At 34.1% G+C, this 230,686-nt stretch carries 209 protein-coding genes and 4 tRNA genes (1 of these 213 only partly in view); 78 read left to right on the forward strand and 135 right to left on the reverse strand.

The genetic code is table 11. From position 1 onward, the window contains the following. The 9 genes from HH304_RS05590 to HH304_RS05630 form a co-directional block, all read right to left on the reverse strand. A protein-coding gene (locus HH304_RS05590) for a hypothetical protein (protein ID WP_169678815.1) crosses the window boundary here: on the reverse strand, positions 1–225 show its start. The gene continues 390 nt to the left of window position 1, outside the view; the window shows 225 of its 615 coding nt (coding positions 1–225); its start codon is at positions 223–225; the stop codon falls past the left edge of the window. Beyond that, on the reverse strand, positions 222–1,334 hold the full coding sequence (locus HH304_RS05595) for a beta-ketoacyl synthase N-terminal-like domain-containing protein (RefSeq protein ID WP_169678817.1): 1,113 nt from the start codon (positions 1,332–1,334) through the stop codon (positions 222–224). Before HH304_RS05595 ends, HH304_RS05590 begins: the two co-directional genes overlap by 4 nt. 7 nt (positions 1,335–1,341) lie before the next feature. Continuing rightward, entirely contained in the window at positions 1,342–1,764 is a 423-nt protein-coding gene (locus HH304_RS05600; protein ID WP_169678819.1) for an acyl-CoA thioesterase, read from the reverse strand. Beyond that, on the reverse strand, positions 1,761–2,192 hold the full coding sequence (locus HH304_RS05605) for a hydroxymyristoyl-ACP dehydratase (protein WP_169678821.1): 432 nt from the start codon (positions 2,190–2,192) through the stop codon (positions 1,761–1,763). The genes HH304_RS05600 and HH304_RS05605 overlap by 4 nt, the downstream gene beginning before the upstream one ends. A gap of 29 nt (positions 2,193–2,221) precedes the next feature. Continuing rightward, positions 2,222–3,118 carry an LpxL/LpxP family acyltransferase gene (locus tag HH304_RS05610; protein WP_169678823.1) on the reverse strand — a complete coding sequence of 299 codons (897 nt, stop codon included), beginning with the start codon at positions 3,116–3,118 and terminating at the stop codon, positions 2,222–2,224. Next, the gene (locus HH304_RS05615) at positions 3,118–3,375 is read right to left on the reverse strand and encodes an acyl carrier protein (protein WP_271711518.1); all 258 of its coding nucleotides are present in this window, start codon (positions 3,373–3,375) and stop codon (positions 3,118–3,120) included. The genes HH304_RS05610 and HH304_RS05615 overlap by 1 nt, the downstream gene beginning before the upstream one ends. Before the next feature lie 5 nt (positions 3,376–3,380). Beyond that, complete coding sequence (locus tag HH304_RS05620; protein WP_169678825.1) at positions 3,381–4,601, reverse strand: beta-ketoacyl-[acyl-carrier-protein] synthase family protein; 1,221 nt, start codon at positions 4,599–4,601, stop codon at positions 3,381–3,383. A gap of 1 nt (position 4,602) precedes the next feature. Further along, positions 4,603–5,328, reverse strand: a complete 726-nt coding sequence (gene fabG, locus HH304_RS05625; RefSeq protein WP_169678827.1) for a 3-oxoacyl-[acyl-carrier-protein] reductase — start codon at positions 5,326–5,328, stop codon at positions 4,603–4,605. A gap of 92 nt (positions 5,329–5,420) precedes the next feature. Then, on the reverse strand, positions 5,421–6,962 hold the full coding sequence (locus HH304_RS05630; protein ID WP_169678829.1) for an HAL/PAL/TAL family ammonia-lyase: 1,542 nt from the start codon (positions 6,960–6,962) through the stop codon (positions 5,421–5,423). A 196-nt stretch (positions 6,963–7,158) separates the two neighbouring features. Between HH304_RS05630 and HH304_RS05635 the strand changes: the two genes are divergently transcribed. Together HH304_RS05635 and HH304_RS05640 are read left to right on the forward strand one after the other, a co-directional pair. Next, positions 7,159–8,370: an NAD(P)/FAD-dependent oxidoreductase gene (locus tag HH304_RS05635; RefSeq protein ID WP_169678830.1), complete on the forward strand. Its 1,212-nt coding sequence runs from the start codon at positions 7,159–7,161 to the stop codon at positions 8,368–8,370. A 43-nt stretch (positions 8,371–8,413) separates the two neighbouring features. Beyond that, positions 8,414–9,061, forward strand: coding sequence for a hypothetical protein (locus HH304_RS05640; RefSeq protein WP_169678832.1), 648 nt, complete (start codon positions 8,414–8,416; stop codon positions 9,059–9,061). A 35-nt stretch (positions 9,062–9,096) separates the two neighbouring features. Here HH304_RS05640 and HH304_RS05645 read toward each other — a convergent pair whose 3' ends face one another. The 15 genes from HH304_RS05645 to HH304_RS05715 form a co-directional block, all read right to left on the reverse strand. Next, positions 9,097–10,398, reverse strand: a complete 1,302-nt coding sequence (locus tag HH304_RS05645; RefSeq protein ID WP_169678834.1) for a phenylacetate--CoA ligase family protein — start codon at positions 10,396–10,398, stop codon at positions 9,097–9,099. 1 nt (position 10,399) lies between these two features. After that, entirely contained in the window at positions 10,400–10,774 is a 375-nt protein-coding gene (gene acpS, locus HH304_RS05650) for a holo-ACP synthase (RefSeq protein WP_169678836.1), read from the reverse strand. After that, entirely contained in the window at positions 10,771–12,435 is a 1,665-nt protein-coding gene (locus HH304_RS05655; protein WP_169678839.1) for a C45 family autoproteolytic acyltransferase/hydolase, read from the reverse strand. The genes acpS and HH304_RS05655 overlap by 4 nt, the downstream gene beginning before the upstream one ends. A 7-nt stretch (positions 12,436–12,442) precedes the next feature. Beyond that, a complete protein-coding gene (locus HH304_RS05660; RefSeq protein WP_169678841.1) occupies positions 12,443–13,132 on the reverse strand; it encodes a YdcF family protein in 690 nt (229 codons plus the stop codon). Next, the gene (locus tag HH304_RS05665; protein ID WP_169678844.1) at positions 13,129–14,646 is read right to left on the reverse strand and encodes a phytoene desaturase family protein; all 1,518 of its coding nucleotides are present in this window, start codon (positions 14,644–14,646) and stop codon (positions 13,129–13,131) included. The genes HH304_RS05660 and HH304_RS05665 overlap by 4 nt, the downstream gene beginning before the upstream one ends. A 1-nt stretch (position 14,647) precedes the next feature. Further along, the gene (locus tag HH304_RS05670; protein WP_169678846.1) at positions 14,648–18,478 is read right to left on the reverse strand and encodes a trifunctional MMPL family transporter/lysophospholipid acyltransferase/class I SAM-dependent methyltransferase; all 3,831 of its coding nucleotides are present in this window, start codon (positions 18,476–18,478) and stop codon (positions 14,648–14,650) included. 69 nt (positions 18,479–18,547) lie between these two features. Next, the gene (locus tag HH304_RS05675) at positions 18,548–19,786 is read right to left on the reverse strand and encodes a DUF2062 domain-containing protein (protein ID WP_408631352.1); all 1,239 of its coding nucleotides are present in this window, start codon (positions 19,784–19,786) and stop codon (positions 18,548–18,550) included. Beyond that, positions 19,743–20,105: a 3-hydroxyacyl-ACP dehydratase gene (locus tag HH304_RS05680; protein WP_169678848.1), complete on the reverse strand. Its 363-nt coding sequence runs from the start codon at positions 20,103–20,105 to the stop codon at positions 19,743–19,745. Before HH304_RS05680 ends, HH304_RS05675 begins: the two co-directional genes overlap by 44 nt. A 10-nt stretch (positions 20,106–20,115) precedes the next feature. Beyond that, a complete protein-coding gene (locus tag HH304_RS05685; RefSeq protein WP_169678850.1) occupies positions 20,116–20,706 on the reverse strand; it encodes a hypothetical protein in 591 nt (196 codons plus the stop codon). Continuing rightward, on the reverse strand, positions 20,684–21,319 hold the full coding sequence (locus HH304_RS05690; RefSeq protein ID WP_169678852.1) for a LolA family protein: 636 nt from the start codon (positions 21,317–21,319) through the stop codon (positions 20,684–20,686). The genes HH304_RS05685 and HH304_RS05690 overlap by 23 nt, the downstream gene beginning before the upstream one ends. Next, entirely contained in the window at positions 21,316–22,077 is a 762-nt protein-coding gene (locus HH304_RS05695) for a polysaccharide deacetylase family protein (protein WP_169678854.1), read from the reverse strand. The genes HH304_RS05690 and HH304_RS05695 overlap by 4 nt, the downstream gene beginning before the upstream one ends. Beyond that, positions 22,074–23,102: a beta-ketoacyl synthase chain length factor gene (locus HH304_RS05700; RefSeq protein WP_169678856.1), complete on the reverse strand. Its 1,029-nt coding sequence runs from the start codon at positions 23,100–23,102 to the stop codon at positions 22,074–22,076. Before HH304_RS05700 ends, HH304_RS05695 begins: the two co-directional genes overlap by 4 nt. Next, positions 23,099–24,298, reverse strand: coding sequence for a beta-ketoacyl-[acyl-carrier-protein] synthase family protein (locus tag HH304_RS05705; protein WP_169678858.1), 1,200 nt, complete (start codon positions 24,296–24,298; stop codon positions 23,099–23,101). The genes HH304_RS05700 and HH304_RS05705 overlap by 4 nt, the downstream gene beginning before the upstream one ends. Then, positions 24,298–24,552, reverse strand: a complete 255-nt coding sequence (locus HH304_RS05710) for a phosphopantetheine-binding protein (RefSeq protein ID WP_169678860.1) — start codon at positions 24,550–24,552, stop codon at positions 24,298–24,300. Before HH304_RS05710 ends, HH304_RS05705 begins: the two co-directional genes overlap by 1 nt. Positions 24,553–24,806: 254 nt before the next feature. Beyond that, a complete protein-coding gene (locus tag HH304_RS05715; protein WP_169678862.1) occupies positions 24,807–26,024 on the reverse strand; it encodes an alpha-hydroxy acid oxidase in 1,218 nt (405 codons plus the stop codon). A 133-nt stretch (positions 26,025–26,157) separates the two neighbouring features. On the opposite strand from HH304_RS05715, the gene HH304_RS05720 reads away from it, so the two are divergent. The 5 genes from HH304_RS05720 to HH304_RS05740 all read left to right on the forward strand — a co-directional run bounded on the left by HH304_RS05720 (position 26,158) and on the right by HH304_RS05740 (position 29,814). Beyond that, positions 26,158–26,673: a hypothetical protein gene (locus HH304_RS05720; protein WP_169678864.1), complete on the forward strand. Its 516-nt coding sequence runs from the start codon at positions 26,158–26,160 to the stop codon at positions 26,671–26,673. Positions 26,674–26,760: 87 nt separating this feature from the next. After that, a complete protein-coding gene (locus tag HH304_RS21440) occupies positions 26,761–26,985 on the forward strand; it encodes a PLDc N-terminal domain-containing protein (protein WP_169678866.1) in 225 nt (74 codons plus the stop codon). Between the two features lie 101 nt (positions 26,986–27,086). Further along, positions 27,087–28,259, forward strand: coding sequence for a threonine aldolase family protein (locus HH304_RS05730; RefSeq protein WP_169678868.1), 1,173 nt, complete (start codon positions 27,087–27,089; stop codon positions 28,257–28,259). Between the two features lie 357 nt (positions 28,260–28,616). Beyond that, positions 28,617–29,369, forward strand: a complete 753-nt coding sequence (locus HH304_RS05735) for a hypothetical protein (protein WP_169678870.1) — start codon at positions 28,617–28,619, stop codon at positions 29,367–29,369. Between the two features lie 64 nt (positions 29,370–29,433). After that, positions 29,434–29,814: a group I truncated hemoglobin gene (locus HH304_RS05740; RefSeq protein WP_169678872.1), complete on the forward strand. Its 381-nt coding sequence runs from the start codon at positions 29,434–29,436 to the stop codon at positions 29,812–29,814. A gap of 48 nt (positions 29,815–29,862) precedes the next feature. Here HH304_RS05740 and HH304_RS05745 read toward each other — a convergent pair whose 3' ends face one another. From HH304_RS05745 to HH304_RS05755, 3 genes are read right to left on the reverse strand one after another with little or no spacing between them, the layout of a single operon-like run. Next, entirely contained in the window at positions 29,863–30,192 is a 330-nt protein-coding gene (locus HH304_RS05745; protein ID WP_169678874.1) for a hypothetical protein, read from the reverse strand. Continuing rightward, positions 30,173–30,772 carry an RNA polymerase sigma factor gene (locus HH304_RS05750; protein ID WP_169678876.1) on the reverse strand — a complete coding sequence of 200 codons (600 nt, stop codon included), beginning with the start codon at positions 30,770–30,772 and terminating at the stop codon, positions 30,173–30,175. The genes HH304_RS05745 and HH304_RS05750 overlap by 20 nt, the downstream gene beginning before the upstream one ends. Next, positions 30,750–31,082: a DUF6249 domain-containing protein gene (locus HH304_RS05755; RefSeq protein WP_169678878.1), complete on the reverse strand. Its 333-nt coding sequence runs from the start codon at positions 31,080–31,082 to the stop codon at positions 30,750–30,752. Before HH304_RS05755 ends, HH304_RS05750 begins: the two co-directional genes overlap by 23 nt. 470 nt (positions 31,083–31,552) lie before the next feature. On the opposite strand from HH304_RS05755, the gene HH304_RS05760 reads away from it, so the two are divergent. The 3 genes from HH304_RS05760 (at position 31,553) to HH304_RS05770 (ending at position 34,635) form a co-directional block, all read left to right on the forward strand. Next, positions 31,553–32,620 (forward strand): hypothetical protein, encoded by a 1,068-nt coding sequence (locus HH304_RS05760; RefSeq protein WP_169678880.1) that lies wholly within the window; start codon positions 31,553–31,555, stop codon positions 32,618–32,620. Positions 32,621–32,774: 154 nt separating this feature from the next. Then, positions 32,775–34,055, forward strand: a complete 1,281-nt coding sequence (locus HH304_RS05765) for a DUF2157 domain-containing protein (RefSeq protein ID WP_169678882.1) — start codon at positions 32,775–32,777, stop codon at positions 34,053–34,055. Further along, on the forward strand, positions 34,048–34,635 hold the full coding sequence (locus HH304_RS05770) for a GDYXXLXY domain-containing protein (RefSeq protein ID WP_169678884.1): 588 nt from the start codon (positions 34,048–34,050) through the stop codon (positions 34,633–34,635). The genes HH304_RS05765 and HH304_RS05770 overlap by 8 nt, the downstream gene beginning before the upstream one ends. Before the next feature lie 114 nt (positions 34,636–34,749). Here the strand turns inward: HH304_RS05770 and HH304_RS05775 are convergent, their stop codons facing one another. From HH304_RS05775 to HH304_RS05790, 4 genes are all read right to left on the reverse strand, one after another. Beyond that, positions 34,750–36,183, reverse strand: coding sequence for a TolC family protein (locus tag HH304_RS05775; RefSeq protein WP_169678886.1), 1,434 nt, complete (start codon positions 36,181–36,183; stop codon positions 34,750–34,752). Then, positions 36,176–39,340 (reverse strand): efflux RND transporter permease subunit, encoded by a 3,165-nt coding sequence (locus tag HH304_RS05780; protein ID WP_169678888.1) that lies wholly within the window; start codon positions 39,338–39,340, stop codon positions 36,176–36,178. Before HH304_RS05780 ends, HH304_RS05775 begins: the two co-directional genes overlap by 8 nt. A gap of 26 nt (positions 39,341–39,366) precedes the next feature. After that, the gene (locus HH304_RS05785) at positions 39,367–40,449 is read right to left on the reverse strand and encodes an efflux RND transporter periplasmic adaptor subunit (protein WP_169678890.1); all 1,083 of its coding nucleotides are present in this window, start codon (positions 40,447–40,449) and stop codon (positions 39,367–39,369) included. A gap of 134 nt (positions 40,450–40,583) precedes the next feature. After that, positions 40,584–41,018, reverse strand: a complete 435-nt coding sequence (locus tag HH304_RS05790) for a hypothetical protein (protein WP_169678892.1) — start codon at positions 41,016–41,018, stop codon at positions 40,584–40,586. A gap of 394 nt (positions 41,019–41,412) precedes the next feature. On the opposite strand from HH304_RS05790, the gene HH304_RS05795 reads away from it, so the two are divergent. After that, positions 41,413–41,892, forward strand: a complete 480-nt coding sequence (locus tag HH304_RS05795; protein WP_169678895.1) for a hypothetical protein — start codon at positions 41,413–41,415, stop codon at positions 41,890–41,892. Positions 41,893–41,899: 7 nt separating this feature from the next. Then, positions 41,900–43,795 carry an adenylate/guanylate cyclase domain-containing protein gene (locus tag HH304_RS05800; RefSeq protein WP_169678897.1) on the forward strand — a complete coding sequence of 632 codons (1,896 nt, stop codon included), beginning with the start codon at positions 41,900–41,902 and terminating at the stop codon, positions 43,793–43,795. An 18-nt stretch (positions 43,796–43,813) separates the two neighbouring features. Here HH304_RS05800 and HH304_RS05805 read toward each other — a convergent pair whose 3' ends face one another. Beyond that, positions 43,814–44,989: an AI-2E family transporter gene (locus HH304_RS05805; protein ID WP_169678899.1), complete on the reverse strand. Its 1,176-nt coding sequence runs from the start codon at positions 44,987–44,989 to the stop codon at positions 43,814–43,816. Positions 44,990–45,074: 85 nt separating this feature from the next. Here HH304_RS05805 and HH304_RS05810 point away from each other — a divergent pair, with 85 nt between their 5' ends. After that, complete coding sequence (locus tag HH304_RS05810; protein WP_169678901.1) at positions 45,075–45,413, forward strand: n-acetylglutamate synthase; 339 nt, start codon at positions 45,075–45,077, stop codon at positions 45,411–45,413. A gap of 143 nt (positions 45,414–45,556) precedes the next feature. On the opposite strand, the gene HH304_RS05815 is transcribed toward HH304_RS05810, so the two are convergent. The 23 genes from HH304_RS05815 to HH304_RS05925 all read right to left on the reverse strand — a co-directional run bounded on the left by HH304_RS05815 (position 45,557) and on the right by HH304_RS05925 (position 71,140). Further along, on the reverse strand, positions 45,557–45,754 hold the full coding sequence (locus HH304_RS05815; RefSeq protein ID WP_169678903.1) for a helix-turn-helix transcriptional regulator: 198 nt from the start codon (positions 45,752–45,754) through the stop codon (positions 45,557–45,559). Next, positions 45,751–46,158, reverse strand: a complete 408-nt coding sequence (locus tag HH304_RS05820) for a hypothetical protein (protein ID WP_169678905.1) — start codon at positions 46,156–46,158, stop codon at positions 45,751–45,753. The genes HH304_RS05815 and HH304_RS05820 overlap by 4 nt, the downstream gene beginning before the upstream one ends. Before the next feature lie 232 nt (positions 46,159–46,390). Next, on the reverse strand, positions 46,391–46,954 hold the full coding sequence (locus HH304_RS05825; RefSeq protein ID WP_169678907.1) for a hypothetical protein: 564 nt from the start codon (positions 46,952–46,954) through the stop codon (positions 46,391–46,393). Between the two features lie 97 nt (positions 46,955–47,051). After that, positions 47,052–47,732: a hypothetical protein gene (locus HH304_RS05830; protein ID WP_169678909.1), complete on the reverse strand. Its 681-nt coding sequence runs from the start codon at positions 47,730–47,732 to the stop codon at positions 47,052–47,054. Between the two features lie 494 nt (positions 47,733–48,226). Next, positions 48,227–49,084, reverse strand: coding sequence for a VOC family protein (locus tag HH304_RS05835; RefSeq protein WP_169678911.1), 858 nt, complete (start codon positions 49,082–49,084; stop codon positions 48,227–48,229). Between the two features lie 838 nt (positions 49,085–49,922). Next, a complete protein-coding gene (locus tag HH304_RS05840) occupies positions 49,923–50,630 on the reverse strand; it encodes a DUF6090 family protein (protein ID WP_271711519.1) in 708 nt (235 codons plus the stop codon). 665 nt (positions 50,631–51,295) lie between these two features. Next, positions 51,296–51,883 carry a hypothetical protein gene (locus HH304_RS05845; protein WP_169678915.1) on the reverse strand — a complete coding sequence of 196 codons (588 nt, stop codon included), beginning with the start codon at positions 51,881–51,883 and terminating at the stop codon, positions 51,296–51,298. Positions 51,884–52,289: 406 nt separating this feature from the next. Beyond that, entirely contained in the window at positions 52,290–52,805 is a 516-nt protein-coding gene (locus HH304_RS05850) for a hypothetical protein (RefSeq protein WP_169678917.1), read from the reverse strand. Then, positions 52,806–53,453, reverse strand: a complete 648-nt coding sequence (locus HH304_RS05855) for a DUF2459 domain-containing protein (protein ID WP_169678919.1) — start codon at positions 53,451–53,453, stop codon at positions 52,806–52,808. A 240-nt stretch (positions 53,454–53,693) separates the two neighbouring features. Continuing rightward, positions 53,694–54,059: a hypothetical protein gene (locus HH304_RS05860; protein ID WP_169678921.1), complete on the reverse strand. Its 366-nt coding sequence runs from the start codon at positions 54,057–54,059 to the stop codon at positions 53,694–53,696. A gap of 269 nt (positions 54,060–54,328) precedes the next feature. Continuing rightward, the gene (locus HH304_RS05865; RefSeq protein WP_169678923.1) at positions 54,329–54,841 is read right to left on the reverse strand and encodes an OmpH family outer membrane protein; all 513 of its coding nucleotides are present in this window, start codon (positions 54,839–54,841) and stop codon (positions 54,329–54,331) included. Positions 54,842–55,046: 205 nt separating this feature from the next. Further along, positions 55,047–57,269, reverse strand: a complete 2,223-nt coding sequence (locus tag HH304_RS05870; protein WP_169678925.1) for a TonB-dependent receptor plug domain-containing protein — start codon at positions 57,267–57,269, stop codon at positions 55,047–55,049. 1,554 nt (positions 57,270–58,823) lie between these two features. Continuing rightward, positions 58,824–59,282 (reverse strand): SRPBCC family protein, encoded by a 459-nt coding sequence (locus tag HH304_RS05875; RefSeq protein ID WP_169678927.1) that lies wholly within the window; start codon positions 59,280–59,282, stop codon positions 58,824–58,826. Positions 59,283–59,464: 182 nt separating this feature from the next. Further along, a complete protein-coding gene (locus HH304_RS05880) occupies positions 59,465–61,270 on the reverse strand; it encodes a serine hydrolase domain-containing protein (RefSeq protein WP_169678929.1) in 1,806 nt (601 codons plus the stop codon). Between the two features lie 1,332 nt (positions 61,271–62,602). Next, positions 62,603–63,295, reverse strand: coding sequence for a glycine-rich domain-containing protein (locus HH304_RS05885; RefSeq protein ID WP_169678931.1), 693 nt, complete (start codon positions 63,293–63,295; stop codon positions 62,603–62,605). 1,284 nt (positions 63,296–64,579) lie between these two features. Continuing rightward, positions 64,580–65,014 (reverse strand): hypothetical protein, encoded by a 435-nt coding sequence (locus HH304_RS05890; protein WP_169678933.1) that lies wholly within the window; start codon positions 65,012–65,014, stop codon positions 64,580–64,582. Between the two features lie 183 nt (positions 65,015–65,197). Beyond that, positions 65,198–65,554, reverse strand: a complete 357-nt coding sequence (locus HH304_RS05895; RefSeq protein ID WP_169678935.1) for a hypothetical protein — start codon at positions 65,552–65,554, stop codon at positions 65,198–65,200. 319 nt (positions 65,555–65,873) lie between these two features. Then, complete coding sequence (locus tag HH304_RS05900; protein WP_169678937.1) at positions 65,874–67,058, reverse strand: tetratricopeptide repeat protein; 1,185 nt, start codon at positions 67,056–67,058, stop codon at positions 65,874–65,876. Positions 67,059–67,231: 173 nt separating this feature from the next. Beyond that, positions 67,232–67,495: a hypothetical protein gene (locus HH304_RS05905; protein WP_169678939.1), complete on the reverse strand. Its 264-nt coding sequence runs from the start codon at positions 67,493–67,495 to the stop codon at positions 67,232–67,234. A gap of 215 nt (positions 67,496–67,710) precedes the next feature. Continuing rightward, positions 67,711–68,574: a toxin-antitoxin system YwqK family antitoxin gene (locus HH304_RS05910; protein ID WP_169678941.1), complete on the reverse strand. Its 864-nt coding sequence runs from the start codon at positions 68,572–68,574 to the stop codon at positions 67,711–67,713. Positions 68,575–68,899: 325 nt separating this feature from the next. Then, positions 68,900–69,355 carry a hypothetical protein gene (locus HH304_RS05915; RefSeq protein WP_169678943.1) on the reverse strand — a complete coding sequence of 152 codons (456 nt, stop codon included), beginning with the start codon at positions 69,353–69,355 and terminating at the stop codon, positions 68,900–68,902. Positions 69,356–69,524: 169 nt separating this feature from the next. Continuing rightward, the gene (locus HH304_RS05920; RefSeq protein ID WP_169678945.1) at positions 69,525–70,616 is read right to left on the reverse strand and encodes a hypothetical protein; all 1,092 of its coding nucleotides are present in this window, start codon (positions 70,614–70,616) and stop codon (positions 69,525–69,527) included. Continuing rightward, entirely contained in the window at positions 70,616–71,140 is a 525-nt protein-coding gene (locus tag HH304_RS05925) for a DUF4365 domain-containing protein (RefSeq protein WP_169678947.1), read from the reverse strand. The genes HH304_RS05920 and HH304_RS05925 overlap by 1 nt, the downstream gene beginning before the upstream one ends. Before the next feature lie 533 nt (positions 71,141–71,673). Here HH304_RS05925 and HH304_RS05930 point away from each other — a divergent pair. After that, entirely contained in the window at positions 71,674–72,342 is a 669-nt protein-coding gene (locus HH304_RS05930; RefSeq protein WP_169678949.1) for an archaemetzincin, read from the forward strand. Between the two features lie 93 nt (positions 72,343–72,435). After that, the gene (locus HH304_RS05935; RefSeq protein ID WP_169678951.1) at positions 72,436–73,170 is read left to right on the forward strand and encodes a hypothetical protein; all 735 of its coding nucleotides are present in this window, start codon (positions 72,436–72,438) and stop codon (positions 73,168–73,170) included. A 46-nt stretch (positions 73,171–73,216) separates the two neighbouring features. Here HH304_RS05935 and HH304_RS05940 read toward each other — a convergent pair whose 3' ends face one another. From HH304_RS05940 to HH304_RS05950, 3 genes are all read right to left on the reverse strand, one after another. Continuing rightward, positions 73,217–73,588, reverse strand: a complete 372-nt coding sequence (locus HH304_RS05940) for a DsrE family protein (protein ID WP_169678953.1) — start codon at positions 73,586–73,588, stop codon at positions 73,217–73,219. A 25-nt stretch (positions 73,589–73,613) separates the two neighbouring features. After that, on the reverse strand, positions 73,614–74,225 hold the full coding sequence (locus HH304_RS05945) for a cysteine dioxygenase (RefSeq protein WP_169678954.1): 612 nt from the start codon (positions 74,223–74,225) through the stop codon (positions 73,614–73,616). Positions 74,226–74,323: 98 nt separating this feature from the next. Then, entirely contained in the window at positions 74,324–75,187 is an 864-nt protein-coding gene (locus HH304_RS05950) for a helix-turn-helix domain-containing protein (RefSeq protein ID WP_169678956.1), read from the reverse strand. 103 nt (positions 75,188–75,290) lie between these two features. On the opposite strand from HH304_RS05950, the gene HH304_RS05955 reads away from it, so the two are divergent. Genes HH304_RS05955 through HH304_RS05965 form a run of 3 tightly spaced genes read left to right on the forward strand, consistent with a single transcriptional unit; the run spans position 75,291 to position 77,286 of the window. Continuing rightward, the gene (locus tag HH304_RS05955; RefSeq protein ID WP_169678958.1) at positions 75,291–75,839 is read left to right on the forward strand and encodes a YfiT family bacillithiol transferase; all 549 of its coding nucleotides are present in this window, start codon (positions 75,291–75,293) and stop codon (positions 75,837–75,839) included. Between the two features lie 17 nt (positions 75,840–75,856). Then, positions 75,857–76,303, forward strand: coding sequence for an SRPBCC family protein (locus HH304_RS05960; protein WP_169678960.1), 447 nt, complete (start codon positions 75,857–75,859; stop codon positions 76,301–76,303). Next, on the forward strand, positions 76,300–77,286 hold the full coding sequence (locus HH304_RS05965) for a tetratricopeptide repeat protein (protein ID WP_169678962.1): 987 nt from the start codon (positions 76,300–76,302) through the stop codon (positions 77,284–77,286). Before HH304_RS05960 ends, HH304_RS05965 begins: the two co-directional genes overlap by 4 nt. 489 nt (positions 77,287–77,775) lie before the next feature. Here the strand turns inward: HH304_RS05965 and HH304_RS05970 are convergent, their stop codons facing one another. Together HH304_RS05970 and HH304_RS05975 are read right to left on the reverse strand one after the other, a co-directional pair. Continuing rightward, positions 77,776–78,645 carry a bestrophin family protein gene (locus HH304_RS05970; RefSeq protein WP_169678964.1) on the reverse strand — a complete coding sequence of 290 codons (870 nt, stop codon included), beginning with the start codon at positions 78,643–78,645 and terminating at the stop codon, positions 77,776–77,778. Between the two features lie 41 nt (positions 78,646–78,686). Then, positions 78,687–79,574, reverse strand: coding sequence for a bestrophin family protein (locus HH304_RS05975; protein WP_169678966.1), 888 nt, complete (start codon positions 79,572–79,574; stop codon positions 78,687–78,689). A 243-nt stretch (positions 79,575–79,817) separates the two neighbouring features. Between HH304_RS05975 and HH304_RS05980 the strand changes: the two genes are divergently transcribed. Next, entirely contained in the window at positions 79,818–80,366 is a 549-nt protein-coding gene (locus HH304_RS05980; protein WP_169678968.1) for an REP-associated tyrosine transposase, read from the forward strand. 624 nt (positions 80,367–80,990) lie between these two features. Here the strand turns inward: HH304_RS05980 and HH304_RS05985 are convergent. The 4 genes from HH304_RS05985 to miaE (HH304_RS06000) form a co-directional block, all read right to left on the reverse strand. Further along, positions 80,991–81,064: transfer RNA gene (locus HH304_RS05985), tRNA-Thr, on the reverse strand. 90 nt (positions 81,065–81,154) lie between these two features. Then, positions 81,155–83,152: a DUF349 domain-containing protein gene (locus HH304_RS05990; protein ID WP_169678970.1), complete on the reverse strand. Its 1,998-nt coding sequence runs from the start codon at positions 83,150–83,152 to the stop codon at positions 81,155–81,157. A 52-nt stretch (positions 83,153–83,204) separates the two neighbouring features. Beyond that, on the reverse strand, positions 83,205–83,783 hold the full coding sequence (locus HH304_RS05995) for a YqgE/AlgH family protein (protein WP_169678971.1): 579 nt from the start codon (positions 83,781–83,783) through the stop codon (positions 83,205–83,207). 89 nt (positions 83,784–83,872) lie between these two features. Next, the gene (gene miaE / locus HH304_RS06000; RefSeq protein ID WP_169678973.1) at positions 83,873–84,457 is read right to left on the reverse strand and encodes a tRNA-(ms[2]io[6]A)-hydroxylase; all 585 of its coding nucleotides are present in this window, start codon (positions 84,455–84,457) and stop codon (positions 83,873–83,875) included. A gap of 142 nt (positions 84,458–84,599) precedes the next feature. Here miaE (HH304_RS06000) and pdxH point away from each other — a divergent pair, with 142 nt between their 5' ends. Both pdxH and HH304_RS06010 read left to right on the forward strand, forming a co-directional pair. Continuing rightward, the gene (gene pdxH, locus HH304_RS06005; protein WP_169678975.1) at positions 84,600–85,238 is read left to right on the forward strand and encodes a pyridoxamine 5'-phosphate oxidase; all 639 of its coding nucleotides are present in this window, start codon (positions 84,600–84,602) and stop codon (positions 85,236–85,238) included. Further along, positions 85,238–86,524 (forward strand): glycosyltransferase, encoded by a 1,287-nt coding sequence (locus HH304_RS06010; RefSeq protein WP_169678976.1) that lies wholly within the window; start codon positions 85,238–85,240, stop codon positions 86,522–86,524. Before pdxH ends, HH304_RS06010 begins: the two co-directional genes overlap by 1 nt. Here HH304_RS06010 and HH304_RS06015 read toward each other — a convergent pair. Continuing rightward, positions 86,508–87,485 carry a YheT family hydrolase gene (locus HH304_RS06015; RefSeq protein WP_169678979.1) on the reverse strand — a complete coding sequence of 326 codons (978 nt, stop codon included), beginning with the start codon at positions 87,483–87,485 and terminating at the stop codon, positions 86,508–86,510. The genes HH304_RS06010 and HH304_RS06015 overlap by 17 nt on opposite strands. Before the next feature lie 118 nt (positions 87,486–87,603). Here HH304_RS06015 and HH304_RS06020 point away from each other — a divergent pair, with 118 nt between their 5' ends. Continuing rightward, on the forward strand, positions 87,604–90,000 hold the full coding sequence (locus tag HH304_RS06020) for a TonB-dependent receptor (RefSeq protein ID WP_169678981.1): 2,397 nt from the start codon (positions 87,604–87,606) through the stop codon (positions 89,998–90,000). A gap of 76 nt (positions 90,001–90,076) precedes the next feature. Here the strand turns inward: HH304_RS06020 and HH304_RS06025 are convergent, their stop codons facing one another. From HH304_RS06025 to HH304_RS06060, 8 genes are all read right to left on the reverse strand, one after another. Then, positions 90,077–90,841 carry a hypothetical protein gene (locus HH304_RS06025; protein WP_169678982.1) on the reverse strand — a complete coding sequence of 255 codons (765 nt, stop codon included), beginning with the start codon at positions 90,839–90,841 and terminating at the stop codon, positions 90,077–90,079. Between the two features lie 10 nt (positions 90,842–90,851). Next, positions 90,852–91,742: a DUF5777 family beta-barrel protein gene (locus HH304_RS06030; RefSeq protein WP_169678984.1), complete on the reverse strand. Its 891-nt coding sequence runs from the start codon at positions 91,740–91,742 to the stop codon at positions 90,852–90,854. Beyond that, positions 91,729–92,265, reverse strand: a complete 537-nt coding sequence (locus HH304_RS06035; RefSeq protein ID WP_169678986.1) for a YceI family protein — start codon at positions 92,263–92,265, stop codon at positions 91,729–91,731. Before HH304_RS06035 ends, HH304_RS06030 begins: the two co-directional genes overlap by 14 nt. A 207-nt stretch (positions 92,266–92,472) precedes the next feature. Continuing rightward, positions 92,473–94,026, reverse strand: a complete 1,554-nt coding sequence (locus HH304_RS06040; protein ID WP_169678988.1) for a hypothetical protein — start codon at positions 94,024–94,026, stop codon at positions 92,473–92,475. Between the two features lie 29 nt (positions 94,027–94,055). After that, positions 94,056–95,363: a hypothetical protein gene (locus HH304_RS06045; RefSeq protein WP_169678990.1), complete on the reverse strand. Its 1,308-nt coding sequence runs from the start codon at positions 95,361–95,363 to the stop codon at positions 94,056–94,058. Next, positions 95,347–95,913 (reverse strand): RNA polymerase sigma factor, encoded by a 567-nt coding sequence (locus tag HH304_RS06050; RefSeq protein ID WP_271711520.1) that lies wholly within the window; start codon positions 95,911–95,913, stop codon positions 95,347–95,349. The genes HH304_RS06045 and HH304_RS06050 overlap by 17 nt, the downstream gene beginning before the upstream one ends. Positions 95,914–96,083: 170 nt before the next feature. Next, positions 96,084–96,272, reverse strand: coding sequence for a hypothetical protein (locus HH304_RS06055; RefSeq protein ID WP_169678992.1), 189 nt, complete (start codon positions 96,270–96,272; stop codon positions 96,084–96,086). Between the two features lie 157 nt (positions 96,273–96,429). Further along, on the reverse strand, positions 96,430–97,665 hold the full coding sequence (locus HH304_RS06060) for an ABC transporter permease (RefSeq protein WP_169678994.1): 1,236 nt from the start codon (positions 97,663–97,665) through the stop codon (positions 96,430–96,432). Positions 97,666–97,865: 200 nt separating this feature from the next. Here HH304_RS06060 and HH304_RS06065 point away from each other — a divergent pair, with 200 nt between their 5' ends. Then, entirely contained in the window at positions 97,866–99,095 is a 1,230-nt protein-coding gene (locus tag HH304_RS06065; RefSeq protein WP_271711521.1) for an asparagine synthetase B, read from the forward strand. An 8-nt stretch (positions 99,096–99,103) separates the two neighbouring features. Here the strand turns inward: HH304_RS06065 and HH304_RS06070 are convergent, their stop codons facing one another. The 7 genes from HH304_RS06070 to lpxK all read right to left on the reverse strand — a co-directional run bounded on the left by HH304_RS06070 (position 99,104) and on the right by lpxK (position 106,640). Then, the gene (locus HH304_RS06070; protein ID WP_169678997.1) at positions 99,104–99,697 is read right to left on the reverse strand and encodes a hypothetical protein; all 594 of its coding nucleotides are present in this window, start codon (positions 99,695–99,697) and stop codon (positions 99,104–99,106) included. Continuing rightward, the gene (locus tag HH304_RS06075) at positions 99,694–100,494 is read right to left on the reverse strand and encodes a metallophosphoesterase family protein (protein ID WP_169678999.1); all 801 of its coding nucleotides are present in this window, start codon (positions 100,492–100,494) and stop codon (positions 99,694–99,696) included. Before HH304_RS06075 ends, HH304_RS06070 begins: the two co-directional genes overlap by 4 nt. A gap of 165 nt (positions 100,495–100,659) precedes the next feature. Next, complete coding sequence (locus HH304_RS06080) at positions 100,660–102,306, reverse strand: S8 family peptidase (protein ID WP_271711522.1); 1,647 nt, start codon at positions 102,304–102,306, stop codon at positions 100,660–100,662. 121 nt (positions 102,307–102,427) lie between these two features. Beyond that, entirely contained in the window at positions 102,428–102,976 is a 549-nt protein-coding gene (locus HH304_RS06085; protein WP_169679001.1) for an LOG family protein, read from the reverse strand. 14 nt (positions 102,977–102,990) lie between these two features. Then, positions 102,991–103,596 carry a tRNA-(ms[2]io[6]A)-hydroxylase gene (miaE, locus tag HH304_RS06090; RefSeq protein ID WP_169679003.1) on the reverse strand — a complete coding sequence of 202 codons (606 nt, stop codon included), beginning with the start codon at positions 103,594–103,596 and terminating at the stop codon, positions 102,991–102,993. Between the two features lie 4 nt (positions 103,597–103,600). Then, complete coding sequence (locus HH304_RS06095) at positions 103,601–105,541, reverse strand: putative porin (protein ID WP_169679005.1); 1,941 nt, start codon at positions 105,539–105,541, stop codon at positions 103,601–103,603. Between the two features lie 52 nt (positions 105,542–105,593). Next, positions 105,594–106,640, reverse strand: a complete 1,047-nt coding sequence (gene lpxK, locus HH304_RS06100; RefSeq protein WP_169679007.1) for a tetraacyldisaccharide 4'-kinase — start codon at positions 106,638–106,640, stop codon at positions 105,594–105,596. 56 nt (positions 106,641–106,696) lie between these two features. Between lpxK and HH304_RS06105 the strand changes: the two genes are divergently transcribed. Genes HH304_RS06105 through HH304_RS06115 form a run of 3 tightly spaced genes read left to right on the forward strand, consistent with a single transcriptional unit; the run spans position 106,697 to position 109,997 of the window. Continuing rightward, positions 106,697–107,794, forward strand: a complete 1,098-nt coding sequence (locus tag HH304_RS06105) for a Nif3-like dinuclear metal center hexameric protein (RefSeq protein ID WP_169679016.1) — start codon at positions 106,697–106,699, stop codon at positions 107,792–107,794. After that, positions 107,795–108,589 (forward strand): zinc ribbon domain-containing protein, encoded by a 795-nt coding sequence (locus HH304_RS06110; protein WP_169679018.1) that lies wholly within the window; start codon positions 107,795–107,797, stop codon positions 108,587–108,589. Next, the gene (locus HH304_RS06115) at positions 108,510–109,997 is read left to right on the forward strand and encodes a DUF3808 domain-containing protein (RefSeq protein ID WP_169679020.1); all 1,488 of its coding nucleotides are present in this window, start codon (positions 108,510–108,512) and stop codon (positions 109,995–109,997) included. Before HH304_RS06110 ends, HH304_RS06115 begins: the two co-directional genes overlap by 80 nt. Before the next feature lies 1 nt (position 109,998). On the opposite strand, the gene HH304_RS06120 is transcribed toward HH304_RS06115, so the two are convergent. Beyond that, positions 109,999–110,613, reverse strand: a complete 615-nt coding sequence (locus tag HH304_RS06120) for a histidine phosphatase family protein (RefSeq protein ID WP_169679022.1) — start codon at positions 110,611–110,613, stop codon at positions 109,999–110,001. Between the two features lie 48 nt (positions 110,614–110,661). Between HH304_RS06120 and HH304_RS06125 the strand changes: the two genes are divergently transcribed. The 12 genes from HH304_RS06125 to HH304_RS06180 all read left to right on the forward strand — a co-directional run bounded on the left by HH304_RS06125 (position 110,662) and on the right by HH304_RS06180 (position 124,748). Beyond that, positions 110,662–111,090 (forward strand): hotdog fold thioesterase, encoded by a 429-nt coding sequence (locus HH304_RS06125; RefSeq protein ID WP_169679024.1) that lies wholly within the window; start codon positions 110,662–110,664, stop codon positions 111,088–111,090. Continuing rightward, positions 111,090–112,280: a chorismate-binding protein gene (locus tag HH304_RS06130; RefSeq protein ID WP_169679026.1), complete on the forward strand. Its 1,191-nt coding sequence runs from the start codon at positions 111,090–111,092 to the stop codon at positions 112,278–112,280. The genes HH304_RS06125 and HH304_RS06130 overlap by 1 nt, the downstream gene beginning before the upstream one ends. An 84-nt stretch (positions 112,281–112,364) precedes the next feature. After that, positions 112,365–112,781 (forward strand): IS1 family transposase, encoded by a 417-nt coding sequence (locus HH304_RS06135; protein WP_169679028.1) that lies wholly within the window; start codon positions 112,365–112,367, stop codon positions 112,779–112,781. Positions 112,782–112,907: 126 nt separating this feature from the next. Next, a complete protein-coding gene (locus HH304_RS06140; protein WP_169679030.1) occupies positions 112,908–114,179 on the forward strand; it encodes a hypothetical protein in 1,272 nt (423 codons plus the stop codon). A gap of 19 nt (positions 114,180–114,198) precedes the next feature. Further along, positions 114,199–114,456, forward strand: coding sequence for a DUF4212 domain-containing protein (locus HH304_RS06145; RefSeq protein ID WP_169679032.1), 258 nt, complete (start codon positions 114,199–114,201; stop codon positions 114,454–114,456). A gap of 11 nt (positions 114,457–114,467) precedes the next feature. Continuing rightward, a complete protein-coding gene (locus HH304_RS06150; protein WP_169679034.1) occupies positions 114,468–116,234 on the forward strand; it encodes a sodium:solute symporter family protein in 1,767 nt (588 codons plus the stop codon). 283 nt (positions 116,235–116,517) lie between these two features. Then, positions 116,518–119,274, forward strand: coding sequence for a sensor histidine kinase (locus HH304_RS06155; RefSeq protein ID WP_169679036.1), 2,757 nt, complete (start codon positions 116,518–116,520; stop codon positions 119,272–119,274). Next, a complete protein-coding gene (locus HH304_RS06160; protein WP_169679038.1) occupies positions 119,249–119,611 on the forward strand; it encodes a response regulator transcription factor in 363 nt (120 codons plus the stop codon). The genes HH304_RS06155 and HH304_RS06160 overlap by 26 nt, the downstream gene beginning before the upstream one ends. 20 nt (positions 119,612–119,631) lie before the next feature. Continuing rightward, the gene (gene acs / locus HH304_RS06165) at positions 119,632–121,521 is read left to right on the forward strand and encodes an acetate--CoA ligase (RefSeq protein WP_169679040.1); all 1,890 of its coding nucleotides are present in this window, start codon (positions 119,632–119,634) and stop codon (positions 121,519–121,521) included. A gap of 38 nt (positions 121,522–121,559) precedes the next feature. Further along, positions 121,560–123,482: a DUF294 nucleotidyltransferase-like domain-containing protein gene (locus HH304_RS06170; protein WP_169679042.1), complete on the forward strand. Its 1,923-nt coding sequence runs from the start codon at positions 121,560–121,562 to the stop codon at positions 123,480–123,482. 6 nt (positions 123,483–123,488) lie between these two features. After that, entirely contained in the window at positions 123,489–124,136 is a 648-nt protein-coding gene (locus tag HH304_RS06175; RefSeq protein WP_169679044.1) for a 3'-5' exonuclease, read from the forward strand. Between the two features lie 81 nt (positions 124,137–124,217). After that, positions 124,218–124,748: a collagen-like triple helix repeat-containing protein gene (locus HH304_RS06180; RefSeq protein WP_169679045.1), complete on the forward strand. Its 531-nt coding sequence runs from the start codon at positions 124,218–124,220 to the stop codon at positions 124,746–124,748. Between the two features lie 69 nt (positions 124,749–124,817). Here the strand turns inward: HH304_RS06180 and HH304_RS06185 are convergent, their stop codons facing one another. The 5 genes from HH304_RS06185 to HH304_RS06205 are packed head-to-tail and all read right to left on the reverse strand — an operon-like array spanning position 124,818 to position 127,332. Beyond that, a complete protein-coding gene (locus tag HH304_RS06185) occupies positions 124,818–125,336 on the reverse strand; it encodes a Dps family protein (RefSeq protein ID WP_271711523.1) in 519 nt (172 codons plus the stop codon). A gap of 1 nt (position 125,337) precedes the next feature. Next, the gene (locus HH304_RS06190) at positions 125,338–125,577 is read right to left on the reverse strand and encodes a YtxH domain-containing protein (RefSeq protein ID WP_169679047.1); all 240 of its coding nucleotides are present in this window, start codon (positions 125,575–125,577) and stop codon (positions 125,338–125,340) included. Between the two features lie 29 nt (positions 125,578–125,606). Further along, positions 125,607–126,461, reverse strand: coding sequence for a universal stress protein (locus HH304_RS06195; protein ID WP_169679050.1), 855 nt, complete (start codon positions 126,459–126,461; stop codon positions 125,607–125,609). Between the two features lie 29 nt (positions 126,462–126,490). Then, a complete protein-coding gene (locus tag HH304_RS06200; RefSeq protein WP_169679052.1) occupies positions 126,491–126,949 on the reverse strand; it encodes a ferritin family protein in 459 nt (152 codons plus the stop codon). Further along, positions 126,946–127,332, reverse strand: a complete 387-nt coding sequence (locus HH304_RS06205; RefSeq protein ID WP_169679053.1) for an arsenate reductase family protein — start codon at positions 127,330–127,332, stop codon at positions 126,946–126,948. Before HH304_RS06205 ends, HH304_RS06200 begins: the two co-directional genes overlap by 4 nt. 253 nt (positions 127,333–127,585) lie before the next feature. On the opposite strand from HH304_RS06205, the gene HH304_RS06210 reads away from it, so the two are divergent. The 3 genes from HH304_RS06210 to HH304_RS06220 are packed head-to-tail and all read left to right on the forward strand — an operon-like array spanning position 127,586 to position 130,762. Next, positions 127,586–127,948 carry a response regulator gene (locus HH304_RS06210; RefSeq protein ID WP_169679055.1) on the forward strand — a complete coding sequence of 121 codons (363 nt, stop codon included), beginning with the start codon at positions 127,586–127,588 and terminating at the stop codon, positions 127,946–127,948. A 30-nt stretch (positions 127,949–127,978) separates the two neighbouring features. Then, on the forward strand, positions 127,979–129,385 hold the full coding sequence (locus HH304_RS06215; protein ID WP_169679057.1) for a sigma-54-dependent transcriptional regulator: 1,407 nt from the start codon (positions 127,979–127,981) through the stop codon (positions 129,383–129,385). A gap of 3 nt (positions 129,386–129,388) precedes the next feature. Next, complete coding sequence (locus tag HH304_RS06220) at positions 129,389–130,762, forward strand: two-component system sensor histidine kinase NtrB (RefSeq protein ID WP_169679059.1); 1,374 nt, start codon at positions 129,389–129,391, stop codon at positions 130,760–130,762. Positions 130,763–130,767: 5 nt separating this feature from the next. Here the strand turns inward: HH304_RS06220 and HH304_RS06225 are convergent, their stop codons facing one another. Together HH304_RS06225 and HH304_RS06230 are read right to left on the reverse strand one after the other, a co-directional pair. After that, complete coding sequence (locus HH304_RS06225) at positions 130,768–132,138, reverse strand: NAD(P)/FAD-dependent oxidoreductase (RefSeq protein WP_169679061.1); 1,371 nt, start codon at positions 132,136–132,138, stop codon at positions 130,768–130,770. 118 nt (positions 132,139–132,256) lie between these two features. After that, entirely contained in the window at positions 132,257–133,117 is an 861-nt protein-coding gene (locus HH304_RS06230; protein ID WP_169679063.1) for a hypothetical protein, read from the reverse strand. A gap of 298 nt (positions 133,118–133,415) precedes the next feature. Between HH304_RS06230 and serA the strand changes: the two genes are divergently transcribed. The 19 genes from serA to HH304_RS06325 all read left to right on the forward strand — a co-directional run bounded on the left by serA (position 133,416) and on the right by HH304_RS06325 (position 151,864). After that, complete coding sequence (gene serA, locus HH304_RS06235; protein WP_169679065.1) at positions 133,416–135,311, forward strand: phosphoglycerate dehydrogenase; 1,896 nt, start codon at positions 133,416–133,418, stop codon at positions 135,309–135,311. 274 nt (positions 135,312–135,585) lie between these two features. After that, positions 135,586–136,665, forward strand: coding sequence for an aminotransferase class V-fold PLP-dependent enzyme (locus HH304_RS06240; RefSeq protein ID WP_169679067.1), 1,080 nt, complete (start codon positions 135,586–135,588; stop codon positions 136,663–136,665). Between the two features lie 14 nt (positions 136,666–136,679). Beyond that, positions 136,680–137,615 (forward strand): universal stress protein, encoded by a 936-nt coding sequence (locus HH304_RS06245; RefSeq protein WP_169679069.1) that lies wholly within the window; start codon positions 136,680–136,682, stop codon positions 137,613–137,615. An 88-nt stretch (positions 137,616–137,703) separates the two neighbouring features. Continuing rightward, complete coding sequence (locus HH304_RS06250) at positions 137,704–138,219, forward strand: RNA polymerase sigma factor (protein WP_271711530.1); 516 nt, start codon at positions 137,704–137,706, stop codon at positions 138,217–138,219. 45 nt (positions 138,220–138,264) lie between these two features. Next, positions 138,265–138,675: a hypothetical protein gene (locus HH304_RS06255; RefSeq protein ID WP_169679071.1), complete on the forward strand. Its 411-nt coding sequence runs from the start codon at positions 138,265–138,267 to the stop codon at positions 138,673–138,675. A 3-nt stretch (positions 138,676–138,678) separates the two neighbouring features. Beyond that, complete coding sequence (locus tag HH304_RS06260; RefSeq protein ID WP_169679073.1) at positions 138,679–139,122, forward strand: Spy/CpxP family protein refolding chaperone; 444 nt, start codon at positions 138,679–138,681, stop codon at positions 139,120–139,122. Positions 139,123–139,357: 235 nt separating this feature from the next. Then, on the forward strand, positions 139,358–139,897 hold the full coding sequence (locus HH304_RS06265; protein ID WP_169679075.1) for an RNA polymerase sigma factor: 540 nt from the start codon (positions 139,358–139,360) through the stop codon (positions 139,895–139,897). 5 nt (positions 139,898–139,902) lie between these two features. Continuing rightward, positions 139,903–140,802: a hypothetical protein gene (locus HH304_RS06270; RefSeq protein WP_169679078.1), complete on the forward strand. Its 900-nt coding sequence runs from the start codon at positions 139,903–139,905 to the stop codon at positions 140,800–140,802. Positions 140,803–140,926: 124 nt separating this feature from the next. After that, positions 140,927–141,826, forward strand: coding sequence for a cell division protein FtsX (locus tag HH304_RS06275; protein WP_169679080.1), 900 nt, complete (start codon positions 140,927–140,929; stop codon positions 141,824–141,826). 1 nt (position 141,827) lies between these two features. Continuing rightward, positions 141,828–142,055, forward strand: coding sequence for a DUF3098 domain-containing protein (locus tag HH304_RS06280; RefSeq protein ID WP_169679083.1), 228 nt, complete (start codon positions 141,828–141,830; stop codon positions 142,053–142,055). Between the two features lie 7 nt (positions 142,056–142,062). Beyond that, the gene (locus tag HH304_RS06285; protein ID WP_169679085.1) at positions 142,063–142,866 is read left to right on the forward strand and encodes an undecaprenyl-diphosphate phosphatase; all 804 of its coding nucleotides are present in this window, start codon (positions 142,063–142,065) and stop codon (positions 142,864–142,866) included. Positions 142,867–142,923: 57 nt separating this feature from the next. Beyond that, entirely contained in the window at positions 142,924–143,631 is a 708-nt protein-coding gene (gene truB / locus HH304_RS06290) for a tRNA pseudouridine(55) synthase TruB (protein WP_333908744.1), read from the forward strand. A gap of 49 nt (positions 143,632–143,680) precedes the next feature. Continuing rightward, positions 143,681–144,610 (forward strand): bifunctional riboflavin kinase/FAD synthetase, encoded by a 930-nt coding sequence (locus tag HH304_RS06295; protein WP_169679088.1) that lies wholly within the window; start codon positions 143,681–143,683, stop codon positions 144,608–144,610. Positions 144,611–144,640: 30 nt separating this feature from the next. After that, complete coding sequence (locus HH304_RS06300) at positions 144,641–145,336, forward strand: CoA transferase subunit A (protein WP_169679091.1); 696 nt, start codon at positions 144,641–144,643, stop codon at positions 145,334–145,336. A gap of 24 nt (positions 145,337–145,360) precedes the next feature. Continuing rightward, positions 145,361–146,023, forward strand: coding sequence for a 3-oxoacid CoA-transferase subunit B (locus tag HH304_RS06305; protein WP_169679093.1), 663 nt, complete (start codon positions 145,361–145,363; stop codon positions 146,021–146,023). A 113-nt stretch (positions 146,024–146,136) separates the two neighbouring features. Next, a complete protein-coding gene (gene gldC / locus HH304_RS06310; RefSeq protein ID WP_169679097.1) occupies positions 146,137–146,469 on the forward strand; it encodes a gliding motility protein GldC in 333 nt (110 codons plus the stop codon). Positions 146,470–146,744: 275 nt separating this feature from the next. Continuing rightward, positions 146,745–149,717 (forward strand): TonB-dependent receptor, encoded by a 2,973-nt coding sequence (locus HH304_RS06315; protein ID WP_169679100.1) that lies wholly within the window; start codon positions 146,745–146,747, stop codon positions 149,715–149,717. 13 nt (positions 149,718–149,730) lie between these two features. After that, a complete protein-coding gene (locus HH304_RS06320; RefSeq protein ID WP_169679103.1) occupies positions 149,731–151,260 on the forward strand; it encodes a hypothetical protein in 1,530 nt (509 codons plus the stop codon). 115 nt (positions 151,261–151,375) lie between these two features. Beyond that, complete coding sequence (locus HH304_RS06325) at positions 151,376–151,864, forward strand: hypothetical protein (protein ID WP_169679106.1); 489 nt, start codon at positions 151,376–151,378, stop codon at positions 151,862–151,864. 82 nt (positions 151,865–151,946) lie between these two features. Here HH304_RS06325 and HH304_RS06330 read toward each other — a convergent pair. After that, positions 151,947–152,018, reverse strand: a tRNA-Glu gene (locus HH304_RS06330). A 492-nt stretch (positions 152,019–152,510) separates the two neighbouring features. Continuing rightward, a tRNA-Glu gene (locus tag HH304_RS06335) sits at positions 152,511–152,582 on the reverse strand. A 341-nt stretch (positions 152,583–152,923) separates the two neighbouring features. Here HH304_RS06335 and gap point away from each other — a divergent pair. After that, the gene (gene gap / locus HH304_RS06340; RefSeq protein WP_169679109.1) at positions 152,924–153,916 is read left to right on the forward strand and encodes a type I glyceraldehyde-3-phosphate dehydrogenase; all 993 of its coding nucleotides are present in this window, start codon (positions 152,924–152,926) and stop codon (positions 153,914–153,916) included. 71 nt (positions 153,917–153,987) lie between these two features. On the opposite strand, the gene HH304_RS06345 is transcribed toward gap, so the two are convergent. Beyond that, positions 153,988–154,506: a DUF4920 domain-containing protein gene (locus HH304_RS06345; RefSeq protein ID WP_169679112.1), complete on the reverse strand. Its 519-nt coding sequence runs from the start codon at positions 154,504–154,506 to the stop codon at positions 153,988–153,990. A 92-nt stretch (positions 154,507–154,598) separates the two neighbouring features. On the opposite strand from HH304_RS06345, the gene xseA reads away from it, so the two are divergent. From xseA to HH304_RS06365, 4 genes are all read left to right on the forward strand, one after another. Continuing rightward, positions 154,599–155,846 (forward strand): exodeoxyribonuclease VII large subunit, encoded by a 1,248-nt coding sequence (gene xseA / locus HH304_RS06350; RefSeq protein ID WP_169679115.1) that lies wholly within the window; start codon positions 154,599–154,601, stop codon positions 155,844–155,846. Continuing rightward, positions 155,833–156,036, forward strand: coding sequence for an exodeoxyribonuclease VII small subunit (gene xseB, locus HH304_RS06355; RefSeq protein WP_169679118.1), 204 nt, complete (start codon positions 155,833–155,835; stop codon positions 156,034–156,036). The genes xseA and xseB overlap by 14 nt, the downstream gene beginning before the upstream one ends. A gap of 259 nt (positions 156,037–156,295) precedes the next feature. Continuing rightward, positions 156,296–160,720: a glutamate synthase large subunit gene (gltB, locus tag HH304_RS06360; RefSeq protein ID WP_169679120.1), complete on the forward strand. Its 4,425-nt coding sequence runs from the start codon at positions 156,296–156,298 to the stop codon at positions 160,718–160,720. Between the two features lie 24 nt (positions 160,721–160,744). Then, entirely contained in the window at positions 160,745–162,178 is a 1,434-nt protein-coding gene (locus tag HH304_RS06365; protein WP_169679123.1) for a glutamate synthase subunit beta, read from the forward strand. A gap of 111 nt (positions 162,179–162,289) precedes the next feature. Here HH304_RS06365 and HH304_RS06370 read toward each other — a convergent pair whose 3' ends face one another. The 3 genes from HH304_RS06370 to sucC form a co-directional block, all read right to left on the reverse strand. Further along, positions 162,290–163,180, reverse strand: coding sequence for an outer membrane beta-barrel protein (locus HH304_RS06370; protein WP_169679126.1), 891 nt, complete (start codon positions 163,178–163,180; stop codon positions 162,290–162,292). 224 nt (positions 163,181–163,404) lie between these two features. Continuing rightward, a tRNA-Arg gene (locus HH304_RS06375) sits at positions 163,405–163,478 on the reverse strand. Positions 163,479–163,495: 17 nt separating this feature from the next. After that, positions 163,496–164,707, reverse strand: coding sequence for an ADP-forming succinate--CoA ligase subunit beta (gene sucC / locus HH304_RS06380; protein ID WP_169679129.1), 1,212 nt, complete (start codon positions 164,705–164,707; stop codon positions 163,496–163,498). Between the two features lie 230 nt (positions 164,708–164,937). Here sucC and HH304_RS06385 point away from each other — a divergent pair, with 230 nt between their 5' ends. Then, entirely contained in the window at positions 164,938–165,591 is a 654-nt protein-coding gene (locus HH304_RS06385; RefSeq protein WP_169679132.1) for an ABC transporter ATP-binding protein, read from the forward strand. On the opposite strand, the gene HH304_RS06390 is transcribed toward HH304_RS06385, so the two are convergent. Continuing rightward, positions 165,581–166,045: a peroxiredoxin gene (locus tag HH304_RS06390; RefSeq protein WP_169679135.1), complete on the reverse strand. Its 465-nt coding sequence runs from the start codon at positions 166,043–166,045 to the stop codon at positions 165,581–165,583. The two genes, HH304_RS06385 and HH304_RS06390, sit on opposite strands and share 11 nt — an antisense overlap. Before the next feature lie 18 nt (positions 166,046–166,063). Here HH304_RS06390 and HH304_RS06395 point away from each other — a divergent pair, with 18 nt between their 5' ends. From HH304_RS06395 to dapA, 6 genes are all read left to right on the forward strand, one after another. Continuing rightward, on the forward strand, positions 166,064–166,939 hold the full coding sequence (locus tag HH304_RS06395; protein ID WP_333908746.1) for a DMT family transporter: 876 nt from the start codon (positions 166,064–166,066) through the stop codon (positions 166,937–166,939). Between the two features lie 72 nt (positions 166,940–167,011). Beyond that, a complete protein-coding gene (locus HH304_RS06400) occupies positions 167,012–167,758 on the forward strand; it encodes a YebC/PmpR family DNA-binding transcriptional regulator (RefSeq protein ID WP_169679140.1) in 747 nt (248 codons plus the stop codon). A 172-nt stretch (positions 167,759–167,930) separates the two neighbouring features. Next, positions 167,931–169,769, forward strand: a complete 1,839-nt coding sequence (locus HH304_RS06405) for a M1 family metallopeptidase (RefSeq protein ID WP_169679143.1) — start codon at positions 167,931–167,933, stop codon at positions 169,767–169,769. Positions 169,770–169,895: 126 nt separating this feature from the next. Then, a complete protein-coding gene (ligA, locus tag HH304_RS06410; RefSeq protein WP_169679146.1) occupies positions 169,896–171,908 on the forward strand; it encodes an NAD-dependent DNA ligase LigA in 2,013 nt (670 codons plus the stop codon). 2 nt (positions 171,909–171,910) lie between these two features. After that, on the forward strand, positions 171,911–172,435 hold the full coding sequence (locus HH304_RS06415) for a DUF6913 domain-containing protein (protein WP_169679150.1): 525 nt from the start codon (positions 171,911–171,913) through the stop codon (positions 172,433–172,435). Further along, positions 172,432–173,322, forward strand: a complete 891-nt coding sequence (dapA, locus tag HH304_RS06420) for a 4-hydroxy-tetrahydrodipicolinate synthase (protein WP_169679153.1) — start codon at positions 172,432–172,434, stop codon at positions 173,320–173,322. Before HH304_RS06415 ends, dapA begins: the two co-directional genes overlap by 4 nt. 67 nt (positions 173,323–173,389) lie before the next feature. Here dapA and HH304_RS06425 read toward each other — a convergent pair whose 3' ends face one another. The 8 genes from HH304_RS06425 to HH304_RS06460 all read right to left on the reverse strand — a co-directional run bounded on the left by HH304_RS06425 (position 173,390) and on the right by HH304_RS06460 (position 183,883). Beyond that, a complete protein-coding gene (locus HH304_RS06425; RefSeq protein WP_169679156.1) occupies positions 173,390–175,333 on the reverse strand; it encodes a polysaccharide biosynthesis protein in 1,944 nt (647 codons plus the stop codon). Between the two features lie 23 nt (positions 175,334–175,356). Further along, positions 175,357–175,587, reverse strand: a complete 231-nt coding sequence (locus HH304_RS06430; RefSeq protein ID WP_169679159.1) for a hypothetical protein — start codon at positions 175,585–175,587, stop codon at positions 175,357–175,359. Positions 175,588–175,668: 81 nt separating this feature from the next. Next, positions 175,669–180,444: a T9SS type A sorting domain-containing protein gene (locus tag HH304_RS06435; protein ID WP_169679162.1), complete on the reverse strand. Its 4,776-nt coding sequence runs from the start codon at positions 180,442–180,444 to the stop codon at positions 175,669–175,671. A gap of 94 nt (positions 180,445–180,538) precedes the next feature. Then, a complete protein-coding gene (locus HH304_RS06440) occupies positions 180,539–181,660 on the reverse strand; it encodes an aminotransferase class I/II-fold pyridoxal phosphate-dependent enzyme (RefSeq protein WP_169679166.1) in 1,122 nt (373 codons plus the stop codon). Next, positions 181,647–182,096, reverse strand: coding sequence for an exosortase F system-associated membrane protein (locus tag HH304_RS06445; protein WP_169679169.1), 450 nt, complete (start codon positions 182,094–182,096; stop codon positions 181,647–181,649). The genes HH304_RS06440 and HH304_RS06445 overlap by 14 nt, the downstream gene beginning before the upstream one ends. After that, on the reverse strand, positions 182,089–182,637 hold the full coding sequence (gene xrtF / locus HH304_RS06450; protein ID WP_169679172.1) for an exosortase family protein XrtF: 549 nt from the start codon (positions 182,635–182,637) through the stop codon (positions 182,089–182,091). Before xrtF ends, HH304_RS06445 begins: the two co-directional genes overlap by 8 nt. Before the next feature lie 2 nt (positions 182,638–182,639). Further along, on the reverse strand, positions 182,640–183,278 hold the full coding sequence (locus HH304_RS06455; protein ID WP_169679175.1) for an acetyltransferase: 639 nt from the start codon (positions 183,276–183,278) through the stop codon (positions 182,640–182,642). Continuing rightward, positions 183,275–183,883: a sugar transferase gene (locus HH304_RS06460; protein ID WP_169679178.1), complete on the reverse strand. Its 609-nt coding sequence runs from the start codon at positions 183,881–183,883 to the stop codon at positions 183,275–183,277. The genes HH304_RS06455 and HH304_RS06460 overlap by 4 nt, the downstream gene beginning before the upstream one ends. A 110-nt stretch (positions 183,884–183,993) precedes the next feature. Here HH304_RS06460 and HH304_RS06465 point away from each other — a divergent pair, with 110 nt between their 5' ends. Next, positions 183,994–185,202 (forward strand): glycosyltransferase family 4 protein, encoded by a 1,209-nt coding sequence (locus tag HH304_RS06465; protein WP_169679181.1) that lies wholly within the window; start codon positions 183,994–183,996, stop codon positions 185,200–185,202. Here the strand turns inward: HH304_RS06465 and HH304_RS06470 are convergent. From HH304_RS06470 to HH304_RS06490, 5 genes are all read right to left on the reverse strand, one after another. Then, on the reverse strand, positions 185,182–186,192 hold the full coding sequence (locus HH304_RS06470; RefSeq protein WP_169679184.1) for a polysaccharide deacetylase family protein: 1,011 nt from the start codon (positions 186,190–186,192) through the stop codon (positions 185,182–185,184). The genes HH304_RS06465 and HH304_RS06470 overlap by 21 nt on opposite strands. Positions 186,193–186,527: 335 nt before the next feature. Further along, positions 186,528–187,745: a hypothetical protein gene (locus HH304_RS06475; RefSeq protein ID WP_169679189.1), complete on the reverse strand. Its 1,218-nt coding sequence runs from the start codon at positions 187,743–187,745 to the stop codon at positions 186,528–186,530. Further along, positions 187,746–188,732, reverse strand: coding sequence for a GNAT family N-acetyltransferase (locus tag HH304_RS06480; RefSeq protein ID WP_169679192.1), 987 nt, complete (start codon positions 188,730–188,732; stop codon positions 187,746–187,748). It lies immediately after the preceding gene. A gap of 157 nt (positions 188,733–188,889) precedes the next feature. Then, positions 188,890–192,264 carry an ELWxxDGT repeat protein gene (locus HH304_RS06485; protein ID WP_169679195.1) on the reverse strand — a complete coding sequence of 1,125 codons (3,375 nt, stop codon included), beginning with the start codon at positions 192,262–192,264 and terminating at the stop codon, positions 188,890–188,892. Positions 192,265–192,337: 73 nt separating this feature from the next. Further along, positions 192,338–193,444 (reverse strand): glycosyltransferase, encoded by a 1,107-nt coding sequence (locus HH304_RS06490; protein ID WP_271711524.1) that lies wholly within the window; start codon positions 193,442–193,444, stop codon positions 192,338–192,340. A 179-nt stretch (positions 193,445–193,623) separates the two neighbouring features. On the opposite strand from HH304_RS06490, the gene HH304_RS06495 reads away from it, so the two are divergent. Beyond that, on the forward strand, positions 193,624–194,667 hold the full coding sequence (locus HH304_RS06495; RefSeq protein WP_169679198.1) for a right-handed parallel beta-helix repeat-containing protein: 1,044 nt from the start codon (positions 193,624–193,626) through the stop codon (positions 194,665–194,667). Positions 194,668–194,670: 3 nt separating this feature from the next. Here HH304_RS06495 and HH304_RS06500 read toward each other — a convergent pair whose 3' ends face one another. From HH304_RS06500 to HH304_RS06600, 21 genes are all read right to left on the reverse strand, one after another. Continuing rightward, positions 194,671–195,747, reverse strand: a complete 1,077-nt coding sequence (locus HH304_RS06500; RefSeq protein ID WP_169679201.1) for a glycosyltransferase — start codon at positions 195,745–195,747, stop codon at positions 194,671–194,673. 5 nt (positions 195,748–195,752) lie between these two features. Further along, positions 195,753–196,922 (reverse strand): glycosyltransferase family 4 protein, encoded by a 1,170-nt coding sequence (locus tag HH304_RS06505; RefSeq protein ID WP_169679204.1) that lies wholly within the window; start codon positions 196,920–196,922, stop codon positions 195,753–195,755. Then, complete coding sequence (locus HH304_RS06510) at positions 196,897–197,757, reverse strand: sulfotransferase family protein (protein WP_169679207.1); 861 nt, start codon at positions 197,755–197,757, stop codon at positions 196,897–196,899. The genes HH304_RS06505 and HH304_RS06510 overlap by 26 nt, the downstream gene beginning before the upstream one ends. After that, positions 197,757–198,536 (reverse strand): polysaccharide deacetylase family protein, encoded by a 780-nt coding sequence (locus tag HH304_RS06515; protein ID WP_169679210.1) that lies wholly within the window; start codon positions 198,534–198,536, stop codon positions 197,757–197,759. The genes HH304_RS06510 and HH304_RS06515 overlap by 1 nt, the downstream gene beginning before the upstream one ends. Before the next feature lie 97 nt (positions 198,537–198,633). Then, complete coding sequence (locus HH304_RS06520) at positions 198,634–199,431, reverse strand: sulfotransferase family protein (protein ID WP_169679213.1); 798 nt, start codon at positions 199,429–199,431, stop codon at positions 198,634–198,636. Positions 199,432–199,524: 93 nt separating this feature from the next. Further along, entirely contained in the window at positions 199,525–200,490 is a 966-nt protein-coding gene (locus HH304_RS06525) for a glycosyltransferase family 2 protein (protein ID WP_169679216.1), read from the reverse strand. Positions 200,491–200,560: 70 nt separating this feature from the next. Further along, a complete protein-coding gene (locus tag HH304_RS06530; protein ID WP_271711525.1) occupies positions 200,561–201,046 on the reverse strand; it encodes a DapH/DapD/GlmU-related protein in 486 nt (161 codons plus the stop codon). An 11-nt stretch (positions 201,047–201,057) separates the two neighbouring features. After that, positions 201,058–201,990, reverse strand: coding sequence for an LbetaH domain-containing protein (locus tag HH304_RS06535; RefSeq protein ID WP_169679219.1), 933 nt, complete (start codon positions 201,988–201,990; stop codon positions 201,058–201,060). Next, the gene (locus HH304_RS06540) at positions 201,983–203,062 is read right to left on the reverse strand and encodes a DegT/DnrJ/EryC1/StrS family aminotransferase (protein WP_169679222.1); all 1,080 of its coding nucleotides are present in this window, start codon (positions 203,060–203,062) and stop codon (positions 201,983–201,985) included. Before HH304_RS06540 ends, HH304_RS06535 begins: the two co-directional genes overlap by 8 nt. 3 nt (positions 203,063–203,065) lie before the next feature. After that, a complete protein-coding gene (locus HH304_RS06545) occupies positions 203,066–203,725 on the reverse strand; it encodes a sulfotransferase (protein WP_169679225.1) in 660 nt (219 codons plus the stop codon). Beyond that, positions 203,722–205,161, reverse strand: coding sequence for a lipopolysaccharide biosynthesis protein (locus HH304_RS06550; RefSeq protein ID WP_169679228.1), 1,440 nt, complete (start codon positions 205,159–205,161; stop codon positions 203,722–203,724). Before HH304_RS06550 ends, HH304_RS06545 begins: the two co-directional genes overlap by 4 nt. Positions 205,162–205,196: 35 nt before the next feature. Then, positions 205,197–207,575: a GumC family protein gene (locus HH304_RS21385; protein ID WP_169679231.1), complete on the reverse strand. Its 2,379-nt coding sequence runs from the start codon at positions 207,573–207,575 to the stop codon at positions 205,197–205,199. Between the two features lie 2 nt (positions 207,576–207,577). Next, positions 207,578–208,366 carry a polysaccharide biosynthesis/export family protein gene (locus tag HH304_RS06560; protein ID WP_169679234.1) on the reverse strand — a complete coding sequence of 263 codons (789 nt, stop codon included), beginning with the start codon at positions 208,364–208,366 and terminating at the stop codon, positions 207,578–207,580. An 8-nt stretch (positions 208,367–208,374) separates the two neighbouring features. Further along, positions 208,375–209,202: a 3-deoxy-8-phosphooctulonate synthase gene (gene kdsA / locus HH304_RS06565; RefSeq protein WP_169679237.1), complete on the reverse strand. Its 828-nt coding sequence runs from the start codon at positions 209,200–209,202 to the stop codon at positions 208,375–208,377. 91 nt (positions 209,203–209,293) lie between these two features. Next, positions 209,294–210,355, reverse strand: coding sequence for an NAD-dependent epimerase (locus HH304_RS06570; RefSeq protein WP_169679240.1), 1,062 nt, complete (start codon positions 210,353–210,355; stop codon positions 209,294–209,296). A 12-nt stretch (positions 210,356–210,367) separates the two neighbouring features. Beyond that, the gene (locus HH304_RS06575; RefSeq protein ID WP_169679242.1) at positions 210,368–211,333 is read right to left on the reverse strand and encodes an SDR family oxidoreductase; all 966 of its coding nucleotides are present in this window, start codon (positions 211,331–211,333) and stop codon (positions 210,368–210,370) included. A 302-nt stretch (positions 211,334–211,635) separates the two neighbouring features. Continuing rightward, complete coding sequence (locus HH304_RS06580) at positions 211,636–212,775, reverse strand: phytase (protein ID WP_169679245.1); 1,140 nt, start codon at positions 212,773–212,775, stop codon at positions 211,636–211,638. Positions 212,776–212,844: 69 nt separating this feature from the next. Further along, complete coding sequence (locus HH304_RS06585) at positions 212,845–215,634, reverse strand: TonB-dependent receptor (RefSeq protein WP_169679248.1); 2,790 nt, start codon at positions 215,632–215,634, stop codon at positions 212,845–212,847. Positions 215,635–215,846: 212 nt separating this feature from the next. Next, positions 215,847–216,647 carry a TIGR00266 family protein gene (locus HH304_RS06590; protein ID WP_169679251.1) on the reverse strand — a complete coding sequence of 267 codons (801 nt, stop codon included), beginning with the start codon at positions 216,645–216,647 and terminating at the stop codon, positions 215,847–215,849. A 240-nt stretch (positions 216,648–216,887) separates the two neighbouring features. Next, positions 216,888–217,268 (reverse strand): hypothetical protein, encoded by a 381-nt coding sequence (locus HH304_RS06595; RefSeq protein WP_169679254.1) that lies wholly within the window; start codon positions 217,266–217,268, stop codon positions 216,888–216,890. 1 nt (position 217,269) lies between these two features. After that, positions 217,270–219,693, reverse strand: coding sequence for a penicillin acylase family protein (locus HH304_RS06600; protein WP_169679257.1), 2,424 nt, complete (start codon positions 219,691–219,693; stop codon positions 217,270–217,272). A 177-nt stretch (positions 219,694–219,870) separates the two neighbouring features. Here HH304_RS06600 and HH304_RS06605 point away from each other — a divergent pair, with 177 nt between their 5' ends. Further along, the gene (locus HH304_RS06605; RefSeq protein ID WP_169679260.1) at positions 219,871–220,407 is read left to right on the forward strand and encodes a KdsC family phosphatase; all 537 of its coding nucleotides are present in this window, start codon (positions 219,871–219,873) and stop codon (positions 220,405–220,407) included. Between the two features lie 139 nt (positions 220,408–220,546). Here the strand turns inward: HH304_RS06605 and HH304_RS06610 are convergent, their stop codons facing one another. Both HH304_RS06610 and HH304_RS06615 read right to left on the reverse strand, forming a co-directional pair. After that, positions 220,547–220,723, reverse strand: a complete 177-nt coding sequence (locus HH304_RS06610; protein WP_169679263.1) for a histone H1 — start codon at positions 220,721–220,723, stop codon at positions 220,547–220,549. A 99-nt stretch (positions 220,724–220,822) separates the two neighbouring features. After that, a complete protein-coding gene (locus tag HH304_RS06615; RefSeq protein ID WP_333908745.1) occupies positions 220,823–222,079 on the reverse strand; it encodes an aminotransferase class I/II-fold pyridoxal phosphate-dependent enzyme in 1,257 nt (418 codons plus the stop codon). Positions 222,080–222,305: 226 nt separating this feature from the next. Between HH304_RS06615 and accC the strand changes: the two genes are divergently transcribed. The 3 genes from accC to HH304_RS06630 are packed head-to-tail and all read left to right on the forward strand — an operon-like array spanning position 222,306 to position 225,677. After that, a complete protein-coding gene (gene accC, locus HH304_RS06620; RefSeq protein ID WP_169679266.1) occupies positions 222,306–223,811 on the forward strand; it encodes an acetyl-CoA carboxylase biotin carboxylase subunit in 1,506 nt (501 codons plus the stop codon). After that, on the forward strand, positions 223,811–225,133 hold the full coding sequence (locus tag HH304_RS06625; RefSeq protein ID WP_169679269.1) for a DUF1015 domain-containing protein: 1,323 nt from the start codon (positions 223,811–223,813) through the stop codon (positions 225,131–225,133). The genes accC and HH304_RS06625 overlap by 1 nt, the downstream gene beginning before the upstream one ends. Continuing rightward, a complete protein-coding gene (locus HH304_RS06630) occupies positions 225,099–225,677 on the forward strand; it encodes a Maf family nucleotide pyrophosphatase (protein WP_169679272.1) in 579 nt (192 codons plus the stop codon). The genes HH304_RS06625 and HH304_RS06630 overlap by 35 nt, the downstream gene beginning before the upstream one ends. A 74-nt stretch (positions 225,678–225,751) precedes the next feature. Here the strand turns inward: HH304_RS06630 and HH304_RS06635 are convergent, their stop codons facing one another. From HH304_RS06635 to HH304_RS06650, 4 genes are all read right to left on the reverse strand, one after another. After that, positions 225,752–227,143, reverse strand: coding sequence for an efflux RND transporter periplasmic adaptor subunit (locus HH304_RS06635; protein WP_169679274.1), 1,392 nt, complete (start codon positions 227,141–227,143; stop codon positions 225,752–225,754). Positions 227,144–227,148: 5 nt separating this feature from the next. Further along, on the reverse strand, positions 227,149–228,489 hold the full coding sequence (locus tag HH304_RS06640; RefSeq protein ID WP_169679277.1) for a TolC family protein: 1,341 nt from the start codon (positions 228,487–228,489) through the stop codon (positions 227,149–227,151). Between the two features lie 24 nt (positions 228,490–228,513). Then, on the reverse strand, positions 228,514–229,191 hold the full coding sequence (gene sdaAB / locus HH304_RS06645; RefSeq protein ID WP_169679280.1) for an L-serine ammonia-lyase, iron-sulfur-dependent subunit beta: 678 nt from the start codon (positions 229,189–229,191) through the stop codon (positions 228,514–228,516). A 196-nt stretch (positions 229,192–229,387) separates the two neighbouring features. Beyond that, positions 229,388–230,674, reverse strand: a complete 1,287-nt coding sequence (locus tag HH304_RS06650) for an OmpA family protein (RefSeq protein WP_169679283.1) — start codon at positions 230,672–230,674, stop codon at positions 229,388–229,390. Positions 230,675–230,686: the final 12 nt, after the last annotated feature.

Raw genomic sequence — 230,686 nt, forward strand, 5'->3', positions numbered from 1 at the left:
ATTAGATATTATTTGACCACTTGCTGTAAGTAGTTCTGCGGTCAAAAATGCAGTCTTACACAAGCTATCCATCTTATGAAACTTCCCATATTTAACCCCAATATGCTTATAAAGTAATAATAGAAAATCCTCATTAGTAAGACCTGAATTATCAAGAATCTTATTTCCATTTAAGTAAGCTCCTGACTGATCAATATGTGCGAATGATTCAATAGATAGCTTCATTGTTTCTCAAAAATTATAGCACCATTGCAACCTCCAAATCCGGAGGCAGTTTTTAATACTCTTGATAAATTAACTTGCTTGTTTTCTTTCGCAACATTTAACTTACCCGAAACAGATATATTCTGACTACCTTTTGAAGCTATAACTGTATTATAGTTCATTTGTCTTACAGTGATTATCGACTCAATAATTCCCGAGGCACCTAAAGTATGACCATAATATCCTTTTAAGCTATTTAGAGGAACTTCATCTAAGCCCAGAAAATCGAATGCAATTGACTCCATTTCATCATTAAATAAAGTTGCAGTTCCATGGGCATTGATATAATCTAAATCCTTAGTACTTAGCCCTGCCTTTTGCAAAGCTTTATTTATTGCCAATTTAAGCCCTTCCCCCGTCCTTGATGGCCCTGAAATATGATTTGCATCATTAGATTGTCCTCCTCCAGATATTTTAGACAAAGACAATTTACTTTTACATAAATCCTTATTGTTAGAAACAACTACAGTGCCAATAGCCTCTCCTAATGAAATTCCTTTGCGATCTTCATCATATGGCTGACAAGGAGCATCACTGACAGCCTTAAGACAATTAAAACCTGACAATACAAACTTGGAAAGCAAGTCACCACCGGATACAATAGCATGATCATATATCCCGGATTCTATAAGTCTTTGCGCGGAAAGCAATGCAGAAACACCTGAAATACAAGCATTTGAAATAACTACTGGTTTATGAGAAAAATTGAAATGATCATTAATTTTAATAGCCATATCAATTAGCTTTACCCGTACTCCTTCACCATCTATGGTTAAGGTATCAATATTACCCTTAGTTGATGATACTATTAGAATCGTTTTATTAAGATCCAAATTCAAATGATCTATTGCACTAGCTATTGATTGACAAAACATTGCTTCCAATCTTGTCAAGCCATCTACATGCTTGATAATATTTTCCGGAACTACTGATCCAAAAAATGAGTCTTGAAATAAATCTTGATTTTCAATTAAGCTTATCCCACTTATACCATCAGATATAGCCTTATAATTGGAATCAGTATCGATACCTAACGGACTTAAAATATTATCAGCAACAGTATAAATCATTATCTAATTAATGTACAATGCCATTTTTAGCTTTCCAATCTTCAAAAAAAGGAGGTGTAATTAACTGAAGATCCCGGTTTTGATCAATAAATACCTGCGTTGTTTGACCAATTGCCAATACATCTCCGGTCTTCTTACTTATCAAAGTATACTCAAATATTATTTTTGAAGCTCTATGAGGAATATATTTTGTACGTACTATAATGGTTTGCTCATAGGTAATTGGCTGCTTATAATCACAGTTTATCGAAACAATTGGCATAAAATAACCTTTGCGATAAACACTCATATACTCAAGTCCAAACTTCTTCCCGAATGCTTCTCTACCATCCTCAAAATATTTCACATGGTTACCGTGCCATACTACACCCATGCTATCAACCTCACTAAACCGGATATTTATTTCATGATCAACGATAAGATCCTTCATGATTCTTTGATAAAAATTCTTAATTCACATGATGCGATAAGGTTACCCGCTGCACCCTTTACTTCTCCATTTACAATTTGGATATTATTTAATTCATTTGTTAGTGTGGTACTGGTGAATAGTTCAGTCCCCAATAATGGTTTATTAAATATCTTAAGGTTCTTAATTCCGGCAATGAAACCCAGAGGAACCTCTTTTCCTAAATCCTTATGAGTTACACCTGCAAATAGAGCAGCAGTTTGAGCGATATTCTCAACTATGCCACCTTCACATAAACTACCATTTTCAAATAATAAATTATCATCAGAAACTGTCAGCCCGGACACAACATAATTATCTCCTTTTTCATACAGTTTGTCAACCATTACAAATGGAGGTCTTTGAGGGATATAATCAAATAATTCAGTTCCTTGTAATATTGCTTTCATATTGGCATAATATATTGCTGACTTTCAATTTACATATCAATAGCTGCTCCAACGGTATTTTCGCTCCAAAAATCATAATAATTAAACCACTGATTTGGGTAATCAGAAACTTTTTCTTCTAAAACCTGAATATAATTTTCAATTATATCATCCAATGTTCCATCAGGCTCAAATACTGGTGTAGATGATAACTTGTAGTGGAGAGAATCAGGAGCACCTTTTACACAATAAACAAAAGTATACGGGACTTTAAATTTGTCAATAATAGAAAATACTCCCGATGGAAAATAAGCTTTTTTTCCGAGAAATTTCTTGTAGGCTACTCTACTTCCCTGAACAAATCGGTCACCATGAATACAGATTATTTCATTATTAGCTAAAGCTTTCCTAATACTGATTATATGAGACAGATCACTTTTTATAGGAATAACATTCATATTCCCTGTATCCATAATCTTGCTCAAGTAGTTTTTGATCTTTTCATGCTCAGCCTCAAACATTACCACATTGATCTTAACACCTATCCTTTTGAGTAAAAACCCGGCAATATCCCAATTACCTAAATGAGCACTAACCAATACTCCTCCCCTGCCTCTATTTTTTAATTCAACAAGGTTTTCCTCTCCATTAAAATCATAGGTATATTTATTTTCCATTCCGGACATAATTGCAATTTTATCCAGAATAGTTTGGCCAAAAACATAGAAACTGGCGTATACTGATTTCCATAGATCAGAGCCTTTCTTACCATGTATCTCTCCAAAGTATTTTTTAATGCTGTTTACTGCGTAGGGAGAAAACAACAAGAAATAAGCCGACACTATTCGTAATAATAAATAAGCCGGCTTTATACCAAATGTCTTTAATACAGAAACAAAGATCTTATAACCTAATAAGCCTCCTCGGGTCTTACCCTTCCAAGCCATTACTTAGCCTCTACTCTTCTTGTAATATAGTCATAAAAATCCTGGAAAGTCACCAGATCAACAAAGTCTTCAGGTTGAACCTTAAAGCCAAAATTACTCTCAATTTCAACAACCAGATCAACGTAATCAAGACTATCCATATCTAATGTTTCCTTTAGGTTTGCATCAGGTGTTATAGATTCCTCTTCTACTTCAAACTCCTCAACAAGGAATTCGTTTACCTTTTCAATAATCTCTTCTTTGCTAATTACTTCCATATATCTTAAAATTTTCTAATGATGATTGATGAATTTGTTCCTCCAAAACCAAAGGAGTTAGATAAAAAAGTATTAAAATCTGTATCAACCCTTTCCTTAACGAAATTCAAGTGTTTAACTTCATCATTCGGGGTTTTCAGATTTAAATTTGAAGCAATAAAATTGTTATTCATCATTAGTAAAGAATAAATAATTTCACTTGCTCCAGCCATCCACATTTCATGCCCAGTCATAGACTTGGTTGAAGAAATAAATGGTTTGGCATTTCCAAAAATATTATCAATCGCTTTTGCTTCATTCAAGTCACCAATTGGTGTTGATGTTGCATGGGCATTTATATAATCAATTTCTTCGGGGTTAATATTAGCTTGCTTAAATGCATTTTCTAAAGATCTGGTCGGACCTTCCTGATTTGGCCTGGAAATATGATCTCCATCAGAAGAAAAACCATACCCCAAAATTTCTCCATAAATTGTGGCACCACGCTTTTGAGCAGATTCCAGACTTTCGATTATTACTGTTGCTGCCCCTCCACTAGGTACTAGTCCGTCTCTGTCTATATCAAATGGTCTGGATGCAGCCGCTGGATCATCTATTCGAGTAGAAAATGTACTCAATCCATCAAAGCTACCCATACTTTGGGCATTTATTTCCTGAGCACCTCCACAAATAACTTTATCCTGATAACCGTGTTTAATCATCATGTAACCAAGTCCTATTGAATGTGAACCACTAGCGCATGCAGCACTAATTGTCATGTTGATACCTTTCAATTTCAAAATTGTTGAAAGGTTCATGGTTACAGTAGAATTCATTGACTGAAAAATAGATCCACTACCTATTAATGTGGTATCTTTCTTTTCACGAATTATATCAGAAGCTTCAATAACTGGCTTTGCACTACTATCATTTCCGTATATGATTCCTACTATATTATTCTTAAGGAACTCTTCATCCATTTGAGCATTAAAAAGAGCTTCCCTAGTAGCCATATAAGCATACTGGCCTTGATCTGGCAGACCAATTCTTTCTCTTCTTTTAAGAAAAGGTTTCAAATCTGGTGTTTGGATCACTCCAGTTAAGGGTGAGCGAAATCCCATATCAAGTCTTTCCTGATCAATACCAATTCCGGATCGTCCATTATATAAAGAATCCTTTACCTCTTCCAGGTTAACACCCAGGGTAGAATAAATTCCGATTCCAGTTATAACTACTCTATGATCCATTTTATAAAAGTCCTCCGTTTATAGAAACCACTTCTCCAGTAATATAAGATGCATCCTCTGAAGCTAGAAATCCAACTAATTTAGCCACCTCTTCAGCTGTTCCAAAACGCTTTAATGGAATAGTCGATTTATATTGCTTCTCATCGATATCTTCCGTCATATCCGTTTTAATAAATCCAGGTGCAACAGCATTAACTGTAATACCTCTTCTGCCAACTTCTTGGGCCAGAGCTTTAGTAGCACCGATAACTGCTGCTTTTGCAGCAGAATAATTGGTTTGCCCGGGCAGGCCCTTCAATCCGGATAATGAAACAATATTTATTATCCGTCCACCTTTATTCTTGATCATTGTGTCAAGCGCGGCTTTGGTAACGTTATAAAAACCTCCTAAACTAATATCTAATACACTATCCCATTCCGAGTCTGCCATCCATAGCATCAGATTATCTTTTCTGATACCTGCATTATTAACCAATACCTCCAGTTTGTCATCCGGGTGTGCCTCAAACCAACCACTTATTTTCTTTTTAGTCTCTTCTCTGTCCGCAACATTAAACTTTAGAAGCTCAGCATCTTTTCCTTTCTCCTGAATTTCCTCTTTCAATTCCTCAGCCGCAGCATCACTTGAATTAAAGTTGATAACTATATTATAGCCCCTATCAGCTAATTCAAGACAGATAGCCCTGCCAATTCCTCTTGCTCCTCCAGTAACTAAAGCGTATTTCATTGAAACAAATAATAAAAATTAATCAAAAGTAGTTTATATAATTAATATCCACAACACAGAAATTAATTCTGCATGCATACAGAGAATTCTATTTAAAGGTTATTTATTGGAGAGTTATTCATCAAATGTTCTTTAACTTTTTTCAAATCTCCATAAATCGGATAGTCATCAATAAACTCCGGAACAATATTTCTAATTCTGCTGTATATTTCTTTTGCCTTTGCAGACAATCCTGATGATTTATCAAGCAAATCTATAGACTGAACAATACTAATCATTTCTATTGAAAGCACTTCAAAAGTATTTTCAATCACTTTTCTAGTCATAGTAGCCGCATTAGTCCCCATACTGACTATATCCTGATTATCATTGTTATTTGGAATACTATGGATGTACATTGGATTTGAAAGCGTTTGGTTTTCAGCTGTGGTTGAAGTAGCTGTAAACTGAACTCCCTGCATACCAAAATTAAATCCCAGCTTTCCAATATTAGCAAAAGGAGGTAACACTCCATTTAATGCAGGATTCATCAAAAAGTTTATCTGACGCTCTGCCAGCATTGACAATTTTGTTATAGCTATTTTTAATTTATCCATTTCAAAAGAAACGTAATCACCATGAAAGTTCCCTCCATGGTATACATTCTTAGCCTCGATATCAACTATCGGATTATCATTGGCTGAATTAATTTCTTCCACTAATAACTTCTGACTTTGTTTTACAGTCTCCAAAATTGTACCAACAATTTGTGGTACACATCTTAAAGAATAATACTCCTGAACTTTATCAGCAAAATGTGTTTCTTCTGTATTTCCTTTATATAGATTAGCTTCCCTTTTGCGTATATATTTACTGTCAGCCATGTATTCATACAAAACAGAAGCTACTTGCTGCTGTCCATAATGTTTCTTTGACTGATTTAATTCTTTAGAAAAGTAATCATCATAAGAATCAACCATTTCACAAATCATCAGAGTTGCCATTAAAGACCACTCTATAGTTCTTTGTGCATAGATAGAATTGACAATACCAATCCCTGTCATGACACTGGTACCGTTCATAATCGCAAGCCCCTCTCTGATATGTACATTAAGAGGCTCAATATTCAATTCATTAAACACTTCAGAAGTAGAACGTAATTCTCCTTTATAAAATACCTGTCCTTCTCCTATCATTACAAGTGCCAAATGAGCTAACTGAACCAGGTCTCCACTGGCTCCTACACCACCATGTTCAAATATAAGTGGGGTTACATCATTATTTATTAATTCTTTAAGGATGGTTACAGCCGATATATGTACTCCGGAATACCCCAGGGAAAGAGTATTCATTCTGGCTATCATTGAGGCTTTAACATCCATAGGTGATAATGGTTTTCCAAACCCCGATGCATGACTTCTGATTAAGTTATATTGCAACTGTAACTGATCTTCTTCCTCAATCTTATATTGAGCCATCGGACCAAATCCGGTGTTAATACCATATATAACTTTATCTTTGGAAAATTCAGCTAAAAACTGATAGCTATCGATTACCCTATCGATAAGTTCATTAGTCAATTCAATCTTCTTCCCATCAAATACTATGTCCTTAATGCCCTCAAGTTCGAGAGAGGAACAACCGACTTCAACCATAACAATTAATACTTCTTAATTTTAGCTCAGTAACCACACTTATTAAAAGGGTGCAAAATACAAAATATACAATTAAGCATCAATTATAAAGCATGATTAAATAACTGAGAATATTACTTACTAATAAATTGTATTATTTATGTAACTTGCCGAATCTTTAAGATCATTTTTTACCCACTTTTGGAAATGGGTTTTTATGGAAACACAGGTACTAATAATTGGAGCAGGGCCATCAGCCACTGTAGCAGCGGGAGTTTTATACAGAGAAGGAATATCTGTAAAAATCATTGAAAAAGAACAGTTCCCTAGATTTGTCATAGGTGAAAGTCTTTTACCAAGATGCATGGACAATTTTGAAAAAGCCGGTTTATTAGACGCAATAAAAAAACAAGGCTTTCAAACTAAAAAAGGAGCTAAATTCATATCTCATTCAAAAGAAAGTGACTTTAATTTTTCTTTTCAGCATACAGCAGGGTGGTCTTGGACATGGCAGGTAAAACGTGCTGACTTTGACCTCTGTCTGGCTAATGCTATTCAGGAAAAAGGTGTTGAAATTATTTACAATACTACAGTTGTTGATGTTGAGTTTCAGGAAAATGGAAGCTCATTGACAACAATTAAAAATATTGATGGCACAACTGATAAAATTAAAGCTGACCACATAATTGATGCCAGTGGATATGGAAGAGTATTACCGAGACTTTTAAATCTGGATGCTCCATCAAATTTCCCTGTAAGGACATCTTTATTCGCGCATTTCAAAGATTCGAACAGGCACCAGGAAGTTGATGGTGATAGAATAATTATCGTTGTTTACAATCCAAAAGTATGGGGTTGGGTTATACCTTTTTCAGATGGTACCTCCTCAGTTGGAATTGCAGGTAATCTAGAAGACATAAATATTTTTGAAGGTTCCCCTAGCGATCAATTATATGCTTGGATCAATCAAATTCCACAGATAAAAGATCGGTTTGCGGATATGTCATTGATATTTGATGCAAAACAAATAACGGGATATTCAAAAGCTGTTTCTAAGTTATGTGGCAAAGGATTTACACTTACCGGAAATGCAGCCGAATTCCTTGACCCGGTGTTTTCATCAGGTGTTACCTTTGCAACTGAATCAGGTGCACTGGCTGCTAGTCTGATCGCAAAAGAATTGAAAGGTGAATTTGTAGATTGGGATAAAGAGTATGTAGAATATATAAAATCGGGTGTTGATGTATTCCGTACTTTTGTAAATAGTTGGTATGATGAATCCTTGCAAAAAATCATCTTTTCAGAGAAAAACAATGAATTAATTAAGAATCAAATTTGTTCAGTGCTAGCAGGCTACGTTTGGGACAAATCAAATCCTTTTGTAAAAAAACACGACAGAGCTTTAAAAGCACTATACAATGTTGTATAATTAAATATTATAAATAAAGCTAATTATACAACTCTATGCGAAAATGAAAAATCTATTAACCATCACAACCTTTTTATTGTTTTCTTCATTTTATATTTTATCACAAACTCCTGACTTATTTAACGAAAATACAACAATCACCTGGTTGGGAATGGATTTCTCTCATTTGAAAATCACAGGAGACTTTTCCCAATTCACTGGTAATGGAACTGTCGATGAAAAAGAAATAAAAGACAAATACTTTCCCGGGTGGAATGATCTTTTTGTTAATGAACCTAATAAATATGATATAAAAGGAATGTTAGATAAAAATAACATTTCTTACGATATCAATATGATTAATGAAATCAATTTAATGACCGATATTTCACAAATGAGATCTTATAATATACCTGGATACACTTCAGAAGATATTCAATCATTTGTTAAACAATATGATTTGTCAAAAGTTGAGAAAAAGGACGGTATTGGAATAGTGTTTATCGCAGAAACTTTTAATAAAGTAAACAAGATTGCCTATTTTCATTTTGTTGCTCTTGATTTGAAAACAGGAAACATTATCCTACAAGATAGACTGAGTGGATCCCCACAAGGATTTGGAATTCGAAATTACTGGGCAGGAGCCTTCTATAAAGTCATCAAAAACATTGATAAAAAGAAATACAAATCCTGGGAAGAATCTAACCTATAAGGTTTGATAATATTTACGGGACTTCATTTAAGTCCCTACTTTTTTTTAGATCGAAAATCAAAATATTTTACTGGTTTACGACTATTCTTAGGATGTATAACTCTAAACAAGTCTTCAAAAGATCCTTCAATTAGTTCAGGAGTTGCCCTTACTCTCGATCGAAATTGTTTCTTTAAATCTTCGATATTATAATCCTTTTCTGCACTGTATCTGACAATTATCTTATCATTTCCATAATCATCTTCTGAGATTTCAATACAGTATAATGAAACAAACTTTTGCTTATCCATCACATCAAATATTGATGGTGGATAAATCGTTGTTCCTTTATATTTAATCATCTGATTCTTTCTACCCAATAATGGGCCTAGTCGAGAGGTTGTACGCCCACACTTACACTTATCAGTATATTTCCGGCAGATGTCACCTGTTCTGAATCTTATCAAGGGCATTCCCTCTACGCCAAGTGTCGTAATGGTTAATTCACCAAACTCTCCATCTTCAACTACCTGACCTTCTTCATCCAGAATTTCAGAAATAATAAGTTCCGGGTGTTCATGTCCCCCGATTCCAAACTCACACTCAGTAAACGCCGTCCCCATTTCTGTGGAAGCATATGTAGAAAATAATTCAATATCCCAGCTTTCCTTAATTCGTCTTCCGAGGGAATTCAACTGTAAATTATCATCCCGAATAGGCTCACCAATACACACAGCCTTCTTTATTGATGAACTTTTATAATCAATCATGTTTTTTTCGGCATAATCGATCAGTTTAACCAAAAAGGAAGGGACAATTATTAAAGTCGTAGGTTTGATTTCCTTTATATTCAACCACTGTAGCTCCGGAGGCGCAGGCCCTACTCTTACTAATCCGGCCCCCATTGAAATTACTCCCTGTGCATAAGCCAGACCAGCCATAAATCGCCTATCAATTGTGGTAGACAATTGGAATATGTCATCAGGCGTGCCATTTGCACATGCAAGAGAAATTGCTTCATTATAAGCCAGTCTATCTAAATCTCCTTTGGTTAGTGGCACCGTAACTGGTTGCCCCTCGGTACCTGAAGTATTGCAATAATCTATTATATCTTCAGATCCCACACACCAAAAGTCTTTATTTCTATTCTGCAAATCCTTTTTTGCTATTGAAGGAATCATATTTAAATCAGAAAGAGACTTAATATCATCTGGGGATATATTGTTAGCTGAAAAATGATCTTTATAAAATACTGAATGCTCATTAACATATTCCAGCAAGTCCTTTAACAGCTCGAATTGCCTTTCTTTTATCTGGCTAACATCCTTTCCTTCAATATCCGGATATAAATTATTCATATTACTTTTCCAAAATAACAAAAGCGGTAGCATACATTTTACTGTGCGAAATGGAAAGATGAATATTCCTGACATCCATCTGGTTAACTATATTCCTAACCTCTCCTTCAACCTCTATATATGGCTTGCCTTTTGAATCATTTTTTATGATAATCTCAGATATCTTCATATTGCCAGACCACCCTGTACCCAATGCTTTTAAAAATGCTTCCTTGGCTGCAAATCTTCCTGAATAAGAAGATACTGTATTAGAATTATTCTCACAGATCTTGATTTCATCAGGATGATACACCAGGTTTTGGAATTTATCTCCCTTATCTAAAGACCGTTGCACCCTTTCTATTTCGATAATATCTGTTCCAATCCCTATTATCATTCTTTGATCATTGCTAGACTTTCTGAAATTCCATTTTTCATATGCTCAAATTCGCTCTTCTTGGCAACATTTTTTGTCAGACCAACCTTATAACTTTCTATTGCCAATTGGTATTTACCTTTGGCCTTATAATAATCACCAAGATAGTAATACGTTAAAAAACTCTCTTCATTACTATCGATAAATCTGGCTATTTGTTCCTCATTTAAAGAGAATTCATTACCTGTAGATAAGAATACCTGAATAGCTTCTTTAATTTTTAAAAAGTAAGTATAGTCTTTATATTGAGTTGAAGTAAGAAATGAATCCTGTTCAATATTTAGTTGATCAGATTTCTCATCGATAAAAAAAGACATCATATCATATTCCACAAAAATTCCCAGGCTGTATGGAGAGGCTGCGACCCACATTTTATTTTCAAAGGGAGAAAAGATTATAGAATGATGCGCAATAAGCTGATTAATTGCCTTTTCGTTTCCCATACCCAGTTGATCCTTACCCAAACCATTACGGTCTCTAAGCATAAAAACATAGTCTTCAATACTCAAGCGGCATAGTGAATCCATCAATGATTCTACCTTCTTGTATCGATAATCGGACACTCCTTCACTTCTGTATTCTATGTTCTCAGGAAGATCAACCATCTTTTCTCCCTGAAAATGATTGGTCACAATCATCCTTGTTGTATCCGAAAGAAATAACTCAGTCTGATCCTGGGACTTTTCAATCAGTCCGGCTTTACCATCTTCTCTTGATCCGATTAAGAAAGATTCTGAAACAAATGAATCATACTTTCTGGCAATGTCATATGCTTCCTCGATATTAGATGCATATTGTAATATTTCTCTGGCTATGATAGACACCGGAGTTTTTCCTTTAATTGGTATCTTGGATTTTGCAGAATTAAGAGTTACGGTTAAACCTTTTTCATTCATTCCCGACACAACCCCACTAAAGCAAGCCCAGGTAACTGACATAAATTTATATCCTTGATCTGGATTGTAATAGGCTATAATCTTGTCTTTGGCAAAGTCCTGACCAAAATAAAAATCAAAATTTCTTCCTATCAAAAGTTGTTCACTTTCATTTTGTTCGTCCCAAGAAGCAAAGGCAGTACATCCCACCATATTCATATTTTGTAAGGCATGGCCGATATCATGAGCTGCATGATAATTTAATAACCTATTAAATTTTGGCCCTACATTATCATAATCATCAGTCATATAGATTGACGCTCCATAAATCTCAGCAAGGTATTCTTCCGGAATATAATCATCAAGGTCTCTGTTGATCCAACCAACTGTATATTTAAGAAAGGTTAGAAAACTTTCATTTGGAACCCGGTTTTTAATCTCATTAATGAAGGCCGTCTCCTTTTGCTTATGTAATTCCTTAGTTAATTTCCCAAAAGCAACTCCACGGTCATAAGCACTCCCTTCAAGATACATCTCCCAGGTACCATATTGATTTTTCTTTAACCAGTTGTTCCCTAACAAATAATGATTTTCAGAAACCTTAACGCGAACAATTGTTTCCAGTTCACTGATTTCAACCTCCGGCTTATTTACAGTTACATCCAATAAATAAACAACAACGCTTATTAAAAGAAATGCAAAAACTACCAGCAAAAAATATTTGAAAATCTTAAAAAATTTCTTCAACTCTTCTCTATTTCAATTCTTTAATATTATATCCTAAAGTCCCTCTTAACCTTCTCCATAACCCTTCTCTATCTTTAATTGATTCGAAATTTTCGATCTTTGCAGTTGATGGATCTATTATAGGAGTATACCTGTCGAGCGTTTTTAAAGTATCTATAACAACAGGTAAATAATTAATATTCAAATCATGCTTATTAATAAAATACTTTAATAATGCAGTCTGATAAGGATCTGTTGCTAAAGCTACTTTTTTAAATCCTAGTGAATCTGCTTTTTGTAATGAATAATAAACATTTTCACTGCTGTGCTCTGCATTTGTCTCTGCAAAGATAACATCTTCCGGAATTCCAAGCTCTAAAGCATATAGCCTCATGATTTCTGCTTCAACATAAGGAGTATATACTGCCGAACCTGAGTATATAACATTTTTTGTATATCCTGAAGTGTAGAGAAACTTTGACCAATGTACCCTCATTCTCATCACATCATGCCATTTTTCTCCATCAAATGGATATCCCGGAACTATAATTACATCATAGGGCACATTTTTAATTCCTGATGCATAGGACTTTGAAGCCTTCTTCATTGCACAGGAAAATAATCCAAAAGATACAACCAATAAAACAAGACCTAATGATATAACATATTTCAGAACTCTTTTAAACACATTATTTTCACCTGAATTTAAAGGGATCATACAGCTTGTTTTACTTTTTTCATAAGGTACTCGTTTCCTAGAAATTCAGAACAAGTAATTACTGACCCTATAGTAACACCCAATACCCCATGCATGTTTAAATTCTGACCAGTTAAAAATAAGTTTGGAACTTTTGTCCTTGGTGAAATAAAAGTCTTTAACGGATCTTTATAATCCTTAATTATGCCATACATCGACCCTTCTTTATCACCTATATAATCCCTGTAGGTTAATGGTGTAGAAGTATAATATTTATCTATGCTACCCTTAATTCCTGGCATTCTCCTCTCAAGAGTTGTTATCAATTTTTCAGCTTTCTTTTCCTTAAACTCCAAGTAGGCATCACCTCTGTCCATCTCTTCCGAAACAACATTATAGGTGTCTTTCCAGGCATAGGTCTCATTGTCTTTCATGTATGCCATCATGGTTAAAGTATCAGCATATTTTGTCTGTTTACTTGTTGCTCCTGTAAAAACAGCATAATTCAGTGGCCAAGTATCATCATTATAACTCACCCCTTTCCATACATCCGGATCTGCATAATGATAAAGATTATGATTAAAATAATTAACCTTATCTTCTTTTAAAACCGCATGAAGGATAAAAACAGATATTGAATTCTCTAAATTTTGAATTCTTTTTTTATAAGCATTACGCAAAATGCCTTCATCTACCATATCTAGTGTAACAGCAGGATGAATATTAGAAATTACATTTTTACAATAAAACTTTCTCTTATCCTTCAACTCAACATATTCTATACTTTTCCCCTTAAACCCAAAGTTGTTTACATGAGCATGCTTAAGTACTACTCCTCCATTATCTAAAATAATTCGTGTTAGCTTCCTTGCGATTTGCGCACTTCCGTTGATACATCTATATGCACTTTCGATATATGAATTTACGACCAACGCATGCACGTATAACGGCGTTTTATCTGCTTCGCCTGCATAAAGAAGGTTTGAACCGGCTAATACTTGTTGTAATTTTAAATTATTAGTTATTGAACTAATATATTTGGAAGCACTTACATTAAGATATGGCATTGATGTGAGGTCAGTATTGCTTTTCTCCAAATTATACATTGGAAAAGAATTACAAACCTCTTGTATTTTTTCACAGTATGTAACTAAAGCTTTCTTTTCTTCAGGAAAATATTCCAATAAGGAATCAATAAATCTTTCGTACCCCTGTGCATGTGGATATATATTTTTATCTCCATCAAATGAAATCAAATCAAATCCATCTTCATCAAGCCTCTTTAATTTGAGATCATCCATAATCCCCATAAACTTAAGGTATCTGTTTAGATTCTGTCCTTCATCTAAGCCTCCAATATAATGTATGCCGGTATCGAAAATTCTTTTATCTCTTGAAAAGGTTTGTAGGTTCCCTCCTATTTGCTTATTCTTTTCAAGAACCAATACTTTGTATCCTTCTCTACTTAGAATAACTCCGCACTCTAGTCCTCCAAGGCCACTGCCAACAATAATAACATCGTACTGCTCTTCCATCTTAATTAACTTTTTCCATTACGAAAATTATATTCGAAGTTAATTTGTTGTTATCTATTAATCTAAATTTTAACTTAGCTTCATCAGCAAATTCTTTAATCATTGAACCTGCTATATAATTCAACTTATTTTCTGTTTTATTAAACCCTGTACCTGTAGAAAAATATTCTGTCAGCTTCGTTCCATTATGCCTATCTACCTTTTCCCTATCTCCATCCCTTATAATTATTCTACCCCCTTCATTTAGATTTTGTGTTAGTTTCTTTAATAGATTCAGCTGTTTTTCAGCGGTAAGGTAATGTAATACATCACTTACTATAAAGGCATCTGATTTACTATAATCAAACATTACAACATCACTTTCATAGAATTTTATGTTTTGTGGATAATCAGGACAGTTTTGAGCTACTGAGATTTTATCATCATCATAATCAATTGCTATAACTTCCCGTTCTGAAGAACTATAAGCCAAAGCATATGACATCAATCCGTATCCACAACCAACATCTACTATCTTACCTTTTTTAGGAACCAAATCATGAAATAATTTATAATTCCCTTCCAGTTTATACTTTATTCTTAAATACCATTCTATTACTGGTCCTTTGTAGATATAATTAGAAATAAGCTTATCCTTAAAGAATTCAGGATATTCAAGTTCATTTCTCAGCTTATCATATTCCACCTTAAAAAACTTACTTATTTTCTTTGTTCGCTGAGAATATCCCTCCCCAAATGATAGGTCATCGAAAGAGATTCTTGGTAATGCTTTAATTGTTAATGTACCTGATTTAAGAAAAAAGGAATCTCTTTTTGGCAAGATATAATTTGTTCCATGAAGTAGTATTGGTTGGATATCAAGGTTAAATAAATCTGCCAGATAAAAAGCACCCTTTTTAAACCTGCCCAGCTTAAAATCTGGTTGTCTGGTTCCTTCTGGAAATATCAATATTGAATACCCATCTTTTATCAACTCATTTATTTTAGGTACTTGATTTTCAATCCCATCTGATGAAAGGATAAAATCTGCATATTGAATAACCTTGCCAAAAAAAGGCGAATTATAAACCCAATCATTTGTCACCATTACAATTTTATGATGCAAGGCTAGCAAAACTAATATATCCATGAAAGAATGGTGGTTAGCTATAATAATCGATGGTTTCTTAAAATTAAGAATCTCTTTATTTATGGTTCTTTTATTTACTATGAACGCAGAAAAAATAATGACTTTACCACAAAATTGAAGTAATTTATGATAGAGTCTTTTTTTCATTTTAGCACTACCAATTGGTATTTTAAAAATAGGAATAAGGATAGCTAAAATCAGGCAACCAATAACAAATAATGAAAACCCAAAAAATGTATTAGAAATCTTCAAAAAAGTAAATGGGATATTCCCTTTATCTTTTCTCTTTTGAATCAGCAAGTCATATAGTATTGGTGGGATTATGAAAGTGAGTAGTATGACGGACACAATCCCGATTATTGCCAGCAATGCAATTGATTTTAATGCAGGGTGACCTGCAAAAATAAGCACTCCTATACCGACCAACGTTGTGATGGCTGAAAGGATTATGCTTTGTTTAAAAGAAACAATATCACCTTTATTATACTTGTATTTCTGTGTTAAGCCACGTACCATGAAGATAGAATAATCTATCCCAAGCCCGAAGATGAATGTACATATTATAATATTGATAATATTGAACTTTAATCCGAATAAGCCCATTACACCTAAAGTCCATAACCAGCTTAAAGCTATTGGTGCAAATGTTATCAGAGCAAGCTCAATCCTTCCATAGCTCAAAAAGATAATTAAAAAGACAACGATTAAGGATATATTAAACAAAAATGAAAAGTCCCTATTTAGTAAAGTTACCAGCTTTCGTGTAAAATGTCCCTGGTCGAGAACAATTACACCTGGTAAATCCTTAACTCGTTCGATAAAAGCCAGTTTGTTTTCATCACTCAACTTTACATTTGATACTATTCCTGTTTTACCATCAAAGTTAACTACCATGTTTCCACCAAAATGATCAAGGTATTCCAAAGCCTGACTGGTAGAAATCCCGTTATATTCCTTTTCTATAACATTAGCAAGTCCATTAAATACTCCAGCTTTAAACCCTTTATTTATAGCCTGGGAATCTAATTGACCTATTACTTTTTCAGGAGAATGATCTTGCCAGAACTCATTCCATCTTTTTAATTTTAACTCTTGTTCTTCCTTACCTGGTAATAAGTCATTAACAGTAAATGATCCGATTATCAATGAATCTTCTTGTGCTTCCTTGATTGTCTTTACAACAGTATCATTATTCTCAATTGCTTCCCATATATCAACTCCGGAGGTAACTAGATAAACATTGTTTACGGTATAATCTGATATATCATTTAGATTATCCTGATACTCTCTGAGCTGAGGAGACATATAGTTGAGATTCAGCATATCAGATTCAAACTCATAATTTCTCCAGGTAAACAGACTGATCGTCGTTACCAATATAAAGAGTCCGATAAATATTTTCTTTTTATGAAATGGATAGGCAGCTACCTTATCCATTAATTTCTGGATAAAATTGTTCTTAACCTCAGGTTGATTCTTTCTACGAACTACCAAATGAGGCAGCACAATTAGTGTAAACAATGCTGCAAATAAAACACTCACACCAGCAAACAGTCCCAAGTCTTGTAATGCTCTGGATCCGATAAACAATAAACAAAAGAATGCAGATGAAGTTGTTAATGAGCTGATTAATATGGGTAATGATATATCAGAAAACAACTGTTTGACGTTCTTCTCATGTTGATAATGAGTTATTAAATGCAAGGCAAAATCAAGCGTTATCCCGATTAGTACAGATCCAATCCCTAGTGAAATAACAGAAATCGATGGTCTGATCATAACTAGAAAAGCTACTCCCATCAGTCCGCCAAATGCACCTGGTAATAAAATAAGAAAGAATGAGTGCAAATTCCTGTAAAACAATCCTACGAAAATAAAAATGACTACCAAAGCAAGATTAACAGTAAGAAGAATGTCATTTTTGATTTGTTTTGCATTTCCAACAGCAACAGCTGCTTTCCCAAAATATTCAAAGTGATATCCCGGGTCAATTTGACCAGATATATTTTCAAGTAAATCAATTAACTCACCATTATTTCTTGTTTCACTTGCCGAGTTCTTAAGATCAATAAAAAATATCAGGTGTTTCTGATCTTCAGTAATAACATGGTTTTTATAAAGTCCGATTTGTCCCCCCTTATTTAGGTCACGCATTCTTTGAAGCGGTTTTCCAACCATACCAAAGGGATCTTTTAGCAGGAACTGCTTAGTCACCATTCCCACAGGTGACATCAGGTTTTTTAGATTATTTGAAACCGTCTTTTCAATCCCCTTTTCACTTACCTGATCTTCAAGTCGCTTATAGTCTTCATCATTTAAATAAAATGGGATATGCTGAAGATAGTACTCATAAAATGAATTAATCGATGCATCTGAAAATTCCAGGCGAACAGAATCAATAAATTCAGATCCATGTAATCTGATACTATCTGCCTTTTCATGAGCAATTCTAATCAAGCTTTCAGCTTCTGCCGAATCAGAATAAATATGAACAACAATTTGTTCATTCATTTTTAATTTATTCAAAACAGACTCAGCCTCAACTATTGACTTGTCATTTGGAACCAGGTTAAGGATGTTTTCTTCCAGTTTGACCTGAAACGCAACATAGGTCATCATGCATACTAGCAGAACCAGTAATCCGATAAAAACCCGACGATATTTCTCAGTCTTTTGATAAAGAAAGAAGAAAAAGTTATTCATATACCCACTTATAAAAATTCCGGAACAAACAAAACCTCAAAAATACTTAATTATCTGAATAAAAAACAATTAGACTGTATCCTGACTTTTCTTTAATCTGGTATTTCTTGCTATTAAAAAATAAAAATATGATGCTACACCAAAGACTAATCCGGCAGCAATTGAAAAAGCAACAGCTCCACTTAAATATTGAATCAAATTATCCTTTACCTGTTCAAAAGTAATCCCTTGTGAAAAAAACAAGTCCATTGTAGGATTTGGAACCAGGTAATAACCAAGTCTGTAACTAAAATAGATGATAACCGGTATCATTGGAGGAATGCTGATATGTGCTGCAAGCACAAACATTGCCTTATTTAATCTGAAATAATGGGCTAAAGGTATTCCTACCAGCAATTGGTATCCCCATATCGGAAATATTCCCATGAAGACTCCGAAACCAACTGAAAGTGCTTTAATATGAACTGGTTCTTCATTATTAAAGAAATTTTCATTCAAGAATTTCTTTATGTTTTCTTTAGTCAATGACCTGAAAAAACGTAATGGAATGTAAAAAAGGACCGCCAGAATAAATAAATAGGTATTTAATATACTAATCCTTGTGAAATCCTGGAATGGTCTGAAATGTGAAATCCTCTCCTTTCCTGGCTCATAATGAACCTGGATTGGAATATTTTTAACTTCTATACCCTTCCATGCTGACTTCACCAGTACTTCTACTTCAAACTCAAATCTATTGGTATAAAAACTTATACCTTCCATAGCCTTAACCGGGTAAAGTCTGTACCCTGATTGTGTATCACTCAAGGTGATGCCTGTATCAACCCTGAACCAGAAATTTGAAAACTTATTTCCAAAACTGCTCTTTCCAGGGACATTTTCCTGCTGCATGTTTCTGGCACCAATAACCAGGGCATTTTCATTCTTGTCTATTTCGTCCAAAAACAATTCAAGATCTTCGGGAAAATGTTGCCCATCACTATCGATTGTAATCACATGAGTGAATCCTGATTCCCTTGCTTTACTAAAAGCATTTTGCAGAGCTCGTCCTTTCCCCTTGTTAACTTCATGCCTGATTATCTCAAGATTTGAATATTTTTCTAATATTTCAGGGGTATTATCTGTTGCTCCATCATTAACTATAATAATGTTTGAGGTATATTCCAGCACACCATCAATAACCGAAGCCAAAGTCTTCTGGTTATTATAAGTGGGAATAACCACACAACAATTATATTTTTCAAATTTGCTTTGCAATTGCATTTCAGGCAAAAACTCCTTTAATTTTAAATGATACAATATCATCATCAACTTTCGCTGATGCCGATACCTTTAACTTCCCTTCAACCTCCTCATACTTGAATTCAAATGTCATCCCGGGAGATTTCCGCGGATCAACCAATGATAAAAATTTAATATTATTAGCCTCCTCTAATACAAAACTCCTATTCATAGAATCTTGTATTAATTCCTTAAGAATCTCAAGCGTACATACTCCAGGCAATACTGGTTGTTCAGGAAAATGACCATCAAAGATTGAATGATTTTCATTCAGTAATATTTTCGCAGTGATAATACCTTCATTATCCTCAATTGTATCAAGAGTATATAAGTCGTTTCTTAACATCACTATAGAATTAGTATCGTTTTAATTTCATTTCAGAATCAATTCCTTTATGGGATAATTCCATTTTATCCGGAATCAATTCATTTGCATTTTGATATTCAAAATTTATTATCGTTCGTCCAACAACACAAAAACCTCTTTCTTTTAAGTATACCGGACGATTATTTATAGTTTTTAAGTTGAAAGGATACTTTGCCTTGACTTTCATTAATTTATAGGCATCAGTTTCTTCTTTCATTTTAATTTTTGCATCATCAAGTTCGGCAAGCATCAAAAAGGTAAAATCCTTTTGTAATGCCTTGCGGATAATCCATTTATCCAGGTATTCCAGAATTTTGGTCCATTCGAAATTACCATTAACCAGTTCAAACTGTAACAAAGTAAATCCAACTTTAGTCACGAGGGCTCCCTGATAATTTCCCGGTCCTTTTTTAGTTAGCACCAAAAGTCCACTCCCTTTGTACTCTTTATATTTGAGTTGTAGATCATAGATTACCTTATCCTCATGATTAAGATAGGTAATCGGTAAATCCTGACCTCTGGAAGCTATCGAGACAAAAAAGAAAATTGAAAATAAGCTAGTTTGCAGTAAAAATCGCATCAGAAATTGATTGATTAAAATTCTTATTCTCAAACTTTATGTCCGTATGATCTCCACCTTGTTCATACATTTCAACACTTGAAACTGAATAATCAGCCTTTTCAAAATATACTACCACTTTAGTGAAAAATGCTCCTATTTTCTTTTTATCAATTGGCACTAATTCTACTTTATAATAGCTTTTATTCTCAAAACATGAAATCTTAAACCTTTTTTCATCCAGCACATCACCCTGTACGCTATTCACAATAAGATCATTCATCTCGGAAAACATCTCACTTGAACCAACCGAAAAAGCATTCACATTTCCATCATCATTAATAATAATATCCTTGCCATTTAATATGATTTCATATTTATATGGACTAGTGTATGACCATTTCACTTTATTTTCTGCTTTATACCTTATAATACCCGAGGATTTTAATGGTTCTGCCAGAATTTGCATATGTTTCATCTGGGTAAAGTCAGCATGAATACTTTTTATAGAAGATGTTTTCTTTGATAGTTCAGTTTTAAAATTTGCTAAATCAGCCACTTTAACAAAGTCATTCTGAGCAATAATCAGAGAAACATAATTGAAGAATAATATTAATATTAAGAGCTTTTTCATTTTAATTCAATCTCATTATTTAAAGTCACCGTTTCAAAATTCATCTGGTTGATATATTGCAAAATTCTTTCCAGAATTTGAGGTGTGTGCTCCCTGTCATCATGCAACAAAATAATTGAGCCAGGATTAATCTTGTTAATAACTCTGTTGGAAACTTTTTCTACGTCATCTTCAACAGTGTCGTAAGACCTTACATTCCAGCCAATTGAAGTCATACCAGCTCTTTTAATTCCTTTTGCTACCATCGGATTTGTAACTCCAAAAGGCGGCCGGAAAATAGATGTTTCTACACCGGAAATTTTCTTTATTAGCTTGTTCGTTTTTATTATCTCCTCTTCAATTTGAACAGGGTTCTTTAGTGGAAACAGATTCGAATGAGAATAGGAATGATTTCCAACAGCATGACCTCTCGTAATTATTTCTTGAACTACATCAGCATTCTTCTCAATTTTGCTTCCAATTAAAAAAAAGGTTGCTTTGGCATTGTATTTATCCAAAACATCCAATACATGTTGAGTATTGGTGTCAGGTCCGTCATCAAAAGTAATAGCAACCCTATTTTCGTTCAGGCCAAGATTATTTACAGATTTTAAAAAGAAATCAAGTTTGATAAAATAAGAACCGGATATTACTAAAATAAAAAAACATATGACTGGCAGGGCAAGCCAGACCAATGAAAAATCATCAACAGTAAAATGTAATGCTGTGATAACTCCCATTGAAATAATAAACGATATTTTAGCTAACAGAAACTTCAACTTCTACTGATCAGGAAAATAGATTTATACATTTCTCCGGAATGACTAATTAAAAGAACATTTTCAAACTCTTCAGCTTCTTTATCATTGATTAATGCACGTTTAATTCCTCTTTGGTTTTTGATCATCTCTGTAACCATATGCAAGCCAAAAGCTGAACTGGAAAAGTAATCACCACTCAAAGCTTTATAATCATAAATTGGTTTATCAGACCAATCCTTAATTAAATTTTTATAAAAATCAGACTTGGTTATTGATGACCCACAACCTAAAACTATAGAACTAATCTGGTCTCGATTTATCCCGTTGTTACTATGAATGTTATCAATGGCATCTTTTAAGTCCTGTTCAGTGACATTACCGAAAATAGATTTCACCCCAGAAACTTGGGCAATTGCACCTTGATCAGAAGATGACAATATAAACATTGTAGAGCCTTCGCCTATTGTCGGCAAATCTTCATTATCAATATTTCCTCCACATCCGGTTATTTCGAGGATATCTAAAGAGTCCGCAATCACCTCATCAATTCCACCAACTAATACATTCTCTACACCTTCTTCAAGCAACATTATGCCGTCTTCCAGTGCATTTTCGAATGAGAACCCTCTATTAGCGAAGGTAAAATTATGACTATCACATTGTAGCAATAAAGCTATCTGTCCTGCAATAGTATTGTGTGTTGACTGAATAAACGATGTTGGAGAAAGTAAGCCTTCATTTGTATCATCAATTTGATCCAGAAACTTTTTAGTGTCTTCCAGACATCCCAATCCGGTACCAATACAAATGGCATCAGGCTTATCAATTTTAGCCTGTGAAAGACTATCACTGGCAGTAACAATGCCCATTTTAATAATTCGAGCCATTCTCCTGGCCATTTTAGGGTCAAGATAATCCCTGAATTTTGGCTCTAAAGCTTTCAGATAAGTCGCTTCTGCATTGATAGATACATTTAAGTCTTTTTCAAGACCAAATGAATTTTGCGGTGAGATTGCAGAACTGGCTAAAATAAAAGCTTTCATCTTAGTTTATTAAAAATTAGAGTTGTACAATTCCCTCCAAATCCTAATGAATTTGAAAGAACAGTATTCACTACATGAGATGTAAGTTCTACTATAGGCTTAGAAGAACCTATTAATAAAGGCTCTTCGATTCTCAAGCATGGAAATATCAGATCATTTTTAATTGAAAGAAGCGAAATCACAGCTTCGACAGCTCCTGCAGCACCAAGGGTATGTCCTGTATATGCTTTCGTTGTACTAAAGTTGGGTACATTCTCACCAAAGATTCCTTCAATTGCCGCACTTTCGGATGAATCGTTATTTTCAGTACCGGTTCCGTGTGCATTGATATAATCAATATCAATATTTTCTGCCATTTTCAAAGCTTTTGACATGGCTAGCTTTGCACCATTACCTTCAGGGGAGGATGCTGTTTGATGGTGAGCATCATTGGCATTTCCATACCCAATCACTTCTCCTATTATATTGGCTCCTCTGCTACGTGCATGATCTTCAGATTCCAATACTAGGTATGCAGCCGCTTCACCCAAATTCAACCCCTTTCTATTAATATCAAAGGGCTTGCATGGGTTATCGTCTAAAATTTTCAATGAATTAAAACCATTTATTGTAAATTTTGACAAAGCATCGGTGCCTCCGGCAATAACAACATCTGTTCGTCCTGCATTGATATATCTGGCTCCCTGCATTATTGTATTTGCAGAAGACGAACAAGCAGTACTGATTGTAACAGTACCACCACAAATATTAAATTTATTAGCTATTATTTCGGTGCTATATCCACAATCATGACTTTTAAATATATCCTTATAGTCACCAGGTTTCCCCTCTTTATATTCCTTAAAATATTGTTCAGTTAGAACCATCCCACCTACGGAGGTTCCATTCATAAACATAGCACCCTTAAGGTGAGAGTTTTCCAAATTACTAGAATTAACTGCTTCACTAACTGCATGCAATCCAAGCAGAGTAGTTCTGCAATTAATATCATTTGCAGTATAACCTATTTCCTTTCTTAACTGTTCATTAGAAAGGTTAACTTCTCCACAAACCTTTGTATTGGAATATTCGGATTTAAGATATTTGGATTTTTTTACCCCTGAATCTCCTGCTTTTAAGGAATTAAAGTTTTCATCAACATTTGTCCCCAACGCAGAAATTATACCAAATCCGGTTACAACTACTTTCTGGGACATTATGATTTATTCGCTTCAATAAACTCGGCCATAGTCTTTATAGAATTAAAGACTTTTTTTCCCTCTTCAGGACTCTCAATCTTAACTCCATGGCTTTTCTCAAGGTAAACAATCAGTTCCAGGGCATCTATAGAATCTAACCCGATCTCGTCTCCAAATAATGGTTCATCATCACCAATATCTTCAACTGAAAGATCTTCAAGATTTAATTGAGATATTATATCCTCCTTTAATTGTAAAATTAACTGCTCCATTAGAATTAAATTATTCCGTTTTAAAAAAATTGCCCTTAAAAAATTAAGCCATACAAAGACAAAATTGCTTTTCTAACTTTATTCAAGGCGACAAATATAATAATATTTATAGAGAAAATATTTGAAAAATTCAATTTGTTCGATGAATGTAATTTGAATTGTAATTAAGAAAAAAATATGTATAAAATACTGGTAAATAATCAAGTTAAATGAAAGAAACTAAGACTGATATATCAGAAGAAATGATCTATTTCTTATATCACTAAAGATCCCTTATTAATCTCACTAATACTCCTTGTCCCGGTTTGCTTCATTACCAGTTTAAACTCTTCCTTCAAGATTTTTAATACCATTTCTACACCCGGCTGTCCAAAGGCTGCCAGTCCCCACAAATAAGGACGCCCGATTCCAACTGCGCTAGCTCCCAACGCCAATGCCTTAAAAATATCTCCACCTCTTCGAATACCTCCATCCAGGATAACAGGTATTTTTCCATTGGTTACAGAAACTACCTCAGGAAGGCAATCAATACTTGCCCTGCCACTATCTGTAGCTCTTCCACCATGATTTGAAACTATTATCCCATCTACACCTTCATTTAATGATAATTGTGCATCTTCAGAAGACACAACTCCCTTTAACAATAGTTTTCCTTTCCAGAAATCTTTCAATCTTGCTATAAATTCCCAATCCATTCCCTTATGAAATTCATACTCCTTTTCAAGAGTACTAATCATTGGCTTACCGTCAACCCAACCTTCTTTAGTTTCCCCATGACAAGACTTACAATCCCTGGTATCAAGCTTGATCGATTTCCATAAAGCCTCACGTTTATCTGCGTGATCCATATCAATAGTCAATACAATTGTATCACAACCTGCATTTCGGACCCGATCTATTATTGCTTGAGTATTCTGAAAATCATTATCAGGATATAACTGAAACCATGCCGGTGTTCCCTTTAGTTCATTTACCTTTTCAATGGAAGTAGTTGACACCGTAGACAACATCATCTGATGCATTTCCTTTTTGGCTGCCCTGGAAGTTGCCTCTTCTCCATCATTATGAAATGCCTTCTGACTTCCACATGGACATATAATAATTGGAGAAGACCAATTTTCACCTAAAATTTCAGTTGATAAATCAACTTCCATTTCTCCTACCAGTCTTCTAGCCTTTATCTTTATCCTTTCAAAACCATTTTCGTTTTCTTTAAGCGTCCGGTTGTCAAGAACACCTGTTTCTATATACCCGTAATGAGCGGGTGGAAGCTTTGATTTTGCCACATCTCTGAAATCAAAAATGTTCATTGCATCTTCTGGACTCTTAATCAGAGAATCAATCACTTCTACAATTTCTTCATTAGTCCTTTCTCCAGAATCTGAATCAAAAATACAAGAAGGCAACCCCATAGATATTATTGGGCTTGCAAGTAAAAACTTTATTAATTGGCGGCGTTGGATATCATGCATGGCATTTCTTGATTGTATGGTTACAATAAATTCGTTGATTTTTCACTTAAAACCAATTTTTTAATAAATCTATTTTCACAAGAAAAATATTAGAATATATTTGCCGCTGTTATTTTTAATTAATCTAAATAAAATGAACAGCAAAAAACCTTACGGTCATAAATTCAGGATCATCCACCGTTATTTAGGCTTCTTTTTAGCAGGTATAATGGCAGTTTATTCCTTAAGTGGAATTATTTTGATTTTCAGAGATACCGATCTTTTTAAAGTTGAAAAGCATATAACCAAAACAATTGAGCCTAATGCTAACATTGAAGACCTTGGTAAACTTTTAGAAATAAAAAGGTTTAAAGTAGAGGGTACCGATGGAGAACTGGTAACCTTTCAAAACGGAACCTATAACAGCATTACAGGTGTAGCTGATTACACGGTAAAAGAAATGCCATATATTCTGGATAAAATGACTCATATGCATAAATCCAGGTCTGCTGACCCACTGTTTTACTTAAACATATTTTTCGGGTTATCTTTATTGTTTTTTGTGATATCAGCCTTCTGGATGTTTATGCCCAAAACTTCTGTATTTAAAAAAGGCTTATATTTCTCAATAGGTGGAATTATATTAACTCTTTTAATTCTATTCATTTAAGTACAAAAAGCTTTTTGTTGACTTATTTTGATATTTAATTGTTTTTACCTTATATTCGTAATCTATCGATCAATACATTTTAATGCTATGCACGAATATTTGTTAATCACTTTTATTACATTGTTTTTAATTCTTTGGGCTAGTACTATCATTAATATTGTACTTTCAAGATTCAAAAGACCCCATTATCAAACATTCTGGTTAGTTTTTGTTCTTGTAGCTCCAATGATTGGTGCTTTCTTATTCCCAATATTCCGCAAGAGATTCACCATCTCAAGAAATCGTGAATTTAAAATAATCAAACAAGCATAATCAGTTTTACTTTTCTGGTAATATAATATCCTTCATTATTGATTGATATTGTATTTACCAGAATTTTATTCTTATCTTAAATTTGTTATTAAAACCAGTTTATGGATAAGAATACCAACCGTAGAAATTTCCTAAAAACCTTTAGTTTAGGTTCTCTTCCCTTTATTTTACCAGGTACAATTACAGGCAATGAATTCCTGGATTTAAATTCCGATAAAGATTCGAAAATCATCAATTTCTTTTTCGATGGGATATATTTTACTCCGGAGATGTATATAAATAAACTCCAGGAAATAAATTCTAAGTTACAGATTAAAGGTGATACTTATTTTCAGGGTGGGATTACAGAAATATTGGAACAAAGGTTTTCCGAAATAACGGGTAAAGAAAAGTCAATATTCCTACCTACAGGAACAATGGCTAATCAAGTTGCTATCAAACTACTATCAGGAAACAATACAAAAATAATCGTCCCGGAAAACTCTCATATTTTCAGAGATGAAGCTGATGCTGCACAAAGTGTTCATGGTAAACGACTAATACCTGTAGGAAAAGATAAAGTTTTCTTTAATCAATCAGACCTGGAGGAAGCTATTAACTACACCCTTACAAATGAAGTTTTTCAGAGTGGCATGAACACAGTGGTTATAGAAAACCCAATCAGAAGGGCTGATAGCAGAGCAATTCCGTTTGAAGAGCTAAAGAAAATCACTGATTATTGTAGAAATAAAGGCTACAAAATCCATCTTGATGGAGCTCGAATCCATATTGCATCTGCATTTACAGGTATTAGTGTAAAGGAGTATTCGTCACTCTTCGATACTGTTTACATATCACTTTATAAATATTTAAATGCAGCTGGTGGTGCAATACTTAGCGGGCCCGCTGAAGTAATTGATAAAGTAAAGCATCAAATCAAAATTTTTGGTGGAACCATGTATCAAAGCTGGTATTTAACAGCCATGGCTAATCATTATCTAAACAGATTAGAAGAAAGGTGGGATGAAGTAAAGAGAAGAAGCAAATTATTAATCAATGAACTCAATAAAATAAATAACATCACAGCTTCATCAATTAACAATGGAACCAATATTTTTGATCTTAAACTTCCGGATAAAGCCACAGCTGATAAACTCAGAGCAGGATTAGCTGAAAATCACTCAATTTATTTACGCCCTGCTGATGACAATGGATTGATCAAAATATGTGTTAATGAATCAATATTAGAAGTTGATACCGAAGTAATTGCAAATGCATTTAATACGGAAGTTTAAATAAAAAAAGGAAGATATAGCTTTTTATATCTTCCTCAGGCAAACACGTTTTATGGAGAACCAATTAAAAAATAATACCCAAATAAACCTTTAAAAAAATCCTTTTTCATGGAGAACCTAAAACCTTGAAAAACAATTTTGTTTCCATATCACAATACAAATCTATACCAGTCGATTTTATAATAAAAGGTCAGATACAAAGCATAAAGAAAAGTTAACTTATCAAAGAATATGTTGACAATTTATTAACCTAATGAATAAATGTATATCAATAAATTCTTGTAGAGACTTGGCTAATTAGCTAATAATGCTAGTTTTGAATGGAATCACAACTTTTTTAAGAATCAGCTTATAAATATGAAAATCATAAATAGTTCATTTTTTACTTTATTGATTTTTACGCTATTATTCGTATCCAAAGTAAAATCGCAATCCGGAATACAAAAGGTTCAATTTGGATCAATTTATACAGATAATAATACATATTATCTATATGGCGATAAGCCTTTAAATAAAAAGGTCTATCTGGTTAGCTTAGATAATGGTAGTTTTATTTCAACAAAAACTACCAAAAGAAAGATAATTAATGATGAAGTATTTGAAACAATCAACGTTACGTGTCTTGACTTACCTGAAAATACAGATATTTCTCTATACGATTTAGCGGTATTTTCAGACAATGAAGATTTTTCATTCAAGCTTTTACCTATTAATATTATAGAGAATAAAGAAATTGAGGCAGAGGTTCGTAATCAAATAAAAAATCAAAATTTCAATTATCTAATGCGCTATTATAAAGTTTCCAATTCTCATGAATTTGATTCTTTAAAACTTGAACAATTAACCATTAACGGGGCACCAACAGTTATTGCCACTCAATATAAAGACCAATATAATTTTGGCCCAAGATATTTATATAGTGGTGATCAACTCACAGTACTTAACAACCAATGCGCATCTTCAAATCTTACAGCATTTATTATAAATGGCAATACCTTACTTCGATCAATTAATTATTGTTGCCAATGCGGTGAAATTATTGAGCTAATTCATAAAATCGAAGGTAACAATATATCGATAGAATATATTGATGGTAGTCAGTCTATGTAAAGTATTCTTAATTGGCTTTTACGGTTATTTATTGGTAAATTATAATATACTAACTTACCACATCATGAATAATCAAAAAAGCCTTTACGAACGACTCGGTGGAGCTTCGGGTATTGAAGCCCTGGTAGATGACATTGTCGAAAACCATATGAATAACCCGGTAGTTAAAGCCCGATTTCTCCCCTTAAAAGAAAATCCAGATCATTTTAATGAGGTGAGAGGACATTTAATTGGATTTCTTGCTTCCGGAAGTGGTGGCCCCGAAGAGTACAAAGGCAAAGATATGCCTACTGCTCACAAAGGAATGAATATCAGTGCGGGTGAATATATGAGTGTAATTGATGACATTATGATGGCTCTTCAAAAACACAACATAGATGAAGAGAGTCAAAAAGATGTATTGGTTATAGCTTACTCTTTAAAAGATCAGATGATAGGTTTATAATCATTTAAGAAATAAACAAACATTCAAAAATTTGAATGTTCGTTTATTTTAATTGACATATCTGGAATAAAGAGAGGTTTTCACTATTACATATAACTGACCCAAAATAAAAACTCCACTAAAAATAGGGATCATTAATGGTGAAAATGTCAAACTAAATGAACGGTAACTAATTCCGTCATTAGGATAAAATACTGCAAGCAATATAAGTATTGAACTAAAAACAGCCAGATAAACAAATGGCCTCCAAGGAAAAACTGCAGGCTTTTTGATTACCTTTTCCTCAGATAAAAGTTGGTCCATCAAGTTATCCGTAAAATCAACAGATGTCTTTGGAGCAGTTTCCTTTAAAATCTTTTTAAGTTCCTGTTCGCTCATTTCTAAATAAATTAATTTCCTCTCCTAATTCATTTTCAAGTATCTGCAAAAGATTTTTTCTACCTCTATGAAGTAAAACCTTTATATTAGATTCACTGTAATCAGTTACCTCTTTTATTTCCTGAACTGATAATTCAGATAGATAATGTAATCTTAAAACCAAAGATTCAGAATCCTTCAACTCTGCTAGAGCATCATTCACCAACTTACTTCGTTCAGACAGATTAAGCATTTCAAAGCCGCCTTTGTAGTCAGATTCTTTTTTGACTAACTCAGGGTTATTGGTCTCAGGTTGGAACCGCTTATTTTTCTTTGCATAGTTTAGTGAACAATTAACAACTATACGATATAGCCATGTACTGAAAAGTGAATCCTGTCTGAATTTATTTAAACTATGAAACACTTTGATGAAAGCCTCTTGTAAAGCATCTTCAGCCAAATGTTGATCTTTAATGACAGAGCAAGCCAAAGATAGAGAAACATCTTTATAGCGTTCTACCAAAATCCTGAACTCAGCAGTTTGCCCTGCAAGTATCCGGTTTATTACTTCGATATCATTAATTTGACTGCTGATCTTCAATGCGTTTTCTTAAAAATACTCCAATTAATAATCCAACACCACCAAAGAAAATAATACAAGCAGTTACCATCAGGCCTTTTGCTTCATTTGCCAGATCTGATGTTACTGCAAAAACAGACATAGCAAATCCAATACTTAACCCTATCATTGTTAATCCGAACTCAAGATATCTCATCTTTTTATCAGGAAACTTAATATCGCCACCCTTAGCTATTATTTCCTTCTTTATTTGATAATTATATTTCATCGTAAAATAAACAATCAAAATTATTGTTGTAAAAAAACCAAGTGGAATTAGTAATTCTGGCATATCTGTCATGTTTTTGATTTTAAAATATTTACTTTAAATTTTATCATTAGACAACTAGAAAAAGAATCAGGTTACAAAACCCTGCAATTATTTTATAAAAAAATTATTGGCACCTATCTATTTTACTTTTAAACCAAAAAAAAAATTAAGAGAACTGACTTTGAGTTAATTCCTAAAACTTCAGAGATCGAGTATCATGTAATGCAAGATGCAAGCAGTTAATCATAACTAATTTCAATTTTCAATTTGAAAAAAATAATTTCTGCTTTCAGAAGAGTTATCAATTGAATTACACATTATTTTTTGCATTAAGAAAATTTAAAGATCACAAAACCATCACAATAATCAATCAACATACTGATTATCAAATAATTATAAAAACATAAAAATCAATACTTTCGTTATGTCCTCGTGACCGTCAGGTAATACTTCATGGCTAGATTGCAATAGAAATAAAACAAACTAGCACAATGAAGAAGTCTTTTATCCAATTAATGATCTTATGTGGTTTATCTCTAATGATAGCCAGTTGTGATGACGATGATGATGACATGGTAAACACCGAGGCAGGAACGCTTAATGGTGGTCCATTTAATTTTGTAATCGATGGAAACCCGGACATGGTAAGTGGAATAACTCAATCGGGCGACATGCGAGGAAGTAACTCAAGCTTTGTAATTACTGATGATGCAGGAAATATCCTGGGATTACCACCAAACATGACTGCTCTTGAAGGAGTAAATTTTGATGGTGCCGGACCTGGCATCTGTCTTATCTGGTATATCAGATATGAAGATGGTTTGATGGGGCTTGAAGAGGGTGAAAATGCCGATGACCTAACGGGTAATTACGACCTATCTAATTCGATAACTGTTGATAGACAAGGAATTAACGGTGGCGCAATTTCTGGCGGCCCTTTCACTTTTATAGTTGATGGTGAAGCCGATATGGTTTCAGGAATCACTCTTGATGACACCAATGTGAACGGACCAAATTCTACTTGGGTTATCACTGATGACGAAAACAATATATTAGGAATTCCTCCTACTTTAGCAGATGTAGAAGGAGTAAATTTTGATGGTGCCGGCGGAGGAATTTGCCTAATCTGGCACATGTCTTATGGAACTGACTTAATGGGAGCTGAGGTAGGAAACAATGTTTCTGATCTTACCGGAGCTTATGGCCTTTCTAATTCAATAATGGTTACCCGAGGTACTGCAGGTATGCTATCTGGTGGTCCGTTTAATTTTGACATTGACGGCACTCCTGATATGGTTAGCGGAATAACAGTTACAGATAATTTCGACTTAGCAAATACAAGCTATGTGATTACAGATGACGCAGGAAATATCCTTGGCCTACCAGGGACTATGACCGATCTAGAAGGGGTTGATTTTGACCCTGCTGGTGCCGGAGTTTGTTTAATCTGGAGAATAACCTATGCTGATGATTTGACAGGATTAGAAGTTGGAGAAAATGCGGCCAATCTTTCAGGAACTTATAGTCTTTCAAATTCTATTACTGTAAACAGGAACTAAATCCAAAAATAGTTTGTGGTCACGGTTAAGTCCCCTTTTTGGGGACTTTTCTATTTATCTCATTCTAAAAGAAAATTCAGTCTTTCTCTATACATTGTTTTTATACTTTTCAGATGATATCTTAGGAATTAAAACATCTTGAAAACTAATATACATGAGTTTGACGAAAGATCTTCCGGAACTTATCGAAGCGGGAATTATATCTGATGAAACAGCCGACAAAATACGGAATTACTATAAAACAAAGAAAAGTCCTTCCTCCAATAGACTATTTATAGCCTTTGGAATTTTAGGGGCATTATTAATTGGTCTCGGTATAATTTTGATCATCGCCCATAACTGGGATGATTTAACAAGAACAACCAGAACAATCATTTCTTTTATTCCATTAATTATCTCTCAGATTTTATGCCTCTTCATTCTCATTAAGAAAAAGGATGAAGTAGCCTGGCGAGAATCCGGCGCTATTTTATTGATTCTTTCTATCGGTGCATCAATTTCATTAGTAAGTCAAATTTATAATATTCCCGGAGACCTTTCCGGCTTTATTTTGACCTGGGTTTTACTCAGTCTCCCATTGGTTTATATCATGAGGTCTTCATTTTCCTCATTATTATATTTAATAGGCATTACTGTATATTCATGTGAAGTTAGTTATTGGGACTACGCCACCAGTTCATCATACGAATACTGGTTACTTCTTTTAGCAGTCTTACCATGGTACATTTACTTATTTAAAACTAAGCCATATAGTAATTTCACATTCTTTCATCATTGGCTCTTACCATTATCTGTTACCATTTGCCTGGGAACTATTGCCGAAAGTTTTGAAGAATTACTGTTTGTTACTTATATCTGTTGGTTCGGAGCAATCTATATTATTGGTAACTTCAGATATTTTGAAAATATAAAAAGTAGAAATAACGGATATATGATTATTGGTGGATTTGGAACGATGGTAATACTGTTCATTCTTAGCTTTGATGATTTCTGGCAGCATTTGAGAAATGATTTTAATATTGAAGGGGCATTCACTTCACCGGAATTTCTTTCAACTTTAGTGACATTTGTATTGGCAGCATTTGTCTTTCAAAGAAATTATAAGAATTCCAAAGCTAATAGCATACCTATTTTAGCTATCGTATTTCCGATTGTCTACTTCACTTTTATATTAGGAATGCATTCTCAGCTAGCAGTTTTCCTAATTAATTTCTTAATCCTGGCGATTGGAATTCTATATATCTACCAAGGAGCACATAAGAATCACCTCGGAATTATGAATTTTGGATTATTGAGCATTGCCATACTGGTAACATGCAGGTTTTTTGACTCTGACCTTCCATTTTATGTCCGTGGGTTGCTATTCGTGATTGTCGGTATTGGATTTTTTGTATCTAACTATTTGATCCTGAAGAAAAGAAAAACAAATGACTAAAAATAAGATCATATTTATCATATTTATCATCGTAGCACTAATACAGCTTTATGTACCTGCAAGTATGATAATTGATAGGGAAAAAGTTCTGGAGAAAGGTGTTGTATTAAAGATAAAAACAAGACCAATTGACCCAACTGATCCTTTCAGAGGAAAATATATTGATTTAAGATATGAGGCCAATAGTATCGAGGTAGACTCAACAGAATCATGGATTTATGGCACAGATATTTATGTAGTCATGAAGCCAGATTCAGATGGATTCTCAATACCAGCAGAAGTATCTAAAACAAAACCTGATACTGATAGTCCATATTTTAAAGCGAAAGTTGATGGTTACTATCATTATGATGGGCCACCTAAAATTGATATCATTTATCCTTTTGACAGGTTTTATATGGAAGAATCTAAAGCTTACGAAGCTGAATTAGCCTATCGGGATGCTCAATGGGACACTTCACAAGTTTCATATGCGATTGTAAAAGTTCTTGATGGACAGGCAGTACTTCAAGATGTGATCATTGGAGATGAATCTATAAAGAAAATTGTAGAAGAAAGATTAATCCAAAATAAGAAATAACCTTAGAGATACATTTAAATTTAACATTATTTAAAAAATGAAACCGCAGCCTGAAATACATCAGACTACGGTAAACCTACTTTATTAAACTGTAAATTATGAATCCTTAATTAGTTATTTCCAGCCTCCTCCAAGGGCTTTATATACATTCAACTTGGCATTCATTTGCTTTAATTTAGTTTCAATCAACTCAAACTTTGATTCCAATGCATCACGTTGGGTCATTAACACCTCCATATAGTCTGCTCTTGCAGATTTAAATAATACAGTGGAAATATTAATTGACTCGGTAAGTGCCTGAACCTCCTGGTTTTTCAGATCAAAACTTTGTTCAAGGTTACTAATATTTGAAACTTGATTATAAACTTCGATGTACGCATTCAAAATTGTCCTTTCATAATCATAGACTGCTTGAATTTGCTTTGCATTAGCTGATTTATACTCAGCTTTAATCGCCCTTCTATTAATCAATGGTGCCATAAGATCACCGGCAACCGAAAACAAAATTGATTCAGGTGTCTTAAACAGATATGTAGGATCAAAAGCTTGTAATCCAATACCGGCTGTTATATCCAGAGAAGGATAAAACTTTGCTTTAGCTACTTTTACATCAAGCTTTGCTGCCTCAAGTTCAAATTCAGCTTGTTTTATATCAGGTCGGTTTTCCAGTAGTTGAGATGGAATACCCGCCTTTATACCATTTGGATCAAGATCAATAATTGGCGTAGTCGAACGCTCAACACGCTGGGGATATCTTCCTACAAGGAAATTAATCCTGTTTTCAGTTTCAATTATCTGCTGCTGGATAGTAAAAAGTAAACTTTTGGAGCTTAGCAATTCAGCTTCAAACTTCTTTACTGCCAAAGCTGTTGCTTTAGCTGCTTCCTTCTGGATTTTAACAATATTCAGCGCATTTGTCTGGATTTCAATATTACGGTTAACAATTTCCAGTTGATTATCCAGTGCTAAAAGCTCATAGTAAGAGTTGGCAATTTCAGCAATCAGGTTAGTAACCATAAAATTCTTACCTTCAACCGTAGCAAGGTATTGTTTGACAGCAGACTTCTTCGCATTTCTCAGCTTCTTCCAGATATCAACTTCCCAGTGAGCGTAGGCACCAAATTTATAATCCTGAACAGGGTCGGGCATTTCACGTCCGGGTTCGATTTCTGTAGTTGCCTCACTTGCTCCAAATGGAGTATATCTAGCCTTCTTATCCAATCCGGCACCTGCCCCGATATCAACAAATGGCAAATACTCCCCTTTTCTGGCTTCAACTTCATTTTGAGATATCGCAATTTCCAATAAAACGATATTTAACTCCTGATTATTTACCAGAGCCGAATCGATTAGTGATACCAGATGTGGATCTTCAAAATAATCCTGCCATATAATATTTGCAGAATTAGTAGAATCACCGGAACCCTTATATGATTCCGGCATTTCTGTGTTTGCTGTTTTTTCGATAACCGAAGGTGTTTTACAGGCTGTAAACATTAACAGCAGCACAACAACACCTAACCCGGCATTTATTAATCTTCTATTCATTGTAATTAAAATCTTCAGTTAAAGGACTTTCTTGTTCGTCTTTAATCAGGTGGCGTCCATCAGCAAGTTTTGCGAAGATGTAGTATAAACCCGGAACGATAATCACACCGAAAATTGTCCCGAATAACATTCCTCCAAGTGCTGAAGCTCCAATAGTACGATTCCCGATAGCACCAGCACCTGTTGCTATAACCAAAGGAATCAAACCAGCAATAAATGCAAACGATGTCATTAGAATTGGCCTGAAACGAACCTTTGCACCTTCAATTGCTGCATCAAAGATTGACATACCCTGCTGGCGTTTCTGAACCGCAAACTCAACTATTAACACAGCATTCTTGCCGAGAAGTCCGATTAACATAATCAAACCGATCTGTGCATAAATGTCATTATCAAGACCCATCAATTTTAGCAAAAGGAACGATCCAAATACCCCGACTGGCAAAGAAGTAATAACCGCAAGCGGAATGATAAAGCTTTCATACTGGGCAGCCAGAACAAAGTAAACAAAGACTAATACAACCAGGAATACATACAATGACTCGTTACCTCTTCCAGCTTCATCGTATGAAAGCCCTTCCCATGCGATATCATAATCTTTTGGAAGTGTTTGAGCTGCAACCTCGCGAATTGCCTGGATTGCATCAGCCGTTGTATATCCCTTAGCCGGAAGACCTCTAATGGCTGCTGAGTTATACATATTATATCTAGTTACCTCGTTTGGTCCTTGGGTCTTTTTAAGCTTCATAAATGATGAATAAGGAACCATTTCGCCTTCTTCATTTTTAACATACATCTTTAGGATATCAGAAGGCAGCCTTCTGAATTTAGGATCTGACTGAACATATACCTTGAAGAATCGACCAAATTTGATAAATCCTTGCTCATAGGTACTTCCTACCATTATATTGAGATTTTCCATGGCATCACCAATTGAAACTCCCTTCTGCATGGCTAGTTCATTATCTATCTCCAGTTCATATTGGGGATAGTTAGCCGCAAAAAATGTAAACAAACCGGTAAGCTCTTTACGCTTACTCAAGTTATCCATGAATTCCTGGTTTATCTTGTCAAAATCCTGATAATCAGTTTCAGTGGTTTTATCTAACAATCGAAGTGAGAAACCACCTGAAGAACCAAAACCAGGAATTGCGGGTGGTTCGAAGAACTCGACAATTGCCCCCAGATCTTTTGACTTTTCTTCCAGCTCTTCCATGATTTCTTTTACCGAGTGGTGTCGCTGTGACCATGGCTTCAGGTTAATCAAACAAGTACCAGCATTTGAACCACGTCCTTCAGTCATAATCTCATATCCAGCTAGAGATGAAACAGATTCGACTCCATCAATTTCTTCACATACTTTCTGAAGCCTTCTTGATACCTCATTTGTTCTTTCTAGTGTAGCACCCGGAGGTGTCTGAATAATAGCATAGATCGTACCCTGATCCTCACTTGGTATGAAACCGGTTGGTAAAACCTGATTCTCCCATAAAATACCCAAGCCAAACAAGAACAAAACTCCAAAAGTCACCCACCTTCTATTGACAATCTTTTTAAGCATGCCCACATACTTTCCTGTAAGTCTGTCAAACCAGGCATTAAATTTATCAAGTGCTTTGGTCAGAATATTACCTTTCTTTGCATGGCCATGATGATTTTTCAATAATATGGCACATAATACCGGTGTTAGTGTCAAGGCTATAACAGCTGATATCACAATTGAACTTGCCATAGTAATTGAAAACTGCCTGTAAAATGTTCCTACCGGACCAGACATAAATGATATTGGTAAAAATACCGATACCATAACCATTGTAATTGCTACAATAGCACCTCCAATTTCTCCCAAAACTAATTTTACTGCCTGATAAGGAGTTAGTTTCGGCATTTCCTCCATTTTGGCATGGACAGCCTCCACAACAACAATCGCGTCATCTACAACAATACCGATGGCCAGTACCAGGGCAAACAAGGTTACCAGGTTAATAGACAGTCCAAAAATCTGCAGAATGAAAAATGCACCTATCAATGAAACCGGTACCGCAAGTATTGGTATCAAAGTAGATCTCCAGTCTCCAAGGAATACAAATACAACTATTGCAACCAAAAAGAATGCATCACGAAGTGTGTGAATAACCTGTTCAATTGAAGCATCAAGGAAGTTAGAAACATCATAACTGATTTTATAATCCATTCCCGGAGGAAATGAGCCCTTCATTTCCTCAACCTTAGCTTTTACTTCGGCAATAACATCACTCGCATTACTTCCATAATTTTGTTTTAGTACAATAGCAGCTGAAGGCTTGCCATCGAGATTGGAATAAATATCAAAGAACTCACTTCCCAGTTCAACCTTGCCAATATCTTTCAACTGTATTTTCTCGCCTTCGGAATTCGCTCTAATGATTACATCTTCATATTGCTTCGGCTCATTATACCTTCCTTTATATGTAAGTACATATTCAAGTGACTGGGCTTCAATACCCGAACTTCTACCAATACGACCTGGTCTACCTACAATACTTTGTTCCTGAAGTGCCTCCATAACTTCTTCAGCAGAAATATTATAAGCTCGCATTCTATCAGGATTAAGCCAAATACGCATAGCATATTTACGGCTACCAAGGATTTGCCCCCTTGCAACCCCTTTGATCCTGTTTATCTCAGGAATCATTTTTACATCAGCATAATTGTACAGAAACTTTTCATCCATACTCTTATCCTTTGCATATAAGTTGATATACATCAACATACTGGGCTGTATTGGGGTAATGATTACACCCTCCCTTTGAACAAGTTCAGGTAATAAAGGCATAACCTGATCAACCCTCGTTTTAACCCGGATAACCGCCTCGTTTGGATCTGTACCAGGTTCAAAAATAACTCTTAAAGTAGCCTCACCAGCACTTGTTGCATCGGTAGCTATATAACGCATCCCTTGAACACCATTAATGGAGTTTTCAAGAGTAACCAGAGTAGATTTTACCAATACATCGGCACTGGACCCAGGGTAAGCAATAAAAATATTGACTGTTGTAGGCGCAATTTGCGGGAATTGTGAAATCGGTAATTGCTTTATAGAAAGTGATCCTATAAAAACAATTAAAATCGAAATTACAATGGCAAATACAGGCCTATGTATAAATTTCTTAAACATCGATTCTATTATTTAAAATTTGTGAATTACTCTGCATAAAGATCTAATTGAGATAATGCAGTCTCCGGAGCTACGAATTCGTATTCGATCTCATCATTCTCTCTCACAAGACGCAAGCCATCAAGAAGAATTTTATCACCTTCTTCTAATCCATCTTGAATAATAAAAATATGTGGTAATTCTGCTGCTATGGAGATAGCTCTTGAGTGTATAGTGTTATGCTCATCAACAACATAGACATACACCTTATCAAGCACCTCAAAAGTAGTTTTCTGAGGAATAATCATAGCATTTTCATAAGGAACACCCATCAAAACATTACCAGTTTCACCATGTCTCAGCAAACCATCAGGGTTTGGAAATGTAGCTCTGAAAGGAATATTTCCGGTTTCGTGATTAAATTCTGCTTCAATTGTTTCAACAACACCATTGTAACCGAAAACTTTATTGTTTGCCATCAACAATTGAACATTAACTTGCTGATTTTCAGTTTCATTCGATTTATAATCAAGGTATTCCGCTTCCGGAACATTATAATAAACCCACATTTTGCTATTGTCAGATAAGCTGGATAGCAACTCACCTTCTTCAACCAAACTACCTTCTCTAACATGGAATCTATCTATAATCCCATCAAATGGAGCCTTAATTGTTGTGAAATCTAAATGAACCTGCGCCAGAGACAACTCGGCTTGAGCCTTTTGTAATTTGGCTAATGACATAGCCAGTTCGTTTGAAGATACAATATTGCTGTCAGCCAATTGCTTTGTGTTATTATATTCAATTTTTGCAAAACTCACTTCTGACTTTGCTCTTTGAAATTCAGCTTGATAAAGCCTTGGCATAATCTGGAAAAGTGGCTGACCTTTTTTCACAAACTGACCTTCATCCACATAAATATTCTGAATAAACCCTCTTTCCTGTGCTCTCAACTCAATATGTCTTATTGAATGAATCTGACATACATAATCCTTAGTTACTGATGTATCCATCTTCACAGGGCTTGTAACCAGTAACTTTCTTTTTTCTTCACTGTGTTCCTTGTGTGAATTACAGCTTGTATACATGAATAATGCACACAAACTGGCCAACATGAAAATTCTTTTCATAATTAGAAAAACCTTTAAAAATTTTGAAATTAATCGTTTGCGATATTAAAATATCGACGATAAGTTGGTTCTAGATGAACCTAATAAGAATTGGAAAATTCAAGCTTGAAATAAGCTTGATAAAAATAGTAGTATCATATTCTGAACACTTCGAACAGAATAAATGATTTTAGATTTGAATAAAATAAAGGTTTTTCGCTTATAGAAAAGCTAGTATTGTAAACAGAGAAGAAATACTCTAAGCAACTCTGAATGTTATGTAATACATCCAGATATATTTTAGTATTTAATTTCTTCTTATGTGTTTCTGATCTGTCATCATCCTCTTCTACTTCGAGATAATCAGGTATAATCTCTTGTGAAGGTAAATTTTTAGAAGATGATTGGGAGGAATATACAATCGGATATGTCTGAATATTCTTTTGGGAAAAAATATTAGATATTGACTGAGATAACTGATCGTTATCCACATTACCCGAATCTACCTCATTCGAAAGCATCAATGAATTGACACTTATGAAAAGGACAACGGATAAAAATGCAAATATCTTATTAGACTTTATTCCCATTTGGCTGTAAATGTATACCAAGGATATCTATCCTACAATAATATTAATCCATAAATATTACAAATGAATTATTTTTAAAATTTTGAATTGTTACGTTATCATAAGTTCAATAAATGGACTCACCAAAATAATTTTTTTAATAAAATAGCATTTCAATATCTAATAAACTTGTTTAAAAGACTGTAAAACATTCTCTTTCCATAAGTTGTTTAAATACAAACCAACTCCTTTAAAATTGAAATATTAAAAGAATTAATATTCATTTTAATGCATTCAAATAAATTTGTTAGCTTAATATAAATGATTATATTTATTATAATAAGCCGTTAAACTGTACAAAATCAATGAGCCAGCAGTTATACCGGAACACCACTACCAAACTACTATAATCATTATGAAAAACATTTTCATTACCCTAATGATCATGTGCTTGATCAGTTTAGGAACAGAATATAAAGTTCTGTCACAAACAACACATACTCTCACCCTGAAAGTAAACACCGCAGACATTAAAAAAAGAGATGCCTATCTTTATTGTACTTTTAGTGGGCAACCTGAAAACACAGATACTCGTGAATTCAAGACTGTTGTTGATGTCGGTGATAAAATTATTTGGTTAGGAGTTTCTACTAGCTCAGAAAATGATATTGTTCAAATAAAATCCATAAACCATGAAGGTGGTGATAATGTATTTGATAAAAATGTTCTAAAAGACTCAAATGAAAACCCTGGAATAGTTGAAGGTATTGTGCAGCAAGGCACTGAAGGATTTGTGCAAAAGTATAAAATCTCATTTAAGATTATTCGCAATGGAGATCCTGATAATACCAATTATAACGTAGATCCGAAAATCGAAGTAAGAAAGTATAACTAACCATCCAATGATATATGGGATAAACCTACATAGTATTAAAAAATATCAAATTCTAATTATAAAGTGGTCATTTATCTTTCTGCTTTGTATTATTCCATTTATATCATATTGTCAATCTTTATCCGAAACCGATAGTGCATTGATTTTATATGAATCTGATTCACTTTCAGACAAGGAATTATTACCTGTTCTTGAAATCCTTGCCAATTATTCTGACCCCAACGACAAATTAATATACAGTAATGAACTTATCGCTTTATCGCTAGACCTAAATGAGAGCGATTATCTATATGTTGGGTACCTGAACAAAGGAAACGCTCTAAGGATGAAAAGTGAATTAGTTCAGGCTTTGGAAAGTTATTTTAATGCTTCTAAGGTGGCAGAAGAAAATAGTATGACCTACGACCTAAACAGGCTAAACATCTCAATAGCAGATATTTACTCTGAGCGTGGAGATCATACTAATGCAACTCGATACTATTTAAAAGCAATCAATTCAATACAAGAAGGCAACTCAGATTCCTTAGGTCTTGCTAAAGCATATGAAAACCTTGGAGATGAATATCTAAATTATAACATGCCTGATTCGGCTTTATTCTATTTTAATAAGTCGGGTGCAATATTTGAAAACCTTAATGATCTTGAAGGAATTGCATATAACTTTGGTAACAGAGGAATTGCTTTAGCAGAACTAGGCAAAGATGAACAAGCTAAAGACTTCATCAACAAAGCAATAACTCAACTTGAAATGATGGAAAATTATTATCCGATTTCAATTTTCCTTACTTACATGTCTGATATTTATTTAAACCAGAGCAATACAACTGTCGCATTAAATTATGCCAGAAGAAGCCTAGACCTAGCCACAAAATACGATTTAAAAGATCAGATCAGGGATGCCCATTATAAATTATCGGAATTATATGAAAGAACTGATGATTATAAAAACTCTCTGATTCATTATAAAAGCTATAAAGCATATGTTGATAGTGTAAATAATTATTCATCAATTCAGGATCTCGCAAATATGAGATCAGACTTCGAAATTGCTAAAAAACAAATTGAAGTTGACCTTTTAAATCAGCAAAAGAAAAATCAAAAAATAGTAGTAATCGGTGTTATAAGCGCACTGGTTGTCTTGATTATTTTTGCAATTGGGTTAGTTCGCAGAAACAGGTTTATTGAACACACAAATGGAATTATTGAAAGAGAAAAGGCTAGATCAGATAACTTACTACTAAATATTCTTCCAGAAGAAATAGCACAAGAACTAAAAGAAAACGGAAAGGTTAAAGCTAGAAAATTTGAAGAGGTATCAGTGATGTTTGCTGATTTCATTGGATTCACCAGACATTCCAACAACCTAAGTCCTGAAGTCCTTGTAACTAGTGTGGACTTTTTCTTCTCGAAGTTTGATGCAATAATTGAAAAAAACGGACTGGAAAAAGTAAAAACTATCGGTGATGCATATATGTGTGCTGCCGGATTGCCATTTCCTGAAAAAGATCATGCTCAAAAAATAATTTGTGCAGCAGTTGAGATTTTGGAATTTGTTGAAAATGTAAAAAAAGAAACACCAGAAGGCATTGTTCCATTTGACATAAGAATAGGAATAAATAGTGGACCCGTTGTTGCCGGAGTAGTAGGCACCAAAAAATTTGTTTATGACATATGGGGTGATACAGTAAATATTGCTTCAAGAATGGAGTCAAATTCCGAATCAGGAAAAATCAACATTTCTGAAACAACATTTGATCTTATAAAAGAAAAATATGAATGTATCTCCAGAGGAGAAATTGATGTCAAAAACAAAGGATTGATGAAAATGTATTTCATCTCCGACTCATTATTAAACAATGAAAATAACTCAATCAAAGATGTTGCGAAACACTCATCCTATTAATTTCTTGACCAATTCAGCTTACTTTCCCTCTTTATTTTCATCATCCTCTTCATTACTTTCTCCACCAAATTCCACTTCATCCAGCTCAGACTTTGCTTCCATAATTTCCTTTTTAAAAGGGCCATCAAATTGTGTTTCATCCACAGGATATAGTGAATCCTGGAATACCTGACCATATATTTCCCATAAAGCAAGGAACAAAGCTGCGATAAGTGGACCAATAATAATTCCGGCTATTCCAAAAAGAGCAAGACCCCCAAGGGTTCCAAATAAAATCATTAAATCAGGAAGACCGGCATCTTTACCAACAAGCTTCGGACGAATTAGGTTATCAATATTTCCAACAACAACTGCACAGTAAATAGCAAGAACAATCGCAGCAGTGGTATCACCCACAATAAATAGGTAAATAACTGCAGGTATCCATACGATTGCCGTTCCCAAAGCAGGTATGATAGAAAATAATATCATAACAACACTCCAGAAAATAACATTTGGTATCCCGGCAAAGGCCATTCCGATACCTCCTAATACACCCTGAACAATTCCAATCAATAAAGTCCCCTTTAGTGTTGCTTTAGTCACCTTTACAAACTTGGTCAACAAGGTATTTTCTTCCTCATTCTTTAATGGCAGATAGTATAAAAACTTCACCAAATACTCCTTTCCATAAATAAGAAAGTAGTAAAGTGTAAAAAGAAACATGAAAAATGAGAATATAAAACTGGCTGTTCCTGAAGAAAAGCTTTGCAATCCATCAATAAAAAAGTTGCCAACCCCCTTAACTATATTCCCAATAGTAGCAGCAAGCTTTTCTTGATTTGGGAAAACCTTATGAACAATAGGAATGGATTCTAATTCAGTTATAATAATGTTTGGCTCCTTAGAAACCTTTGTTAAAAAAGGTTCAGCTAACTTTACAGCATCTATCGCCTGCTCAATGACAATCACCATTAATCCAGCTAAAGGAATTAAAATGACGAATACAAATAACATTAAGGTAATACCTGCTCCGGCAGAAGTGCGCCCATTTAACTTATTAACTATTCGCTTATAAATTGGAGTTAAAATTCCGGCAAATATTGCCGCAAGAAATATAGGCATTAAAAAACCTTTTATCATCACCAGGAACAAAACAGTAATTCCTAAGGTCATGATCAAAACAGTAGCTCTGTTAAAAGTTTGGTTTTTCATCATCGAGGATTTTGGTAGTAACAATAAAAATAGTAATTATAACATACATTTTTTTAAAGTTTAATCAAATAAATAATCCCAATACATGGTAAACTACGATAATAGGCAATTTCGTCCTGTAGAATCTTCAGAAAATAGTGAAACAACTAATAATACAATCTTTGAGTACAAACAATCCGGAAATATCCTGACTGCTTTATATCAAGGAGGAAATATTTTGAAGGGACATTTAATAGGATTGGTTGCCAAAGATGGATCTATCGATATGCGCTATCACCAAGTCAATAACAAAGGTGAGTTAATGACAGGTATTTGCCAATCAAAACCCGAAATTTTAGAAAATGGCAAGATCAGACTCCATGAAACCTGGCAATGGACTTCCGGAGATAAGTCAACCGGAACTTCAATTATTGAGGAGATTTAAAACCATTAAGATTTAATTCAATATTTAATAAGGGCACACATTAAGCAAATAAGCTATTATAAAGGTTATTTTTATTTCCGAATGGTCTAATTAAACGTGGGTAAAATAATTGATCTCCATTAATAAAAGATGAAATGACCAGATCAGGCCATTTCATCCATAAATATTTCTTCTATTGGCTTACCGAAAATTTTGGAAAACCGAAAAGCTAAGGGTAAACTGGGATCAAACTTCCCCTTCTCTATCGCATTTATCGTTTGACGAGAGACGTCCGCAGCTTCTGCTAACTGTGCCTGAGTCATATCATGCTCAGCCCGTAATACTTTAAGCTTGTTTTTCATTTGTAGCGGTAGTTTCCAATGAAAATTGATGCTAAATAGGTAATTGAAATCAGGATCACTAATACTGAAATTTCTGCATCACTCTTGATCACATTTGTAACATCCAACATTGAATAGGCTAACCCACCAATTACTGCCACTCCCAAAGTTAATCCCATTGCATCCATATAAATTTTGCGTTGCAACTCATCCAGATCTTTCAAATATTTACGATTTGCAAGAATTAATCCCACTCCCATAATTATGTTTAAAATAATGGCTGCAATAGAATACGTCTGGTTAAAATCCCAAATATATTTTGACCCGAAAGATACCAATGCGACTGTTAGTAACCAGGCAAAAGTCCAAATGGCCAACTGCTTAGTGTTTTTCATGGTCTGCTGTTTGATATTTACTTTTTCCATATTTGTAAAGTTAAGTTTAACTTATGTAAAGTTTTATTTACACAAATATACACTAAAAAATTACAATGTAAACAATACTTTACAAAAAGATTATAATATTTTACAATTAGCTATTAGATAGTTACTTATATAAGCAGAATTGAACTTGAATTAATTACAACAACACATTCAACAAATTCATAATCTTTATTCATTTGAAATCAGCAGCTATGCTATCATCAATGTTTCGCCCTTATTCATTTAATACACTTAATGCATTATCTATACTTTTTAATAATTGCTCTTCTTTTATGACTACATCATTCATTGATATTGAGAGAAATGTGGCTATTTTCCAATTAGATTCATCATTGTCAATGAAGTCCATTGTGATAAATCCGGATAAAAGTATGTTTGAATATTCCTCGTAAGCTCTTTGCTTTGTGTAAACATCATTTATAGCCTGAATCTTGTTCAAATCAATTTTATTAAATACACCTGTCTGAATTCCAGTTTGAAATGCACTATTACTAAATGACAATGTGTTTACTCCATTAAAAAATCCTGGCTTAAATCCTTTTAAATCCTTCTTCATCATATAAAACCGGGTACTGTCTCTTACCATCCTATGATAATCAATAACCTTCTCAATCTTTATTTTATTAGATTGAATTTCAGATTCAACATTCTCAATTAGTGAATTGTATTTATTTGTTTCTTTTCTAACTTCTGACCAATTTGAAATAGCAAAGCCAAGAAAGACACCTATTGTCACTGATATCACCTGAATTAATAAATCATTGATTTTACTTTTCATTTAATTCATCTGTTACGATTGAAAGTCAAAAATATCAAAACGTACTTTCTCCATAGTAAACCCTAATAAGGCCTACAATCATTAATTTTCAACCAGCCTATTCCTGATTATTAGGCAAAGGCGTAATCATAATGTGAGCTCTGTGAGTTCCCGGCTCCATAATCCATGGGTGATTTGGCGCCAAAGGTGATTCAGGTAATCCTGTAGACTCAGAAGTTGCGTAAGGCATATAAACAACATAGCGTTTCTTAGCCCCATCTACCTCGTTAATTTCAGGGTTATACATTTCATTTGGTCCATGATAAATGTGAAGAGTCAATCCGGGAGTGATTGTTAATTTTCCAGATTTCATTTCTTCACCTCGGATTTCATATATTTCATCTCTGGATTTTCCTTCAGCTCTTAACTCTCTTCCTCTTGCCATAAAGGGTTCTAGATCTTTGTGATAACATGCAGCATTAAAACCTTCCTTATTTGGGTCGTCAGTCAAAACGATCAGCTCGTTGTCACCTTCCCTGTAAGTCACAAATTCACCTGCTTTATTAAATCCAATAACCTTACAATTGGATCGACTTTCAGCAGGGGCTGCCAATAACGAAGTGGCAATTAACGCTTCTTCAGAATCAATTGGCTTAAGTTCTTTATTTGTATTTTCTGATGGATCCTCTAACATAGATTTGGCAGTTGTGGATTCTTCTTTTTCATTATTAGTGCTATCCGATGAATTACAGCAAATCAACAATCCTGTGATAACGAGTGTGGCTAGAATATTTTTCATTTTATAGGGGATAATATTTTTGTCTAAAAGAACCTTCGTAAATAAAGACTTATCGTGGTTCAAATTTAAAATAGGTGAATTTTGAGGGATTTCAAATAATTGAAGGGAAGTAATTGATAATGAACGCAGAAAATCAATCATTCTTGGTTACAGTAACATAACGAAAGTGTTGGAGAACTAGGTTAGTACATATTAAACTAATGGCTAGTGTCCTTACTAGCCATTAGTTGTTTAGTATAATCACATAACTCGCTATCACTCGTAACCGAATTGCGTTTGCAAGCAGTTCAATTTATAGGCGTCCTCCGCTATACAAATCCACATCCATATGAGGTCTGACTCTGGGGCCGTTAGGTCCAAAGTCCATACTTATTCCGGCGCTTGTGCCCCACCTCATGTTTGAACACCCACTTAAGGATAGTAACAATAGAAATATGAAGATTAGGGCTATATTTTTCTTAATTAATTTCATGATTGTGTTTTTTTCAGTTTTATTAATTCCATTCCTGAATAGTCAACTGTGCTCCAACCGGATCAATTAATACTGCGACTGTTCCGTTTCTAATTCCCTGGTTTGGATTCATTACAATATAAGCTCCTGCTGCTTCAGCTTTTGATGCTGCTTGATCTACATCAGCCACCTTAATATATGGCATCCAGGCAGTTCTTCCTTCTTCAATAGGGTTCTTAATAGCCCCCGATAGTTTTGTTCCATTTTTAGAAAATATAAAATATGGAGCTTTACCTTGTTTTACTTCTTCGGTTTCATACAATACTAGTCCTTTGTAGAAATTAAGTGAACCCTCTAGATTAGTCGTCCACAATTCATTCCAAAGCCAACTATTATTCATAACAGACTCAGATGCCGGATCACCGGTAGATGATTTTAACAGGGCAACAATTGCTCCTTGAGGATCCTGAATTAAAGCAGTGCTTCCCCTACCATCAAATTCAGCCGTATCAAAGATAGTTTTACCACCACTGGCCTCATTAAATTTCAAGGCGGCATCTAAATTCTGAACAGAGATTGATCCTACCCATTCGCTTCTATCACCATACTTCGGTGCAAGCTGGAAGATTCCTCCAATGGCCTTACCATTGTTTTTTATCACATGATAAAGGTTATCACCGCTACCAAGAGTTTCAAACTCCCAGCCGAATACCTCTCCATAAAATTTCATAGCTGCTGTTGGATTTGAGGTAGCCAGGTCATGCCATACAAACTGCCCTGGATTATAATTTTCAGTTACAGTTTCTGAAACTGATGGATATGTGATGCCACCATTACAACTCGCTCCCAGGATTACTATGAGTGAGAGAAACAGTACATTAAATGACCGTCTGAAATTCATGATTTTCTGATTCATATCTGAATAGTAGGTTGATATTATTTAAAACAATCCATCACGGTTTCAAAAAGCAGAAGGTTGTTATCAACTGAATTTGAAAACCTAAATGAACCTGATTTTTAAGAATTATTATATATTAAAATAATAAATTCCGGGCAATTCTACTGCATCTATGTGGGGTTATTATCAGGAATAGTTCTATGACGGTTGCGTATATGTTTATAAATAGTTCTTGATACATCCAGGTTTGATTATTAACAGTTAAATTTATAGCCCTTGTTTAACGAAGCATAACAAGGGAGTTTGTGAACTGCGTTTACAACGCAGTATATAAGTTTCACAGAATAAAACTTCCACATGGCATTCTTCAGTTTCACACGAAGAAAGTCATTTCGAACAACATGAGTTTAAATCAAGAAAGTAAAATTCTCGATTATTCAAACATCCATATGATTATCCTTTAGTGAGAAATCTCATGTTCTGCAATTTTAAGTCTTTGGATATTTCAAAAATATATTTTGCACATTTTACAAGTACAAAGAGTTTGAAAGTCCTACCATTATGAGATTTCTCACCAATAAGTTCACTAATGAAAAAATCATCGCATAATTTGACTTTGAACTTCTAAGGAATCAAAGGAGGTTCGAAATAACGCCATGATGACACATAATTCACGGTGTTCGACACTTTTTTGCTGTTCGACATTTGTAATGTCGAACTTCTATCATATGATCTTTGATCCGGATAAAATAATTACAAATCGATCGATGTGCCTTAAGGTTTACAAATCCTGAAGAGCAAAGTGATAACAATAAAATCCATGATACTTCATTGTTCAAACCTACAAGGTCGATTGATATCGTTCTAAATTTCTTATTAAATCAGCACATTCATCAATCATACTTTTATAATTATCCCTCCTCGTGTAGGCACCATTAAGTTGAATTGTATTTAGTAAATGGGAATCCTCTTTTAATAACATAACATCATCAGCAGTGTAATCAGACATATCTGGAATACGATGTGATATTGCAATTATTACATTTTGAGACGCGGTTTGAAGTAAGAACTCCTCCTCTTTTTCCAGTGCGGAATAAAGATTATAATACTTAATCATCTTTTCCCTTAGGACATCATTTTTAATAATACTTAGGTGAGCACTTGAAGTTATCTCTGTATACGTTGCTTTTAATGATGAATAAGGAGGAATAGGGCGCCATTGGTATTCAAAATATTGAATAATCGAATCTCCTTCAGTACCATTTTTTATCATACTTAAAAGCTTATTCTTAGTACGCGCCTGATCCTTTAGCCTGAGATAGTTTTTTGTTAGACCAATAGAATCTTGTTTGAGTTCAGCAACCAGATTTTGTAGATACTTTCTTTCCAGTTCATTTTCTTTACCAAGCTGCTGCCAAGCATTAATTTGAATAGCTATCAAAATACCGATGACTACAAGAACAATTTCACCAATAGCATATTTTAGATATTTAGCTATACTCTTTTTCTGTAGCATTTCTTGTCTGACTTTTCGATAAAACTTAATCATTATACATTCAGGATTCTTAAACAACAGGCTATTTCGAAGAATTGGCTACTTTACATCCTTGCTTAATATATTCTTTTTTTTGATCAAATAAAAAAGTGACCAGTTGTTCGACATTTGTAATGAAGAACTTCTATCATAGAATCTTTGGTTCAGGTTAATGGATTGCAAATCTATTAATTCATGGCTATTCGATATGCCCTTCGGAACATATCGAATTTAAAATAACAGGGATTTGAAATTCCGGTTTATCCCAGATTCCAGATGCATTGCAATAACACTTGCCCTGACAAGCTTAGCTTCGTCATGGGTCTGTTTTAAAATATTTTAAGAAGTAGCATTAACGGCATTACAAATGCCAACTTCACACATCATCGTTACAAACGAGAACGATAAGCAACAAAATACCGTCATTCTGAGCCAGCTTGCGAATGAATCTGTTACAAATAAAGACAATAAAATATTTTAATCGCCCTTGTTTAGCAAAGCATAACGAGGGAGTTTGAGAACTGCGTTTGTAACGCAGCATTTAATTAAAGGGATTTGAAATCTCAGGTTATTCCTGATGCCAGATACGATATCAGCTGGGCTAGGATAAACGGTATTACAAATAACAGACTCACACATTTTTGTAATAAAAGAATATGCAGAAATATGGTATAACCGAGTTATTCAAATTTTATTTCCTGAGTTTGCGCTGTTAACTCAGTACCTGATTCTAGTTTATATTTTACAGTGAAAACAGCATTATCCGGAACATTATCTGTTTTTGTCAAGTCAGCTTGAAAACCTTCCAGCCAATAAGGTCTGTCTTCTAATAAGTCATATATGGATAATACTTCTACATCATAACCTGGCACCGAAAAGTTACCAGTAACATCATTAGTTTCCTGAGTTTGAGTATCTGTCACTAAAATGGTGACTAAAACGATTGGGTCAACTACTATAATATTTTCTGGCGGACATTCACAACTAGTTGCATAAGCTGATGAATAACCAAATGAACTCAGATCAAATAACGTTTGGTTATATGCGACCTCATTTAATTCAGTTAATAACTCAAATGATAAACCAAAAGAATTTTTAATTGCGGAACCTGTAGTCTCTACAGGATTAAACCCTGAAGTGTCCCATGACCTTATTTCCACCCCCGTATACGTCATTTCATAGGTTAATACAGGCTCACAATTACAACATGATGTGATAAGAAATTGCACGAAATAAATCGTAAAAATTGAAACGATCTTTTTATTCATAATAGATAGTATTTAGTGTATCGAAGCACAACCATTTATGGTAAAATAGCTGTCTTCAACGTTTCGTTTTGGTTGTTGAAAATGTCATGACTGTGCATCGCAAATCATGTAAGTATCAAAAATATATTATTCTAATTCAAAATAAAATATTTAAGACTAATAAAACCATTATCATTCTACACATTAGTTCATGCTGTACGGCACTTATTGCTGTTTGACATTTGCAATGTCGAACATATATCAATAGGATTTTTGATCCAGCTAATTGGATAACAAATCTATTAATTCATGGCTATTCGATATGTTCCAAATGGCATATCGAATTTAAAATTACAGGGATTTTAAATCCCTATCTAATCAGGATTCCAGATTCGAGATCCTAACATCTGAAATAGAATAATTAAATTTATTTAGATTCTGCAATTCCCAAAACAATATTTGAATGTTTAGATACTTCCAATCGAATAGAACCACCTATTTTATAACTATCGCAGACCTCCTTATCTTTTGTTAAATAAGTATAGTTTTCTGTCTGGATAAAATAGTCAAAAGATTTTACAGTGGTTTTATGATAAAAGGGCCCACTACTGGTTGTCCACCCATATGTTTTGGTTCCCTTTTCAACAATCTCTTCTTCAATAATAAACTTTTCCTGACTAGTTAGATCTGCACGAATGGTTGCTGTTTTTTTGTTAAAATTCCTATGGGTGAAAGCAATTCCGATTACAGGTAAAATTAAAATCAACCCAAATACCATCCATAACCATTCATGAAATAACGAGAAAAAGAAAAAGAACAGACAAAAAACACTAAACATTATCATCATGGTAACATCTACAGTCCGCTTTTGCTTATGCTCATTAAATATAAACTGTATCACATCTTTATCCTTTTCACTAAATGAAAAAAACGTCTTACTCATTTATTTATACTTATTCATCAACCCAAAATCAAACGGCGTCCACAGGCAGGATTTCAATCCGCTTTCTTTAAACCCGATATTTACCCAGCTATTACACGTTTTGTAACATGAATAACTTCCTTTTGCCTTATAAAAATCGTCGATAGTTGAATACCCCTGATTTTCCAGAATAGTTTTTTGACCATTATCATCTAACTTGAACGATTCCTGTATATATGAATTGATTTTCCTCAGTTCATCCTCAGTGATTTTTACTCCAACCCAGCCTGATCTTTTCCCTTTATATCTGGTGACATGCATCAGAGTTGAACTCTTCAAAAACATTGCACTGAAGGCATTTCCAAAAGTCAAATCATCCCAGGTTGGTGTATTGATATAGAAATTTTCATCGCCCCAGCCAAACGATATGTAATCAGCAAATTGCCCATGCTTAATTCCTGACAGCAATAAACTATCTATATCTTCTTGCGGAATGACAATATCCAAATGGACTCCATTGGTACTCAGGTATATTGTTTTATTAGCAGGCTCATTTGTGGATTCCCTTTCAACCGTAATTGAAGTTAGCAGCAAAGAAACAGCTAGATAAATAATGGGAAGTGTTAAAAAAAATAGTACCCACTTTACAAAATGCTTAAAAAATTTCATCCGGTAAGTATAAGGATTTTTTACAAAAAAATTCCTATTACTCACGCTGTTCGACACTTATTGCTGTTCGACATTTGTACTATCGAACTTATATCAATAGGCTAAATGGATAACAAATCCATCGACATGGTTATTAGACATGTCTCGAAGTCCATATCTAATTTATTATCTGAAGGCATAGTTAGCTGGTTTCAAAATAGCGAACAATTTGGAAATTAATAAATTCAACATGTAGACTTCTTAGTTCTCAAAATCAAAAGACAAATCCCAGGTAATTCTTATTGCTAAGGTAATGGCTAGAAAACAAACTACCCAGAAAGCTGTAGGTCCAGAAGCTCCTTTAAACTCAAGCCCAAAAAATTTGAATTCTAATGGTCCTGCAACTGTTCTTAAAGCAAGCACAATCACAATTGCAGCTATTGCTGCTGCAGGTAAACCTACAATAGTTGGAAAATGCTTTAGCCCTATTCCTTTCCAATAATTTTCATCTACGGCCAAAAAAGCTATTCTACCAAAAAAAACAAGAGCAAAAATCAATGTACCAAAAACAGCTGTCCAACTTAAAATCTTTCTTAGTTTAATTTCTAAATCAGTTTGATCTTTCATATTATAAAACGTTCTAATAAATATTTGTTATCAAATAAATTATTACAGACTTAAACCCAACAATTAAATTAAGAACACAAGGGCTTTTTATTCAAAAAAAGGAAATTTGATTTATTGATAATTCTCAATTACGAAAACAATTAATAATTGAACCTTTTAATTAACACTTGATATCGTTAAATGATCAAAGAAAATTCCTGAACCTTTATTGCAATCAATATATTTTGCACAAAATTAATTTTGATTTATGAACGATTAAAATTCATTTTTCAAATCCCTAGTTCCCTTTTAACATCATTCATCAAGTCTACACCATTTGCAAAAATAACTCCTTGACCTGAGCCCGAATCCAATACATAATTAAGACCTCTTTGTCTGGCCACCTTTTGAATAGCATCATTAGCTTTTTTAATTATTGGTTCTTGCAGCCTAATTTGTGTTTTCCTTAATTCTTCACTGGTCACTTGTTCTTTCTTTCGGATATAAAGTTCTCGTTTCATTATGTTTCTGGCAATTTTATCATTTTCCTCTTTGGATTTAGTAGCAGCTTCTGCTTGGTACTTTTCATTTAAAATTTGAAACTCCCTTTTTTCAGCATCAAGATTTGCCTTGTATAAATTTTCTAGTTGATTTATTTCTGCTTCCGCAGCTTTATACTCTGGCATATCTATTATAAGCTTTTGAACATCAATATGTCCAATATTACTTTGTGCGTGACCATAACTGATAATTCCTAAGAACAAAAAAAGAGTTAATAAGTTTCCTTTTGATTGACTTTTCATAACATACTATTTTATCATTTAAAGAATTAAAATAAGAAGAATAACTTATTAATGAATTATTTGATAGAAAAATAATTAGTTGGAACAAGGCGCCATTAGATATATCTCGAAAGAAACTCAAATTGATAATAACAAAAAAAGCAGCCTGGGCATAATAAATATTTACCCAGGCTGCTTACAAAAGTAATACTAATTATTTTATCAACTATTTCCCTAATTGAATTCTCACAGTAGCCCAGAAAGAAGGGTTTTCCCATGCAGGTGTACCTGGCGACACATCAGCTCCGCCGGCATTACTATTCATTGGATACAGAGCTGTCTCATTTAATATATTTTTGGCATTCGCCATAACAGATATATTGTCTGTAATATTATAAGAAGCTCCCAGATTTAATACGAAACCTGCCGGCGATTGTGTTCCTATTGGGCTATACCAGGCTGAATAATATAGAGCATTAGTAGAAAGCTGCAACTTATCAAGAGGCTTATACATAATGTTTGCTCTAAATACATTTTCAGGATATGCCTTAAAATGGATATTATCTTTTTCAGCATCGTAAGCAAGATACATACTTGCCTGGTCCTCAGCCAACTGCTGTTGTTCATCTGTTACTTTAGCCACTTTAACAAGAGCATGACTTACAGTAGCTGAAAAAGTTTCTGTTTTGTAACTTAACACAGACTCTAAACCATACTGTCCGAAGTCTCCAGGTGTATTTTTAAAGTACCAATAGCCATTCCAGTCTCCCGGTATGTCAGTCCCTATATTTGGCATAGTAAATACATTAGGGTCTGCATAAATAACTCCAACATCAATTACATTAGACACTATACTGTAGAAAGCGGTAACCTCCAGATTCAGTTTCTCATTAATTGAATAATTGGTAGCCAGCTCAAAATTATCCATATGCTCTGGTTTAATTTGAGGAATGTCCTCTTCATTCGGAATGTTTGCTTCTGATACCTTATTAAAGTTTTCGGCAGCCAAGTGACCATCTCTTCTATAGCCTCCTGTGTAGTGTAATCCTACTGCACCACGAAAACCTGATTGATAAGAAAACCTAAATCTTAAGTCATCATTCACTTTGGCTAGCACCCCGGCTCTTGGTGAAATGTTACTTCCCCAAAAAGGATGGTTATCATACCTGAATGCGGCGAAAACATCTATATTATCATTTACAGCATAAAAATCTTCTATAAATAAACTGTAAATATTAATATCCTTATTAAAACCCATTGTAAGCTGGCTGTTAGCCGTTGTTGGGTCAAAAGTCCCCACTACATTTGCGATATAATTATTGTTATATTTATTCGTTTTTCCCATTTCAAAGCGTCTGAACTCAAAACCTACTGCAAGCTTGTTTCCTGCAAATAGTTCATTCATATTCATAATAGCTTTTAAACCGTATCTATCCTCACTGGTACCTCCCATAGTAGTTCCTGAAAGTGAATAAAGTGCAAATTGATCTTCAGCAAACGAACCAGAAACTTTTAGTTTAGTATTTGAATTAAAATCATGAATGTATTCTGTACTGAAAGAAGTCAGAATCTGTTGTACTTGCTCCCTGTCTCTGTAAAAGTTATACAGGTCTCTGGTTTGATCAGCGTGTACAAATTTTAGATTGAAGCCCTTATAGCCTATTTGAGCAATACTGGTAAGATTATTGGCTCTACCGAGTCTGTGCCCCATATCAAAAACAGTTCCTCCTTCAACACCTTGATTACCTTGCTGACTTACCCATCCCTCGTTACGAAGTTCCTGACCTTCATATTGATTTCGCGATAAATGAAAATACCCCTCAAGCTCATCATCTTTGAACATAACATCTGCGGCTCCCTGGAAAAATTTATCGGTTCCGTATGCACCAGTAACACTTACAAGGGCTCCATCCTCGGCAAGATTTTCTTTGGTAACAATATTAATTATTCCCAGAAGGGCTCCTTGTCCTAAGGTTACAGATCCTGGACCTCTGATTACCTCTATCCTTTCAATATATTCATAGTTAGTACTATTTAGAAGCGCCTGAGCCGGCCCCCAGAAGAATTCAGTATTCATTATCTCGCCATTCAACAAAAGCATTACTTTTGAATTATTATCTGGTGCCATTCCCCTGAAACCAGCTATTAAATCATCCTGGTCTTCAACGGCAAAAAAACCTGGAACAAAGTACATAATTGCTTCACTGAGAGTTCTACCTCCACTCATTAAAAGTTCATCCCTCTTAATTGTAGTCACAGACACAGGTTGTTTATGGATGTCTGTGACAACATTTGAACCTACATTTATCTCGATGTTCATCAGCTCTTCAATACTCATTTGAAGAAGATCATCTTGATCAATCTCACTTTCATTCTGCGAATGGGCAATGTTTGCTATCAAAAGCATCAGCCCCACCATAATGGCTTTTGGTAATGTTAATTTGGTCATCTTTACTTATACTATAGTTAAAAAAATTATACAATACAGCTTTAAAAAATTAAATAGTTGATTACGATCAACACTGCATTAAACCTACACTTATCACACAAATCAGAATTGTTATTTTTTAAACTTTAGTCACATATGTAAGAAAAAATAATCTTCGTGAATATTCTTAAAAATCATAGCTTACGACCCGTAAGACCAATAAATTGTTCGTAAATATTTGCAAATCAGAACGATAAACATACTATTATTCCGAGGTAGATATTTTTATTATTTGTGTCAAATCTGAAATCAAATACTATGAATTAGGGAATGCTGATGCTTCAACAATATTGTGTTATTACGCTAGATCTGAGTGAGATACAATTGCTTCACTTTATTAAAGGGCTGAAGTCATGTTATTGCTAGACTACAAATCAAAAAAAAAAAAACTAAAAACGATCGGTCCAGAAAATTCCTGAACCAGTATCCAGCCAAAGCAAAAAATGAACCAAAATCAATCTTGCACCAAACAGGGCAAACATTGAGCTAAACGGGGTAAAATTGAGCTAAACGGGATAAAAATAGTGTTTGATAGATATGTTTGCAATGCAGTATTTTAATGATATGTCCAGCTGCTCGACATTTGCAATATTTAGCTCTAATCACAGGATTTATAATAGGGTTAATATTTTACAAACCTATTAATTCATGGCTATTCGATATGCTCAGATGGGAATCTGGAATAGCATTAACGGCATTACAAATACCAACCTCACACATCCTTGTTACAAACGAGGACGATAAGCAACAATATACCGTCATTCTGAGCCAGCTGGCAAATGAATCTGTTACAAATAAAGACGATAAAATATTTTAATCGCCCTTGTTTAGCGAGGCGCAACGAGGGTGTTGGAGAATTGCGTTTGTAACGCAGCATTTAAGTTTCACAGAATAAAACTTCCACTTGGCATTCTTCAGTTTCACACGAAGAAAGTTATTTCGAACAACATGAGTTTAAATCAAGAAAGTAAAATTCTCGATTATTCAAATATCCAAATGATTATCCTGTAGTGAGAAATCTCATGTTCTGCAAATTCAAGCTAAGGGATATTTCAAAAATATATTTTGCACCTTTTAAAAAACGACTAAGGATTTTAAAGTTCTACAATTATGAGATTTCTCACCATTCAGTTCACTAAAGAAAAAATGATCATATAATTAAACTTTGAACTTCTAAGGTGTCAAAGGAGGTTCGAAATGACTATAGAGCGAAACATAAGGGAAATAACATACTGATTATTCTTTATCAAAAATCGGCATTACAAATGCCAACCTCACAACCTTGTTACAAACGAAGACGATAAGCAACAAAATACCGTCATTCTGAGCCAGCTGGCGAATGAATCTGTTACAAATAAAGACGATAAAATATTTTAATCGCCCTTGTTTAGCTAAGCATAACGAGGGTGTTGGAGAAATGCGTTTGTAACGCAGTACATTTGATAAAAAGGATTTACATTTCTGGCTCCAGATGTACTACCTGAAATTCCGGAATAGCAGGAGTACTTAATAATTCTATTGCTCACAAATTTCTTTCAGTTTAATCAGTGCCTTTGGATAAAGTTGATTCATATAATCTATGAAATCTTCAACAGTATCCAGTTCGATGGTAACGATTGTAGTTGAATTATTTTCTTCAAAAGTATAATTTTCAAAACTGTTTGCCCATTTTTCGATATCCGGTCCTTCAGTAATTTCCGTATCACCTTTTAACATTCCATAATGTTGAATAGAAACAAATTGGTTAGGAATGTTTTCAGCTATCCTGGAAACCATCCCTCCTCTTTCTCCTTTATCATCAACACCAACAAATAAAATTTTATTTCCCTTGTCCCAAGTTCCTTCATAAGTAGATGTCGGATTAAATAATGAAGTCCACTCTTCATATGTTGATTTATCACTTATGCCAAGCATATAATCATAAACCTTGTCTACAGGGGCATTGATACTTTGTGTGAATTGTATCCTTTTCATATCCAAAATAGTATTAGTAATCTTTTTAGTTAGTTATTCTTTCAAATCAGACTATTGCTGTTTTGACAGCTATCAAACTAGTATTATTAGCTTTTATCACGAGAGGTTTCTTTTGTTAATATACTAATTCACACCTGATTAATACTAATTGTTTGTAAATAATCCATTCACCAAAAGAACTACTATAACTCCCATAATTTAAATGGAATTAAGCCCCAATAGACTAACATACATACCCATTGAAATAAAAAGCAAACTACTAAAGCATCTATTTTCCAATACCCTTCTTTCTTGCGGAAAATGTTAACCAATCCAAAAATCAGTCCCAATGGCAGTATTGCAGTACAAATTGTAAGGAGTAAACTCCCCGCTGTTAAATCACCTATACTAATAGGAGACTGCATAAAGAAAAATGGGATAGGAAGAAATAAAAGGAGAACTGAAATGAATGGCACCGATATTCCCTGATCTAAAAAATGACGCTTTGAAAATATACCGGACACACCCTTAGCAATAATTCCTAATAGACCGAATAAACCTAAAATAAGGTTCAACCAAAGTAAGCCCAGGAAAAATGGATTTTCCTTTTCATAAGTTGATAAACCATCAGAATATACTACTTTTCCATCTTGCTCGTAGAAAATATGCGAATGCCTGACCCTGTCTTCTTTTCTAAATAAGTTATTATCATAAGGAAATAATGAATAGCTACTTTGCTGTAAGGAATGAACATTAAGCTTGTTTTTAATTGGATCGTGCTTAACTAGAATGCTATTCGAAATCAGGTCTAAATAAATATATGACTCAAATCTTACTGGAGATAAAATATAATGACCTTCAAATGAATCTATATCGCTTGAGTTTTGTGATTTACTTTTTAATATTTCAGGCTGGTTTACATTTAGATTTTCAGCAAATATCTCATTAAACTTTTGGTAATCAGCACTTTCACTATCTGTATTGAAGCTTATAAAAAATGCTTTATTTTCTTCGGGAAATAGATAGAAAGTCGCCTGATACCCAACAATGTTGCCTGCGTGATAACGGCCGATAACCCCATATCTGTCTCTGTAACTTAACCCAAATTGGTAACCACGATCTAAACCCTGTTGATTGGCCTCAGTGGTATTTGGTTTACCCATCACATTTAAGAATTCCGGTGCAATAAAAGTTTGACCATTTATTTTACCATCACTCAATAAAAACTGAGCAAACAAAGACATATCATAAGCTGTAGTAGAAAATTGACCGGCAGGTCGCAGATACATCGGTATACTATTTTGCGTTGTCCCTCCATCAAAATGGCCCATTGCCAAATCGGGATTATCATTTTGAGAAATGAATTGAAAAGTGCTATTTTTCATTCCAAGAGGGGCAAGTAAATTTCTGTCCAAATATGATTCATATGGTTCCTTGGTTATCTCTTCAATGACCATCCCAAGTAGAGTATATCCCAAATTTGAATAAGAAAAACGACTGCCTGGCTTTGTCCTTATTTTCAGTACATCTTTATCTCTGTTAAAAACATCTATTAACGGAGTATTGCTTTTAGCTTCTACACTAAATATTTGCCAGAATTCTGCATCAGGTAAACCAGAAGTATGATTTAAAAGGTCTTTTACAGTTACGCGATGAGTAGCTTTCCATGGATTATCAAACGAAATGTCGGGTACTATTTTCTCAACAGGAGTTTCTAAACTCAACTTCTTCTGTGTAACTAATCTTAGAACACCTGTGGCAATAAGTGTTTTTGTTATAGATCCAATTTGAATTTTATCGTCTGGACTAAGTTTTACCTGAGTACTTGCATTTTTTAAACCTACAGCCCCTGTAGAAATAACTCCATTGTCAAAAGTAGACCATGAAGCGCCTACTAATTTCTCTTCGTGTAAAGTCTCTTCAATTAACTTATTTAGTTCACTATCAATTTGAGCAACTGATACTTTGGATATAAAAATTAGTAGGGCTAAGGAGTATAAAAACCTCATAATAAAATAAAAAAACAGATTGGTTATGTGTTAATTAAAATTGTAATCTGCTTAATAAAACAAACTACATAGAAACTCTTGTAAGATTTGATTATCTAAACGAGGCCAAAAATAGTAAAACTTAATAAACCCTCAGCCTAATAAGGAAGGAATTGCAAAGTGTAAATTTTATTATTCACAAAGTTCAGGCTATAACTCCGCCGTCACTGACAACTATAAAAACTACTCGCTATTCACTATATTCCATTGGGCATATCGAATTTAAAATTACAGGGATTTGAAATCCCGGTTTATTCCAGATTCCAGATGCGTTGCTCTAACACTTGCCCTGACAAGCTTAGCTTCGTCATGGGTCTTTTTTAAAATATTTTAAGGAATAGCATTAACGGCATTACAAATGCCAACCTCACACAACCTTGTTACAAACGAGGACGATAAGCAACAATATACCGTCATTCTGAGCCAGCTGGCGAATGAATCTGTTACAAATAAAGACGATGAAATATTTTAATCGCCCTTGTTTAGCGAAGCACAACGAGGGTGTTTGAGAACTGCCTTTCTATTGCAGCATATAGGTTTCACAGAATAAAACTTCCACTTGGCATTCTTCAGCTTCACACGAAGAAAGTCATTTCGAACAACATGAGCTTAAATCAAGGAAGTAAAATTCTCGACTATTCAAATATCCATATGATTATCCTGTAGTGAGAAATCTCATGATCTGCAATTTTAAGGTTTTGGATATTTCAAAAATATATTTTGCACTTTTTACAGGTACAAAGAGTTTAAATGTTCTACAATTATGAGATTTCTCACCATTCAGTTCACTAAAGAAAAAATGATCGTATAATTAAACTTTGAACTTCTAAGGATTCAAAGAAGGTTCGAAATGACTATAGAGCGAAACATAAGGGAAATAACATACTGATTATTCTTTATCAAAAATCGGCATTACAAATGCCAACCTCACAACCTTGTTACAAACGAGGACGATAAGCAACAATATACCCTCATTCTGGGCCAGCTGGCGAATGAATCTGTTACAAATAAAGATGATAAAATATTTTAATCACCCTTGTTTAGGAAAGCATAACAAGGGTGTTTGAGAACTGCGTTTGCAATGCAGTATATTTGACAAAAGTAATTTGAAATTCCTATCTACTCCAAATTCCAAATAGGCTGTGTTAACATCTGGAATAGAAAGGCCTCTGTTTGAATAAAAAACAGAAGATGGGTTGAAGCATACGTCGTTAGAAATAAAAGCGCATGATCAATCTTGTTCAAATAGTAACAAAATTAATCTTGCGCCAACTGGACATTATCATTTAATCTTTACTTAATTCCTGTCCACTCAATTTTTACATAACCATTGCCACCATTGCTACCAGCTATTGGGCTAGATGGGACGGAATTACTAACGCTTACCCCTTTTCCGCCACTTCCTCCTTTACCAAATGTAGTTGAGTTCACACCTCCTGCCCCACCTAATCCTGCTTGTCCATTGCCATTTCCATCCAATGATTCACCATTGCCACCAACACTACCACCTTCATAGCCAGTGCCTCCATTACCTCCACTTGCAGTGTTTGGTGCGTTACTAGCTCCGGAATTTCCTTTTGAAGCCATGAAAACAATATTTTGAGATAAAGAAATAGATGAAGCTTCTCCATTACCTCCGGAATTTCCGGTTGATCCTCCAGTCCCACCCTTTCCAACAATAATTGAATAGGTAACGTTACCCTGTAAACTTTCATTGGTATACAATTTAACCTCTCCGGCTCCGCCACCTCCACCTCCGCCAGTGGAAAAATTTCCGGCATTATATTTAACTCCTCCGGCTCCACCTCCACCGGCTCCTATAATCGTAACCGTTGCCTTTATATTTTGGGCATTAATAATAAACTCATGCGACCCGGCTTCTGTAAATTCCAATGTTCCTGAAACTGCTTCAGGCTCATCATCTGAACACCCAATAGAGAGTAAAACAAACAAAAGTAAGTAGATTTTTACTATTTTAATTTTCATAGTCTTTTAACATTAGAAGTTAATAATGATCTGGTTTTGTGTGTTTTTTTTATCTTAGAAACTGCTTGAATTGGCATTCCTTATAAAGGATTGAAATTGCTTATTATTAAAAAGCCTGTTAAAATATTTTTAATGAGTCATAAACTAAAAGTTTTTAAGTCAGACTTTTAATACCAATAGATATGTGAATAAAAATTTAATTATTTGTTTATAAATATAGCAGTCATTTCTATTATTCAAAATAAAAAGAACTTTTTGGGTGGTAAACGGCATTAAAAAATGCCTGCTTCATACTTCCTGGATACATCCGAGGACGATAAGCAACAATATACCGTCATTCTGAGCCAGCTGGCGAATGAATCTGTTACAAATAAAGACAATAAAATATTTTGATCGCCCTTGTTTAGCGAAGCGCAACGAGGGTGTTGAAGATCTGCGTTTGCAGCGCAGCATATAAGTTTCGCCGAATAAAACTTCAACTTGGCATTTTTCAGTTTCACACAAAGAAAGTCATTTCGAACAACATGAGTTTAAATCAAGAAAGTAAAATTCTCGATTATTCAAATATCCATATGATTATCCTGTAGTGAGAAATCTCATGATCTGCAATATTAAGGTTTTGGATATTTCAAAAATATATTTTGCACCTTTTAACAACGACTTAGGATTTTAAAGCTCTACAATTATGAGATTTCTCACCATATACTTCTCACTTGAAAAAATAATCGCATAATTAAACTTTAAAATTTTAAAGATTCAAAGAAGGTTCGAAATGACTATAGAGCGAAACATAAGGGAAATAACATACTGATTATTCTTTATCAAAAATCGGCATTATAAATACCAACCTCACACATCCTCGTTACATCCGAGGACGATAAGCAACAATATACCGTCATTCTGAGCCAGCTGGCGAATGAATCTGTTACAAATAAAGACGATAAAATATTTTGATCGCCCTTGTTTAGCTAAGCATAACGAGGGTGTTGGAGAACTGCGTTTGTAACGCAGCATTTACAACACAAATGTTTTGAAGCACAATTTATTCTTCTCAATCCAAGCTTAAATAAATGTATAACCTTAAAAGTAACAGAAGCAGAAAAATAACAACAACAGTCAACAGAATGCTATATAAATATCTTCTTAATCTCTGCTCAACCTTCTTGTTTAGCAGTCGATTAATTATTACAAAAACGACTATTGCAATAACAAATAGTATAAATAAGAAGATATTCACAACTGCTCCGATATTGCCTGTTAATAGAATTATGCTTTCCAAAATCCTTAATTAATAAGCAAATTATCACCGTTTACTACTTTATTCTTATTCTTGATATAGTCAAGTCGATAATAAACTTCAGTTACAACAGGTTCAGATTTTGAGTTTTTTCCAGGAGTCCATTTATGTGGGTTTTCTGTAAACAATTTATGAGCATATTCATCATACCCCTGCCCTATTCCTCTCGCTATAAATATTTTCTTAAGATCACCTTGTTTATCAACTAAAAACACCAAGGTAACTTTGGTTGTCTCTTTTGTACTATGAGGTGCTGACTTACCAATTTTCTCATTGTTTTTCTTAATCCATTTGGTGAATTCCGGAGTTGGAGCAGGTTTCTCTATTAATTCCTCATCGTTATAGGCATAAACCTTTTCCTCCTGAGAATATGAAGTGAAAGAAAGACCAAGCAAGAATAGTAATACAAAAAGGTTTCTCATGATTAAAAAATACTTTGTAATTGAAAATTATTCATATTGATAAATAAGATGCAAGATAATAGTTGAAAGGATATAAATCTATGCCCTGGAAACAATCCTTATTTCTTTTTAAAAGTCTATAGTTTCCCTGAAGCAAAATGAAAGAAACATGCTAACTGTTCAGCTTCCATAATTTGGACATCATTATTTCAGTCCGGATCTTTCCAATATAAGCTCTTTAAACTCTGAAGGATCAATTTTTGCAACGGTTAATGAAATCATTGTAACCTTCTTTTTATCCTTTGGAATCCCCATTACCATCCTCTGGGCTTTATTGACATTGTCCTTAATTAAAGAATCATCTTTTAAATACAAACCAATAAGGATTGAGTGTTTTATATAAAATATATCGCATCCTGTAATATCAGAAAATGGTATCTTTCTAAAAAATGACTCATTATGAGGAATTATATGCTTATTGGTTATTTCAAACTCTGGTTTTCCGGATAATAATTCCCTGATCGATTCAATTAAAAAAAATAGTGAAACTAATAATATCACCAAAAGGATCATTAAATAACAAAATTCAATACCTGAAATATCATGCTTATAAATTAGCAACTGTATGATAAAATATAAAAACATGGGTATCTTGATTATACCATATAATATAAATAGAATACTTTTAATCTTTTTCTTCTCTATTCTGATAGTATCTGATGTCATCTCAATGAAATCGTATTAAAAAATTCTATGTAATTATAAAAACATTTTATCGTTTCGAAGTCCATGTTTTTGATATAAAGTCTTAAGTTAGGTTGAAAACAGCAATGATTCATCAAATGTTATGCTAATAAGCAACTCATGCCATTAGCACTAATTAAATCTCCTTCAATACTTTTTTATTTGCTTCAATAATCAATTCTTCTAGACCTTCTGTTTTAGGATCAAGTTCATTCGCCTTGTTAAAATTTTCTATTGCCAACTCTAGTTGATCATTCTCAAGATGATAAATACCTAAATTTTTGTATGCATATGAGTTCTTATCATCAAGCTCAATAGATTTATAAATATCTATTAAACCATCCTCTTTATTTCCAATTTTGATTTTGGCTAACCCTCTGTTGTTATAGGAAAAAGCAAATGCCGGGTTTATTTCTATTGCTTTATTAGCATCTTCAATTGCTTCTTTGTATTTCCCGATAATTGTAAATGTGTAGGCTTTGTTGTTTAAAGAAACAAAGCAGTTTGGATTCAATTTTAAGGACTTATCATAATATTCTAATGCCTTCTCATATTTCTCTAAATGAGCATGTGCCAAAGCATAATTGATATACTGATCAGCAGTCCATTTTTTGTTGCTTTTATGTTTTTTACTCTTATCCATTAAATCAATTGCTTCCTGGTCTCTACCCAGTTTAATCAGGAAAGCACTTCCAATTGAGGCTAAGTGTTTATTTGTCTCTGGATTTTCTAACGAACTAAAGAATTTCAACCCCTCTTCAAATTCATTTGATTGATATAATTGAGATAGTGTAAGAATTTCATTATAAACATCTTTAAACTCCCGATAATACTTTAATGTCTGACCATCGTTAAATGTGATACCACCATCATCTAGAATAATTGGATTTGGCTCAGGAATAATGTTCCTTAAAAAATCAATTGAGGCTGATACCAATAAAACCATCGTACCCAAAAACATAACATCTTGAATATCGGAATAAATCAAAAACAGAAGAGCAGTTATAGCTATAATCAACGAAGCTACTGGTCCGCATAGAGTAAACAGGTAAAGTCTAACCAATGATTTTTCGGGTGTACCAGCAATGCACAATCCACCTCTCCAATAATGAAGTTTATATTTGAAAGATATTTTAAGTCGCCCAAGATTTAAATTAAGATCACTATCGGATTTTCCATATGAACCTATATAAACATGTATTGGACCTTTAAAAACCAGAAGCCCGGCGATAGCATGACCCATTTCATGAACAATAGTAGTTACTGCTCCTGCTATAATGACTAACACATAAATTAATGCTAAATCTAATAAAAACTCCATATTGATAAATGGTGGATAAAAAAGTCACAAGTGAAGTATCTACCCTGTTCTATTGTTGGTTAAAAAATTTGCTCAGTTCAAAAATAGTAGTCAAAACCAAAAATCAAAACATTAAATAATTATTGTTTGAAGTTATGATGAAGCTAAACTCCGAAATGTAGAATTGTAGTTTCTTAGGCTTGAGAAATCACTTCTTCGCGAGTCAATCCTTCTTCATTTTTACCACATAAGCCGCAAAACTCTACTTCATTATACTCATTACCACAATGAATACAACCACGGGCATCTAAACGACCTGAATTCAAGGCAATGAAAACTGCAATAAAAGGAGTCAATATCAACGCAAATATCAAGGTTTTCAAAAAACCAATTCTTCTATTATTTCCTATAACTGCAACTAATAATGCTAAAGCTATATATACTAAAATTCCTGCCATCTCTCTCTTTATTGTTAACAAATTCGTGGCTACTTACCCTCCGAATCTGGAGATAAAAAAATAAATAAACCACAAATATAGACTACCCCAAGATAAACTCCATTTTTCAAAAAAAAACTAATAACGATCGGTCCAAGCAAATGCTTGAACCAGTATCCAGCCTATATTAAAAAAAGCATAAGATCAATTTTGCGCTAGTTGGGGCCAGATGAGGGTCATTCAATGACCTTAAAACCTATAGTCTCATCAATTTGATCAAATAAAGAGTCCTGAACAAAATAATGTGCATTCAAAATTACATGATGGTGCCCCTTTTCCAATAAAGTGTGTTTTATTTTAACAATTCCATTCCGTGTTTCAGTAAAATCATTATCATAAATTATTTCACCAGATGAATTTTCAATTTTTGTATTTAATTTAAAACTCTTGTCAGGTGGATTTGGAATATATAAACTTAGATTAAGCTCTTCGCCAACCTCATAACTTAGATTCTTTTTACCAAAATTGAATAGCATTATTTTCTCTCCATTTTCATTGACAATATTTCCATTAATGTCATAATTGACTGAGAAAACTAATTCTCCGTTAGGGATATAAAAGCCATAATCCTTTACCGAACCATTTTCATAGTATGAAATACATTCCCCTATAAAATTATCTTCCAAATAAAGAAAAGTCCCTTTAGGATTCCCGTTTTCATAATAAGAATTATATAGACTGTCTAATTTCCCATTACGATACTTGCCCTTCTCCCTTAAATTTCCATTCTCATAATAAGTTTCAAAACCACCATCTTTATTACCCTTATTAAATTCATGAATACCTTTTAGATTTCCATTTCTATAAAAATCCTTAACAAATCCATGTTTGACTTTAGTTTCACTAGAATCTAAATAGGATATTATAGCTGCAGTATCACCATTCTCAAATAATCTTGCTTCTAGCTTTATGGTATCCTCTTTATAGAGCAATAAATCATTTTGCCTATTATCAATTGTTTTAAAACAACCAGATAATACAACTAATAATAATGTTAAGCTCAAAATAATTTTATATTGAATCTTTATTTTCTCCTTCATAAAATAGTTTCTGTTAGCTCAAATTTCGATTTAGATATACGCAGTGTGTTCCGAAGGACAACTTCGATATTATTTATAACCTAAAAATGCAAAAAAGTCCCATTTTGATCGATATCCCAATATTAATAAAAATGCTTATTCAAATGCCCGGGATACAATACCTTCTTTTCATTAAAAGCCTAAAGCTAAAACCCATTCAAAAAAAGAACTAATAAAGATCGGTCCAAGCAAATGCTTGAACCAGTATCCAGCCAATATTAAAAAAGCACAAGATCAATCTTGCGCTAGTTGGGCTTAACTCCAAAAAGTGAGGACTCATTAAATATTACATAAAAATTCTTATTCTACCATCCAATTCTATTAATGCACTTTCTTGAGGATCCAGAAATTCAATTTCATCTCCGACATGAATTCTTCCACAATATTTAACTTGTTCTTTCCGCTTGATAAAATCATATTCTTCCGCTTGATAAAGTATTATCTTATTATCCAGATCTATTACCGTAAGAGTGGTTATATCTTGAAATATTAGAATACTTTTACCTTCAAATTTATCTATGAAAATATTAATTTCCCTACAGCCTCCAGTGTTCATAGGAAAATGAAATGTATCATTACCAATTTTCACTTTTCTTTCTCCTTCAGCTAAAAATGGATGAGTCCAGCAATTATAAAACTCAAATTTAAGTCCCTCTTTTATTGTTATTTCTTTTGATGACCAATCCTTACAAGAAACAAGCAATAAAACCACCACAGCAAATAATATGGATTTATGTTTCATATTGTTTTAAAAGATAAAATTCCAACTTTTCATTAAAAGTATGAAGTTACACTAAAGCTAAACTTTAGACAGCTAGAGAATGAAAATCAATTATCCTGAAAATCATTAAATCTTGAAAATCCTGATTCTGACAAAAAAGTACAAGATCAATCTTTCGCTAGTTGGGTAGCTATTTTCTTAGAATTTCAAACAATTCTAATTCTTTAATTGATAATTGTGTTTTCCCTTGTCTAGCTTTTCCTTTTATTCTAACCGCCCACTCATGTTTATGAGCTTCTATTGCTTCAATATATTCTTCACTATCTAAAATTACTTTAATAGTTTCCTGCGTATTTGCTATTTCTGCCACAATTAAAACTTCATTATTCGATGAATGAAGTGGTGATGTAGAAGATAACCTTTTTATAAAACCAGTCGCTTCTAATGAGACTAATTCTAATAATAGATTTTTAATTTCTCTTAGATATCGATTAAAGTAAGGAATTCGGCTTTGCACCTTAGTTGTTTGTACCTTCCTAAATTGTTTGACAGAAGAAAGCTGTAATTCAATATTATTAATTTGGGGTTTACTATATAAATCTTTAATCGAATGAAATAATTCATAGTTAAGAAATTCTGATATATCTTGAATGTAATTTTCATTTATTTCTATTTGGGTTTTAGTATTAAAAATCTCATCTTCAATAAATTCAAAAACATCAAACAACTTCGTATTTATACCATTTGCATCTAAAACAGATACTGTAGAATATATTTCACCATTTGGAATAGATAATTTTGTAACATAACTCCCTTTTTCTGTTTGTAATGCTCTACAGCGATTAAGATAACTATCAACTTCAAACTTTGCAGCTCCAAAAATTGGTTGTTTTGTTATCTCAAATGTTACAGCTTGTGATAATACTTTCTTAAAACCCTCTAATGATTCTAAATGCTTTTGGAAAGGAATAGTTCCATCCAATGTTTCTGCATCAAAAATTCTATATTTTAAAATTGAGTCATCTTTTGAGAATAAAATGCTTAAATCATCTGATTTTGTATCAAAGAAAAGTATGCTAGATAACTCTTTTATGAGATTATTTATATAGTAATCGAAACCGCTTTTTCCTTTGGAATATTTCGGAATTTCAATTTCAAAATCAACTGGCAAGTTTAATAGTTCAGGTGGAGAAAAATAATTAAACAGGCTTCCTTCTCTAATAAATTCCCAGCCTCTAGAACTAAGGAACTCTATAATTAATTGTTCTTTATACCTACTCATTAGTCTAGTGCTGCAAATTGATTATTATAAAAATCTAATCCTATTCTATTAACTTTAGGAATGTCAATTGTAACTGTGTTTTCATTTGTTGAATGAATCTGACCAGTAGGTATTTGATACCAAAATGCACATTTACGAATTAGCAATTCTTTCGGCGTTAAATGAATCCACTCGTCTTTATTTTCTGGCATCACAAAAACAGCTAAAATAAGAGGAATAAATGCCCCTTTTTCATTTGCTCTATCTATTAAATCATTATAATTCTTTACTTCAAGTTTATACTTAATATTATCTCTTGAAGGGTCATTAAGATAATTTACATACCTTTCTGAAACAGCTTTAACTTGTATATCTATCGCTTTTCCTGTCGTTAAATAGCGCCTTCTGTTTTGACACAACTTGGCTTTTCTTATAGACAGGTCTGTACCATAATCTCTATGAATTGAATTAAAGAACCCGCTTCTATTGGCAATTACTTCTAAGTAACCTTTAGAAAGCTCTTCCATTATATCTGTTTCAGTCATATATTTTTCTCTTATAGGATTATGGTTTCAATTACCATCAACGAAGGATAAACACAACTCTATTGCTCTTATAACTTATATATGATGATGTTTTGGCTATTAATAAATCCATTAAAACTCTATGAAAATCTGATTTTAGCTCTAAATTCAAATATTCCTGTTTTTATATACTTAATTAAATGCTGAAAGTAACCTTTCAATTCCAAAAATCCAAAACTAAATCCACAACCAACTGGTAATCATTCGCAAAAAGTAAAGTATTATTCCCTACTATTATTTTTATTATAATTGACCTGTCCTCTTTATACTTTCCACTCCCCTTTTATCGTTGTTTTATTAAATTATTATCATCAACTTTACCATTTTTAAGTCAACATGAAGCCAGCTTTTTATTCATCCAATTTAATCATTCCTTTTATCGTAATATTCTTGTTTAAATACGACTCAAAATATTATTTCAATCAATCTATTTTAGATGATAACTCACTTGTTAAAACTATTAATATCAACGCATCATTTTTAATCTCGAAAAATTGAAAAGTAAACTGAATTATAAACTTGTTATCCTGATTGTTGTTTTGCTCTTAACTTCATTTGGAGTATTCAAATCTCTCAAATCAAGAACTATTGCTATTCAACCCTATGGCAATTTCCCTGACCATTTAAGTAAGGAGGTTTCATCTGTTATTTCACACCAACTAAATATCCCCACTGTGATTTTACCTGCCAAACCCGTTCCTCCTACATCGTTTATTAACATTAAAGGACCAAGATATCGTGCTGATAGTATTCTGAATATTCAGCTTGGAAGTATTCCTGATTCCATAGATTTCATTTTAGGTGTAACAAACAGGGATATTTCATTTACCAAACGTGATACTCATGGAAATATCAAAAAACCTGAATCAAAATATAAGGACTGGGGCATATTCGGGTTGGCACACCGTCCCGGAAGATCTGCAATTGTCTCTGACTACCGTACAAAAACAATTAGCCAGTCAAAATCTTTAGAGAGACTAAAAAAAATAAGTATCCACGAGGTTGGCCATAATCTTGGACTGAAACATTGTAAATCTGGTCTGGTATGTGTCATGCAGGATGCAGCCGAATCAATAAAAACGATAGATAATGTTAGCCTAGATCTATGCAGTTCGTGTCAAAATAAGCTGAAAATCATGGAAATGTTTAATTTCAGCTTTTAAAGCCTCCATCAACACTGATAATCAATGCTTTATCATATTTGAAAATCAAAATAATTATTCATATTTTGATCTGACTACACCACTCTTTCAAAAATGGATAACTCAAATAAACAAAATGAATCCACCGTCATCTCCACTAATAAACGGTTCTATCAAAATTCGTTTATCTTTCTCTCTTTTGCTTTAGTCGCTGTGATAATCGGCTTTTCACGATCTGTACTTTCGCAGTTCTCTTCCTTTACTTTTGTGTACCACCTCCACGGTGCCAGTACCACGACATGGATGGTCCTGCTCATCATCCAGCCGCTACTATACAAACTCAACAACCTTAAACTGCACCGGATCATCGGATGGTCAACACTTGTACTGGTACCGATCATCCTTATCGCCGGACTCATCATGATGAAGAATATGATCATCGGACAGGCGAATTATCCACCCAATACGGTCTATAAGCTGGCTTTTATCGATATCACCACGCTGGTCGCCTTTCTATCCTTTTACTACCTGGCGCTGATCAACCGTAAAAACATCAAGCTCCATGCCCGATACATGGTCTGCACCATCTTTGCACCACTAATTCCCGCTCTCACACGGGTGTTTTTTGTGTTCAATCTGGCTGATGGATTCAACCCTGCCCTCACCTATTCGTACCTGATCATAGAAGTGACAATTTTGATCCTGATCTTTTCTGAAAGGAAGGCCAAAGAGATAAAAGTGACTTACATGCCGGCACTGATATTCATGGTTGCCCAGCACCTTTTAATGTATAGTTCCAACGACTGGGGATGGTGGCAAAGTATCATGTACTGGTATGCCGGGGCATAAAAAAACCGGTAAATGCTTTACCGGTCTTCAACAAATCAAAATCAAATTAAAAACTTAATATTGCAGCGCCTTCTTTTACTGAATCGTGGATAAACCCTGATCCAATGATGATCACGTCATCGAGCAGGTCTGATGCCTCATAGCCGCGAACTTTAGCACACGGAGGACAAACCACGATCTTGCTGCCATTGGCAATGACATTTTTGATCATATCGATCATTAGCGGATCCAGCGGATTCAGATGAACCTTATCTGCGGCTCCTTTTCTTACCCAGTCAACGCCTGAACTGACAAGAAAGACAGATACATCGAGTCCGGAGTTTATTCCCCCGTTGGCAATACTCCATGCTACTGAAGAACGCTCGTCATCTAATCCCTGACTTATTACTACTACTAGTTTTCCTGGTGTGGTTTCCATGATTATAATTATTTGTGGTTATCTATTAATATTTAGTGTATGCGTGAATGGAGATGGCATGTTCGCGAAATGGATTTCCAACGGCATGCATAGCTATACTGTCATCGATATAAGCAATGGCGCCTGATCGATAGGTACTACGGGCCAGTAACTCAGGAGAATCGTCTGAAGTATATCGCAATTCCTCAAGGCTTCCATAAATTACTTTGAATACACAGCCGCCTTTAGGGTGTCCGTGGATTGAACTGATCTTACCGGGTGCCCAGTGAATCAACACGACTTTCATCAGCTCGTTTTCGATCAGCACATGTGAGTCTTCTTCGTTACTGATCATATTATTGATGCTTCTGACATCGAGGTAATTCAATGTTTTCAATGTAGGCACAAATCGCAATGCGGAATGGGTATCCTGACCAAGATCCAGTGAATTAAACAGTTCAGTACAGAAGTCTGAAAGTTCAGGTATCAGGCCCAACGCCATTTTCACACGGGCATCAGGAGTCATTTCGAAGTTTACATCAGACTGGGTATCAGTATCAAACTGGTTACGGTGTCTGTTTATACGATCATAATTTACATTTATAGATTTGAAGTGATATTTATGATCAGCAGATTGGTGGTTGGCTTGTGTTTTCATGATTGTTCCTTTTTCGTATTACAAAGGAGCAAACATTTACACTTTTAAACTTTGCTGAAAAGTTCGAAGAGTTGTCTTAAAAGTTCAATCTTTAAAAATCAGGCCTCAACCAGTGATTTTTTATATTCTGAAGGCGAATATCCGGTCATATTTTTGAAGGTTCTGCTGAAATGGGAAAGGTCTTCAAAGCCGGATTCAAAGGCTATCTGTGTGACATTCATCGTTGAGCCGGCAATCATATTAGCAGCATGCTTCAATCTTCTTTGGAGTATCCACTTACCGGGAGACTCATTAAATATCTTACTAAACTCCCGCTTGAAAGTAGAAAGGCTACAGTGACAGAGTTCGGCATAATCTTCCAGCTTGAGGTTAAAACAGAAGTTCTTTTCCATAATCTCTTTTATGGATGGACGGTCCTGATTGGCCAGGCAGTTGAAATAGGTGGTCAATTGCGAATCGGTATCCATCAGGTTGATCAGCAGCTCTTTCAGTTTCAAAACCATAATATGATCCGGAGGACGGTTTTCTCCCCTGAAATAGGTCAGCATCGAATGAAAGTATCCATCAAGGTAATCTGAGGATGGCACTTGCTTTCCGGTAAAGTCAACGGCTTCGTCCAGACAATTGAGCTGCATATTAGTCCGCGCTTCTTTATAGGTTTCGCAGATCAGGTCATCAGAAAGGAAGAACCCCAGCATACAATATTCATCATCAAAATATTGATTAATCACCTCGGCACCTTTTTTCAGATAAAGGGCTTCACCCTGGTTGATCGTCCATTCTCCATCAAGAGTCTTATATGTTTTCTTGCCGCTAAGCACATAAACTACAACATCATTTTTAGAAAAGATACCAATCTGGTCAGCATCAATCGGGCAGGTATATTCCAGGCAAACAGTGTCTTTATATTGAAACCTGTTGAAGTTGAGGTTATCTCTGACTATCTGATAGAAATTAAGCATGGTTTGACTCTTTAGCCTAATTTAATTATTTCCATATCAAATATGAATATTTAACACATTTATTAGGTAAAAGATGTATTTTTAATTATCAAAAAATCAACAAATGGAATTAGAACAGCTGAAATATCCTATCGGGAAATACTCAAAACCTGAATCAATCACTTCGTCTATTCTCAATAGCTGGATAGATGACATTGAATCATTTCCTGATCAGCTTCATAACCTGGTGGAAGACCTCACGGAAGAACAGTTAAACTGGAGATACAGACCCGGAGGCTGGACAATCAAGCAGGTTGTTCACCATTGCGCAGATAGTCATATCAATAGTATAATCAGATTTAAACTGGCGCTAACGGAAGACTCTCCGATAATAAGGCCTTACTTTGAAGACCTCTGGGCTGAAACTGCCGATGCCACCAGTGATAATATTTATTATTCATTAAAGATCCTGGATGGATTGCACAAGAAATGGGTGGTATTACTACGAAGTCTTTCCGAAGAGCAAATGGAAAGAGTTTACTTCCACCCTGAACACAACAAGCACTTTACAATCCGTGAAACTGTTGGCACATATTCATGGCATAGCAGGCACCATCTTGCACATATTCAACAAGCCATTGACCATAACGGAGAGTACGGTAATGTAATTTAACTTCAATCCCACACACGATGAAATACAGAGTAGAAAGAACCATTAACAAACCCATTGACGAGGTAGTATCAAAATTTAACAATGCTGATAATCTGAAGAAATGGATGGACGGCCTCCAAACCTATGAACACATCAGTGGTACACCCGGAGAAACCGGTGCGAAGGCAAAAATGTCTTTCAAAATGAAAAATCGTGAAATGGAAATGATCGAAACTATTATTAAAAATGATCTACCCTCAGTATTTTCGGCCTCGTATGAAGCAAATGGTGTTATGAACATCAACCATAATGGTTTTAAAAAGATCGATGACAACACTACTCTGTATTTTTCAGAACAGGAATTCCAGCTTAAGGGATTCATGAAGTTAATGGGGTGGTTTATGCCTGGCGCTTTCAAGAAACAAACTGCCGTTTATATGGACAGTTTTAAAAATTTTGTTGAATCTACTGACCCTGTAATATGAGCAATATGCTACCTCAAGAATATATAAACCTTCTGAATGAGATTGGTAATAATCAAAAATCCGTTTTTTATAGAATTGAGGACTGGAATTTCTGGCCACAAACAATAGCGGTTGATCAATCTAATAAGCTGATCAATGAAGACTTGCTAAATGAAAATGAGTTTGCCATCGCTGATAATTCCGATGGTCAGTATTTGTTTTATAAACTAGACCAGTCTGCTCCTCACCACATCTACTTGGCTGATGAAAGCTTCGGGAAGCCTTTCTTCGCTTATTCACTCGATGACATTCTCCATTATGACAAAACCGAAGAACTTATCGAAGCCACTACTACTGAAAATTATCAATCCATAGATATCAGTCCGATAAAAGATTACCCGGGATGTGTTTACTGGTATGCATTTAGTTTGATGACTTCACCTTATGATGAGGACTATTCCGAAGAGATCAATGAATACGCAGCAACATTATTAAGACAGGCTGCTGAGGCTGGTCATCCGGAGGCAGCGGCAGAACTGGCAGATTACTATTCATTCCAGGATGATATGGATATCGAGGAAGTGATCAAATGGAGGAAGAAATCTGTGGAGCTGGGCGATGAAGACGAAAAGTATGAACTGGCAGACTTCATTATTGACTATAAACCATCAGACCACCAGTTAGCTGTCAAAATGCTGGAGGAACTAACCGAGTTCGACCGCTTTGCTGACAGGGCATATTTGAAACTATCGAAGCTATACATCAACGATGAATATGGTATTGAAGACCATGATAAGGCTATTGAATATGTAAACAAGGCTGTTTCTCTTGGTAATTTTGTAGCCAAGGCTGACCTGGCATTTTACTATTTCAATGGACTTGGGGTAGAGATGGACAAGGAAAAGGCGCTTAAGTTACTTATTGAAGCCAATGATGAAGCCAGAAAGAAAATGGGCGAAGAACCTTGGAATGAAGTCATTGAGCAGATCAAGTCGGAGATTTAAATAGCATTACAAATGCCTACCTCACACATCCTCGTTGCAAACGAGGACGATAGACTGACGTTAACTTTAATCGCACTTGTTTAGCCAAGCATAACGAGGGTGTTGGAGAACTGCGTTTGTAACGCAGCATTAAGAAGCATTAAAAATGCTGACCTCACTCATCCTTGTTACAAACGAGGACGATAGACTCATGTCAACTTTAATCGCCCTTGTTTAGCGAAGCATAACGAGGGTGTAGGAGAACTGCGTTTATAACGCAGCTTTAAAAAGCATTAAAAATGCTGGCCTAACTCACCCTCGTTACAAACGAGGACGATAGACTCATGTCAACTTTAATCGCCCTTGTTTAGCGAAGCGTAACGAGGGTGTAGGAGAACTGCGTTTATAACGCAGATTCAAAGTAAAAAAATTGAAATCTATATTTTTTTCATGACTCCAGATGCGTTGTGCTAACATCAGGAATAGCATCCTAAAATAGATTTACAACTTCTACTTCAAATAAAAATCAAATTGAGCAGTTTCTTCAGGTTCCAAAGGAAGTTTGAGTAACTGATATGCACTTCTTTGAATCGAATTGGAAATAGCCGTCATCGGAGTGTCAGAGGGTTTATCCTCAAACGGATCTTGCAATTCAGTTCCAACGAATTCAATAGTAAGGAAAAGTCCTGAAATAATTGTCGAAAAGATCACTTCAAAAACATGTGAGGAATCTACAATTGCAAATGCCAGCAAGGATGCAAAAAGATAAATTGAAACACTAATCAAATGATCATATAATACTGGAAAATGGGTGTTTTTGATCCGTTCTGCTTTCGCCATTGAGTCTTCAAAAGATCTCAAACAGTCTTCCAATTGAATATGATGCAGATCTTCAATTTGATGATTTATAGTGAGAGCCCTTATATCCTGACTTTGCATCAATAATATGGTTTGGTTAGGATTTATGCTGTTTCTAATTTGTATAAACTCAGAATCTTCAAAATATCTTTCTATTCCATCCAGACTATCATTATCTCTTAATCTTCTGGAAAGGATATAATTCCATGCAACCTGCCTTTTAATTAGCTTTTCACATATCAATTTATCTTTATCAGAATTAGCCTTTATTAATGTCAATACCATACGAAACCAACTTCTGGAATTATTAACTATAGAGCCCCAGATTTTGCGTGCTTCCCACCAACGATCATAAGCTTGATTTGTTCTAAATGCCAGAACGAATGCAATAGCTGTCCCGAAAAATGCCGGGATACCTATCGGATGCTCAATTTTAGTATATCGATCAAGAATATCCCCAACAAAAGCTGTAATGATAATAACAACGACAACTAACAATAATTGCCATTTAATTGATTTCATGATGTATCGAATGGGTATTGTCTTTTTAAGAATCATACTCGTTACATTATATAGGTGCTAGTGAATTCTTCCCTGGTAATCAAATCCATATCTTTTAGTACTTGCTGAGTCTCTTTATTTAATTGATGACAAATGTAATTCATTGGAGTATCCGTAGGTTTATCCTCAAAGGGATCTTGTAATTCTGAAGATATCTGAAGAAAACCCAGGAATAAAACAGAAATCACAAATGAAACAGAAGCCTCAAAAAACACCACATTATCAGAAATGAAATAAGCGGAAATAATACAAAAGAAATAAATAGCAAAGTGAAGCAATATCTTAAACGAAACTGGAAAGACAGTATTCTTAATTCTTTCAGCCTTTCCCATCAAGTTTTCAAATTCTTTGATCATCTCCTCAAACTGGACATGAATAAATACATTGATAGACTTCTTATCAAATTCATCCATTAAGGACTTTCCCTGTAAAAATAAGATTCCTTGATTTAGATTATCCTGATCAGATAAAAATGCTATTTCTTCTGGAGAAAGCTCTGTATTCATGAGGTCATTTTGTCGATTTCTTAAACGATTCTTAAGAATTTCATTCCACAAAAGTTGCCTGTAGATCAAGATATGTGCCATGGAATTATCAACAGGAAAAACTGTGCTAATCACAAACCGATTCCAGTTTCTAGTATTTGAAGCAATCCCCTCCCAAATCATCTTTGCCTCCCACCAACGAGCATAGGCTTTATTGGTCTTAAAAGCCAGGGTAACGATAATAGCTGTACCAATAAACCCTGGAATAGCCAGGTTAAATTCCTGAAGTAAGTATAAATTATTATCGAAATAACCAATTAGTACTGAAACAATAAATAATATGATGATGTCATACTTAATTGCTTTTATTAGTGAGGCAAAAGGCTTACTATTTTTAAGATACATAAATCATAACATTATCATATAATTTATTCAAATATTATAATAAACACACGTACTATGATTATGTTTTAGATGAATAAGCTATGGTGTCACGTTTTCTTTAATCGCACTTGTTTAGCGAAGCGTAACGAGTGTGTAGGAGATCTGCGTTTATAACGCGGCATTAAAAATATTTGAAGTAACCGTTTATTTCTATGCTAAAACATCTTTAGTAGATAATTTGATACTAAAATAAAGTCATATAAAATGTCTGGAGATAGATATAAAATTAATGATCAAAACGGAATATATTTTTGCACTATAACTGTCGTAAAATGGATCGATATATTTACAAGAAAGGAATATAAAGACATTATAGTTGATTCATTTAATTATTGTATTCAAAATAAAGGTCTTGAGTTATACAGTTGGGTTATTATGTCCAATCATATCCATTTTGTTGGAACAGTTAATCCTCCACATCAATTTTCTCATTTCCTGAGAGACTTTAAAAAACATACTTCAAAAGCAATCATCAAAGAAATAAGCAGGATTAATGAAAGCAGAAAAGATTGGCTATTAGATAAGTTTAGTTTTGAAGCAAGAAGAACACAGCGAGCTAAAAAGTATAAATTATGGAAAGATTCTAATCATTGTATTGAAATAGATTCTCAAATTAATATCTGGCAAAAAGTTAATTACATCCATGATAATCCAGTTAAATCCGGCATTGTTGATAATCCTGAAGATTACACATATAGTAGTTCCAGAGACTATTCAAATGGAAAAGGTTTAATTGATGTGATAGTTTTATAAAATAGCATTACAAATGCCAACCTCACTCATCCTCGTTACAAACGAGGACGATAGACTCACGTTAACTTCAATCGCACTTGTTTAGCAAAGTATAACGAGTGTGTAGGAGAGCTGCGTTTGTACCGCGGCTTTAAAAAGCATTAAAAATGCTGACCTTACCAAACTAGAACGATAGACTCATGTCAACTTCAATCGCACTTGTTTAGCGAAGCGTAACGAGGGTGTAGGAGAACTGCGTTTGTACCGCGGCATTAAAAATTTACGCTGTTCGATATTTACAATGTCTAACTCCTATGATAGGATCTTTAATCCGAGTTTATGGATTAAAAATCCATTGATATGGCTTCAGGATTACAAATCCTGAAGAGCAGAAATCAAACATTAGTCTGAGGTTGAGGTTGAAAGTGTGTGGAATAAAAAAAGAGGTCGAATTCCGCTCTCGCTTCTTTCGTCCTCTTTTCTTATTTAGAGCCCCCAGTCGGATTACTCATACCCAAAGGCATGCCGCACAGCCCCTCGTGAATCTCGCACCTCGATTTCAAACCAACATCGTTTGTTCTCATCCCAAAATGGTGCATAAAAAAAAGACCCACATCTTAAAGATATGGGTCTTAATATTCTTTGAGCCCCCAGTCGGATTCGAACCAACGACCTACTGATTACAAGTCAGTTGCTCTGGCCAGCTGAGCTATGGGGGCGTTCCTTGTTGCTCAATTGCGATGCAAATATATGTAAGCTTACCTTAACTGACCAACCTTTTTTTTAAAAAAATCTTCTTTTTTTTCGTATTATTCAGGATTCGCCTCATTTTCAAGATCTTGCAAAACTCGAAGTTGTTCTTTTAATTCAACGATCTTATCCTCTGCTAATACAATCTTCTCTTCAAAGTCTTTTAAAAGCTTATCCGCAGTTTTTGAAGAAGCAAAAAATGACATGTTATTTTTCCAAGTTACAATATCATCCTGAAGTTTGCTGATCTGTCTTCTGATAGCTCCTTCTTTACGAACCATCTTTCTTTCAGCTTTGTCACCTTTCATATTGCCAAACCTTGCCATCATCTTAACTCTGGCACCTTCTTCAGAATCAATTTCTGTACTCTCATCAAGAAACTGATCAACAGCATGTATGAATTTATCTAATGTGGCTTTAATATCTTTCTTAGGTACAAATCCGATTTCAAAGAAATCATCCATTTTGTCTTCTAGCTTTTCAAGATCATTCAAGTCACCCTCTCTCATTTTATGAATCTCAGAGATAACTGCTTCCTTAGCAGCAAGATTCTTTTCATAATCCTGATCAAACTGCTTATTCTGATCTCTTCTATTTTGGAAGAATTTATCACATGCCGTTTTGAACTTCTTGAATACTTCCTCTCTAACTTTTTGAGGTACAGGACCAATCTTTTTCCACTCAGTTTGAAGTTTCTTCATTTCAGAAGCTGTTTGCTGCCAGTCAGTACTATTCATTAGTTCTTCTGCCTTTGCAACTAACTCTTCCTTAAGCTTAAGATTTTCTTTTCTTTCTTTCTCAAGCTCTTTAAAGAATTTCCCTTTGTTATTAAAGAATGATTTGAAGCTTCCCCAAAAATCCTTATTAACCTCTTTTGCCTTGTTTCTAGGCATGCCACCTATTGTATCCCACTCCTTCTGAATCTGAAGAATTTCTTTAGTCTTGGCATTCCACTCATTGATTCTGTCAGTATTAAAATCAGCAAATGGCTTTACCTTATCTACTAAAGCAAGTTTCCTATCAAGATTTTCTCCCAGATCCTTTTTAAGATTTTCTACATACTCTTTACGACGCATGTATACCTTATCAGATGCAGCTTTAAACCTGGTCCATAAATCTTCTTGTACTTCTTTCGGTACCGGACCAACATGCTTATATTCTTCATGAAGCTCATTCAAATCAGCAATTGCATCTTTAAGAATCTCTACATTCTCAAGAGCTTCTGCTCGCTTGATAAGATCTTCCTTCAGAGTTTGATTTTTCTTTCTATCAAGCTCTTTTAATTCAAAATAGATACTTCGATTATCATAAAAACGATCAATCAAAGCATTATAATTAGCCCAAAGTGACTTTGCAGAACCACCAGGAACAGGACCTACATCCTTCCACTCCTGTTGAATCTCTTTAAGCTTATTTATACTTACATTAGTCTCTTCACCATCAACGATCTCTCTGAGTCTTTCAAGAATCTCATTTTTCTTATCAAGATTCTTTTGCTTAGTCTCTTTTTGAGATCTGTAAAATTTCGACCTTTGGTCTTTTAGCAACTGAACGGTTGCGTCAAACTCCTCAGTCGTTTTATCAAATTTATAGTCAAAGCCATCTTCCTCTCCACCATCTTCGATAAACTTATCGAGTGCTTCTTGTCTTTCCTTATCCTTAAACTCTTCATATATCGGAACTACCTCTTTTAGGATGCGACCTATCTTTGCCATATTATCAACAGAAGTTAGGTCCTTAACTACCTTTAATAATTCCTCACGGGAAAAATTATGATAGTCAACATGATCATCATCCTCATCGTGATCATCATGATCATGGTCATGGTCATCATCGTCATGATCATCATCATGATCATCGACAGTAGCATTTGCTTCGACTTTATTTTCTGAAGTTTCAGAAACAGGCTCTTTTTCAGAATCAGCTTCTGAAGTCACCTTTTCTTCTTTTTCCTCTCCAGAGTTATTTTCTAACGGACTCTCCTGAGTCTCATTCACAGGATTCTTTTCAATGTTAGAATCCTCACCAGCAAGCTCATTTTTTTCTTTATCTGACATGATTGTGTTATTATTCTATAAATACATGTAGCCCAAAATTATACAATCCAGACTAATTTAATCTTGGGTCGAGCGGATAATTTGCAAACATCTTAAATTCTCCACCCATCTTTCTCAAAATATCCCCCCATATCTCTTCAGAACCGTGAACAAAGATTGTATCCAGATCTGTTTTCTCAGATACTATCCATGAGGTTTCTTCTAGCTCTTTTTGTAATTGTCCCGCAGTCCAACCTGAATAGCCGATAAAAAATTTAAAATCTTCATCTAAATAAATACCTGACCTTAATAAATTAACGACCTGCTCAAAATTACCACCCCAATAAACTCCATTTCCCAGGGGTACAGCCTCGTCTATAAGATCCGGTCTTCTATGTATAAAATGTAGAGTGTCCTGCTGCACAGGCCCTCCAACATACAATGGTATGTCTAATGCTGGTTTTTCATCCAAAACTTCACTCAAGGTTAGTATTGAAGGTTTATTCAACACAAACCCGAAAGAACCATCCTCATTATTTTCACATAATAAAACTACAGATCTTTCAAAATTCGGATCTGGTAAAAATGGTTCTGAGATCAAACATGATCCCTTAGCTGGATTAAGTATACCTGGTTTTGGGAAGAATTCCATAATTATCCTTTCATCACTTTTCTAACTATTTGATCGATTTTGCTATATGTTTAATTTAATCAAAAATTTTAGATATAATCAATAATATACTAATGTAAAGCTGCCTTAATAGGTAATTCTTTTAATATTTCACCTTCAATATTGTTCAACTCCTCTAATCGATTATACACTTCATCCTCAGGAAAATATAACAACGCCATCTTTACAAATATATTTCCGTGCTTTGCTTCAGATGCCCATAATCGATGATAAAAACTTTTCAGTTCGCCTTCAGGCAATGCTTCATAGATTAACCTGAATCGCTCTGCTCCGCGACATTCAATTATAGAACCCAGCAATAACCTGTCTCTGAATCGCTCTACCCTTCCACTGTGGCATTTATCAACTAATTGCTTAACGTATATATCCTGAGATATTTCATGAGGAAGTTGGATATTCCTTTCCTCCATGATCTTATACACATCCTGAAAGTGCTCCAACTCTTCTATGGCCGTATCTATCAGTTCAGGTATTATTTCAACACGATTCGGATACTTAGCTACCAGACTCATTGCCATTGCTGATGCTTTACGCTCACAATTGGCATGATCTTGTAAGAAAGAATCAAAATCATTCATCACCGCATCAACCCATTCCTGACTACTAGGCACAAAAACTTCCAGACTTAATTTCATATTAAATCGAATTATTTTAAAATTAATATTCCTAAAACAAAACAGTTCTGATCAAAGTACCAAAGAAATCTATACAATATATTAGTTAATTAATAGTCTATTGGTCATTTTTACCCTGTCTAATAAACAATCTTTCTTTATCATGGATATAGCAGATATCAGAAAAGAATATTCCCAACATTCTCTGGACATTAGTGATGTAGATAATGATCCGATAATCCAGTTTGAAAAATGGTTTCAAGAAGCTATTAAGGCTGATGTGATGGAACCTAATGCAATGTCAATATCCACTGTCACAGCAGACAACAGGCCTACAAACCGGATTGTCCTATTAAAAGGGATTTCAGATGGAGGGTTTGAATTTTTCACAAATTACCAAAGTCGTAAAGGGATAGAAATTGAAAAAAACCCATGGGTTGCACTTACATTTTTTTGGGGAGAACTTGAAAGACAAGTTAGAATTGAAGGAATTGCAGAAAGGCTAACCGAAGAAGAATCTGAAAATTATTTCAATAGCAGACCAGAAGGAAGCAGAATCGGTGCTTGGGTATCTCCGCAGTCTCAACCAATTGCCAGTCGGGATATTCTAGATCAGCGGGTAGAAGAAATATCAAATAGATTTAAAGGAAAAAAGGTTACAAAACCGAAGCAGTGGGGTGGTTACAGGGTAAGACCGGTAATGCTTGAATTTTGGCAAGGCAGACCTAACAGACTTCATGATAGAATAACGTATAACCTGCAAAAAGATCATATCTGGACTAAAACAAGATTAGCTCCTTAATGCTGGAAAACAAAACCTATAAAACATATTTAGAAAGGTATGCTCTCAATGATTATCAAATCAACTCTGATGTTGATGAAAAAACTGATGCCATTGTGGTCATACCTTCTTTCTATGAGAAAGGATTATTCGAGAGTCTGAATAGCCTGGCTTCAAACAGCACAAATTATAAAGTTGCAGTATTTATTGTCATCAATGAATCTGTTGATGAGGATGAAAACATAAGGCAATTTCATAAATCACAGCATGATAAATTAAAAGATTGGTGTAAATCTGAAAGCCAATCAAACATCTCATTTTATCCGGGTAATATTTGTCGCTTTAATAAAAAAAAGGCCGGAGTTGGTATTGCAAGGAAAGCCGGAATGGACGAGGCATTCAGGCAGCTAAATAAATTTGACAAGCTAAATGCTCCGATCATATGCTATGATGCGGATTCAACCTGTAAAATAGACTTTCTTGAAAAAACAATATCACATTTTCAATCTAACAAAAAGTGCACTGGTGTATCTATTGCTTTTGAGCATCCCATAGACTCAAATGACCCAAAGTATCGTGGGATTTTACAATATGAAAGCCATCTTCATTATTACGTATTTGCATTACGATATGCCGGATTTCCCTATGCTTTTCATACTGTAGGGAGTAGTATGGCCTGCAGGGCAGATATTTATGCTACTGTTGGCGGCATGAATACCAGAAAAGCCGGTGAGGATTTTTATTTTCTCCATAGAGTTATTCCTACCGGTGATTTTGGGCAAGTCCATGACACCAGAATATATCCCTCTCCAAGAATATCTGAAAGAGTACCCTTTGGAACCGGTCGTGCAATGAAGGACTTCACAAATGGTAAAGAAATTGAAACTTATTCTCCTGAAATATTCTTTTTACTCAAACCTATTTTTGAAATTCTAAATTCGGGCCAGGAGTTCAGCCAGTTTCACAAACGTCATTTACTCGAAATACTTAATCCTACTTTAGGAATTTACATGGAAGAAAAAGGGATATTCTCAAATCTTCAGAGAGCTTCTGAAGAGGCAAATGAACCTGGCACAAGATTCAAGAAGTATTATGAAGCCTATAATGGATTGGAAGTACTAAAAACTGTTCACTATTTAACTAGTGAGCTTCACGAAAAAGTGCCTATTGAAAGTGCATCAAGATTTATGTTTGAAAAGTATTTCCACATAAGTAACCCACCAACACAGCTAGAAGACATTTTATTTTTATGGAGAAAACTCATGTACGAAAAAGAATATGTGTCCCCTGCTAAACAACATTCATAATATCCTTTGCAAAATCAAGGGCTCTAAGCTCTGACCAGGTATAAATTTGTTTATGCAGCAAAAACCCGACATGTCCTCCTGTTTCTGGCGTTTCCAAATATAGATGTTCATGATTTTTTGCAACTTCAAATGGATAGCACGATTGAGAAAGAATCGGATCGTTTATTGCGTTCACCAATAATGAAGGGACTTTTATTCCTGAAAGAAAATTCCCACAGGAAGCATTAAAATAAAACTCATCCACAGAATCGAATCCACTGATCTTAGTAGTGAAATTCGCATCAAAATCCTGAAAATTCTGAACCTCTTCTAACTTTTCAATATCCAGAATACCTGAAAACTGATCTCTCTTCTGGACAATCTTATTTTTAAGTTTATTCAAGAAGCGCTTCCTGTAAAAACCATTGCCATATTTATTTAATTCGAGACTACTCCCTCTTAAATCAGTTGGCACACTAAAAGCCATCACTCCTTTCAAATGTTCATCTTTATCAATACGCTCTTCCCCTGCATATTTTAAGCTCATTGCACCACCCATGCTCAATCCGGCCAAAAACACATTAGAATAACCATGTATTTGTTGCAAATCTTTAATTACTGCATGAAGATCATCAGTATCACCGTGATGATAAAGCCTTGGCAGCCTATTCATCTCACCGCTACAACTTCTGCAATTCCAGGCACAAATATCAAACCCATTTTCATAAAACAATTTAGCCATCCCTCTGACATACGGCCTTTCCGAGCTACCCTCAAGTCCATGCGAAATAATCAGGACTTTATCATTATTCTTTCTGTGAACAAGCTGATCGATATCAAGAAAGTCACCATCAGGGAGTTCCAATCTTCTTCTTTTATATTCTACACCTTCTACCTTTCGTAAAGCACTTGGCACAATTGTTTCCAAATGCGCATTGAACAGATAGAATGGTTTCTTATAATTTGATTTAACTAAAGGCATATTATTTGTGGTGATTTATTAAAGTTCAAAATATTGAAATCAATGTTGTGTCACACTTGTTCTTGAATATTTCAAATTTGATTCGGTTAATGATCTCAATTTATTCATATTTGCGGCTATGAAGAACATACTTTTTAGACTTTTTTTTATAATAGTCTTCGGCAATGTTATCAATATCTCTGCCCAATCAATAAAACTTGTTAATAAAGACACCGGGTTACCTGTCTCTTCTGCAAGTATTACATCTTCTGAGGGGAATATTCAAGTGATAACCGATGAAAATGGCATTGCCAAAATCGATGATTTTATAAATAGCTCTATATTAAACATCAATCATTCTTCATATTACCCACTAGCCATACCTAAAGATAATTTAACTGAAAAAAACAACATCATTTACCTTGAGGAAAGGATAATAAAAATGGATGAAATGGTTGTTTCTGCAAATAAATGGGAACAACCAAAATCTGAGATCGCCAGACAAATGGCATATTTGGATGCTAAAGACATTGTTGATCTTCAGCCACAAACCAGTGCTGATTTATTGAGTTCAACAGGTCAAGTCTTTATTCAGAAAAGTCAAATGGGTGGTGGCAGCCCAATGATCAGAGGCTTTGCTGCCAATTCAGTTCTTCTGGTAATCGATGGAGTTAGAATGAATAATGCTATTTATCGAAGTGGTAACCTTCAAAATATTTTAAACATTGATCCGTTAAGTCTCCAAAGTGCGGAAGTCATTTTCGGCCCCGGGTCGGTAATATATGGCTCAGATGCATTAGGTGGTGTTATGGATTTTCATACGATCACTCCAGATCTTAGCTTATCCAAACCTTCAATTTCAGGCAATGCAATGACTAGATATAGCTCTGCTAACCATGAAAAAACTGGTCATTTATCACTTAACATTGGAGGTAAAAAATTGGCTTCATTTACCTCAATTTCCTATTCTGATTTTGATGATTTAAGAACTGGAAAAAACTACCCTTCAGGCTATAAGGATTTCTTTGAAAGAAAATGGTATGTAAAACCATCTGGCGATGCAAATGATGAAATAATTATTAATACTGACCCTGAAATCCAGAAACCATCAGGATACAATCAGTTTGGAGTAATTCAAAAAATAAAATACTCACCAAGCAATAAATTTAATGTCGGCTATAATTTTTACTATAATAAAACTGGTAATGTACCAAGATATGACCGTTTAATACTTGAAGAAAATGGAACACCTGAAAACGCTGAATGGTATTATGGCCCTCAAAATTGGATGATGAATAGTTTAAATTTGACATTCAAAAACAGCAACCTACTATTCGACCAATCAAAAGTCACAATTGCAATTCAAAATTATGAAGAAAGTAGAAATGACAGAAAATTCAGAGATGAGAGTTTAAGAACACGAACTGAAAACGTTGATGTTTATTCATTGAATCTGGATAATGAGAAAGTAATCAATAAAATCAATCTTTTCTATGGAATAGAATTCCTGCATAATGATGTGGCAAGCAAGGCTGTAAGGAAAAACATTATAACTGGCGTCACCGAACCGAATTCAACCCGATATCCGGCAAATGGATCAAGTTATATGTCAGCAGCAGCTTATGCATTATCTAAATATATAATTAGTGATAAGTTGATTCTGAATACCGGTATAAGGTATACTTATGTGGAATCAAATGTTGATTTTGGTGAAATCGGTCTTCCTATGGAAGGTTTTACCAATAAAAACGGAGCACTTACAGGTTCTGCAAGCTTAATATTTCAACCTGACGAAATTAATAATCTTAGTCTGTCATATGGATCTGGATTCAGAGCACCAAACATTGACGACGCTGCCAAAGTCTTCGATTCAGAACCAGGAAATGTTGTAGTACCTAATCCCGATCTTGAACCTGAATTTAATCATAGCATCGAAATTGGATATAAAGCTTATAAAGAAGATATTTTCACTTTGGAAGCAATTGGTTTTTATAGTTATCTCACCAATGCAATGGAAAGAAGAGACTATATCTATAATGGTGAGTCGAGTATCGATTATGATGGTACAATAAGCAATGTACAAGCAGAAGTTAATATAGGAAGTGCGAAGATTTATGGTTTTTCATTTAATGGATCTCTTTCTATTTCAAAAAATATTTTCTTTAGTAGTACAATAACTGTATCTGATGGAGAAACATCAGATGGAGAGTCCGTAAGGCATGTTGTTCCACTATTTGGAAGATCTACCATTAAATATGTTAGATCAAAATGGGACATCTTTTTAAACATTCAATATCAAGGAGGGATTGAGTTCGATAAACTTTCACCTTCAGAACAAAACAAGACTCATCTTTATACAGAAGATGGCGCTATTGGCTGGACCACCTTTAATTTAGGAGGATCAGTTCAGCTATCAAAGTCTTTTATTATAAACGCTGGAATTGACAACATTACTGATTTGCATTACAGGCCATATTCATCTGGCATAAGTGCACCAGGGAGAAACCTATTTATTAGTGCCAGATATTTATTTTAACTTAAAAGGGACTGAAAAACAGTCCCTTTTACATTCTAAAAAAAATTAACAAATCACCTATTTAATTCTCTAATTACTAGTTGTTATTTGCTCCTGCATCAATCCAGCAAACAATATCATCACGCTGTTGCTGAGTAAGATCATAACCAGAATTTTGCGGTGGCATTACTCCAGTACTAACACGTTGTCTGATGTTGTTTGAATTAGCACTTATATCGTCATAATTAGCGAATACTGTCCGGCCCGTTCCTTCAACATGACATCCAGACACAGCACAATTATTCTGAATTAGTGGTTCTACATCAGTAGCAAAAGATATTGAAGCATCAATCACAAAATTAACTGTCGCTGTACATCCACTGGCGTCAGTAATACTTATTGCATATTCACCAGGCGCTAGTCCATCAAATGTGCCATCAGAACTTGAATTTCCATCTAGAAGGTAGTCATAAGGTGGAGTACCACCATCAGCTGAAACCATTACAGCACCATTATCTACATTACAATCAGAAGCTACTGCTTCATCAAGGGAAGCAGTTAGACCACTTTCAGATTGAATATTTACGTTTGTCGTTGTTTCACATCCATCCTCTGCCTTAAAAACCACTTCATAAATACCTGTAGATAATCCAGTAATAGTCGTTGATACTGTTACACTCTGTCCTCCTACGGTGATTGAAGAAATTGATTTTGATGGAGTAGTACTCCATTCAAAAGAACCATCCTCAGAATCACATGTTGCCGGTGTTACATTAGAAATAGTAACTGTAAACTCCTCCTCACAAGAACTCCCCGGAGCAGGATTTTTCTCTGATTTACAACCAACTATGATTGCAATCATTAATAATATTTTACCAAGATTTTTCATTTTTATCTTTCTTTAATTGAAATGCTCTAGTTATGTTAAAACCAAAATGAATATCTCCTGAAAAGAAATCATTAACAGTTCCAGGAATGATACTGTTTTCAACCATTCCAAGATTATTGGTGAAGATTAATTGAAATACGTGCCCCCCGGTTTCAATTTCCCAACCAATTCCAAACGCATCATTATTACTTTCAGGAAAAGCGTCTCTATTTAATCGTCCAAAATATTCAGCTGTAATAGCCATTCTTTTTGTAATCTTTAATCTTGTTGCAAGATTTAAAGCGAATGCCTCATTTTCTTCAAAATATTCGACAACATTTCGATGCAACCAATATGGTGCTACCTGGAAAGAAAATGAAGGAGAGAACTTTCTTGCAATAAGTAAACCAGTCGCATAACTCATTCTATCTACAGCTGCAGGTTGTTCATCTCTTACATTGATATCCAAAGCTGCACTAGATAGTATAGTCGCACTAATAGGCATTCCATTATCCTGTTGTTTTAACAGTGCATACTTCAAATAACCATCAAAGTATTTTGGTCCACTGCTCCTACCTATACCGATAGACAGGTTATCGGTTATTGCATAGTCAAGAGCAATACGAATAACCGCCTGATCAAGTCCGAAAAACTCTTCGATACCTGAATTTAGCTTACCGAAGCGGTGCATAATTACAAAGTCAAGAGTACCAGCCCCTCTGGTTTCTATAGTATGCCCATTAATTAACCTGGTTCCTTTAAAAGTTCCTTCAACCTCATAAGATTCATCATCATTTGATAACTCACTTAATAAATCATCATCCTGTCCAACTACGTTAATAGAAAAGGTGAAAGAAATCAGGATAAGCAAAAAAGTAATTTTACATTTCATCATATTCAAAATTCAGATTAACCTTAATTTTATCAGCTATATTATAAAAAACCACCTTAGGCTTTTCGATATCAAAATCATCCAAAGGAACATAAAACTCTGTCTCTAAAGTGATCTTGCCACCTTCAATTTTCATAACGCCTTCTGCCTTCCATGTTTTTTTAATTCCATGAATGGTGATATCACCTTCAGCTTCGACATTCTGTTTTCCGGATTTACCTTTGTCAAACCCTTTTATAGAGCCGGTAAATGTGGCCTTTGGAAACTTTTCAGATTCCATGTAATTTTCATTAAAATGCTCCTGCATTAAGTCTTTTTCAAAGTCAAAACTCTTAATTGGAACTTCAAAAGCTATTCTGTTAGAACTTAGGTCAATTATACTTTGTCCTTTATTCGAATGAGCTTCAATATCTTCGAGTGGTGCTTTAGAATAAAAATGGACATCCCCATTTCTTTCAACATATTTTTGGGCATTAATGTATAATGGGATCCCAATCATTAAAAAGATCAAGTAATACGCTTTCATTGTGGTAATAATTTAGTTTTAATTAGTCGGCAAGTATTTATTTATAAAAAATTCGTTTAAACAAAAACTCTAATAAAAGACAATACAATTACATTACCATGATATTTTATCGAAAAATACCATGATTACCTATCGGCATAAACAAATCAAAATTTTATGCTAAGGAAATCAAATTCCGGGGATGGTTATCCCCAGAATTAAAATATATTATTGTGCGCTACCTCCTATATTTGTTTGAGTTACTACTGTTTCTAATGCATTTGGAGCCAAGTGTACATTAATATAACCTTCATAAGTTGTTGTTAAGGTTTCATAAGTAATATTCTCCTGAGCATTAGTTTCCCTTATAGTAGTTCGACTGTTTCCTGAAGTACCATCCACTTCATTAAGATTAATAGCTATCCCTCCAGGGTTAGAAATTGATCCGGAATGAATGTGAGCGGGGTGTATACCCTGATCAGGAGTACCAGTTAACTGAATTTCTAAAAGAGTATAGCCATTTAATCTTTGCTTAAATGTAGCGGTGCCTTCAATCCCTGAATTATCTACAGCAACAAAATTATATGTTGTAGACTCCCCGGAAAGTGCATTACCACCTATATCGGTTCTTGCAGCAACGGTTTCATCAGGTAAATAAACCCTCAAATTGGCATTATATGACGATGTCAGAACAGCATAAGTTACATCACCAGAATTATCTTCTCTTATTGTATTAAGTCCTTTGCCACTTGAGCCATTTATAGAGTTCAGTTCAATTAATTTCGAGCCAGATTCTATTGATGAATTACTCCATATTTCAACCGGATATATTGTTCCCTGTGTTGTATTTACAAGATCAATCATAACTAGAGAATGACCACCTTCTCGCTTGTATATTTCAACAACTCCAGTAACTCCACTATCATTTCTTTCTTCCAAAGTATATTGAGTGACTTCACCTGTAAGAGCATTAGATCCAATATCTCCTTGAGCGACTATTGTACCAATATCATCAACACTCAAATGAATATTTACATAACCATCAAAACTGGAAAGATTATCGAAATTCCTATCTTGAATTAATGTTGCTGAAAAGTCAGTATCTCCATTTAGTTCATTTAGAGTGATTGCTACATCCCCGGTTTCAGCAGCTGAATTATCATGAATATGCATCGGGTGCATCATACCTGCAACTCCAACACTAGCAGAAACTGCTACCCAAACATCACCTCCTACTTTTTCTACAAAGAATATTCCTCCATCAATCTGTGTAAGTGAATTAGGAACAAATAATGGATAATCTTCTATATTACCGGTTAGCTCATTAGGACCTATATCAGCCGTTGCTGCTACAGTAAGATCACTTTCACTAACATGTAATGCAACATACCCGTCATAGGCTAAAAGATCATCGTAGGTAACATCATTACCGGCATTATCTTCAGAAATTTCAGTTGTACTTGCACCATTTATCACATTATTTAGGTCAATTACAACCTGACCCGGCTCAAAGGTACTCCCCATGTGGATATGTCCTGGATGAGGGCCAGTATCATTATTGAGGTCTATAATTACTCTTGTAGAATTATCATCTAACTCTACAAATTTCACTGTACCAAAAGCCTCAAATGAGGTATTGTACAATGTGTAAACTTTTTCTTCTCCGGTTGGCTGTGGACCTACCGGATCTTCGTCATCGTCGTCGCATGAAATAGCAATTCCAGCTATCAAAACAATCATTAATATATAATGAAGTCTGGAAATTAATTTGTTAAATAACATAATTGGTTTTTGTTAATAGTTTTTAGAAGTTAGTTAAACTTAAGCGCTACCTTCAGACCGTTGCTAATTAGTCTGACTTGCCCGTTTCCAACACCCTTAAGTGGTAAATTAAAATAAGGGATAGCAGAAACAGACCACCTTTTACTTAAACTTCGTTCCAGGCCGACTTCCAAATTCAGAACACCAAACCAATGGTAATTCTCATTTTCGCCGTACCAGCCAGTTGGGTTTTCATATTGATTATAATTATAGTAGTATTCGTATTCTTCTTCCAGCATTAACCAACTAGAAATACCGGTTGTAACGAACCACTTTGTCTTTCCTTTATTGTCAAAATAATATCTAACGTTTAAGGGTATATCCAACACTTCACAAGTACCATACGTCTTATCAGGATCCTTATAATAGCCCCCAGTTGTATAATTACCTGATCCAGCCCAATAATACTTGGTACTAATATTTGCACCAGTTTCTATCGACCATTTATTAGTTACATTAAGAAAAATGGAGAAACCCATTCTATCCGAAAACTTATCAAACCCCTTAAAATTTACAGTAGACATATCAGCAGCATAATATGCAGCAACTGATATGGCAGGATGAACAACCTGTTTTTCTTCATTAACTTTAATGGTTGAAGCGGTTTTACCAACAAGAATCATTTGAGGATTCTCATGTATTTTCCCTGTATAATGAATTGGTTTTAACCTGGTATAAACAAAGCCCGAAGAGGCTTCATGAATGTTCACACTATTCCCACTAACAACCTTTGAATCACCAATATCACCATGATATTCCCCTTCGGACCTATTGTGATCATCACTGTTAGAAATTATAATTCCCTCTTTTGATTGATCATGATAATAACCTGATTTTCCTTGATTTTGTTTCTCAATATTTGAGATTGAATTTGAATTAGCAGATTTATCATTAGAATTTGAAACTGCACTTTCTTTATCTCCAATATTTATCTCTGAACCTTTCATTTCTTTCTGGCTCAATGAAAATGATGCTTGCACTGAATCAATAATATTATTATCACTATTATTAATCCCATTAACTAATGCTTCATCAGAAACTTTTCCATCAGCCGATATCTTAGATGCAGATGGTTCATAATTATTTATAATATTTAACTCCCTAAAACCTATATACATCAATAAAAGCACGATTACTCCTGAAAGGAATAACGAAATCGTCTTCCATTTATTCACTCTTTGCTCCGGAGATTGCTCGATTTTTTCGACCATCTTTTCCCAATCTGATTCTCTAAAATCAGTTGGCTCATAAGAAAGCCCTTTCTTAAATATATCTTCCAGATTATCCTTGTCTCTCATAATTTTCATTTAATAATCTATGGATAGCCTGTTGCAAATATTTCTTAGCCTTAAATAAATTAGACTTTGATGTACCTTCTGATATTTCTAGTATTTCAGCAATATCAGCATGTTTATAACCTTCAATTACATACAAATTAAAAACTGTTCGATACGCTGGAGGTAACTCTCTAACCAACGAAAGCATCTCCTGATAATTTATACCAGAAACAATTTCTTCTTTATTACCTATATCTAAAGCTTCATCTAAATCTTGATGATTAGCATATTTACTATACTTTTGAATATGATTTATTGCAGTATTTACTACTATTCTTCTAAACCATGGCTTAAAAGGTTTGGTAGTATCAAATGAATCCAGATTTTGAAAAACCTTTAAAAAAGAATCATTCAATACCTCTATAGCCTCATCTCGATTATTTACATATCGTAAACAAATACTCAAACCATATCCATGAAACATCTGGTAAAGATGTTTCTGACTGTCCTTCTTCCATTTTTTACATCCACGAAGAATATTTTGGAATATGATATCTGGTGTATTATCCAATGATTCTGGTTTTTTTAACTATACAGGGAATAGTTATAAATGGTTGCCTCCTTAAATTTAATTATTTATATCTAATCTTCGGAAAGTTAAAACAGTATTAATTAAATCAATAAAAAAGTCCATGACTGGCGCCATGGACAAGGATAGATAATATACTATGTAATCAATTATTAAAAGAATATTTTTATTTGCTTTTTATTGTCTGATTCAATTGGCATATCATTTTTTTCAACTGGCTGTATCGACAGGATTTCTTTAGCCTGTTGAGTTTTATCTTCTAAATAGCCAGCAAACTCCTTCTTTTCTACCTCATCGGGAGTTAAAAATAAAGCCAGAAAGGAAAATAATAATTTTGCCATAGGTTTAGTTTTGACATTAATAAAGAAAATATTAGGCCAAACAAACTAAACATCTAATAATCAGCAACTTAAATAAAATTACGAATTAGATAAAATTAAAAAAGTGTATCATTTTGATACACTTTAAATATTTTTTCGGACAGTTTTATCCTAAACCTTACTCATACCTAAGGGCTACAATTGGATCAAGTTTGGACGCCTTGTTCGCAGGAATAAACCCAGCAATAAGTCCGACACCAACACAAACAACAAAGCCCAATATAATCCAGGGAATTGGCAATATAACCCCGCCTTCACCAATCAATGAGCCTACAATATTTCCAATCAACGCTCCTGCAACTATACCACCAATACCTCCTATTACACAAATCAAAATTGCTTCGATTAAAAATTGAGAACGTATTGTACTAGGCTTCGCACCAAGAGCTTTTCTTAGACCAATCTCTCTTGTTCTTTCAGTTACTGACACCAACATTATATTCATTAAGGCTATTACTGCTCCTAATAAGGTAACACCTCCTAAAGTAAATCCACCAATACGCATATATGAAGCTATGTTTTCTAATTCCTCAGCAACAGTTTCATTTCTCTCAACTGTAAATGAATCCTCAGTACCAATTGGATCTTGTCTTATTAACCTCATAACATGGCGAGCATTTGCCATAATATTTTCCGTATCAATCGGGTCACTTACATTAATGGTGATATCATACTCGGGACTTTGAGTTATTAGTCTTCTAGCAGTCTCGATTGGTATTAATATCCTTCTATCCTGGCTATTATTTCCTCCAAGTCCTCCTTGTTCTTCAGTTGTTCCAATAACTTTAAATCTTTTACCCAATAAGAAAATATACTCACCTATTGGGTCCTCATATTCTTCAAATAAAGACTCTTTTATAGCATACCCGATTATAGCTGTACTTGTACCGTTTTCTATGTCAAATTCAGTGAAATTCCTGCCTTTCTCAAGATTTAAACCTCTTAAGCTTAAATAATTATTATCACCTCCAGTTACTCTAGTATTCGGATTAGTTTTTTTTGACCCTCTTTTAACTTCTGCTGTCCATGATGCAACAACAGATAAGCCAACAGTCTCTGTCTCTTCAAACCTGTTTTGGAAATCTGATACTTCAGCATAGGTTAATTTAGGATATACCTTTTCTTCTTTACCTGCAGAACTTCTGCCATAATTCCTTTTTGAGGTAATCTCAATCGTATTAGCGCCCAAACTGCTAAAAGAATTTGAAATACTAGATTTCATAGCTTCGATAGCTGTCAATACACCCACAAGAAGCATTATCCCAACGGTAATAATTGCTGCAGTTATAATTGACCTGAGCAAATTTGATTTGATTGAATCAAGACTTACAGAAATATTTTCACGAATATCCATAGTTCGCATTTGATTTATTAAATTAAATATAAGTAAAGAGGTTTTTGTAACTTAACTTTATTACGAATACGGAAGAATGATTATACAAACGGTAGCATTCTATTTGTTAAATTGAATAAAGAATGAAACGGTAGTCTTATTCCAACCGTCTTAATAATAAAATGATATTAATGCAGCGTATTTTCTTAATCATATTTTTAATGTCTATCGGGCTAAAATCTTTTGCAACCACGATTTTAATTCCGATGGATGAAACCCAAAAAAACCACCTTAAAGCTTATGGTATTACATTCTGGATTCTTGAAAAAAAGATACCGGCTGACTGGTTATTAAATTACAGGGGAGGAAGTTTTGCTGTTGATCATTATCCATCAATTGAAAATGAATTGATCATAAGAGGAGTATCTTATGAAAAAATCAGTTCTTCTCAATATAAAAGCATTTTAACAGAGATCAATAGCCCTGCATCCAACATGGATATAATGAAACTTGAAAAAGCTCCGAAGGTTGCTGTATATTCTCCAAAGAGCAAACAACCCTGGGATGATGCGGTAACTCTTGCTCTAACATATGCTGAAATACCCTATGACGTAGTTTTTGATACTGAGGTAATGGAAGGAAAACTTTCCGAATATGACTGGCTACACCTTCATCATGAGGACTTTACAGGTCAATATGGTAAGTTTTACAGAAATGCTCGAAACCAACCATGGTATATAGAGCAAAAAATGGAATACGAGGAACTGGCAGCAAAATTTGGATATAAAAAGGTATCGCAATTAAAACTCGAAGTAGTAAAAAGAATTCGCAATTATGTTTCTACAGGAGGCTTTATGTTTGCTATGTGTTCAGCAACTGACACTTATGATATTGCCTTATCCGGAGATGGAATTGATATGATTGATTACATGTTTGATGGTGACCCTCCAGATCCAAATGCACAAGAAAAGCTAATCTATGATAACTGCTTTGCATTTGAGAATTTTAAAATAAGCAAAAACCCATATGAGTATGAGTATTCAAATATTGATATGCAACCAGAATCCCGAGGTGTGACTGAAAAAAATGATTATTTCAATTTATTTAAATTCTCTGCAAAATGGGACCCAATACCAACCATGCTGACTCAGAATCACACAAGGGTAGTAAAAGGATTTATTGGTCAAACTACAGCTTTTAGATTGAGTCTTATTAAACCGGATGTGGTAATTATGGGATCCAATGAATCTATTGGTGAGGCAAGATACATTCATGGAATTTATGGAAAAGGATTCTGGACTTTCTATGGAGGGCATGACCCTGAAGATTATCAACATTTTGTTGGAGAGGAACCAACAGATCTAAATTTACACCCAAATAGTCCTGGTTACAGATTAATACTAAACAACATTCTATTTCCTGCTGCTAAGAAAAAGAAACAAAAGACCTGATTGTTATATTATTTTAAATATATAATTGCCCCTAAGGATAAATTAAATATTTTAATAGGAGAAAGATAGTCAGGATTTTGAATATAACTTATTAATTCAAGATCATGAGTGGAAAACTCATAATAGAAGTTTATAAAATCTCGATTTGAACCTTTCATTTTCAAATTAATTCCTCCTCCTGTAAATACTCCAATTCTAATTGACGGCACCCACCAATAATACCCATTAGGATAACGCTCACTCCATCTGGTAAAATGATCATTACCAAAGGCATAATTCACAAACATTCCAGTTGTTAAAAAATTCAGATCAAATCTATTGCTTAACCGAACTCTAACATTAGGTATATATGTCAATTTGAGATTAGCTGAATATTCCTCTATTCCGCCTACTTTTTCAGGAAGATAACCAAAATAAAACCCCAAATTAAGATATGAAGGTTTCTCTACAGATAATAACTCATACCCGCCACCAAAGGAGATCATCCCGAAATTACCTGCATATTGGAGGTTAACAAAATCAGGCTGCCAGTCTATCTGAGCTTTGATTTGGTTTGGATAAAGAATCCATATTAAACAGAATATAAATGTAATTTTTCTCAAAATGTAATTATTTCAAAATTGTATCCACCATCCCATAACTCAACCTTGGTAAATGCTTTTTTATCCATACTAGTAGTTACCCAATATGGAATTTTTGTATTCTTATAATAGCCATTACTGAAAGAATGATTATGACCATGAAGTGTAAACAATAAATTATCTCCTTCTCTCGCTAAAACAGACTTGAAGTCAGGAGCCAATTTTGGGTCAAACTCACTATTATCCGGCCCCATATGTGAAATAAGAATTGTTTTTGTTCTTTTCCTTTCCATGAACTGTTTTCCAATCCATTCAAGGTCTGGAACCATACCATTATAGCCATACTCAAGGGAGTTGGTATTAACAAACATGAATTTATATCCTCCCCATGTAAACGAATAATTTACAGGGCCAAATATTTTCAGATATGCTTCATGGCCAAAGACCGGAACATCATGATTACCTATTACAGTGAGATAGGGAATATGAAGATCCGACATAATATCATTTATCCATAAAAACTCTTCGGCAAGACCAAAGTCAGAAATATCGCCACCATGAATTACAAAATCATACTGTTCAGAAACCGAATTTATATATTCAACAAATTGCTCTGTTTCATCATAAAATCGCTGTGAATCACTCATAAAAGCAATACGTATGGTATCACTAGGAGATTTTTCTAAAATCCTTAGAATATTCTTCAGGTTTACATCCTTCTCTTCTGCCCCAGGAGTAATTTGATGTGCACTATATTCAAATAGATCACAACCCGAAAATAATAATATTATCAGAAAAAGATTGTAGTGGCTTCTCATATGCTATTAAACTCAATGAGAGCCCTGCAGGTTTAAAAAATCAAAAATAAATTTGGATTTGTCGGGATTATTACACTTTGTGTAAAAAAATATTTCGTAGATGATTATTTCCCAATAAAAAAGGCTCCAGTATCGGAGCCTTTTTTAAATTGTGTTTTATTAAGTTTATTTATTCTTTCCCATTTCTATTTTCTTATCTGCTAACATAACAGCTTGATATATATTCAACACACCACCTGTTCGGCTTAATTCTCCAAATTTAACTTCATCTTCAGAACCGGGAAGCACTACATTTTCTTCAGGCATTTGAGTTGTTGACTTAATAAGAATATCTTTTACTTCTGTAGCTGTAAGTTCTGGATAATAAGACATTAAAAGGGCAGCTGCTCCTGCAGTAACAGGTGCTGCAAATGATGTTCCAGATGCTACCTGATACTCATTATCCGGTGATGTTGAATAAATATCTACACCTGGAGCAAATAAGTCTACAGACTCGTTGCCATAATTACTAAAACTTCCTACCATGTCTTTTCCTTTTTTCCAGTCTAAAGCACCAACTTCTAACCAATTAGATGCTTCAGTACCATCAACATAAAAACGAGTAGGGAAATTATCTTTTTCATCTATATCTTTTGAGCTATTTCCTGCTGCATGAACAAGAAGAACATTATTAGCTTCGGCATATCTAACGGCATTTTCTACCACATCCCTGTTTGGTGAAAAAGATTTACCAAAACTCATATTTATAACTCTAGCGCCATTATCAACAGCATAATAAATGGCATTGGCAACATCTTTATCTCTTTCATCTCCATTTGGAACAGTTCTGATTGACATTATTTTCACATTATCCGCTACGCCATCCATACCCAATTCATTATTTCTAATTCCACCAATTATTCCTGCTACAAATGTTCCATGAAATGAGAAACCACCTTCAACGTCATTATTCCCATAAAATTTTTCTTTTGGGTTATTAATACTATCACCTACGATTTCACGAGAATTAAATTCGGTATTATATCCATATTCCAAGGCAGTTTCAAAATAATTCTTCGCCTCTTCTAATTGTTCTACAGTAATTTCTTGAGAATACATATATCCCATAAAATTCTTAGCCATTACCAATTCTTGATCTTTTGTTTTCAAATTGGTAACATCCTCCATTATCAGGGAATCAGTTTTAAAATGGTCTTTTAAAAGCTTTGTGTATTTTTCATAACTTGAATAAAAACCTTTAAACCCTTCGTACTGTCTGTCCATTTGTCCTTTTTGAGCTTCAAATTGCTTTTTAACAGACATGTAATAATCATACTCTGAATCTTCAGCAGCCTTTTCTTCAGAGAGGCCATCGAATTTCTTTGTCAACCTGTCGTACTCCCTTGTAAGTTCATACGTATCTCTTACAACATTCCCGTCTTTTCCTCCGATAAAATTCCATCCATGTATATCATCGATATAACCATTATTATCATCATCAATACCATTATCTGGAATTTCATCTTCATTTACCCAGATTACTCCTTGCAAGTCCTCATGATCAATATCAATCCCACTATCTATTACTGCAACTAAAACTTCAACAGAAGGCTTGCCTGATAATAACTTATAAGCAAGTTCGGTTTCTACCCCTCTAACGGCATCCATGGCATAAGCTTTATTATACCAATTAGTTGGAGGAGTTGATAAATAAATAGATGTATCGTTACTTAGTGTGTTTGCATCTTGTCCAACTAAGATTGTTGACACAAGGGTCGCACCAGCCAGGGCAATTGTCTTCAGCATATCCAAAATCTTCTTTTCCGTCACCATTGTTCAATAAATTATACGGAGTACCTTAAAAAATAGACATTACATGGTAATATTTAACGGCATTTTACCAAATAATTATCTTTATATTAACAAAAATAAGTTAAAAAAGTTGAAATGAGGATTAGTTATTTTCTAAAAGCTTAGCAAGACATTCATCCATATCATTAACCCAGTTTAAGGCATTGAAGGTTGTTTCTGACAAAAATCCTTCATCAACACAATTCTTTAAATGAGCTTTTAAATGATCATAAAAACCTTCAGAGTTAACAATTATAATCGGTTTAACGTGATAGCCCAATTGAAACCAGGTATAGATCTCAAATAATTCATCAAGAGTTCCTATGCCTCCAGGAATAATCACAAAAGCATCTGATAGCTCATACATCTTTTCCTTCCTTGAATGCATTGTATCAGTCATATGCAACCTGGTTAATGAAAGGTGAGCTACCTCTTTTTGTGCCAATGACCTTGGGATTACTCCTTCAGCCTGGCCTCCATTTTCCAGTACAGCATCTGCTATTACCCCCATAAGTCCTACCTTACCTCCACCATAGACTAGCTTAATACCATTATCGGCAAAAGACTTCCCTAAATTCCGAGCATATCTCGACAATAATGGGTTGTGTCCTGAACTTGAACCACAAAATACTGCTACACTGGTTATATGCATAATTATTATTTTATTTAGTGCATTCTATCTGATCTGACATCAAGATTTTTAATAATCTCAGCTTCCTCTTTTAAAAGTTCTTCCCACCGTTTCATAACTTTTTCCTCCCCAAGATATTTTTTCGCGAGACTTAGAAAATTTTTATAATGTCCGGCTTCACTAATCATTAGCTGATAATAGAATTCACTCAGCTCTTCATCTTCAAGATTTTTATGAAGCATTTTAAATCTTTCACAGCTCCGTGCTTCAATTAGTGCATTCATTAAAAGCTTTTCTACTAGCTGATCTTCTCTACTCCCACCCTTTCTAACTTTTTTTGCTAATTGTGCAACATATTCATCTTTTCTCATTTTGCCAAGGGAATATCCTCTCTTCTTCAGTTGCTCAATAACCATTTCAAAATGCGACCATTCTTCAGAAACAACCGGTGTTAGCATCTCGACCAGATCATCTTTCTCAGGATAATTAATAATCAAACTGATACATGAAGATGCCGCTTTCTGTTCACAGTATGCATGATCTATCAATATATCCTCAATATTCATTCCTGCAATATTTGCCCAACGTGGATCTGTTGGTAGATGAAGTCCTAATACACTCTTATCAATACTTTCATTCATATCATTAATCAAAAAACAACCAGCTCACTCCAAAATCAAAGACCCTTCCTTGTACAGGATAGGCCGGTGTAATATAATATCCGTTGTTTATCAGTCCTTGATTAAAATGTTTCAACTTTAAAGAAAAGCGCCAACGATCTACTTGAAAGTTAAGGAAAAAATCAGCGATAATATAATCTTTACTTTGGTATGCATTTTGAACAAAATATCGCTGAATAGTCGGATCGTAAGCCATGGCATAAAAACCAGATCGGTAGTTAGCACTTACTCCTGTTTTAATGATCATTGCTCCCTTAAACAGTTCATTTTGGTAATATATAGAACCATTCCCAAATAGATCAGGGACTCGATATACACTCTTACCATTATCAGATATCAGTGAATATTTTCCATCTAATTCAATCCCTAAGTGCTTGAATAATAAAAACTTTAAGTCAACACCGGCGGTTAGAACCTGAAAATTCTCATTAAATTGAACAGGAATAGTATCTGAAGAATAATAAACATAATTGTTATAATTCTTAATACTCAAATAAGGAGAAATCTTTTGATTACCCAATTTGACTTTTATCCTTCCATAAAGATCATCTGCTGTTACATCATCAAAATCATTTTCCCAGGCTCGGTGATTTCCCAGGTACTTTTGAAAAACATAATCTGGTTTATATGATAGCCTTCTGAATCCAGCTTCAACCCAATCAGTCTGAAGCATAGCATCAATATTGTAAGTTTGTCCTATTAAATATTCTACAGTACCAAACAACTTATTCCTTTCATTCAGGTCATAAGATAAATACCCTCCGGCAAAAAGCTCATTTCGGGTTGTTTGTCCATTAAGCTGCTCTGAATCTATTGTAATGTGTCTGTGTTTAAAATAGGCCCTGTAAAAAATTCTTTCCGTCCCTCCTGTTAATCCTGCTTCATTTTTAAGTGTTGTAAAAAATACTCTATCATAAGTATTTTCATCGTCCAGGTAAATATTATTAAAAAAACCTGAAGACAGATTATCACCAGTTGGCTGAACAACAAACGTATTTCTTTCCTGATTATATTCAAATTCATGATAAAATCTAAGGATACCTGTAGGTCTATATGTTTGCAGAAAGTATCCGTTAAAAACTCTATAATTCGAACCTGCTCCTTCAAGTGCAGGTGAAATTTGCGACTGGTCATTTAAAGCCTGTTCAGCAATTGCTTCATTCGCAAAATCAAAAACCCCACCAGACTCAGACACTTTGTGAGAATGCCTGAAAATCCTCGTCATAAAACTATATGTACTGTCTTTATTAATGAAGTTAGCATTTACATCATATGCAATTACCACCCCCTGATTGTCAAATCTTCTTACCGGACCAAGGTTTTTATCTGCAGCAATCCTACCTAAGTTAAATCCAATGTTAAACCTTTCATTAACATTTCTGGCAAATGCAATATCAACTTTATTCCTGTTCCCACCACCAAACAATACATTAACTTCAGTATAAGGTCCTTTTGTATTAAAAAATCTGTGTTCATATGGTGTTACAACATAGGGCTGATATGCAATAAACCCACTTCTCAATCCAGGAGTCTCTGGTAAATCAGGGTATAAATCAAAAATGGCCGTTGCCATATTACCAAGATTTTGAGCTTCATAATTCATTAGCTCAAGCTTCTCAAAACGACCAAAATCAGCTAAAGTTGAATCTATACGATAGTGAATATCCTTACTGTTTTTAACATCTTGGGCCTTAATATAATATAGTGTCAACGGGCCATATGGATTTTTAGCAGAATCAAGTTTAAGTTTACCATCATCTTCATCTGGAACAGAAACAGTATCTTCATTCATATCAAAATACTCATCTCTCCCCATTCCACTACCTCTTGGTGTTTGTATCTGAGAATATGAATCAAATCCTATAAAAATCAGGAATATAAAAAAAACTACTTTTTCCAGTTTCATAATTGGTCACAAAAATAATTAACCATGTCTAACCACACTATTTTTACTGTCCTTATTTAGACTGTGATAATTTCTTATTCACTAAATCAATAAAAGAATTCTCATCCTTTTCGTTTAAAAACACCATTGAAATTGGCTGTATAACAAACTTCAAACTAGTAATTTCACTTCCATTAACCATTGATTTAATTCTCATCCAGTCTTTTTCACTGACAATAATCTGATTAATTCTCTCGTCTTTACAAAAATCGACCCATTCTTTAAAATCAGAATCTTTAAAATTATAATGATCAGGATAATCAAAGTGCTTGACTATGCTAATTTGCGATGAAAGATGTGTTTTCAATTGCGAAGGATCAGCAAGACCAGAAACCAGTACTACTTTATTATCTAATTCAATTTCATTATAATCTTCATCAACAGGACTGGCATAACCTATTTTTGTAAAATACACTGGAGTTTCATCCCCAGCATAAGACTTAATCTTATTTTTATATTCAAGCTGAATTGAACTGGAGATTTCTATTGGAGATTTAGTAACCAAAACCACATCTGCTCTTTTAGCTCCATTCTTTTGTTCTCTTAACCTGCCTACAGGTAAAAGATGATCATTAAAAAAAGGCTTGTCATAGGTGGTAAGCAAAATCATAAAGTCAGGAGATACATATCGATGTTGATAAACATCATCTAATAAGATTAGCGAAGTTTCAGGTTTATCAAATAATATCTCAGGAATACCATGAATTCTTTCTTCATCAACTGCTACACAGATTCTGTTTCTGTATTTTGAATAAAACTGCAATGGCTCATCCCCTATATCCTCTGCTTTACTTAGGTCATTGGCTAATAAAAATCCACGAGTCTTCCTTCCATACCCTCTACTCAGAGTTGCAATTCGCTCACTATTAACAAACTGCTTTATTAGATATTCGACAGCCGGAGACTTCCCGGTTCCACCCACTGATAGATTTCCGACACCAATGGTTTTAACATCAAACTTAAATGACCTGGTATAGCCAATATCAAACAAGTAGTTGCGGAGTTTGATGATCATTCCATAAATTAGGGCAAAAGGCCAGAGCAAATGCTTAAATATCATTGGATATGGCAGTTTAAATATCGTAGCTTTGAATATTGCTGCAAAGTATTGACATTATGACGAAAATAAAAGATGTAATCAACTATTTAGAAACCTGGGCTCCAGCTTCACTTCAGGAAGGTTATGACAATAGCAAGTTAATTGTAGGTGATAATAATCATGAGGTTTCAAAAGTTTTAATAACGCTGGACTGTGTGGAAGAAGTGGTTGAAGAAGCTATAAGTATTGGAGCCAATTTAATTATTGCTCATCATCCTATTGTTTTTAAAGGATTAAAAAGTTTCACAGGTAAAGATTATGTTGAAAGAACTGTAATTAAAGCCATTAAAAATGATATTGCTATTTATGCAATTCACACGAATCTGGATAATGTAATTACAGGTGTCAATGCTATCCTGGCTGATAAAATCGGAATTAAAAAACTTAAGGTACTTCAACCTAAAAATGACAACCTCCAAAAACTAGTTGTATTTGTACCATCTTCGCATACTGACAAAGTTTTAACCGCTTTAGGTGAGGCCGGAGCAGGGCAAATCGGGGAATATAAAAATTGTAGTTTCACTGTTAAAGGTACAGGCCGATTTGAGCCATCTGAAAATGCTAATCCATTTATTGGAGAAACTGGCAATTTGGAAAAAGTAGAAGAAGATAGAATAGAAGCTATAATTCCCAAACACAAAAGTGGGCAGATATTAAATGTAGTTAAAAATGCTCATCCTTATGAAGAAATGGCCTATTATATCAATGATCTTGTGAATTACAATCAAGACACAGGTTCAGGGATGATTGGTGTTCTTGATGAGGAAATGGAGGCTATGGATTTTTTGCTTTTACTAAAAGAAAGGCTTAATTTGAAAACCATTAGACATACAAACCTCGTTAAAAATAAAATAAAGAAAGTTGGAATATGTGGTGGAGCTGGAAGCTTTCTACTTAGTAAGGCCAAAAGTGCAGGATGCGATATTTATATTACCGGAGATTTCAAATACCATGAATTTTTTGATGCCGAAGATAAAATAATAATTGCCGACATAGGCCACTATGAAAGTGAAGTATTTACAAAAGAATTAATAAAAGAGAAATTATATAAAAAATTCACTAATATTGCATTCAATTTATCCGAATTTAATTCGAATCCGGTTAATTATCTATAAATGGAACGTACAATAGCTCAAAAATTAGACGCTTTAATTAAGCTTCAAGAAATAGACTCTCAATTAGATGAAATTAAAAAGATCAGAGGTGCACTACCTGAAGAGGTTGGTGATCTGGAAGATGATCTAGAAGGTTTAAAAACCAGAAAATCAAAGCAGGAGTCTAAAATTGAAGAGCTCGAAGCGGAAATCACTAAAAGAAAATCTGGAATTAAAGACTCAGAAGCTCTAATAACAAAGTATAGTGCTCAGCAAAATAATGTTCGCAATAACCGTGAATATGACGCTATTACTAAAGAGCTGGAATTACAAGAGTTAGAAATTCAGGTTCATGAGAAAAAAATTAAAGAAGCTGGTTTCAAGATCGAACAAGTAAAAGGTGAGATTGAAAATACTCTTTCATTAATAAAAGATAAAGAAGAAGATCTTAACGAAAAAAGAAAAGAGCTTGAAGCGTTAACTTCTGAAAGTGAAGAAGACGAGAAGAAACTATTAAAGGATCGTGAGAAAGCTGTTAAGGATATCGAAGAGAATCTTTATCGCTATTATCAGAGACTAAGAAAGCACCTTACCAATGGTCTTGCGGTTGTAACTGTTAAGAATGGTGCTGCTCAAGGTTGTAACATCGTTATTCCTCCTCAAAAAATCGCTGAAATCAGAGAAAGAAAAAGACTTATCATCGATGAGCACAGTGGAAGAATTTTAGCTGGTGTGGATGATGAACCTGAATTCCAGTCTGATCAAATTAAAAAACCGAAAAGAAGAACAACTACAAAAAGAAAGACAACTAAGTAATCGTCTGGATTTGTTCTTTATTTTAAGACATAATATTAAACAGGCAGGGCCATTTTTGGTCTGCCTGTTTTTTTTGTTATTAACTCCATGCCTTTCCGCCCAAAGTTTTGATGATTTCTTCAACCTGGATATAAACCAAGAATCACAATATAAAAACCTTTATAGCAGAGGTATAAAAGTCCTCCTGAAATATGATGAAGAATCTGCAAATAGTTTATTAGATGACCTTGAAGAATTCTCTGAAAATAATACCACAGATAAATACCTGGAATGTAGATCACATCTGTTACTGGCTGTAATCAATGCTCGATATGAAAATAATTTTGCAGCATTTAAAAACTTCAGAAAAGCATTTTTTATATATAGGGAATATGGCTCAAGCAATAACAAATACGATCTTGCCGGTGGACTAATGCATATAACTATTTCCTCAGTCCCCGAAAAATTTGTCTGGCTGACAGACTTATTGGGATTAAAAGGAAATAAGGAAACCGGACTTACCTTACTTAATAATGCAACAAAAAGATCGGACTTTGTAGGGCAAGAAGCACGATTATTATATCCTTTAATAGCTAACTATTTGCTAAATGATCAGGAAATAGCTAAAAACCTGACAGAAGATTACTCATTGACAACAGAACTTGAGAAAATTGTTTTTATAATCTGTAACGCAAAAGCAAGAGGTGGACAAAACATCCTAAACAATTTAACTAAATTCACTTCAACCACTAAAAGGTTATTTCCTGCATCTAACTACCTGATAGGAGAAACATTTTTACGTCAAGGCAAGTATGGTACTGCCCGTGAATATTTAATGAAATACAAAAATGAGCTTCAGTCTGATGAATATTTATCTGCCTGTGACTTAAATATATTTTTGTCTTATTATTTAAATGGAGATTATCAGAAAGCAAACACATTCAAAAGTAATCTCGAAAAATTCAGTAAGAAAACCGAAGCTGACAGATATGCCTCAAAAGCTCTGAATAATTATTCATTCCCTCCTGGAAACAACGAATTGATCTGGAAACTGAGACTAGCAACGGATGGTGGATTTGATGATTTATCTGGTCAAATAATAAATACAGAACCGAAATTTAATTTAAGATCTCAAACCACAGAGTGGAACTATAGAAAAGCAAGGTATTATCATTCTACAAATCACATAGATAAAGCACAAAAAGCTTATAATATTACCATTGACTTACAACAAAATAACTCGTGGTACTATGCTCCTAACTCATGCATAAAATTGGCAACTATTCTGATCAATAATAAAAAATATCACGAAGCTAAAGCCTATCTTGTAAAAGCAAAGTCTTATAAGGGTAACCCTTACGAAGAATCCATAAATTATGAAGCTTCAATCCTTGAACGTCAAATAAATGACTTAATAAATGATTTATAGATTAATCTTTAAGATGCTCATAATCATTGCTTTTTACCAATATGTAATTTCCATCATCATATAACAGTTTATACAACTGCAAATTACCATGTTTGAAAACATCCATATATTTTAAAGGATAATTTAATAGATGGCTCAACAATATTCTCATCGCCCGACCATGAATACAGACTAATATCTTTGAAAAATCCTGCTGTATGATTCTATCAAATCCAATGGCCATTCTATCCCTTACTTCATTAGGACTCTCCCCCCCTTTAAATGCCAAATGAGTATTCCCCTTATACCACTCAGCAATTAAATCCGAGTAATCAGATTTGTCTTCCAGAGAAACCTTCTTACCTTCCTTTTCGCCCCAATTGATTTCTTTTAACTCTGGAACAATCTCATGTTCAATTCCCAAATCAATAAAACCTGCTACAGATTCAATAGTTCTTATCAAATCAGAAGTATATACTTTTTCAAAACCTTCATCTTTATAACTACTGAAAAATGCTTCAGCCTGTGCCCTACCTTGCTCATTTAACGGAGCATTAATACCGCTTCCTTGTACAATTCCCTTTCTGTTATAATCAGTTTCTCCGTGCCTGATTAGGTAAATGGTTTTTGTGCTCAACTTTTTTCTTTATTTTTGGAATCGTAAATTAAAATAAAATTTAACTTCTTGACACCTCTATTTAGCCCGGATATAAAAATTGAAGATCTGAATGCCTACATTCAAGACACAATGATCTCTACAATTGGAATTGAATTCACACAAGTCACTGAGTCATTTATTGAAGCAAAAGTGCCTGTTGATTCACGTACAGTTCAACCTTACGGACTTTTACATGGTGGTGCCTCTGTTGCTCTGGCAGAAACTTTGGGAAGCATGGCTTCTCAATTGCTTATTGACGAAACAAAACAATATTGTGTCGGTTTAGAGATAAATGCGAATCATGTTCGTGGAGCACGATCTGGATTTGTTGTGGGTAGAGCAAAGGCTATACATATTGGAAGAACAACACATATCTGGTCTATAGAAATTAAAAATGAGGAAGATAAACTTGTTTGTATAAGCAGGTTAACTGTGGCTGTGATCAATAAAAAGTAATGGATAGAAAAGCGGATCTGGGAAGAGATATTAAAATTGATCAGGTAATCAACCGATCTTTAAATTATTGTATAAATAAAAATATTGGATTAATTATTTACAGATTACCTGGAACTAAAACAATCCATTTGATTGCAAGTGATAACTATGAAAAAATTAATCACAATAATCTGGATCAATTAAAACCCGGGTATATTACTGCTCCTTTTTTTGAAGCACTAGATAATATCACTTACATTCCTGCAGACCTACATCTTACATGTGAGCATAGTGGTGATAATTTCATACTTGACAATATCCTTTCAGGAGAGGAAATAATAGAATCATTCCTTTATGATTCTGAAAAGACAAATTCGATTTCACTTCCATCTGCAACAAACATCATTTCAAAGGAAAAAGATAAAGATCAATTCATCAAATATGTAAGTCAATGCATTGAAGAGATTGGAAAAGGCAAATTTAAGAAAGTGGTTCCAGCAAGAGCCAAATATACCAACCTGCCAGAAGATTTCAATATTGCTGATTTATATATTAGTCTTGAAAAGTCATTTCCCAACGGCATGATTAATTTACTTTTCACTCCAAATGATGGATTATGGATTGGTGCTACTCCTGAAACTCTAATTGAAGTAAAGGGTAAGGAAATATTCAAAACAATGGCACTTGCCGGAACCCAGAAGGCACAGGATGGTATTGCTCTGAAAGACGTACTATGGAGAACCAAGGAAATTGAAGAACAGGCACTTGTAAGCAGGTACATTATAAATTGTCTGAAAAAAATCAGAGTAAGAGAATTTGAAGAAGAAGGTCCAAAATCAATTCGATCCGGAAATCTCTTTCACCTGATGACAGAATTCATAATTGATATTGAAAAAATCAATTTCCCGGAACTTGGGCAGGTAATGCTAGAACTTTTACACCCAACGTCTGCGGTTTGTGGTATGCCGCAATATGAAACGGAACAATTCATTCTGGAACATGAGCCAATTAACAGAAAGCTTTTTGCCGGATTCATGGGACCTGTAAATGTAAATAACGATACACATATTTTTGTTAATTTAAGGTGTGCCAAAATTTACAATAACCATATACTGACTTATGCAGGCGCAGGAGTAACCATAGACTCAGACCCTGAAAAGGAGTTTGAAGAAACCGAACTAAAATGCCAGTCTATTCTTAGACATTTATAAGCCTATAAACATTATTATTTTACTTTTTTGCTAATTTGATATATATATGCTAATTTAATATACACACATGCATATACTTATCAAATGAAGGTAAAATTCTGCCCCAGATGCGACTCTCCGGAAACTGTAAAAAGTGGCTTCATTAATGAAAAACAAAGGTATAAGTGCAAAAAATGCAATTACTTCTTTACCGTAAACAAGATTGGCAAAAAACTGGACAATGATAAAATAACCAAAATCATACAACTTTACATGGAAGGAATTTCTTACCGAGAAATCGAAAGACTACTGGGTATAAGCCATGTAACAGCGATGAAGCTGATTAAAAAACACAATGTTAAACGTCCTGAAACCAGCGGATATCAACCCACCTATAAAATCCTTAGCCATAGCGAATTAATATCATTTATTAACGAAAAACCCAATATTTCCAATAAAGGACTCATCATTTCAACCATTGGTGACAAGTACATGATTATCCAATGGAAAAAGATTGGCTGACTCTACATGTATATTAATTACCAAAAATATACATAGTAAATAGCTGTTAATCAGATATATTTTAAAATTCATGAGAGTGTATTTGAAGTTTCAAAGCACTTAATAACCCAACTCAAATTAACTCTTATGAAAAACTCGCTGTGTTTAATCATTGTTACAGCACTGCTACTGATAGTCCCTATTTGTAGCATTGCTCAAGACAAAGATGAGCAGGTTCAAGGCGTCGACGACAGCTATAAACCGCTCAAAATCAACATCGATGAATCGGGAAGAAAATATGTCCGGTTCATAATTTGGAATCAATTCTGGCTCGATATGGCTGAGAATGCTAATGACGAAACCACTTTTAAACCTTTAATTCGAAGGTCAAGGGTTTTAGCATTTGCCCAAATATCTGAAAGGTTTTTAATCCTTACTCACTTTGGTCTAAATACTCTTACAGGAGATAATATGGGCCCCGTAGGAAAAGATGCCAGTGCCCAATTATTTTTACATGGAGCATGGGGTGAATTTAAAATCATTGATCAAATCCATATCGGTGGTGGTTTACATTATTGGAACGGATTATCAAGAATTACATCCGCTTCAACATTAAACTTCATGACTCTAGATAATTATCGCCAGGGATGGGCTCAATTAGGACTATCTGATCAGTTTGCCCGACACATGGGTGTCTATGTAAAAGGTAATTTTGGTAAGTTAAACTACCATTTTGCTGTTAACGAACCAATCACTAATAACCTTGAAGAAGGCAGGGTTCCTGGAGTTGGCACTGCCGTTTATCAAGGTAAAGAAATTCAATCTCAAACGAATGGAACTGATGCTAACACTGTTTATCAGGGGTATGTTGATTACCAGTTCTTGGATAAAGAATCAAATAAACTACCATATCGCGTAGGTTCTTACCTTGGTAAAAAGAAAGTCTTTAATGTAGGAGCTGGCTTCTTTTCACACCCTAACGGAACCGTTTCACAGGATCCTAATAATGCTTCTGATTTCGTTTATCATAATGTTAATCACTTTGCTGTTGACGCTTATTATGATGCACCAGTAGCCAATGGAGCAATCAATGCCTATGTAGTTTACTACAACTTCGATTACGGTCCAAATTATTCTTTTGGTCCTTATGGTACTGGAAGCTCAATCTATGGACAAGCAGGATTCCTACTTCCTGATTTCTCGAAAAAAATCCAGGTGATGCCTTACCTCGCATATAGCACCAGAGATTATGAAGCTTTTGATGAGCCTGGAAATACCTTCCAGGTGGGTAGTAACATTTTCATAACTGGCCATAATGCCAAGCTAACATTTGAATATAATACTACCAGAGCTAATTATAGCGGTACCGAACCAGATAGAGCTAACAGGTTCATTATCCAGGCTATGGTATTCTTATAAAATCTAACCTTTATAAATCATGGAAAAAACTAATTTAGAAAAATACTGGGCCCGAAACCTCAGGTATCTATTAATACTCCTGTCTATATGGTTTCTGGTTTCTTATGGCTGCGGGATACTTTTCGCGGATGCGCTAAACAATATAAGAATCGGAGGATTCAAACTAGGATTCTGGTTTGCCCAACAAGGAGCTATTTATGTATTCGTTATACTCATTTTCGTGTATGTACGACTTATGAATAAGCTTGATAAAAAACATGATGTTCACGAAGATTAAATCATTGAATTATGGATATTAAAACTCTAACATATATAATTGTCGGCGCAAGCTTTGCAATATACATTGGTATTGCGATCTGGAGCCGTGCAGGGTCTACCAAAGAATTTTATGTTGCTGGTGGTGGAGTTTCTCCACTGGCAAATGGTATGGCCACCGCTGCTGACTGGATGTCTGCTGCCTCGTTTATTTCAATGGCCGGTTTAATCTCATTTATGGGGTATGATGGTGCTGTTTACCTTATGGGGTGGACAGGTGGATATGTGCTCTTGGCATTGCTTTTAGCTCCTTACTTAAGAAAATTCGGGAAATTTACTGTCCCCGATTTTATTGGAGACAGGTATTATTCCCAGACAGCCAGAACAGTAGCTGTTATTTGTGCCTTGTTCGTTTCATTTACCTATGTCGCAGGTCAAATGCGAGGAGTGGGTGTTGTATTCAGTAGATTCCTTGAAGTAAACATTAATACTGGTGTAATCATCGGTATGATCATCGTACTTTTCTATGCAGTACTGGGTGGTATGAAAGGAATCACCTATACCCAGGTGGCACAGTATTGTGTTTTAATCTTTGCGTTTATGGTTCCGGCATTCTTCATCTCTATTCAGATGACTGGAAGTGTATTACCACAATTAGGTTTTGGTGGAACTCTTCAAGATGGAACATATCTTTTAGATAAACTTGATGGCCTCCATCAAGAACTTGGCTTTGCAGCCTATACAAACGGATCAAAATCAACCATGGATGTCTTTGCCATTACAGCAGCATTGATGGTCGGTACTGCAGGTCTTCCTCACGTAATTGTTCGATTCTTCACTGTACCTAAAGTTAAAGACGCCAGGCTATCCGCCGGATATGCATTGGTATTTATTGCAATCCTATATACAACAGCTCCAGCAATAGCAGCTTTTGCAAGAACAAACTTAATCGAAACAGTAAACAACTCTTCTTATGAGAAGTTACCTGAATGGTTTAAAAACTGGGAAAACACTTCTCTGTTAGCATGGACAGACAAAAATGGAGATGGAGTGATCCAATATCGTCAGGGAGCAGCTACGACGGGGAATCCTGAATTCGCCGCGGAAAGAGGTGAATTTGGTCAAAGAGTTGTAAGTAACCCATCTGCAGATTCTGAAAATGAATTATATGTAGATAGGGATATTATGGTATTGGCCAATCCTGAGATAGCTAATCTTCCAAACTGGGTTATCGCCCTGGTTGCTGCCGGTGGTCTTGCAGCTGCATTATCTACTGCTGCCGGTTTACTTCTTGTTATTTCAACTTCAATTGCCCATGACCTGATCAAAAAGCAAATTGCTCCGGATCTAAGTGAAACAAATGAACTATGGATCGCCAGAGGTGCTGCATTGGTTGCTGTAATTGTAGCTGGATACTTTGGAATAAACCCTCCAGACTTTGTTGCAGCGGTTGTTGCCTTAGCATTTGGATTAGCTGCTGCTTCATTCTTCCCTGCAATTATTATGGGTATCTTCTACAAAAGAATGAATATGCAAGGGGCAGTTGCAGGTATGATTGTCGGGTTAGCATTTATGATATTCTACATCCTGAAATTCAAATTCGGTATGTTAGGTGGTGGCGGCAAAGAGGACTGGTGGTTTGGCATCAGCCCTGAAGGCTTTGGATTTATTGCCATGATCATAAATTTTGCTGTTTCATTAGGTGTTTCAGCAGTAACTCCTCCTCCACCTGCAGATGTTCAGCAAATTGTTGAAGATATCAGGTATCCAAGAGGAGCAGGAACCGCTACTCATCATTAATATTTAGCTTTTTAAGACCGGAACAAATTTTTGTTTCGGTCTTTTAACCTTAAATTAAATGCATGGACAACAACCCGAATAGATTACATCAAAAGCTGGTATTTATTTTTACGATTTGCTGGGTATTATTTAGCTATCCGGTTATTTCTTTAGTTAATAAGGATTTATTAGTATTTAATATTCCTGTGCTTTATTTGTACCTGTTCATATTATGGTTGATTGTTATTTGGTGGGTATTTATTTTATCCAGATCTGCATTTAACAAAAACAATAAAAACAACTAATGAAATACTGGGCAATCATAGCAAGCTTTTTGTATATGGGCATTTTGTTCATTATTGCATTCTATGCTGAAAGACAAGCTAATAAAGGATATAGCTTGCTAAAAAACCCGTATATCTATGCATTATCTCTTGCTGTTTATTGTACTGCATGGACATTCTATGGAAGTATCGGTCGAGCTGCTGAAAATGGCCCTGACTTTATGACAACCTATTTGGGCCCTACCCTATTAGCTCCTGTTTTATGGATTGTTTTAAGAAAAATCATAAGAATTTGTAAGGTCCAAAGAATTACATCTATTGCAGATTTTGTTTCTGCCAGATATGATATGGATGCCGGCCTGGGAAAACTTGTTACCATGATGTGTGTTTTGGGAATAATTCCATACATGTCAATCCAGATTAAAGCCATTTCAGAAAGTATCAATACTATTTCGGGAGAAGAGATAAATTCGACAGTACCATTTTATATGGATACTGCTTTCTATGTAGCAATTACCGTGGCGATATTTAGTATTTTATTTAGTACTGCAAAACCGGATACTACAATCAGACAAGAAGGACTGATTACAGCAATTGCATTTGAATCCTTATTTAAATTAGTGGCGTTTATAGCCGGAGGTATTTTTGTCTGCTATTTTGTTTTCGATGGAATGGGTGACATTTTCAAGCAAGCAAGGGATTCAGACACATGGAACCATCTGCTAACTATTGACCCGTCAAATTCAGGATTTTTCAATTGGACAACGTTGAATATATTATCAATGTTTGCCTTTTTGTTTTTACCGAGGCAGTTTCATGTTGCAGTAAAAGAAAATACTGATGAAAGACATGTTCTAAAAGCAATGTGGCTTTTTCCTTTATATCTGCTGATCATCAACATTTTTGTACTTCCGATTGCACTTGGTGGCAATATTATTTTTGAAGGCACTGGAATAAAAGCTGACACCTACCTTCTAAATTTCCCGCTTCAATATGGTAAAGAAATTTTGGCTTTATTCATCTATTTAGGAGGGTTTTCTGCTGCAACAGGGATGATTATTGTCTCCACTTCAGCATTATCTATTATGATATCCAATCAATTGATGATGCCCCTTTTAATAAGAAATTCAAAAGAAAAAACAATAACAAGAGACTCTTTAGGACTATTACTTGTATACGGCAGAAGAGTTACTATTTTCCTGATAATTATTTTAGCCTATGGTTACAATAGCTTGGTTGGTAGCAAGTTTAGTCTGGTTTCAATAGGACTAATAAGTTTTGTTGCTGTAGCACAATTTGCTCCTGGCATAATTGGCGGTATTTTATGGAAATCAGCGAATAAAAAGGGAGTCAAATATGGTATGTGGGTTGGTTTGATTATCTGGATTTACACCCTGGTTATACCTACTATTATTGAAGCAGGATTGTTACCTCATTCAATTATGACTGAAGGACCATTTGGAATTGAATTGCTCAGACCTTTCAACCTATTTGGTTTGAATGACCTAAATTATATTGTACATGGTTTCTTATGGAGTATATTTTTAAATACTTCAACCTTCCTGATTTTTAGCATTTATGCTATTCAATCTGGTAAAGAAAGAAATAAAGCTGAAATCTTTGTTGACATTTTTAAATACTCAACCATAATCGAAAGTAGTATTGTATGGAAAGGTCGGGCAATGATTAAAGATCTTGAAGAGCTTTTAGGAATTTTCTTGGGAAAAAAAGAAGCCTCAATTTCACTGGAGCATTTTGCAGACAAACACAACATTAAATTTGATGAAGACAGCTCTGTTGATTTCAGAATGGTTAATCATGCAGAAAAACTACTAACCGGAGCAGTTGGATCTACTTCTGCTCGTACGCTGATTTCATCGGTTGTAAAAGAGGAAGATATTGTGCTTGATGATGTGCTTGACATTTTAAAAGAATCACAAGAACTTATAAAACTAAACAAACAACTTAAAATAAAATCTATAGAACTTGAGATAGCTACCGAAAAGTTAAAACTGGTAAATGAAAAACTGCAGGCAGCTGATAAACTAAAAAATGAATTCATAAGTACGGTAACTCATGAAATGAGGACTCCACTTACTTCAATCAGAGCTTTTTCAGAGATTATTCTTGATCATGACAACCTTTCCAAAGAAGAAATTGATCAATTCTTAGTTACCATAACACAAGAATCTATCCGTATGGAAAGACTTATATCCCAGGTTTTAGATCTTGAAAAATTTGAATCAGGGAAACAGAAATTAAACACTCAGCTAACCAATATTAATGATATAATAAATACATCAATTAAAAATGTTTCCTCAATAATCAGAGAGAAGAATATCGACCTGAAAATAGAATTAACTGACTCTATGATTGATACATATGTAGATAGAGACATGATCATTCAGGTAATACTGAATTTACTGAGTAATGCAATCAAATTTCAAAATGGAGCCATTAAGATTATTTCCGAAATAAAAGCTACAGATATAATAATTAAAGTAATTGATAATGGTCAGGGAATTGATCCAAAATACCATAAATTGATATTTAAATCATTTTATCAGGCCAGTAATCAAAATATAATTAAGCCTGTAGGAAGTGGGTTGGGATTAACCATTTCCAGTCGGATAATTGAAGCTCATCAAGGAGAAATTCTGGTTGAAAGCAAACCGGATAAAGGAGCGACATTTATCATAAAGTTACCTGTTACCAAATCCCAAATTGAAAATAAACATAAATTGGAGAATAGTGAAGCAGAAGATTTTAATAGTTGACGACGAGCCAAACATATTAATGTCATTGGATTTTTTAATGAAGAGAAACGGATACGAGGTATTTGTTGCCAGAAATGGTAAAGAAGCTCTTGATCTTTATTCCCAAGAGTTTCCTGATTTGGTTATCCTCGATATCATGATGCCTAACATTGGTGGTTATGAGGTATGTAAAAAAATTAAATCAGAAAATGCTGATAAAACCAAAGTATTAATCTTGACTGCAAAAGACAAGGAAGAAGATATCAAAAAAGGTTATGAAGCTGGTGCAGACCACTACATGACCAAACCCTTTTCTACAAGGGCACTAATAACAAAAGTAAAAGAATTAATAAGTTAATATAAAACCCAATTTTAACCATGAGAATCCAAACACTAAGCGGTTACATTCATGAGTATCAAAAAAGTATTATCAACCCGGAAGAATTCTGGAATAGAATTGCCGATGAATTCTATTGGAAAAAACCGTGGTCTAAAACTCTGAACTGGAATTTCGATGAGCCAAAAATCGAATGGTTTCAGGGTGGTAAGTTAAACATCACAGAAAACATCCTAGACAGGCATCTTTATACCATGAAAGACAAGCCTGCTATAATTTGGGAACCAAATGATCCAAAAGAAGAAAATAGAGTTCTTACTTATAAAGAACTTTATGAGCAGGTGTGCCAGTTTTCAAATGCCATGAAGGCACAAGGAATTAAGAAAGGCGACAGAGTTATTATATATATGCCTATGGTTCCTGAAGCTGCAATAGCAATGCTTGCCTGTGCCAGGGTTGGAGCAGTTCATTCAGTTGTCTTTGCCGGATTCAGTTCTACTTCGCTGGCAGATCGCATTAATGATTGCGAGGCTAAAATGGTGCTTACATCTGATGGTAACTTCAGAGGCTCAAAATCTATCCCTGTTAAAGATGTAGTAGACGAAGCTCTTACAAAGACTTCAACGGTTGAAAAAGTAATCGTTTATAAGCGAACAGGACAGGACGTAGCATGGAATGATAAAGTAAATGTATGGTGGCATGAAGCTATCGAAGGCCAATCAATGGAATGTGAAGCTGAAACAATGGATGCTGAAGATATGCTTTTCATTCTTTATACCTCCGGATCTACAGGTAAGCCAAAAGGAGTGGTGCATACTTGTGGTGGATACATGGTGTGGACTGCGTTTACCTTTCAAAATGTATTTCAATATATGCAAGGTGACATTTACTGGTGTACAGCTGATGTCGGCTGGATTACCGGTCACTCATACATCGTTTATGGGCCATTATTATCAGGTGCAACTTCATTGATGTTTGAAGGTGTCCCTACCTGGCCAGATGCCGGAAGATTCTGGGAAATTGTAGATAAATATCAAGTAAATCAGTTTTATACTGCACCAACAGCTATTAGAGCACTTCAAGCTCATGGACTTGACCCTGTAAAAAAACATAAGCTGGATTCTCTCAAAGTTATAGGCACTGTGGGTGAACCAATAAACGAAGAAGCTTGGCATTGGTATCATACTCACATTGGTAAATCGAGATGTCCTATCGTTGATACCTGGTGGCAAACAGAAACCGGAGGCATAATGATTTCACCTTTAGCGGGAATCACACCTAATAAACCCAGCTTTGCGACACTTCCAATTCCTGGAGTTCAGCCTATAATTGTCGATAATGATGGCAACGAATTAAAAGGAAATGGTGTTGAAGGTAATTTATGCATAAAATATCCATGGCCGGGAATGCTAAGGACTACTTATGGCGATCACGAGCGATGTAAACAAACCTACTTTAGTTCCTTTAAGGGCTTATATTTCACTGGCGACGGAGTAAAAAGAGATCATGATGGGTACTACCGAATTCTTGGCCGTGTTGATGATGTAATCAATGTATCGGGGCATAGAATGGGAACAGCGGAAGTTGAAAATGCTATCAACGAACATCCTCGTGTTATTGAGTCTGCCGTGGTTGGTTATCCTCACGACATTAAAGGCCAAGGTATTTATGCCTTTGTAATTGCCGATTTGTCCACACGTACGGAAGAAAACCTTACCAATGAAATCAGGGATATGGTTTCGAACATAATCGGACCTATTGCCAAACCTGATAAGATTCAAATAGTTCCGGGACTACCTAAAACTAGAAGTGGGAAAATTATGCGAAGAATTCTAAGAAAAATTGCAGAAGGAAGTACGGATAATTTTGGAGATACTTCTACCCTTTTAGATCCAACTGTTGTTGAAAAAATAATTGAAAGCAGTAAATAACAATATAGAGCAGGTCTAAAAACCTGCTCTTTTTTTATATGAAACCAAAGAACCCTGCTGTACTACGTGTTGCAGAATTCATGAGTGGATTTGCTCCATTTTCATTGATTTCTAAGGAGGAAGTTGAAGAAATAGCCTTCCATACCGAAATATTGTATTTCAAAAAAGACACCTATCTTTTTAAGAAGGGTGATCCGGCTACAAACTTATTATACCTTGTTGAAAAAGGATCAGTCAACATCTATAGTTCAGAGGATGATTTATCAGACACTTGTGCTGAAGGTGACATCTTTGGTGTACGCTCGGTATTATCCGGAAACAACTTTGTTCTTTCTGCAAAAACTATTGAAGAAAGCTTTATCTATGCTATACCTGGTGATTTGATTAATCAGGAACTAAATCAAAATGCCCAGTGGGCTGCTTTTTTTGCTTCCGGACTGGCAGGAGGACAAACTATAATAAGGGATGTGGTAAATAATCCCCATTCAAACAATTTCTCAGAATTAAAAAACATAAAGCCATCTCACCTTTTCAGGATTGAAGATTTACTTGAGTTAAAAGTTAAAATAAAACTGGTTTCAGTAGACAAAGAAAGCAGCTTAAAAAATGTTGCTGAATTAATGATCAACGAAAAAGTAGGTTCTGTAATAATTGTTGATGAAAAACTGATCCCTATTGGAATAATTACTGACAATGATTTCAGAAAAGTGATTGCTAATAATATTTCATATGATACTAAAGTCAAAGAGGTAATGACATCCCCTGTTATTAAGGCAGGAAGTAACCAGATGGTATCAGAGCTCCAGCAAATAATGTTGGAAAAAGGTGTTCATCATATTGCTATCACAAAAACTAACGCACATGATAGTCCTGTAATCACAGTAGTATCACATAAAGACTTAATGCTTTTTGAAGGTGACAAACCGGATATTTTATTGAGAAATATCAAAATAGTTGAAACATTAGATCAGCTTAAAAATCTTTCTTCGAGAGTTTCTGAGATATCTCGAAATTATATTCAAGCAGATTTCCCTATAGAACAAGTAAGTAAAATAATCACAACTTTAAATGATGAGCTTACCAAAAAGGCCATAACATTAGCACTCAATCAAACTGAAAACATACCTGATTCTAATAAATGGTGCTGGTTTGCATTAGGTTCTATGGGAAGGTCAGAACAAATAATCAAAACAGATCAGGACAATGCGTTAATTTATGACAATTCATTAAACCAGTCTGAGATTAGCAATTTATTAGAATTAGCAAAAGCAGCAGTTGACAACTTAAATGCCATAGGTTTTGACTACTGCCCTGCCGAAATGATGGCATCAAATCCTAAATGGAATAACAGTGAAAGTAAATGGAATGAAATATTTAGTTCCTGGATAACCACACCTGTACCCGATGCATTAATGCATTCGACTATATTTTTTGATTTCCGTCCGATATTAGGTAACCACAAATTACTTGAATCAATTTATGATTCTACAAATAAGCTGATCTCTAAACATGAGTCTTTCCTCAACCACTTGGCAGGAAATGCATTGCAAAACCCTCCTCCTCTTAGTTTCTTCAGAAAGTTTATTGTAGAAAAATCTGGAGAACATAAGGAGTTATTCGACATTAAAGCCAGAGCACTGATGCCATTAGCTGATGCTGCCAGAGTATTTGCATATTCCTCAGTAAATAACAATGCCACTAACACAATAGAACGCTTTAAAGTCGCTGCAGGTGAGGATGTGAAAAATTCAAAATTATTAAATGGAGGTGCTGAAGCTTATGAATTTCTTTTGAAATTACGCGCTAAGTTTGGTGCTCTCAATAAAGACAATGGTAGATTTATTAACCCTGATTCACTAAATCAATTTGAAAAAAATGCACTGAAAGACTGTTTCAAAATAATCGGAGAAATTCAAAAAATATTAGAAATCAGATTCAATTTAGGCTTTCTGGCAAAATAAAGTTCGATGCTAAAATTTTTGAAGAATATTCTGGGAATTAATAATGATAATCGGGAAAGTCTTTCTAAAGATGCATTAGATTATCTTGAATTGTTTTCTACCAACAATTCTTCTCCAAAGAATCAGTTTGTAGTACTTGACACAGAAACAACAGGATTAGACACTTCAAAAGATAATATAATAAGCTTTGGAGCAGTTAAAATTCAAGATCAGAAAATAGTTTTAAAGGATTCAATTTACCTTTTTATCCTACCGGAAAAGGAACTTAACAAACAGGAAGAATCAGCAATTGTACATGGGTTAAGCCAAAAGGAAGTAACTGATTTTGGTATTTCTGAATATGAAGCTGCAAAGCAAATACTTAAGTTCATTTCAAACTATACGATAATTGCCCACCATGCAGCCTTTGATATAAAAATGATCAATAACCTGATCTATAAAAATCTGGGAATCAAAATAAAAAATAACTCAATTGACACATTTGATTTGGCTGTTAAAAAGGACTTTGGAAGATTAAATAATGTAAACTTCAACCCGGCAAATTATAGTCTTGATAAATTATTGAGCAAATACAATATCCCTCCATACGATAGACATAACGCTTTAGGAGATTCAATTCTCACTGCAAAATTATTTCTAATCTTAACCTCCTGAGAATTAAATTATAAAATCTGAGACATATTTTTTTGGCCTGATTATTGGTAACTTAATATCAGACTTTTAAAATATTAGCTTATGAAACCATATATTAAACTATTGATCCCAATTTTATTTATTGTATTAGGTGCATGCGAAGGTCCACGTGGACCTGCAGGACCTCAAGGCCCACAAGGACAAGACGGAGGACTTGTTTATGCTCAGGGATTTGAAACTCAAGAAGTAAACTTCACCTCATCGAACAACTATGCAAATAGTTTCACTATTCCTCAATCAATTGATATTATTGATACAGATATAATTGTCACCTATATTTTATGGGAAGTATTTGAAGGTAATGATGTTTGGAGACCTTTACCTCAAACAGTTTACAATACCACTCCAAGCTTTACCTATAACTTTGATTATACTTTTGAGGACGTGATAATATTTTTAGATGCAGCTCCAAATGCTGACTTAAGTTTACTCCCTACCGGCTTTACTCAAAATCAGATATTCAGGGTTATAGTTATACCAGCAGATTTTGGTGCAAGACTAGACTTAACTAATTATGAAGAAGTTACAAAAGCTCTTAATATCACTGATGAAAATATCATAAAACTTAAATAATATACATTGAGTCTAATAAAAAAGGGGTAAACCAGTTTAGTTTACCCCTTTTTATATTGTTTTTACTAGTTACTTACTTGCAAAAGCAGTTAACATCCAATGTTCTTTTTCAAAAAACCTCACCATATCATTAAACATCCTCTCTCCTGCTAAATCACCAATATCAATTGATTCATTGACTGCATCCATAAAAAAACCTAACATTAATTCAATGTCATGCAATACATCCGCAATCATTTCATCAGAAGACAGGTCAGTTCCGGTTTCGGATATCTCTGCGTTTTCCAAATAGTCTTTCATTAAACTCATTGGTTTCTCACCATAAACTCTAATTCGTTCAGCGATATTGTCAATATCTTCAAATGCCCTGGTATAAAGCTCTTCAAACTTTTCATGAAGATCAAAGAAGTCTACTCCGGTAACATTCCAGTGATAATTCCTGAGTTTTTGAAAATATACATGATAGTTAGCGAGGACAAGGTTCATAGCCTCAACTATTCCTTTTACGTCCTCACTATCATATCCAAGTTTTGTATATGTATTCTTTTTACTTATGTCTACACTTTTCATCGTCACTTCAGAATTCATATTATGATTCTTTAACTTTCAATTGGCTTTTCGCGGTATTAACTAATTCTTTTGTTGAGCTTGCTAATTCATCCAGCTTACCATTAAAAGCTGACATTGCTTTATCTTTATATCCTTCAGCCTCTTTCACAAGTTTTTGTCTTGTTTTATCTCCGGCTTCGGGTGCTAAAAGTAAACCTGCAGCTGCACCAGCCATTGCTCCAACAATAAATCCGGCAACAATTTTTACATTTTCGTCCATAGTGAATTAAATTTTAAGTTTTAGATAATTTATTCGTGAATAACATTTGGAACTGCCATTATATATTGATTGGCATCTTCCAAAACTTCCTCGGTTGTTGTACTTAAAAAGAACCGGGATAAATAATTATGATGATTTGATAATAATACTATCGTATCTATTTGTAATTCTTTCGCCGCCAAGGCTATACCTTTTGCGGTATCTTTATGATAATAACTAACTATTCGGCAGTTTGTCAGTTCATGTTCATCAGCAAAAGACTTCAATCGAGCTTCCATCTCCTTCTCTGATTTTGCAGGATCATCATATATATGGATTAAGTAAATTTCCATACCAAAACTGTCTGCAAACTCTTTAGCCTTATGAATTACTTCCTTGTCATGATTTTTTAGGTCATAAGTCAACATAATCCGTTGAAACTTCTTCTCCGGTAAATTTTCTTTTACAATTAAAACCGGACAATGACCATATTCAACTGCTCGTTCAGCGTGATTTCCTTTGAATTTCTCAACAAAAGTACGTTCGGCACTAGAACCCATGACAATCATGTCAATTTCGTATCTTTCGCATATATGCTCAATCCCAGCTCTAAAACCATTTTCATTTAACAACGGAATAATTCTAACGCCTTCGCTAGCATATTCATCAACGATTCGGTTCATTCTTTTATTACTAGCTCGTATTAGCTCTGCTTTAAACAAATCAGATTCAGATACTCCTTGATGTATCGAAGTATCCCCGGATACCGAAAATGAATCTCCGGAAGCCTGGAAAAAATGAACAAGATATAACTCTGCATTATGCTTCTTAGCTACTCTTAAAGCAGCTTCCAGTCCAATGCGGGAAATTTTAGTAAAGTTTGTTGGTACAAGTATTCGTTTCATAATTTTTCAGGTTAAATTGATGATGTCTTCTATGGCCAACCGTAATGAGATAACCGTTCCTTGGTTATTTCAATTTCCTGGTCTATATGTGCTTTAATTACATCAAGTTCTTCTGTTAGTCCGTCCTCCGACTGTCCAACAAGCTCCTCTCTGCAATTACTTATCGTTTTATCAAGCACTTCATCAGCTCTGATTACGTGCTTTAATAAATTTGGAGTATTTTTTTCTACAAAAAGATTACTCATCGCTATTTCCAGATTCTCATACCAATTATCCAAATCAAAATTGGTAGTCGATGTCACTGTGTATCCATGCCCAGTCATATAATCTTTTAATCTTTTAGCATACACTTCTCTTTCCTTAGCCAGTTCAAGAAGATCAGATTTCAATGATATACTATGTGCAGCATCTGCGGCTTTCTCATAAATTGATTTTGAATGACAAATCGCAGAATACACTTGATTAATTGACTTTTCTTGTGATGTCATTTTTCCACTGGTTTTAAATATTCATCCCTAAATTCCAACAACCTTGAAGGGGCATCAACTATCATATTTTTATCTTCGGACAGAACTATCGGTGTTTTAATCAAATCATTTTTCTCCGATAAAACTCTCAACCAATCTTCCTCTGATAACTCAACATTTTTAAATTTATCAATAAATGTATCTGAGTTTCTATCAATAATTTTTGACACATCCACTCCTAATAAATCTATGATTTCTTTTATCATTCTCGGAGTTAAACTCTCCTGATCTAAGTTTACAATTTGAACTGCATTAGGAGAAAGTTCAGCATACCCCAAAGCTTTCTTATCTAATTCTTTATAATGATGAATCAATAATTTTATTTCCTTTTGTCGCAGTTCCATTTGATTAAATCTTCAATAATTTTTATTCATTAAATATTATGTAAAAACCATTCCAACTCATTTAAAGAGGTTAAAAGGCAATTTTATACCGTTTTATTAGCAATTGTGTGGATTTTTTTACACATTAAGTGTAGAAAAACATAGTCCTCTAAGACTTTTTGTATTAATAGTATTATCATGTTTCCGGATTATTGCAATCGGAATGAATTTTGATTGATTTAAACTGATTTTTTAAACATAAAACAGAGCTGAGATGGATAAAAAAAGTGTTTTGGTGGTTGATGATGAAAGGGATATTTGTATGATATTATCGGCAATGTTGGAGAAAAAAGGATTTGATGTTTCCGTTGCCTATTCTCATGAAACTGCAGAGAAAATTATTGATGAAATTAAAAACAAATCAATCGCATTTATCGATATTAATTTACCTGATGGCGATGGTTATTCTTTGGCAACACGACTCAAAAAGAAAAGTAATGATGCAATTGTTTATTTAATAAGTGCACGGGAAACACCTGAAGATTCTGATCTCAAACAATCAATGGCTGATGGTTTTATCTCTAAACCTTTTTCAAAGAAAGAAATCTTTGAAGCCATAAATAATGAGGAATTATAATAAGACATATATTTATTTTAGAAAACTTTTATGACCAAACAATCAATTCTAATTGTTGATGATGAACAGGATTTATGCACTATTTTAACCTCATTTCTTGAAAAAAAAGGATTTGAATGTTATTCCTGCAATAATGGTGAAGATGCTCTTCGATATGCTCGTCAAAATCAAATAGACCTTTCATTAATTGACCTAAGACTTCCTGATGAGGATGGCATCACTTTAATGAAAAAGCTAAAAATCTTTCAACCTGACATGGCTGTTTTGATCATTACTGGATATTCAGATATAAAAACTGCTGTAAATGCAATTAGATTAGGTGCATCTGATTATGTATCAAAACCTCTTTATACTGATGAAATATATCAATCAGTTATTCAGGCATTAGAAAAAAGAAAAGAAAAGCTCAAACAAAATCATCTTTCTCAATCCACTGAACCCAAGCCTTCAAAAAAGCCCACAAAAAAGGCTTTAAAAACAAATAACTATGTCTTGGGAACATCCGATAATTCTAAAACAGTTTTTGATCACATCAAGTTAGTTGCTCCAACCGATATAAGTGTAATTTTAACTGGAGAAACAGGTACAGGGAAAGAAGTAGCTGCTCGTTTAATTCATGAAAACAGTAAAAGAAGTGACAAACCATTTGTTGCTATCGACTGTGGAGCACTGCCTGAAGACTTGGCCGGATCAGAATTATTTGGTCATATCAAGGGTGCTTTTACAGGTGCTTTACAAGACAAAAAAGGTTCTTTTGAGGTAGCAAATACAGGAACCATTTTCCTGGATGAAATTGGTAATCTATCGTATGAAAATCAAGTTAAGCTTCTTAGGGCTATTCAGGAAAAGGAAATCAAACGTCTTGGTAGTAATGACACCATAAGTATTGATGTAAGGATAATTGTGGCTACAAACGAGAACCTTAGAGATATGATTTCATCTAATAATTTTAGGGAAGATCTTTATCACAGGTTAAATGAGTTTAGTATTCACATAAGCCCTTTAAGAGAAAGAACTGACGATATTCCTGAATTTGCCGATTTTTTTCTTAATGAAGCAAACAACAATCTGGATAAAGAAGTAAAAGGTTTTTCTGCGAAAGCAATGAAATCTTTAATGAGATATCAGTGGCATGGTAATTTAAGAGAAATGAAAAATGTCATTAAAAGAGCTGTACTGCTTTGCAATGATGATGAAATAACTCAAAAGCATTTGCCTCAAATGGTTGTTGAGTACATTCCTGATCCTCCGGAAGAAAACTTCATGAAAAATTTACCTCTAGATTTAAAGGTAGCTGCCATGGAAGCCGAAAAAAGCGTAATTATTAAGGCTCTAAAGCAGGTTGGCTACAATAAATCAAAGGCAGCTGATCTTCTAAATATAGATCGTAAAACGTTATATAATAAACTAAAAAGCTTTAACCTTCCGTCAGATTAATATATGAAGAACAGGTCTTTCAATTGTCTATTATTACTCAATGAGAAAATTAGTCCTAACACAAAATCAATCATTGAACATTGGGCTGAAAACTATAAAATAATACTTTCAGACGGTATGGATATTCCTTATGATTTCTATATAGCTGACCACCTTGCAAAACCAATAATCAAAAATAAAATCGAGAAACCAGGTATTGTTATTGGTGATTTTGACCCAGATAAATTATCTGAAAATCAATATCATGTTCGTGAAGAGGACATTAACTGCTCTCTTTTAAATATTTTCAAGCACAAGGTTATAGAGGAATTCAATTACCGTTCTAAATTAATAGAAGAAGAGATTCTGTATAAAAATCTCTTCCATGAATCATTAGATCCTATTTTAATTGCTGATATAAAAGGGAACATCAAACTCGTTAACAAAGCATTTAAAGAGCTTTTCGGGCCAAATGCAAAAGCCGGAAAAACTATGTTTCAAGATTTATTTCCTGAAAATATTGTAAGCAAAGTTATCAATGCGATAAATGTAGGTTTACCGATTGATAATATGAGTGTCAAAGTTGAATTTGAAAATTTGAATCTGGAAGGCATGTTGAATGTCGTTCCAATAAAAGACAATAATAAAAACATAACAGGCTTTCATGCTCTTTATCATGATAATACAATTACAAAAAAAGCTGAAAAAGTGCTTAATAGAGTCAAAAAAATCTCAATGACCAGCAGGATGGCCAGGGCTATGGCTCATGAAATACGAAACCCGATTACGAATGTAAATCTGGCATTAGAACAATTGGTTGAAAGTCATGAAGGCACCGATGATGAGTTTGACTTGTATACTGATATGATTAAAAGGAATACCGAGAGAATTAATCTGCTCATTGATAAGCTTTTAAAATCATCAAACCCTGAAAAGATAAATTCAAAACAGCTTATCAATCCGGAAAAAGTAATTATGGACTCTTTCAAAACTATTCAGGACAGGATACAATTAAAGGATATAAAATATTCTCTGGACATCAACCCGGAAAAACAATCCAAACGAATTAATGGAAATGAAGAAAGGCTTGAAATTGCATTTAATAATCTATTGATCAATGCCATTGAAGCTATTGAACATGATCATGGTAAAGTTAGCATTACAAGCAATGTATTCGACAGCAAATTCTTTATCATCCTTGAAGATAATGGGAAGGGCATGACCAATGAAGAACAAGAACACTTATTTGACCCTTTCTACACCAATAAAAAGCAGGGGGTTGGCCTTGGAATGACAACAGTTCATACCATAATTCAAGAACATAATGGCTCAATCGACCTCACTAGTATGCAAGGCCGTGGAACCAAGTTTGTCATTTGTCTGCCCGTTGCAGAATAATGAATTTATTGTAATGATTTCTCTATTAGCTCATCGGTTTCTTCCCAATTTTTTTGGGCTGGTCTGATAATAAGACGTATACCTCTATCATAGTTTAAGTAACTCCATAACCAATTTACAAATACCACTAATTTATTTCTAAATCCGATAAGATACATCAAATGAACAAACATCCAGGTGACCCATCCAATAAATCCTGAAAAACGAATATTTAATGGTAAATCTGCAACAGCTTTGTTTCTTCCTACTGTTGCCATCGTTCCCTTATCTAAATAATTAAATGGACGAACTTCTTTATTCTTTGCTATTCTGTTAAATGATTTCCCCAGGTAATCACCTTGTTGTATTGCAACAGGAGCAACTCCCGGTAGTCCATTTGGATATTGCTCACTGAACTGAAATGCAACATCTCCTAAAGCGTAGATATTCTCATATACTGACTGATTTCCAGGAGCATATACACGATTATATTCATCAACATGAAATCTACCTTTATTCAAATCGGCATCAATACCATCTATTATGTTAGACTTGACACCTGCTGCCCAAACAACTGTATCGGTTAATATTTCCTCACCATTATCTAAAACAACAGTTCTTCCATCGTAATCCTTCATAAACGTATTTAATCGAACATCTACGCCCATAGACTCCAGATATTTTCTTGATGACTCTGAAGAAGACTCAGACATGGCAGGTAATAATCTATCTACGCCTTCCAGTAGATAAACTTTCATTTTGGTGAAATCAATTTCAGGATAATCATGTGGTAAAACATGCTTTTTCATTTCAGCTAATGCCCCTGCCATTTCTACTCCTGTAGGTCCACCTCCAACAATAACAAATGTTAACAACCTATCAACTTCATCGGTCCCTCTTCGTAACTCAGCTTTTTCAAAAAGTTGAAATAACTGTGAACGCAACTCAAGTGCATGCACCACTTGTTTTAAAGGAAAAGCATGCTTTTCAATATTATCATTTCCGAAGTAATTAGTTTTTGCTCCGGTAGCTATAATTAAATAGTCGTATTCCAATGATCCAAGCAGCGTGTGAACCCTCTTCTCTTTGGTATCTACCCGCTGAACTTTTAACATTCTGAAATAAAGGTCTTTTTTACTTTTACAAACCTTACGAAGTGGACCACAAATACTATCAGGTTCTAACCCGGCAGTAGCTACCTGATACAATAAAGGTTGAAAAGTATGATAATTATACCTGTCAAATAAAACTACCTGATAAAGTTTAGTATTTATTTTTTCAACAAAATTAATACCTGCAAATCCTCCACCGATAATTACTATTCTTTTCTTATGAGTAGAAGGTATGGAAAGGTTGTCTGGTTCGAAATTAAAATTCCCGGTTTGTGAGTGGTTCATAGATTGTCAGTTGATTAAAAAATACATACTTCTTAAACGATCTGACAGATACCATGTTCCAAAAAACACAAAAAAAAGCCGATGAAAAATCATCGGCTTCCAATTGAAATCTATATACTTACTTAATTGTTATTTCACCTGTCCAGTTATCTGTTGTAACTGAAACTTTCGAGTCACAAATTCCTTCACCATAATCTACTACCACATTACTTAATGCATTTCCATTTCGAGATCTGGTAATTGTTTGAATACCACTTACCGGGAAATATCTTCCGTTTGGCTGACAACCTGTACTAAATACAATTGGAGATTGAGAATCTACTGTAACAACATAGTCAGTTCCAAACCTGTTTGTTCCTTCAGAAGTACCATAAATTAATAGCTCCATATTACTGAAGTCATAAACTCTGAATCGACTTGCCGAACGAGTCGCAGTATTTTCATTTGGAAAAGTTAGCTTTCCACCCGTTAGAGTGATTTTGAATGTAGGCATACCTGTATCTGTAACATTTTCTACCACTCTGATTCCCTCTACCATAACTCCATTTACCGCATAATTTTCAAGAGTTGTAGTAATTACCGAGCCTGATTGCCAATAACCACCTGTATAAGAAATATTAACAATACCAGTTCTTGTTCTACCATAAGGACCCGTACATCCATCAGTACCAAAATCAATTTTAAATGTTCCGCCACCAGTTTCTACATTATGATCCCAGGTTACTGTTGCACACTTTAAGGTTGTATTATTTTTGTCTGTTGCTAATACTCTGGCACCCTCAGGACCCATTCCCTGAATATCAAAGGCATCATATATTACCTGATCAAGATCTGTATATTGTTCTTCAATATCAGCTTCTGCAGATATTGCCTGTTCCTGCTCAGTAGTAGCCGGATCCTCATTATTTAAACATGAAGTGAAAGATAAAGCAGTTAATACTGCCATAGCTGTTAGTTGAATTTTGCGTTTGAACATCATTTCTAAAAAGTTTGTTTAGTGTGTTAGAGACAAAAAATGATTAAAGGTTTAATCTCAGTTCAAAAATATATTCAAATCTTTGACAAATAGTAACCCAAAAAGCCAAAAAAGTTATTTACGAACGCTTGTTATATTAACAAAATAATATTCGGCTGTAAATATTTTAGACAAAATGAAAATTATACCTTATGTAAGTAGTATCAAATTATCAATAACTGAATTTTCTATTTGAGAACTTCAATTATTATCATTGGGAACAAATAATTTCTATTTTTGTAAAAAAAGATCAATCTATTAAATGACACCTCCAGTGAAGAATTTTGTAATCGATTTTGACAGTACATTTACAAAAGTAGAAGGGCTGGACCTTCTTGTTGAAATGGCTCTTAATAATCACGCTGATAAGCATTCTGTTGTTAAGGAAGTAAAAGAGATTACTGATAAAGGAATGAGCGGGGAACTAGGCTTTGAAGATTCATTGAAGAAGAGAATAGCTCTCCTAAAAGCAAATAAAAGTGATGTCAATAAGCTTTCTGAAAGACTAAAAACTGAGGTTTCGAGTAGTTTTAAGAGAAATAGAGACTTTTTTAAAGAATACTCTGAAAATATTTATATCGTTAGTAGTGGGTTTAAGGATTTTATCCTTCCGGTAGTTGAAGAAATGGGTGTTAAGCCTGAAAATGTTTATGCCAATGAATTCCGCTATGATGAGGAAAATAATATAATCGGGTTTGATGAATCTAATGTTTTGGCAAAAGACAATGGAAAAGTCACCTTATTAAAAAACCTCAAACTACAAGGAGACATTTATGTTATTGGAGATGGTTATACAGATTATGAAATAAAAGCATCTGGATTAGCAAACAAGTTTTATGCTTTCACCGAAAATGTAAGTCGTGGCAATGTGCTCGATAAGGCAGACCACATTGCTCCTAGTCTAGATGAAATCCTATATTTAAATAAGATGAACACAGCAATTAGTTACCCGAAAAACAGGATTAACGTTTTACTATTAGAAAATATCCATCAAGATGCCGTAAATGGCATGATAGAAGAAGGATATAACGTTGAAGTCTACCCGGCAGGACTGGATGAAGATGAATTATGTGAAAAGATTAAAAATGTATCCATTCTTGGAATCAGATCTAAAACTCAGGTAACTAAAAAGGTTCTGGAACATGCTAATCGATTAATTGCTGTCGGAGCATTCTGCATTGGGACAAACCAGATAGATCTTGAAGCATGTCTTGAAAAAGGCGTGGCAGTATTCAATGCCCCATATAGTAATACCAGATCTGTGGTTGAACTTGCACTGGGAGAAATTATCCTGTTAATGCGAAATATTCCAGATAAAAATATTGCTATGCACAATGGCGAGTGGAATAAATCAGCAACAGGGAGTGTTGAAATCAGGGGCAAAAAATTAGGTATAATCGGATATGGTAACATCGGAGCTCAATTATCAATTTTGGCTGAAGGGGCTGGAATGGATGTTCACTACTATGACATTGAAGAAAAACTGGCTCTTGGAAATGCTACAAAATGCAATTCCCTGGAAGAATTACTTTCTATTTCAGATGTGATTTCTCTTCATGTCGATGGAAGACCTGAAAACACCAATATCATAGGTGAAAAAGAATTTAGCATGATGAAGAAAGGTGTTGTATTCCTAAATCTAAGTCGTGGTCAGGTTGTTGACATTAAGGCTTTGGCAGATAATATAAGGTCAGGAAAAATTAGAGGTGCTGGCGTTGATGTATTTCCTGAAGAACCTAAAGGAAATGATGATCCGTTTGTTTCTGAATTACTTGGGTTACCTAACCTGATATTAACTCCCCACATTGGAGGAAGTACATTGGAAGCACAAAAAAACATAGCAGACTTTGTACCTGGGAAAATCATACAATACATCAATACCGGAAGCACAACAAACAGTGTTAATTTCCCTAATCTACAATTACCAACATTAGAAAATGCACACAGACTTATTCATATTCATATAAATAAGCCGGGGATAATGGCTAAAATGAATAACGTATTGCTAGAGCATGACATAAACATCATGGGTCAGTACCTGAAAACCAACGAAAAAATCGGTTATGTAATTACTGATATCGACAAACAATATGACAAGGAAGTAATTAGTGCATTAAAAGCTATTGACGGGACAGTCAAATTCAGAGTATTATATTAAAAAAGACATCGGGGATAGTTGCAGACCTTGCTAAATTAGCAGGATTTGGGCTATCCCTTTCCGGTCAACCATCCACTGTTAACTCCTGTAAAAACAGAAGACCTACAAGTAGGTTGAGGCCCGGTTTCGCGGCAGGATTCACCCGGTATTGTTAATAATGTTCAAAGTCGCAAAACGTCCCGATGCCTTAATGCAAAGTTAGGAAAGAAAATTATTACCAGCATAATTTGAACCTTTCAATTTATTTTCGACTTTTGCACAAAATTTGAACTTTATGCTTCAACTATATTTCACACCAGGTCCTTCTGCAATCTACCCGACAGTTAATCTTCATATTAAAGAAGCTTTACGCAAGGGTTATCTTTCTGATTCTCATAGATCTGCCACATTTAAAGGCATTTATAAAGAAACTGAGGATAACTTAAGAATGCTACTGGGTATTCCTGATAATTTTTCAATTTTGTTTACGTCCTCTGCTAATGAAATTTGGGAAAGACTGGTTCAAAATACAGTTGGAAAAAAATCTCTACACCTTGTTAATGGAGCATTCAGTAAACGTTTTGCTGAAATTGCAGCAGAATATGGCAAAGAAACTATTATATACAATGCTGAAGAAGGATCTGTAGTCTCTCCTGACACAATTAAAGCTGATAATGAAGTTGAGTTAGTAGCTATAACACATAACGAGACTTCTACTGGTGTATCACAACCAATAGAAGATATAATTAGCATCAGAAAAAAATTCCCTCAGGCGTTAATAGCAGTAGATGCTGTTTCATCACTTCCTATAGTTGAACTACCTTATGATCAAATCGATTCAGCTTATTTCTCGGTTCAAAAATGTTTTGGCCTGCCTGCTGGCTTAGGAGTTTGGATTGTAAACGACAGATGTATAAAAAAAGCTGAAGAGTTAGAGTCAAAAAAAATAATTACTGGCTCCTACCACAAGCTATTGGCCATGGCTAAAAAAGCTGAAGATCACCAGACAATTGAAACACCTAATGTACTTGGAATTTACTTACTTGGAAAAGTTGTAGGTGATATGTTAAATAAAGGAATTGGTCAAATCAGAAATGAAACTTTATATAAAGCCGGAGTTTTATATTATGGATTGCAAACTCATCCATTATTAAATCCATTTGTAAAAAATGAAAAGCTAAGATCAAACACGGTTTGTATTTTTGAAACCAATGATAAATCAATAGAAATAATCAATTTTTTAAAGGCCAAAAGCATGGTAATTGGCAGTGGTTATGGTAGTTTTAAAAATAATCACATCAGAATAGCAAATTTTCCGGCCACTGGAAAAGAACAAATAGAAATGCTTACTGATAAATTAAATGACTTTCAATAAAGGGTAGATACTATATGTATAAAATTAAAAAAGTATTAGTAGGATTAGATCTATCAAAACTTGATGATACACTCATCGATTATTCAAATTATTTTGCAAAACTGAATGATGCAACTGATTTGAAATTCATAAAAATTACTCCTGAAATTGCTATACCAGCTGAGATTAAAAAGGAATTTCCTGATATGGTAAAAAGAGCAATCACTGATAAAAAAAATCAAATGAAAGAAGTGATTGTTAATAAAATAGGAGTAAAACCTCCATATAAAGTTTCTTATGAAGTTGTAAAGGGTCAAAAAGCTAAAAGACTTCTAAAATATTCTCATTCCAGCGATATTGACTTAATCATAGTTGGCAGAAAAAGAAAGAAAGAAGGCTCTGGAGTTCTGGTCAACAGACTTGCAAGAAGAGCTGATTGCAGCCTATTGATAATACCTGAAGGATCAAAAGCTCAAATCAATAAACTTCACGTACCCATTGATTTTTCAAAAAATGCTAAGGATGCACTTGAAGAAGGGATTCAAATAGCATCAATGATTAAAAATCATGAAGGTAGAGACGTTGAAATAATATGCCAGAATGTTTATAATGTTCCTGTTGGATATCATTATAGTGGAAGGTCATATGAAGAATTTTCTCAGATAATGAGAGAAAATGCAAAAAAGAACTTTGCTACCTTCATCAAAAAAATAGATACAAAAGGCACTAATATTCGTGCTATTTATTCATTGGACACCAATGAGAATCCAATAGAAGATATTTACAATCTTGCAAAAGGAATTCAAGCAGACCTTGTCTTGTTTGGAGCCAAAGGAAGAACAGCTTTACCATCACTTTTTATAGGAAGTATGGCTGAAAGATTAATCCAGTTTCTTAAAGATATACCAGTTATGGTTGTTAGAAGAAAAGGTACTAATGCAGGAATTCTAGAATCATTAAGAGAATTTTAATTTTTTTTCTACTTCGTATTAAACCTTTTTAAGGTACGGGTATCAAAGTATAAACTTAGACCTGATTTTTTTTGTGAAAGAAGTAAAACTGGAGTCCAAACTCAATACAAAGAATGATTTTTCAGCAATTCTAACTGAGTATCAGGAAAGAATATATTGGCATATCCGAAAGATGGTTTTGGACCATGACGATGCAGATGATATTACTCAAGATACCTTTATAAAAGTTTATCAAAATCTGGATAAATTCAGGGGAGACTCTGAGCTATTTACTTGGATTTATAGAATAGCTACTAATGAATGTCTGCATTTTTTGAGAAGAAAAAAGCGAACAAATTTTTTCTCACTTTCGAATAATAATGTAGGACTGGAAAATATTTTAACATCAGGTCAATATATTGATGGGGATGAAGTTGAAATTAAACTTCAAAAAGCTTTGCTTAAGCTACCCGATAAGCAGAGACTAATTTTTAATATGAAATACTTTGATGACCTTTCATATGAAGAAATAGCAAAAATAACAGATACATCAGTGGGTGGCTTAAAAGCAAGTTATCACCATGCAGTAAAAAAAATAAAAAAATATATTTCATTACCTGATTAAACCTTTGATCTCGTGATGGATCAAAGAAATAAATAAAATTAAAAAATGGAAGGTTTACCGAAAAAACATCCGTTCAAAACTCCGGAGAATTATTTTGAAAATCTGGAAGAAAAAATAAAAAGGAAAACAGAAACCGCTTCAAAAGAAGGAACTGTTATCAACTTTTATCCAAATTGGATTAAAGTAGCTGCTTCAATTATGATTATTGGAGTATTTACAGTGGTTTTATATAATTTTTCTAAAAAGAATAAAACAGATTTAGCTCAACAGGCTTCAGTTGAAGAATTAATAAATTCAGTTAGTGATGAAGACATAATAATTTATTTAACTGAAAATAGTATTGATACAGATCAATTAATAGAAGCTGCATCTAAAGCTGGAGTTGATCAAACTGACTTTCAGAATAAGAAAATCGAAGAAACTATTATAGAAGATTATATTGATATTTACCTTTAAGATATGAGATACATTTTACTATTTTTTGGACTTATAATTATTGGCTATTCCGGATTAGCTCAAGATGGGCCTGCAAAAGAAAGAATAGAAAGTGCGCGAATAGCTTACATAACTAATAAAGTTGATTTAACCCCAGAACAAGCTCAGCAATTCTGGCCAGTTTATAATCAATTTTTACACGAAAGAGCATCATTAAGAAATGAATTAAGAGATTTAAGAGGGAACAGACGTCTTAATGAACTTTCGGAAGAAGAGCAAAAACAGCTATTAGACAAAAACCTTGAAATCAAAGTCAAGGAGGCTGAACTTGAAAAAAAATATTCTGATAAATTACTTAAGTTAATATCTCCTGCCCAGTTAATTGAATTGCATCAAGCTGAAAGAGAATTTAAAGAACTTTTACTTGAACGTATTGGTGAACGGGCACGCAGAAGACAAAACAATTAATCATTAAGGATTAATACAATTTTAAAAACCTGTCATCACAATGGCAGGTTTTTTTAATTTCAATAAAAAACATAACGTTTAAAATAGTTTTGACTCTTTAAAAATAGTTTTAATTCTAAATTCTTTATTGTAGTTTAGAGACTGCTAAAAAGATTTAACCATTTTTTTTACAATTTTTTGTTTAATTAGGGTTACATTTTATTTTCAATACGTATAAACCAATGAAGCGCTTCAGATGAAGGATCAAGAGATTCTTGAACGTATTAGTAAAGGAGACGAAACAGCACTAGACTACCTGTATAAAAAATATTACAGGATGATGACTAGGATTGTTCTTTCTAACAGTGGTACTGAGGAAGAAGCTCAGGATATATTTCAGGATGCCCTGATTGTATTCTGGCAGAAGGTAGCTAGTGGGAAACTAGTACTAACTTCCAAAATTAGCACTTTCCTTTACAGCATATGTTTGAATTTGTGGCGAAAGGAGCTCGATCGGAAAAGTAGGTTAAGCCGAGAAGAAGTTGACAATCCTGAAACAATGGATTTCGAGCAAGAAGAGAGATTGAAAATAATAACAGAATGCATCAATGAACTTGGTGATACCTGTAAAAAAATATTGACCTACTTTTATTTTGATGGTATGTCAATGCAAAATATAGCTTTAAACTTAGGCCTTGCAAATACAGACACAGCAAAAACAAAAAAGTACAAGTGTAAAAAAAGGTTAGATGAACTGGTGAAGTCGAAATACTCTGCTGGTGACTTTTTAGACTAAGAATTATGAACTTAAACGAATCAAATATCATTGATGATTACCTGATGGGTAATATGTCTGCAGTTGATCGAATGGCCTTCGAACAAAAAATGGCAGGTGACCAGGAACTTCAAAGAGAGGTTTCTATGCAGAAAGATATTATCAAAAGCCTGGAACAGGCAAGGGTTCAACAACTTAAAGCCAGATTAAATAGTATTACAGTATCTAATACTACCTGGTATCAATCGACTTTTGGGAAAATCACTATAGGAATTTCTATCCTTGCAGCGATAATTATCGGGTCATGGCTATTGTTCTCTGACGATAATCAATCTGCAGACGTTCAATTATCAGACAGTATAGCTTCTCAAGAACAAACTATTTCTCCAATCGATAAAAGTACAGAATCTAATGTCGATGCAATTGAAAAAGTAGAGGAAGTAATAGCTGAGGAAACACAAGAGCAAACTTCTATAGTTACACCAACACCAGAGAAAGAAGAAAGTAAAAAAGATAACAACGATCAAAGTAAGATCGCTGAAAAGAAACAACCTGTAACTAAAGAGGAAACTCAATCAAACATTGAACCTTCAGTAGATTCAAAAACTGAGACTCAAAAATCTGACACCTCAGAGGAAGTAAATTCGTATAACCCATATAGATTGGTTGAAATTGAAACAACCAAAGGAAGCAACTTTGATTTTCATTACAAGTTCTATAACAATAAATTATCTCTATATGGAGATTTCGGAGGAGAAAAACCTTATGAGATTCTAGAGGTAAATAATGAAAATGTACGAGGTCTATTCCTTTATTATGACGGAAAATTCTTCGAATTAGACACTACACATAACACTATTCCGCTTACGGCTTTAGATAATGTGGGCGTCATTCAAAATTTGATGGAAATAAAGAATAACAAATAAAAAAAGGACTCTTCGGAGTCCTTTTTCATTTGTGATTTTTTAATAGTTTTTAACCCTTCTTCTTCTAGGAACTCTCAATTACTGATACTAGATTTACGTTTTAAAAGAAAATCAGGCAAGTAATATGAGTGCAAAAAGCTCTAATTATAAGAAAAAAAAGAAACTGGGAGCATTTCCCTTTTTAAGTATTATCACATCTAATACTTTAGCACTTACAGCCATAGGTCTATTTGCCTCAATGATCTATTTTGGAAACTACTTCGCTACTGTAGTTAAAGAGAATTTTGAAATTCAAATTATCCTCGACAAGGATGTGTCAGAAAATGATAAATTGAAAATAAGAAAAACTCTTGAATCAAAACCTTATGTAGCTGAAAACAGTGATACATTAAGAATCTCCTATATAAGTAAAGAAAAAGCAGCTGAACAACTTACTTCTGAAATTGGCGAGGATTTTGTTAATATACTTAACAATAACCCATTAAGAGATAGTTATCAAGTACATATAAAAGAGGAATTTCAAGCTGAAGAAAACCTTACTGAAATTAAAACCAGCCTTGAAAAAATTCCTGGTATCCATGAAGTTACCTATGTACCTAACTTGCTTGAAGAGATTAATGATAATATTTATAAAGTAAGTGCCATATTTCTGGCGATTACCTTATTAATGCTTATCATCTTTGTTCTCCTTATTAATAACACAATAAAATTAGCCCTATTTAGCCAAAGGTTTTTGATAAGATCAATGCAACTTGTTGGAGCAACTAAAGGATTTATTCAAAAACCATTTCTAAGCCGAGCTTTATTATATGGCCTGATTTCTGCCTTATTAGCTTCCGGGTTAATATTTACGATTATATATAGCATTAACAATCAATTTGCTCAAATAGATCTTGAACCATTCAAAAACGGATTATTAACCGTTGGAGGAATTCTTATTTTGGCTGGATGCCTTGGGTGTTTAATTAGCACATGGTTTGCTGTTAATAAATACCTTAAACTTTCTTTAGATGAACTATACTAATATGAAAAATAATAACTCATTACCATTCGATAAAACAAATTATATTATCCTGATTGTTGGAGTTTTAGTAATTGCATTAGGCTTTTACATTATGACTCTTGACACCGAACCTTATGGATTTGGTACTTTAGGGTTAACAATTGGTCCATTAATAGTTCTTGCTGGTTTTGCCATTGAATTTGCGGCAATATTTTTTAAGCAGAAAAATTCTTCATCTAACGATCAATAATTAAATAATGACAATAATTGAAGCGTTAATCCTTGGAATCATACAAGGTTTAACAGAATTTTTACCCGTTAGTAGTAGTGGACATATTGAGCTAGGTAAAATACTTCTGGGAGTCCAGGCTAAGGAGAATTTATTGTTTAGTATTCTAGTACATGGAGCTACAGCTTTAAGTACGATTATAGTATTCAGAAAAGATATTTTCCAGATTATTAAAAATGGATTTAAATTTCCTTTCAACGACTATTCCCGGTTCATTATTTACATAATAATTTCTATCATACCAGTAATGATTATAGGTCTTCTTTTTGAAGAACAAATAGAATCATTATTTACAGGTAATGCACTTCTGGTGGGTAGTATGTTAATTCTTACCGGATTGCTACTTTTATTTGCCTCTTTCACGGGAAATCCGGATGGCGACCTTTCTCCATTAAAAGCTTTAATTATAGGAATAGCTCAGGCTATTGCTATTTTACCTGGTATTTCAAGGTCAGGGGCCACAATTGGTACAGCCCTTCTTCTAAAAGTTAATAGAGAACAGGCAGCGAGATTTAGTTTCCTAATGGTTCTAATACCTATATTAGGTGCAGCATTTTTAAAAACTCTTGATCTTTTCTCCGGGGAAGCTGAAAATATTTCAAATATAAATGTGCCCGCCATGGCGATAGGTGCAATAGCTGCATTTGGATCAGGACTAGTTGCATGTAACTGGATGATTAAAATTGTAAAGCAAGGTAAGCTCATTTTCTTTGCTGGCTATTGCTTTCTTGCTGGTATCATAGCAATTATCGGCGCTTTTATTCAATCTTAATTCCACTATTACAAACTGATATTTTTTGTATTTTCGTACAAGAAAAAAAACGTTGATGTGAGAAAAGCAATTCTAACTCCATATTTTGACAATGGCCAGGTTATTTGTATTGACAAGCCCTACGAATGGACATCTTTTGATGTAATAAAAAAAATCAGATTTGGTCTTAAAATAAAAAAAGTTGGACATGCAGGAACATTAGATCCGTTGGCAACTGGCTTGTTAGTTATCTGTACAGGAAAAAAAACCAAAGAGATAGAAAACTACCAAGCTGCAGAAAAAGAATATATCTGTGATTTGGTATTAGGTAAGACTACCCCAAGTGTCGACCTGGAAACTGATTTTGATTCAGAAACTAACACTGATCATTTAACTAATGAAGAGATCACCAAAGTGATAAATTCATTTCAAGGTGAAATTGACCAGGTTCCTCCAATATTTTCAGCTATTAAAGTTGATGGTGAAAGAGTTTATGAAAAAGCCAGAAAAGGTGAAACAGTTGAGCTTAAATCAAGAAAAATTCAGATTCATGAAATTGAAATTCTTGAATCAAATAACCCTGAAATTAAAATTAGAATAGTTTGCTCGAAGGGCACTTATATTAGAAGTCTTGTTAGAGATATTGGGGAAAAACTTCAGGTTGGCGCCTATATGAAAGCTCTGGTCAGAACAAGAATAGGTGAACTTACACTTGAAAATGCTTTATCTCCTGAAGAATATGTTGAAAAGAATAAGTTTAGAGTTGCCTTTCCTGAAAACAAATAATCAGATTGTTTGATATAGAACTAACTTCATTGAATATAATAATCCAGATATGAAAATATATGAAGGTCTTACTGAGTTTACTCCACCAAAATTCCCTGTTGTAACTAGTGGAACATTTGATGGTGTCCATAAAGGCCATCAGAAAATAATAGAGAGAATCAAAACCATAGCTCAAAATAATAATGGAGAAACGGTATTGATAACCTATTGGCCTCATCCGAGATTTGTACTTAAGCCAGACGATGATTCATTAAAGCTTCTGAATACTTTTGAAGAAAAAGCACTTCTACTGGAAAAATTAGGGGTTGACCATCTTATTAAATTTACCTTCGATAAAAAATTTAGTAGCCAGACTTCCGAAGAATTTATAAAAAACATACTTATTGATGGCATCAATACCAAAAAGCTTGTAATTGGATACGACCACAGATTTGGTAAAAACCGAGAAGGAAGCTTTGAGCACTTAAAAGAAAATGCAAGTAAATATGGCTTCGAAGTTGAAGAAATCCCTGAACAAGATGTTAATAATGTAGCTGTTTCATCTACAAAAATAAGAAGGGCGCTTGATGAAGGAAATGTGGAGATTGCAAGAGAGTACCTGGGTCAGGATTATTCAATAACAGGATTTGTAGGTGAAGGGGAAAAAAGAGGAAGAGAATTAGGCTTTCCAACAGCTAACATTACTATCCCCGAAAAATTCAAAAAAATACCAGCTCATGGTGTTTATGGCGTTCATGCTGATGTAGGAGGTAAAAGATATCAAGGCATGATGAATATTGGAGTGAAACCTACATTTAGAGGAAGTGAACTAAGCCTTGAAGTACATCTTTTCAATTTTAACGAAAATATTTATGGAGAAAAAATTACCGTTTTCTTTGATAATTATGTTAGAAAGGAAAGAAAATTCAAAAATACTGAAGAACTCATTAATCAATTACAAATAGATAGGCAGGTTGTACTTGACCGATTAAATAAGTAATTTCGAAAACAACAATTAACCCACGAACACATGATAAACAAAGTTGTAAAAGACGCCCAGGAAGCAACAGCAGACATTAAAGATGGCTCTGTTCTAATGCTTGGAGGGTTTGGACTTTGCGGAATCCCTGAAAATAGTATTCAGGCCCTCCTTGATAAAGGTGTTAAAGACCTTACTTGTATCTCAAATAATGCAGGAGTAGATGACTTCGGAATCGGATTACTACTTCAACAAAAGCAAGTAAAAAAAATGATCAGTAGCTATGTTGGAGAAAACGCTGAATTTGAAAGACAGTTATTATCTGGAGAACTAGAAGTAGATCTTATCCCCCAAGGCACACTTGCTGAACGAATTAGAGCCGGAGGAGCCGGAATCCCAGCATTCTTTACTCCGGCAGGATTTGGAACTGAAATCCAGGAAGGTAAAGAAATCAGAGAATTTGATGGAAAAATGTATTTGATGGAAAGTTGGTTAAAAGCTGACTTTGCCCTAGTTAAAGCCTGGAAAGGTGACACTTCAGGTAATTTGATTTTTAAGGGAACTGCCAGAAACTTTAACCCAATGATGGCTGCTGCTGGCAAAATAACAATAGCTGAAGTAGAAGAACTTGTACCGGCTGGAGAATTAGACCCAAACCAGATTCACACACCGGGAATCTATGTTCAAAGAATTTTCGAAGGAAAAAACTACGAAAAAAGAATTGAACAAAGAACTGTTCGAAGCTAATCAACCATCAAAACGAAATTTATTATGTCTTTAGATAAAATAGGAATCGCAAAAAGAATATCCCGTGAAATTGAAAATGGGATGTATATAAATCTTGGAATCGGAATTCCGACACTTGTGGCTAACTATATTCCAGATAACATGGAAGTAGTTTTACAATCAGAAAATGGTCTTTTAGGCATTGGCCCCTTCCCTACCGAAGATCAAGTAGATGCAGACCTTATTAATGCTGGTAAACAAACGGTAAGTATGCTTCCCGGATCAGTTCTCTTCAGTTCTGCAGAAAGTTTTGCCATGATCCGTGGTGGACATGTTCACCTTACTATACTTGGAGCTATGGAAGTTTCTGAAAATGGAGATATTGCCAACTGGAAAATTCCTGGCAAGATGGTTAAAGGAATGGGTGGAGCAATGGATCTTGTTGCATCAGCTGATAACATCATCGTTGCTATGCAACATACAAGCAAATCCGGTGAATCTAAATTACTAAAAGAATGTTCACTGCCTATTACAGGAATAAAATGCGTTAATAAAATTGTCACCAACCTCGCTGTTTTAGATATACACCCTGAAGGTGGCTTTATTTTAAGAGAAAGAGCTCCTGGTGTTTCTGTTGAAGAAATAAAAAATGCTACAGAAGGAAAATTGATTATAGAAGGAGATATTCCTGAAATGAAAATAGATTAATTCCAAACCCGCTAAATGCGGGTTTTTCTTTTTTTATAGTACAATTCATTTCAGTTGTTCTTACTTTTGCGGTAACATTATTTTAGCTTAAAAGCCGTACAAAAAAAGTAATAATGAAAAAATCATCAATAAAATTTAACGTCACTTTAGATGACGAAAATGTTCCGGAAAAAATTGAATGGACTGCAGATGACAAGCCAGGTGGTGGACTTGATGAAACAAATGCTATTAGTGTTTCAGTATGGGATCAAAATCAAATGAACACTTTAAGAATCGATCTTTGGAATAAAGAAATGCCGGTTCATGAGATGAAAAAATTCTATATCGATATTATTGGTGGTCTTGCACAAAGCTTAATGACTTCAACAGCAGATGAATACATGGCAAATGAAATGAATAGTCTCTGCGATCGATTAATTGAACATGTAAAAAAAGAAAATCAATAATCTTAAGAAAGCTGCTCAGGCAGCTTTTTTTTATGCTTCCCTTCTAAATAAAAAATAAACCATTTATAGTATTTTAAATGAAAAATTAACCTTATTATTTTAGGATTAAATTTTTAATATATTATTTTTGACAGAATAAATAGTAGGCATGCCTACTAAATAACCCAACAATTAACCAATTTTTGAAAACTTATATTATCTTTTAACTTATAATGACAATTAACTTAATATAAAACCTAAACCAGAATCCTTAAATACAAATAAACATGACATCTATGCAAAAGATTCTCACACGGAGTCTTGGCATGATTGTACTATTCTTATTCACAATAGTATCAGCCCATGCCCAGGACAAAACTACTATCACAGGAAAGGTAACAGATGCCTCAGGCGACGCACTTTATGGAGTGAACGTGGTAGTAAAAGGGAAAGTAATCGGAACTATCACACAAGCTGATGGGTCGTATAACCTTACAGTAAATAGTGCACCTCCATTCACACTAATCTACTCAATGGTTGGTTTCGATTCACAAGAGAGAGAAGTCACTCAAAACAATCAATCATTTGACATTCAATTAGAAGAACAAAGTTTAGTTGGATCAGAAGTAGTTGTTTCTGCTTCAAGAGTGGAAGAAACAATTTTAGAATCACCAGTATCTATTGAAAAAATGGACGTGCTAGCGGTTCAAAACACTTCTTCTGATGATTATTACAAAGCAATTGGAAATCTGAAAGGTGTTGATATGACAACTTCCAGCGTTAACTTCCAGATTATCAATACTCGTGGTTTCAACTCAACAGGTAACGTTCGATTCGTACAGCTAATTGATGGTATGGATACTCAGGCTCCGGCTCTGAACTTCCCAGTAGGAAGCTTAAACGGTCCTTCAGTACTTGATGTTGAGAGTGTTGAATTATTACCAGGTGCTGCATCTGCTCTTTATGGACCAAATGCTTTCAATGGTATCCTTTTAATAAATTCAAAAAATCCATTTGATTATCAAGGACTAAGTGCTTTTGCAAAAGTTGGAGTTAACCATATAGGTGGCGATACAGATTTAAATTCATTCGGAAATGAAATCGGCCCAGGTGGTGCACAACCTATGTATGAAGCTGCAATTAGATATGCTAAGGCTTTTAATAACAGATTTGCATTTAAAGTAACTGCATCTTTCTCAAAAGCTGAAGATTGGTGGGGTACTGACCTAAGAGATAATACTCCACAATTCAAACCAACAGGTTTCACTCCTTATTCAGGCGGTGAATTAGGAAATCAGGAAGACTTAAATACCCTTTATCCATTCTTCTTTGAAAACCCTGGAGCTGATCTGATTCATGCTTTTGGAGATGAAGTACAAATTAGTTTACCCCTTGTAGGTTTAAGCTCAACATTCCAATCGATATTGGCTTCTAATGGGCTTTCAGATTATGCTGGTGACATTCCAAATCAGACAGTATCTAGAACTCCATATTTAGAAAAAGATCTTGTAGATTATGGTGCTGAAAACCTGAAATTAGGAGCATCATTAAACTACAGGTTAACTGATGATCTTGAACTTTCCTACCAGTTCAATTATGGTGCAGGTACAACAGTTTATACAGGAGCTCAACGTTATTCATTAGCTAACTTTAATATACAACAACATAGAATCCAGTTAGAGTCTGATAACTTTTATTTAAGAGGTTATACAACTATTGAACAATCAGGTGATTCATATATTGCAGATTTAACTGGTGTTATTATTAATGACAGATGGAAAAATAACTCACAGTGGTTTGCCGAATATACAGTGGGGTATCTTGGATATCTTGCTGCAAATGGCATAGCTCCTGGAGCATCGACAGTTCAGCAGCAACAAATGGCTCACTTTGCAGGACGACAGTTTGCTGATAACGGAAGAACAATAGCTGGATCAGATACCTTCGAGTTTGAAGCTGACCTTGCTAAGTCACAATCGATTCCAGCTGGATCTAAATTCGATGATGCCACAAAAATGTACATGGCAGAAGGTATGTACGACTTCACAAATGATCTAAACGGTGCACTTAACTTACAAGCTGGTTTCCAATATAGACTTTATGATCTTGAATCTAACGGTACAATTTTCGCTGACACAACAGGTAATGACATTACTATTCAAGAAGTGGGAGCTTTTGTTCAGGCTGGTAAGAAAATTTTCAATGAAAAAGTTAAGTTAACTGGAAGCTTAAGATGGGATAAGAATGAAAATTTCAACTCTCAGCTTAACCCTAGAATATCTGCAGTTTGGACATTTGCTGATAACAACAATTTCAGAGCTTCATTCCAGACTGGTTTCAGAAACCCAACTACTCAGGGACAGCACATTGATCTAAACGTTGTATCTGCAAGGTTACTAGGAGGACTTCCTCAGTATGCTGAAGCGAGAAACATTTATGAAAATGCTTATACTTTAAACTCTGTTGATAATTATATCTCAGAAATCACAAATGCAATCGGTGAAAACCCTGAATTAGGTGGTGCAGTAATTGCAAGACCTGATTTATTGGATTTACTTGAACCAGCTGATTTTGAGCCTGTAAAACCAGAAGAAATCAAAGCATTCGAATTTGGTTACAAAGGTATTTTAGGTAAGTCAGTTTATATCGACGTTGCTTACTATTACAATATCTACAACAACTTTATTGTTCAAAGATTATTGAGAAAAGCTGCAGGTGAAATTGATTTCGATGCAACAACTATCACTGAACAAAATATCAGAAATGCACAGACTCTACTGAGCCCTAATACAACTCCGGGTGAAGAAAATACTTTCCAGACATACACAAACGTGGACAGAGAAATCACAGCTCAAGGTTTAGCGCTAGGTGTAGATTATATGTTTAACAGAGGATATACTCTTTCTGCTAATTATAACTGGAACAAACTTAGTGAAGATCTTGGTGAAGAATTCGTTGAAGGATTTAACACTCCTGAAAACAAGTTCAATGTTTCATTTAGCAACAGAAAAGTAACTGATAAATTCGGTTTTAATGTAACGTATAGATGGCAAGATGCATTTATGTGGAATTCATCTTTTGCTAATCAGGAAGTGCCAGCCGTTGGAACTGTAGATGCACAATTAAGCTACAAGCTAAAAAGCATGAAATCTACGCTGAAACTTGGTGGATCTAATCTTCTTAACGAAAGATATGTAATGAATGCTGGTGGCCCATCTCTTGGTGCTATCTATTACCTATCAATCACTTTTGATGAGTTGATGAACTAAAAACCTAACAATCATGAAAAATTTCAAATTATCAATATATACATTATTAAGTACATGCTTGTTATTTGCATGTACTTATGACTTCCCTGAGTCAACTGTAGCACAAGAACCAACTTCAGGTGAGGCTGATTTTTCAAAGGTAGTTGCCATTGGAAACTCGTTGACAGCGGGGTACATGGACGGTGCACTATATAAAAGCGGACAGGAAAACAACTTTGTCGCCATCATAACAGAACAAATGAAAGGAAATGGTGGTGGAGATTTTAACATTCCATTGGTATCTAGTGACCATATCTCTGGCAAATTGATATTAGCAAACCAACCGGGAGGTTCACCTGCCCCTACTCCTATTCAATTTATACCAAATTATCCTTACACAGTAGAGCAAATAGGCCCATATGATGGTGATATTTCTACATTGAATAATTTTGGAATACCAGGAGTTACTATCTTGACTGCACAAACACCAGACTTAGGGAATCCTGGTAGCGCGCTATACAATCCATTATATGCAAGAGTAGCTTCTGCTCCGGGCACATCTACCCTTCTTGGTGATGCAGCAACAGCAATGAATGCTGGTGGTACATTCCTTGTGTTTTGGCTGGGTAACAATGATGTATTAGGATATGCAATAGGTGGTGCTTCTAATGAGGCAATTTTAACCGATAATTCAGTTTTTGAAGGCGCATACAATAATGCTTTAAGCACAATGTTAAATGCAAATACAGATGCAAAAGGAATTGTTGCAAATATTCCATATGTAAGTGATATACCATATTTTACTGCAGTTCCTTTTAACTCAATTGGGTTTAGCAGTGATGATCAAGGACTTATTGATCAACTTAATGGTGCTTTTGCTCAATTTAATGGTCTTATGGATCTATTGAGCCAAAACCCGAATCTTAGTACTTACAGACTACAGGAAAGAAAAGTTTCATATGGAATTGGGCCAAATCCAATCTTGATTTATGATGAATCGCTTCCTGATCTTGGACCTATATTTGATGGACTAGAGCAAAATGGAGACATTAATTCTAATACTAGAGCTGCTTTAGCACCGTATGAACAATCAAGGCCTGCTACTTCGAAGGATCTATTCACATTGACTTCAGCTACAGTATTAGGGACTTTAGCTAATCCGAATAATCCGACTACTGTAATTGGTGTTGCAGTACCTCTAGCAGATCAATATACTATAACTGAAAGTGAAGATGCTACTATCAGAAGTAAAGTTGATGCATTTAATGGATCAATTAGTTCTGCAGTAAATAATTATTCGGACAGACTTGTTCTTGCTGATGTTAATGCACAGTTAACGTTGCTAAAAACTTCTGGAATAAACGTAAATGGTTCAAACTTGAATGCCACTTTTATTCCACCAAATGGAGGATTCTCTGTTGATGGTGTGCATCCAAACCAAAGAGGACATGCATGGATGGCTAACTACATGATCGAAAGAATCAATTCTAAATTCGGATCCAATATTGAAAAAATCAATCCGAATGATTATGCAGGTAACTCACTACCATTTGTGATTCAATAACGAAAATCAACAACCAATATAAAAGCCCTGGCATCAAATTGATGTCAGGGCTTTAATCTTTTTAAGACTAAATGATAACACGATTTTTTATAAATTGCATGTAAACGAAAACAACATGATCAAAAAGAATACTTTTATTGTTACTATCATTATCCTCGCCTTAATTATTCTTACCAACTTCTATCAGATTAATTTTAACAGAGGTGTCATCACACAACTAATCGATCAAAATGATAGTTTGAGAACGGAGGTATTAGAGCTTTCAAACAATAAGGGGTTTAACGTCCATTCAAATATGCTTCAGATCGAATTAAGGCAATCTGAATTAAATAAGGCTATCAATAACGAAGACTGGAACTTGGCAAATTATCAAATATTAAGGCTTAAAGAGTTGTTCACTCAGTTTGAAATAGCAAATTATAATACTGAAGGTAAAAATATTAGTGAACTAACTCAGGAATTAACTAATTCCCCTTTAACCAAAATAATAGCATCTATAGAAAAATCGAATAAACAAGATGCCCTAAATGCTTCATTAGCACTTGAAAGATCATGCAATGCTTGCCATTCACTTTCAGGTAAGGAGTTTCTAAATAAAAAATAATTGATGATTCTAACTTTTATTAACTAAAGTTTAATAGCCGGCAGGATAAAAAAAACGCTGACAGAAATGTCAACGTTTTTTGTAGCCCGTAGGGGATTCGAACCCCTGCTACCAGGATGAAAACCTGGCGTCCTAACCCCTAGACGAACGGGCCGTGCTAAAAGGTGATGCAAATATAATTACTGATTTTAATTTTTCAACACCTCCCGAATATTTTTTCAACACTTAACTCGTTACTAGCTGATTTATAGGGAGAAAAATTTTAATCAACACATTAAATATGTTTCAACTTTAAAACATAAACAATAATTTAAAATCACAGCCTTATTTTATCCTTCTAAATTTTACCTGATTATTCAAATAACTTCTGGTTAACAAGAAAGCCAAATAAACATTTAAGGAAAAATTAAACTTTTCAATGAAAACTGTAATCTTAAATCGGGGCCATAAATTATACAAACAGTAAATTTATTCCCTCCAATTAATGAACATAATAAATCTTGAATAAGAAAAACCAATATTCAAATTTTCAAGAAAAATATTATCAAATAAATTGATACAAAAAGAATTTGGAATTTAGATTAAGGAGTAAAAAAAAACAGAGATCAAAACTTGGCTCTCGCTTTGTTTCTCACTCTGTTTTTTGTAGCCCGTAGGGGATTCGAACCCCTGCTACCAGGATGAAAACCTGGCGTCCTAACCCCTAGACGAACGGGCCGTGCTAAAAGGTGATGCAAATATAGAGCATCATTTTAAAATTTCAACATTCCGACACAAAAAATATTATTTTTTTTCAGTTAAACGAAACAACTATCTGAAATGCAGCAACTTAAATTTCAAACAAAATTTCAATTATAATAAGTTCATTTAACCTCCTTATAATTTCATTTAAATATCAAATTAATAATCCTACTATGATATTATTTCCAAAAAATCATTTCAATCGTTTGCAATAATAAAAGGTGTATAACATTTCATTGTTTTTCCATAGTTAACGTAGTATTTTTACCTGTCAATTATTATACACACAAATAAATAACACATAAAAAACCGTAAAAAATGGCTATTAAAGTTGCAATTAACGGATTTGGAAGAATAGGGAGACTTACTTTCAGAGCTCTTCTAAACAAAGATAATGTGGAAGTTGTTGCGATCAACGATCTTACTGACAATGCGACACTTGCTCATTTATTAAAATATGATACTGTTCACGGCAAATTCCCAGGAACGGTTGAATCAACAGAAGACAGCATCATTGTTAATGGAAAATCAATTGCTGCATATGCTGAGAGAGACCCAGCCCAGTTACCTTGGAAAAAGCATGAAATAGATGTAGTTCTTGAGTCTACAGGTAGATTTGTTGATGAAGAAGGATCAGGTAAGCACCTTACTGCTGGTGCAAAGAAAGTTTTAATTTCTGCTCCTGCAAAAGGTAATATCCCTACTGTGGTTTTAGGAGTTAATGATGATACACTAACAGGAGATGAGAAAATCGTTTCTAATGCATCATGTACTACCAACTGCCTTGCTCCAATAGCAAAAGTAATTAACGATGCTTTTGGTCTTAAAAAAGGATATATTACTACAGTTCACGCTTATACTGCAGACCAGGCAATTCAGGATGCTCCTCACAAAGATTTAAGAAGAGCTAGAGCTGGTGCCGTTTCTATCGTCCCTACTTCTACAGGAGCTGCTAAAGCAGTTGGATTAGTTCTTCCTGAACTTAAAGGAAAATTAGACGGTATAGCTATGCGTGTTCCAGTACCAGATGGCTCTGTTACTGACCTTGTTGCTGAAGTTGGAAGAGAAGTTACAGCTGAAGAGGTAAACAAAGTGTTAAAAGAAGCTGCTGAAGGTCCTCTTAAAGGTATCCTTGAGTATGTTGAAGACCCAATTGTTTCTGCTGATATTCTTGGCAACCCTCACTCAAGCATTTTTGATTCATTACTGACATCTGCACAAGGTAATATGATCAAAGTTGTTAGCTGGTATGATAACGAAGCAGGCTACTCAAACAGATCTGCTGATATGATTGTTAAATTAGGATCTTAATTAATTCTAGATTTTAAATAAAAAAAGCTTTCCAATGGAAAGCTTTTTTTATTGACTTTGAATATTATTCTTTATATCAAAATGACACCGTCTGCCTCAAAGGAATAAACAACCTTATCACCTTTAATCTCTTCAATCTCCTCAGCCGTTAACCCTTCATCTTTGGCATAATGCTTTCTTGTTGCTTCATCTTCAATTTCTTTCTTTAATATACCATCCACAACAGCAGTTTTACCTTCTATATCTTTAGGTACAAAAAACCCATAATCCTTAAAAGTAACACGTAATGGTTCCGTCTGACCTGGAACTGACAATGTCATCCAACAACCTTTCATCTTGCATACTGAAGATACTTCACCCGTAAGCTTTACATTTAAACTATCCTTACCATTTAGTATATCCTCAGGGCTAGACAAGGCTAATGCATTTTCAGCATTGATTTCCTTACCGAAAAATGAATAATTAACTTGAATTGTTGTATCCTGGCTTATTGCTTTATCATTAGATTCATTTTCTGATTTCTTATCTGAACATGCCCCTAAAATTATTAGAATAATTATTATTGCTGAAAAACCTTTTTTCATTTTCATTTTTTGAAGTTTAATATCAGAAATCAACTTTGATGTCTGACTAATGATTGATAGATTTAAAAATAGAATTACCAATTAAAAATAAGAATAAATTGGAAACTTATTCACTGCTTGAGTTAAATAATAAAATAAAAAATGTTCTATCTGATCATCTTGAAAATCATTATTGGATTATTGCTGAGATAGCAGAACTACGAACTAATTTCAAAGGCCACTGCTATTTAGAATTAGTAGACAAAGATGATGATGATGTATTAGCTAAAAACCGGGCAACAATTTGGGCATATACGTATAGAGGAATTAATGCATGGTTCTTAAAGATCACTGGATCTGAACTACAGGAAGGCATGAAAGTTTTATGCAAAGTAAAAGTCACTTTTCATGAAGTTTATGGCATGTCTCTCAACATAACTGATATTGACCCAAAATATACTCTGGGAGAAAGAGCAGCCAAGAAACAGGAAATAATGAAAAAACTTGAGGAAGATGGTGTCCTGGATATTAATAAGGAATTATCTCTTCCAATTGTCCCTCAAAAAATCGCCATTATAAGCAGCGAAACAGCTGCAGGATATCAGGATTTCATGCATCAGTTACATAACAACAGGTATGGCTACTCTTTTGAAACCAAATTATTCAATACTGTTATGCAAGGGAATCAAGCTCCTGAAAGCATCATTAATTCCTTACATATAATAAATGACAATATTGAAAATTTTGACCTTGCTGTAATAATAAGAGGTGGTGGAGCGCAATTAGATCTAGAATGTTTTGATAATTATGAAGTTGCTTTTCATACTGCACAATTCCCCTTACCTGTATTAACTGGCATTGGGCATGAAAGAGATGAAACAATTACTGACATTGTAGCACATACATCTTTAAAAACTCCAACAGCTGTTGCCGAATTCCTAATAAATGGACTTTATAGTTTTGAAGAAAATATATTATCACTAGGCCAGTCGATCTCAGATATTTCTAAATCGTACATTCAAATTGCTGCAGATAAATTAATGAATATTAAGCATGCTATACATAAAGCTGCAGAAAGCCATGTGAAAGAAAAGGAATATCTGATTGAAAAAACAAAATCTAACCTTGAACATATAACCCGTGATATATTAAATAAGGAAAAACTAAAGTTAGATAGTTCAGAGAAACTATTAAATAGCTTAAACCCAAAAAAGGTAATAGAGAGAGGGTACTCGTTTACAGAAGTCAATGGTGTAAATATTAACAAAGCTGAAGTTTTAAATACTGGTGACTTAATTAGAACTGTAACGAGTAAATACGATATTAAAAGTTTAATTAAAACAATTGAAAAAAATGACCAAAAATAAATCATTCAATTACAAGGAATCTATAGAAAGACTAAATAAAATTCTTGAAAAATTAGAAAATCAAGAAGGTGATATTGACGAACTTATGAAAGATGTTGAAGAAGCTACTAACATTATTAAAACCTGTCGCGGAAAGCTTCGCTCTGTAGAAAAACAACTATCGGACAAATTCGACGACATTGACAATTAAACTAATATTTAATTAAAAAATTTACATCTTTAACACCATTTTAAAGCAACAACCAAGGATTTAGACTCACTAAATTAACAATTCCTTAAATTACACTTCGAAAAAGAGTTAATTTTTCGACATATAACAATCATACCAAATAATATTTCACATTTCATAAAACTACCCATATTTTCAATCATCAAAACCTGTTAAACACATAAATCATTATCAAAATTCTTACATTAGAAGGCTCATAATTTTTGATAACAGGTATATAATGGACATAGCTCAGGAATTTAAAGACAACTGCGGCTTCGGTATGATGGCGCACATTAAAAATGTTGCGTCAAGACAAATGGTTGATGATTCAATCGAAGCCCTAAAAAGAATGATGCATAGAGGAGCAATCGCTGCTGACGGAAAAAGTGGAGATGGCTGTGGTTTTCTTTTCTCTATGCCAGATAAATTCATGAGGAAAATTGCAACGCTAAATGGCTATGATCTGCCAGCCAGATATGCAGTTTCAATGACTTTTTACACTAACGACGAACAAAAAATCATTTTTGAAGAGGCTTGTAAACAAAATGACCTTAAAATTTTATTCTCCCGACATGTTCCTGTGGATGAATCTAATTTAGGTAACCAAGCAAAAGAAATAATGCCTGAAATTATACAAACTTTCGTCATCCCTAATTCGCCTATGGCTCAAAGAAGATTTGAAGCCTTATTATACTTAACAAGAAAAGATGTTGAATCTCAAATTGAAGACATTAATTTCACAATTGCTTCCTTTTCTGATAAAGTAATTTCATACAAAGGACTTCTTCTTCCAACTCTCATAGATAAGTTTTATACTGACCTTACAGATAAAGACTTTGAAGTAAGCTTCGCCGTTTTTCACCAGAGATTCAGCACCAACACAATGCCCAGATGGCCACTTGCACAACCATTTAGATGCGTAGCGCACAACGGTGAAATTAATTCAATAAAAGCTAATCGGTACAATGTAAATGTCAATGCCGAAAATATGGCAGGAGACATTTTTAACAAGGAAGAAATGAATCGCCTTATGCCGATTTTACAAAATGAAACAAGTGATAGTGGTTCATTTGATAATTACTTTGAGTTTCTAATTCAAAACGGAGTTGATTTCTTTAAAGCAGTAAGAAGTATGGTGCCTCCGCCATTTCATAATGCTCCCCATCTAGATGCTGGATTAAGATCTTTTTACGAGTATACTTCTTGTAATTTTGAAGCCTGGGATGGACCTGCAGCATTAAATATTACAAATGGAAGATATGTGGGTACCGTTTTGGATAGGAATGGTTTACGACCAGCCAAATACATCATTACCTATGACGATAGAATGATCATTGCAAGTGAGTATGGCATTATTGATTTGGAACCAGAAAACATTCAGGAACAAGGCAAACTGACCTCAGGTCAAATGATTGCTGCAGATCTTAAATTTGGCAAGATCTATAAAAACGAAGAAATAAATGAGTATATAAAAAATACAAATCCATATGAAAAATGGCTGAATGATAATTCAGCGTATTTAATGGAGCATACAGAAACAAATTTCAGTGATTTTTCTGACCTAAGACCACAGAACCTTGTGGAAATGCAGCGTTATCACAATTACACTAATGAGGTAATGTCATCCATTATTGATCCAATGATCAAAAGTGGAAAAGAAGAAACAGGGTCAATGGGCGATGATACTCCCGCTGCATGTTTTAGTACTGAACAGAGAAATTTCACTGATTTCTTCAGACAAAAATTTGCCCAGGTAACAAACCCTCCAATTGATCCGCTTAGAGAAAAAATAGTAATGTCTACTACCGTAACGTTCGGAAGTAAAAACAATGTCTTGAAAGAAACTCCGCATCATTCCCACAGGCTTATATCAATGTCTCCAATAATGTCTAAAGAAAAAATGGACATTCTAAAAGCATTTGGTGATGAAACCCATGAATTATTCGATCCATATTATAGGTACAAATCATTTGATACTTGCTTTAATGGGAATCTAAAAGATTCTTTAAAATCATTAGCTGCTAATATTGAAGAAACAGTTATAAATGAAGGCATTAGAACAATACTTTTAGATGATCGATGTCTTTCTGAAGAAAATATGTTAATGCCAATGCCAATGGTTATTGGGTACCTTAACACATTATTCCTTAAGAAGGGAATTCGAAGTAAAGTGAATTTTGTTGCTGTTACAGGTGAGGTAATGGATTCTCATTCAGCTGCTGTATTGTTAGGATTTGGAGCAACAGCTGTTTACCCCTACTTACTATATGCTTCAGCACTAACTATTATCGAAAGACATAAAAACTGCCGCCTAAATGCCAGAAAAAATGGCTTAAAGAAGGTACAAACTTCGGTAAACAATGGCATTCTTAAAATAATGTCAAAAATGGGTATTAGCACTGTAGATAGTTACATAAATGCTGCTCTTTTTGATATCATTGGTCTTTCAGATGAAATAATAAATGATTGCTTTCCTGATGCTTCAGTTATTATTCCCGGGTTAACATATTTTGATATTGAATCAAGGTTAAGAAAAGCTCACAAAAAAGCATATATAAATCATTATAGAAAGAAACTATACCCACTAGAAGTTGGTAGTTTCTACAAATATATGGATAATGGTGAGTATCATGATTTCTCTCCAGATGTGGTTCATCACGTCCATAAATTTGCAAGATCAGGAAAACCTGTTGATTACGAAGAGTATAAAAACCGTATTAATAATCGTGGTCTAAAAATGATCAGGGATTTTTTCGAATTTAAACCTGATAGAGATAAGATTGACATTTCAAGAGTAGAATCAATAGAAGAAATCACCAAAAGGTTCACCTCTGCAGCAATGAGTTTGGGATCTATTAGTCCTGAAGCACATGAAGCTATAGCTGAGGCAATGAATACACTAAATGGGAAATCAAATTCCGGTGAAGGAGGTGAAGATAAAAATAGATTCAGAACTATTAAAAACAGTGCAATCAAGCAAGTAGCTTCTGGAAGATTTGGCGTTACTCCATCCTATCTCAGAAGTGCTTCAGAAATTCAAATAAAAATTGCTCAGGGAGCAAAACCAGGGGAAGGAGGTCAGTTACCAGGATCAAAAGTCACACCTCTTATTGCCTCATTAAGATTTACAATACCTGGAGTAACACTTATATCTCCCCCACCCCACCATGACATTTATTCAATCGAAGATCTGGCTCAACTTATTTTTGATTTAAAACAAGTAAATCCAAAAGCAAAAGTAAGTGTAAAACTTGTCTCAACATCTGGGGTTGGAACTATAGCCTGTGGAGTAGCAAAAGCATATGCTGATAGAATTGTAATATCTGGAGCTGATGGTGGTACAGGAGCCGCTCAGTTAGGTAGCATTAAATTTGCCGGTAATCCATGGGAGCCAGGTTTAGCAGATGCTCACCAATCACTAAAGGCAAATAACCTTAGAGAAAATGTTCAGCTTGTAACTGACGGTGGTCTAAAAACAGGACTTGATGTAGTAAAGGCAGCAATTTTAGGTGCTGAAGTTTATGGATTTGGCACAGCATTGTTATCAACGGTAGGATGTAAAATTTTAAGAGTATGTCATTTAAATAAATGTAGTGTAGGAATAGCAACTCAGGATGAATTATTAAGAAAACATTATATCGGAACAGTAAATGGAGTAATAAATTACCTGCGTGCAGTTGCTGGTGAAGTAAGAGAGATACTTGCAGATCTGGGTTATGAAAAACTAGATCAAATTATTGGACGAACAGATTTATTAAAAGTAGTCAATGATGAATATGCTCTTAAGTTTAATTTCGATAAATTATTGCGTCAGGTTAATGGTGTAAATACTTGCCAGAAGGAATTTAACGAACCATACGATAAGAATGAGTTTGAAAAGAATATCTATAATGAAGTAAAAGATATAATTACAAATAATTCAGGCCCTATTACTCTTGAAAAAGAAATCAGAAATATAAATAGAAGCTTTGGAGCATATATTAGTGGTCACATTGCTGAGGAATACGGAGATGAAGGATTACCAAAGTACACAATAAATTTCAACCTTACTGGTACAGCTGGACAGTCATTTGGTGCTTTTCTCATGAATGGAATAAGTTTAAACTTATTGGGATCAGCTAACGATTATGTAGGTAAAGGAATGAGAGGTGGTCAAATAATTATAAACCCTCATAATCAGGATCAGCAACTAAACCTGGCAGGAAACACTTGCTTATATGGCGCAACCGGAGGAAAGCTTTTTGTTAATGGATCTGTAGGAGAAAGATTTGCTGTACGTAACAGTGGTGCTTTGGCCGTTGTAGAAGGAACTGGAGACCATGCTTGTGAATACATGACTGGTGGCACTGTAGTAATACTAGGAAAAACTGGAATAAACTTTGGCGCAGGTATGACTGGTGGTGTTGCTTTTGTATACGACAAACTTCATCGCTTCATGGATAAAATGAATCATCAGCTAATCCATGCACAGCGTATTGATACAGATGAAAATGATGAAGCTCGATATTACCTAAAAAGTATTCTGAGCAGCTACTTCAAAAAGACTAATAGCCCTAGAGCAAAATTTATACTTGATCACTACAGAGAGGAATTGAGATATTTCTACATGGTTAAATCAAAGGATATGATTAATGTACCATTAAATCCATATGACGGTAATTAACCAACATATTAAAAGGAGGAAAAATTGCAGGAATTTACTAAAATAGAAAGAATATCACCTAAGGTTAAACCCGGCTTAGAAAGGGTTGAAAACTTTAAAGAAATATATGAGGTATACTCTGAAGATGAAGCCGGAACCCAAGCTGAAAGATGTATACAATGTGGCAACCCATATTGCAGCTCGACCGGATGTCCATTAAGTAACAATATACCTCAATGGCTAAAATATATTGCAGAAAAAGATCTTGAACTTGCTTTTGAAATTAGTAATGAGTCATCTCCATTTCCTGAAATACTGGGCAGGATATGTCCTCAGGACAGGTTATGTGAAGGTGCTTGCACATTAAATGATGGTTTTGGTGCAATTACAATAGGTTCTATTGAAGTTAGCATTACTGAGAAAGGGTTTGAGAAAGGATTAAAACCGGAGTACCCTGGAATCACATCAGACAAAAAGGTAGCAATCATCGGTTCCGGACCTGCTGGATTATCATGCGCCACATTTTTATTAAGAGCAGGAATAAAACCTGTAATATTCGAAAAAGCTGATAAGGCCGGAGGATTATTAACCTATGGAATACCTGGTTTTAAATTAGAGAAAGAAGTCGTTGATAAAAGATTAGAACAATTAACACAGGCCGGACTTGAAATCAAGTTAAATACTGAAATCGGAAAGGACATTTCCTTCGAGGAATTAAGAGAAAATTATGATGCTATATTTATTGGCATCGGTGCTATGGAAGGCAGGTTATTAAACTTTGAGGGTTATTCGGCTAATAATGTTTATATGGCTGTTCCATTTTTAACAAATATTCAAAAAAAGATATTTGATCAACCTTATGATAAAAAGTTTGAAGTTAAAAACAAGAATGTCATAGTAATTGGTGGTGGTGATACAGCAATGGATTGTGTACGTACTTCAATTAGAGAAAATGCTAATAGCGTACAATGTATTTATCGAAGAGATGAAGAAAACATGCCAGGAAGTGCTAAAGAAGTAAAATCTGCTAAAGAAGAAGGTGTAGAGTTTGTTTGGCAAATGCAGCCCAAAGGTTTTGTAGCAGATGACAATGGAAATATAATTGGTGTTAAGTTTATTAAAACAAAGCTTATTCCTTCAACAGATGGTGCCAGAATGCAAGTTGTAGAAGATGAAGGTACTGAAGAAATCAGATATGCAGATGTAATTATACTTGCACTTGGTTTCAATAATGAAAAACTCACATTCCTTAACGAAAACAATATTAAAACAAATAAATGGAATGCTATTGAAGTGAACTATAATAATTCAACCTCATTAGATGGAGTTTTTGCTGGTGGAGATGGGACAAGAGGAGCTGATCTGGTTGTTAACGCAGCCCTAGATGGAAGAGAGGCAGCATTTGCAATCATGGATTATATAGCTAATAAGGACTCAGAAACAAAAATAACTAATAAAGCGCGATCATTCCCCGGCTAACCCAACATGAAAACCAAGCCGATCGCTGGGCTGGATGTATTACATTCGGCCCTTACTTAAATAAAAAAAGCCTTTGGATACCAAAGGCTTTTTTTATTCTTTATATTTTTATTATCTCCTATTTCTTTTACGACCTCCGTAACTACCAGGGTAATTTGTTCTATTTTTATAGTTACCACGTTGAGTCTTAGCTCTGTTCTTTCCTTTATCTAGATAAATTTGAAGCTTTACCTGAGCAAACATATAACCATCATTTTCATTTGGATTCCCTCTGATGTGACCTTCCTCCCAAGCAGTCTGACCAAATGCTGGTCTTCTGTCAGCTAATAATTTATCTATCGGATCTGCAAAGTTTGATTGATCTATATAAGTAGTACTAACATCATCAATGTAATCAGTTGTAGTAATTCTCCACCCTGCTTCAGCCATCAAACTTAAGTTATATGATAACTTAACTGTCACACCAAACCCACCATTAAAATTACCATGAATAGGTGAATAGCTATTCCCTTCAGTTTTCACTGGCCGTAACGCATACCAAGTGCCATCAATTTCAGATTTAGGATTACTATAAAAGGCTCCAACTCCTCCAAAGGCATACAAATTAAATGTAGGCCTCATATAATATGAAATCCCATTATTGAAAAAATACACTAATGCTTGAAAATTTAACTCAAAATTATCTGCTCTAAAATGTAAATATCTTTGCCTGATAGAAGTTTCATTTTTACTATCAAGATCATTACCTGAAAGGCGAAAATAAGTTAACTCAGACCTTAGTGATAGATGATTATTGATTTTATACATTCCTCCTACAGAAATATTCAGATTATCGTCCATCCATCGGCCTTCCTTCATATCTCCGTAATAAGTACTTACCCCACCACCTACTGATAATTGCCATGGCCTATCTCTTCGAAGCCCATAAAAGCTTTGAGCATCCATCTCAATACCAACAAAAGATATGAATATAATAAACAGAAGGACCCTTTTTAATCGCATAATAGTTTTTCTGCAGGTTTATAAGTAAAAATATAAATTATCACAGCCTATTCATAGCAAATAAACAAAAAATTATGATAAGATAAGGTATGATTTCGATAAACTTTAAAAATATTAATAAGCAAGCTCACTTTTATTAATATTTTCATTTTATCATTCAATAATTCAATAACTTAAAAAGGATACTAAAAAAAGAAGTCTTCGTAATTAAACGAAGACTTCTGTGCACCCGGAAGGATTCGAACCCTCAACCCCCAGAGCCGAAATCTGGTATTCTATCCAGTTGAACTACGGGTGCCTATTTCTTTAAAAGAATTATGCTAATACTTCTTTAACTTTTGCAGCTGCATCTTTTAAAAGAATTGCTGAAGCAACTTTAAGACCTGATTCCTCAATAATCTTTGCTCCTTCTTCTGCATTAGTACCTTGTAGTCTAACAATAATTGGAACACTAATATCACCAATTTTTTTGTACGCTTCTACAACTCCATTAGCAACTCTATCACATCTTACAATACCACCGAAAATGTTAATTAGAATTGCCTTTACATTTGGATCCTGAAGAATGATTCTGAAACCAGCCTCAACTGTTTCGGCATTTGCTCCACCTCCAACATCAAGGAAGTTAGCAGGCTCTCCTCCAGATAGCTTAATAATATCCATAGTAGCCATCGCAAGTCCAGCACCGTTAACCATACAACCAACGTTACCGTCAAGCTTCACATAGTTAAGACCAGCTGCATTTGCTTCAACTTCTAAAGGATCTTCTTCAGATATATCTCTGAATTCAGCAATATCTTTATGACGATATAAAGCATTATCATCCAAATTCACTTTTGCATCAACAGCTAAAATCTTATTATCAGATGTTTTTAACACCGGATTGATTTCAAACATAGATGCATCAGTTTCTTCGTATGCTCTATATAAAGCAGAAACGAATTTCACCATTTCTTTGAAAGCATTTCCTTCTAAACCAAGTGCAAATGCAATTTTCCTAGCTTGAAATGGAAGTAAACCAGTTGATGGATCAACCCACTCCTTGAATATTTTTTCTGGAGTTGCCTCTGCAACATCCTCAATATCCATACCCCCTTCAGTTGATGCCATAATAACATTGCATCCTTTTGCTCTATCCAGAAGAACTGAAAGGTAATATTCTTTTGGTTCAGACTCACCTGGATAATAAACATCCTGTGCTACTAAAACCTTATGAACTTTCTTACCCTCTGGTCCGGTTTGATGAGTAACTAATGTCCCACCTAAAATACCTTTTGCTTTGTCAGGTACCTCATCAAGACTTTTTGCTAAAACAACTCCGTTAGAGCCAGTCTCATTAATTTTACCTTTACCTCGACCACCTGCGTGGATCTGAGCTTTTATAACAAACCACTCGGTGCCTGTTTCAGCTTTAAGTTCTTTAGCAGCTGTAAGTGCTTTATCAGCAGATTCAGCAACAGTTCCCTCCTGAATTCGGCAGCCGTACTTCTTTAATATAGATTTTGCCTGATACTCGTGAATGTTCATGTCTCAAAATTTTGCACGAATCTAGCCCTTTTAAGATTATATTTCAAGCCGGAATACCTTTTTTATCCTTAATGCAATCGATGGAGATAATTTAACAGGTGAGGTATCTCCTTAATAAAACCCATAAAATTTACGATTAGCATTTGAAAATGAGGATTTTCCAGATCTGTCAATCATTAACAATAACTATTTCATCAAAATAAATATTAAAATTTATATCTTGCGCCAATATGCTCATTGCCGAAAACATCAAGAAAAAATACGGATCACTCGAAGTTTTAAAAGGAATAGATATTTCGATTGCTTCAAATGAGGTTGTCTCTATAGTTGGTGCCTCAGGAGCAGGAAAAAGTACCCTTTTACATATCCTTGGAACTCTCGACAACCCTGATACCGGAAAAGTTTTTATGCACGATCAGGAAATTTCTAAGCTAAATAAGAAATCAATGGCTCGTTTTAGAAATGAGAATATAGGTTTCATATTCCAGTTCCATAACCTTATGCCTGAATTTACCGCCCTTGAAAATATTTGTATTCCTGCATTTATTAAAGGTAAAGAAAGTAAAGGAACCATTGAACAGAGAGCGCAAAAGTTAATGGATAAACTAAACCTACCTAACAGATATCATCATAAACCATCACAATTAAGTGGTGGAGAACAACAAAGGGTTGCAGTAGCAAGAGCTTTAATTAATGAACCAAAAATAGTTTTTGCTGATGAACCTTCCGGGAATCTAGATTCCAAAAATGCAGAGGAACTTCATCAAATGTTTTTTGACCTCAGAGATGAATTTGGAAGAGCTTTTGTAATTGTAACCCATAATAATGACTTGGCTACTATGGCTGACAGGTGTCTGGAAATGAAAGATGGTCTTATGGTCTGACTTTTATTGATGAAATAATATTCTTCATCTCATCAATATGTTTTTCAGCACCAAACAAATTCTCATAACTATATCTAATTATATGATTTTGATCTAAAAGATAAGTTATTCGCTTAGTCATATTTATAAAGGGGACTTTTGCATTATATAACTTAGAAACTTTCCCGTTTTCATCAGCCAATAAATCAAACGGAAGATCATATTTATTCTTAAATTGAATATGAGTTGCCAAGTTATCTCTACTAATTCCAAAAACCGGTATATCTACTGATTTAAAAAAATCAAACTCATCTCTAAAACCGCAGGCTTCTTTGGTACATCCGGGTGTAAAATCCTTAGGATAAAAAAACAGTATACAGGGTTTCCCCTCTAAAGTCTCTTCCAAAGAAAATAAATTTCCTCCCGTTGATGCTAAACTAAATACTGGTGCTTTCGTTCCTTTTTTTAATGGCATTTTATTAAAGGTAATCAAATTAACAATATGTATTTTTCCAGAGGCGTACGCTTCATGCTTATTTCGGGTATTTGCTTTTCATTAATGAATGTGTTGGTTAAATACCTAACAAATATACCTGCAACAGAAATAATTGTTTTCCGATCATTAATTTCTTTCGTTTTAAGCGCCTTAATATTATACCGTAAAAAAGTCTCCGTCTGGGGTAACAACAAAAAGTTACTCATAGGAAGAGGCCTCTCCGGTGCAATTGCTTTAACAATTTATTTCTATACTTTACAACGTATTCCTTTGGCTACAGCAGTAACACTTCAATTTCTTGCTCCTGTTTTCACTGCGATTTTGGGCATTTTTATTGTAAAAGAAAAACTTAATCCATGGCAATTTTTATTTTTTGTAATTTCTTTTGCAGGAATACTAATAATTAAGGGTTTTGACGAAAGAATTTCAACAGAATTAGTAGTTCTCGGTGTACTTTCTGCATTTTTTGCAGGGCTAGCATATAATATTGTCAGAAAATTAAATACATCAGAGCATCCTCTAGTAATCGTTTTCTATTTCCCTTTGGTTACTCTCCCATTAGTTTCAGTTTATTCTGCATTTAATTGGGTGACTCCTCAAGGTATTGAATGGCTTCTATTACTCGGAGTTGGTATATTAACTCAAATAGCTCAGTATTATATGACACGTGCTTACCAGGAAGAATCAATATCTAAGGTTGCTGGCTTGAAGTACTTGGGTATTATTTACGGGCTTGGCTTTGGGTATTTAATATTTGACGAAACTTTTAATTTCTATACTTATATTGGAATGGCTGTGGTACTAGTTGGGGTAATATTAAACGTCTGGTATAAAACCTGGATTGATAAAAAAAAGTTAGCTACTCAAAATTGAAAAGTGCACATCAATAACTTGTAACTTTTATATAACTCGATATCTAATTATTTTTGTAAAAAAATTATTTTTATGGCTGGACACAGTAAATGGGCAAATATTAAGCGCAGGAAAGGTGCACAAGATGCCAAAAGAGGTAAAATATTCACAAAACTTATCAAAGAAATTCATGTTGCTGTTAAAGAAGGCGGCGGTCCTGACCAAGATGCAAATCCCAGATTAAGACTTGCTATTCAAAATGCAAAAGGAGTTAATATGCCTAAAGATAATATCGAAAGGGCAATCAAAAAAGCTTCAGGAGCAGATGCAACAGAGTATACCACACACACATATGAAGGCTATGGTCCACATGGCATAGCTGTCTTTGTAGAAACAATGACGGATAACCTAAACAGGACTGTTGCTGCAGTAAGAGCTGCCTTTACAAAATACGGAGGATCCCTTGGAACAAATGGTTCTCTTGATTTTATATTTGATCGAAAGGGAGTTTTTACTTTCAAAAAACCAGAAGGGATGGAACGTGAAGAGTTTGAACTTGAAGTAATTGATGCGGGTGCTGAAGAAGTTGAAGAAAATGACGGATTTATCACTATATATACAGCTATGGAAGACTTTGGTTCTATGCAGTCAAAACTTGAAGAGCTTAATATAGAAACAGAAACCTCTGAACTTCAAAGAATACCAAAAACAACTACTTCGTTGGGCGATGAAGACCTTCAAAGTGTCTGGAAATTAATTGAAGCACTAGAGGACGATGATGATGTTCAAAAAGTTTATCACAATCTCGACATTAATGAATCTCAATATGAACTAATATAACATTAAAGTATTGAAATTAAGCACAGGTTATATTACTTGTGCTTTTTTTTTAGTTAATTACAAGACCAAATCTACCAGCCATCACCAATTCACACCAATTGTATTATTCTTCTACAATAAACTGTAGAACTAAATTAAATTATCTGATTAAAACTCAATAATCATTAATTAAATGAAAATACTTAGTAAGCTTTTTTATCTACTATTAATCGGGTCTCCAATAATGATCTTTGGACAAGATCATGGTTACTGGCAGCAATCGGCCAAATATGAAATGAATATTGACATGGATGTTAATACAAATCAGTTCACTGGAGATCAAACACTAACCTACACTAATAACTCACCAGACACTTTATCAAAAGTATTTTATCATTTGTATTTTAATGCTTTTCAACCGGAAAGTCAGATGGATGTTCGATCTAGAAATCTTCCTGACCCGGATAAGAGGGTTCAGGATCGTATTTCTAAGCTTACTAAAGAGGAAATTGGTTATCACGAAATTAATTCTCTAACTCAAGACGGAAAGAAATTATCATATCATGTTGAAGGTACTGTTTTAGAAGTTAATCTGGCTGAACCAATTTTACCAGGTGCAAGTACAGTATTTAAGATGAAATTCAACTCTCAGGTTCCGGTTCAAATAAGAAGAAGTGGAAGAGACAGTCACGAAGGAATTAGATATAGCATGTCACAATGGTATCCTAAAATGGCTGAATATGATATGGACGGATGGCATCCGGATCCATATATCGGAAGAGAATTTCATGGAGTATGGTCAGACTTTGATGTAAATATTACCATCGATAAAGAGTATGTTCTTGGTGGATCTGGAAATGTTGTTAATGGAAACGAGGTAGGATTTGGATATGAAGATGAAGGAACAAAGGTAAAATCAAAAGGAAAAACCAAGACTTGGCATTTTGTAGCTAAAAATGTTCATGACTTCATGTGGGCTGCTGACCCGGATTATGTTCACAAAAAGCTAACAACAGACTTCGGTTTGACAATTCACTTCTTATATCAAGACGAAATTGATAGTGTCAAAACCAATTGGGAAAAGCTTCCTGAATATACTGCAGAATCATTCAGACTAATGAATGAAAATTTTGGAGTCTATCCATACGATGTATTTAGTGTTATTCAAGGTGGTGATGGTGGAATGGAGTATGCTACTTCAACCCTAATCACTGGTAGAAGAACATTTGGATCTTTAATTGGAGTTACAGTTCATGAAATGGTTCATAGCTGGTATCAAGGAGTTTTAGCAACAAACGAAAGTATATACCCTTGGATGGATGAAGGGTTTACTACTTTTGCATCAGATTTTGTGATGTCAAAACTTTTCAATAAAGAAAGCCATCCTGTTTCAGGTAGTTACAGAGGATATATATATCTGGCAACCTCAGAAGCTAATGAGCCTCTTTCTACTCATGGTGATCATTATGAAACTAACATGGCTTATGGCATAAATTCATATAGCAAAGGTGCGGTTTTCTTGAACCAACTTAGATACATAATTGGTGAAGAAAATTTCTGGGCTGGAATGAAAAATTACTTTAATACCTGGAAATTCAAACATCCTGATCCAAATTCATTTCTAAGAATTATGGAAAAACAATCAGGACTAGTTTTAGACTGGTATCTGGAAGATATGTTGTATACAACTAAAGTTATAGACTATTCAGTTGAAGGATTAAATGAAAAGAATGGTAATGCTGAAATAATCCTTTCAAGAAAAGGTACAGCAATTATGCCTATAGATTTTACTGTTACTTTAAAGAATGGTGAAAAGAAACATTACTATATTCCATTGGCTGTTATGAGAGGTGAAAAACCAATCAACAAATCTGAAATCACATTACTTTCTGATTGGGGTTGGACTAATCCACAATACGCTGTTGAGCTTGAAATTTCTCCCGAAGAGATTGAGTCCATTGAAATAGACCCTGATCAATTCCTGGCTGATATTAATAGAGGAAACAACAAATACAATAACAACAAACAATAAATAAAAGGCATCCATTTGGATGCCTTTTCTATTAATATATTTCTTTATAATAAAAACTAAATGGTTATTTAGTAAAAGTATTTTTTAAACTAGATTTGTTGAATAAACATCACATAGTTTCACGGAATGAATAAACAGGAAGCTCAGGATAAAATCCTTAATCTTACAAAGGAATTAAATTATCATAATCACCTTTATTATGTCGAACACAGAAATGAAATTTCAGATCAGGAGTTTGACTTAAAAATGAAGGAATTAGAGGCACTTGAAGCTAGATTTCCTGAATACAAACAGTCTGACTCTCCTACTCAACGAGTTGGTGGAGAAATCACAAAAGAATTTAATACAGTTCGACATCGATTCCCTATGCTTTCTCTAAGCAACACCTACAGTAAAGAGGAGATTATTGACTGGGAAAATCGAATTAAAAAAATAATTGATCATCCATTAACCTATGTATGTGAATTAAAATATGATGGGGTTGCGATATCAATAAATTACAAAAATGGAGTAATTAATCAAGCTATCACTAGAGGCGATGGAGTTCAAGGGGAAGATGTTACGACTAATGTAAAAACTATAAAAAGCATTCCATTAAAACTTAGAAATGATTTTCCAGATGATTTTGAAATTAGAGGTGAAATATTTTTTCCTCTAGATAGATTTACTAGGTTAAATGAAGAAAGAGAAGAGGCTGGTGAAGAAACGTATGCCAACCCAAGAAATACTGCCTCAGGAACCCTAAAATTACAAGATAGTAGTATTGTAGCCTCTCGCGGTCTGGATTGTTACTTATACAGTGTAACTGGCGAGAATCTAAGCATTAACAATCATTTCGAAAGCCTTTCTAAAGCTCTGCACTGGGGATTTAAGGCTCCCAAAGAAGAAGATAACATGGTGAAAAAAGTTAACACCATTGATGGGATAATGGAATTTGTTGATTATTGGGATAAAAAAAGAAATGAGTTAAATTTTGAAATTGATGGGATTGTAATAAAAGTTAATGATTATAATCTTCAAGCAGAATTAGGGACTACTGCAAAATCACCAAGATGGGCAATTGCCTATAAATTTAAAGCCGAACAAGTAACAACCATTCTTGAAAATATAATTTATCAGGTGGGAAGAACCGGAGCGGTAACACCAGTAGCAGTATTAAAGCCTGTTCTTTTAGCTGGAACAACAGTTAAACGTGCATCTTTACATAATTCTGATCAAATAGAAAAATTAGATGTTCGATTAGGTGATACAGTTAAAGTTGAAAAAGGAGGTGAAATAATCCCCAAAATAGTAGGTGTAGATCTAGATAAGAGAAAAGCTGATAGTCAAAAAATCAATTTTATTGAGCATTGTCCCGAGTGTGGAAGCGAGTTAACCAGGAAGGTTGGTGAAGCTCAGCACTATTGTCCAAATGTTCATGGTTGCCCTCCCCAAATTAAAGGGAAAATGGAACATTTCATTTCTCGTAAAGCGATGGATATCGATGGAATGGGACCTGAAACTATCGATTTACTTTATAAAAATCACCTTGCTAATAATATTGCAGATCTTTATAAGTTAACTAAAGAAGACGTTTTACCACTTGAAAGAATGGCTGATAAATCCGCCGAAAAACTTATTGAAGGAATTGAACAGTCCAAAAAAATCCCTTTTGAGAGAGTATTGTATGCCATTGGAATAAGGTATGTAGGTGAAACTGTAGCAAAAAAATTAGCTAAGGCATTTAAATCTATTGACTCGTTGGCAACAGCTACATATGATCAATTAATAGAAGTTGATGAAATTGGTGATAAAATAGCTCTAAGTGTTTTGGAGTTCTTTAAAGAGCAAGACAATAACACAATTATTGAAAAACTTAAATCGTTTGGTCTTCAATTTCAATTATCAGAATCAGAATTAGAAGGGCAAACGGAAAAACTAAAAGGCCTTAATTTTGTAGTTTCGGGTGTTTTTAAAATCTATTCAAGAAATGGTTTAAAAGAAACAATTGAAAAAAACGGAGGAAAAGTAACGGGTTCTATTTCTGCTAAAACAGATTTTATAATTGCAGGTGAAAACATGGGGCCTAGCAAGTTAGAAAAAGCACAAAAACTAGAAATACCTGTTATTGACGAGGAGAAATTTAATGAAATGATATAGAGATGTTTGGATTAAATATAAAGTTACTTCAACTTAGAAATTCACAGCTTGTTAAATCACAATATTCAAACAGGCCGAATACTTCATTTAAAGATTCTAAAAGCATAGGTATCATTTTCACCTCTGAAGGAAAAACAAAATTTAATTCTATTAAAGCTTTTGTAAAATCACTTCAAGATCTGAATAAGAATGTCGACGTTCTTTGTTTTGTCCCAAAAAATGAAGAAAATCATGAATTTAAATACGATTATTTTTCAGAGAACAACCTAACATTATCAGGTATAATTGAATCAGAAGAAGTAAAAAAATTTGAAAAGCAGCCCTTTGATTATTTATATTTGCTTGATTTTAACATAAACCCATTTATAATGAATGTTGTGTTAAAATCAAATGCTGTTTGTAGAGTTGGTTTTTTCTCTGATGAAAGTAGTCAAATATTAGATTTCATGATCAATGCATCAGGCAATGACTACAGCAGAGAATTTGAAGAATTATTAAAATATACAAAAGACTTAAATCATCAATGAGTAATGATCATTTAAAAGGCACAGGTGTAGCACTGGTTACACCAATGACCAACCAGAAGGAAGTAGATTTTGAAGGGCTAGGTAAATTATTAGAGTATACTCACAAACGCGGTGTTGATTACTGGGTCGTAATGGGTACAACAGGTGAAAGTGCTACTTTAACCTCTAAGGAAAAAGCTGAAATATTGAGCTTTGTCAAGAAAAACAACCCACATAAAGTACCCATTGTTTATGGAATTGGAGGCAATAACACCTCTGATGTTCTTAAAGAAATTAAAGAAACTAATTTATTAGGGGTAAGTGCTATTTTATCTGTAAGTCCTTATTACAATAAGCCATCACAAGAAGGAATATACCAACACTATTGTGCTATTGCTGATGAAAGCCCTGTACCTGTAATACTTTATAATGTACCAGGGAGGACTGCATCCAACATTACTTCTGAAACTACATTAAGACTAGCAAAACATAAAAATATCATTGGTGTAAAAGAAGCTTCCGGAGATTTATTCCAATGTATAAGAATTGCTAAACACAAGCCGGAAGATTTCCTGTTAATTTCAGGCGATGACGGATTAACACTTCCAATATATAGTATAGGTGGGGTTGGTGTAATTAGTGTTTTAGCAAATGCATATCCAGGTGTATTTAAAAGAATGAAGGATGCATATTGGAATTGCAATTTTGAAACTGCCCAAAAAGAAGTATATAAGCTAACAGAAGTAAGTCCACTAATGTATGTTGAGAGTAATCCTGTAGGGGTAAAACAAGCTTTGAAAATTCTTGGTGTTTGTGATCATTATGTACGTCTTCCATTGATTGAGGCGACTGATGAATTAGCAAATCAGATTGAAGATGCGATGAGAGATGCTGGACTTTTAGAGTAAAAAAGAAAATTATTTTAAAATAAAAAAGACACCTATAGGGTGTCTTTTTTATTATTATGCAATGTGATCAATTAATATTGAGTCTATAAGATATATCTTGCTTATCAAGAATTTCAAACCTTGAACTATTACTTTTATATTCTGGAACTATTGCCTTCATCATACTAACAACGAGCATATCATTTCTTTGATCAACTGCCATTTGAAGTTTCCTGAATTGATTTTCAACTTTATCAAAATCATATTCTCTAACCTTTGCTACCATGATTTTTTCATGGTGTGTAGGTAAAGTATTTTCTTTGGTATTCAAAAGCTCCTCATATAGCTTCTCTCCTTCTCGTAAACCGGTATATACAATTTCAATATCAATACCAGGTTCTAGACCTGACAATTTGATCATCTTAGTAGCTAAATCTACAATCTTAACAGATTCACCCATATCAAACAAATAGATTTCACCACCATTACCCATAATACCAGCTTCAAGAACTAATTGACATGCTTCTGGGATGGTCATAAAATATCTGGTAATATCTGGATGCGTAACGGTAATTGGCCCTCCCTCTTTAATTTGGTTCTTGAAAAATGGGATTACAGAACCATTAGACCCTAGAACATTACCAAACCTTGTGGTTATGAACTTAGTCTTACTATCCTTAATTGAATTAAAATAATTATTTAATGATTGAACATAAATCTCAGCCAGACGCTTACTTGCTCCCATTACTGAGGTAGGATTTACAGCTTTATCTGTAGAAACCATCACAAACTTTTCTACCTTATATTTCACAGATAAATCAGCAAGATTCTTTGTCCCGAATACATTTGTCTTAATTGCCTCAATTGGATTATTTTCCATTAACGGAACATGTTTGTATGCAGCTGCGTGAAATACAATCTGTGGTTTATGTTCTTCAATTATATCTGCAAGCCTTTCCGTATTTGCTATATCACAAATTACTGAGCACGCCTTTGTGAATTTTAGTTTTTCCTTTACCTCTCTTTCAATTTCATAAAGAGGAGATTCTGCTTGATCCAGTAATACTATTTTACTTGGAGCTAGTCTGGTTAATTGCCTAACAATTTCAGAACCAATACTTCCTGCAGCACCTGTAACAAGTATTCGTTTATCAAAAACTTGTTCAGCAACCTTACCATTATTTAATTTAATGCTTTCTCGACCTAATAAGTCCTCAATCTTTACCTCTTTTATCTGCTTAACTGTAAGTTCACCTTTTACCCATCTTTCAACAGGAGGAATTGTCATGACTTTCAAATTATTTTTAAGAGCCAAATCAACTATATGGTTTTTTCTTTCAAGAGGAAGATTTTGAATTGCAATAATTAACTGGTCATACTTATGAGATTTAAATTCTGAAGATTCAAAAAAAGAATCAGGACAAAATACTCCCACCCCATTAATAACTTTATTCCACATATAGGAATCATCATCAAGAAATGCACCTATACGGATATTTTGCTTTTTATCATTAATTAGTAATTCCTTAGTAGTTCTTCCTAACTGACCTGCACCAAATATTACTACATTTCTAATTGAAGACTGCTTGGTTGAGAGAATAGTGAAAATATTTTTCACTAACAATCTATAGAAAAACAGTAGCAAAAAAGAATTAAGGAAAGTGATTATTATTACTGATACAGGTATCAAATGTAAATTGGACTCACCAATGTACTTATAAGCAAAATTAAAAGCTACCGATAAAACCAAGTTAATTAATACCGCATAGAAAATTCTCAATCCATCATGAAGGCCGGTATATCTTACTATCCCAGCATAACTTCTAGTTGCAACAATTGCTACTGCCGCTCCTACAACAGACACAAGAAGCCCGATAGTAAAGTCGTGAGTGAGAAGTTGTTCAAAATCAAAATTGAACCTTAATAAATAAGCTGAAAATGCGGCGATGGCAACAAGGGTCAAATCAATGAACAATATTATCCACCTAGGCAGAATTCTCAGCCTGTCAAACAGAGTATAAACGTTTCGCATAGCCTGCGTTTTATGAAAAAGAACTAATCTTTCTTTCGAGCATCAACAAGTTTCTTTATACCAAGCGCAGCTCCGGCGGCAACAAGTATTTCCAACCCGCCAAAAGGAACAGCAAATGGATTTCCAGGAGGTAAAGGGGGCCCCGTAGGCGGTGGCCCAGGGGGATTTGGTTGTCCCATTAACTCAAACCCAATTGTAAGCATCACTAAAAACATAATGATGTATGCGCCATATGTTATATATGCTCTCTTCATGCACTCAATGTTTGGTAGCAAGTTATGAAAACCTGTCCTAAATCAAAAACAGGTTATTCATGATTTCTTGCTTTATACCAATTAATATTTTATAAATCTTAATGGAACAGACCTACTTCCCAGATCCAGGTTAATAATATATGATCCTGGTTCCAATTCAGTAACGTCCAACTTCGATTGCCATACACCACTACTTAATTCCAGACTAATTTCCATTAAAATGCGACCATCAATCGTTATGATGGAGGCATTAACATTATTGTAACTTTCTTTATCTGTTATTCTAATATTTAATTCATTATCTGTTGGTACGGGATAAAGACTATATTCAATATTAAAATTATCATCTATCCCGGTTATTACGAACACATCTTCAACAAAGGATGTACATCCATTAACTGATACTTCTAATTTATATTGTCCGCTTTCATTAAACTCTAAATATTGACCTGTTTCACCTTCTAGGAGTTCACCGTTAAAAAACCATTGATTTCCTTCCTCATAGTTTGATACTAAATATCTACCATCATTTAATATTTCTGGTGACAACTGATTATTTTCAATATCTAATACTTCAATCTGGGTCCATTGGTCACAACCAGCTCTTCGTCCCTTAATAACAAATGTCGAAGAAGAACCAGCCTCCAGATCATTTCCGGCTATTTCAAAAATAAGTTCATTACCTGTACCCTCTTGTTCAGAATAAACAGAATCACCAGCAAACAAACCATAAACAATATTGGCATCAGAATCAAATGACACTAAAGCGTTACTATCATTACATGAAGAAGATAAAGTATAATTGAGATTAGAATTCAATCCGTTAGATTCTAATCTTATTGCAAACCTCAAATAGTTTTTACTTTGTTCATCATCATTAATTTCAAACTGGTAGGTCATTCCTTCCTGAAGTTGAGTTTCTTCACCAGTATAATTATCTATTAGCACAGGTGATGCATTTGGGGCAAAATCTGTGACTCCATCAAAATTAATAGTATAGTTACCTTTTTTAATATTCCAAATAGCAAGTTGGATACTACCATCACAACCTGGTCCTGACGTACTGTTTACAGCTAGATATTTACCTTCAGGAGTAATACTTGAGATATTAAATATCCTATTTGAAAGTTTCCAGGCATCTTTATCACCTTCAAATTCAGTTGAAGCATCCGGATTAATATCTAGTAATGTTTCATCTGATTTAGTTCCATCAGATAATACTATTCTTAATAATCCTTCAGGCTGAGTATATCTCTGAAAATCTCCTGATGTTGTTGATTTATGAGATTCTCTCAAAGTAATATTCGGACTATTATTTCCATCAGTATAAACCCAGAATCCTTGCCCTTTAGCAATATCTTTGGATCCTCCATTTGTACCCATACCACCAGTCGTGTATGTTACATACTGACCTGCACCCGGATCCCATAAATAAACAGTCTCTGCAACACCACTAAAACTTGCATCTGAAGAGATTGACTCCCAATCAAGTGTTGCTGGAAATGGATTACCTATTAAATTCCATCCATCAGCCTCACTATCACCAGTATTAGTAAATGATAATGCAGGAGAAATATCTCCATTATGGAGTACTCCTCTTAAATCAGCTATAATATCACTAGAATTACCATAAACAAATGACGCGTAACCAACTCCCTTAGTTAATATCTCTGAGTTTGCTGCTGTAGGGTACGCAATGTATCCTTGTTGCTTATCTCCGGTTACTGATTCATCATAATAAAATAAAGAAGGATTATTGGTTGTACTACCCGCACCGGTAAAACTTCCTGTCACATCATAATCATCCTGTAATTGAGAAACGGCAGCATTATTTACAAACCCTGTTATATAATGATAATAATCTGTTCCTCCATTACCAGGAATATATCGCTGAACTGTAACATTACCTACAATAGAAGCGCCCGTTAGCAATTCCGATACTTCAGATTCATAAGTTGCACTGGAAATTAAAACCAGTTCTCCTGCACCTCCTGAACCATCTGCATCAACCCTGTCATTTATAGAAAGTAAAGTAAGTCTGTTTCTCAATTCGGATATACCACTTTCGAAGAATAAATCAGTTACACCCGCAGTGGTATTTCCATTTACTTCAATGTCATAGAAAGGTATAGTATTATTAGCAATAACATACTGCGCATTATTTAATCCATTAAATCTTACAGTACCTGTACCTGGGTTGAATGTCCCGTTATTCGTAAAGTCACCAGTGACATTTAAAAGATTCGGAGCTTGTAAAGTCCCATCAATGATCACGTCATGAAATCCAGGAGTATTACTACCCATAAAACTTGTTGTTCCATTAAACCTCACAACACCATCCAAAGGATCAAAAGTTCCGTTATTTGTAAAGTCTCTGGCAATTTGAAGTTCTCCACCGTCTGCACCTGGAATAGCAGATAAAGTTGCACCACTATTGATCACGACAAAATTAAGAGCAGCTTCACCTGATCCACTCATAACTGTTGTTCCGCTAAAAGAGGTGGTGCCTGCAACATCTATTAAATTATTAACAGTAAAATCACCAACAATATTAATGTCTGTAGAACTCGATGGAACTAGTACTGCAGAAGTAACAATTAGCTCTCCAAAATTTATCACACTTAGCCCAGATACAGTTGAGGTATCATTTATACCTCCGATAAATTCAAAGACTCCATCAATAAAATCTGTGCCGGCTACAACAGTTAAATCACCTCTTAAACGAGCATAGTTAGTTCCAATATCAAGTATACCATTTGTGATAGACATATCCCCATTAACCGAAAATGTCTGATCCACTGTAATTCTTTCTCCACCTGTTTTAGTGAAATTATTCAATTCAATAGCACTAGTTGTTAACTCCGGACCGGAAATAATTGCAGCTGCTGAATTACTGTAAACCAGATCATAAACACCAAGGAAATTTGGAGTGGCGGTAATACTTCCATCACGTCTTTCTATTAAACCATTATCTGTAATAGCAAATGTACCTTGAGCATTATCAACTATACCAGCTATTAACATTAATGAGTCAATAGCTATAGCTGAATTTGTCACAAGAGATGATCCATCACGCTGCATTTGGAGTTTGTTCAGTTGTTGATTTGTTCCAAAAGAAACAACTGCTGGTAAAGAACCTGCTCCTGATATGGTAAGATTTGAATTATTGTTTGAATTAAAATCACCAGTATTCCTAGTGAAATCACCATTTACAACTAATGAAGCATCATCTATATCAAATATCCCTGCTTCTTGATCTAAGGTACCTAATATTGTAAGATTTCCTAAAAGATTTACAGATCCTGAGGAAGTTCTATTTATAGTCAGGTCATTAAGAATATTTGTGCTTCCTGTAAAAGGTATAACGCCAAAACTGCCAGTACCTCCTATAACAAGGTTTGAAGATGCACTCCCTGCTAATGAGCCGTTAGAAACTGTTGTCACACCATTTAATGTAAGTGTATTAGCTCCTATTGATAACTCCCCTTCTTCAAATGCCAAAACTCTATTAATACCAATTAGAATATCAGAATTCATAACTACACCTGAAGGATTATTTATAATAACATTTACATCTCCAGTATTAGGAAACCCATTTCCAAACTTTTGTTCCGCAAGAGCTGAGAAACTAAATGTAGAGTTCAAAGAATAAACTCTTGCACCAGAGTTTCTAATAGTTCCATTGGTAGTGCTATTTTGAATTTCTCCATTAGGGTAAAACGAATTAAATACAGCAGTACCAGCAGATTGTATTGTAAAATCCCCTGACCCATTAAAATATGAATTTGGAGAAAACTCTAAAATCTCACCTGAAGCTATGTTTATTGATGGGCCTTCACCAATACCAAATGCGTTTGTTGACACATTATAAATATGTGTGCCAGAATTCACAAATGATATTGTCCCTCCTGACCCCACTTCTAACCCATAAAGACCTCCACTACTAATATTAAGATCTCCAGAAATATTTATATCACCAATCCCAGTATCAGATAGGTAGTTATCTATAGTTCCATTTAAATTCACATCTCCTCCAACATTAAGAGTAGTAGTCCCTACTCCACCTTTTATCCCAAAGCCAGAGTTTCCTGAAACATTAAAGTCTCCATCAATATTAATTGTTGAAGAGGTTTCTGTTAATATAACTGCTTCACCATTTGTATTTAATAAACTAAAATCCCCTGCAATTACTGTTACTGAAGTAAATCCAGCCATAATAAAACCAAAACCAGAGTTTATTGACCCTGACTCAATAGTCAAATTCCCAAAAGTCTGATTCAAATTATTAGGAAAAGCTGAAACAATACCACGTAATATTAAATTAGAATTACTACTCCAATTCGCCAGAGGTATATTATCCCCATTCTTATCATAATAAAATGATGCCCCGTCATTAACTGATACCCTTGTTGAAGATGCATTATTGATTGTTCCTGTATAAAAGACATCACCATTTAATGACATAGTAGATGAACCAAAACCTGCTTGCAAAGTTATCGTACCATTTATATTAAGAGTACTTCCTAAAGAAGCAATAATATCAATACCTGAACCATTTGCCAAATTCAACACTCCTCCATTAGCAACCGTTAATATCCCTCCATCTAAAATGGTTATCTGATCTACAGATATTGTACTAATAATTGTCACTTCATTTCCTGATAGAATACTAATAACTCCGTCAGCTGAAGTAGGACTTGAAGATGCTGGGTTCCATGTTGCACCATTAAAGGTTTCCCAAGTGGACGCATCACTCCAGTTACCGGATTGGGCTGATCTGAAATCTCCGGTGTTTTGTGCCTTTAAAAAGCTTACTGAAGTAATAAATAAAAAAAATAGAAGTAAACGTGTTATCATAAGGCCCTTGTATAATTGTTATGGTTAAATTATATACTTTACAGGTTCCAATTGTAACCTAAATTAACATATTATATCGAAAAATGTCAATATTTTATAATAATCTTACAATTGTATCTTTTATTCGCTCTTTATCTTCATCTGTCATTGACGAACAACTTGGCAAACATACACCTTTTTCGAATAATGTTTCGGACAATTTATCGCCATAATAAGGGAACTCCTCGAAAACCGGTTGAAGATGCATTGGCTTCCATAAAGGTCGTGCTTCAATATTTTCTTCTTCCAATCTAATCCTTAACTCTTCCCTATCAAAAGGTGTTTCTCTTAATAAGGCTGTGGTTAACCAATAATTACTAAAATATCCTTCAGGCTCGTTTAAAAATTCAAATCCACAATTAGCGAATGCTTCTTTATACCACTTGTTAACAGATCTCCTTTGGATTATTCTTTCATTCAACACCTCCATTTGCCCACGACCTATGCCAGCACTAATATTACTTAACCGATAATTATATCCAATTGTAGAATGTTGATAATGTGGGGCCTGATCTCTTGCTTGTGTAGATAAAAATTTCGCCTTATCAACAAACTCTTTGTCATTACTCATTAAGGCTCCCCCACCACTAGTGGTAATAATCTTGTTCCCATTAAAGCTCAAAATTGCAAGATCCCCAAATGTACCGGTCTTTTTACCATTAATTGAAGCACCTAATGATTCTGCAGCATCCTCAATAACAGGAATTTCATATTTTCGAGCAATTTCAATGATCTCTGGCATTTTGGCTGGCATACCATAAAGATGCACCGGAATAATTGCTTTTGGTTTTTTTCCTTTAGATAGTCTGTCTTTTATTGCATACTCCAATGCTTCAGGATCCATGTTCCAGGTATCCTTTTCCGAATCAACAAAAATAGGAATAGCTCCCTGATATCTGATTGGATTGCAAGTACCAGAAAATGTAAATGTAGAACAAATGACTTCATCGCCTTGACCTACCCCAAGAATTATCAATGCCAGGTGGATGGCTGCCGTTCCTGAAGATAAAGCAGCAACATGAAAATTATCACCATGATATTCTGCAATTTGATCTTCAAATGCATTCAAGTTTGGACCTATAGGGGCAACCCAGTTTGTATCGAATGCTTCATTAACATAAGCCTGTTCCATCCCTCCCATATGTGGAGCAGACAGATAAATTCTACTTTTGGTCATTTTCTTGTTTTTGTTTCATATAAAATGCTGGAATTAATAGCGCCATTAAAACCGGATTCAAAATTAATCGATGGATAAAATTAATCAATGGCCCATTATAATTCGGGAAGTATAATTTTAAAATTACATACGGGATAAAGAATAAAACAAAGCCTCCAATTTGAATCAATATTGCAATCAGCACAAAGTCCTTTTTACCAAATAAACCAGCGATTACGGCGATTGCAAAAATATCATTTAACACAAATCTTAGTGCTCTGTTCCAAAGAAAAAAAGTGATCTTTTCCCATTCTCCGGTATCTACCCCTAGACTTTGGGTAATAAGATCTACCCAACCCCATTTCTGGGTTATATAGACTACTGCTAAACCTACTAATCCGAATATTAGCCAAAACACCCTTAATGAATTGGATAAATTATTCCTGTCTTTATTCATGTGCAGATTCTATTCTTTGAAATCTCTTTCCGGACACCCACCACCACCATAAAGCAAATACTACAATATAAATGATTGCTGTAAATCCGAATTTATGCATAAAGGCCATTTTGGAAGGGAAGTATTGAGCGATATAAAAAAGAAGTCCAATCCTGATAAGGTTAAATAAGTGAATTATTATTAATCCGAGAGGTATAAACCAAAGCCACTCTTTTTGAGAAGGTCTGAATGATAATACAAAACATAAAAATACAATAAATACATTTATCCCATTACAGCCTTCATATACAGACAACACACTTTGTTCACCTTTCAAAATGTATACATATTTCCCATTCACCGGAGAAAAAGAAGATATAGAATTATCTGAATTACTAAAAAAAGATATTGCGCTTGCCGTTTGTTTACTCACAAACTCTGTCATTGAGTCCGGGTGATCACCAAAACTCTCTACATAATACCCATAAACCAGATTTAAAATAAAGTATAGAATCAGGAACTTCGCAAGAAACAATAATATCGGTTTGTACTCTTTTAACATAATTAAATTTCTTTAGCAGGAATACCCACTACAGTTTTATCAGCTTGAACATCATCAATTACTACTGCTCCACTACCCACTTTTACATTTTCATGAATATGGCACCCATTTATCAAGTTGGCACCACTACCTATTAAACATTTTTCTTCTATAATGATATTACCAGCGATATTCACTCCAGGCATTACTGAACAAAAATGTCCGATCCTTACATCATGACCTATGGTAGTATTTAAGTTTATCAAAACGAACTCACCAATCATTACATCTGTGGTTATTTGAACTCCGGAACTTATTATTGTCCCCTCTCCAACCTTAACAGAATTAATATTTGAAATAAAAGCTTTGGGATGTATTAGTTTAGGGAAAAACAAATAAGGTTGCCCTTTTAACTTGTCAAATATTCTAGACTTTATTAAGGGATCTCCAATTGCCAAAACAACTGCCAATTTTTGCTCAGTAATATTAAGTTCATCAATTCCACCAAGAACATGGTGACCGGCTACTTCAGCACCTTTTTTTAATCCATCATCATAAAAACCTAATATATCCCAGGTCTTGACTACCTGATTAATATTTTGGACAAGAGATAACACTTCCTTGCCCAATCCTCCGGCTCCTATGATTACGAGTTCACTCAATTTTCTGATCCTTTAAATTTTTCCATTGTAACAGAAGTATTACTACTAATTCCTTCGGCTACAAACACTTTCTTTATTGTTAAAATAAGAATTTTAATATCCAATACAAAAGACAGGTTATCTACATAATAAACATCATAATCAAATTTCCTTTCCCAACTGATTGCATTTCTCCCATTGACTTGTGCCCAACCGGTTATTCCCGGTCGAACTTCATGTCTCCGAGCCTGGATATCATTATATAATGGCAAATACTCTACTAAAAGAGGTCTTGGACCAATAATAGACATATCCCCTTTTAATACATTAATCAATTGAGGCAACTCATCTAATGATGTTTTTCTCACAAATCGTCCCATTCCATGAAGCCGAATTTCATCAGGTAGAAGTTCACCGTTATCATCTCGCTCATCTGACATAGTTTTAAACTTTATCAAATTAAATACTTTACCATTTTTCCCGGGACGAGGCTGTACAAAAAAAGCTTTTCCACTCTGATTTATTGCCAATAATATCCAGACAACTAGTATTATTGGTGCTAATAGAACCAATCCGATAAAACTTAAACTAAAATCAAGTATCCTTTTGAAAAAATTCCTGTACATCGTTGAACAAAAGTAAGGAATTGAATTGAAATGTTAATAGATATTTAGATAGTAATGACAGATACCAAATAACCTTTCTACAAAATGTCTCTTTTACTTATCTTAGCAACATGGATAGAAAACCACGAATACTCCGGGTTACAACTGTAGCCTTGTCGTTAAGGACTTTGCTAAAAGGCCAGATGAAATTTATGAAAGAAAATGGATTTGAAGTTTTGATGACTAGTGCTGCCGATGACCAGATTAAATCACTGGAAGAAGATGAGGGAGTCAAACACGTTTCTATCCCCTTGACGAGGACAATTACTCCATTTCAGGATTTAAAAACAATAAAAGAAATGAGGTCTTTGATCAAATCATTTAATCCTGATATTGTTCATACCCATACTCCAAAAGCCGGTTTGATAGGTATGCTAGCTGCGAAAGTAACTGGCGTCCCAATCAGGATGCATACTGTTGCGGGAATGCCGTTAATGGAAAAATCAGGGATAATAAAAAAAATCCTCCTTGCAGTTGAAAAACTAACTTATGCAGCAGCAACAAAAGTTTATCCTAATTCAAATACCCTTGCCGAATATATAGTCAGAAATAATTTAACAAATAAAAACAAGCTCCATGTAATAGGAAATGGTTCCAGTAATGGAATTGATACTTCTCATTTTAGTAAAAATGATAAGATTGAAAAAGAAGCTGAATTACTTCGCTCAAAATATGAACTAGGCGGAAATTTCATATATGGTTTTATTGGTAGAATAGTTGGAGATAAAGGCATAAATGAACTTGTCAAGGCATTTGAAAAAATCAATGCGTCAAACCCTTCAACTCGATTATTACTTGTCGGTCCTTTTGAATCAGAGCTTGATCCTCTTCAACCAGAAACTGAAAGCCTGATTAAAAATCACCCAAACATTATCAATACAGGGTTTCAGAAAGATATTCGCCCATATCTTGAATTAATGGATGTTTTTGTATTCCCGTCATATCGGGAAGGGTTTCCAAATGTTGTGATGCAGGCAGGATGTTTTGACCTTCCTTGTATTGTATCTGATATCAATGGTTGTAACGAAATTATAATAGAAGGTAGAAATGGCACAATTATACCTCCCAAAGATATTGAATCCCTCGAAAGAGCGATGATTGATGTCTTAAACAACCAAGAATTCCTTGAAGGAATGGCAAGTCAGGCCAGAGAGTTAATAACATCACGATACGACCAAAAAGTTGTCTGGGAAAAAATACTGGAGGAATATGACAAAAATTTAAAGGAAATTGGAGTTACAAGAGCTTACAGGGAATCTTCAACTATCAGCAATAGCTAGATTATTTACCTTATCAAGTAATCGAGAAGTTTCATTCATCGTAAAGCTTGTCATCCCGTATTCTTTTTTCAGAAACTTAAAATGTTCAAGAATCTCTTTCAGGTCTCTTAGATTTTCATCAGGAAAATGACCAAAATTATGCGGGTGCCACCAAAGATGATACACTTCATTATATTTGGCAGCCACTGTCATTTCCTTTTTTATTTTATCAATTTTAAATCTGTTTAATTTTGCTTCCTTTGGAGACCATGCCCGAAGCAGTCTGCTGGCAGGTAGTAAATATGGTTTACTTGAAACATCAATGCTATCAAGTTTATAACTTGATTTCTTTCCAATCGGGAAAAATGCATCCAGTCCACGAACCAACCTTTTGATTTTTGGCTCATTGTGTGTGTCAATATTCCAGAACCAGTCCACAGGATTAGAACGAACGGATGTGATACCCTCCTCCTTGCAAATAGTCAGATATGTCTCATTAAACTGGTTTCTTGGAAACACCAGACTTTTTAATTCAATACCTAAAGTGTGCGCTATAGCTTTATGTGCCTGAAGGTCAGCTCTGAATTGTCCTGGGGTTTGGCCAGGTTCATTACAATAATAATGAGAAAAGGTATGAGTTGCCATTTCCTGACCTGGCACCTTTTCTATTAATTTTACGAGGCTCTGTGCAAAATGAAAGGGATCTTCATTTTCACTTTTTCTAATAGTATTTTGTTTTATATAATTGTATGCCGAGAGATTTAAACTTCTATAACTAGGTAATTCGGTTGGAAAATATTCTTGAGCCTGGTCAATACCATCGGCAAACAAAAGTCCTACCGTTGCCCATGTAACATGAGTTTCATGATCTTCAAACAATTTCAGATAATCAGGTATGATCTTTCTGGTTACCATAAAATATTTTTGAAGCTTGGCCAGATTCCATTTCTCAAAACCTCCCCAGATTAGCTCAAAGTCCAGACTAATAGTAAATACCCCTTTATTTTCCATGGTACAAATATGACTAAAATGAAGAATAGTAACTAGTTATTAGAGGATTGGTTAAAGGATTACTAGTTATTAAATATTGAATAATGGTTATTGGTTATTAGTTGAGAATTTAAAGTATAATTAATCACTTTTCTGGATTTCTTGCTTCATAAATGCTTAACCAGAATTAACCGGGATTGTAAAATCATTTTCAGGATTATAAGATTACTGATATTTTAATTTTTGGTAGGGGCGTAGCATGCTATGCCCCTACCAAAAATTAAAATTATAATGTTAAGAACAACAAATAAACTATTCCCTAACTAACCTATAACTTTATTTCTGATATTTACAAATCAATCTGCTTTCATCGCTTCCATTTGCGCCTTGATCTTTGCTTGTCGTTGTTTTTGCTTCCAGGAAGAGTATGCAGCCTTCATTTTTTTATCATCCATCATTTTAGCAATAATAAATAAGAATAAAAGCATCACCTGACTCTTCTGACGGATTGCAATCCCCAGATTTCCGGATATCTGCGCTAGTGCAATTGACACTGTTAAAAAGCTTATAAAGGCAGTTTTAATAGTAAAATCACCTTTTATTATATATTTCAATCCTCCATTTGCAAAAAACATAATGGTAACTGATAAAAGAAATACATTTTCAAATGATACAATTAAACCTAACATACCCGGAGCATCAAAGAATAGTGGTCTGTATAGAAATGTAAACAACTGAAGTGGTAAAGAATAATTCGAAATGTCAATTCCTGAAGTTGCTTTTGCCAACTCTGAAGCTCTATGGTCTAAATTTAAACCCTGGGTAAATTCTTGCCCTTGTTCAATTCCTACCATTGACAGCACATCCTGATAAATGAATGCAAAGGCTCCCATTGCAATTAATATAACCCCTACTTTCATTCCTGTAGACACTCCCTTGTTACTAAATGTGAATCCTATTATTGCTGAAACGAGCATCACAAACATAACATGAGGTCTGATATGATAGATCAACAATCCTGATAATAACAATAACACCCACCGTTTTTTGATATTATTCAAAGAATAAAAAAACAAACCTATCCCAAAGAAAATTATAGAACCTTTACCAAATGAACCAGACCAAAAGTGAAGGTTCGGAAGAAGGAAAAATAAAGTCACTAGATCAAACCCTAAAAAAGTATTTTTAAATCGAATCCTTTCCTTGAAGAATAAATAGAAATAAATAAAGCCAAGCATCCCGAAAAATGAAAACAAGGCCATCATAGCTTCATAACTAAACCCCAAGCCTCTAACAAATGGATAACCGATCCACTCAATAAAAGTTGTACTGGTTCCATAAAAATCCATCCAGGCTGGACCTCTATAATTCATCAATATTTTTTCATAATAAAACTGTGAGTCTGAAGGGTTAAATACAGCATATAAATAATAAACTATTGAAAGAAATAAATGATAAGGAATCAATTTTCTTAGAAAGTCTAAATCAGTTTCGGGATGCTTTATCTGATATTTATTAATGATACTCAGACTTAGACCCCACGTTATTGCTATAATTAATAATCCGTATAACATTTAAAAAAGTTCGAGGTCTCCAAGTGAGGGGCTCCATTGATTAAAGGCAAGCCACTCTGTTTCATCAATATCCTGAATAAATCTCCATGTTACTATTGGTCCAATTGAAGGATTGGCAGTAGATTTTAAAATTTTCTTGGCAGGATAATGATCTACACTTCCATATGTAATGGCCACTGCTCCAATATTCTTAGCTTCTCTCTTGATAACCTTGTTGATTTCAGTTTTTTTCACATCTTTCGATACAAAGATATCACAAATTCTTAATTCTCTCCCCCAACGGTTTTCTTTGATTCTATAATTAATATATAATCCATGATCAACAATCGAAAAATATTTAGCCACCGGAACTCTGGCATATCTCCATTTAATATAATCTATACTATAGTCGGTTCTCCAGATTCCAGGTAGATAACCTGTTGTTCCCAGATATTGTCCGGGATCAGCATGATCAATCGTATTAACAAGTGCTTCATTTTCTTTTTCAATCAATTCATACCCCGAACCTGTGACATTCTTATTCTTCAGGTAATTGATAAACATCTTGATAGGAGAAAGAATCCGGATTCCTATTGGTAGTTTACCTACTTCCTTCCAGCCCATTTTAATATAGCCGGGTTTACTTTGTTCATTCGGGGTATTATAAACCATGTTTATCCCCATTTCCTTACAATGATCCAATGCAGCCAACGTTAATTTCTTAAAAATACCTTTTCCCTGATGATCCGGGTGGGTAGCTGTGTCAACTGCTCTGATAGCTTCTATTGTTTCAATACCATTTGTCCAGCGCCAACGCATAAATGCCCGCACTCCCACTAATTCCTCTCCTTCAAAAGCAAGTAAAACCGGTGATTCACCAAAAGGATTGTCAACATGTTTCCACTGCCAATATTTTTCAGATTTAGGCATTAAACCTTCTCCTAAAGAAAGTTTCAGTAATTCTATTATTTGGGGAATATCAGATTTTGTTCCAGGGCGAATTGTCATAATTGGTTATCAAATGTTGGTTACTAATTATTAGTCTATCGACATATGCAACATTAAAATAATACTTATTCAGGAAAAAATATGATTTTTCTTTAAAGAATAATTTTTCAGTCAAATTATTAATACAAACTTATTCAATGAGACATTAAATAATTCATTAATATTGATGGTCAATCATTAATTTCTTATAAAAAATTTCATTATCACTTCTAAATTGAAGAATATAAATCGATGCTTTCAAATCAACTATCGAAACACTTACTTCTTCATTATTTTGAAAAATTCCTGAGTATAATTTTCTTTCTAGCTTCCCATCGGTTGTGTAAATAAATATTTCATATTCATTTACTGTGCCAGAACTATTAATGAAAGAAACTCTTCCTTTGGAAGGGTTTGGATAGACTTTAAATTCATTTACCTTATTAGGATTAATTGCAAGCAGACCATTTGATAGAGTTATATTAAAGTTAACTATTGAATTATTATCTGAATAATCATAAGCGACAAATTCCACATTATTTATACCTAAATCACTTTCTCCAAAAATCTCCTTACTCAGACTAATGCTTTTGATTCCACAATTATCATAACTTCCAATATCCAGATCTACAGCACTTAAACTTATTAAGTACCCATTAAACACTAAAACTGTATCTTTAATTAATATAACCGGACTTAGCGTGTCTAAGACTGTGACCAGTGAAGTAGCCGAACCTATGTTTCCTTCCAAATCAGTCACAAATAGCGTTACCTGATTATCTCCTAAATCTGAACAATCAAATTGAGAAAAGTTAACTTCGAATTTCAAATTTTCAATTGACGTTTCATTGTCTGTAGAACCATCGTCAATATCCTTAGCATTTAGCTCCACCATTCCATGTTCGTCCAGGTATAAATTAATATCCTTGGTTACAACCAAAGGCGACTCCAGATCACCTAATGAATATTTCCATAATTCGGATCCTCTTGAGTCATCATTTCCCACAAAAATGAGTTCATCATTCAAAACACCTATTAGTTGGATAACTTCACCATCAAATAATTCCTGAATTTGAACATTCAAAGTTGAATTTTCAACGGTCCAAATATTATTCCCATTTACTCCATCATTAGCCTTAAAATAAACTAATTCATTATGATTGATATAATCTCCAGGAAAAGAACTTGATGTACCTTCCCAAATATCTTTAATTAAATAGGTACCCTGGGAAGTCCCGTCACTAACCCATAACTCCATTCCAGACTGACCATTGTCTGCATTAAAATATAAATTATCACCAGAGGTATGCAGGTTTTCGATAAAGGCATATTCAGACACCGGATCTACATCTGCTACAGGTACAGTTCCTTCAACACTTCCATTTGTTTTCCATAATAAAACATCCGTGTTATTTGTATATCCTACGAAGAATAATTCATTAGCCTTACCTTTTAAATTATTGGGATTTAGCAATTCATCCCAAACTATTTGAGTTCCATCCGATGTACCATCAGATCTCCAAAGTGTATTTTCAGCGGCAAAATAAAGTAAAGAATCATTAGCTTCAAGAAATTGAATATTTGATGATGAATTTCTATTGTTAAGATCCTTCAACAAGTACGTGCCATTAATAGTTCCATCTGTAACCCATAATTCTCTGCCATGGATTCCATCTTCGGCAAGGAAATAATATTTACCATCGTATAAAATAAATTCATCAGGAAATGATGACTCAATACCTGGATTAATATCTACCAAAATTGAATAGCTTTCATTCAATCCATTATAAACCCATAATTCCCTCCCATATTCAGGGGTTGTAATTGCAAATAAAATTTTATCATCAATTACATTTAATGAACTTATTTCATCCTGCATGGAAACTGTAGTTATTTCAGTGAGTTGAGTAATTTCACCATTAGTCAGGCTCCATAATTCGTACCCTAAATCATCTGTATATGCAGTAAAAACTACTTCTTGATTAAAAGAAACATAATTACCAGGATCAGAACCATTTTCACCACTGTTTAAATCAGCCAGCATATAAGTACTGGATATTTCCCCATTAGTCACCCATGGCTCTTTTCCATCAATTCCATTATTAGCAATAAAGTATAATTGACCATTAATAATTTTAAATTTGCCAGGTTCAGAAGAAGCACTGCCTTTTTCGATATCAATAGTTAATTCAGTTTTATAATCCGTCAGGTTTGTCATCCATATTTCTCTACCATTCAATCCATCGTTTGCAGCATAAATAAGATTTTCTCCAAGAACTGAAAACATCGACGGATTTGAACTTATTTCTCCATTATAAATATCTTTTACAATCCTTGTTCCATCACTACTTCCATCGCTCACCCATAACTCATTCCCAAACTGTTCTGTATTTGCTGTGAAATACATGTCCTGATCAACCAGAATAAATTTATCAGGGCTACTACCCAATGACCCTTCCTGGATATCCTTTAAAAGTGCTGTGGAGTTCCCGTCACTTACCCATATTTCAATTCCATATTCGGTATTGTAACTAACAATAAACAATTTAGCTGAACCAGATATAATATTATAAGGTCGTTGATCAAAATGTGCCTCAACGTTATCAATTCCAATCAATTTCCAGGTTTTAAAATTAGTTCCATCAGAACCACCGAAATATAACTCCCCTTTAAATGAAGTTAAATAATCAATGTATCCTTGTTGACTTCCTGGATTAAGATCATAAACTAATCTGGTATTTTCTAATGTGCCATCACTGACCCATAATTCACGTCCATGGACACCATCATTAGCAGTAAAATATAAAAGACCTCCGGCCTCAACAAATTGTTCGGGATTAGAAGAGCCTTCAGTATTTATATCTAAAACTAGCTTAGCCGATTCATCTGTCAAATTGTAAATCCATAATTCTGTACCGGTATAATCCGGAGAATTGAAATCATTAGGATTAGCTGAAAAATACAGATTGTTTCCATATTCAAATAATTCATTGGGAAAAGACGAACTAGCTCCCGGACTTAGGTCTACAACTAAAGATGTACCTGAAACTGTCCCATCTGATTTAAATATTTCAACACCATATTCATTCGATTGGGCAACAAAATAGCATTCATTGTTAAAGGATGTCAATTGATAGGCAAATGACCCGGTAGCTCCCTGGTTAATATCCTGTAACATAAAGGTTCCAACCTCTGTACCATCACTTACCCATATTTCATTACCATATTCAGGCGATGTTGCAGTAAAGAATAACTTTCCGTTTATAGATGTTAATTCCCTTGGATTTGAGCTTTGCTGACCTGGGTAAATATCTTTAATAATATGTGTTCCTGATAGTGATCCGTCAGTTACCCATAATTCAGCTCCATTTACCTCATCAAAATACACAAAGAATGCCTGATCCTGTGCCACCACAAAATCATTTGAGCTTCTGATGCCATTTGAATTGTTATTATTCTGATTGATATCTTGTATTAAGGAATATTGAGCAACTAAAAAAGGTGGACAAATAAAAAATAATAGTATTAATATGGTTAATAATGAAAATTTCACAATCGATAAATGGATGGTAATCTATAACCATTAATTTAACCTTAATTCTATCAATTTCGAAATATTCTAATGACTAAACTGATTTCAGATACAATTGCTCAAGTTCACCTACCATATTCTGCAAACTAAAATACTCTTCTACCCTTTCCCTTGCTCCCTTTTGAAGGGACTTTTGTTTTTGCATATCTTTTGTCAATTCAATTAATTTAATTGACAGATCAATCCATTCTTCTACTTTCACCAAACTTCCAGACTTTCCATCCTCAATTACTTCTTTGATCCCTCCAGCATCAGTAGTTACAATGGCGCACTCCATACTCATTGCTTCAAGTAAAGCAATAGGAAGTCCTTCAAATTCAGAAGTCATCATAAAAATATCCATAGCTGAAAACCAATCTATGGTATTAGTTTGAAGACCGGGCATAAACACTTTATCTTCCAGTCCCAGGTTTTTTCTTTCTTCCAGAATCTCATGTTTTAACGGCCCGTCACCAACTATCACTCCATAAAGATCAGGATTTTTCCTGGATGCCTCTGCAAAAACCCTGAGCCATTCTTTAAGACGCTTTTGAAATCTAAATACTGCAACAGTACCTACCAGTAATCCGGAATCCGGTATATTCAATTTAGATCTGATTAAGTTCCCTGCAACTTGATTTTTTTTAAACTTATCTGTATTAACACCATTAAGAACCGTTATTACAGGTACTTTGGGCCTTATATTAATATTAATTGACTCTGCAACATCATTTGAAACGGCAATACCCGCATTTTGCCAGTTAAAAGTAAGTTTATTTAAGCTGTAAGTTACCCTGTGATATCGTTCCTGTTTGTTATGTTCGGTATATAAAACCGGAATTCCAGATAGTTTATGAACGACCCTGCCAAGAAACCCGGCCCAGGGTAAGTGACAATGAATTAACTGGATATTATGCTCTTTACAATAAGATATTACTTTATTAGCCTGAAGCATAATTTTAATATTATTTGATGCTTCAAAACATGACACTCTTCCTCCCTGATCCTCGATAGCACTAACCATTTGATCTTTCCAGGGTAGAAAATATATATAATGAAATTCAAATTTGTCTTTTGAGTGAATTCTCAAAGTTTCCGGAAGAAGCATTTCAGCTCCCCCTCTACCTAAAGATTTTATAATATGCAGGACTTTAATTTTCATAAATCAAAAAGATAAATTCCAATTTTATGGTAAGTTGTTAAAAAACCACTAAAATCTGGAAGTAGCTTTTATTAAATTTGTAACTATTTTTCTCCTGTTCATTAACCATTTGACAATTAACTAGTTATTATAACAGGCATGATTTTAGTTAATATCCTCAAAAAAAGATTCTGAAAATTATGAAGACTAAAATACTTTCACTTCTGATTTTAATATTTATTTTTTCATGTGCAGCAAATAAAATCAGTTCATATGCACAAGATTCTGAATTGCAAAACTTCATTAATGGTCTTGAGAATGGATCAGAATACACTTTTGAAAAACAAACATTTAGCACAGAAGATCCGCTAATTATTGAAGGCAAGTCTGACTTGATACTTGATTTTTCAGGTTCAACTATTTTTTCAACCACTAAAGGATCAAAAGTTACACCGATAAAAAGCAAAGAAAATAGCTGGCCAAGAAATCGGTCTCATGTTATCATTAGTAATTCAAAAAATATAAAAATCATAAATCTAAATATTGATGGTCCGCACCAAAACGGAGGAACCAGTGAAGAGGCTTATATAAAGCAACTCGAAGCACAACATGGAATAGAAATTAATAATAGCAAATCAATATCTATAATAAACGCAAAAATTACCGAAATCTATGGTGATGGAATTTACATTGGAAATAATTCGTCTAATATATTAATTGAAAAATGTGAAATTTCGAAGAATGGCAGGCAAGGTATTGCAGTAACTAATGGCCAAGACATTATTATAAAAAATAATATATTTGATCAAATTAGAAGGGCTCACATCGATCTGGAATGCAATCAGCCTACTGATATTATCAATAATATCATTATCGAAAATAATACTTTTGGAAACAAAAGGTTGAAATGGATTGCTGCTGGGTCTTCTAAAGGAAAGGTTTCAAATGTTACAGTAAAGGATAACACATTAAACTGTCCTGCAGATATTTATCTGGGAAATAAGAAAAACAAGACTCCACAGGGACCTTATAGCTTTATAAATAATACCACAACAAGAAGATACGGTAATCCTCTTGGAATAATATGGCAATTATTTAATGTTGATGGTTTTACAGCAGTAAATAATAACATTTTAGCACAAGAAGGACGTGAAATGTATCTGGTTGGTGGCTCTAATAATAAAAATATCAAATTAGATAATAATACAGTTGCAGATGGAAAAGCTCAAGTACGCAGGAAATAAAATTTAAATACTTTTATAAAACTCAATAAACAGGTTTGATATTTTTTTGTTATCAAACCTGTTTTGTATATAATCATAGGCATTTATAACAAAACCTTCTCTTTTGTCATTATCATCAATCAATTCCATAACTGAATCGCAAAATGCCCCTTCATTCTCTTTTTCAATTAAATATCCTGTCTCATTATTTTTGACTATCTCTTGAATTCCACCAACATTATATGCAACTACAGGTACTTTACAATACATAGCCTCTAATAAAACACCCGGCAATCCTTCGATTACACTTGGTAACACAAAAATATCTCCACCTGATATGTAATCTAAAGGATTATTCACAAATCCATAAAAGGTAATTGCTTCACTTAACCCTTCACTTTTTGCAATACTTTCAATCTTTTCTCTTAATGGACCATCTCCGATAAGATGTAAATGAACATTACAATCCTTTTTAAGACGGCTAAAAATCCTTAGCAATCCTTCATGGTTTTTTTCAAATGTGAAGCCTCCAACATGGATTAAATTTATTTTATCCTTATCAAAAGGAACTGGTTTAAAATCAATCTTACTAAAATCTAATCCAATTGGAATCACAATTGATTTATCTTTAGTTATTGGAAAAAGCTTATTTAGGTCCTTTTTAGAAGATTCCGAAACTGATATTATACCATCAGCATATTTATAAAAAAAGGAATTAAGTTTCCTTACCAAACTGGATGAAATGTAATTACTGACCATGCTGGCATTTCTAAAACAAATAGGCTGTTTCCACTTATATAATATTTTTGAAAATACTGCATATTTTAAAGTGTCTCCTGCATTTGCCTGAATTATGTCTGGATTAAAGCTATCTATTATACTATTTAATTTTTTATAAGCTTTTATGTCCCAAAACCTTCTTGTAATATTTCCTTCTAAAGAAATTACATCAACATTTTTAACTGGTAAATCTACCTCACCTTCAAATAAGTATAATATTTTAACATCATGACCAGATGCTTTTTGATTATTAGCTAACTGGCAGGTGAAGATCTCCGCTCCTCGTAATTGTTTTTTCTGGATTATGTGTAAAATTCTCAAAATAACTAGTTGATTTTTTCTTGTAAAAGCCTAAACATTTGGTTGTGAATATTTGATATTTCAAATTTCTCATTAAATATTTCAAGACTTCTTAATCCAAAACTCTTTCTGATTTCAGGGTTCTCTATAATTAATTTAATTTTAGCAGCAAGATCCACATGATCATTCACATTAAATACCAGAGCATTTTCATTTATCCGAACAACTTCCATATTATTATTTATATCCGAACAAATAATTGGTAATCCTGCAGCCTCAGCCTCGATTAATGACCCTGGCAATCCTTCAAACCTGGATGGGAATACAAAAACATCAGAAGCAACCAATAATTTCACTACATCATCTCTATGTCCCAGAAGCGTCACGACATCTTCTAAGCCATACGATAATATTTTATGAGCGATTGTTTTAGATAACTCACCATCTCTCCCAACAAGTAAAACTTTTATTTGAGATAAATAAGTTTTTGGTAATTCATTTAATGAATCAAGCAGGGTATCCTGTCCTTTTTGAAATTCATGTCGGGCTACATTAATAAACACTAGTTTATTATCGACATTCAAATCGTTTCGATAAAATGTCCTTAGAGCTTCATCTCCCACATACCTGTTAGTAGACCTCCCCCTATTAATTATTGATATACGCCTGCTATTCACCAATAATTTTTTCTTATAATGTTCAGAAACTGAAAGCCCATTAGCCTGATAATGATCTACTGTAAATAGCTGGGTAATGAAATCAATTAATCTATAGGTTTCGAGTTTCCAAATATTTACATTCGGATCTTTTAATCTAAGTTTTGAGTAGGTTTCATTAACTAAATTCTCAATAAGGATAAATTTTCTAAAAAACTTCACCCCTCTTGCAATTAAACTTGCTTCAAACAAAAAGGTATATACAATGTCGGGTTTAAATTCATCAACAATTGAGATCACTTCTCTAATGCGGCTAGCTCTAGATTTGGATTTCAAAAAAGTAACATTAAATCCCGCATTTAAAATCTCTTTTTGTATTCCTTCATTTCTACTCTTAAGCACAATAATGGAAGGTTCTACACCTTTTTCTCTTAAATAATACCAAAAGTTAGCATTACTTCGTTCAGCTCCTCCTGTCCCGAGTGAATCTTGAATAAAAAGTACCTTCATCTTATCATTTTGTAAGTTTGAAGTATCCATATTGAATTAGCTCTTTTTCGGCCAGTTTATTTATTAATTGCCAATCACTTTCAGAAAGCCTGGAATAACTCTTCTCATTCTGGTTTGAAATCTTCTTTTTATTACCATGAACTTCGAAGGCTCCTGAAAGATTTTCTTCTTTAATTGGAGAAATTCCTAAAAAAGAGGTGATTCTATCAATTTGAGTTTTAGGGCTTGAGGTTAAGTCTTCATATTTAACCTCAATTAAATTTGAAATATTAGACTTGGCGTTATTAATTACTTCTAAACTTCTTTTCCATTGATTAACAGCTAGCGAAATATCATAATTACTCCCGAATTCATTTTTAACTTCCTCCATAGGTTTAGCTTTTCTTTGAATACCTTCAGTTACAGCATAACCATCTCTTATCAAATGGATAAAATAAACATTGTCTAAATTCTTACTAAAGAATTCCATTCTTGCAGAATTGGAAATTGACTTTTCAACAATGATTTTCTTTTTATTATTGGTAAAATGAGACCAATGCCTTTTCATTCTCTTCAAAACGGAATTAATTTCAGCATTTGAAATTTTCATTTCACTTTCGCATTTGTACCACATTCTTCTCCACCCAAAATCTTCAGGCCGTGGGAGAACATCAGTTAACATTACACCCTCATCCGGAAGAACATCTAATTCATTTGATTTTGATAAAATTTCTGTCAATAAGGTGGTTCCTGAATTATAACAGCCAACAATAAAAACCCACTTTTCAGGCTTTATTTCAGATCCAGTCAGGTAAAATAAATCTGCTAAAAATTTGCTGTTTTTGAACCTTGTAAAAAATCTATGTTTGAATGTTTTCTTTGCCACTAATTTATAAGCTTATATCCAGCCTTTATATATGGAAGTAATCTACTATGCCAACCAGATAAAATAAACTTAAACTTAGTCAATGGGGTTGAATCATTCACGCTTAATCGAGATATTCTTAAAGGGTTATCTATTCTTCCATTTACTTTATGATCAAATAGAAAAGCATATTTGATTCCAAATTCTTTTAAAACAAGTTCTGATTCCTCATTAAAATTCCCATTTGGATATGCAAAAATATCATACCCATTTAACCCGTTTTTAATAAAAAATTCTTTTGCACTACTAAGTTCATATCTTAACTCCTCTGCAGAACACTGATCAAACATCGGGTGAGTAAAGCTATGATTTGCAATTATCACACCATTGTCCTGCATTTCTAACAATTGATCAGTAGTTAGCTGTTTTTTCCTAAGTACTTTTTTTTGACTTTTAGCTTTTAGATCACTCAGGAAATTGATTCTTTCTTTATTTGGAATAGATTTCAACCAATTAATCTCGCTTAAACTACCTCCATTTTCGGCATAATAATAATACTCATCCCACCAGAATGGGTTATCTGTATCAATTAAGGAAGGAATTATGAATAAAATGGATGGGATTTTATACTTCTTTATTAGCGGAAATGCAATTTCATAGAAAGAATAATCACCATCGTCAACAGTTATAATAAATTGAATACCAGATTTATTTAAATGCTTAAGATGTTCTTCAAAAACAGTATTGCCTCCAAATGTATGATAAGCCAAAATTCTTTGAGATAATGATATTAAATCCACATTCTATAATTTAAAAATAATTTCAATAAATCTTGTAATATAAACTCAAGGGTTAATTGATAAAATCTCAATCTCATGTTTTTTCATCCTCCTATCTTTAAAAAGAAGGCCAATATGAATAATCATTTTCGGTAAATGTCTTTTTAAATTCACAAATATCCTCGGACAATAATTCTTTAATATTTTCAAGGTTATTATCATCAAGGTGTGGTTTATTAATTTTTATCCCTACTAAGTACCAAAACAGATGATATAATTTTGATATTTTATTGTTACCAAAAATATTGTGGATTTGATCATGGTATTTTATTAGATATTTCTTCCCAGTTACATTGTAGGGTTTAAATAGAATTTTTTCGTACCTAACATTCAAAAAGCTACAAATATCATTTAATACTTTATCAGGTTTATTTATAAATTCTTCAAATAAAATCACCTTTATATTTTCCAAACCGAAAGATTCTATAAATGGCTCAATCTGATAATAATATTTACTGGTTTTAATATAATCCGAATCAATTTTAATAAGTTCATCTATTTCATGACTTTTAATTCTATGACGATATAAATCATGATGTAAATGAGAAACTAACCGCTTAATGGGGTCTCTAACTAAATATATAATCTTTAAATCCTTTTTAGTTGAATACATATTATGTACTGTTTCTGGGTAAATATGTCTTCGACTATAATTTGGTGATGTCTCACCTAAAATTTCTTTATTATCCTGAAATTGATTTAAGTACCAATCTATTCCTTTATCAAAATTTCTATTAAAAAAATTGGGCTCTTTTGTTTTGGTAAATCCTATTTGAGAATGATTTAGAAGATTCCTGTCTAATGTTGTAGTGCCCGACTTCATTGCACCAATAATTATAAATTCGGGTAATTGCATATAAAGAAAATTAAAACAGATTTTACTTTAAGTAATAATATATAATTCTTAGATATTTTTAATGTAAATATCAGACCAAGAATAACTACACATTTATAGATTCACCTTATTGAAATCGACGTTAAACACCTTAGATTTTATATATATGAAAACATTCTTAAAATTAAGTGGTTTCAGTTTAATTAATTCAAACAACAACATATTAAGGTAATTCTTCATGACTTTTTTATTCTTACCATTAAGAATAAAGTACAAAGATAAATTTGTGTTAAACTTATAGAAATTTGATAAATATTTTTGCTTTTTAAAAGCACCTAGTCTACCTGTAACTAATGTATTTTTTATTCCTAAAACTTTATTTATATAACCTATATACCCATATTTTATCATTACTATATCGATAACCCTGTCTCCAACATTAGACGTAAGTAGAATATCTATATGATTCATTAAATATTCCTTTCGAAATACATAGCTGAGTGAAGGTAGTCTAATCTTCCGTTGAATTATAAGCTCTGGATCAATAAATTTAAATTCATGGTCTTTAATATTCATAATATTTTCTTTTTGACCATTTATTAATTCGTAAGCATCGTGAACTACCATAGATATATTTCTATCACTCTCTAACATTTTAACTTGGCTTTGGAGCTTATTTTCATCAATCCAAAAATCATCTCCTTCACAAAATGCGATATATTCCCCTCTTGCTAGAAATAAATTATACAACAAATTAAATCTTCCAGTAGGATGATTATTAATTATCATATTATTCTCACGATGATGGAGTACTAATCTAAATATATCAGGATATTCTTCTGCGTACTTTATGCATATTTCTCTTGTACCATCATTTGATTCATCATCCCCAACAATAATTTCAAATTTAAAATCAGTTTTTTGGGATAAAATTCCCTTCAAACATTTTTCTATATAATTTTTATGTTGATATGTTAAAACTATTACTGAAACAAGTGGATTATCTGATAATGCATAATTATTAAGTTCATGCACTTCCTTTTTTTCATACTTCAGTTTAAACTCCCGAAAATCCATCATCTATATAACTCTTTACAAAATAAAAGCCTCAAAATACATGAGGCCTTTGATGCTTTAAATATCAAATATTTTAATTGTGTTTCTTGAAAAACTTTGCAGGGTTACCAAACCAAATCTCATCATCTCCAACTTCAGATCTTACTTGGGAACATGCACCAATTACCGATCTTTTCCCAATATTAAAACCTGGCATTAAAGTTACGTTGGCACCAATTAAAGTACCATCACCAATCTTCCCAACAACCTTTTCATCCCCTTTATCAAGATTTGGAGTATCTGTTAAAACAAAAGCATATTTAATTGTTACATCATCACCTATCTCTGCATTAGCAGAAATTGTACATCGACTACCAAAAGAAACACGATTTCCGATTTTAACATTTTCTCTTATTTCACAATAAGCAGTAAACTTACAGTTTTCTCCAATTCTAGCCCCTTTTCGAACAATACAAAAAGGACCAACCTTCGTTCCATCGCCGATAACAGTATCCTCTTCTACAAGAGCAAGTGGATGAATTTCTACATTTTTTCCGATTGTTGCTTTGTCTGATATCATATTTATAGAATTTATTTTTTAGGTTTAGGCATCCCACTTGGGTTTTCACTAGTTTGCATGGCTCTTGCTGGGTTACCTACCAAAGTAACTCCTTCATCACTATTATTTTTTACTACATTTGCACCAGCACCAACTATTGTTTTTTTGCCTATTTCTACTTTTGGCCGAAAAGTGGCAGATGAACCAATAAAACAATAATCTCCTATTTTTGTATTTCCTCCTGTAACTACATTGTTAGCGAAATGCACATATTCCCCAATTACCGAACCATGACCAAGACGACAACCTGGAGCCATCATGGTATAATCTCCTATAATAGTCTTCTCTGAAAGTGATCCTCTTACTGCAATAGTATTAGCTCCCAGTATACAATACTTCCCTACAATAACTCCTCCTAATTGAGGCTGGATGATTTTTTCAGTTTGATTTTCATTCCAAATCCAAGCCATACCACGAGCACCAATTACACTCATTGGTTCAATTATTGTGCCTACACTAATATAAGAATTATCATGTATATGACAATTATTTTTTATAATTACGTCATCTTCTATTTTCACCTTCCCAATCACGCAAAAAGGATCAATCTGAACATTTTCACCAATTTCAGCTTCAGGGTCAATAATAGATTGTTGTGATATTTTGCCTGTTGATTTTTCAGGAAATAATTCTGACAATAATTTATAGAAAATAACCTGAACATTTTGATTTGTCAAAAAATAAATATTGCAATTTTCAATATTTCGTTCATAGGTATTAGCTATAATAAAGGAATTCTTAACCTTACTTTCAAGATTACCAGTCATATCAAAATATAAACCTTCATTAATAGGTGAGAAAATAGAGGCTGGAGTAATACTAAGTGATCTAAAGTTAATAAGTTCTCCCTCGATCCCTAAATCAAAAATTTTCTCTTTAATTATATCAGATGTTATTTTAATCATATCGTTGTGTTCTTAGGATAATCCTCGAGATCATATCTATCTCCTCAATACTCAATGTTTGAAAAAGAGGTAAACATAATATCCTTCTAGAAATATCATCTGAAATTGGTGTGGAATATTTTTTAACATATCCAAGATTAGATAATGATGGATAAAAATATCTTCTTGGAAATATCTCTTTCTTCTCAAGTGCATCCTTTATTTTTAAAGCTTCTTTTTCACTCTCGATAATAATAGGGTAATATGAAAAATTATGCTCTGTATCAGAATATATTTTCTGTTTTGAATGCTTTAAAGATTCAAGAGCTTTATCATAAGCTTTGCTCAATTCCTTTCTTTTAGCTAAAATATTTTCAATATTATCAAGAATAACCAACCCCATAGCTGAGTGAAATTCAGAGTTTTTTCCATTAATTCCTACTCCATTAAATTTATCAGGACCATCATGACCAAAATTCCTTAAATAGGCCATTTTCTTTAATAATTCAGGATCTTTAGTAAATACGGCTCCTCCTTCAACGGAATGCATAATTTTTGTAGCATGAAAACTAGTCGTACTTATATCACCATATTCAAAGATACTCTTCCCTTTATATTTTGTTCCAAAACAATGAGCTGCATCATAAATTACAGGGAGGTCGAATTTTTTAGCTATTTTTTCGATTTTGTCTATTGCACACGGATTCCCAAAACAATGAGTTGCCAAAATTGCAGATGTATTTTCTGTAATTGCTGTTTCAATTTTATCCGGATCAATATTTAAAGTTTCATCAATATCTACAAAAACAGGTTCACAACCCTCCCAAACAATACTACTAGTTGTAGCAACATAAGAAAATGGTGTAGTAATTATTTCTCCTTTTAGATTTAACGCTTTTATAGCTATCTGCAAAGCTATCGTCCCATTACCTACGACTAGGGTATGATCTAATTCTAAATATTTCTTTAGCCTTAATTCAAATTCATTTAATAAAGGTCCATTATTCGTTAACCATTGACGGTCCCAAATCCCATCAACATACTTCAAGAAATCTTTCTTTTCTGGCAAAAATGGCTTAGTTACTGGAATCATCTTTTATGTCTTATTTTCCCAAGGAAAGTTATCAAAATCAGTTTTAACTTTTATAAACTTAATAAATTTTGAATACGCATTATTATCTGATAAATTTATAATCAAAAGATCATTAGGCCTATTCTTAAAATATTCAATAATCATTTGATTGTGTTTTTCATAATGTTCTTTTAATATTTTCTCATTATAAGGATCCTCTTTAGGTGATTTATAATTCAACTGATTACATTCCCAAATCCACCCTTTCCAAACATAATTTGAATTAATTAGATCATTATAAGTTGGTAATTTACCATCCCCAAATTTTTTTGAATGAAATTTAACTAAGGAGTTATACCATTGATCAGCAGAATCCCTTATTGTCAATATATATTTAGAATTTGGAAATTCTTTATCTAATACTTCATGAATACCACTAAAACTAAAAGGAATATCTTGAAACACTTGCGCTGTTTTACAGTACTTGATCAAAGAATCATATTCCCCTTTTTCAAAATCTTTAATTAAAATTTCAGCATTATGCTGATTCCCTACAACATACCCTAAATCTTTAAAAGCCTTTTTTAAAGAAGTAGTACCTGTTTTATTCCTTCCAATGCAAAAATATTTCGGCTTATTTCTAACCTTTAATCTATTTATAAAATTCCTAACTATTGATCTCAAACTAGTTTTTTTAAAATTACCTGTACAAAATTGTATTTTATATACTTTAAACCATCATTATTAATTATCATATTAAAAATAATGTAGACTAAAATAAAGAAAAATGTATATAATACTCTTTGCCAAAAGAATTCAAATTGAAAATAATTAAAGAGTAAGATGAAAATTATTAAAGGCCCTATTCCCTCAAAGATTTTTCTAAGGTGGATTTTTGCTGACAAACCTAAATTCACATTAACAAAATATATATTAAGCAGTATTATCAAATAACTAACTAAAACATATCCAACTAGAAATTCATTTAACCCATAAAACACGGCAATGGATAATGGAATTAATTGAAATACTTTTCTTAAAAGACCTATTTTAAAATTCATCCCACTTTTCCCTTTGCTTAAATAGGCATTTACCATCATTGCATTTAATGGCCTATTACATATTGCGAGAACTAAAATTTGAAAAATTCCAATAGAGGGAATCCATTTTTCCCCAAATAAAAAAATAATTATATCTGGGCCTAAAAAAAACAAAACACCAGTTATTAAATAACTCAAAAATGAAATTATTGATAAAACCTTGAAGTAAATTTCTTCATACGCATTCTTATTATCCTGAAGATTTGAGAGTACAGGAAAAAATACTTTAGTTAAACTTGATGAGGAATATTTTGTCACTTGATCTCTAAGAGAAGAAGCTCTTGAATAAAAGCCAAGCATATTTGCAGAAAAAACTTTCCCAATAATCAATACATCAAGTCTTAAAAACAAACTTGAAATAAACCTATCAAAAAAAACAAATAAACTGAAAGAAGATAATTTCCTTATTTCATTATATGAAAATTCAATACCTGGTTTCCATTCTGAGTAATACCATAATAAAATTGTACTAATGATAGCAACAGTAAGTTGTTGAATAACCAATGAATAAACCCCAAATCCATAAAATGCAGAAATTACACCCAAAGCCCCCCCAATTATATTTGCAATTAAAAGTCTTAAAGTCAAAGCTTTAAAGTTCAAATCACGTTTTAAAATAGCAATCTGAACCTGGCCAAATGAATTTGAAATAAAAATTAATGATAACCATTTAACCAAATTTTCAATCTCTTCATTATTATAAAAGTCAGCTATTAATGGTGAAATAACATAGAAAACTAAAGTCAATATTATTCCCGCACTTACGTTAAAGTAGAAAACTGAATTATATGTTAAATTTGAATTTGATTTATTTTGAATTAATGCTGAAGATAAACCTACATCAACAAATACCTGTGATATTGTAATAAATACTAAGGACATTCCAACTAGTCCAAAATCAGCAGGAGATAATAACCTGGCTAAAAAAATTGAAATAATAAAAGAGCTGCCTTGGTTTAAAACAGTTCCAAAAAAATCCCAAAGGAATGCAAATGTAGTTCTTCCCTTAATACTTTTCATAAATTAAGCTTTACTACAAAAAATAGACTACATTTTTATTCTTCATAATATCCTTTGGACTCATTATAACCATAACCATAGCCATAACCATAGCCATAACCATAACCTAAACCTCCTTTACGAATATCATTTAAAATAATACTCATATTTTTCAATAAGCCTTTTTCATAGATTTCCTGTGAAGCTTTTAACACATTTTTCGGAGAGTACCCTTGTCTTACTATATATAATGTATGATCCACATGTTTTATGATTTCAAGTGCATCTGCTACAATACCCACGGGTGGTGTATCAATAATTATATTATCAAATTCCTTATGAAGATCAGTTAATAACATACCAAATTGTTTACTCATTAACAATTCACTTGGGTTAGGAGGTACCGGGCCACCTGAAATCAAACACAAATTCTCAATTTCAGACTCCTGAATAACTTCATCTAACGTAGCCATGCCTGATAAATATGTACTTAAACCTTTGGCATTAGAAAGATTCAGGTCTCCATAAATTCTAGGTTTTCTAAGGTCAGCTCCAATAATTACTGTTCTTCGACCAGAGTAAGCCATAATTGTTGCAAGATTCAAGCTTGTAAAAGTTTTACCTTCTCCGGCAATTGAAGATGTAACCATGATTATTTTTTTATCCTTTTGACCAATAAAGTAATTAAGATTAGTTCTTACCGATCTAAAAGCTTCGGAAATTGCAGATTTTGGTTTCTGAGCAACTACTAATGATCCGTCAATATTGGTATGTCCTATTCCTCCAACAACTGGTATGGTAGTAATTCGATCTATATCTTCTTTAGATTGAATTTTATTATCTAATAACTCTAGTAAAACAAACAATGCTAATGGAAGCATTAAACCAATTGCACCAGCAAATGTATAATTTTGAGTTGGTTTTGGCACTATTGCCCCCCCGCGCTGCATTGGAGGATTTACCATTTCGATATCAGCAGTTGTACTTGCAACTGATATACTTGCTTCAGCCCTTTTTTGTAACAAATAGGTATATAATCCTTCTAATAGATCGTAATTTCGTTGTATGTTAATTAATCTTCTCTGGGCGATAGGCAATTTATATAATTCACTCTCTAATTCTCTTATTTGCTTTCCTAAAAGACTAACGGTAATTTTATTAGTCTCTCTTAAATTCCTAACGCTTTCAAGTATATTTTGCCTAATATTTCTAATTTTTTGCCTACTCTGGATGAATAATGGATTCTTTTCACCTCCATTAATCAAAGCCGTATTCATTTCAAGTTGAATATCAACTATTTGATTAACTAATTTTGATAATAAACCATCTTCTATTCCAACTGAAGTAGGAAGAATTATCTGATCAAGATTTTCTCCATTTTCAACATATCTAACTAAATAGTCATAATAATTTTCCTGAGCTAAAATTTCAGTTTTATCAGAATCAAGGTCTTCAATTTTATTATATAATCTTTGAGCCTCTGCATCAAGATCTGTAATTCCATTAGCCTGTTTAAAACGTTCTAATTGAGCCTCAAAATATAACAGGGAATCAGATATTTCTTCCAATTGATCATCAATAAAATCAACCGATCTACTTGCTGCACGACTCTTTTTACGGATGGAATAATCAACATAATTCTCAAGAATCCCGTTAATAAAATCAATATCTTTTTGAGGATATGGACCTGTCATTGAAATATTAACAACTCCTGAACCTTGTTCTGCCCAATTCACTTTCAATCGATTAATATAACTCCAGGTTATATTGGCAGGGTTAGTAAATCTTATAGTATATTCTCTTCCTATCTGATTTTTAAAAGGCATCCCGGTTGGAATTGAGACCAGGTTAATACCATTATATGATACTGTATCTCCAATATTAAACGAGTTTTCACCATTTAATTTCTCACCTTCAAAATTTATAGGCTGAAGAGAGTACGAATTAGCACTTATTATCTTGAAATTAAATGATTTGCCATAGGCTTTTGATTTATCACCCAGGAGATATACATCAACAGGTAATGTCCTGTAATAATCTGTATTTTTCACTTCTCCAAGTCTAAGAAACGAAACTTCAAAATTAAGCTTTTCAAGAGTTTCTTTAACCATTGGAAAAGATCTCAATATATACAATTCGTTTAAGTAGTTCTTATAATTATTTACAAGTGCATTATTGTATAATAATTTAGCTCCACTCAGTTCGCTTTGAGTTTCTTTTATTATCACCGAAGAGGTAACATTATATATTTTTACAGTATAAAGGTTTATAAAATATGCAATCGTTAAAGCTGCTAATACTGAAATCACAATTAAATACCAGAACTTTAAAGCTCTGGCAAGTACTCTTTTGATATCAATATGAAAACCTCCTCCACCAGATTTAGACGGAGTCGCTTGTTCATTTTCAAATTCTGCAAAATCTATTTCAGACACTTTTATTTAATTAAGTTCAACGCTAAAAGTACAACAGATACAGTTGACACAAACAGGGCAATATTTTGTCCGAAATATTTCCTCATTGGACGTTGCCTCAATGGTGGCACGATCAATATATCCCCTTGATGCATATAGTAATAAGGAGAATCCAGCAAATCCTCATCCAGCAAATCAATATAAATGACATCACTTATTCCTTTATTTGATCTGATCAGTTTAATTTGACTCCTGTCAGCCAGTTCTCCCATACCTCCTGCCATAGCTATAGCTTCGGGTAAAGACACTCTATGGTTTTGAAGAATAACAGATTTCTCGATATTAACTTCTCCTAATACAGAAAATCTAAAATTCAGTATTCTAACCTTTACAACCGGTTCTGATACATATTGAGCTGCCAACAACTTTAATTCTTCTTGTATCTGAAATATTGTTTTCCCACCTACCTCAACTTTTCCTACAACAGGATATTCAATCATTCCCTCGGGATCAACTAGTTCTCCTCTAAATGACATATTCTGCCCTCCACTATTCCCTATATTTTCCTCTGTCTCAGCAAAAAAATCATACTCTTCACCAGTAAGACTATTTATTTTAATATATAGTACATCTTCAGGCTGAATCAAATAGGTGTATTCCGGAAGATTATATGTTCTTACTACAGTATCTGTGGGTAAAGAATGCTGTCGTGCATTCACATCATCATGTTGCATGTATTGTACCTTTTTATTGGTAACACATGAACTTGCAAGTATGATCAAAAATAAAAATGCCGTATTAAAAAATTTCATTAACGGATTTATTCGTTGGACAATGACCAGATGGTCTTTAACTGATTTAAAAATTTTGCCATCTCGGCAAGTGGAACCATATTTGGACCGTCACTCAATGCTTTTGATGGTTCAGGATGTGTTTCAATAAAAAATCCATCCACTCCCGCTGCAGCAGCAGCTTTAGCCAGAAAAGGAGCAAACTGACGCTGACCTCCACTTTTACCTCCCAATCCTCCGGGTTGTTGTACACTATGTGTCACATCGAATACCACAGGGGCATACTGCCTCATTATAGGAAGAGATCGAATGTCTACGACTAAATTATTATATCCAAAAGTAGTTCCCCTCTCTGTCAAAAATGCCTTATTAGCATTTATTGCATTAACTTTTTCCGCTGCATATTGCATTCCCTGAGGATCCATAAACTGGCCCTTCTTGATATTAACAGCACATCCACTTTTACCAGCTTCTACCAACAAACTAGTCTGTCTACATAAAAATGCCGGAATCTGAAGAACATCTGCAACTTCAGCTACAGAAGTAATTTCATGAGTCTCATGTACATCTGTTACAATTGGTAAGTCAAATTCATCTTTTACGCGCTGTAATACTTTTAGTGCTTCGTCAACACCAATACTTCTAAATGAATCTGCACTGGTTCGATTGGCTTTATCATAAGATGCTTTAAAAACATATCCAAATCCTTCTTTCTCTGCAACAGCTTTCATTTGCTCAGCAACTGTAGCACATACATCCCAGTTCTCAACAGCACACGGACCTGCCAATAATACCGGAGTCTCTCCACCAAGAATTACCTTATCAGTTATTTTAACAGGTTCTTTATATCTTTCCATCTATAACAATTTTAAACAAATCTAACTGTTTTTATTTTCAAAGCCAATAAATCTCTATGGGCTTAAAACATCATATTAAAATAAGAAATAATCAGGAATAATACTCATTATACCAATCTACAAATGCTTTTACTCCTTTTTCAAGTGGTGTATCAGGTTTATAATCAAAATCAGTCTTTAACTCACTAACATCTGCATAGGTATTTTTAACGTCACCTGGTTGCATTGGCAAAAACTCTTTTTTAGCTTCTTTTCCAAATGCAGTTTCTAATGTCTCGATATAATCCATTAACCTTACTGGATTATTACTGCCAATATTATAAATTCGATACGGAGCTGTTGATACATCAGGAGTTGGGTCTGAACCATTATTACCTGTTGATTCAGCAGGTTTATCGATTGTCTTCACCACTCCTTCAACGATATCATCAATATAGGTAAAATCTCTCCCCATATCTCCATTGTTAAATACTTTCAATGACTTATCATTTTTAATTGCATCAGCAAAAAGAAACAATGCCATATCAGGTCTTCCCCAGGGGCCATAGACTGTAAAGAATCTCAACCCAGTTGTCGGAATATTGAACAAATGACTATATGTATGTGCCATCATTTCATTACTCTTCTTTGTTGCAGCATAAAGAGATAATGGATGATCGGTTTCATGCTTAACTGAAAAAGGCATCTTTGAGTTCAAACCATATACTGAACTCGATGAAGCGTAAACTAAATTTTTAATATTGGTATGACGGGCTGCTTCCAAAATATTTAAAAATCCCTGGATATTAGCATCAATATATACCTGTGGATTTTCAACAGAATAACGAACTCCTGCCTGAGCTGCCAGATTAACTATAACTTCAAACTTTTCTTGCTGACAAATTTCCATCAACAATTCTCCGTATTTCAAATCATGTTTAATGAATCTGAACCCTGAAAATAATTTACTTTGTACTAGACTACCTTCAGTTATTTCTTCTCGGTTGATCGCCAACTCTGCTAACCTTCCAAACTTCAAATTAACATCATAATAATCTGAAATATTATCAAGACCTATTACTTCATCTCCCCTTTCAAGAAGTTTTTTTACAAGATGAAATCCAATAAAGCCGGCAGCGCCAGTTACCAATATTTTCTTTGAAGTATTACTCATTTTCAAATTCTATTATTCAGCAAACCTTTCAATATACCAATTGAATACTCTCTCAAGCCCTTCCCTGAATTTAACTTCAGGTTTATATCCTAATCCGTCAATGATCTTCGAAATATCGGCCTTGCTATGTTTTACATCTCCTGGTCTTTCAGGACCGTAGGTAGCCTGAATTTCCTTACCGGTTATTTCTCTTAGCATTTCAACCATTTCATTTAATGATGCCTGTTCGCCACAAGCCATATTATAAATCTGGTTTAATGCCTCTTTCTTTTCAGTAAATAAACCTAAAATGTTAGCCTGAACAGCGTTATCAACGAACGTAAAGTCTCTGGAAGTTAAACCGTCTCCGTTTATATTTGGCTGCCTGCCTTCTATAAATGCCTTACAAAATATCGGGATTACTGCTGCATACGGGTTGTCAGGATTCTGCTTTGGGCCAAATACATTAAAGTATCTGAAACCAATATAGTTTAATCCATAAGCTTTCTGGAAAACATCAGCATAAAGTTCAACAGCGTACTTTGTAACTGCATATGGACTTAAAGGTTTTCCAATTTTATCTTCTACTTTTGGTAAAGCTTTACTATCTCCATAGGTGCTTGATGAACACGCAAGAATAACTCTGTCAATTCCATTGGTTACAGCTGCATGAAGAATATTAATTGTACCATCTACATTAACTTCATTAGATAACATAGGGTTTTCAATCGAACGGGGAACTGATCCAAGTGCAGCCTGATGTGAAATAGCATCATAACCTTTAGTCAATGATACCATTTTATCATAATCCCTGATATCTTCTTTTTGAAACTCAAACTTAGGATGATCTTCAAATGGTTCAATATTTTCGTAATAACCATTTGATAAGTTGTCAATAACTAAAACTTTTGATACTCTTTCGTCATTCAACAAAGCTTCTACAAGGTTTGAGCCAATAAAACCGGCTCCCCCCGTAACGACGATCTTCTTTTGATTCATGCTATCCTTTATATCCTAAAAGTAAATTCTTCCCCCTGCTAATTCCAAATCCCCTCATTCAACGGACAAACTTATCAATAATTACTTAAAATGTGGTCACATTATTTATTGAATCGATATTATTATTGGAAAAGATTTATGAAAACTGCAGAAAGTATAATTATTAAAGAAAAATATGACAATAAGGGCTCATTTGTGACTTTAATAAATAATTCATTTTTACTATTTGAAATGAATAAGGCTGCCAATAATTGACAGCCTTTCGGAAATGTTCTTTCCTGATTATGGGATTCAGGTTTTAGTTATTGAACATTTAACTTTTCTAATATTGCTCTATCAATTAAACTCTGAATATGATTCCAATTGTAAATTTGAAATGTTTTATCATCAGACATTGCTACAAACAAGCCTTTTTTAAATTCTGGATTTAAAGAGATGCTGGTTACTTCATTGCCATCACTTTCAACAGTACTTGTTGGTATATAACAAATAAGTTGATGATGATCCGGATCCTCCTCCGAACCTTCTCTTGGATAGATGGCAAATCTACCAGCTTGTTGGTCACTTAAAATCAAATAACCTGTTCCATTCTCTCTTTTATAAATGCTAATACCTTCATGATCTTCCTTAATATCATTAGTTGCAAACAATGCGATTTGTGTATCACTACTATCCGGGTGAGCATAATACTTTCTTACTCCTACATTCTCATCTGAATAATATACATACCCTAATTCACTATCTACAGCTATCGCCTCTATCTCCTTAACACCACTAAACTTTCCGAATTTTCTAACCAACTCGCCTTCGACATATCCTTTTTCATTGGGAACTAACTTATACTGCCATAAGTACTCATTCTCAGGACCATACTTACGGCCTACTATTGCATAAATATCTTTAGTTATAGGGTCAGTGTATAAAGCTATACCCATTGGGTCTTTTATAGAATCTCCTTCAAAAACATAAATACCTCCATTATCTATTTCCTTCATTTCCGGTAAGGAAAAAACTCTTAACTTATTTGTCAGTCGCTCGGTTGTAACTGCGATATCGACAATTTGTCCATTTAAGTTAAATCCATAAGCTATATCTACATTATTAGGTCTTTGGATTCCTCTTACAGACCTCGTGGTATCTAGATTACCCTCCAGATCAAAGACGAACAACCCTCCTTCTCCTTTTTCACCTCCCTTATCTGTCCCAATTATCAAACTTTTTGATGGGTCATTCTGGTTTATCCAGATAGCCGGATCATCTGAATCAAATGTTACCGGATCTGTTACATATTGTGGCTTTAATGGAACTATCATAGAATCTGACATTACGATTTCCTTTTTACCATTAGCACCTTCTGATTTCCCGCAATTTGTTAAAGCAACAATGCAGAATAAAACCCATATAGCGAATAATATTACCTTTGTTTTAGTATAGACTTTCATCTGATATAGAAATTAAAATTAAACGGACCCGCTGAATTGGAGTCCGTTTTAGTAAGGTTTACAAAAAAATTATAAGCTAGATTTGAACATATCAAATTTGACTCCAAGTGTAACTCTTGAATTATAATATTCAACTTGCATAGTCCTGGCAGAAACACCCTGATAATATCTCAAAGGTTGATTTGTAAGATTATTAGCTTCGATGAATAATCGCCAGTTCTTGCTAAAGGCATAGGAAGCATTTGCATCTAAAAATAGTTGCTTATCGTAATATCTATCTTCAAACTGATCACCTCCAAGTTCATCGATATAATCATCAGAATAGTTAAGTGAAACTCTAAGAACCAGTTTGCTAGTCTCATAACTTAATGACCCGTTAAACATGTGTGATGCGGTACCTGGCAGTTCAAGGTCTTCATCTTCCCTTCCCTGAATCCCTTCTGTAGTTGATTGTGTAAATGTATAATTAATATAAATACCTAGTCCTTTCCATATCTGCTTTTGAAATGCAATCTCAGCACCAAATACATTTGCATTTCCACCATTATCAAAAGTTGTATATTCCAGCCCATTACCAAACTGTGGGTCATCATAATTATCAATTGATCGGCTGTAATTAAAATCATCTATATTCTTAAAGAATACACCACCTGACATAATACCAATTGATTCAAAATAACGTTCAGCCATAAAATCAAAATTCATTGATTTCGCAGGTTTCAGAGCCGGATTACCTCTAACTAACTCTTCATCATCAGGAGAATATTCAGCATATGGAACAAGGTCGTAATAATTAGGTCTGGCTATAGTATTCGTCCAGGCTAATCTTAATACAGTTTTATTATTTGGATTATACTTTAAATGTATTCCAGGCAGATAATTTGTATAACTATCAGATCCGTTGGTATTAAAAAATGTCTCTTCATCAATATTCAAGGCATATCCTGAATAATTAATTTCAGTATGCTCAACCCTGAAACCAAGAATAACTGATAGATTATCATTAAACTGATGGTCTACCATTGCATAGGCAGCATAAATCTGCTCATCGGCAGAATAATTCCCTGGTAAATATTCATCCAGAGCATCTTCCTTGTCAAACAATAAAGGATTATTCAAGTCAAGGTTGGCCAGGAATTCTTCAGAGACAAAATCACCTGGCTGATACTGACTACCCGGATTAAAATCAGGATCGGTTAGATTTCTAAGATTAGAAATTGCTCCTAATGTACTTCCAAATGCCTCAAGATCTACAGGCTCATAGAAATTGAAGTTATTCTCTCGTTCTTTATGTTTATTGCGGTATCTGAGACCGGATTTAACAATTGATTTTTCTCCAACCGGGAATTTAAAATCAAGTCTCGAGTTTAAATCACGGTCAAAAGTATATTGGTATTCTTCTGAAATCTCTCTGAACTCAATTGCATACTGATTGTTAAGATCATTCAAGGCAACAATAGGAAACTCAGAGTTTGTTAAATTCATTGTAACTGGCATATCACTCGATCGATAGCTAATATATCTTTCATTGGGTCTTTCTTCTGAAGCCTTTGCATAGTTTACTGACCAATCAATGATTACACTATTAAGGATATGTTCTCCTCGTAATTGAAGATTTCTATTCCTTTGATCTTCGAGTCTTCTGTTCTTATTCCGGTTACTGTTATTTCCACCTTTGGTTTCATATTCTACTCTACCAGGCATCTGGTAGATACCAGTTGAAACTCCCGTTGCCAGATCATCATCAAAGGCATCATCCAATTTACTAAACCCATTGGCAAACCTATTTTCCCAGTCATCCCTCCAGTTATACATACTTGAAAGATAGATGGTGTTATTTTCATTTATACTATAATCTAGATCCAGAGAAATACTTCTTCTTGCTCTTCTTACGAAATAATTCCTGGTTTCAAACTCACCTAAAACAACATCTCCATTTTCGGTTTCAAACCATTCGGCCTCAACATTTTCAGATCCGAAATCATTATTATAGTAAGAAGTAGAAAGTATTGCGCCCAACTTGCCATCAGCAAATCGGTCTCCAATTACCAAGCCACCTGTATAAATTGGTTTATCAGTTAAAAAATTAATTCCACTTCCTGCTGTTAGTGAAAGACGAAAATCTTCTGGTGCTTGCCTTGTGATCAGGTTAACTGCTCCACCGATAGCATCAGCATCCATATCCGGAAGCACAGCTTTACTCACTTCTACTGTCTGGATCATGTCAGAAGGAATAAGGTCAAGTTGAATTTTTCTGTTATCGCCTTCTGCGGAGGGAATTCTTTCTCCATTAATCATTACAGAGTTTAATTGAGGTGCCATACCTCTTATAATGATATCTCGCGCTTCACCCTGATCATTCTGGATAGTTATTCCCGGAATTCTTTTTAGTGCATCCCCCATATTTGCATCAGGAAAACGCCCTAGCTGGTCAGAAGAAACGACATTGGTAATATTTGAATTATTCTTCTGCTTATTTAATGCTTTCGCCTGTCCTCTTAATCGATCTCCGATCACTACTACCTCATCTCCTACGGTAATTGATGTAAACAACTCATAAGTTAATGTACTGGTTTTACCTCCTGTAACTTTTATCTCTTCCTCAATCTTTTCATACCCTATATACGTAAGAGAAAGGTTGTATTTCCCTTCGGGAACTGAAAGTAAAATCAATTGACCATTAACATCAGTGATATTTCCTTTTTCAACAACTCCTTTAAGGACAATTGTTGCTCCAGGCATTGGCAAACCAAATTCATCAACAACTTTGATAAGCACTCTCCCGTTTTCTTGTGCGGACAATTGAATACTAATAAAAGAAACCAATGAATATAAAATGACTTGTAAGAATGTTTTCATATTCGATTATAGTTGTTTGTTAATTTTGGCTGCAAGATATAATCAGCCTTTTATCCGAATATGAAGCATCATTTAAGTGTTTATAACTTAATTAGATTAAAAAATGATTCTTAAACGCTTTGTTTACATTCTGGTATAATTACCATATCATATTGATAACAAAAAGGCCTGTCATTTTTAGTGACAGGCCTTAATTGTATAATTATTGAATATTAAAAGCTATTATCTCCATCTAGCAAGTTACCTAGCCCTCCAAGCAAGCTTCCTTCTCCTTTACTCTTACCTCCCAACTGTGGAGCAGCAGCAAAAACTCTAGATGCCAACCTGCTAAAAGGTAAGGATTGAATATATACAGCTCCCGGACCTCTTAGGGTTGCATAAAACAGCCCTTCACCTCCAAAAATTGTATTTTTAATTCCTCCAACGAATTCAATATCGTAATCTACTGTGGGTGCAAAGCCGACCAGGCAACCTGTATCAACTTTTAATACTTCTCCAGGTTGCAAGTCTTTTCTAACAATGGTTCCCCCTGCATGCACAAATGCCATTCCATCACCTTCAAGTTTCTGCATAATAAACCCTTCTCCTCCGAAGAATCCTCTTCCAAGTTTTTTAGAAAACTCAATTCCAACTGTTACTCCTTTAGCCGCACACAAGAATGCATCCTTTTGACAAATAAACTTCCCTCCTTTTTCTGATAAATCTATTGGCATTATTCTTCCAGGATATGGTGAGGCAAAGCTCACTTTCTTCTTACCATGAGCTTCGTTAAGATAAACAGTCATGAATAAGCTTTCCCCGGTTAACAATCTTTTTCCGGCAGAAAAAAGTTTACCCATCACTCCTGAATCTTGATTTGACCCATCTCCAAAAATTGTCTCCATTCGGATTCCGGTATCCATCATCATAAAACTTCCAGCTTCGGCAATAACAGCTTCATGGGGATCCAGTTCGATTTCCACAAATTGCATCTCTTCGCCATATATCTGATAATCTATTTCATGTGAAGTCATCTCTTTCATTGTTTATGGTTAATAAATCAATTACAAATAAATTTAATATTTGGAGAATTAATAAAACAGTTTCAAGATTCATTTTACATAAACGGTAATATCAAATGGAATAAGGAAAAATTCAACTCCTTGAAATTACTTCAAATAATAAATATCATTTTAGGGTCCACTTAAAAAGGGGTAAATAAAAAAGGGTATACTTCAGTACACCCCTAATTAAAATTTTATTGTTAATTAGAATTATCTTTTCCCATAATACATAGCATCGGTTCTTTTTTTGATAATCATACGACGAAATGAATATCCTAGAAATGCTCCGAGAATCCCACTTATTCCAGCAAACAAAGCAGTGATAACATGTAGATATATTCCTGATGTCAGCCCGAATACTCCTGCCATCCGTGAACTCATGATAGCATCATTTGCATTATCAATGCTTACAGTAAGAATAATAGATGCCAATACGGAACCAAAAAAAGAAGAGGTTACCATATTTCCGGCATTCATTTTAAATATTGCAAATAATATTATTGAAATAATCATCGGGCTATACCAAGGCAAATATGAGTGCAGAAAATACACCAACAACCCGGTTAATATTGTCATTCCTAATGTCTTCATCTTATTTTTGTTTTATCCTCAGCACTACATTATTAGTTAGCAGATCTTCTTTTTTCTTCGCAAAATTCAGTTTGTAATATTTACCTGCTGCCCAGTCTCTTATAAACTGATTGTATTTGCTGCTTCCCGGATTCCCTCCTTGTCCACCGGCTATTATTGCATACCCTTGAACATTACCAGGCTCCATTGATACAATCATCCTCCAGGCCGGACCGTGATTTTCTTTGGTAGCATTAACAATATTTTGCCCACCACCAATATTTAAATGTGTCTCATTAAAGGATTTAAAAGCAGGAACCAGGTGTGATGCATAAGTATCTTTATATGATGCCCATGTCAATGAATCATTTCTTTGGGATAATAAAGTATCGATAACTGTAACTGATCTTATAAAACTTTCCCTAATTGAATCTTCTAGAGAAATATTATACTTCTCAATATATGGTTTAATTGTTCCATTTATTAGCAATGTTGATAAGGCCCCATCTTCAGGCATCAATACCGGTCCTCCAAGATCTTTAATTGGTTTCCAGATCATATCAGTCAAGGTATCATACCAAATTTTAAAATAAACTGGCCCAACTTTATCTGGATCATTATTAAAATCCCATTTGTTAAGAGTGCTTAATACTGCCTTTTGACTTGCTGACATATCTATGATATTAAGCGTATCCAACATCCATGGCAATATTTCTTTTGCTTTAAGGTTTTTATTATTTTGCTGTAAAGTCATCATATCCTCTACAGTAATATTATTCATCTCAGCTAACTCAGTATTTATAACTCTGTTTCTGTAATGTTCATAATCTCCTGAAAGATACCAATATGGATAGTCGGTAGAAGTTGGAACTTGGTTTGCTGAACTCACAAATCCACGCTTTGGATTTATTGATGACGCATTATTTTCACTTGGAATATAATCAGACCAATCATATACGCTGGAAGTTCCATCCATTACAAATTTTCCTTGTTCTGGAAATCTAACTGGAAATTTCCCTTGAATGGTCATTGCTATATCACCATTAGTAGAAGCAAACACAAAATTCTGTGCCGGTGACTTATAGTGATTTAATGCTAATCGATATTCATCATAATTTTCAGCACTATTTAATTGAACAAAAGTTTTCAACTCATTACTTCTTTCATGAGCTATCCACTTCATTGCAAACCCCTTTCTTGGAGAATCAGCACCAAAGGATTCATCATACATTACCGGCCCATGATGAGTGTATATTACTGTATCAATAAAACTTTTCTTTCCTTTAATCTCGATAGTTTCGATCTTCGGTCGGGTTGGATAAAATTTCCCTTCATGCAGGTATTGCTTTTTGTCTTCATTCTTAAATTCTATAGAGTACCAATCAACCAAATCCCTTCTGGCATTGGTTACACCCCATGATATATCTCTGTTAAAACCGCTAATCACAGCAGGAGATCCTGGTATTGATGCTCCCATAACCTCATATCCTGGAGCCTGAAGGTGAATAATATACCAGATTGAAGGCAATTGAAGTCTCAAATGTGGATCATTAGCTAAAATTGGGTAACCTGATTTAGTTTTACTTCCTGAAACTGCCCAATTATTTGAACCATTATCTTTATCTGGCTGATCAAACATATTTTCGGGATAAACTGAATTTATTGAATCAATATTCTTTCCGTACTGCTGACCTTTAAAATCCCACTTCCTTTCAGAATTTATAATTGGATCTTCATTTTCAAGGTGCTCCGGGTATATCAGATCAAATATTTCTTTCCCAAGTTTTTGATATAGGTTTGTATATTGAAAATCATTATTTCTGAAGGCCAGATCATTAGCCATCATCTTTAATAATAATGCTGTTTTAAGGGGAGTCCATTTCTCAGGTTTGTAATCCAGAATTTTGTATTCTATAGGCAGATCCTTTTCTTCTAACTGAGATATATAATGATTTGCTCCTGCGGTATAAGCCAGCACAACCTCCTTTGTTTCAGGATCATCCATTAAAGCTTGCAGAGCATTTTCAGCTGCAAACACCAAGCCTCTTCGTCGCATCGATCGATCATAATCTAATGCTATATCCCCAACAATTTCAGAAATTCTCCCGGCTGCTCCTCTAGTTTGAAAGTCCATTTGCCAAAGTCTGTCTTTAGCTGTAACATAACCCTGAGCAAAGAATAAGTCATATCTATTTTCAGCAAAGACATGTGGTATATTTAAGCTGTCATAAATAATTTCAACAGTTCCTACCAAAGAATCTACTTCCAAATCTATGGATATTGGTTCCTGATTTACAGGTTCAGCATTTTTCCAAAAGCCATCGCTAACGGATAATATTTTACCTGGTGGTGGCACATTAGTAGTGCCAAACGAAATTGGATTTGAAAGAAAATATACCCATGATAGACACAGGACAAGAGCGAAAAAAAATCTTAGCCAGTTCATAATGTTTTTTGATCCCACATTAAATTGCGTAAGAATTAACAAATAACAAAAAAAACTTATTTTGCATTTACAAACTCTTTGATTATTAGAACAAAATATTCAATTAATACATCTTTATAAAATTAAACAGTCCAAATAAAATATACACCTCATATTAATGGGTATAAACAAACAAAAATGAACAAAACAATCTACTCAAGTGCCAGGAAAATCAAAGTTGTATTATTCGATGTTGATGGAGTCCTAACTGATGGGGGCATCATTTATGACAATTCTGGTATGGAATACAAGCGTTTTCATGTTCGAGATGGTCAAATAATTCGTTTTTTGAAGGAATCTTCTATAACTGTAGGAGCAATTACAGGTAGAAATTCTGTTGTTGTTAAAAACAGGTGTGAAGAATTAAAGCTCGATTTCCATTTTCATGGAGTAAAAAATAAATTAGACACATTCAAAAAAATAAAACTTGACTACAAAGTGTCAGATGAAGAGATCTGTTTTATTGGAGATGATGTTATTGACTTACCCATTTTAACACGAGTTGGTTTCTCAGCAACACCTGCAGATGCTCCGGATTATATGGATAACTATGTTGATTATCGCTGCATAAAAAAAGGCGGATATGGTGTTTTGAGGGAAGTTGCAGACTTAATTCTTTTAAGTCAGGGGAAACTTCACGATATCCTTGAAAGAATGGCAGAAGGCGGAGAGTGAAGAAAAATAAATCTAGATTTCAGACTATAAGGTAGACTTAATAAAATTCACTACTAACTAACTGAACAAAAGACAATTAACAATAAAACAAAAAAGGCGACCAAATGGTCGCCTCTATTTTTTTTAACATCAAAACGTATTAAGCGTTGTTTTTGATGTCTTGAACTTCTACTCTGATTTCTTGAGCTAAATTCTTTAAATCTTGCATACCTTTTCTAACTCTAGTTCCAGCAGCTTGGTTGCTTTTGTCATAGAATTTCTCGAAGTCTCCTTCTAACGATTGAACCAAGTCTAAAAGTTGCTCGTATCTTTTCATTTTCTTTTGTTTAAGGTTGTTGATAAAACAATTAATTAATGATTTACAGTGGGCAATATAGCTGAATTCTGCCTGAAATCAAGGAAAAAGCCATTTTTTTTAATTTTCTAAATTAAACTCAGCAAATTCTTTGATCTGATGGTATTCTCCCGAGTCTATTTTGGATTTTACCGCTTCGAAAGCAGCTATAGTTTGCTCAACATCTTCAAGTGTATGTGCAGCTGTAGGAATAATCCTAAGCATAATTACATCTTTTGGCACTACCGGATACACTACAACAGAACAGAAAATCCTATAGTTTTCTCTCATATCGTGAGTAAGTCCTGTAGCATCAGGTAATCCACCTTTTAATATCACTGGAGTTACCGGTGATTGAGTGGTTCCAATATTAAAACCTCTTTCTTTCAAACCTCCTTGTAAAGCATTAACAACTTTCCAAAGATTGTCTTTAAGTTCAGGTCTTGTTCTTAATAATTCTAATCTCTTCTTTGCTCCTATTACCAAAGGCATTGGCAATGACTTTGCAAATATTTGAGATCGGGTATTATATCTTAAGAAATTAATAATTTCCTTATTTCCGGCAATAAAAGCTCCGATGCTTGCCATTGACTTTGCAAATGTTGAGAAATACAGGTCAATATCATCCTGAACTCCCATCATCTCACCAACACCTGCACCGGTTTCACCCATAGTACCGAAACCATGAGCATCATCAACAAACAATCTAAATTGATATTTCTTCTTAAGATCTGCAATTTCTTTAAGTGCACCGCAGTTTCCTGACATACCAAAAACACCTTCAGTTATTACAAGAATACCTCCACCGGTTTCACCTACTAATTTTGTAGCACGCTTCAATTGAGTTTCTAAGCTCTCCATATCATTATGCTTGTAAACAAAACGTTTACCCATATGAAGACGAACCCCATCTAAAATACAAGCATGACTTTCAGCGTCATAAACAATAACATCTTTTCTGTCTACAACCGCATCGATGATTGATAGTACACCTTGATATCCGAAATTAAGCAACATTACGGCTTCTTTCTTTATAAAATCAGCCAACTGCTGCTCTAATTCTTCGTGGTGCTTTGTATTTCCTGACATCATTCGGGCACCCATCGGATAAGCAAGACCCCACTCAGCTGCTGCATCAGCATCAGCCTTTCTTACTTCAGGGTGATTAGCCAAACCCAGGTAGTTATTCAAACTCCAGGTCAACACTTCTTTACCCTGAAAGCGCATGCGTGGCGCAATCTCTCCTTCCAATTTAGGGAACATATAATACCCTTCACTTCTCTGTGAGTGCCTTCCTAGAGGCCCCATATCAGCCAGTAATTTTTCAAATAGATCCACAGCTATTTTATTTTAGATTGTTAAATCAAGTTTCAAAATTAGCAAAACACATCCGTAAACCAAAAATTGCCCCCATATTTTAGTGCTTTTGGGGATAAACTCACAAAATTTCGTTAATTAGCATACGCTTTACTTTAAGCTCATTTAAAGCTTTATTTAATACCCTAATCATTTACGTTAATCTATGATAAGGGTTTTTTAAATACGCTAACCCAATTACATCTGTATGAAAAATATCAAAAAAGTCTTAATAGCTAATCGCGGTGAAATTGCGTTACGGATCATCCGTTCATTAAAGGAAATCAATATAAAATCGGTTGCTGTCTATTCTGAAGCTGACCGAAATGCTTTACATGTCAGAGAAGCTGATGAAGCAGTTCTTCTTGGCCCTCCACCTTCGAATCAATCCTATTTATTAGGAGACAAAATCATAGAAAAGTGTAAAGAATTAAATGTTGATGCTATTCACCCTGGGTATGGATTCCTTTCTGAAAATGCAAATTTTGCCAGAAAGGTAAAGGAAGCCGGATTGATTTTTATCGGACCATCACCTGAATCTATTGAAGTTATGGGTGATAAAATTTCAGCTAAGAATGCTGTAACAAAATTTGATATCCCGTTAGTTCCGGGTACTAAAGATGCTATTACAGATATTGAGGAAGCAAAAGTAAAAGCAGCCGAGATTGGATACCCTATTCTTATAAAAGCAAGTGCCGGTGGTGGTGGAAAAGGAATGCGTATTGTTGAATCTGAAGGTGAATTCGAATCTCAAATGAAGCTTGCTGTAAGTGAAGCAACTTCAGCATTTGGTGATGGTTCAGTATTTATTGAAAAATTTATTACCTCTCCGAGACATATTGAAATTCAAATTCTTGGTGACACTCATGGTAACGTTGTTCACCTTTTTGAGAGGGAATGCTCAGTCCAAAGACGTCACCAAAAAGTTATCGAAGAGGCTCCTTCTTCTGTTCTGACTCCTGAAATCAGAGAGAAAATGGGTGAAGCAGCTATCGGTGTTGCAAAAGCTTGTAATTATTATGGTGCAGGAACTGTAGAATTCATAGTGGACGATAAATTGAATTTCTATTTCCTAGAGATGAATACTCGATTACAAGTTGAGCATCCGGTAACTGAAATGATCACCGGTATTGATCTTGTAAAAGAACAGGTTCGTATAGCCGAAGGACATAAACTTCCTTTCCAGCAATCTGATCTTACTATAAATGGTCATTCATTAGAGGTAAGGGTTTATGCCGAAGATCCTAAAAATAATTTCCTTCCTGACATCGGTAAATTAAAATCCTATCGAAGACCTCAGGGACCGGGTATCAGAGTTGATGATGGTTTTGAGGAAGGAATGGATATTCCTATTTATTATGACCCTATGATTGCCAAGCTTGTGACACATGCTGCAGACAGAGATAAGGCTATTGAAAGAATGATCAGAGCAATCGATGAATATAATATTACAGGAATAGAAACAACACTTGATTTCTGCAAGTTTGTTCTAAAGCATGAAGCCTTTACTTCAGGAAACTTTGATACAAAATTTGTAGAAAACTATTTCACTCCGAAAGTGCTGGAAAAAGATCTTTCTGATGAAGAAATAAAACTAGTTTCTGCATTAGCTGCGAAACTAATCAATGAAAATAAACAGAAATCTATTGAACAAACTTCAGGAGCTGGTGGCAACACTGTTAGCGCCTGGAGAAGAAGAAACAATCAATATTAATGGCTGACATTCTTCCAATCAGAGCTTGGCGGTACAACGAAAGTAAATTCAATGATCTTGAAGAGTTAACAGCTCCTCTCTTTGATGTGGTATCAAATACTCAAAGAGAGCAGCTTTATAAAAACCCCTTCAATAGTATTCATTTATCAGTTCCTTTAGGTCCTGACCCAATTGCTAATGCTCAAAAGAAACTTGAGGAATGGAAAAATAATGAAATAATTAAGCTCGATACCATACCTGGTATTTATGTCTATTACCAGTACTTCAAGCTCCATGGTGAAAAAAAGGAATATGTTAGGAAAGGATTTATTTGTAACATCCGTGTCCATGACTGGGATGATAAAGAAAAAATAAACTCAAATGACGCCATTCTCAGACATGAAAACACAATTCCTAATGCTGTAAATGACCGAATAGAACTTTTACAGGCAACTCAAATTCAAGCTAGTCCAACTCATGGTCTTTATTCTGATAAGGAACATCAATTAGAGAATTTAATGGATGAAGCCATCAAACATCCAATTGCTATTACTGAAGATTATCAGGGAGTAAAGGATGTTTTAGGCGTTATTCATGATTATGAGTTGATAAAGAAATTCATAAAGGTTATAAAAGACCGTTCAATTATCCTGGCAGATGGTCATCATAGATATGAGGGTGCACTTTCATATTTCAAAAAAATGAAGAGTGATAACCCTAATCATACTGGAAATGAACCATATAATTTCCATATGATGTATCTGACAAATATTGAATCAGATGATTTAAGAATTTTACCAACACACAGACTCATTAATGGTATTGAAAACTTCGATATTGATGAAATTCTGAAAAGAACAGCTGAATGGTTTACTATAAAACCTGTAGATAATCCGTTCGACATTGGTGAAGTTATCCTTGGTAAACCCTGGGCATTCGGTTTGGTATTTAAAGATCAGACATATAAAATCAGGCTAAAACCAGAAATGATAGATCAGATTTCCTGGAATTTCCCTGACATAATAAAAAAACTAGACCTGACAGTATTGCATTACTACTTTATTGAAAAAGTATTGGGTATTCCAGGGCGAGATCAGAGAAAAAGTTCCGAGATTTCGTTTGAAAGAAATTTCACTTCATGCATTAATTCTGTTGTTACTGAAAAATCACAATGTGCATTGATCACGCAAGAATTATCTGTTGAAGATGTCAAAAATGTATGTTACAGTGGATATACTCTACCTCAAAAATCAACATACTTCTATCCAAAAACCATTAGTGGCTTTTTATTCGGATCATTAAAGGAAGATGAATTTTACACGACCCCTCATATTAGCTTCTAGGTCACCAAGGAGAAAGCAATTAGTAGAGCAACTTGGACTAAGTGTTATTGTTCAACCGATGGATATTGAAGAAACTTATCCAGACACACTAGACCCATATAAAGTCCCTGAATATCTGGCAAGAAAAAAGGCTCTTGCATTTGAAAAAATCACGGATAATGCCATTATTCTTACAGGAGATACAGTTGTAATTCTCGACAATAAAATTCTTGAAAAACCAGCAGACAGAAATGAAGCAATTAATATGCTTAGCTCCCTTTCTGGTAAAAAACATGATGTCGTTAGCGGGATATGCTTAAGAGACAATTCAAACATTATTACTGCATCAGAAACAACCACTGTTTGGTTTAATAACCTATCTATTGAAGAAATATCTTATTATGTAGACAATTACAAACCATTTGATAAGGCTGGAGCTTATGGAATTCAAGAATGGATTGGAATGATTGGTGTGGAAAAAATTGAAGGTAGTTATTTCAATGTAGTAGGTTTCCCTATTCATCTGGTTTATCAAAAATTAATTCAATTCAATAAAGGCAATTAATTCCACAAACTTCCTAAAATAAAAAAAGGCCTCACTAAAATAGCGAGACCTTTAACCGGGCGATCAATCTAAATTTATTCGTCTACTTTTGCAAGATTTTGTTCATCGTCATCATCTTCATTTGCTGCTACCAAATCTCCATCCTCTAGATTTTTAGATACAGCAATAAACGGACCACTAACAACCTTTTCTCCTTTTTTCAATCCTTTAGTTACCTGGATATACTCAAAATTACTTATACCAGTTTCTACTATTCTTTTAGATACTTTGTTAGTAGTTTCATCATACACAAATACCACTTCTTCTACTTTCTTACCCTTTTCAGATTCTCCTTTATCTGAATCTTCAGACTTTTTCTCAGCATCTTTTTTAGCATCCTTTCCGAATTTCGGCTCATCAGATCGAGTTGTAACAGCCGCAATTGGAATACTTAGTGCATCACTTACAGTCTTGGTGATTATTTCCACAGATGCTGTCATTCCAGGTCTGAATGGAGAAAGACCTTCAGATTCAACTGGTAAATCATCATATGATTCGTTTAATATCAGAATGCGAACTTCAAACTCAGTAACTGCATCAGCACTAACTTTGTCTTTTGCTGTATTAGCAATCTGCGTAACTACACCCTTAAACATTCTATCCAAATGAGAATAAGCGTCAACGTCAATCTCTACAGTGTCATTGTTAGAAATTCTGATAATATCATTTTCGTTAACATCAACTCTTACTTCCATATTGTTAAGGTTAGCAAGAATCATCATTTCAGTACCAGCCATTTGGTTTGTACCCACTACTGTTTCACCCTCTTCAACACTTAATTTAGAGATTGTACCGTCTTGTGGAGCAAATATTTTAGTAAGGCTAAGGTTTTCTCTCGCATCACTTACTGTTGCCTGAAAACTGGCTACATTATACCTTGCAGCTTCCACATTTTTTTGTGCCGCTTCATAATCTTGAATAGCTATCTGGTAGTTATTTTCAGCAGTCTGCCATTCAGCGTCTGAAATCACCTTTTCCTGATATAATTTTTTATTTCGATCATAATCAAGTTTTGCTCTATCAAGATTAGCTTTAGCTTTAATCATATTTGATTCAGAAGCTTTTAAACTTGCTCTCTGTTGGTTTAAGTTAGCAACAGTTCTATTCAAAGCAAGTTCGAAGTTATCTTTACGAAGCTCTGCCAAAATATCACCTTTTTTAACTTTCTGACCTTCAACCACATGAAGCTTTATAATTTCTCCTGAAACTTCAGGGCTTATCTTAATTTCTGTTACTGGTTGAACAACTCCGGTAGCTCCCACTCTTTCAGTAATCGTTCTTGCCTCAGCTTCAGCCAATTCTACCTCTTCAGCTTGAGGGCCACCAATTACCTTAAATTTCTTCAGAGCGAATAAGATACCTAATCCGACAACGAGTACCAGCAATACCCGGATTATTAATTTTCGATTATTTGTGCGCTTTGCCATATCTATTAAAGTTCAATCTTTTTACCCTGATAGTAATCCAGGACTTTCAATTTAAAAATGTAGTCATATTTATTTCTTGTCAGGTCATTTTGAGCCTGAATGTAAGTGCTTTGTGCGATAGTCAGGTCAACAACATTAATTGCTCCTGCATCAGCTTGCTGTCTGGCCATTCGATATGCCTCCTCAGCTGCTGCTGTAGCTTTTTCTGCTGCCTGATATGCCAATCTGGCTGCCGCTACATCATTTGAAGCTTGCTCGATTTCCTGTCTTATTCTTAATTGCTCATTCTTATAAGTCAGCTCTGCTCTATCACGTGAAATCTTTGAGCGCTGGATATTAAATCGGCTATCCCAGTTATTGAAAATCGGTATATTTATACTTGCTCGAACTGAGTAATTTCTGAACTCCTCAAATTGTCTTCCGAAATTATATTCTGGAAACTGATCCTGAAAACTACTTGAAAAGTTAGTTCCATAATTTGCATTCAAGCTTAAAGAAGGTAATAATGCACCTCTTGAAATCTTAAGATCATATTCTGAAGATTCAAGTGAAAGTTCCGCAGATCTCAAATCTGGTAAACTATCAATCGCTGCTTGATAAATTGAATTTTTATTAACAATTACATTTGAATATTGTGCGGCATCAAGTTCAGGAACTACAATATCAAATGGAACATCACTTTCAATTCTTAAAGCTTGCTTAAGAAGTAATTTACTATATTGAAGGTCATTCTTGGCTTGAATAAGTTGAAGTTCATTGGAAGCAACTTGCGAAGCTAATTGAAGCTCTTCAGATTTTGCCATTGAACCAACTTCTACCATTCGCTTGGTTCTTTCATATTGTTGACTTGAACTTTCAAGAACTATTTCAGCAGACTCTACTAACTCCTTATTAAAAATAACATTAAGAAAAAGATTAGCTACCCGCAGACTTAACTCATTCCTTGATCGTTCAAAGTCATATTGTGTTCTTTCCAGATTTACCTTACTTTGCTGTAATGAACGCATTGTTCTTAACCCGGCATATATTATCCACTGAGCATTTGCACTTACCCCTGCAGTATTCAACTGATTTGTGGTAAACTCATTAGTTGTAGGGTCAATAGAACGTCCCCATTGTGATCCATAACTTCCTCCAATACTCAATGAAGGCAGGTAATCAAATTTGACATTTTTAACTGATGATTCAGATTCATCAATACTTAATCTTGTGATTTGAAGATCGATGTTATTCTGAACAGCATACTCAATACATTCTTCAAGTGTCCACAAAGTGTCTGCTTGATTTTGAGCATTGGCAGTCAAACCGACAGCCATTAGAAACAATAGGGTAAATATCCTTTTCATAATTAAAGTAAAAGTTAACCTTCCTTAGAGGTCGATATTTGGTATATATATAACTTCATGCACCCATTTAAGATGCTTAATATATTCTATAGAAATCGGGCTTAAAGGAGAGTCCATTTCGATGACCATACATGCTATATCACTTTTCCCTTTTCGTGATACAGACATTGTTGCGATATTGCACTCATCATTAGAAAGCACATTTGATATAAATGCTATGCTTCCCTTCTGATCATCATTAGTCAAAATTAAAGTATGAAGATTAGCACTGAAGTTAGCATTGAAGCCATTTACCTTTGAAATATTGATCAAACCTCCTCCAAGGCTTTCTCCAATTACTTCAACACTTCTGTTTTTTCTCTTCAGATTAAGCTTAACTGTATTAGGATGATAAATTGAAGCATTTCCAACAGACTTAAACTTAAAGCTCATTCCATTTTCCTTTGCTATATCCATCGACTTCTTGATTCGCTCATCATCAGTCTTAAAATCCATGATTCCAGCTATTATAGCCCTGTCACTTCCATGACCTTCGTATGTACGAGCAAAAGAATTATAAAATGTAATTTCTGCTTCTTCCGGCATCCCACCTAAAACGCGGTTAGCTGCTCTGCCAATACGTACTACTCCCGCAGTGTGTGAACTGCTTGGACCAATCATTACCGGACCGATCATATCGAATATACTGCTACGCTCTCCCATTTTCTTAATATCAAATTTTAAAAGTAAACCTTACAATACCTTACAATTATTTACGAGTGGTTAAATTTTTATTTAAAGACCAATTAATCCAATGTAGTCCATTTCAATAAAAGGCTATTACCATATATTTTGAAGCTATAAAAATAAAAAAAGAGCAACCAATGGCTGCTCTTTCGAAATCAAAATTATTTATAAATTAATTTTTTAGTACCTCTATTTCCACTCTCATATTATTGATAGCATCTTTTGATTCAACATCATAGAGTGGTTTTTCGCCTCCCCACCCTTTTGTGGTTATCCGAGCTTCATCAATTCCATTAAAAACCAGGAATCTTTTGATTATTTCGGCTCTCTCCTCACTTAATCTCTTGGCTGTTCCTAAAAAGGATTTATTATTTGAACTTAAACCAAAAAAATTATCATCACTATCTTTTAAGGTTTGAATTTTTCCGAAGGTATCGCCATTGGTATGCCCATTAATTTGAATTTCCAATTCTTGATTTTCATTTAAAAGCCTGACAAGTTCATTCAACTGCTTTTTTGAAGCGACTTTCAAAATTGCTGCATCGGTATAAAAATAAACTGCATACATTACTGCTATATCTCCTTTTGTATAACGCTCCAGATCATACTTTACATTTAAGGTATCACCCTTCAATTCTGCCTCAGTTTCAGCCAGCGTTTTATTAAAATTTCCCGGATAAATATCTTTCTCAACAGATTTATACCCAAATGTGCTAACTCTAGTCCTAATCATATCTTCTTCCATATTATAAATTTCAAATGGAATGGATTGATTAGAATTCACACGCAGAATTTCATTTTGACCTGCTTCATCATTGTACACATAAATAGTACTCTCTATCTCTTCTCCTGTTTGGACGGCTTGCGTAATGAATTTTATATATAACTCGCCCTTTTCTGCCTTTTCTTCTATTGTAAATTCTTCAGATACCTGACTAACGGGACTTTCTACCCCTTCGCTTATTTCATACGCATCATTTGAAGGTTCATCTATAGGTTGTGCTTGAGAGGAATAATCATTTAATATATCCGAAACTTCTTGATACTGTATACCACTTTTAGCAATTCCATCAACTTGATGAGCATAAACCCATGCATCATAATATGACCTGTCTCTGACATCCTGAACTAAATGATTAGCATGTCTCTTTTCAGCTAATTGATAAGCATAAATATAAAAGAGATCTCTTTCCGGAACATAACCATAATTGTAGTTAACAAGTCTTCTCCTTAACCAAGTCATCATAGTTATAGCATTCTCAGTCTGTCTGAATGCACCAACAACTACATAATATCCCGGAGCAAGTGTTTGACTTTTATCAGGAGTAGGCACAGGCCTGTCGTAAGGTAATGGTTGAGCATCAACCCCGACACTCAATACAAATAGCAAAAGTACAATCAAAACACTTCTGAATGAGTTAATTTTGCTATCACCTGTTAAAAAATTGCAAAAAATCATACCATATATCGT

It is taken from the genome of Marinigracilibium pacificum (genome assembly GCF_012926615.1).
Classification (GTDB): Bacteria; Bacteroidota; Bacteroidia; order Cytophagales; family Cyclobacteriaceae; genus Mangrovivirga; species Mangrovivirga pacifica.

Excerpts from the sequence above, each read along its gene's own strand:
- HH304_RS05595 (WP_169678817.1), bottom strand. The coding sequence starts at position 1,334 with ATGATTTATACTGTTGCTGATAATATTTTAAGTCCGTTAGGTATCGAT.
- HH304_RS05600 (WP_169678819.1), bottom strand. The coding sequence starts at position 1,764 with ATGAAGGATCTTATCGTTGATCATGAAATAAATATCCGGTTTAGTGAG.
- HH304_RS05605 (WP_169678821.1), bottom strand. The coding sequence starts at position 2,192 with ATGAAAGCAATATTACAAGGAACTGAATTATTTGATTATATCCCTCAA.
- HH304_RS05610 (WP_169678823.1), bottom strand. The coding sequence starts at position 3,118 with ATGGCTTGGAAGGGTAAGACCCGAGGAGGCTTATTAGGTTATAAGATC.
- HH304_RS05615 (WP_271711518.1), bottom strand. The coding sequence starts at position 3,375 with ATGGAAGTAATTAGCAAAGAAGAGATTATTGAAAAGGTAAACGAATTC.
- HH304_RS05620 (WP_169678825.1), bottom strand. The coding sequence starts at position 4,601 with ATGGATCATAGAGTAGTTATAACTGGAATCGGAATTTATTCTACCCTG.
- fabG (WP_169678827.1), bottom strand. The coding sequence starts at position 5,328 with ATGAAATACGCTTTAGTTACTGGAGGAGCAAGAGGAATTGGCAGGGCT.
- HH304_RS05630 (WP_169678829.1), bottom strand. The coding sequence starts at position 6,962 with ATGGTTGAAGTCGGTTGTTCCTCTCTCGAACTTGAGGGCATTAAGGAC.
- HH304_RS05635 (WP_169678830.1), top strand. The coding sequence starts at position 7,159 with ATGGAAACACAGGTACTAATAATTGGAGCAGGGCCATCAGCCACTGTA.
- HH304_RS05640 (WP_169678832.1), top strand. The coding sequence starts at position 8,414 with ATGAAAAATCTATTAACCATCACAACCTTTTTATTGTTTTCTTCATTT.
- HH304_RS05645 (WP_169678834.1), bottom strand. The coding sequence starts at position 10,398 with ATGAATAATTTATATCCGGATATTGAAGGAAAGGATGTTAGCCAGATA.
- acpS (WP_169678836.1), bottom strand. The coding sequence starts at position 10,774 with ATGATAATAGGGATTGGAACAGATATTATCGAAATAGAAAGGGTGCAA.
- HH304_RS05660 (WP_169678841.1), bottom strand. The coding sequence starts at position 13,132 with ATGATCCCTTTAAATTCAGGTGAAAATAATGTGTTTAAAAGAGTTCTG.
- HH304_RS05665 (WP_169678844.1), bottom strand. The coding sequence starts at position 14,646 with ATGGAAGAGCAGTACGATGTTATTATTGTTGGCAGTGGCCTTGGAGGA.
- HH304_RS05670 (WP_169678846.1), bottom strand. The coding sequence starts at position 18,478 with ATGAATAACTTTTTCTTCTTTCTTTATCAAAAGACTGAGAAATATCGT.
- HH304_RS05675 (WP_408631352.1), bottom strand. The coding sequence starts at position 19,786 with ATGATGATATTGTATCATTTAAAATTAAAGGAGTTTTTGCCTGAAATG.
- HH304_RS05680 (WP_169678848.1), bottom strand. The coding sequence starts at position 20,105 with ATGTTAAGAAACGACTTATATACTCTTGATACAATTGAGGATAATGAA.
- HH304_RS05685 (WP_169678850.1), bottom strand. The coding sequence starts at position 20,706 with ATGCGATTTTTACTGCAAACTAGCTTATTTTCAATTTTCTTTTTTGTC.
- HH304_RS05690 (WP_169678852.1), bottom strand. The coding sequence starts at position 21,319 with ATGAAAAAGCTCTTAATATTAATATTATTCTTCAATTATGTTTCTCTG.
- HH304_RS05700 (WP_169678856.1), bottom strand. The coding sequence starts at position 23,102 with ATGAAAGCTTTTATTTTAGCCAGTTCTGCAATCTCACCGCAAAATTCA.
- HH304_RS05705 (WP_169678858.1), bottom strand. The coding sequence starts at position 24,298 with ATGTCCCAGAAAGTAGTTGTAACCGGATTTGGTATAATTTCTGCGTTG.
- HH304_RS05710 (WP_169678860.1), bottom strand. The coding sequence starts at position 24,552 with ATGGAGCAGTTAATTTTACAATTAAAGGAGGATATAATATCTCAATTA.
- HH304_RS05715 (WP_169678862.1), bottom strand. The coding sequence starts at position 26,024 with ATGCATGATATCCAACGCCGCCAATTAATAAAGTTTTTACTTGCAAGC.
- HH304_RS05720 (WP_169678864.1), top strand. The coding sequence starts at position 26,158 with ATGAACAGCAAAAAACCTTACGGTCATAAATTCAGGATCATCCACCGT.
- HH304_RS21440 (WP_169678866.1), top strand. The coding sequence starts at position 26,761 with ATGCACGAATATTTGTTAATCACTTTTATTACATTGTTTTTAATTCTT.
- HH304_RS05730 (WP_169678868.1), top strand. The coding sequence starts at position 27,087 with ATGGATAAGAATACCAACCGTAGAAATTTCCTAAAAACCTTTAGTTTA.
- HH304_RS05735 (WP_169678870.1), top strand. The coding sequence starts at position 28,617 with ATGAAAATCATAAATAGTTCATTTTTTACTTTATTGATTTTTACGCTA.
- HH304_RS05740 (WP_169678872.1), top strand. The coding sequence starts at position 29,434 with ATGAATAATCAAAAAAGCCTTTACGAACGACTCGGTGGAGCTTCGGGT.
- HH304_RS05745 (WP_169678874.1), bottom strand. The coding sequence starts at position 30,192 with ATGAGCGAACAGGAACTTAAAAAGATTTTAAAGGAAACTGCTCCAAAG.
- HH304_RS05755 (WP_169678878.1), bottom strand. The coding sequence starts at position 31,082 with ATGCCAGAATTACTAATTCCACTTGGTTTTTTTACAACAATAATTTTG.
- HH304_RS05760 (WP_169678880.1), top strand. The coding sequence starts at position 31,553 with ATGAAGAAGTCTTTTATCCAATTAATGATCTTATGTGGTTTATCTCTA.
- HH304_RS05765 (WP_169678882.1), top strand. The coding sequence starts at position 32,775 with ATGAGTTTGACGAAAGATCTTCCGGAACTTATCGAAGCGGGAATTATA.
- HH304_RS05770 (WP_169678884.1), top strand. The coding sequence starts at position 34,048 with ATGACTAAAAATAAGATCATATTTATCATATTTATCATCGTAGCACTA.
- HH304_RS05775 (WP_169678886.1), bottom strand. The coding sequence starts at position 36,183 with ATGAATAGAAGATTAATAAATGCCGGGTTAGGTGTTGTTGTGCTGCTG.
- HH304_RS05780 (WP_169678888.1), bottom strand. The coding sequence starts at position 39,340 with ATGTTTAAGAAATTTATACATAGGCCTGTATTTGCCATTGTAATTTCG.
- HH304_RS05785 (WP_169678890.1), bottom strand. The coding sequence starts at position 40,449 with ATGAAAAGAATTTTCATGTTGGCCAGTTTGTGTGCATTATTCATGTAT.
- HH304_RS05790 (WP_169678892.1), bottom strand. The coding sequence starts at position 41,018 with ATGGGAATAAAGTCTAATAAGATATTTGCATTTTTATCCGTTGTCCTT.
- HH304_RS05795 (WP_169678895.1), top strand. The coding sequence starts at position 41,413 with ATGAAAAACATTTTCATTACCCTAATGATCATGTGCTTGATCAGTTTA.
- HH304_RS05800 (WP_169678897.1), top strand. The coding sequence starts at position 41,900 with ATGATATATGGGATAAACCTACATAGTATTAAAAAATATCAAATTCTA.
- HH304_RS05805 (WP_169678899.1), bottom strand. The coding sequence starts at position 44,989 with ATGAAAAACCAAACTTTTAACAGAGCTACTGTTTTGATCATGACCTTA.
- HH304_RS05810 (WP_169678901.1), top strand. The coding sequence starts at position 45,075 with ATGGTAAACTACGATAATAGGCAATTTCGTCCTGTAGAATCTTCAGAA.
- HH304_RS05815 (WP_169678903.1), bottom strand. The coding sequence starts at position 45,754 with ATGAAAAACAAGCTTAAAGTATTACGGGCTGAGCATGATATGACTCAG.
- HH304_RS05820 (WP_169678905.1), bottom strand. The coding sequence starts at position 46,158 with ATGGAAAAAGTAAATATCAAACAGCAGACCATGAAAAACACTAAGCAG.
- HH304_RS05825 (WP_169678907.1), bottom strand. The coding sequence starts at position 46,954 with ATGAAAAGTAAAATCAATGATTTATTAATTCAGGTGATATCAGTGACA.
- HH304_RS05830 (WP_169678909.1), bottom strand. The coding sequence starts at position 47,732 with ATGAAAAATATTCTAGCCACACTCGTTATCACAGGATTGTTGATTTGC.
- HH304_RS05835 (WP_169678911.1), bottom strand. The coding sequence starts at position 49,084 with ATGAATTTCAGACGGTCATTTAATGTACTGTTTCTCTCACTCATAGTA.
- HH304_RS05840 (WP_271711519.1), bottom strand. The coding sequence starts at position 50,630 with ATGATTAAGTTTTATCGAAAAGTCAGACAAGAAATGCTACAGAAAAAG.
- HH304_RS05845 (WP_169678915.1), bottom strand. The coding sequence starts at position 51,883 with ATGAATAAAAAGATCGTTTCAATTTTTACGATTTATTTCGTGCAATTT.
- HH304_RS05850 (WP_169678917.1), bottom strand. The coding sequence starts at position 52,805 with ATGAGTAAGACGTTTTTTTCATTTAGTGAAAAGGATAAAGATGTGATA.
- HH304_RS05855 (WP_169678919.1), bottom strand. The coding sequence starts at position 53,453 with ATGAAATTTTTTAAGCATTTTGTAAAGTGGGTACTATTTTTTTTAACA.
- HH304_RS05860 (WP_169678921.1), bottom strand. The coding sequence starts at position 54,059 with ATGAAAGATCAAACTGATTTAGAAATTAAACTAAGAAAGATTTTAAGT.
- HH304_RS05865 (WP_169678923.1), bottom strand. The coding sequence starts at position 54,841 with ATGAAAAGTCAATCAAAAGGAAACTTATTAACTCTTTTTTTGTTCTTA.
- HH304_RS05870 (WP_169678925.1), bottom strand. The coding sequence starts at position 57,269 with ATGACCAAATTAACATTACCAAAAGCCATTATGGTGGGGCTGATGCTT.
- HH304_RS05875 (WP_169678927.1), bottom strand. The coding sequence starts at position 59,282 with ATGAAAAGGATACAATTCACACAAAGTATCAATGCCCCTGTAGACAAG.
- HH304_RS05880 (WP_169678929.1), bottom strand. The coding sequence starts at position 61,270 with ATGAGGTTTTTATACTCCTTAGCCCTACTAATTTTTATATCCAAAGTA.
- HH304_RS05885 (WP_169678931.1), bottom strand. The coding sequence starts at position 63,295 with ATGAAAATTAAAATAGTAAAAATCTACTTACTTTTGTTTGTTTTACTC.
- HH304_RS05890 (WP_169678933.1), bottom strand. The coding sequence starts at position 65,014 with ATGAGAAACCTTTTTGTATTACTATTCTTGCTTGGTCTTTCTTTCACT.
- HH304_RS05900 (WP_169678937.1), bottom strand. The coding sequence starts at position 67,058 with ATGGAGTTTTTATTAGATTTAGCATTAATTTATGTGTTAGTCATTATA.
- HH304_RS05905 (WP_169678939.1), bottom strand. The coding sequence starts at position 67,495 with ATGGCAGGAATTTTAGTATATATAGCTTTAGCATTATTAGTTGCAGTT.
- HH304_RS05910 (WP_169678941.1), bottom strand. The coding sequence starts at position 68,574 with ATGAAGGAGAAAATAAAGATTCAATATAAAATTATTTTGAGCTTAACA.
- HH304_RS05915 (WP_169678943.1), bottom strand. The coding sequence starts at position 69,355 with ATGAAACATAAATCCATATTATTTGCTGTGGTGGTTTTATTGCTTGTT.
- HH304_RS05920 (WP_169678945.1), bottom strand. The coding sequence starts at position 70,616 with ATGAGTAGGTATAAAGAACAATTAATTATAGAGTTCCTTAGTTCTAGA.
- HH304_RS05925 (WP_169678947.1), bottom strand. The coding sequence starts at position 71,140 with ATGACTGAAACAGATATAATGGAAGAGCTTTCTAAAGGTTACTTAGAA.
- HH304_RS05935 (WP_169678951.1), top strand. The coding sequence starts at position 72,436 with ATGGATAACTCAAATAAACAAAATGAATCCACCGTCATCTCCACTAAT.
- HH304_RS05940 (WP_169678953.1), bottom strand. The coding sequence starts at position 73,588 with ATGGAAACCACACCAGGAAAACTAGTAGTAGTAATAAGTCAGGGATTA.
- HH304_RS05945 (WP_169678954.1), bottom strand. The coding sequence starts at position 74,225 with ATGAAAACACAAGCCAACCACCAATCTGCTGATCATAAATATCACTTC.
- HH304_RS05950 (WP_169678956.1), bottom strand. The coding sequence starts at position 75,187 with ATGCTTAATTTCTATCAGATAGTCAGAGATAACCTCAACTTCAACAGG.
- HH304_RS05955 (WP_169678958.1), top strand. The coding sequence starts at position 75,291 with ATGGAATTAGAACAGCTGAAATATCCTATCGGGAAATACTCAAAACCT.
- HH304_RS05960 (WP_169678960.1), top strand. The coding sequence starts at position 75,857 with ATGAAATACAGAGTAGAAAGAACCATTAACAAACCCATTGACGAGGTA.
- HH304_RS05965 (WP_169678962.1), top strand. The coding sequence starts at position 76,300 with ATGAGCAATATGCTACCTCAAGAATATATAAACCTTCTGAATGAGATT.
- HH304_RS05970 (WP_169678964.1), bottom strand. The coding sequence starts at position 78,645 with ATGAAATCAATTAAATGGCAATTATTGTTAGTTGTCGTTGTTATTATC.
- HH304_RS05975 (WP_169678966.1), bottom strand. The coding sequence starts at position 79,574 with ATGTATCTTAAAAATAGTAAGCCTTTTGCCTCACTAATAAAAGCAATT.
- HH304_RS05980 (WP_169678968.1), top strand. The coding sequence starts at position 79,818 with ATGTCTGGAGATAGATATAAAATTAATGATCAAAACGGAATATATTTT.
- HH304_RS05990 (WP_169678970.1), bottom strand. The coding sequence starts at position 83,152 with ATGTCAGATAAAGAAAAAAATGAGCTTGCTGGTGAGGATTCTAACATT.
- HH304_RS05995 (WP_169678971.1), bottom strand. The coding sequence starts at position 83,783 with ATGGAATTCTTCCCAAAACCAGGTATACTTAATCCAGCTAAGGGATCA.
- miaE (WP_169678973.1), bottom strand. The coding sequence starts at position 84,457 with ATGAAATTAAGTCTGGAAGTTTTTGTGCCTAGTAGTCAGGAATGGGTT.
- pdxH (WP_169678975.1), top strand. The coding sequence starts at position 84,600 with ATGGATATAGCAGATATCAGAAAAGAATATTCCCAACATTCTCTGGAC.
- HH304_RS06010 (WP_169678976.1), top strand. The coding sequence starts at position 85,238 with ATGCTGGAAAACAAAACCTATAAAACATATTTAGAAAGGTATGCTCTC.
- HH304_RS06015 (WP_169678979.1), bottom strand. The coding sequence starts at position 87,485 with ATGCCTTTAGTTAAATCAAATTATAAGAAACCATTCTATCTGTTCAAT.
- HH304_RS06020 (WP_169678981.1), top strand. The coding sequence starts at position 87,604 with ATGAAGAACATACTTTTTAGACTTTTTTTTATAATAGTCTTCGGCAAT.
- HH304_RS06025 (WP_169678982.1), bottom strand. The coding sequence starts at position 90,841 with ATGATTGCAATCATAGTTGGTTGTAAATCAGAGAAAAATCCTGCTCCG.
- HH304_RS06030 (WP_169678984.1), bottom strand. The coding sequence starts at position 91,742 with ATGATGAAATGTAAAATTACTTTTTTGCTTATCCTGATTTCTTTCACC.
- HH304_RS06035 (WP_169678986.1), bottom strand. The coding sequence starts at position 92,265 with ATGAAAGCGTATTACTTGATCTTTTTAATGATTGGGATCCCATTATAC.
- HH304_RS06040 (WP_169678988.1), bottom strand. The coding sequence starts at position 94,026 with ATGTTATTTAACAAATTAATTTCCAGACTTCATTATATATTAATGATT.
- HH304_RS06045 (WP_169678990.1), bottom strand. The coding sequence starts at position 95,363 with ATGAGAGACAAGGATAATCTGGAAGATATATTTAAGAAAGGGCTTTCT.
- HH304_RS06055 (WP_169678992.1), bottom strand. The coding sequence starts at position 96,272 with ATGGCAAAATTATTATTTTCCTTTCTGGCTTTATTTTTAACTCCCGAT.
- HH304_RS06060 (WP_169678994.1), bottom strand. The coding sequence starts at position 97,665 with ATGGATATTCGTGAAAATATTTCTGTAAGTCTTGATTCAATCAAATCA.
- HH304_RS06065 (WP_271711521.1), top strand. The coding sequence starts at position 97,866 with ATGTCTATCGGGCTAAAATCTTTTGCAACCACGATTTTAATTCCGATG.
- HH304_RS06075 (WP_169678999.1), bottom strand. The coding sequence starts at position 100,494 with ATGAGAAGCCACTACAATCTTTTTCTGATAATATTATTATTTTCGGGT.
- HH304_RS06080 (WP_271711522.1), bottom strand. The coding sequence starts at position 102,306 with ATGGTGACGGAAAAGAAGATTTTGGATATGCTGAAGACAATTGCCCTG.
- HH304_RS06085 (WP_169679001.1), bottom strand. The coding sequence starts at position 102,976 with ATGCATATAACCAGTGTAGCAGTATTTTGTGGTTCAAGTTCAGGACAC.
- miaE (WP_169679003.1), bottom strand. The coding sequence starts at position 103,596 with ATGAATGAAAGTATTGATAAGAGTGTATTAGGACTTCATCTACCAACA.
- HH304_RS06095 (WP_169679005.1), bottom strand. The coding sequence starts at position 105,541 with ATGAAACTGGAAAAAGTAGTTTTTTTTATATTCCTGATTTTTATAGGA.
- lpxK (WP_169679007.1), bottom strand. The coding sequence starts at position 106,640 with ATGATATTTAAGCATTTGCTCTGGCCTTTTGCCCTAATTTATGGAATG.
- HH304_RS06105 (WP_169679016.1), top strand. The coding sequence starts at position 106,697 with ATGACGAAAATAAAAGATGTAATCAACTATTTAGAAACCTGGGCTCCA.
- HH304_RS06110 (WP_169679018.1), top strand. The coding sequence starts at position 107,795 with ATGGAACGTACAATAGCTCAAAAATTAGACGCTTTAATTAAGCTTCAA.
- HH304_RS06115 (WP_169679020.1), top strand. The coding sequence starts at position 108,510 with ATGATGAACCTGAATTCCAGTCTGATCAAATTAAAAAACCGAAAAGAA.
- HH304_RS06130 (WP_169679026.1), top strand. The coding sequence starts at position 111,090 with ATGGATAGAAAAGCGGATCTGGGAAGAGATATTAAAATTGATCAGGTA.
- HH304_RS06135 (WP_169679028.1), top strand. The coding sequence starts at position 112,365 with ATGAAGGTAAAATTCTGCCCCAGATGCGACTCTCCGGAAACTGTAAAA.
- HH304_RS06140 (WP_169679030.1), top strand. The coding sequence starts at position 112,908 with ATGAAAAACTCGCTGTGTTTAATCATTGTTACAGCACTGCTACTGATA.
- HH304_RS06145 (WP_169679032.1), top strand. The coding sequence starts at position 114,199 with ATGGAAAAAACTAATTTAGAAAAATACTGGGCCCGAAACCTCAGGTAT.
- HH304_RS06150 (WP_169679034.1), top strand. The coding sequence starts at position 114,468 with ATGGATATTAAAACTCTAACATATATAATTGTCGGCGCAAGCTTTGCA.
- HH304_RS06155 (WP_169679036.1), top strand. The coding sequence starts at position 116,518 with ATGAAATACTGGGCAATCATAGCAAGCTTTTTGTATATGGGCATTTTG.
- acs (WP_169679040.1), top strand. The coding sequence starts at position 119,632 with ATGAGAATCCAAACACTAAGCGGTTACATTCATGAGTATCAAAAAAGT.
- HH304_RS06170 (WP_169679042.1), top strand. The coding sequence starts at position 121,560 with ATGAAACCAAAGAACCCTGCTGTACTACGTGTTGCAGAATTCATGAGT.
- HH304_RS06175 (WP_169679044.1), top strand. The coding sequence starts at position 123,489 with ATGCTAAAATTTTTGAAGAATATTCTGGGAATTAATAATGATAATCGG.
- HH304_RS06180 (WP_169679045.1), top strand. The coding sequence starts at position 124,218 with ATGAAACCATATATTAAACTATTGATCCCAATTTTATTTATTGTATTA.
- HH304_RS06185 (WP_271711523.1), bottom strand. The coding sequence starts at position 125,336 with ATGAATTCTGAAGTGACGATGAAAAGTGTAGACATAAGTAAAAAGAAT.
- HH304_RS06190 (WP_169679047.1), bottom strand. The coding sequence starts at position 125,577 with ATGGACGAAAATGTAAAAATTGTTGCCGGATTTATTGTTGGAGCAATG.
- HH304_RS06195 (WP_169679050.1), bottom strand. The coding sequence starts at position 126,461 with ATGAAACGAATACTTGTACCAACAAACTTTACTAAAATTTCCCGCATT.
- HH304_RS06200 (WP_169679052.1), bottom strand. The coding sequence starts at position 126,949 with ATGACATCACAAGAAAAGTCAATTAATCAAGTGTATTCTGCGATTTGT.
- HH304_RS06205 (WP_169679053.1), bottom strand. The coding sequence starts at position 127,332 with ATGGAACTGCGACAAAAGGAAATAAAATTATTGATTCATCATTATAAA.
- HH304_RS06210 (WP_169679055.1), top strand. The coding sequence starts at position 127,586 with ATGGATAAAAAAAGTGTTTTGGTGGTTGATGATGAAAGGGATATTTGT.
- HH304_RS06215 (WP_169679057.1), top strand. The coding sequence starts at position 127,979 with ATGACCAAACAATCAATTCTAATTGTTGATGATGAACAGGATTTATGC.
- HH304_RS06220 (WP_169679059.1), top strand. The coding sequence starts at position 129,389 with ATGAAGAACAGGTCTTTCAATTGTCTATTATTACTCAATGAGAAAATT.
- HH304_RS06225 (WP_169679061.1), bottom strand. The coding sequence starts at position 132,138 with ATGAACCACTCACAAACCGGGAATTTTAATTTCGAACCAGACAACCTT.
- HH304_RS06230 (WP_169679063.1), bottom strand. The coding sequence starts at position 133,117 with ATGATGTTCAAACGCAAAATTCAACTAACAGCTATGGCAGTATTAACT.
- serA (WP_169679065.1), top strand. The coding sequence starts at position 133,416 with ATGACACCTCCAGTGAAGAATTTTGTAATCGATTTTGACAGTACATTT.
- HH304_RS06240 (WP_169679067.1), top strand. The coding sequence starts at position 135,586 with ATGCTTCAACTATATTTCACACCAGGTCCTTCTGCAATCTACCCGACA.
- HH304_RS06245 (WP_169679069.1), top strand. The coding sequence starts at position 136,680 with ATGTATAAAATTAAAAAAGTATTAGTAGGATTAGATCTATCAAAACTT.
- HH304_RS06255 (WP_169679071.1), top strand. The coding sequence starts at position 138,265 with ATGGAAGGTTTACCGAAAAAACATCCGTTCAAAACTCCGGAGAATTAT.
- HH304_RS06260 (WP_169679073.1), top strand. The coding sequence starts at position 138,679 with ATGAGATACATTTTACTATTTTTTGGACTTATAATTATTGGCTATTCC.
- HH304_RS06265 (WP_169679075.1), top strand. The coding sequence starts at position 139,358 with ATGAAGGATCAAGAGATTCTTGAACGTATTAGTAAAGGAGACGAAACA.
- HH304_RS06270 (WP_169679078.1), top strand. The coding sequence starts at position 139,903 with ATGAACTTAAACGAATCAAATATCATTGATGATTACCTGATGGGTAAT.
- HH304_RS06275 (WP_169679080.1), top strand. The coding sequence starts at position 140,927 with ATGAGTGCAAAAAGCTCTAATTATAAGAAAAAAAAGAAACTGGGAGCA.
- HH304_RS06280 (WP_169679083.1), top strand. The coding sequence starts at position 141,828 with ATGAAAAATAATAACTCATTACCATTCGATAAAACAAATTATATTATC.
- HH304_RS06285 (WP_169679085.1), top strand. The coding sequence starts at position 142,063 with ATGACAATAATTGAAGCGTTAATCCTTGGAATCATACAAGGTTTAACA.
- HH304_RS06295 (WP_169679088.1), top strand. The coding sequence starts at position 143,681 with ATGAAAATATATGAAGGTCTTACTGAGTTTACTCCACCAAAATTCCCT.
- HH304_RS06300 (WP_169679091.1), top strand. The coding sequence starts at position 144,641 with ATGATAAACAAAGTTGTAAAAGACGCCCAGGAAGCAACAGCAGACATT.
- HH304_RS06305 (WP_169679093.1), top strand. The coding sequence starts at position 145,361 with ATGTCTTTAGATAAAATAGGAATCGCAAAAAGAATATCCCGTGAAATT.
- gldC (WP_169679097.1), top strand. The coding sequence starts at position 146,137 with ATGAAAAAATCATCAATAAAATTTAACGTCACTTTAGATGACGAAAAT.
- HH304_RS06315 (WP_169679100.1), top strand. The coding sequence starts at position 146,745 with ATGCAAAAGATTCTCACACGGAGTCTTGGCATGATTGTACTATTCTTA.
- HH304_RS06320 (WP_169679103.1), top strand. The coding sequence starts at position 149,731 with ATGAAAAATTTCAAATTATCAATATATACATTATTAAGTACATGCTTG.
- HH304_RS06325 (WP_169679106.1), top strand. The coding sequence starts at position 151,376 with ATGATCAAAAAGAATACTTTTATTGTTACTATCATTATCCTCGCCTTA.
- gap (WP_169679109.1), top strand. The coding sequence starts at position 152,924 with ATGGCTATTAAAGTTGCAATTAACGGATTTGGAAGAATAGGGAGACTT.
- HH304_RS06345 (WP_169679112.1), bottom strand. The coding sequence starts at position 154,506 with ATGAAAATGAAAAAAGGTTTTTCAGCAATAATAATTATTCTAATAATT.
- xseB (WP_169679118.1), top strand. The coding sequence starts at position 155,833 with ATGACCAAAAATAAATCATTCAATTACAAGGAATCTATAGAAAGACTA.
- gltB (WP_169679120.1), top strand. The coding sequence starts at position 156,296 with ATGGACATAGCTCAGGAATTTAAAGACAACTGCGGCTTCGGTATGATG.
- HH304_RS06370 (WP_169679126.1), bottom strand. The coding sequence starts at position 163,180 with ATGCGATTAAAAAGGGTCCTTCTGTTTATTATATTCATATCTTTTGTT.
- sucC (WP_169679129.1), bottom strand. The coding sequence starts at position 164,707 with ATGAACATTCACGAGTATCAGGCAAAATCTATATTAAAGAAGTACGGC.
- HH304_RS06385 (WP_169679132.1), top strand. The coding sequence starts at position 164,938 with ATGCTCATTGCCGAAAACATCAAGAAAAAATACGGATCACTCGAAGTT.
- HH304_RS06390 (WP_169679135.1), bottom strand. The coding sequence starts at position 166,045 with ATGCCATTAAAAAAAGGAACGAAAGCACCAGTATTTAGTTTAGCATCA.
- HH304_RS06400 (WP_169679140.1), top strand. The coding sequence starts at position 167,012 with ATGGCTGGACACAGTAAATGGGCAAATATTAAGCGCAGGAAAGGTGCA.
- HH304_RS06405 (WP_169679143.1), top strand. The coding sequence starts at position 167,931 with ATGAAAATACTTAGTAAGCTTTTTTATCTACTATTAATCGGGTCTCCA.
- ligA (WP_169679146.1), top strand. The coding sequence starts at position 169,896 with ATGAATAAACAGGAAGCTCAGGATAAAATCCTTAATCTTACAAAGGAA.
- HH304_RS06415 (WP_169679150.1), top strand. The coding sequence starts at position 171,911 with ATGTTTGGATTAAATATAAAGTTACTTCAACTTAGAAATTCACAGCTT.
- dapA (WP_169679153.1), top strand. The coding sequence starts at position 172,432 with ATGAGTAATGATCATTTAAAAGGCACAGGTGTAGCACTGGTTACACCA.
- HH304_RS06425 (WP_169679156.1), bottom strand. The coding sequence starts at position 175,333 with ATGCGAAACGTTTATACTCTGTTTGACAGGCTGAGAATTCTGCCTAGG.
- HH304_RS06430 (WP_169679159.1), bottom strand. The coding sequence starts at position 175,587 with ATGAAGAGAGCATATATAACATATGGCGCATACATCATTATGTTTTTA.
- HH304_RS06435 (WP_169679162.1), bottom strand. The coding sequence starts at position 180,444 with ATGATAACACGTTTACTTCTATTTTTTTTATTTATTACTTCAGTAAGC.
- HH304_RS06440 (WP_169679166.1), bottom strand. The coding sequence starts at position 181,660 with ATGACCAAAAGTAGAATTTATCTGTCTGCTCCACATATGGGAGGGATG.
- HH304_RS06445 (WP_169679169.1), bottom strand. The coding sequence starts at position 182,096 with ATGAATAAAGACAGGAATAATTTATCCAATTCATTAAGGGTGTTTTGG.
- xrtF (WP_169679172.1), bottom strand. The coding sequence starts at position 182,637 with ATGTTAAAAGAGTACAAACCGATATTATTGTTTCTTGCGAAGTTCCTG.
- HH304_RS06460 (WP_169679178.1), bottom strand. The coding sequence starts at position 183,883 with ATGTACAGGAATTTTTTCAAAAGGATACTTGATTTTAGTTTAAGTTTT.
- HH304_RS06465 (WP_169679181.1), top strand. The coding sequence starts at position 183,994 with ATGGATAGAAAACCACGAATACTCCGGGTTACAACTGTAGCCTTGTCG.
- HH304_RS06470 (WP_169679184.1), bottom strand. The coding sequence starts at position 186,192 with ATGGAAAATAAAGGGGTATTTACTATTAGTCTGGACTTTGAGCTAATC.
- HH304_RS06475 (WP_169679189.1), bottom strand. The coding sequence starts at position 187,745 with ATGTTATACGGATTATTAATTATAGCAATAACGTGGGGTCTAAGTCTG.
- HH304_RS06480 (WP_169679192.1), bottom strand. The coding sequence starts at position 188,732 with ATGACAATTCGCCCTGGAACAAAATCTGATATTCCCCAAATAATAGAA.
- HH304_RS06490 (WP_271711524.1), bottom strand. The coding sequence starts at position 193,444 with ATGAAAATTAAAGTCCTGCATATTATAAAATCTTTAGGTAGAGGGGGA.
- HH304_RS06495 (WP_169679198.1), top strand. The coding sequence starts at position 193,624 with ATGAAGACTAAAATACTTTCACTTCTGATTTTAATATTTATTTTTTCA.
- HH304_RS06505 (WP_169679204.1), bottom strand. The coding sequence starts at position 196,922 with ATGGATACTTCAAACTTACAAAATGATAAGATGAAGGTACTTTTTATT.
- HH304_RS06520 (WP_169679213.1), bottom strand. The coding sequence starts at position 199,431 with ATGCAATTACCCGAATTTATAATTATTGGTGCAATGAAGTCGGGCACT.
- HH304_RS06525 (WP_169679216.1), bottom strand. The coding sequence starts at position 200,490 with ATGATGGATTTTCGGGAGTTTAAACTGAAGTATGAAAAAAAGGAAGTG.
- HH304_RS06530 (WP_271711525.1), bottom strand. The coding sequence starts at position 201,046 with ATGATATCAGACAAAGCAACAATCGGAAAAAATGTAGAAATTCATCCA.
- HH304_RS06535 (WP_169679219.1), bottom strand. The coding sequence starts at position 201,990 with ATGATTAAAATAACATCTGATATAATTAAAGAGAAAATTTTTGATTTA.
- HH304_RS06540 (WP_169679222.1), bottom strand. The coding sequence starts at position 203,062 with ATGATTCCAGTAACTAAGCCATTTTTGCCAGAAAAGAAAGATTTCTTG.
- HH304_RS06550 (WP_169679228.1), bottom strand. The coding sequence starts at position 205,161 with ATGAAAAGTATTAAGGGAAGAACTACATTTGCATTCCTTTGGGATTTT.
- HH304_RS06560 (WP_169679234.1), bottom strand. The coding sequence starts at position 208,366 with ATGAAATTTTTTAATACGGCATTTTTATTTTTGATCATACTTGCAAGT.
- kdsA (WP_169679237.1), bottom strand. The coding sequence starts at position 209,202 with ATGGAAAGATATAAAGAACCTGTTAAAATAACTGATAAGGTAATTCTT.
- HH304_RS06570 (WP_169679240.1), bottom strand. The coding sequence starts at position 210,355 with ATGAGTAATACTTCAAAGAAAATATTGGTAACTGGCGCTGCCGGCTTT.
- HH304_RS06575 (WP_169679242.1), bottom strand. The coding sequence starts at position 211,333 with ATGAATCAAAAGAAGATCGTCGTTACGGGGGGAGCCGGTTTTATTGGC.
- HH304_RS06580 (WP_169679245.1), bottom strand. The coding sequence starts at position 212,775 with ATGAAAGTCTATACTAAAACAAAGGTAATATTATTCGCTATATGGGTT.
- HH304_RS06585 (WP_169679248.1), bottom strand. The coding sequence starts at position 215,634 with ATGAAAACATTCTTACAAGTCATTTTATATTCATTGGTTTCTTTTATT.
- HH304_RS06590 (WP_169679251.1), bottom strand. The coding sequence starts at position 216,647 with ATGACTTCACATGAAATAGATTATCAGATATATGGCGAAGAGATGCAA.
- HH304_RS06595 (WP_169679254.1), bottom strand. The coding sequence starts at position 217,268 with ATGAAGACATTAGGAATGACAATATTAACCGGGTTGTTGGTGTATTTT.
- HH304_RS06600 (WP_169679257.1), bottom strand. The coding sequence starts at position 219,693 with ATGAACTGGCTAAGATTTTTTTTCGCTCTTGTCCTGTGTCTATCATGG.
- HH304_RS06605 (WP_169679260.1), top strand. The coding sequence starts at position 219,871 with ATGAACAAAACAATCTACTCAAGTGCCAGGAAAATCAAAGTTGTATTA.
- HH304_RS06610 (WP_169679263.1), bottom strand. The coding sequence starts at position 220,723 with ATGAAAAGATACGAGCAACTTTTAGACTTGGTTCAATCGTTAGAAGGA.
- accC (WP_169679266.1), top strand. The coding sequence starts at position 222,306 with ATGAAAAATATCAAAAAAGTCTTAATAGCTAATCGCGGTGAAATTGCG.
- HH304_RS06625 (WP_169679269.1), top strand. The coding sequence starts at position 223,811 with ATGGCTGACATTCTTCCAATCAGAGCTTGGCGGTACAACGAAAGTAAA.
- HH304_RS06630 (WP_169679272.1), top strand. The coding sequence starts at position 225,099 with ATGAATTTTACACGACCCCTCATATTAGCTTCTAGGTCACCAAGGAGA.
- HH304_RS06635 (WP_169679274.1), bottom strand. The coding sequence starts at position 227,143 with ATGGCAAAGCGCACAAATAATCGAAAATTAATAATCCGGGTATTGCTG.
- HH304_RS06640 (WP_169679277.1), bottom strand. The coding sequence starts at position 228,489 with ATGAAAAGGATATTTACCCTATTGTTTCTAATGGCTGTCGGTTTGACT.
- sdaAB (WP_169679280.1), bottom strand. The coding sequence starts at position 229,191 with ATGGGAGAGCGTAGCAGTATATTCGATATGATCGGTCCGGTAATGATT.
- HH304_RS06650 (WP_169679283.1), bottom strand. The coding sequence starts at position 230,674 with ATGATTTTTTGCAATTTTTTAACAGGTGATAGCAAAATTAACTCATTC.